Source organism: Streptomyces sp. NPDC015346 (assembly GCF_043078785.1).
In the GTDB taxonomy this organism is placed as follows: domain Bacteria; phylum Actinomycetota; class Actinomycetes; order Streptomycetales; family Streptomycetaceae; genus Streptomyces.
In genome coordinates this window covers 1,135,929-1,313,575 of record NZ_JBIBTW010000001.1, presented here as the reverse complement: position 1 = coordinate 1,313,575, position 177,647 = coordinate 1,135,929, and the positions used below count along the sequence as shown (strand labels likewise).

Below are 177,647 nucleotides of genomic sequence, written 5' to 3'. Positions count from 1 at the left end.
GCACGCTGTTGAGTTCTCAAGGAACGGACGCTTCCTTCGTACTCACCCTCTCGGGCTTTCCTCCGGGCTTTTCCCTTCGGTCTTTCGTGTTTCCAACCTTACCAGATCCGTTTTCCGTTCCGTTTCCGGTTCGGATTTTGTTTCCGGCGGCCGATTGGGGCCTTGCCTTTCGGCGTGTTCACTACTTTAGCCGAATTCCCCGGCGGCTCATAATCGAGCCATTCGGATCAACTTTCGGCATGCCGAAAGCCGCACCCTGTGGGGGTTCGTTGTGGGTAGTTTTGGTGGCCGCTCCGGGGGTGCTCGAACAAGCACTGCCCGTCTCAAGCGGCTCGGACTACATTAGGCGTCCCCAGCACCCGGGTCAAGTCGCGTCAAGAGGTCCTCTTGCGGGGCACATGGGCGCGGTACGGGCTCACCGTCGGGTCGTCGTCGATCCAGAAGCGCCAGGGGTGCGGGGCGCCGTCCCCTCCCACTCCGGTGCGCGGGCCGCTGCGTACCTGGTCGGGCAGGGGTGGGGTGCCGGTCAGGACCGACAGCGGGGAGTCGGGGCCGTCGCAGGTGTCGGTGCCGTTGAGGGAGAGCGCCACGTCCAGGGCGGTCGCCAGGCGGGCGGGGCCTTTGGCCAGTTCCTTGTCGTACCGGGCCGAGAGTCGACGTGCCCGGGCCTGGTCCGCGCCCACCAGGATCTCGCCGGCGCGCAGCAGGACTCCGCTCGCGTGGCCCTCGGGGCCGCACACGAGGTTGAGGCAGTGCCACATGCCGTAGGTGAAGTAGACGTACGCGTGTCCGGGCGGGCCGAACATGACCGCGTTGCGGGCGGTGCGGCCGCGGAAGGCGTGGGAGCCGGGGTCGATCGCGCCGGCGTACGCCTCCACCTCGGTCAGGCGGAGTTCGATGCGGCCGGCCCTCGAGTTGCGGACGAGGGTGCGGCCGAGCAGGTCGGGGGCCACCTCGAGAACGGGGCGGTCGAAGAAGGCCCGCGTGAGCGGCGTACGGTCGGGGCTCTCGCTCATGGCGTCCGAGCGTACTGGGCCGCCACGGGAAGCGGCGGGGAACCGGCTACGGTCGTCGCGCGTATGTAGGGGTCAAGACAAGAAGGAGTGGACATGGGGTTCAAGAAGCTGCTCGCCAGCCTGGGTGCCGGCGGTGCGTCCGTGGAGACGGTGCTCACCGAGGAGAACGTCGTGCCGGGCGGTGTCGTCCAGGGCGAGGTGCGGATTCAGGGCGGTTCGGTCGACCAGCAGATCGAGGGGCTTTCCGTCGGACTGCAGGCGCGGGTCGAGGTCGAGGGCGGTGACCAGGAGGTCAAGCAGGACATCGAGTTCGTCAAGGTACGGCTCGGCGGCGCCTTCGAGGTGAAGGCCGGCGCGGTGCACGTCGTACCGTTCGGGCTTGAGATTCCCTGGGAGACGCCGGTCACGGCCATCGCCGGGCAGCAGCTGCGCGGGATGAACATCGGGGTGACCACCGAGCTGGAGATCGCCCGTGCGGTGGACTCCGGTGACCTGGACCCGATCAACGTGCACCCGCTGCCGGCGCAGCAGGCGATCCTCGACGCGTTCCTCCAGCTGGGCTTCCGCTTCAAGAACGCGGACATGGAGCGCGGGCACATCCGCGGGACGCGGCAGAAGCTGCCGTTCTACCAGGAGATCGAGTTCTTCCCGCCGCAGCAGTACCGGGGGCTGAACCAGGTCGAGGTCAGCTTCGTCGCGGACGACCGCGAGATGGACGTCGTCCTGGAGATGGACAAGAAGCCGGGTCTGTTCAGCGAGAGCAGCGACTCCTTCCGCGCCTTCAAGGTGGGTCTGAACGACTTCCACACGACCGACTGGGCCGCGTACCTCAACCAGTGGCTCGCCGACGTCGGTGGGAAGCGCAACTGGCTCTAGGCTCGGCCGGGTAGACGTTAGGGCTGTGAGCCAGGTCAGGCGATACGGAGGTTCAGACGTGGCCGAGGGGAAGAGGGCGCCGCTCCCTCACGACTTCCATCCGCAGGTGCCGGCGTTCACCGTGGTGAGCGACGACATCGTGCCGGGCGGGGAGCTGAAGAGTGCTCAGGTGTACGCGGAGGGGAACGTCTCTCCGCACCTGAGGTGGGAAGGGTTCCCGGAGGAGACCAAGAGCTTCGCCGTCACCTGTTTCGATCCGGACGCGCCGACGGGCAGCGGATTCTGGCACTGGGTGGTGTTCGACATCCCGGCGTCGGTGACCGAGCTGCCCGCCGGCGCCGGGTCGGGGTCGTTCGAGGGGCTGCCGGCCGGTGCCGTGCACGCCCGTAACGACTACGGGTCCAAGGACTTCGGCGGTGCCGCTCCCCCGGAGGGCGAGACCCACCGGTATGTGTTCACCGTGTACGCGGTGGACCAGGAGAAGCTCGGGCCGGACGCGGACGCGTCGCCGGCGGCGGTGGGCTTCAACCTGCGGTTCCACACGCTGGGGCGCGCGCAGCTGATCGGCGAGTACACGGCTCCCGAGCGCAGCTGAGCGTTCGTTTGTTGTTTGCCCGCTTCTGGTCTTGGAGAGATCAGAAGCGGGCATTTTTTATTGCGTTGTCCAACCCGGCGCGCCCGGCCAGAGTTGATCCAAGCCCGGAGCCCCGCCACGGGGCTGGGCCGGCACACGGGAGGTGGGCACAGTGCGGGACACGCTGGTACTGAACGCGAGCTTCGAGCCGCTTTCGACGGTGACACTCAACCGTGCGGTGGTGCTTGTCCTGCAGGACAAGGCCGTCGTGGAGCAGGAGCATCCCGATCTCCGTATGCGTGCCGCCGCTGTCGACATTCCCGTGCCCCGGGTGATCAGACTCTGTCGTTATGTCCGGGTGCCGTTTCGAAGACAGGCCCCGTGGTCGAGGCGCGGGGTGCTGGTCCGGGACCAGCACCGGTGCGCGTACTGCGGGAGACGCGCGACGACGGTGGACCATGTGGTGCCGCGGGCGCAGGGTGGGGTGGACAGCTGGCTGAACACGGTGGCGTCCTGCGCGGAGGACAATCACCGCAAAGCGGACCGGACTCCGGAGCAGGCGGGGATGCCTCTGCTGCACCAGCCGTTCGTGCCGACGCCGGCGGACGCGATGCTGCTGGCGATGCGGGCGGGTGAGCGCTCCGAGCTGCCGGAGTGGCTGAACTCGGCGGCGTAGGACGGGACCGTAGGACGGGCCCGCTCCTTTCGGGGGCGGGCCCGTGGTCGTTCAGCGGAGCAGCAGCTGCACGATGGCGGCGGTGCCGACGGCGACGATGACGCCGCGCAGGACGGCGGGCGGGAGGCGGCGGCCGACCTTGGCGCCGATCTGGCCGCCGATGGCCGAGCCGACGGCGATGAGCAGGACGGCGGTCCAGTCGAAGTCGGCGACGAAGAGGAAGAAGAGCGCGGCGATGCTGTTGACGATCGCGGCGAGGACGTTCTTGACGGCGTTGAGGCGCTGGAGGGTGTCCGCGAGAAGCATGCCCATGAGGGAGAGGTAGATGATCCCCTGGGCCGCGGTGAAGTAGCCGCCGTAGACGCTGGCGAGGAGCAGTCCGGTCAGGAGGAGCGGTCCGCCGTCGGGGTCTCCGTGGGTGCCGTCGCGGTCGCGGCGGGCCTGGACCGCCTTGGAGAGGCGGGGCTGGAGGATGACGAGGACCAGGGCGAGGGCGACCAGGGCGGGGACGATCGTCTCGAACGCCCGGGCGGGGAGCGTCAGCAGGAGTACCGCTCCGCCGAGTCCGCCGATCGCGGCGACGGTGCCGAGGCGCAGGATCCGGCGGCGCTGGCCCTTGAGCTCCTCGCGGTAGCCGATGGCTCCGCTGATGGATCCGGGGATCAGGCCGAGGGCGTTGGAGACGGTGGCCGTGACCGGTGGCAGTCCGGTGAGGAGGAGGACGGGGAACGTGATCAGCGTTCCCGATCCGACGATGGTGTTGATGGTGCCGGCTCCCACACCGGCGGCGAAGACCGCCAGGATTTCCCAGATGGACAACGCCATCTCCTTACATGGTCAGTGAGTCGCCTCCCCGCCCTGAGGCCGTCAGGGTCGAGGGGCTCTCACCGATCATGCACGACTGCGTGTATGTGTCAGTCGACCGGGGGCTGTTCGCGGCGCTCGGTTCCGGTGCCGTTCCCCGCACTGCCGCCGGTGTTGAAGCCGGGGGCGCCGCTGCCGAGGTTGCCGAAGGCGCCGGAGAGGCCCTTGAGGGCGTCACCGATCTCGCTGGGCACGATCCAGAGCTTGTTGGCGTCGCCCTCGGCGATCTTCGGCAGCATCTGGAGGTACTGGTACGAGAGCAGCTTCTGGTCCGGGTCGCCGGCGTGGATGGCCTCGAAGACCGTCCGTACGGCCTGGGCCTCGCCCTCGGCGCGCAGGGCGGCGGCCTTCGCCTCACCTTCGGCGCGGAGGATGGCGGACTGCTTCTCGCCCTCGGCGGTGAGGATCTGGGACTGGCGGATGCCCTCGGCGGTGAGGATCGCGGCGCGCTTGTCACGGTCGGCGCGCATCTGCTTCTCCATCGAGTCCTGGATGGAGGTCGGCGGCTCGATCGCCTTGAGCTCGACGCGGTTGACGCGGATGCCCCACTTGCCGGTGGCCTCGTCGAGGACTCCGCGCAGGGCCGCGTTGATCTCCTCGCGGGAGGTCAGGGTCCGCTCCAGGTCCATGCCGCCGATGATGTTGCGCAGGGTGGTGACGGTGAGCTGCTCGATCGCCTGGATGTAGCTGGCGACCTCGTAGGTCGCGGCCCGGGCGTCGGTCACCTGGTAGTAGATGACGGTGTCGATGTTGACGACGAGGTTGTCCTGGGTGATCACCGGCTGCGGCGGGAAGGGGACGACCTGCTCACGGAGGTCGATTCGGTTGCGGATCGAGTCGATGAAGGGGACGACGATGTTCAGGCCCGCGTTGAGCGTGCGGGTGTAGCGGCCGAAGCGCTCCACGATCGCGGCGCTCGCCTGCGGGATGACCTGGATCGTCTTGATCAGGGCGATGAAGACAAGCACCACCAGAATGATCAGGACGATGATGACTGCTGACATCGTGTTCCCCGTGCCCTTCGCTGCCGGTTGACTGCCGGGTTGTGGCTGATGATCGAGTTTCCCAGACGGCGGAGCGTCATGTGCGGGGTTCGGTCACATGACCACGGCGGTCGCCCCGTCGATGTCGACGACGTCGACCTGTTCGCCCGGTTCGAAGCTCTGGCCGGAGTCGAGCGCGCGGGCGGACCAGATCTCACCGGCGAGCTTGATGCGGCCGCCGCTGCCGTCGACCCGTTCCAGGACGACGGCCTGACGGCCTTTCAGCGCATCGATGCCGCTGGCGTGTTGGGGCGGTCCGTTGCGATGGCGGGCCGCGATGGGCCGGACCACGGCGAGGAGCGCCACGGAGACGACGGCGAAGACGACCACCTGGGCGACGATGCCGAACCCGAGACCGGCGGTCGCGGCTCCGGCTGTCGCGCCGACGGAGAACATGCCGAATTCGGGCATCGCGGTCAGGACCAGCGGAATGCCCAGTCCCACCGCGCCGATCAGCCACCAGACCCATGCGTCGATGTCCACATGGTCATGGTAGGGCGGTGGGAACTCCGGGGACAGGGCGCGGTGCTGTGCGGGGACACGACGCCGTGAATTCCGGTCGCTTCGGGGTTACTTGAGCGGGAGGCCCTGGGCGGTGTAGCGGTCGCCGAGGTGCTCGACGACGAGCGGCAGGCCGAAGCAGAGCGAGAGGTTGCGGGAGGTGAGCTCGGTCTCCATCGGGCCGGCGGCGAGCACCTTGCCCTGGCGGATCATCAGGACGTGGGTGAAGCCGGGGGCGATCTCCTCGACATGGTGGGTGACCATGATCATGGAGGGGGCGTACGGGTCGCGGGCGAGGCGGCCGAGACGGCGGACGAGGTCCTCGCGGCCGCCGAGGTCGAGTCCGGCGGCCGGCTCGTCGAGGAGGAGCAGTTCGGGGTCGGTCATCATCGCGCGGGCGATCAGGGTGCGCTTGCGCTCGCCCTCGGAGAGGGTGCCGAACTTGCGGTCCAGGTACTCGGTCATGCCGAGCCGGTCGAGGAAGGCGCGGGCGCGCTCCTCGTCGACGGCGTCGTAGTTCTCGTGCCAGGTGGCGGTCATGCCGTACGCGGCGGTGAGGACTGTCTGCAGGACGGTCTGGCGCTTGGGGAGCTTGTCGGCCATGGCGATGCCCGCCATGCCGATGCGGGGGCGGAGGTCGAATACGTCGGTGCCGACGCCGCCGAGCTGCTCGCCGAGGACGGTGGCGGTGCCGGTGCTCGGGAAGAGGTAGCTGGAGGCGATGTTGAGGAGGGTGGTCTTGCCGGCGCCGTTGGGGCCGAGGATGACCCAGCGCTCGCCCTCCTTGACCGACCACGAGACATCGTCCACCAGAGCCCGTCCGTCGCGGACCACGGATACGTCCACCAGCTCCAGTACATCGCTCATGAGCGCGTTGTCTCCCCTTGCGGTCGAGTCGTGTCGTCGCCTTGCGCCGGTGGGCGCGGCGTCCAGGGAAAACCTACGCCACTGTCCGAGCGGGCCGGTCCTTAGGTCCGTCCTTGGTCGGTCCCGAGGCCGCCCCTTACTAGGGAGTGTCCGGAAAGTATCGGCGTCCGCCCGGAGGGCGGGGTGCGCGGCGTCCGGTGCGTGCGATCGCAAGGCGGAGGAGGGAGACAATGGCGGAGCCATGGCGACCGACGACAACGCGGCGTGGGGGCACCTCCCGTGCCCGAAGGGCTACGGGGGAGTGCGTGCAGGGCGTCGCGCGCTGGGGGTACCCCCAGGCGAAGCTCTGGGGGAGAGACTTTCCGGACACGACCTAGGCTGGGGGCATGCTTTCGGAACCACGCTCAGGACGCCTGGCCGCTTGGGGCAATGCCCTGTTGGCCGGATCGGTGTCGCCGGACGACGCGGCGCTGGCCATCGTCGGGGACGACGCGGTGCACCGCGTGGAGGGGCTGCCTGGCGAGGCCGGGCCGGTCGGCCTGACCCTCGCGCTCGGCCGGCTGCGGCGGCTCGGGGTGACCGGTTGGCGGGTGGCGCTGCCGGCTCCGGGGCATCCGCTGGGGCTGAGCGGGCCGCCCGACTTCAACGCGCGGGCGCTGGAGGCCGAGGAGGCGGTGGTCGGTTTCGGCGCTCCGTACGGTCTGGTGCCGGAGGTGAGCGAGGCCGGTCCGGCGGGTGATGTGCACGTGGAGGTGGTCTGGCACTGCCTGACCGTGCGGGAGGCGCCGCCGGCCGACGTGCCGTCGCTCGGGGAGGCGGAGCGGGAGCTGGCGGAGGCGCTGCGTGAGGCGACGGCCGTCCTGACGAAGCTGGACGTGGCGGCCTCCGGTCCGGTGGCGGACGCGGCACGCGACGCGTACCGGGCTCGGGCGGAGGCGGGCCGCGAGGTCCTGGCCCCCGGCTATCCGCCGCGGGCGGTACGGGTGCTGGAGCTGGCCCAGCGGGTGGGCCTGCTGATCGACCTGGCGTACGACCACGGCCACGGCGGCGCGGTCAGCGCCGCTGAGATGGCCGCCCGGGGGGAGGCGTTGAGGCCGGTGGAGCGGGTGGCTCGACGGGCACAGGTCGCGGCCTACAACGCGTACGTGGAGGAGAGGGAACGGGAACGCTGAGCCCGGGCCCGCCGGGCGCCCGGCCGCCAGGACCGGCGGGCGGGGCGCGCGGCAGCGGGCTAAGCCCGCGAGGCGCCCCCCGATAGGGAGCGAGCGGGAGCGCTGAGCGCCGCGGTTTCCGGGGAGGGATACGGCAGAGCCCGGCCCTCGGGGGACGTCCGGGGGCCGGGCTGGTCAGGCGAGGGGTCAGCCGTTGACGGCGCTGTTGCCGAAGGCCGGGTTGAGCAGGCCGATCACGTTGATCGTGTTGCCGGAGACGTTCACCGGGGCGTGCACCGGGACCTGCACCACGTTGCCGGAGACGACACCCGGCGAGTTGAGGGCCTGCCCGTGGGCGTCCGCGCCATGGGCGGAGGCGACACCGGCACCGGCGGCGACGATGCCACCGGCGACCATGGTGAGGGCAGCGGCCTTCTTCAGGTTGTTCACTTCAGGATCCTCCTGGTCTTCGCCGCGGCGGTACCGCCGCGGCACGCCATGAAGAACGCCGCCCGTCCCGCAAGGTTGCGCCGAATGGGGGACATACACCCGACGGTATGAAGATGAGAACGGAAGTGCCTCCTCCGTCCTTCTTCCGCCCCCGGGGTGTTTCAGGAGGTCAGGCCGTGCCGGACCGCCCAGAGCGCCGCCTGCGTCCGGTCCGCCAGGTCGAGCTTCATCAGGATGTTCGAGACGTGTGTCTTGACCGTCTTCTCCGACAGGACCAGCGCTCTGGCGATCTCCCGGTTGGACCGTCCGTCCGCGATCAGGCCGAGCACCTCACGCTCCCGTTCGGTGAGCGTCGTGCCCCGGCCCGTGCCGCCGGGGTTGTCGTCCTGCGAGAGGAGCGCCCCGGCGACCTCCGGCTGGAGCAGTACGTGCCCGGCGTGGACGGAGCGGATGGCGCCGGCCAGGGCGTCCGGGTCCACGTCCTTGTAGACGTAACCGGAGGCGCCCGCGCGCAGGGCGGGGACGACCGTGCGCTGCTCGGTGAAGCTGGTGACGATCAGCACCTTCGCCGGGTTGGCCAGCTCGCGCAGCTTCCGCAGCGCCTCGATGCCGTCCATGCCGGGCATCTTGACGTCCATCAGGACGACGTCGGGCCGCAGCTCCTCGGCGCGCGCGATGCCCTCGGCGCCGTCGGCCGCCTCGCCCACGACCTCTATGTCGTCCTGGATCTCCAGGAAGGTCCGCAGGCCGCGCCGCACGACCTGGTGGTCGTCGACCAGCAGGACGCGGATGACTCTGTCAGCCACCGGGGACCTCCATCTCGATCGTGGTGCCTCGGCCCGGTGCCGATGTCACGGTGAGTGTGCCGCCGACCCCGCCGGCCCGGTCCCGCATGGAGACCAGGCCCAGGTGCCGGCCCGCCCTGCGGACCGTACGCGGGTCGAAGCCCGAGCCGTCGTCGGTGACGGTGAGCAGGGCGCCCTGGCCGCGCCGGACCAGGGAGACGGCGACCAGCTTGGGCTCCGCGTGCCGCAGGGCGTTGTGCAGGGCCTCCTGGGCGACCCGGAGCATGGCCTCCTCCTGGGCGGCGGGCAGGGCGCGCACCCCGCTGCTCTCGAAGGTCACCCGGGCGCTGTGGGCGCGGTCGAGGACCTGGATCTGGGTGCGGAGCGTGTGCACGAGCCCGTCCTCGTCGAGGGCGGCGGGGCGCAGCTCGACCACGGCGGCGCGCAGCTCGTCGGCCGCCTCGGCGGCGAGGGCGGCGATCTGCTGGAGCTCGCCCTTGGCCCGGGCCGGGTCGCGGTCGACGAGGGCGGCCGCGGCCTGGGCGGTGAGGCGGAGGGAGAAGAGCTTCTGGCTGACGGCGTCGTGCAGCTCGTGGGCGAGGCGGGAGCGCTCCTCGGCGATGGTGAGCTCGCGGCTGCGTTCGTACAGCCGGGCGTTGGTCAGGGCGATGGCGGCGTGCTGGGCGAGGATCGAGAGCAGTTCCTCGTCCTCCTCGGTGAAGCCGCAGCCTCCGCCGGGCCTGGGGCAGCGTTTGTTCGCCAGGAAGAGGGCGCCGATGGTCTCCTCGCCGTCCTGGATGGGCAGGCCGAGGAAGTCGGACATCTCGGGGTGGGCGGCGGGCCAGCCCTCGAAGCGGGGGTCCTTGCGGACGTCGGCGAGCCGCTCGGGCTCGGCCTTGCGGAGCATCGCCGCCAGGATGCCGTGCTGGCGGGGCAGCGGCCCGATGGCCCGCCACTGCTCGTCGCTGACACCGTCGACCACGAACTGGGCGAAGCCGCCGTGGTCGTCCGGCACGCCCAGTGCCGCGTACTCGGCGTCGAGCAGCTCACGGGCGGAGGCGACGATCGTCTTGAGGACGTCGCGCACCTCCAGGTGGCGGCTCATCGCCAGCAGCGCGGTGCTCACGGCGGCGAGGCCGGAGCGCGGTCGATGACTCATGAATTCACCGTACCGGTGGGTTGTGACAGTCCGTATCGGCCTGGGGACGGCTGTGGCCCGGGACCTGAGGACTAGGTCGAAGTGCCTTGTGGGGTCCGGGCCCGCGGACGAGGCGGCGGGCGGGGGCACGGCTGGAGGCTGAGTCCATCGGTTCGAGAGGGGATGGATGTCATGGCTGTCGCGATCATCACGGGAGCGTCCAAGGGGCTGGGGCGGGCGCTGGCCGGCGAGCTGGCCGGGCGGGGCTGGGACCTGGTGCTCGACGCCCGGACGGAGAAGGCGCTGGAGGAGAGTGCCGGGGCGGCACGCGCGCGTGGGGCCCGGGTGGTGGCGCTGCCCGGGGATGTGACGGACCCGGCGCACCGCCGGGAGCTCGTCGCGGCGGCGCGGGGGCTCGGCGGGCTCGATCTGCTGGTGAGCAACGCGAGCGCGCTGGGCGCTGAGCCGCTGGTGCGGCTGGACGCGCTGGCGCTGGACGGGCTGCGGACGGCGCTGGAGACGAACGTGGTGGCGGCGCTGGGGCTGGTCCAGGAGGCGCTGCCGCTGCTGCGGGCGGGTCGGGCCGGGGCCGTGATCGCGGTCAGCTCGGACGCGGCGGTGGAGGCGTACGGGACATGGGGCGGGTACGGGGCGTCGAAGGCGGCGCTCGACCAGCTGGCGGCGGTGCTCGCGGTGGAGGAGCCGGGCCTGCGGGTGTGGGCGGTGGATCCGGGCGACATGGCGACGGATCTCTACACGGCGGCCGTTCCGGACGACGACGATCCGCGGCCGGCTCCGGAGTCGGTGGTGCCGGGGTTCCTCGCGCTGATCGAGCGCCGGCCGCCGAGCGGCCGGTATGCGGCGGCCGACCTCGCGGACGGCACGGAGACCGATGCAGCGCGCTCAGGTGCCGTGGAGGCCGATGCCGCGCGGCCCGATGCCGTGGAGGCCGATTCCGCGCGGGCCGATGTCACGGAGGCCGTCCGATGAGCGCGCCGGTCACCCGGCCGTCGGCGGCCCGCACCCCTGGCGATGCCCACCGGCCCGTGCTGGACGGTCTCGGCGTGCCCGAGGAGCTGTCGGCACGGGTGCCCGCCGAGCAGCGCGGGCCGGGGCGGGGACGGGACGACGTGCGGCTGATGGTCTCGCGCGGCGCGGAGGTCTCGCACCACGCCTTCCGTGAGCTGCCGGAGCAGCTGCGGGCCGGCGATGTGCTCGTGGTCAACACGTCGGCGACGCTGGCCGCCGCCGTGACCGGGCGGCTGGGCGCGCGGGGCGGTGAGGAGACGGTCGTCGTGCACTTCTCGACGTGCGGGGACGACGGCCGCTGGGCGGTAGAGCTGCGGGACGTGGACCCGCGGGGTGTCACCAGGCCGCGCCCGGGCGGTCCCGAGGGGCTGGTGGTCCGGCTGCCGGGAGGGGCGCGTCTCGTCCTGGAGGAGCCGCTGGTCCCGGGAGCGGCGCGGCTCTGGTGGGCGCGGGCCGACACCGCCGTACCGGCGCTGCTCGCGCGGTACGGGCGGCCCATCCGCTACGGGTACACGGAGCGGGACCAGCCGCTCTCCGCGTATCAGACGGTCTTCTCCCTCCCGTCCCCCGACGGCGCCGGTTCGGCGGAGATGCCGAGCGCGGGCCGGCCGTTCACGGCCGCTCTGGTGGCGGAGCTGGTGAGCCGGGGGGTGCAGTTCGCTCCGCTCACCCTTCATACGGGGGTGGCTTCGGCGGAGGCCCACGAGCCGCCGTACCCGGAGCGCTTCGAGGTCCCGGCGACGACGGCGTGGCTGGTGAACGCCGCGAAGGCGGGCGGGGGCCGTCTGGTGGCGGTGGGGACGACGGCCGTACGGGCGCTGGAGTCGGCGGCCGACGAGAGGGGGGTCGTGCGGGCCGCCGCCGGGTGGACGGATCTGGTGGTGACCCGAGAGCGCGGAGTGCGGGTGGTGGACGGGCTGCTGACCGGTCTGCACGAGCCCGAGGCCTCGCATCTGCTGATGCTGGAGGCGGTCGCAGGCCGGGCCGCTCTGCGCCGTGCCTATGCCGAGGCGCTACGGGAGTCCTACCTCTGGCACGAGTTCGGCGACGTGCACCTCATCCTCCCGGAGGAGCCCCTCACCGTGTGCATTGCTTGAGCAACTCGCGGTGAGTTCGTTACGTGCCCGATGTGAGGCCGCGCATAGGACGCAGGTCACTTACGAAGGACCCTAGTGGACACGTAGAAGGCAGATAGGGGCTGTATGGGGCGGTCCCGGGTGGGTTTGGGTGGGCTGTGCACGGGCCCCTGATCCACTACCCGGGGTCGTACGTCACACCTTTGCCACAGGATTTTGCTGCCGCTAAGAATTGCATCCGTCGCCGCCGAGCTGGCGCAGCGCCGCCCCGGCCTGAGCGACCCCCTGCGATTCGAAGAGGTACTCCTGCATGTCTGCGAACACTCCTGGCCACAGTCGTCTGAGCAAGACCTACAAGGCCTCTGTCGCCGGTGTCGCCGCCCTCGGCGCCGCCGCCCTCGCCTTCACCCTCGTGCCCGGTAACGCCGCCGCTCAGACCGAGCCGCAGGCGCTGGCCAACACCCAGCAGGTCGCCTGGGGCTACAACGCCGACAGCGCGCAGGCCAAGGCCCTCCACGCGAGCCTCACCGACCAGCACACGGTCATCGGCCTGAAGGCCAAGGAGGAGGCGGCTGCGAAGATCAAGGCCGCCGCCGAGGCGAAGGCCAAGGCCGCCGCCAAGGCCAAGGCCGACGCGAAGGCGAAGGCGGACGCCAAGGCGAAGGCCGCGGCCAAGGCGAAGGCGGACGCGAAGAAGCGCGCCGAGGAGAAGGCGGCCGCGAGCCGTGCCGCCGCCCGCAAGCCGGTCTTCGCGAACAACCTGGACGGCTGGATCCGCGAGGCGCTGTTCATCATGGACAAGCACAACATCCCGGGCACCTACGAGGGCATCCACCGCAACATCATGCGGGAGTCCAGCGGTAACCCGCGGGCCATCAACAACTGGGACATCAACGCGATCAACGGCGTCCCGTCGAAGGGCCTGCTCCAGGTCATCTACCCGACCTTCAAGGCCTACCACGTGCCGGGCACCAAGTTCGACCAGTACGACCCGGTCGCCAACATCGTCGCGGCGTGCAACTACGCCGCCGACCGCTACGGCTCCATGGACAACGTCAACAGCGCCTACTGAGCCACCGAGGACGCTGAGCAGACACGCCGAAAGGGCGGCACCCGTGCTGGGGTGCCGCCCTTCGGCGCGTCCGGCCGCGATGCGCCGCGGACTACTTGCGCATGACCTCGGGCTCGTGGCGGCGCAGCAGGCGCGCCACCGCGAAGCCGCAGGCGATGCCGATGAGCAGCAGGATCGTGAGGTTGAAGCCCCACTGGCCGGCCGTGTGGTCCCACAGCGGGTCCAGGTTGGTCGGGTCCTTGTGGTCCCACGGCGGCATCAGGTGCGCGAGGTCGAGGGTCGAGCCCGCGGCCGCGATGGCCCAGCGGGACGGCATCAGCCAGGCGAACTGCTCCAGGCCGGGCGATCCGTACACCTGGAAGAGGATGCCGGTGAACACGACCTGGACGATCGCGAACATGACGAGCAGCGGCATCGTCTTCTCGGCGGTCTTCACCAGCGAGGAGATGACCAGGCCGAACATCATCGAGGTGAAGCCGAGCGCGATGATCGTGACGCACAGCTCGACGGCCGGCGGCATGACGAGGCCCTCCGCGGGCAGCTCACGGGTGGCGAAGCCGATGCCGCAGATGATCACACCCTGCAGGGCGGTGATCAGGCCGAGGACGATGACCTTGGACATCAGGTACGCCGAGCGGGACAGGCCGGTGGCCCGCTCCCGTTCGTAGATGACCCGTTCCTTGATCAGTTCTCGTACGGAGTTGGCGGCGCCCGAGAAGCACATGCCGACGGCGAGGATCAGCATGATCGTGCCGGCGTCGCCGTTGAAGCGGGACGGCGGCTTCGGCGGGGCGAGGCCGAAGTCGGCGGGGATGACGACCGAGACCAGGCCGAGGACGGCCGGCAGGATCACCATCAGGCCCATGAAGCCCTTGTCGGACGCGATGACCGAGGAGTAGCGGCGGATCAGGGTCCACAGCTGGGAGCCCCAGGCCTGCGGCTTGGGCGGCCTGGCCATGGCCTGCTGCGGCATCTGGACGGGCTGGGCGGCGACGGCGTCGATGTCCGCCGCGTACATCTGGTAGTGCTGCGAGCCCTTCCAGCGGCCCGCCCAGTCGTAGTCGCGGTAGTTCTCGAAGGCGGAGAAGACGTCGGCCCAGGTGCTGTAGCCGAAGAAGTTCAGCGCCTCCTCCGGCGGACCGAAGTAGGCCACCGAGCCGCCGGGCGCCATCACGAGCAGCTTGTCGCACAGGCCGAGCTCGGCCACCGAGTGGGTGACGACGAGGACCGTGCGGCCGTCGTCGGCGAGCCCGCGCAGCAGCTGCATGACGTCGCGGTCCATGCCCGGGTCGAGGCCGGAGGTCGGCTCGTCCAGGAAGATCAGCGACGGCTTGGTGAGGAGCTCCAGGGCGACGGAGACGCGCTTGCGCTGGCCACCGGAGAGGGAGGTGACCTTCTTCTCCTTGTGGATGTCCAGCTTGAGCTCGCGCAGCACCTCGTCGATGCGGGCCTCGCGCTCGGCCGGGGCGGTGTCGCCGGGGAAGCGGAGCTTGGCGGCGTAGCGGAGCGCCTTCTGGACGGTCAGCTCCTTGTGCAGGATGTCGTCCTGCGGGACGAGGCCGATGCGCTGGCGCAGCTCGGCGAACTGCTTGTAGAGGCTCCGGTTGTCGTAGAGGACGTCGCCCTCGTTGGCCGGGCGGTAGCCGGTGAGCGCCTTGAGCAGGGTGGACTTGCCGGAGCCGGAGGGGCCGATGACGCCGATCAGCGACTTCTCGGGGACACCGAAGGAGACGTCCTTCAGGATCTGCTTGCCGCCGTCGACCGTGACGGTGAGGTGGCGGGCGGAGAAGGAGATCTCACCGGTGTCGACGAACTCCTCGAGCTGGCCGCCGACCATCCGGAAGGTCGAGTGACCGACGCCGACGATGTCGTTGGGGCCGATGAGGGCGGAGCCGCCCTTGGCGATCGGCTGACCGTTGACGTACGTGCCGTTGTGGGAGCCGAGGTCGCGGATCTCGAAGCGGCCGTCGGGTGTGGCGTGGAACTCGGCGTGGTGGCGCGAGACCTGGAGGTCGGAGACGACCAGCTCGTTCTCCAGCGCACGACCGATCCGCATCACATGGCCGAGGGCCAGCTGGTGGAACGTGGTCGGGCTGCGGTCGCCGTAGACCGGCGGCGCCCCCGCCATGCCGCCGCCCTGGCCCGGCACCTTCTGCGCCAACTGCTCGGCGGGGCCGCCCTGCTGGTGCGGGAAGGGGGGCTGCCGGCCGTGCGGAGGCTGGGCCTGCGGGGGCTGCTGCTGCCAGCCCTGCTGCGGCGGCGAGGCCTGGTGGGCGGCCCAGTCCGCCTGCGCCGCGGCCTGCTGCTGCGCGGGGGCGGCCTGGTGCTGTGCCGGGGTCGCCTGCGCGGCCTGGTGCTGTGCCGGGGCGCCGGCGGCGAGATTCAGGCGAGGGCCGTCGGTCGCGTTGCCGAGGTGCACGGCGGTGCCGGGGCCGATCTCCAACTGGTGGATCCGCTGCCCCTGCACGAAGGTGCCGTTGGTCGAGCCGTGGTCCTCGATGACCCAACTCCGGCCGCCCCAGCTGATCGTGGCGTGCCGCCACGAGACCCTGGCGTCGTCGATCACCAGGTCGCCCTGGGGATCACGTCCCAGGGTGTACGACCTGGACGGATCGAGCGTCCAGGTCCTTCCGTTCAATTCCAGTACGAGTTCTGGCACTCCATGCCCCACTACTTGTCCCCCGATGTACCCCCGTCGCTGGGAGTCCAGGGATGGCGAACATCCGGGGGGAACTATTTCAGGCCGGGCCCCGGGTTCGAAAGTCGGGCCGTGTGAAGACACGGCAGAGGCATGCTCCGGCCCCGCCCCGCACCTTCCGCCGATCATGAGAGCCGATCACGAGAGGGGGCAGATCGCCACGTACCGGGCCTTCCGATGGAAGCGGACGGTTCCGGAGCGTTACGGTGGGAGACGGTGCGGCCAGCCGGGTGTCCGGTACGCGGGACGGGGGCGGTGGTGGCACCCAGTGCCCGATACGGTGGAACCACCATGAGCGCATCGCAGACCTCAGACGTTCCCACCCTTCTCGTCAAGATCTTCGGGAAGGACCGTCCCGGGATCACCGCCGGGCTCTTCGACACCCTCGCCGCCTACTCGGTCGACGTCGTGGACATCGAGCAGGTCGTGTCCCGCGGCCGGCTCGTCCTGTGCGCGCTCGTCACCGAGCCGACCGTCGCCTCGGCGGGCGAGCTGCGGGCCACCGTGCACAGCTGGGCCGAGTCGCTGAAGCTGCAGGCCGAGATCATCTCCGGCACGGGCGACAACCGTCCGCGCGGCAGTGGACGTTCGCACGTCACCGTGCTCGGACACCCGCTGACCGCGGAGCAGACGGCGGCCATAGCGGCCAGCATCACGGGGACCGGCGGCAACATCGACCGTATCTTCCGCCTCGCGAAGTACCCGGTGACGGCCGTCGAGTTCGCCGTCTCCGGCTGCGAGACCGCGCCGCTGCGGACCGCGCTCGCGACCGAGGCGCACCACATCGGTGTCGACGTGGCCGTCGTCTCGGCCGGGCTGCACCGGCGGGCGCAGCGCCTGGTCGTCATGGACGTGGACTCGACGCTGATCCAGGACGAGGTCATCGAGCTGTTCGCGGCGCACGCGGGCTGCGAGGACAAGGTCGCCGAGGTGACCGAGGCCGCGATGCGCGGTGAGCTGGACTTCGAGCAGTCCCTGCACGCGCGGGTGGAGCTGCTCGCCGGGCTCGACGCCTCGGTGGTGGACAAGGTGCGCGCCGAGGTGCGGCTCACGCCCGGCGCCCGCACCCTGATCCGTACGCTCAAGCGGCTCGGATACCAGGTGGGTGTCGTCTCGGGCGGTTTCACGCAGGTCACGGACGATCTCAAGGAGCGGCTGGGGCTCGACTTCGCCTCGGCGAACACGCTGGAGATCGTGGACGGGAAGCTGACCGGCCGCGTCACCGGCGAGATCGTGGACAGGGCGGGCAAGGCGCGGCTGCTGCGCCGGTTCGCCGCGGAGGCGGGGGTGCCGCTGGCGCAGACCGTGGCCATCGGCGACGGGGCCAACGACCTCGACATGCTGAACGCGGCCGGGCTCGGGGTGGCCTTCAACGCCAAGCCGGTGGTGCGCAAGGCCGCCCACACGGCCGTGAACGTGCCCTTCCTCGACACCGTCCTCTACCTGCTCGGGATCACCCGCGAGGAGGTCGAGGCGGCGGACGGCGGCGAGGAGGATCTGCCGCACTGACGCCGTCGGCGCGGAGGGGAAGCGTCGTACACGCGGCGGGAGGCCCGGTCACCGAGGGGTGACCGGGCCTTCTGTCATGGGGTACGGGTCACTCGTGCGGGGCCCAGAACTCGACGAGCTTGCCCACGCCGTGCTCCAGGGACTTCCAGGTGCCGTTGAAGGTGAGCACGGCGAAGGCGGCGGTCGGGAAACCGCTGCGGTTCATCCGGGGCAGGGTGTCGCCCTCGGACTCGCCGGCGAGGGCGTCGGCGAGGGCGTGCATGCCGGGGTTGTGGCCGATGACGAGCAGGTCGCGGACGTCGTCGGGGGTCTCGTTGAGCAGGGCGATGAGCTCGCCGAGCGAGGCCTCGTACAACCTCTCCTCGTACACGGTCCTGGGGCGGTGCGGCAGCTCGTGGACGGCCAGCTTCCAGGTCTCCCGGGTTCTCACGGCGGTGGAGCAGAGTGCCTGATCGAAGGAGATCCCGGTGTCGGCGAGCTTGCGGCCCGCGACGGGGGCGTCCTTGCGGCCACGCTCGGCGAGCGGTCGTTCGTGGTCGGAGACCTGGGGCCAGTCGGCCTTGGCATGCCGGAGCAGCACGATCCTGCGGGGTGTATCGACGCTCATGCGCTCCAGCTTCGCATGAAACGGGCGGTCGGGCGCAGGGTGTTGGGTCAGCCGGGCAGTGTCCGCCGGATCTGCTCCAGGACGTGGGCGACGGACGGGTCGTCGCCGCCCGCGGCGGCCCCGGCCGGTCCCGCTATGAGCAGGAGGAGGGCGACGAAGGCGGCCGCCGGGAGCGCGAGGGCCCACCAGGGAAGACGGGTGTCGACGCCGCCGGACGGGGACGGGAAGTGGGAGGGGGACGGGGTCCGGGTGGGCGTACGGGCCGACATGGCCGCCTCCGTGGTCGCTGGATCCGCGGCCGTTGCCGCGATGAGTCCAACGTACGGACCGGGCGAGGTCCGTCCCATCCGGTGATCCACCCACTTCACCCTGACACTCACCCCCTAGGGGACAGCGGGTTGGCCCTACCCCGGCGGAAGCGGGGTAGGGGGAGGTGTCACGGTGAGGCGATCGAGGCGATGACGGCGATGACGACCGTGATGCCGAGCATCGCGCCGAGCACGATGAGGAGCTTCTTCTGGCCGTTCTGGGGGTTCGGGTCGAGCACTGGCATGGGGCCAGTCTCGCATCTCAGCATTCGTCCTCGACGGTCCGGTCCCTTCCGGCGAGGACGCCGACCGCCATCTGGGGCAGCATCAGCCCGGCCATCAGGGCGATGGGTAGGCCCCAGCCGCCGCTGTGCTGGTAGAGGACGCCGACCAGGAGCGGGCCCGGAATGGAGATGAGGTAGCCGACGCTCTGCGCGAAGGCGGAGAGCCGGACCACGCCGGAGCCGGTGCGCGAGCGCATGCCGATCATGGTGAGGGCGAGCGGGAAGGCGCAGTTGGAGACGCCGAGGAGGAGCGCCCAGGCCCAGGCGCCCGCGGCGGGCGCGAGATAGAGGCCGGTGTAACCGGCCAGGCCGCACAGGGCGAGGGCGACGGCGATCGGTCCCTGGTTCTTGAGCCGGGTGGCGAGGCGCGGGATGACGAAGGCGAGCGGCACACCCATCACCATCGTCACGGCGAGGAGCACGCCGGCGGTGCCGGCCGGGACGCCGGCGTCCCGGAAGATCTGCGGCATCCAGCCCATGGTGATGTACGCGCCGGTGGCCTGGAGGCCGAAGAAGGCGCCGAGGGCCCAGGCGGTGCGGCTGCGGGTGATCCGCAGCGGCGGCGCCGGCCGGATCGACGGCCTCCCCTGGGCCGGGACGGCGGAGGCGCTCGTCGCGGAGTGCGCTCCCCGGTCGCGCAGCAGCGGGACGAAGGGCAGGACGGCGAAGGCGGCGAGGACCGCCCAGAGGCCGAGGCCGGTGCGCCAACCGCCGCCGAGCGCCTCGGTCATGGGCACGGTCGCGGCGGCGGCCAGGGAGGTGCCGAGGGCGAGCGCCATGGAGTAGAGGCCGGTCATGGTGCCGACGCGGTCGGGGAAGTACCGCTTGACGATGACGGGCATCAGGACGTTGCTGACGGCGATGCCCATGAGGGCGAGGGCGCTGGCGGCGAGGAAGCCGGCGGTGCCGGAGGCGAAGGGGCGGACGGCGAGTCCCGCGAAGATCGCGGCCATGCCGGCGCAGACGACGGCGGCGGGGCCGAAGCGGCGGGCGAGGCGCGGGGCGGTGATGCCGAAGATCGCGAAGCAGAGCGGGGGGACGGAGGTGAGGACTCCGGCGACGCTGCCGCTCATGTGGAGGCCGGTGCGGACCTCTTCGAGCAGGGCGCCGAGGCTGGTGATGGCGGGGCGGAGGTTGAGTGCGGCGAGCACGAGCCCGACGACGACGAGCCGGGCGATCCAGACGGTGGGCGGGCCCTGTACGGGAGAATCTCCCACCGTGGTGGCCGGTGAGGAGGCGCGGGCGGCCGCGGGTGCGGCGGTTTCGAGGGTCTGCGGCTCGTCAGGCATGAGAGACATCATAGAATCATGGGATGATTGGTTGTCCAATCCGAAACCAATTCACACCAGTCCCGAACCGTCCCGAACGACTCGGGGAACCACAGAGAAGGTGCACCATGGCGCTCGGCTCCCCCCGGCGATCCGGGCTCTCCGATCAGGTGATCACGGAGCTGCGGAACCAGATCACCTCCGGCGAATGGCCGGTGGGGTCACGGATCCCGACGGAACCGGAACTGGTCGAGCAACTGGGCGTCGCCCGCAACACCGTGCGCGAGGCGGTCCGCGCGCTCGCCCACAACGGCCTGCTCGACATCCGGCAGGGATCCGGCACGTACGTCGTCGCGACCAGCGAGCTGGCGGGGGTCATGCACCGGCGGTTCGCCGGGTCCGACCCGCGGCACATCGCCGAGCTGCGCTCGACGCTGGAGTCCTCGGCGGCCCGGCTCGCGGCCCGACGGCGCACCGAGCGGGACCTGAAGCAGCTGGACACCCTGCTCGCGGGGCGCGAGGAGGCGTGGGCCTCCGGGGACACCGAGCGCTTCGTGACGGCGGACGGCGCCTTCCACCACGCGGTGGTGGTCGCCTCGCACAACGACGTGCTGACCGAGCTGTACGCCGACCTCGGGCACGTCCTGCGGGAGTGGCTGCGCGACGACCTGGGCCAGGACCTGCGGCCGGAGCATCACATGGACCACACGCGACTGGTGGAGGCGATCCGGGAGGGCGACGCGGAGACGGCGGCGGCGGAGGCGGCCGGGTATCCGTTCATGTGCCTCAGGGACCTGGGGCCGGAATAGCCGGCTCGGCGACATCGGAGCCCTCGGACGCCTCGGACACCTCGGACACCTCAGACGCCTCAGACGCCTCAGACGCCTCGGAAGGCGGCTCCCCGGGGGCTCCCGGAGGCGCATCGGCCGGCTCGTGGGTCAGCCAGGCCGAGCGGACCTCCTTCCAGCAGCGCCCGTACAGCCGGACATAGGCGGTCGGGGCCACGTCGACGGGGGCGCTGTCGGTGTCCACGTCCCACCAGCGGTCGCATTCGACGTGCAGACGGACGCGGTCGGTGCCGGGATAGGGGTTGTGGCAGTACGCGGTGACCCGGGAGCCCTCCACATCCGTCCGGCAGGAGGCGCCGAAGTTCTCGGGTTCCACGGCGACCGGGGCGACGGGGGCCACGGGGTCCTGCGGGGGAGCCGGAGCGGCACGGACCTCGGCGGCGACGGCGACCCCGGCGAGCAGAGCGGCGACCGAGGCGAGGGCGGCGGCCCTGCGAGGAAGCGCGCGCATACCCGTACCTCCTCCCCGCCAGTAGCTGGAATGTCACGCTCCGATCCAGTCTGGGGTGGTTCGCCGGACTTTTCGACTCGGGAGGAAGCGAGAAGAGGTCCGAGGAGTCGGAGGAGGCCCGCGCACGGCGAAGGCCGGGAGGCCGCCCCCGTGGGGACGGGCTCCCGGCCTTCGTACGCCGTACGTCGTACGCCGAAAAGCCTGCTCAGGCGCCGATCGCGTGCAGTCCGCCGTCGACGTGGATGATCTCGCCGGTCGTCTTCGGGAACCAGTCGGAGAGCAGCGCCACGATGGCGCGGCCCGCCGGCTCCGGGTCGGACAGGTCCCACTCCAGCGGGGAACGGCTGTCCCAGACGCTCGCCAGCTCGCCGAAGCCCGGGATGGACTTGGCAGCCATCGAGCCGAGCGGGCCGGCCGAGACCAGGTTGCAGCGGATGTTCTGCTTGCCGAGGTCACGGGCCATGTAGCGGCTGGTGGCCTCCAGGGCGGCCTTGGTCGGGCCCATCCAGTCGTACTGCGGCCAGGCGAACTGCGCGTCGAAGGTGAGGCCGACGACCGAGCCGCCCTCGCTCATCAGCGGCAGCACGGCCATGGTCAGGGACTTCAGCGAGAAGGCCGAGACGTGCATGGCCGTGGCGACCGACTCGAACGGCGTGTTCAGGAAGTTGCCGCCGAGCGCGTCCTGCGGCGCGAAGCCGATGGAGTGGACGACGCCGTCCAGGCGGTCGCCCAGGTGCTCGCGGACCTGGCCCTCCAGGCGCGCGAGGTGCTCGTCGTTGGAGACGTCGAGCTCCAGGACCTTGACCTTGTCGGGCTGCGGCAGCTTCTTGGCGATGCGCTCGGTCAGCGTCGGCCGCGGCCAGGCGGTGAGGATGATCTCCGCGCCCTGCTCCTGGGCCAGCTTCGCGGCGTGGAAGGCGATGGAGGACTCCATCAGCACACCGGTGATGAGGATGCGCTTGCCCTCGAGGATTCCGCCAGTGTTCGTCATGGTCTCAGTGCCCCATGCCCAATCCGCCGTCAACCGGGATGACGGCTCCAGTGATGTACGAAGCGTCGTCCGAGGCGAGGAACTTCACCGCGGCGGCGATCTCCTCGGGCTGCGCGTAGCGGCCGAGCGGCACCTGGGACACGATGCCCGAGCGCTGCTCCTCGGTGAGCACCTTGGTCATGTCGGTGTCGACAAATCCGGGCGCGACGACATTGAACGTGATGTTGCGCGAGCCGAGCTCGCGGGCCAGGGAACGGGCGAAGCCGACCAGGCCGGCCTTGGAGGCGGCGTAGTTGGCCTGCCCCGCCGAGCCGAGGAGTCCGACCACCGAGGAGATCAGGACGACGCGGCCCTTCTTGGCGCGCAGCATGCCGCGGTTGGCACGCTTGACGACCCGGAAGGTGCCGGTGAGGTTGGTGTCGAGGACGGAGGTGAAGTCCTCCTCGGACATCCGCATGAGGAGCTGGTCCTTGGTGACACCGGCGTTGGCGACCAGCACCTCCACCGGGCCGTGCTTCTCCTCGATCTCCTTGTACGCCTGCTCCACCTGCTCGGAGTCGGTGATGTCGCACCTGACGGCGAGGCAGCCCAACTCGGTCAGGACGGCCGGCGGCTCGCCGGAGCGGTAGGTGACGGCAACCTTGTCGCCGGCCTCGGCGAACGCGCGGGCGATCGCGAGGCCGATGCCCCGGTTTCCTCCGGTGACGAGAACCGAGCGGCTCAACGGATCACCCTTTCGATAGCGGTGTGGTTACCGAAAACCTATCGGTCCGGACCCTTCCCCGAGGAATCGGGCCCTGACAGTGGCATCCGCATGCCACTGTCGGGTCCCTACAGAAAGACGTGGGCGTCGCGACCCAAAGCGCGACATGATCGGGGTCGACCGGTCTCAGACGACAGGAGACATTCGTGCCTCATTCCATCGACGCGGCCTTCACGGCGCTGCCGCTGCGGGCGCTCGCCGACGCGGCGCTCGCACGCGCGCGTGCCCTCGGCTCCGACCATGCCGACTTCCGCCTGGAGCGGGTGCGCGCCGCCTCCTGGCGGCTGCGGGACGCCAAGCCATCGGGGTCCTCGGACCTCACGGACCTCGGGTACGCGGTGCGGGTGGTGCACGGCGGGGCCTGGGGGTTCGCCTCCGGGGTCGACCTGACCATGGACGGGGCCGCGCGGGTCGCCTCGCAGGCCGTCGCCATGGCGAAGCTGTCCGCGAAGGTGATCGCGGCGGCGGGGTCCCACGAGAGGGTGGAGCTCGCCGAGGAACCGGTGCACGCGGACAAGACCTGGATCTCCTCGTACGAGATCGATCCCTTCGACATTCCCGACGCCGAGAAGACCGGGCTGCTCGCGGAGTGGAGCGCTCGGCTGCTGCGGGCGGAGGGGGTGGCGCATGTGGACGCGTCGCTGCTGACGGTCCATGAGAACAAGTTCTACGCGGACACGGCGGGCACCGTCACCACCCAGCAGCGTGTCCGGCTCCACCCGCAGCTCACCGCGGTCGCCGTCGACGGGACGACCGGCGAGTTCGACTCGATGCGGACGATCGCACCGCCGGTCGGCCGGGGCTGGGAGTACCTCACCGGCACCGGCTGGGACTGGGACGCGGAGCTGGAGCGGATCCCGGAGCTGCTCGCCGAGAAGATGCGGGCGCCGAGCGTGGAGGCGGGGACGTACGACCTGGTCGTCGATCCGTCGAACCTCTGGCTGACGATCCACGAGTCGATCGGCCACGCCACCGAGCTGGACCGGGCGCTCGGTTACGAGGCGGCCTACGCCGGGACCTCGTTCGCCACCTTCGACCAGCTGGGGAAGTTGGCGTACGGCTCGTCGATCATGAACGTGACGGGTGACCGCACCGCCGAGCACGGGCTCGCGACGATCGGGTACGACGACGAGGGCGTCGAGGCGCAGAGCTGGGACCTGGTGAAGGACGGCACGCTCGTCGGCTACCAGCTGGACCGGCGGATCGCGAAGCTCACGGGTCTGGGGCGGTCCAACGGGTGCGCGTACGCGGACTCCCCCTCGCACGTGCCGGTGCAGCGGATGGCGAACGTCTCCCTCCAGCCGGATCCGGGCGGTCTGTCCACGGAGGATCTGATCGGGGGTGTGGAGCGCGGCATCTACGTGGTCGGCGACCGGTCGTGGTCGATCGACATGCAGCGCTACAACTTCCAGTTCACCGGGCAGCGCTTCTTCCGCATCGAGAACGGCAGGCTGGCCGGTCAGCTGCGGGACGTCGCGTACCAGGCGACGACGACCGAGTTCTGGGGGTCGATGGAGAAGGTCGGCGGCCCGCAGACCTACGTCCTCGGCGGCGCGTTCAACTGCGGCAAGGCCCAGCCCGGCCAGGTCGCGGCGGTCTCCCACGGCTGCCCCTCCGCCCTGTTCCGCGGCGTCAACATTCTGAACACCACGCAGGAGGCCGGTCGATGAGCCGCGTCAGCAAGCCGTACGAGATCGTCGAGCGGGCCCTGGAGCTGTCCCGCGCGGACGGGTGTGTCGTCATCGCCGACGAGGAGTCCTCCGCCAATCTGCGCTGGGCCGGCAACGCGCTGACCACCAACGGCGTGACCCGCGGCAGGACCCTCACCGTCATCGCGACCGTCGACGGCTCCGAGGGCACGGCCTCCGGGGTCGTCTCGCGCTCCGCCGTCACCGCCGACGACCTGGAGCCGCTGGTACGCGCCGCGGAGGCGGCCGCCCGGGCCGCGGGTCCCGCCGAGGACGCCCAGCCGCTGGTCGAGGGGATCGACCCCTCCCCCGACTTCCGGGACGCGCCGGCCGAGACCAGCTCCGCCGTCTTCACCGACTTCGCCCCGGCGCTCGGCGAGGCCTTCGCCCGCGCCCGCGCCGGCGGCCGTGAGCTGTACGGCTTCGCCCACCACCAGCTGACCTCGACCTACCTCGGCACCTCGACGGGCCTGCGGCTCCGGCACGACCAGCCCAACGGCACCCTGGAGCTGAACGCCAAGTCCCCCGACCGCTCCCGCTCCGCCTGGGCCGGGCGCTCCACCCGGGACTTCAAGGACGTCGACCCGGCCGCGCTCGACGCGGACCTGGCGCAGCGGCTGCGCTGGGCGGAGCGCAGGATCGAGCTGCCGGCCGGGCGGTACGAGACGCTGCTGCCGCCCACCGCCGTGGCCGACCTGCTGATCTACCAGCTGTGGTCCTCCATGGCCCGGGACGCGGTGGAGGGCCGCACGGTCTTCTCCAAGCCGGGCGGCGGGACCCGTCTCGGCGAGACCCTCTCCCCGCTGCCGCTGACGCTGCGCAGCGACCCGAACGAGCCGGGTCTGGAGTCGGCGCCGTTCGTCATCGCGCACTCCTCGAGCGACGACTCCTCCGTCTTCGACAACGGTCTGCCGTTGTCGAGGACGGACTGGGTACGGGAGGGCCGGCTGGAGCACCTGATCACCACCCGGCACACGGCGGCGCTTACTCGCTTGCCGTTGGCGCCGGGAGCCGGGAACCTGATCCTCGACGGCGGCGGGGAGCGCTCGCTGGAGGAGATGGTGGCCTCCACGGAGCGCGGCCTGCTGCTGACCTGCCTCTGGTACATCCGCGAGGTCGATCCGGCGACGCTGCTGCTGACGGGGCTGACCCGGGACGGCGTCTACCTCGTCGAGAAGGGCGAGGTGGTCGGCGAGGTGAACAACTTCCGGTTCAACGAGTCGCCGGTGGACCTGCTGTCGCGTGCCTCGGAGGCGGGTCGGACGGAGAAGACGCTGCCGCGTGAGTGGAGCGACTGGTTCACCAGGGCGGCGATGCCGGCGCTGCGGGTGCCGGACTTCAACATGAGCTCGGTCAGCAAGGGCGTATGACCCGCCTAGACTGAGTACGGCGTGACGACCATCAATCAAGGAGACCGAAAATCGTGACGGACATCGTCGACGAGCTGAAGTGGCGCGGGCTCTTCGCCCAGTCCACCGACGAGGACGCCTTGCGCAAGGCTCTCGCGGACGGTCCCGTCACGTTCTATTGCGGTTTCGACCCGACCGCGGCCAGTCTTCACGTCGGTCACCTGGTCCAGGTGCTCACCGTCCGCCGGCTCCAGCAGGCCGGTCACCGGCCGCTGGCGCTGGTCGGCGGGGCCACCGGTCAGATCGGTGACCCGCGGCCGACCGCCGAGCGCACCCTGAACGACCCGGAGACGGTCGCGAACTGGGTGAACCGGCTGCGTGGCCAGATCGAGCCGTTCCTCTCCTTCGAGGGGGAGAACGCGGCGATCATGGTGAACAACCTGGACTGGACCGCCGGGATGACGGCGATCGAGTTCCTCCGGGACATCGGCAAGCACTTCCGGGTCAACAAGATGCTGACCAAGGACTCGGTGGCCCGGCGGCTGGAGTCCGAGCAGGGCATCAGCTACACCGAGTTCAGCTACCAGCTGCTGCAGGGCATGGACTTCCTGGAGCTGTACCGCCGCTACGGCTGTGTGCTGCAGCAGGGCGGCAGCGACCAGTGGGGCAACCTCACGGCCGGCCTGGACCTGATCCACCGCCTGGAGCCGGACGCGGTCGTGCACGCGCTGGCGACGCCGCTGATGACGAAGGCGGACGGGACCAAGTTCGGCAAGACCGAGGGCGGGGCCGTCTGGCTGGACCCGGAGATGACCACGCCGTACGCGTTCTACCAGTTCTGGCTGAACGTGGACGACCGGGACATCTCGAAGTACATGCGGATCCTGTCCTTCAAGTCCGTCGCGGAGCTCGAGGAGCTGGAGCAGGTCACGGCCGAGCGGCCGCAGGCCCGTACGGCTCAGCGGGCGCTCGCCGAGGAGCTGACGACGCTGGTGCACGGCGCCGAGCAGTGCGCCGCCGTCATCAACGCCTCGAAGGCGCTGTTCGGGCAGGGCGACCTGGCCGAGCTGGACGAGGCGACGCTGGCGGCCGCGCTCTCCGAGCTGCCGCACGCGCGCGTGGCGGAGCTCGGGCAGGTCGTGGACCTCTTCACCGAGGTCGGTCTGGCGCCGAGCAAGTCGGCGGCGCGCCGCACGGTGAAGGAGGGCGGGGCGTACGTGAACAACGTGAAGGTCACCGCCGAGGACGCCGAGGTGTCGGCGGACGAGCTGCTGCACGGCCGCTGGCTGGTGCTGCGCCGGGGCAAGAAGAACCTGGCGGCGATCGAGGTCGGCGCCGAGGGCTGACGCCCGGGGGCCCGGGGCCATCGGCAGGACGAAGGCGGAGGCCCGGTGCGCGCGTGGAGCGTGTACCGGGCCTCCGCCTTGCGTCCTGTCGGCCCGTGCCGGGCTCAGGCGCGCTGTCTGTTTCCTCTGATCGAGGCCCACAGCATGTCGCCGACGCCCACCACGGCGACGGCGCCGATGAGTTGGAGCAGGTGCCGTGTCCAGTCGATGCCCTTGGTCTCGTTGACGCCGATCCAGGTCGCGACGGCGTTGCCGAGCACGCTGCCGAGAATTCCGAAAACGGTCGTCAGCCACAGGGGGATCTGCTGCTTCCCCGGCAGGATCGCCTTGGCGATCAGGCCGAGTACCAAACCCACGATGATCGCCCACAACCAACTCATGATCGCCTCCTCATGCGGCGCAATCTGCGCATGTGGCCCCAGTCTCGGGCCGCCCGCGACGCGGCGCATGTCGGACAGCGCCATACGTGACCCGGTCTCGTCGCCGTCGGACGGCGGGCGTACCGTGGAAGAAGGTCCGGACCGGGGAAAGTCCGGCGTGGCTGCCGGGTGGTGGAATGTGATGCGGAAGCATGGCGAAACCGAGGTTTTCCGGATCACCGAGGCGCGCCAGAGCCTCGCCGACGACGTGCGCGGCCGGCAGCGGCGGTATGTGATCTCGATGTCGATACGGACGCTGGCCGTGATCGCGGCCGCCGTCCTGTGGAACGTCGAGCGCCATGTGGCGATCGTGGCGCTGGTGCTCGGTGGCGTGCTCCCGTACATCTCCGTGGTGATCGCGAACGCGGGGCGGGAGAAGGCGCCGTCGCTGCCCTCCACGTACGTCGCACCGCAGGAGCATCCGGCACTGGATGCCGGTGAGAGCTTCGCGGAAGCCAGCACGGAACGCCCGTCCGGACAGAGTTGATCATCCAAGGGCTCGAAAAGCTCAAGAAAAGCTCAGATCAATCATGAAGTTCCGGTGCACCACACCCCATGGGCCGTGACATACTTCCTACGCGCTCCGCATCCCCCGTCGGAGCGACGGACCGACGCCGGGCAGCTCCCCCCGTGGCTGCTCGGCGTCGCCCTTTGTTGGACAATGAACCGTGATCAATCCGGTGAGCGACGAAACCCCGATCTGTTCAGCCAAGGGCTGCCGCGCCGACGCGGTGTGGGTCCTGGCGTGGAACAACCCCAAGCTGCACACGCCGGAGCGTCGCAAGACGTGGCTCGCCTGCGAGGAGCACCGCGAGCATCTCTCGCAGTTCCTCGGTGTACGAGGGTTCCTCAAGGACGTCGTCCCGCTCGCGGAGTGGGACGCGGCCGGCTCGGCCGGCTCAGCCGCCGATCGCTGACATCGGGCGCTCCGGCTGGAGGAAGCTCGGGTCGTCCAGGCCGGAACCGGCCTTCTTCCCCCACATCGCCAGCTTCCAGATCCGGGCGATCTCCGCGTCGGACGCCTCGCCCGGCTCCGCCGCGCGCAGCGCGGCCCGCAGGTCGGTCTCCTCGGTGGCGAACAGGCAGGTGCGCACCTGGCCGTCCGCGGTGAGGCGGGTCCGGTCGCAGGCCCGGCAGAAGGGGCGGGTGACGGAGGCGATGACACCGACGGTGTGCGGTCCGCCGTCGACGACCCAGCGCTCGGCGGGGGCCGAGCCGCGCTCGTCGGCGCCCTCGGGGGTCAGGGTGAAGCGGGTGCGCAGCGACTCGAGGATGTCCCCGGCGGTGATCATGCCGTCGCGCTTCCAGCCGTGCTGGGCGTCGAGCGGCATCTGCTCGATGAAGCGCAGTTCGTAGTCGTTCTCCACCGCCCAGGCAAGCAGGTCGGGGGCCTCGTCGTCGTTGAGCCCGGGCATCAGGACCGCGTTGACCTTGACCGGGGTGAGGCCGGCCTCGCGGGCGGCGGCCATGCCGTCGAGGACGTCGTGGTGGCGGTCGCGGCGCGTGAGGGTCTTGAAGACCTCGGGCCGCAGGGTGTCGAGCGAGACGTTGACCCGGTCCAGGCCGGCGGCCTTCAGGGCGGCCGCCGTGCGCTTGAGCCCGATGCCGTTGGTGGTCAGGGACATCCTGGGGCGGGGCTCCAGGGCGGCGCAGCGCTCGACGATGCCGACCAGGCCGGGGCGGAGCAGGGGCTCGCCGCCGGTGAAGCGGACTTCCGTGACACCGAGGTCGGTGACCGCGATCCGTATCAGCCGGACGATCTCGTCGTCGGTCAGCAGATCGGGCTTGGCCAGCCACTGCAGCCCCTCTTCGGGCATGCAGTACGTGCAGCGCAGATTGCACCGGTCGGTGAGTGAGACACGCAGGTCAGTGGCCACACGGCCGTAGGTGTCGATGAGCACTGTGGGCCCCCTCCCTGTCTACCGGAATCCGTATGCTCCGAGCCTACGTGAAGGCACCGACAACGAGCATGGACGATTGTCACGAGGACCGGCACGGCCGCGTCGTAGAACTCTACGACGCGGCCGGGCGGTGATCGCCTACCGTATACGGTTCAGTGCGCTCCGACACCGGTCAAGGACTTGACCTCGAGTTCCGCGTACTTGCCCTTGTCCGGCTCCTCCTTGGAGAGGAGCGAGCCGAGCCAGCCGAGCAGGAAGCCCAGCGGGATGGAGACGAGGCCCGGGTTCTCCAGGGGGAACCAGTAGAAGTCCACGTTCTTGAACATCGAGGTCGGCTTGCCGGAGACCACCGGCGAGAACAGCACCAGCACGACCGAGGAGATCAGACCGCCGTAGATCGACCAGAGCGCGCCCTGGGTGGTGAACCGCTTCCAGAAGAGGCTGTAGAGGATCGTCGGCAGGTTGGCGGAGGCCGCGACCGCGAAGGCGAGGGCGACCAGGCCGGCGACGTTCAGATCGCGGGCGAGCGCGCCGAGCGCGATCGAGACGACGCCGATGAGGACGGTCGCCCAGCGGGCGGCGCGCACCTCCTCCTTCTCCGTGGCCTTTCCGCGCCGGATGACGTTCGCGTAGATGTCGTGCGCGAAGGAGGAGGACGAGGCCAGGGTCAGCCCGGCGACCACGGCGAGGATGGTGGCGAAGGCGACGGCCGAGATGACCGCGAGCAGGATCGCTCCGCCGGTCGAGCCCGCGCCGCCGCCGATCTCCAGGGCCGCCAGGGGCGCGGCCGTGTTGCCCGCCTTGTTGGAGGCGATGATGTCGCTGTTCTTGAGCAGGGCGGCGGCGCCGAAGCCCAGCACGATCGTCATCAGGTAGAAGGCGCCGATGATGCCGATGGCCCAGTTGACCGACTTACGGGCGGCCTTGGCGGTCGGCACCGTGTAGAAGCGGATCAGGATGTGCGGCAGCCCCGCGGTGCCGAGGACGAGCGCGATGCCGAGCGAGATGAAGTCCAGCTTCGAGATGCCGGTGGCCCCGTACTTGAGCCCGGGCTCGAGGAACGCCGAGCCCTTGCCGCTGTTGGTGGCCGCCGCGCCCAGCAGGTCGGAGAGGTTGAAGTTGAACTTCAGCAGGATGAGGAAGGTGATCAGGAGCGTGCCCGCGATGAGCAGGACGGCCTTGACCATCTGCACCCAGGTGGTGCCCTTCATGCCGCCGATGGTGACGTACACGATCATCAGGACGCCGACCAGCGCGACGATGGCGACCTTGCCGCCGTCGCTGGTGATGCCGAGGAGCAGCGAGACGAGCACGCCCGCGCCGGCCATCTGCGCGAGCAGGTAGAAGATCGACACGACGATGGTGGAGGTGCCGGCGGCGGTACGGACCGGGCGCTGGCGCATCCGGTAGGCGAGGACGTCGCCCATGGTGAAGCGGCCGGAGTTGCGCAGCGGCTCGGCGACCAGGAGCAGGGCGACCAGCCAGGCGACCAGGAAGCCGATCGAGTAGAGGAAGCCGTCGTAGCCGAAGAGGGCGATGGCGCCGGCGATGCCGAGGAAGGACGCGGCGGACATGTAGTCGCCGGAGATGGCGAGGCCGTTCTGGAAGCCGGTGAACTGGCGGCCGCCGGCGTAGAAGTCGGCGGCGCTCTTGGTCTGGCGGCCGGCCCAGACGGTGATGAAGAGGGTGGCGACGACGAAGGCGCCGAAGAGGGTGATGATCAGCGGGCGGTGCTCGCTGGTCGCGTTGTCCGCCGCCAGCGACACGGTCTCGAAGAAGCTGTTCACGCGTCGGCCTCCATCCGGGCCTTGATGGCCTCCGCCTTCGGGTCGAGGCGGTCGGCCGCGTGCCGCGAGTAGAGCCAGGCGATGAGGAAGGTGGTGGCGAACTGGCCGAGGCCGAGGACGAGCGCCACGTTGATGTTGCCGAAGAGCCTGGTCCCCATGAAGCCGCCCGCGTAGTTGGAGAGCAGCACGTACAGCAGGTACCAGGCGATGAAGGCGATCGTCAGGGGGAAGGCGAAGGAGCGGTACGTGCGGCGCAGTTCGCCGAATTCCGCACTCTCCTGCACCTCGACGAAGGCCTCGGTCGTGGGCTGGACGGGACCGGGTTCGGTCTCCGTTCCGCTTCTGGGCGGCGGCGGTGCATCGGTAGCCACGGAATCTCCTCGCGACGCGGGTGCGGTGGGCATGGACAAAGGGGCCTCGCTGGGGGGTGGGGTGCGGGGCTCCGAAGGGAGCTCCTCCCCTGCACAACGGCACGGAGGGCGGGGCGACGCGGTTCACCCCGGATTTTTTCTTCCCCCGGATCTTCTTCGGATCTTCCCTGGATCTTCCTCCGGTTCTGTATCAAGTCGTCTCAACTCATTGAAGGGCCGGGATGATCAGCGATAGCTTCACTCGTCATGCACCTGCCCGCGCGCAACCGGCGTTCGGGCAGTACATACGGATGATGTGGAGAACCCATGGCTCATCTGGGATCGAGACGCGGCCGAGTACTCGCTCTGCCTGCCGGTCTCGCGCTCACGGCCTCGCTCGGCTTCCTTCCGACCGGCGCATCCGCCGCGGAACTGAGCGACGCCCCGGCGACGGCCGCCGTCTCGACCGACGGTCCCAAGCTGTCGTACGTCGTGAACATCGAGGGTGGCCGCTGGACGGCCGCGTCGGTGAAGAAGGCGATAGCCGCCGCCGGCGGCACCGTGGTCATCTCCTATGACCAGATAGGCGTGATCGTCGTCCACTCGCAGAACCCGGAGTTCGCGAAGACGATCCGTCAGGCCCGGGGCGTCGTGTCGGCCGGTTCGACGCGTACCGCGCCGCTCTCCGTCCAGACCGACACCTCCGTCGGCGAGGGCGGCCAGGCGCTCACCGCGGCCGAGGCCACGGCCGCCGCGGCCGGCGCCACCGACGGGCAGGACCCGTTGGAGCCGCTGCAGTGGGACCTCCCGGCCATCAAGGCGGACAAGGCCCACCAGAAGACGCTCGGCAGCAGCAAGGTGACGGTCGGCGTCATCGACACGGGTGTCGACGACACCCACCCGGACCTGGCGCCGAACTTCGACGCCGCGGCCTCGGCCAACTGCGTCACCGGCGCGCCGGACACGACGCCGGGCTCGTGGCGCCCCAACCCGGGCGAGAGCGACCACGGTACGCATGTCGCCGGTACGATCGCCGCCGCCAAGAACGGCATCGGCGTCACCGGTGTCGCGCCGGGCGTGAAGGTCTCGGGCATCAAGGTCTCCACCCCGGACGGCTTCTTCTACACCGAGGCCGTGGTCTGCGGCTTCGTGTGGGCGGCCGAGCACGGCGTCGACATCACGAACAACAGCTACTACACCGACCCGTGGCTGTTCGCGTGCAAGAACGACGCCGACCAGAAGGCCCTGATCGAGGCCGTCACCCGCGCGTCCCGCTACGCGGAGCGCAAGGGCACGGTCAACGTCGCGGCGGCCGGCAACTCGAAGATGGACCTGGCGGCGGACGAGATCACGGACGTCACCAGCCCGAACGACACCACGCCGGTGACCCGGGTCATCGACCCGCGGGAGTGCCTGGACTACCCGGCGATGCTGCCGGGCGTGGTCACGGTCTCCGCCACGGGCGCGAAGGACCTGAAGGCCTCGTACTCCAACTACGGCCTGGGGGTCGTGGACATCGCGGCGCCCGGTGGCGACCGTACGGAGTACCAGACCCCGGCCGCCCCGGCGGTCAACGGTCGCATCCTGTCGACCACGGTCAAGGGCGGCTACAACTACAAGGCCGGTACGTCGATGGCCGCGCCGCACGCGGCGGGCGTCCTCGCGCTGCTGAAGTCCACCCACCCGTACGCGAGCCCGGCGGCGCTCAAGGCGCTGCTGTACGCGCAGGCCGACGACCGCGCCTGCACGAACCCGTACGACATCGACGGCAACGGCACCGTCGACGCGGTCTGCGAGGGCGGCGTGAACAAGAACGGCTTCTACGGCGCGGGTCTCGTCGACGCTCTCGACGCCGTCCGTAGGTAACGCTCGGGCAGGTCTCTTCAGGGGCCCTGGTGTGGTGCGCCACGCCAGGGCCCTCGCGCTTGGCACGCGGTGCCATCATGCGCCCATGGACAACACAGTGCGTACGGGTACGGAGTTGCTGTGGTCGGCTCTGGGCGGCGATCCCGCCCTGCTCGACCGGGTGTCGTACGGCGGGCCTTCGGGGCTGCTGCCCGCCCGGCTGCCGGTGATGGACCTGGCCCGGGCCACGGTAGCGGTCGCGGGTCTCGCCGCGGTGGAACGGGCGGGGCTCTCGGCGCGGGTACGGGTGGACGACGGGGCGGTGGCCACGGCGTTCGTGAGTGAGCGTCACCTCCGGGTGGACGGGCGGGCCCCGGTGAACTTCGCGCCGCTGTCGCGCTTCTGGCGCGCCTCCGACGGCTGGATCCGTACGCACGCCAACTATCCGCACCACCGGGCGGCGCTGCTTGCGGCGCTTGGTGTGCGCGGGGAGTCGGTGGAGGCCGTCCAGGAGGCCGTCGCCGGGCGGACGGCCGTCGAGGTCGAGACGGCGGTGTACGCGGCCGGAGGTCTGGCGGTCGCCCTGCGGACGCCGGAGGAGTGGGCCGCCCACGAGCAGGGCCGGGAGGTGGCGGCGCGGCCGGTGCTCACCAGGGAGCGGCTCGACGAGGCCCCGCCGAGGCGGCGTTCCGGGCCGGGGGGTTCTGGGCCGGGGGGTTCGGGGCCGCTGCGGGTGCTGGACCTGACCCGGGTCATCGCCGGGCCGGTCGCCACCCGCACGCTCGCCCTGCTCGGCGCGGACGTGCTGCGGATCGATCCGCCGGGCAATCCCGAGCTGCCCGACCAGCACGCGGACACGGACTTCGGGAAGCGGACGGCCGCGCTGGACCTGGAGAGCCGGTCCGGCCGCCGGACGTTCGACGAACTCCTCGACTCCGCCGACGTCCTGGTCACCGGCTACCGTCCCGGCGCCCTGGACCGCTTCGGCCTCCACCGGCCCGGCCTGGTGATCGCCCACCTGTCGGCCTGGGGCGACTACGGCCCGTGGGGCGGGCGGCGGGGCTTCGACAGCCTGGTGCAGGTGGCCACGGGGATCGCGGTGACCGAGGGCTCGGCGGAGCAGCCGGGGGCGCTGCCGGCCCAGGCCCTGGACCACGGCTCGGGCTATCTGCTGGCGGCAGCGGTGCTCAGGTCCCTGACCGAGCAGTCCGTCGACGGGGCCGGCGGCACCCGTCTCGTACGCCTGGCGCTCGCGCAGACGGGCCACTTCCTGACCCACGCGCTCCCCCGCTATGAGCCGGAGACGTACCTGACCGAGACCGACAGCCCGCTGGGACGGCTGCGACACGCGCTGTCGCCGGTGACGTACGAGGGCGGCCCGACGGACTGGTCGCGCCCGCCGGGGATCCAGGGCGGGGACGACCCCGCGTGGGTCACGGCTTGACGAGCACCTTGAGCGCGGTGCGCTCGTCCATCGCCTGGTAGCCACCGGGGACGCCGTCGAGTCCGACGGTCAGGTCGAAGACCGGGGACGGGTCGATCGTCCCGTCGAGGACGTCGGGGAGCAGTTCGGGGATGTACGCGCGGACCGGCGCCACACCGCCGCGGAGCGCGATGTTCCGGTCGAACATGACGGAGAGGTCGACGCCGGTACCGCTGCCGTGCGGGACGCCGACGTAGCCGATGGAGCCGCCGTCGCGGGTGATGGCGACGGCGGTCCGCATCGACTGCTCGGTGCCGACGGCCTCGATGACGGCGTGGGCGCCCTGACCGCCGGTCAGCTCCCGGACGGCCGCCTCGGCGGCCTCGCCGCGCTCGGCGACGACATCGGTGGCGCCGAAGGCGCGGGCGATGTCGGTACGGGCGGTGTGACGGCCGAGCGCGATGATCCGGTCGGCGCCCAGGCGCTTGGCGGCGAGGACACCGCACAGGCCGACGGCGCCGTCGCCGACGACCGCGACGGTGGAGCCCTTGCGGACCCCGGCGCCGAGGGCGGCGTGGTGGCCGGTGCCCAGGACGTCGGAGAGCGCGAGGAGCGCGGTCAGCAGGTGGTCGTCGGAGGCCGCGTCGGCCGGGAGCTTGACGAGCGTGCCGTCGGCGAAGGGGACGCGGACGGCCTCGCCCTGGCCGCCGTCGGAGCCGACGGAGCCCCAGAAGCCGCCCCGCGGGCAGGAGGTGTGCAGGCCCTCGGCGCAGTAGTCGCAGGTGCCGTCGGACCAGACGAAGGGGGCGACGACGAGGTCGCCGGGGGCGAAGCCGGTGACGTCGGGGCCCGCTTCCTCGACGATGCCGAGGAACTCGTGGCCGATGCGCTGTCCCGGCTGCCGGGCGGACTCGCCCCGGTAGGCCCACAGGTCGCTGCCGCAGACGCAGGCGCGCAGGACCCGCAGGACGACATCCGTGGAGTCCTTGATCACCGGGTCGGGCACCTCCTCCACGCGGAGGTCGAAGGGGGCGTGGATGGTGGTGGCGCGCATGGCGGACGGTCCTCGCTGTCAGTCGGTCGTACGACGTTCACCGTACTCCGCCTGCAGCACCCCTGTGGTGAGCAGGTACTGGGCGGCGAGGTAGGTCAGCATGATCCAGAAGTCGGGGACGGGGAGCTGGGGCCAGTCGGCGACACCGGTCGCGATGAGGGTGTCGGAGAGCAGGAAGAGCGCCCCGCCGGCGGCGGCCGCCGGGCCCAGGGCGCTCGACCTGTAGGCCATGGCGGTGAGCAGGAGCGAGTACCCGGCGACGGGGACGCGCAGCTCGGCGGGGAGGTCGGGCCAGAGGAGGGCGACGGTGGTCACGAGCGCCGCGCCGTATCCGAGGCCGAGGAGCACCGGCGTACTCCCGCGCCCGAACAGCGCCAGGTAGCAGACGTGTCCGGCGGCGAAGGAGCCCATGCCGACGAGGAAGGCCCAGTCGGCGTCGACGAGCAGGAAGACGTCCCCGCCCCAGCCGAGGAGGAGGGCCGCGAGGAGGGGCTTCGGGGCGCCCCGGGTGGCGGCGTACGCGGCGAGCAGCGGCATGAGCAGCGGCTTGGCGATGCGGTGGCCGAGGTCGGCGCCGGCGAGGAGGGAGACGAGGTCGGCGGCGACGGCGAGGAGGAAGGCGGCGAGGAGCGCGCGGGAGAGGGGGGTGAGGGCGGAGGAAGGCGCGGGAGGGAAAGCGGGGGAAAAGGCGGGGTTTCTCACGCGGCGGGCTCCGGAGTGGTGCCCTTCGAAGCCGAAGCCGAAGCCGGAGCCGAAGCCGGGGGCGGCCCCGGCTGCCAGCCGGGCCCGCGGAAGACCCGCCCGGCCCGCTCCCGCCAGCTGGTCGCCGCGCGCACGTCGCGGGCGATGGCGGCGTACTCGTGGGTGGCGACGCGCAGCGGGTTGTAGGTCTCGATGTTCTTGGTGAGCCCGAAGACGGGCTTGTCGGTCTCCCCCACCCAGGAGCCGAACATCCGGTCCCAGATGATCAGGATGCCCCCGAAGTTCCGGTCCAGGTAGCCGCCCTGGGAGGCGTGGTGGACGCGGTGGTGGGAGGGCGTGTTGAGGACGTACTCGAAGGGCCGGGGGAGCTTGCCGATGCGCTCGGTGTGGATCCAGAACTGGTAGACGAGATTGACGGAGTAGCAGAAGGCGATGGCGGCCGGGTGCACGCCGAGGGCGATCATCGGCAGGTAGAAGGGCCAGGAGGTCAGGCTCGTCCAGGGCTGGCGCAGGGCGGTGGTGAGGTTGAACTTGCGGCTGCTGTGGTGGACGACGTGGCAGGCCCACAGGATGCGGATGACGTGGTGTCCGCGGTGCTGCCAGTAGTAGAAGAAGTCCTGGGCGAGCAGCATCAGCGGGATCGTCCACCACAGGACGGGGACGCGCAGCGGCGTCAGCTCGTAGACGGCGGTGTAGATCGCGACGATCGGGATCTTCCAGAGGAAGTCGAAGACGAGGCTGCCGATCCCCATGCCGAGGCTGGTGGCGGCGTCCTTGGTCTCGTATCCGGCGGCGTCCTCGTCGGGATGGAGTCGGTAGCTGACCATCTCCACCACGGTGAGCAGCACGAACGCGGGTATGGACCACAGCACGACATCGGGCAGGTTCGGCATGCCGATGACGGTAGAGGGGGGCGTCGGGGTGCGGCTAGACGTTGTTACCAACAAGTATGCGAGACGCCTTGTCAGCAAGCTTTGGCACCTTCCGACAAGGCAGGCGGTTCCTCACACCCCCGCCGCCCCCAGCAGCGACCCCGCCGCGTACGTCACCCCCATCGCCAGCGCCCCTCCCCCCACGTTGCGCAGCATGGCGCGGGGCGCCGGAGCCGCGCCCAGGCGGGCGCTCCACCAGCCGGTGAGGGCGAGGACGGCCAGGACGGAGAGGACGGTGATCCAGAGGCGGGTCGAGGCGGGGGGCAGGACGATCGCGAGGAGGGGGAGCAGGGCGCCGGCCGTGAAGGCGAGGAAGCTGGCGGCGGCCGCGTGCCAGGGGTTGGTGAGCTCGTCGGGGTCGATGCCCAGCTCCACGCGCGCGTGGGCGCGCAGCGCGTCGCGTTCGGTGAGCTGTTCGGCGGCCTCGCGGGCGACGTCACGGGTGAGGCCGCGGGAGGACAAGAGCTCGGTCAGCTCGTCGAGTTCGGCCTCCGGCTGTTCCCGCAGTTCGCGCTTCTCCTCCGCCAGGGCCGCCTTCTCGGAGTCGCGTTGGGTGGAGACCGAGACGTACTCCCCCGCCGCCATCGACATCGAGCCGGCGAGCAGGCCGGCCAGGCCCGCCGTCAGGAGCGTGGACTTCGACTCGGTCGCGCCGGCGACGCCCACCACGAGGCCTGCGGTGGAGACGACTCCGTCGTTGGCTCCGAGCACGGCGGCCCGGAGCCAGTTGAGACGGGTGCCGAGGCCGGCGTCGTGGCCCGAGTCGTCGAGGGGTGCGTCAGTCACCCCGGGAGGGTCTCACCCGTGCCGTCACCAGACACGGACCGACCCGCCCGGCGCGAAGGCGGGGCTGGTCGCGTCCGGCGGGACCTCCTTCAGAGGTTCGGCGATCTCCTCGACGGCCGGTCCGTGGACGGCCGCGAGGGTGTCCAGGAAGGTCAGGTCGAAGCCGTACACGCGGGCCGCGTTGCCGCCCACCATCGCCGCGACCTCCTCCCTCGGCAGCCCCGCGTAGGCGATCCGGAGGCCTTCGCGGGAGTACGGCGTGGTGCCCTCGTCGTGTGGGTAGTCGCTCCCCCACATGATCTTGTCGAGGCCGATCCGGTCCCGCAGCGGCACCTCGTGCGGGCGCATGAAGCTCGCGCCGACGAAGCAGTTGTCGCGCCACACCTCGCTGGGCCCCTTGCCCATGGACTCGGCCAGGCCCGCGCCGAACTTGGACTCGGCGGTGGCGGCCCGCGAGGCCGCGGCCACCAGCCGGGCGTGGTAGTAGTCCAGCATCTCCATGACCCCGGGGATCCAGCCCGAGCCCTGCTCCGTCAGGACGAGCCGCAGATCCGGGTGGCGGCGGAAGGCGCCCCCGAACACCAGGTGCCACAGCGCCCGGTGCGAGAACCAGGTCGTCTCCACCATGAACACCGCCCGCGCGGCGGGCTCGTCGCCGAGCGGCGGCGACGCCGAGCCGCCGTGGTGGTTGACCGGGACCGCCAGCTCCGCGCAGACCGCCCAGATCGGGTCGTAGACCCGCGAGTAGAGCTCGGGGACGCCGCTGCCCGGCGGGGCGCCCGGCAGCAGGATCCCGCCGGTGAGACCCGCCTCCTTCGCCCGGCGGATCTCCCGTACCGCCTCGTCGACGTCGTTGAGGAGGATCTGCGCCACGCCCGCCCTGCGGCCCGGCGCCTCGGCGCAGAAGTCGGCCAGCCAGCGGTTGTGCGCCCGCAGCCCCGCCCATCTGCGCTCGAACTCCTCGCGGGTGGGCGGTGGGGCCATCAGCGAGGCGGAGGGGAAGAAGGGCGGGATGGTGTTCGGGAAGACGACCTCGGCGACGATCCCGTCCGCCTCCAGCTCGCGCAGCCGGCGCCCGGAGTTCCAGTTGCGGTCGGCGGTGTCGGCGAGCAGATCCTCGTACGGGTTCACATAGCCGGCCGCCCAGGCGTCGAAGTCGTCGTGGTACCTCTGCTCCAGGTACGGCTTGTAGTCGAGGAGGTCCGCGCCGGCGTGGCAGTCCGCGGAGATGACGGTGTAACGGTCCATCAGCTCACTCCCAGGACGGGGAAGTCGTGCTCGGTCAGCCAGTGGCGGCCGACCTCCCGCGAGCGGGCCCAGGAGGCCTCCACCGCCGTCTGGTCGGGCGACTGGCCGAGCTCGGCCGGGGTCGGGCCGATCCGGCGGGCGACCGGCGCCAGCTTCCCCGTGTCGAACCCGAAGACCTCCGCCGCCGCCAGGCCCAGGATCCGGCGGGTCTCCGCCACCGGAATGTCGTGGAAGGTGTCGCGCAGCCACGCCCGGGTGTTCGGCCAGGTTCCCTCCGGGTGCGGGAAGTCGGAGCCCCAGAGGATGTTGTCCACGCCGATCTCGTACCGCTGCGCCAGCTCGCGCCGCTTGGTGTTGGTGGCGCAGACGAAGACCTGCCGGTCCAGGTACTCGCTCGGCGGCCGCTTCAGCTCGGCGAACGGGGACAGCTTCTTGCCTCCGTGGGCGCCCAGATAGAGCCGGTCCATGAACCAGAGCAGGTTCGGCAGCCACCAGCAGCCGGACTCCGCCACGCCGAACCTCAGCCCCGGGTGACGCTCGAAGACCCCGGACCAGAGGAGGAACCACAGCGGCCTGGCCGGCCACCAGGTCACCTCGCTGACGTAGATGCCGAGATGGTCGCCGTACTCCTCGCGCGGCGCCGCTCCCGAGTGGGTGACCAGCGGCATCCCGGTCTCGGCGGCGGCCGCCCACACCGGGTCGTAGCGCCGGTCGTGGTAGGGCGCCTTGTCGACCCACATCGAGGGGATCATCAGCGCCCCGAGCCCGGACTCCTTGGCGCGGTGGATCTCGGCGACGACACGCGTCGGCTCCGCGGTGATCGGCAGCAGCGCGACCCCGCAGTGCCGCTCGGGGTGCTGCCCGACGAACTCGGCCAGCCAGCGGTTGTGCGCCTGTGCGCCCGCCATGCCGAGCTCCGGGTCCTGGTCGCCGGAGAGGCCGAGACCGACGCCGAAGGGGGCGGCGGTCCGGCTGTCGACGGCGTCGGCGTCCGGGAAGACGACCTCCGCGGCCACCCCGTCGCCGTCGAGTTCCTTGAGCCGCTGGGCGGTGTCCCAACCGCCGCGCAGCCCTTCCTCGTTGTCGCTGAACCACTTGTTCGCGAAGGCCTCGTTGCGCACCCCGAGCCGGGTCATCTCCTCGCGGCGGGCGTCACGGCCGGCGAGGAAGTCGTCGAAGGCGCGGTGGAAGCGGCTGTCGAGATAGGGCCGGTAGCGCTCGGTGGGCAGGCCGGCGTGGCAGTCGGAGGAGATGATCAGATACGGGTCCTCATAGGTCATGGCTGAGCCCTTCAGTCGAGGATGAAGTTCTCCAGGTACGACGGGTTGGCGCGGTCGAGCATGGACTGCGCACGCGCTCTGATCTGCCGGTCGCTGTGCTCGCTCGCGGGGAGCATCCAGAACCGGTCGGCGCGGATGCCGTCGACGACGTGCTCGGCGACCTCCTCCACGGGGGTGAAGGCGACCTCGTGCCCGGCCTCCCGCATCGCCGCCTCCCACTGTTCGAGGCTGCGGTACGGGGTCCTGCGCGGCCGCTCCTTGGCGTACCGCTCCGGCCTGTTGCGGTGCGACTCCCACAGGCCGGTGCGCAGCATGTGCGGGCCGGGGAAGAGGACGGACGCGCCCACGCGCGCGTGCTCGGCCTTCAGGTGGGCGTACAGCGACTCGGTCATGGTCACGACCGCGGCCTTGGTGACGGCGTAGACCGAGGCGGTGGGCAGCGGGGCGATTCCGCCGTCGCCCGAGGAGGTGTTGACGACGTGGCCGGGCTCGCCGGCCGCGAGCATGCGCGGGACGAAGGCCTGGACGCCGTGGAAGACGCCCCAGACGTTGACGGCGAACGCCCACTTCCAGTCGTTGGGCTCGTGCTCCCACATGCGGCCCTCGGCTCCGGAGCCGACGCCCGCGTTGTTGCAGAGCACATGGACGGCGCCGAAGGTGTCGTACGTCGCGTCCGCCAGGGACCGTACGGATCCGGGATCGGCGACGTCGACCGTACGGGCGAGGATCTGGGCCCCGTCGGCCATGAGTTCCTCGGCGGCCTTGGCGAGGGCGGCCTCCTCGACGTCGGCGAGGACGACCGCGAGCCCTTCGGCGGCGAAGCGGCGCGCCATCGCGAGCCCGATGCCGCTCGCGGCGCCGGTGACGACGGCGACCTGGCCGGCTTCCAGCTTCATCGCAGGCTCCCCTCGGGCGGTCCGTCGTGGATTTGCAGCGGGTCGTCGTAGCGCTGGTGGAGGTACGGCAGGAGGGCCTGGGCGCTCACCCGTTCCACGACCCGGCCCTTCTGGTCGGTGGTCTTCTCGCCGAGGGTGATGTCGACGATCCGGCGTACGGGGAGGTCGGCGACGGGGTCGTACATCGACTCGCGCAGCACCACGTCGCCCGTGATCCGCTCCAGCTTGCGGACCTTCTCGCGCCGGACGCAGTGCACGAGGACGGGGTCGGCGTCGAAGCCGGACCCCGGGCTGGAGCCGTCACCCGCACCCGAGCCGTCCACGGCCGGCAGGAACTTGAAGTAGAAGTCGGTCCTCTCGGTGGGCTCGGGCAGGGGCAGCTGACCGGAGACCGCGCCGCGCACCTCGACGAAGGCGATGCCGTGCCGGGCGAGCGAGGCGTGGACGACGAGTCCGTCGCGTTCGACCACGACCTCTCCGAGCTTCTTGGGTTCGCCGAAGACCTCGCGCCCGCCGACCAGGGCCCGCTCATGGGTCATCGGCATGACGAGCGGATACCAGCCCCGCTGGTCGCCGTGGGCGGCGGCCACGGCGACCGAGCCGGCGCCGAGGGGATAGCCGGGGAGGTCGACCCGGGAGACGGTGGCCCGGACGAGGGGCCGCTCGGTGGGTTTGAGCGGGGGCGGCAGGACGGCCGCGACCACGTCCGGATCGGTCTCCCACACGGCGACCACTCCGGTGGACCAGATGTCGGGAAGGCGGGTGCTCTTCGTGCGCGCCGCGGCGATCTCGGCCTCGGTGCGCGCCCCGTACCGTACTCGTGCCATGACGTACCACCCTTCAGGGATCGTCGGCCTGTAACACAGTTACACCGGCGCGGGGGAAGGGTAAAGAGCCGTGCACGCAGGAGAAGGCCCGCACGCTCGAGCACGCGGGAGAAGCCCGCACGGAAGAAGGGGAGGGCCGATGGCTCGTACCGCGCTGACCCGCGAAGAGGTGCTGGAGACCGCCGCGGCTCTGGTGAAGCGGCACGGCCCCGACGCCCTCACCATGCGCAGGCTCGCGGCCGAGCTCGGCACCGCGGTCACCTCGATCTACTGGCACGTGGGCAATCGCGAGTCCCTTCTCGACGCGCTCGTCGAGCGGACGGTGGCCGATCTGGCCACGATCGCCCCGCGCGGCCGCACGCCGGCCGCGCGGATCGTCTCGGTGGCGCACGCGCTCCGCCGCGAACTGCGCGACCGCCCGCACCTGGTGGCGATGGTCCACGAACGGGGCCTGACGGAACGGATGTTCCTGCCCGCCCAGCGCGCGCTGGCGCAGGAGGTGCACGCGGCCGGCCTGCGCGGCGCGCGGGCGGCCGAGGTGGTGCGGGCGGTGCAGTTCCTGGTCGTCGGCCATGTCCTGGTGGAACGCAACCGCGAGCGGGCTCCGGTCCAGTCCCCGGCCGAGGAGACCCTGTGGGACGCCGAGAGCACACCCGACCCGGCGCTCGCCCGCGCACTGGCCCGCCCGGTCGACGGCGACCGGCTCTTCACCGCCTCCGTACGGGCGCTGGTGGACGGCCTGTTGGGGCCCTCCTCCCGGGAAACGCGGCCCGAGGCGCCGCGGGCCGCGTCTCGGGCAACGTCGAGGGATGCATCCAGCGCAGCGTCCGGGGATGCGTCGAGGGAGTCGAGGGATGCGTCGTCGTCCTGACCGAATCCGGTCACTCGAAGGGACACCGGGGGGCGGCGCTGTCGGCGGGTGCCCGTATTCTCCTTGACCATGCTCGACGACCGTACGACAGCAGCGACGTGGCCGGCCGCCTACCCACAGGGGTACGCGGTCGTCGACGTGGAGACCACCGGACTCGCCCGCGACGACCGGATAGTGTCGGCTGCCGTCTACCGGCTGGACGCCCAGGGGAACGTCGAGGACCACTGGTACACGCTGGTCAACCCGGAGCGGGACCCCGGGCCGGTCTGGATCCACGGGCTGACCAGTGACGTGCTGGAGGGCGCGCCGCTCTTTCCGGACATCGCCGCCGAGTTCGCCGCCCGGCTCGACGGCCGGGTCCTGGTCGCGCACAACGCGCTCTTCGACTGGTCGATGATCGCCCGCGAGTACGCGCGGGCCGAGCGCACCGCGCCCGTGCGGCAGCGGCTGTGCACCATCGCCCTCGCCAAGGAGCTGTCGCTGCCGCTGCCCAACCACAAGCTGGAGTCGCTCGCCGCGCACTTCGGGGTCGTCCAGCGGCGGGCGCACAACGCGCTGGACGACGCGCGGGTGCTCGCGGAGGCGTTCCGGCCGAGTCTGCACGCGGCGGCGGAGCGGAACGTACGGCTGCCGCTGCTGGAGTGCCGGCCGCTGACCGAGTGGGTGTCGGCGCCGGCGTCACCGGCGTCGCCCCGGATCGGTCAGCAGGCTTCGTACCGGGCGAACGGCTGGCGTCCGTCGCGGAAGCGGCCGGCGTGCCCGTACCCGAACCCGGGACGTTACGAAGCGGACAAACCGCTCAAGCAGGGCATGCGGGTGGCGTTCTCCGGCGACACGTCCATCGACCGCGAGCTCCTGGAGGACCGCGCGGTCGAGGCCGGGCTCCATGTCGCCACGAGCGTCTCCCGGCTGACGAGCCTGCTGGTCACGAACGACCCCGACGCCGCCACGTCCAAGACCGTGAAGGCGAAGTCCTTCGGCACACCGGTCGTCGACGAGGCGGCCTTCACGCAGCTGCTGCGGGACGTGGCCCCGGCAGACGGGTGACGTACCGGGCGTGCCGCGTGACCCGCGCCCGCCCGGAGCAGCACCCTGTGGCGCATGGCACGTTGTGAGGTCTGCGGAAACGATTACGGCATGTCCTTCGAGGTGCACGCGCAGGGCGCCGTGCACGTCTTCGACTGCTTCTCCTGCGCCATTCACCGCATGGCGCCCATCTGCGAGCACTGTCGGGTCCAGATCATCGGCCAGGGCGTCGAGGTCGAGGGCAGCTGGTACTGCGGCGGGCACTGCGCCCGCGCGGAGGGAAAGGCGGGCATCGTCGACCACGTCTGAGCCCGGTTCCGCGGCGCGGACCGGAGCCCCCCTGCGTGCACCCCATGACCCAAGTTGTACGGTCATGGGGTGTACCGCTTCCTGTTGTCCCGGCAGTGGGTGATCCTCACCCTGATCGCCCTCGTGCTCATCCCCACGATGATCGAGCTGGGCTTCTGGCAGTTCCACCGGCACGAGCGCCGGGTCGCCCAGAACGCCCTGATCGCGGACAACCTCCGAGCGAAGCCCGCGCCGGTCGAGGAGCTGACCTCCCCCGGGCACACCGTCCCGCGCGCCGACTACTGGCGCACGGTCACCGCCACCGGCGTCTTCGACACCGCGCACGAGGTCGTCGTCCGCCGCCGGACCAACGCCGACGACCGGATCGGCGTGCTCGTCCTGACCCCGCTCGTCCTGAAGGACGGCCGGGTCGTCCTGGTCAACCGCGGCTGGATCCCCGCCGCGCCCGACCAGAAGGCGTATCCGGAGGTGCCGCCCGCTCCCAAGGGCGAGGTGACCGTCACGGGCCGCATCAAGGCCGACGAGACGACCGGCGCCAGCGGCATCAAGGACCTGCGGGGGCTGCCGGACCGTCAGGTGATGCTGATCAACAGCGAGCAGCAGTCCCAGCTCCTCGGCCGTGAGGTGCTCGGCGGCTATCTGGAGCAGACGGCGCCCGAGCCGGCCGGCGGGACCCCGGAGCTGATCCCCGAGCCCGACCACGACTCGATCGGCGCGCACATGGCGTACGCCGTGCAGTGGTGGCTCTTCGCGGCCGGCGTGCCGGTCGGCTGGGTCGTCCTGGTGCGCCGCGAGAAGCGCGACCGCGAAGCCGCCGCCCGTACCGACGACGCCCGTACCGACGACGCCTCGGGAACCCCCGAACCGGCCACGGCCGCGGTGTAGCGCCCATCACGCTGCCCCGTCCCGTTGATTGACCGTCGTCGCTTTCGGGAACACGCCAGAGCGTGACGCAACGTATCGACGACTACGCCCTCATCGGCGATCTGCAGACCGCCGCGCTCGTCGGCCGTGACGGGTCGATCGACTGGCTGTGTCTGCCGCGCTTCGACTCGGCCGCCTGTTTCGCGGCGCTGCTCGGCGACGAGGACAACGGTCACTGGCGGATCGCGCCCGCGGGGGCCACGCGGTGCACGCACCGGAAGTACGCGGAGGACTCCCTCGTCCTGGAGACGTACTGGGAGACGCGCACCGGCACCGTCAAGGTCGTCGACTTCATGCCGCAGCGCGACAAGGCGCCCGATGTCATGCGGATCGTGGAGGGCGTCAGCGGCAGCGTCGAGATGAGCTCGGTGCTGCGGCTGCGGTTCGACTACGGCTCGATCGTGCCGTGGGTGCGGCGGAGCGACGGTCACCGGGTGGCCGTCGCCGGGCCGGACTCGGTCTGGCTGCGCAGCGAGCCGCCGGTGAAGACGTGGGGGCAGCAGTACTCCACGTGCTCGTCGTTCACGGTGGCCGAGGGCGAGAAGGTGGCGTTCGTCCTGACCTGGCACCCCTCGCACGAGCCGCGTCCCGCCCTCGTCGACCCCTTCGACGCCCTGGAGCACTCGCTCGCCGACTGGCGCGAGTGGGCGGCGCGGTGCACCTACGAGGGTCCGTACCGCGAGGCGGTGCTCCGCTCGCTGATCACCCTGAAGGCGCTCACCTACGCGCCGACGGGCGGCATCGTCGCCGCCCCCACCACCTCGCTGCCGGAGGAGCTGGGCGGCGTGCGGAACTGGGACTACCGCTCCTGCTGGCTGCGCGACTCGACGCTCACGCTCGCCGCGCTGCTCTCGGCGGGGTACGTCGAGGAGGCGGCGGCGTGGCGTGACTGGCTGCTGCGCGCGGTGGCGGGCGATCCGGCCGATCTGCAGATCATGTACGGGCCGGCCGGCGAACGGCGGCTGCCCGAGATGACGGTGCCGTGGCTGCGCGGCTACGCGGACTCGGCGCCGGTACGGATCGGGAACGCGGCCGTCGACCAGTTCCAGCTCGACGTGTACGGGGAGGTCATGGACTCGCTGTACCGGGCGAGGGAGGCGGGCATCCCTCCCGAGCGGCACGCCTGGAACCTCCAGCTGAGCCTGCTTGGCTTCCTGGAGTCGACCTGGCGCGAGCCCGACGAGGGCCTGTGGGAGGTACGCGGGCCGAGGCGCCACTTCGTCCACTCGAAGGTGATGGCCTGGGTCGCCGCCGACCGGGCGGTGCGCACGCTCGAGGAGGATCCGTCGCTGCGCGGGGACGTGGTGCGGTGGCGGACGATGCGCGACGAGATCCACGCGGAGGTGTGCGCGAAGGGGTTCGACCCGGATCGCAACACGTTCACGCAGTCGTACGGTTCACGGGAGCTGGACGCGGCCACCCTGCTGATCCCGGTGGTCGGGTTCCTGCCGCCGGACGATCCCCGGGTGCTGGGGACGGTGGACGCGGTCCGCGAGGAGCTGACGCACGAGGGGTACGTCCGCCGCTACAGCACCGAGGGGGGGTCGGTCGACGGCCTCCCCGGCAGCGAGGGAACGTTTCTCGTCTGCTCCTTCTGGCTGGCCGACGCGCTGTGGCTGACCGGGCGCGCCGACGAGGCCCGGGAGCTCTTCGAGCGGCTGCTCGCCCTGCGCAACGACGTGGGACTGCTCGCGGAGGAGTACGACCCCGTGGCGCGGCGGCTGCTGGGGAACTTCCCCCAGGCGTTCAGCCACGTCGGGCTCGTGGGCACCGCCGTCGCGCTGCACCCGGAGGAAGCGGCAGGATAGGCGCATGGATCTTGGACTGAAGGACCGTGTGTACGTGGTGACCGGCGCGACCCGGGGGCTCGGCCGGGCGTCGGCCGAGGCGCTGCTGGCCGAGGGCGCGAAGGTGGTGATCAGCGGGCGCGAGGAGAGCTCGGTCGCCGGGGCCGTGGCGGAGCTGGGCGAGGGCGCGGCCGGTGTCGCCGTGGACAACGCCGACCCGGCGGCTCCCGGGCGGCTGATCGCGGAGGCCCGGTCCCGCTTCGGGGGCTTCGACGGCGTGCTGGTCAGCGTGGGCGGCCCCGCGCCTGGCTTCGGCGCGGACAACACCGACGAGGAGTGGGCGTCGGCGTTCGACACCGTCTTCCTCGGCGCGGTACGGATGGCCCGGGCGGCGGCGGAGACGCTGACCGAGGGCGGGGTCATCGGCTTCGTGCTCTCCGCCTCGGTCCACGAGCCGATCCCGGGCCTGACGATCTCCAACGGCCTGCGTCCGGGCCTCGCCGGCTTCGCGAAGTCGCTCGCGAACGACCTGGGGCCCCGGGGCATCCGGGTGGTCGGCCTGCTGCCGAACCGGATCGACACCGACCGGGTCCGCTCCCTCGACGCGCTCTCCGGCGACGCGGAGGCGGCCCGCGCCGCCAACGAGTCCCGTATCCCGCTCCGCCGCTACGGCACGCCCGAGGAGTTCGGCACCACGGCCGCGTTCCTGCTCTCCCCGGCGGCCTCGTACCTGACGGGCGTGATGCTCCCGGTGGACGGCGGCGCGCGCCACGGCTTCTGACCCGGCGCCAGGACCGGACCGACCGCCGGGTCAGCTGACCCGGCGCGCCCGGTGTCTGACCGCCCGCAGCCGTGCCTCGGTCGGCAGTGCGGGCAGGCCCGTGGAGGTACGGGCGTGGGCGAGGGCGTCGGTGGTGAGGGAGTCCAGGGCCGCGCCCGGGGAGGCGTAGGGCTCCAGGAGCAGGCGCACCCGGGTGCGGGGGGCCGATCTGCGGCCCGTGAGGGAGACCCGGGCGCGGGCGACGCCGTCCTGCGCGCCGGCGTCCGCCTCCAGGACGTCCTCCAGGGCCCGGCCCCGTACCACCGCGCCCTCCCCGTCGCCGCTGTCGATGAGGACCTCGGCGAGCCGGGCCCGGCGGAACTGGGCGAGGAGCCACCACAGGGCCAGGAGGACGAGGAGCCCGAGGGCGGCGATGACGACCGGCCACCACCAGCCCTCGTCGCGCCACCGTGTCCGGTCGGCCTCGCTCAGCAGGACGTCGGAGGGGCCGGACCACGGCCACCACGAGGGGACCGCCAGGTCGAGCGCGGCCGCGAGGACCGCCCCGCCGAGGACGACGAGCAGCAGTCCCGCGAGGGCGAGCAGTACGCGGTTGACCCGCCGGAGAATGACCGTCACGCCTACCCCTTCCTCCGTGGCCGGCTCACCCGTACCGTCAGCGCGGGCGGCCGGGCGAGCCCCAGTTCGTGGATGCCGTCGGCCAGTGCGGTCTCCAGGTCGGCCCGTACCTCGTCGAGTTCGCGGAAGTGCGAGACCGCCCGGACGGCCGCCTTCCTGCGGCCCGTCCGTACCCGTACCGACTGCACGCCCGAGACCTCCATGGCCCGGTCGCGCAGGGTCAGCGCCGCGGCGTCCCGGTCGAGGCCCGCCCGTACGTCGGCGTGGTCGCGGCGCATCGGGAGCACGGCGCGCAGTCCCGGCGTGACCGCCAGGACGAGGAGCCAGATGCCGAGGAGCGCGGCCAGGGCCGCGCCGGTCAGGACCCAGGCGTTGTCGAGGGGTTCGGTCGCCAGGCCGTCGGCGACCGAGCGCCGCCATGCCATGGCCGTGCGCTCGGCGCGTACCGCCGCCACGTCGTAGAGCAGCAGGCCCGCGCCGGCGAGGATCGCGGCGGCCAGCAGGGCCGCCGGGATGCGGCGGACGGCCCAGAAGCGGCGGGCCGGCCCCGCGGGCGACGGCTCCTTCAGCCCGGGTACGGTGCCGGTCACCGACCCCGGCTCCTTGCCCTTCTTGGTCTCCGCGGCGTTCTCCGTGCTCATCTCAGTCTCTCCCGTGCCGACTCGCGTGCCGTGCGCGGGGAGTGCAGCCGTTCCACATGGACGGCCACCTCGGGCACGTCCATGCCCGCCAACTCCTTCACCCGTCGCATCACTTGGCTGCGTACCGCGCCGCATCTGCGGCCGAGGTCGGTGGGGTAGTCGAGTTCCAGACTCACCGACACCCGCACCGTGTCACGATGCACGACGACCGAGGCGTGCGGAGGCGATCCCTCCTTGGGGACCGTGTCGAGCGCCTCGCGCGCGGCCTGCGCGGCGATCTTCGCGACGACCCGGTCGGCGATCGTGGTCGCCCCGCGGCCGGCGGCCCCCACCGAGTCGGCTGCCACCCCCGCTCACCGCCGCCGTTCGCCGCGCTCGCGACCCCGGAAGAAGTCTCCGGGTTCGAGATCACCGTCGGCGAACCGCCCGACGACGAAGCCGACCGCGCCCAAGGCCGCGACCAGTACAAACGCCCCGAAGCCGCCGAAGTAACCGGCGAAGCCGAGGGCCATTCCGGCCAACAGGCCGACCACCGCCATGCTCATGCTGTGCCCTTTCCGCCGGGGAAGCGGCTACTGGAGCCGCGACTCCTGCTGCTCCTGCTCCTCGTCCTCTTCCTCCGGCAGCTTCACGTCGCTGACCGCGATGTTGACCTCGACGACCTCCAGGCCGGTCATCCGCTCGACGGCCGCGATGACGTTCTCGCGCACCGCTCCGGCAACGTCGGAGATGGAGACGCCGTACTCGACGACGATCTCCAGGTCGAGCGCGGTCTGCACCTCGCCGACCTCGGCCTTCACGCCGCGTGTGACGCCCGACTTCGCGCCGCCGCCGCCCGGCACCCGGTCGCGCACGGCGCCGAGGGTGCGGGAGAAGCCACTGCCCATCGCGTGGACGCCCACGACGTCACGGGCGGCGAGGCCGGCGATCTTCTCCACGACACCGTCGGCGATGGTCGTCTTGCCCCGGGAGGCCGGGTCACCGCCGCCTCGCTTGGTCACGATCGGGTCATCGGGGTGTGAGCTTTCGTTCATCGCCGTTCGTCCCTTTCAGGAGATTTCGTGCTCCTTTGCCCACACTAAGTGCGCTTCCGCCGACTCGCGCCGTGAATGCGGCAGGCTGGAGGAATGGAGACCACATCCGGGGCGGGACTGATGACGGCGGTGCGCGAGCGGCTGGGCCTCGGCCGGTTGCTGCCGCTCGGGGAGCCGGGCGACGGCGCCTGGCTGGCGGAGCGCGCGGCGAGGACGGTGCTGCTACGGGCCGCGACGGCGGTACGGGGGGTGGTGCCGGGGCCGCTGCGCGTGGGGCTCGTGAAGGCCGGCGAGGAAGCGCCGCTGCCCGTACCCCCGGGCGGGTTGCCGCCGGGGCCACTGCGGGTCGCGGCGGAGTTCGCGGCGACGTCGGAGCGGCCCCTGCCGGTGCTGGCAGAGGAGGTGCGGGAGGCCCTGTTCGCCGCGGCCTCGGCGGAGTTGGGGCTCGGGGTCGCGGAGGTGGACCTGCGGGTGACGGGGCTGGTCGAGAACCCGGAGGAGGGGGCGCCGCCCGAGGGCGGGGCCGGTTCGCCGGATTCCCCGGCCCCCGCTCCCCCACCCGGGCGAACCTCGCCTGCGGCCCCGGAGGATCCGGCCGCCCTCGCCGCCCTCGCGGTGGAGGGCGTGGCGGCCCTGACCGATGCCGTCGGCGCCCCGGTGCACCGCTCCGAGGGCGCGCTCCGGGTGGAGGTGGCGGTGACCGCGGGCCACCGCCCGCTGGACGTCGCCCGCGCCGTCCGCACGGCCGTCACCGCGACCACCTCCGAGCCGACCGCGGTCACGGTCCTGGTCTCGGAGATCCGCTGACACGACGGCGGGACACGACGGCGGGACACGGTGGGACCGGGCCGGAGGGGCAGCGTTCCGGCGGACAGGCCGCCCCTCAGTCGCCGAGGCCTGCCAGGTCGCGCAGGCGGCGGGCCTGGGCGGCGCGTTCGGCGGCGCGCTGGTCCTCGTAGGAGCGGCCCGGGACGCCCTGGAGCAGCGCCTTGGTCTCGATGACCGCATCGCGCGGCGCGGAGAGCAGGGCGGCGGTCAGGTCCCGTACCGCCGCGTCGAGCTCGTCGGCGGGCACGGCGATGTTGGCGAGGCCGATGCGCTCGGCCTCGGCGGCGTGGACGAAGCGACCCGTGGCGCAGATCTCCAGCGCGCGGGCGTAGCCGACCAGTGAAACGAGCGGGTGGGTGCCGGTGAGGTCCGGCACGAGGCCCAGGCTGGTCTCACGCATGGCGAACTGCACGTCCTCGGCGACGACCCGGAGGTCGCAGGCGAGGGCGAGCTGGAAGCCGGCCCCGATGGCGTGCCCCTGGACGGCCGCGATCGACACGATGTCGCGTCGGCGCCACCAGGTGAACGCGTCCTGGTACTCGGCGATGACCGCGTCCAGGTCCTCGTCCGAACCCCGCGCCATGTCCAGGAAGGACGGCTCGCCGTCGAAGCCCTCGGGCGTGAACGCCTGCCGGTCGAGCCCGGCGGAGAAGGACTTGCCCTCGCCGCGCAGCACCACGACCCGCACGCTGCCGGGCAATGACCGTCCGGCCTCCGTCAACGCCCGCCACAGAGCGGGAGACTGGGCGTTGCGCTTCGCCGGGTTGGTCAGGGTCACCGTGGCAACGGCGTCCTCGACGGTGAGCCGTACACCGTCCTTGTCGAACACGAGCACAGAGTCGAGCGAAGTCATGGGGCGCCTCCGGTTCCGGTGCAGCACTGTGAACGGTCGCAGTCAGCGGAACCGACTGCTAAGTGACTGCACAGTAACCACCCGGTCGACCGCACGGCCGACCGGGTGGCCACCGTGAGAACCGGTGGACCCGACGAACCGCGCCCCGATGTCAGGCCGAGGCTGCCTTCTTGCCCCGTGTCGCTCCGCCACGTCCACGCAACGTGACTCCGGACTCACTGAGCATCCGGTGGACGAATCCGTAGGAGCGGCCGGTTTCCTCGGCCAGCGCCCGGATGCTCGCACCGGAGTCGTACTTTTTCTTCAGGTCTGCCGCGAGCTTGTCGCGCGCGGCGCCGGTCACCCGGCTGCCCTTCTTCAGAGTCTCGGCCACCCGTGCCTCCTCATGGGAAGTGCGCTCTGGACTTCTCATGATCACCCCTCGCGGACGTCCTGGCCACCCATTCGACAAGGTCTGTGCCACGAGGTTCGCCGGAGGGCAACGTGTCGACACGACCGGAATTTACGATTCCGGTGGCCGCGAGCCGGACTCCGGGACGCTCATGGGCGGGAAGTACCAGGTCAGAGGGGTCGCGGCGGAACGAGTGCGGCGCGGCCCCCGGCGGAAGGATTCCGCAGGGGCCGCGCCGGGGGTATGAGACGCCCTCACTCAGATGAAGGATCACCCATGAGCCGAATGATCCATACCGAGATGATCAGGCGAGCGCGACGAGGTCCTTGTAGTCCGGGCCCCAGAGGTCCTCGACGCCGTCCGGCAGCAGGATGATCCGCTCCGGCTCCAGCGCGTCCACCGCGCCCTCGTCGTGCGTGACGAGGACGACGGCGCCCTTGTAGGTGCGCAGGGCGCCCAGGATCTCCTCGCGGCTGGCGGGGTCGAGGTTGTTCGTCGGCTCGTCCAGGAGCAGCACGTTCGCCGAGGAGACGACCAGGGTCGCCAGCGCGAGCCGGGTCTTCTCGCCGCCGGAGAGGACCCCGGCCGGCTTGTCGACGTCGTCGCCCGAGAACAGGAAGGAACCGAGCGTCTTGCGCACCTCGACGAGGTCGAGGTCGGGCGCGGAGGACCGCATGTTCTCCAGGACCGTGCGCTCCGGGTCGAGCGTCTCGTGCTCCTGGGCGTAGTAGCCGAGCTTCAGGCCGTGGCCCGGGGTGACCTCGCCGGTGTCGGGGCTCTCGGCCCCGGCGAGCAGACGCAGCAGCGTGGTCTTGCCCGCGCCGTTGAGGCCGAGGATCACGACGCGCGAGCCCTTGTCGATGGCGAGGTTCACATCGGTGAAGATCTCGAGGGAGCCGTACGACTTGGACAGGCCCTCCGCCGTCAGCGGGGTCTTGCCGCAGGGCGCGGGCTCCGGGAAGCGGAGCTTGGCGACCTTGTCGGAGACCCGGACCGCCTCCAGGCCGGAGAGCAGGCGCTCGGCGCGCTTGGCCATGTTCTGCGCGGCGACGGTCTTGGTGGCCTTGGCGCGCATCTTGTCGGCCTGCGAGTTGAGGGCGGCGGCCTTCTTCTCGGCGTTCTGGCGCTCGCGCTTGCGGCGCTTCTCGTCGGCCTCGCGCTGCTGCTGGTACAGCTTCCAGCCCATGTTGTAGACGTCGATCTGGGCGCGGTTGGCGTCGAGGTAGAAGACCTTGTTCACGACGGTCTCGACGAGGTCGACGTCGTGGGAGATGACGATGAAGCCGCCGCGGTAGGTCTTGAGGTAGTCGCGCAGCCAGACGATGGAGTCGGCGTCGAGGTGGTTGGTGGGCTCGTCGAGGAGCAGGGTGTCGGCGTCCGAGAAGAGGATCCGCGCCAGCTCGACCCGGCGGCGCTGACCGCCGGAGAGGGTGTGCAGCGGCTGGCCGAGGACCCGGTCGGGGAGCCCGAGGGCGGCGGCGATGGTGGACGCCTCGGCCTCGGCGGCGTACCCGCCCTTGGTGAGGAACTCGGTCTCCTGGCGCTCGTACTGCTTCATCGCCTTGTCGCGGGTGGCGCCGGAGCCGGTCGCGATCCGCTCCTCGTTCATCCGCATCTTCTTGATCAGGACGTCGAGGCCGCGCGCGGAGAGGATGCGGTCACGGGCCATGACGTCGAGGTCGCCGGTGCGCGGGTCCTGCGGGAGGTAGCCGACCTCGCCGGAGCGGGCGATGGTGCCGGCGGCGGGGATGCCCTCGCCGGCGAGGCACTTGGTGAGGGTGGTCTTGCCGGCTCCGTTGCGGCCGACGAGGCCGATGCGGTCGCCCTTGGCGATGCGGAAGGAAGCGGACTCGATGAGGATGCGGGCGCCGGCGCGCAGCTCGATGCCGGAAGCGGTGATCACGGACAGACTCCAGGGCGGGGATGGACGGCGGAAGGGCTCTCGGGCGGTTCGACGCCGCTAGTGCACGAGGAGAATGGCCATGCGGCCAGTCTAACGGGCGCGTGCAACTGCTTTTCGGTCCTGCCCGCACAGGCGAACGAATCAAGCCATTTCTCCTCCCGTCCGGCAAAAGGGGCGTGGGGCGTCGGATTCCCCGATACTCGGCGCAGGGCGGCGGCCTCCGCCGCGGCGACGAGGCGGAGGGTGGTGGCCCATGCAGTTCGACGACGACGCCGACCTGGACACCTCGGAGGTGCGGGACGTCCGCTCCAGCCGCATCCCCGGCGGGAAGGCCACCGTCGGCGGCGGTGTCGTCGGCTTCGTCGCGCTGCTCCTCGGGATCCTCTTCGGGGTCGGCCCCGAGGAACTGGGCCTCTCCTCCGGCGACCCCGAGCCGGCGGCGACGGCATCGTCGGCGGCCCAGGTGGAGCAGAGCTGCCGGACCGGCGCGGACGCGAACAGGCGGGAGGACTGCCGGATCGTGGCGGTCGTCAACAGCGTGCAGGACTTCTGGCGGGCGGAGTACGAGCGCAGGGGCGGCCGGTACGGGGACGCGAGCACGGTGATATTCACGGACCGGGTCTCCACCGCCTGCGGGGCGGCCACCTCGGCGGTCGGGCCGTTCTACTGCCCCGGCGACCGCCAGGTCTATCTGGACCTGGGGTTCTTCCAGGAGCTGCGGACCACGTTCGGCTCCAGCGGCGGCCCGTTCGCGCAGGCGTACGTGGTGGCGCACGAGTACGGCCATCACGTCCAGAACATGACGGGGACGCTGGCCCGCGCCCAGGACGGGCGGCAGGGGGCGGACTCCGACGCCGTACGGGTGGAGCTCCAGGCGGACTGCTACGCCGGCGTCTGGGCGCACCACGCGACGACCACACCGGACGAGAAGACCGGTCGGCCGCTGCTGACGAGGCTGACGGAGGCCGACATCCGGGACGGCCTCGACGCGGCGGCCGCGGTGGGCGACGACCGGATCCAGGAGAAGTTCCAGGGGCGGGTGACGCCCGAGACCTGGACCCACGGCTCGGCCCGGCAGCGGCAGCAGTGGTTCTCCCAGGGCTTCACGTCGGGTGACATGGCCCGGTGCGACACCTTCCGCTGATTGTCGGTGGCGACTGCCAGACTGAGATCCAGGTCACATTCCGACGGGACGAGCGAGAAGGAGTGATCGGGATGGCTGAGGCACCCCACATCTGTCCGACCCTGACGTACGACGACGCGAAGGCCGCGATCAAGCTGCTGACGGAGGCGTTCGGCTTCACCGGCACCGCGGTGTACGAGGGCGAGGACGGCAAGGTCGTGCACGCCGAGCTGTCGTACGGGAACGGCATGGTGATGCTCGGCAGCAAGGGCACCGGCAGCGAGTTCGACAAGCTGATGGCGGGGGCGGGCCCGGTGGGGGTGTTCGTCCACGTGGACGACGTGGACGAACACCACGCGCGGGCCGTGCAGCACGGGGTCGAGATCGTGATGCCGCCCACGGACCAGGACTACGGCTCGCGGGACTACATGGCGCGGGACCACGAGGGCAACATCTGGAGCTTCGGGACGTACACCCCCGGCGCCGCCGAGTAGCGGGGGCGCCGGCCGGGGCGTCAGGACCCGCCGGTGTGCACCTGGAAGGCGGCGCGGCGGACGGCCTTGGCGAGGGCGGGGTCGGGGTGGGCGGCGGCGAGCGCCACGAGGACCTGGACCGTACGGGGGTGACCGACCGCCCGGACCTCGTCGAGCAGGGCCGGGACGGTGCCCTGGACGGCGGAGTCGAGGTGACGCACGAGGAGCGCGCTCTCGCCGTGGTCGGCGACGGCGGCGGCGGTGTCCACCCAGAGCCAGGTGGCCTCCTCGCGGGTGAGCACGTCCTGGGCGTCGTCGGGGTCGGCGCCGTCGTACTCGGCCAGCCAGAGCAGGGCGTACGGGCGGAGCGAGGCCTCCTCGGCGGCGGCCCGGACCTCGGCCTCCGCGGGGGCTCCGACGACGCGGAGCGCCTCGAAGGCGAGGCCGCGCAGCAGGGCGTCCTCGCCACGGGCGACGGCGAGGAGTTCGGTGACCGCGCTGGAGAGGGTGCGGGCGGCGAGCCAGGCGCGGTATTCGTCGCGGGCGGGGCCGGGGGTGAGGCGGGCGCAGCCGCGCAGCATGTCCTCGGCGGACTGCTCGATGTTGCCCGCGGGGCTCTGGGCGGCGACGCAGATCTGCTCCAGTTTCACCCAGACCGCCCAGTTGCCGAGCGGGGTGAGGGTGGCCTGTCCGACGCCGTCGCGCCCCCCGTGACCGTCGGTGCCGTCGTCGAGGGTCAGCGCGCCCACGGCGGCGAGGCCTTCGAGGGCCCAGTCGAGGAGCGCGGAGAGCCCGTCGGTCCCGGGGTCGGCCGGGGCAGTGTCGGTGACGGCGCCCTGGAGGGGGACCTCGCAGCGCTCCTCGCGCAGCTCCTCGACCCGCTGGCGGAGCAGGTCGAGGAGGGCGGGGACGAGCACGGGTCCGGCGGAGAGCTGGAGCAGGGACAGTACCTGCGGGACGGCCTCGACGACCTCGGCGACAGCGCTGGGGGCGACGTCCTCCGGGGCGGGATGGACCAGGGACCAGGCGTCGAACAGCGCGACCCAGCCGCGCAGTACGGCGGAGTCGTCCCGGTCCCAGGCGTGCAGGCGCCAGCCGGGGCGGGCGGTGTGACCGTGGAGTTCGACGAGGCCCGCGAGCCTGGCGCGGTCCCAGCCGGCCCGGATCTGCCCGGGCGTCAGGTCCAGTGCGGCCGCGGCCATTTCCTCGGTGGCGACGGCCTCGGGGTCGGCGGCCGGGGAGATTCCGGCGCCTCGGTCGACGGCGGCCCAGCGGGCGATCCGCACGGCGTCCGCGAGGACGGTCCGTGCCTGGCGGGCCAGTTCCGCGCGGGGCGGAGTGCCCTCCGGGGGCCGCGGCGCCGGCCGGTTGCGCCGGTTCGTCACGGCCCGTCGGGCGGTGGCGAGTGCCCGCGGACGGACGAGTCGGAGTCTGGAGTTGCGCGCCATTTGCTCATCAGGCTTTCGAGACGTCACGAGGGCAGTCTTCCCGCTGACGGCCCGAAAGCCCAATCGGAATGAGGATCACCGCCGCACCCGCCGCCGCACCCGCCGCCGGGGGCGGCTCGGGGGCGGGCTAGAGGAGGGGGGTGAGGAAGCGCCGCAGGGCCTCCTCGTAGGCGACCGGGTCGGCGTTCCACATCGAGGCGTGCGGGGCGCCGCGGACGGTCTGGAGAGTGACGAGTTCGGGGCGGCGGGCGGCCAGTTCGACCGACCGCTCCCAGGGCGCGATCGTGTCGTCGGGCCCGTGGAAGATCAGCGTCGGCACGCGCAGCGCGGCCGGGTCGACGAAGGCGCGGAGCCGGTCGCCGTACATCCCGGTCCTGCCCTGCGCGGCGCGGACGGCGAGCGGCAGCAGCGGGCCGGGCACGCGGCGGGCGGAGGCGAGGTTGCGCAGGGTGGCCTCCGGGTCGAGGACCGGGGAGTCCAGGACGAGGCCCCGGATCACGTCCCGTACGCCGGAGTCCGCAGCGGCACGCAGGGCCATCGCCGCGCCGGTCCCCCAGCCGTGCAGGACGACGCCCGCGGCGCCCTCGCGGACGGCGAAGCGGAGGGCCGCGTCGACGTCGCGCCACTCGGAGTCGCCGAGGTGACCGAGGCCGTCCGGGGCGGGCGGCGCGCCCTGGTCGCCCCGGTAGGAGAGGCAGAGGACCGGAATCTGCCGCCGGGCGAGGAAGGGGACGAGGTTGAGGGTGTGCCGGCGGGTGGTGCCGAGGCCGTGGACGGCGATGACCCAGGTGGGGCGCGGGCCGGGGACGTGCCAGGCGGGCAGGGTGCCGAGTTCGCCGGGGATCTCGACGTCCCGGTGGTCCAGGCCGAGCGCGGTGAGCGGGGTGCCGGTGTGCAGCTCCGGGGTGAGCCGGACCCGGGCGCCGGGCGCCGGCGTACCCTGTTCGACCCGCTCCAGACGGCGTACGACGGTGTCGGCCGTGTGCGGGACCCGGTCGAGGACGGGGCCGACCACCGCGTGGAGGTCCGGCCCCTCGATCCCGTACGTACCGGGGCGCAGGGAGGCGAGGCTCCGGGTCAGGGTGACCCGTTCCGGTTCGGCGGCGTGCACGGTGAGCCGGGGATCGCCCGGCAGCGGGCGTCCGGACGCCACCCCGAGGGCGGCGTGGCTGGCGTACCGGCCGGCCGCGACCGCGGCCGCGCCGACACCGAGCAGAGTGGTGACGGCCGCTGCCGTCGCTGTAGCCGGGCGCACCGTCCCAGTGTCGGCAGGGCGGGGCCGGACTGCCACCGGACTGACCCGTTCCGCAGCGGGGCGGCCCGGTCACACAGCGGGGCGACCGCCGTCGCCGCGCGGCGACCGAGGCCTCGACCGCGACCGCCGCACGGCGACCCGGCCCCCTCTCCGGGGTGACATGGATCTCCTCCTGCGGGTCCCCCGGTCGGCTGACACCGCCCCGCGGCGTCCACGTGGTGACACGGGACGGGAGGGGCGGAAGCGGAGCATGTCGCATCCGCCCCGCAACCGCCCGGATTACCCCGGGTCGCACGGTGACCACATCGTGGACAGGCGGCCCGCCGAACCCGTAAGCGGAATCCCTGGACCCTGGATCGGGTCACCACACCGCCCGGCCCAGTTCATCTTCCGTTCACCCAGGTTGCTTACGTTCGACCAGCCACTGACGTCGAACGATTGCCTGGGTAAATGGAACACATCACGCTGCTGCTCGCGATTGTGGTCGTGACAGCTCTCGTGTTCGATTTCACGAACGGTTTCCACGACACCGCCAACGCGATGGCGACGACCATCTCGACCGGTGCCCTCAAGCCCAAGACGGCGGTGGCCATGTCCGCCGTGCTCAACCTGGTCGGCGCGTTTCTGTCGGTGGAGGTTGCCAAGACGATCTCCAAGGGACTCGTCAACGAGGAGGGCATCCAACCGGAAGTCATCCTCGCCGCGCTCGTCGGCGCGATCCTCTGGAATCTGCTGACCTGGCTGGTCGGTCTGCCGTCCAGCTCCTCCCACGCCCTGATGGGCGGCCTCATCGGCGCGACCATCGCCTCGATCGGCCTCAGTGGCGTCAACGGCGGCGTCGTCGTCACCAAGGTGCTCATCCCGGCGATCGCCGCCCCGCTGGTCGCCGGCCTGGCCGCGATGCTCGCCGCCCGCCTGACGTACCGGCTCGACCGGAACGCCGGCAAGAAGACCACCGAGAAGGGCTACCGCGCCGGTCAGATCGCCTCCGCCGGTCTCGTCTCGCTCGCCCACGGCACCAACGACGCCCAGAAGACGATGGGCATCATCACGCTCGCGCTGGTCGCCGGCGGCGTCCTCGTCCCCGGCTCGAACCCGCCCGTCTGGGTCATCGTCTCCGCCGGTGTGGCGATCGCGCTCGGCACCTACCTCGGCGGCTGGCGCATCATCCGCACGATGGGCAAGGGCCTCACCGACCTCCAGCCGCAGCAGGGCTTCGCCGCCCAGACCAGCGCGGCCACGGTCATCCTGGCCTCCTCCAGCCTGGGCTTCTCCCTCTCGACCACGCACTCCTGCTCCGGCGCCGTCATGGGCGCGGGCCTGGGCCGCAAGGGCGGTGTCGTCCGCTGGTCGACCGCCACCCGGATGTTCGTCGCCTGGGGCCTGACCCTGCCGGCCGCGGGCCTGGTCGGAGCCGGCGCCGAGTACGTCGCCCGGCAGGGCGACTGGGGCGTCTACACCGTCGCGGCCTTCCTGGTCGCCTCCTGCGTCGCCATCTGGCTCGTCTCCCGCCGCCAGGTGGTCGACCACACCAATGTCAACGACGTGGAGACCGAGCCCGCGGGCGTCGTGACGACCGCCATCGCGGCCGTCACCCCGCCGCCGACCGCTGCCGTCGCCGCCTTCGCGGACGAGGACCTGAAGACCACCATCCCCTCGCCGGCCCCCGCGGACCCGGCAGCCCCCGCAGCCTCGGCCGCGGTGTAAGGAACGAACGACATGAAGATCGACTGGGCAGCTCTCGGCTCCGTCTTCGGAGTCAGCCTCGTGGCGACCGTCGCCCTCGTGGGCCTCTTCACCCTCGGCATCGTCGGCCTCTCCAAGCAGGAGGAGGCCGCCGCCCAGGGAGGCTCGGCCACCCTGGCGCGTACCGGCGCGTACGCCTGTTTCGCCCTGTGCGCGGCGGCCGTCGTGTACGGAATCTCTCTCATCGTGGCCTGACGGAACAGGCTCCGACGACCGGGCGGGCCGCACCTTCGGGTGCGGCCCGCCCGTTCGTCGCGCGTGGGCGTCGTGTGGGGCTGCGCACACTCTCGCGCCGCAGGTCACAGGCGAGTTGACGGGTGTTCGCACACGTGGTGGACTTCCGGGGCCATTACGGCGGCAGAAGAGGAAGTCCGGTGCGAATCCGGCGCGGTCCCGCCACTGTGACCGGGGAAGACCCCCGGGAGCCAGGAACTCTCACCGCCGGTCACGTCGAGCCAGGGCGCGGACCCTGAGTGAGGACACAGCGCCATGCCCGGCCGCTCCGCAGCCACAGGTGTATTCGCGTACGGTGCCGCCGCCGGTCTGGCCGCGGACCTGCTCCTCGGCGATCCCCGCCGCGGCCATCCGGTCGCCGCCTTCGGACGGACCGCCGCGGCCGTCGAGAGGCTTCTCTGGCGCGACCACCGTGGGTGGGGCGCGCTGCACACCGCCGTCTGCGCCGGCGGCACGGCCGCCCTGGGCGCCCTCGCGGCCCGTACGGTACGGGGCCGGCGCACCGCGTCGGTCGCCCTGACCGCCGCCTCCGTCTGGGCCGTCGTCGGCGGTACGACCCTGGGCCGGGAGGCCCGCGCCATCGGCGAGGCGCTGAGCGACGGGGACCTCGACACGGCCCGCGAGCGCCTCCCCCACCTGTGCGGGCGCGACCCGCACTCCCTGGACGGCCCGGCGATGGCCCGCGCGGTCGTGGAGTCCGTCGCCGAGAACACCTCCGACGCGGTCGTGGGCGCCCTCGTCTGGGGGTCCGTCGCCGGCGTACCGGGCCTGGTCGGCTTCCGGGCCGTGAACACCCTGGACGCGATGGTCGGCCACAAGTCCCCCCGCTACCGCCGCTTCGGCTGGGCCTCGGCCCGCCTCGACGACCTCGCCGGCTGGCCGGGGGCGCGGCTGACGGCCGTACTCGCCACGGTCGGGGGCGGCGATCCCCGCGGGGCGCTGCGGGCGTGGCGCGCCGACGCCGCCAAGCACCCCAGCCCCAACGCGGGCCCGGTCGAGGCCACCTTCGCGGGGGCACTCGGCGTACGGCTCGGCGGGACGTTGTCGTACGGCGGGCGGGTCGAACACCGGCCGGTGCTCAACGGGGAGGGCCGGGACGTGGACGTGGCGGACATCGAGCGGGCGGTACGGCTGTCGCGCCGGGTGACCGGGCTGACGCTGGCGGCCTGTGTCGGCGGACGGCTGGTCAGGGAAGCGATCAAGCGGAGGCGGATATGAGCGGCGGACTGCTGGTCGCCGGCACGACCTCGGACGCGGGAAAGAGCGTCGTCACGGCCGGCATCTGCCGCTGGCTGGTGCGCCGGGGCGTGAAGGTCGCCCCCTTCAAGGGGCAGAACATGTCCCTGAACTCCTTCGTGACGAGGGAGGGCGCGGAGATCGGCCGGGCGCAGGCCATGCAGGCGCAGGCCGCGCGGGTGGAGCCGACCGCGCTGATGAACCCCGTCCTGCTCAAGCCGGGCAGCGACCGCTCCAGCCAGGTCGTGCTGATGGGGAAGCCGGTCGGCGAGCTGAGCGCCCGCGGCTACCACGGAGGCAGGCAGAGGGAACTGTTCGAGCCGGTCCTGGCGTGCCTGGAGGAGCTGCGGGGCACGTATGACGCCGTGATCTGCGAGGGGGCGGGCAGTCCGGCCGAGATCAACCTGCGGCGCACGGACATCGTGAACATGGGCATCGCGCGGGCCGCGCGGCTGCCGGTCCTGGTGGTCGGCGACATCGACAGGGGCGGGGTGTTCGCCCAGTTCTTCGGGACGACGGCGCTGCTGAGTCCGGAGGACCAGTCGCTCGTGGCCGGGTATCTGGTGAACAAGTTCCGTGGTGACGTGACCCTCCTCGAGCCGGGCCTGGACATGCTGCTCGGCCTGACCGGCCGCCGGACGTTCGGTGTCCTGCCGTACGCGCACGGCCTCGGCATCGACGAGGAGGACGGCCTGCGGGTGTCGCTGCGCGGCACCGTCCGCGAGTCGGTCGTGGCGCCGCCGGTCGGCGAGGACGTGCTGCGGGTCGCGGTCTGCGCCGTACCGCTGATGTCCAACTTCACCGACGTCGACGCGCTGGCGGCCGAGCCGGGCGTCGTGGTGCGTTTCGTGGACCGCCCGGAGGAACTGGTCGACGCGGACCTCGTGGTCGTGCCGGGCACGCGCGGGACCGTGAAGGCGCTGGCCTGGCTGCGGGAGCGCGGCCTGGCCGACGCGCTGGCCCGGCGGGCGGCCGAGGGCCGGCCGGTGCTCGGCGTCTGCGGCGGCTTCCAGGTGCTCGGCGAGCACATCGAGGACGAGGTCGAGTCGAAGGCCGGGGCCGTGGACGGTCTCGGACTGCTGCCGGTACGGGTGCGGTTCGCGGCCGAGAAGACCCTGGCCCGGCCGGCCGGCGAGGCGCTCGGCGAGCGGGTGGAGGGGTACGAGATCCACCACGGCGTCGCCGAAGTCCTGGGCGGCGAAGCCTTCTTGGACGGGTGCCGGGTCGGCGCGGTGTGGGGGACGCACTGGCACGGCTCGCTGGAGAGCGACGGCTTCCGCCGGGCGTTCCTGCGGGAGGTGGCGGCGGCGGCCGGACGGCGGTTCGTCCCGGCGCCCGACACCAGCTTCGGCGAGCTGCGCGAGGAGCAGTTGGACCGGCTCGGCGACCTGATCGAGGAACACGCGGACACGGACGCGCTGCTGCGGCTGATCGAGAACGGCCCGCCGTCCGGGCTGCCGTTCATCCCGCCGGGCGCGCCGTGACCCCGCGGCCCCCCGCACATCAACGAGTTGAAGGAGTTGACCGCCCGATGAGCACCCGGTATCCGTTCACCGCCGTCGTCGGCATGGACGACCTGCGCCTCGCGCTGCTGCTCAACGCGGTGAGCCCGGCGGTGGGCGGTGTCCTCGTACGCGGCGAGAAGGGCACCGCCAAGTCGACGGCCGTACGCGCGCTCGCCGACCTGCTGCCCGAGGTGCCGGTGGTCGCGGGGTGCCGGTTCAGCTGCGACCCGGCCGCGCCCGACCCGGGCTGCCCGGACGGGCCGCACGAGGTCGCGCCTGCGGCGGCGCGGCCCGCGCGGATGGTGGAGCTGCCCGTCGGCGCCTCCGAGGACCGGCTCGTCGGCGCGCTCGACATCGAGAAGGCGCTGGCGGACGGGGTGAAGGCCTTCGAGCCGGGGCTCCTCGCGGACGCGCACCGCGGGATCCTCTACGTCGACGAGGTCAACCTCCTCCACGACCACCTGATCGACCTGCTCCTCGACGCCGCCGCCATGGGCTCCTCCTACGTGGAGCGCGAGGGCGTCTCCGTACGGCACGCGGCCCGGTTCCTGCTCGTCGGCACGATGAACCCCGAAGAGGGCGAGCTGCGGCCGCAGTTGCTGGACCGCTTCGGCCTCACCGTCGAGGTCGCCGCCTCCCGCGAACCCGAGCAGCGGGTGGAGGTCGTACGCCGCCGGCTGGCGTACGACGACGATCCCGCCTCCTTCGCCGCGCGCTGGGCCGGTGAGGAGAGCGCGCTGCGGGAGCGGATCGCCGCCGCCCGCGCGCTGCTGCCGCGGGTGACGCTCGGGGACGCCGCTCTGCTCCAGATCGCCGCGACCTGTGCCGCGTTCGAGGTGGACGGCATGCGGGCCGACATCGTGATGGCCCGCACCGCGACGGCGCTCGCCGCCTGGGCGGGCCGGACGGACGTCACCTCCGACGACGTACGGCAGGCGGCGCTGCTCGCGCTGCCCCACCGCAGGCGCCGGAACCCCTTCGACGCCCCCGGTCTCGACGAGGACAAGCTCGACGAGACCCTGGAGCAGTTCAAGGGCGAGGACGACGAGGATCCGGACCCCGGTCCGGAGGGCCCCGACGGTCCGGGTGGCGGCGGGGGCGGTGTGCCGCCGCAGGGCGACGCGCCGGCCCCTGAGAACACGACGGCGCCGGACGAAGCGCCCGCGCCGGACGAAGCGCCTGCGCCCGCGCCCGCGCCGCAGGCCCCCGGAGGCGCCGGTGAGCGCGCGGCCGTCAAGGCCGCCGAGCCCTTCCGTACGAAGATGCTCAGCGTGCCGGGACTGGGTGAGGGCGCGGCCGGGCGCCGCTCCCGGGCCCGTACCGAGCACGGCAGGACGACCGGGGCCGTACGGCCGCGTGGCGCGCTGACCAAGCTGCACCTGACGGCGACCGTACGGGCGGCGGCCCCGCACCAGAAGGCGCGCGGGCGGTCGGGCCCGGGCCTTGTGGTGCGCAGGGACGACCTGCGGCAGGCGACCCGGGAGGGCCGCGAGGGGAACCTGGTGCTCTTCGCCGTCGACGCGTCCGGCTCGATGGCGGCCCGGCAGCGGATGAGCGCCGTCAAGGGAGCCGTCCTCTCGCTGCTCCTCGACGCCTACCAGCGGCGCGACAAGGTCGGCCTGGTCACCTTCCGGGGCCGGGACGCCGAGGTCGCCCTGCCGCCGACGTCCTCCGTGGACGCGGCCGCCGCCCGGCTCGAACTGCTCCCGACCGGGGGGCGTACGCCCCTGTCGGCGGGGCTGCTCAAGGCGCACGACGTGCTGCGCGTCGAGCGGCTGCGCGACCCGTCGCGCCGGCCCCTGCTGGTCGTCGTGACCGACGGCCGGGCGACCGGCGGCGGCGCCGACCCGGTGGCGCTCGCCGCCCGCGCGGCGCGGCTGCACGCCGCGGACGGCACGGCGGCGGTCGTCGTGGACTGCGAGACCGGCCCGGTGCGGCTCGGCCTCGCCGGGGACCTCGCCCGCGAACTCGGCGGCAGCGCGGTGACCTTGGACGAGCTCCGCGCGGACTCGATCGCGGGGCTGGTCAGGAACGTACAGGCAGGACAGTCAGGAAAGTCAGGACAGTCAACGAGGAGGGCCGCCTAATGCCGCAGGGACAGCCGAGCGTCGTACCCGACGACGGTCTCACGACCCGCCAGCGCCGCAACCGCGCGCTGGTGATGGTGCACACCGGCGTCGGCAAGGGGAAGTCGACCGCCGCCTTCGGCATGGCGCTGCGCGCCTGGAACCAGGGCTGGCCGATCGGGGTGTTCCAGTTCGTCAAGTCCGCCAAGTGGAAGGTCGGCGAGGAGAACGCCCTCAAGGCGCTCGGCGAGACCGGCAAGGGCGGGACCGTCACCTGGAACAAGATGGGTGAGGGCTGGTCCTGGATCCAGCGCGAGGTCGCCGAGGGCGAGCAGTCGCACGAGGACAAGGCGCGCGAGGGCTGGGAGCAGGTCAAGCGGGACCTCGCCGAGGAGAGGTACAAGTTCTACGTCCTGGACGAGTTCGCCTACCTGCTGCACTGGGGCTGGATCGACGTGAAGGAGGTCGTGGAGGTGCTGCGGGACCGCCCCGGCCACCAGCACGTCGTCATCACCGGCCGCAACGCGCCGCAGGAGCTGGTCGACTTCGCGGACCTGGTGACGGACATGTCCAAGGTCAAGCACCCGATGGACGCCGGTCAGAAGGGCCAGCGGGGCATCGAGTGGTAGCACGTCTCGTCATCGCCGCGCCGTCCTCCGGCGCGGGCAAGACCACGGTCGCGACCGGCCTGATGGCCGCGTTCGCCGGCCGTGGCCTCGCGGTCTCCCCGCACAAGGTGGGTCCTGACTACATCGACCCCGGCTACCACGCGCTGGCCACCGGCCGGCCGGGCCGGAACCTCGACGCGTACATGTGCGGTACGGGTCTGATCGCGCCGCTCTTCGCGCACGGGGCGCGCGGCTGCGACCTGGCGGTCGTCGAGGGGGTCATGGGCCTGTACGACGGCGCCGCCGACCAGGGCGAGCTGGCGTCCACGGCGCAGGTCGCCAAGCTCCTGAAGGCGCCGGTCGTCCTGGTCGTGGACGCCTCCTCGCAGTCGCGGTCGGTGGCGGCGCTGGTGCACGGGTTCGCCTCCTGGGACCCGGAGGTGCGGATAGGCGGGGTGATCCTGAACAAGGTCGCCACCGACCGGCACGAGCACCTGCTGCGCGAGGCCCTCGGGGAGTCGGGGGTGCCGGTGCTGGGGGTGCTGCGGCGGGCGCCTTCGGTCGCCACACCGTCGCGGCACCTGGGGCTTGTGCCGGTGGCGGAGCGGCAGGCGGCGGCAGTGGCCGCGGTCGCGGCGCAGGCGGAGCAGGTTCTCCAGGGGTGCGACCTGGATGCGCTTCTGGGGCTTGCGCGGTCGGCGCCCGAACTGCACGCGGAGGCGTGGGATCCCAACGGGTTGTGGGCAGTCGTTCCGCAGGGCGGAACGGGTGGGCACAGCCCGACCACCGGGCCGCACCCGGCGAACAGGCCCGGCCGCAGGCCGACGGTCGCCGTCGCCGGTGGGGCCGCGTTCACGTTCTCGTATGCCGAGCATGCCGAACTGCTCACCGCTGCCGGCGCCGAGGTCGTCACGTTCGATCCGTTGCGGGACGAGAGGCTTCCCGAAGGGACCTCCGGGCTCGTCATCGGTGGCGGCTTTCCCGAGATGTACGGGGCCGAGCTGTCCGCCAACGAGCCGCTGCGTAAGGCCGTCGCCGAGCTCGCGCGGTCCGGGGCGCCGATCGCCGCCGAGTGCGCGGGGTTGTTGTACCTCGCGAGGTCGCTCGACGGGAGGCCGATGTGCGGGGTGCTCGACGCCGACGCGCGGATGTCGGAGCGGCTCACGCTCGGGTACCGGGACGCGGTGGCGGTGAGCGACAGTCCGCTGGCCGCGACCGGGACGCGGATGCGCGGGCACGAGTTCCACCGCACGGTGATCGAGCCCGGCGCGGGCGCCGCGGCGGCCTGGGGGCTGCGGCAGCCGGAGCGCCGCGTAGAGGGGTTCGTCCAGCAGGGGGTGCACGCCAGTTATGTGCACACCCACTGGGCAGGGGCTCCGGAGGCGGCCGTGCGGTTCGTCGCGCACTGCGGGCGCGGTCGGGAAGCGGAGTCGGGCGCGTGAGTTCAGGCAGACAGGCCCACCACGAGCCAGATGAAGGCGACGCCCGCCACCGTGCACAGCAGGGTGGAGCGGGCGGGGTGCTCGTGGTGGGCCTCGGGGAGGATCTCGGCGGCGGCGAGGTAGAGCAGGGCGCCGCCGAAGAAGCCGAGATAGCTGCCGAGCACTTCCTCCGGAAGGGTGAACAGCAGGGTGGACGCGGCGCCGAGGATCGGGGCGAGGGCGTCCGCGACCAGCATCGCGACGGCTTTGCGGCGGGCGTTCCCGTACAGGCTGGTGATCGTGTACGTGTTGAACCCGTCGGCGAAGTCGTGGGTGATGACGGCGAGCGCGACGGTGGCGCCCATGCCTCCGCCGACCTGGAAGGCGGCGCCGAGGGCGATGCCGTCCATGAGGCTGTGGGTGACCATGGCCGCGGCCGCGGTGAGTCCCACCTGCGGGACGCGTTCGTCCGCCGCCACTCCGTGCGCGGCCTGACGGACCGCCAGGAGGCGTTCGACGGCGTGGGCGAGGAGGAAGCCGCCCACGAAGAGCAGCAGGGCCCGGGGGACGCCGAAGACCGGATCGCCCGCGGCCTCCAGGGCCTCGGGCAGGAGGTCGAGTCCGACCACGCCGAGCATCAGTCCGCCGGCGAGGCCGAGGACGAGGTGGCGCCGGTCGGTGACGCGCTGCGCCGTCCAGCCGCCGAAGAGCGTCATGAGGAACGCGCCGAGCGCGACGAAAACGGCCATGCGCCTTTGCTATCCGATCGTGTGCGTACCGCGCACATCACCGGCCGTCCCGTGGGGAGGCTGGTGGCGTGATCACGGTGATCGGAAGCGGTGCGGGCGCTGACGCGGGCTCATGGGCGGGCGAACCGGCGCTGGTGGTGGACGTGCGGGGCGACGAGTTGACGACGGGGGAGCTCGACCTGATCGACAAGCACGCGGCCGAGGGCGGCACGCGTGCGGTGGTGCGTGCCCTGGGCGATCCGGGGTTCTTCGGAGTCGTACGTACGTTGGAACGGCGCTTCGGCGCGCGGGCGCTGGATGTGCGCCCGGGTCCCGCAGCGGTGGGAGTGGCCTTCGCGCGGCTCGGCCTGGCGTGGGACGACGCGGTGGTGGCCGACGGTTCCGAGCTGCACGAGAACGCGCTCGACCGGGCGGTGAACGTCTGCCGGGCCCATCCCAAGGTGGCCGTGCTGCCGGGGCCCGGCGTGGGTCCGGCGGAGCTGGGCGCGGAGCTGCTGCACCGGGTGACCTCGCGGACGCTGGTGGTCTTCTCGGCGCTCGGTGATCCCTTCCGTGAGCGTTTCGAGCGGGTGGAGCCCGCTGAGGCGATGTGCAGGACCTGGGACGGGGTGAGTCTCGTCGTGTGTCTGGACGAGTCGCGGGCCGAGGGTCCGGCGCCCGCCGTGACGGGGCCGCTGCGCGGTCCGGGCCGGTGGGCGCTGCCCGACCGGGAGTTCGGGCCGACCGACGGTTCCGTCCTGCCGTACGAGGCGCGGGCGCTGGCGCTCGCCCGGCTCGGGCCGCGGGCGGGCGACCTGGTCTGGGAGATCGGGACGGGCTGTGGCGCGGTGGCGGTCGAGTGCGCCCGGCTGGGCGCGGCGGCGGTCGCCGTGGAGAAGACCGCGGCCGGTGTCGAGCGGATCCGGGCGAACACGGCCGCGCACGGTGTGGAGGTGCGGGCGGTGCACGGGGCGGCGCCGACGGTGCTCTCCCATCTGGCCGATCCGGACGGGGTGTTCGTCGGGGGCGGTGGGCGTGAGCTGAAGGCGATCGTCCTGGCGGCGGCCCGGCGCGCGCGGCGCGCGGTCGTGGTCGCGGTGACGGCCCTGGAGCAGGTGACGCCGGTCCGCTCGGCGCTGGAGTCCTGCGGTTTCGCGGCCGAAGGGGTGCTGCTGCACTCCCAGCGGCTGCTCACCCTGCCGGACGGGTCCTCGTCGATGGCCCCCGCGGCGCCGGTCTTCCTGGTGTGGGGGACGCGGTGAGCGAGGCGACGCCGGAAGGTACGGCCGAGGTGGCGGCCGAGGTGACGGTCGGGGTGGGCGCCCGGCGGGCGGTGTCCGCGGACGAGGTCCTGGCCCTGGTCGCCGAGGTGCTGCGGGAGGCCGGTCTGACCGGCTCGGACGTGGCGGCGCTGGCCACGCTGGACGCGCGGGCCGCGGAGCCGGGGATCGTGGAGGCGGCGGAGCGGCTCGGTGTGCCGTTGCGGGCGTTCGGGGCCGAGGCGCTGGCCGCCGTACCCGTACCGCATCCCTCGCGGGCGCCGCTGGCGGCGACGGGCACGGCGTCGGTGGCGGAGGCGGCGGCGCTGCTGGCGGCGGGGCCCGGTGCCGGGCTGCTCGTGACCAAGCGGAAATCCGCGCGCGCAACGTGCGCTCTCGCCCGGTCCGTCCCCTTTCGTCCGAACGAAGAGTCCGCTGCCGTACGGTTGTTGCCCCCGGGACAGGGGTACATCGCTGGTCAGACGGAGCCCCGTACACCCCCCACTCATCACCCCACGGCGGCCATGGATACCCACGCGCATTCAGACGTCCACGATCTGCGGCACCACGGTGACGCGGAGGTGCGGGACGAGAAGTTGATCGATCTCGCGGTCAACGTCCGCACGAACACGCCGCCGGACTGGTTGAGGGAGCGGATCGCCGACTCGCTGACCGGTCTCGCGGCCTACCCCGACGGGCGGGCGGCGCGGGCCGCCGTCGCCGAGCGGCACGATCTGCCGGCCGGCCGTGTGCTGCTCACGGCGGGGGCGGCGGAGGCGTTCGTGCTCCTCGCGCGGGCGCTGCCGGCGCGCCGGCCGGTGGTGGTGCACCCGCAGTTCACCGAGCCCGAGGCGGCGCTGCGCGACGCCGGGCACGAGGTGGGCCGGGTGCTGCTGCGCGAGGAGGACGGCTTCCGGCTCGACCCCGCGGCGGTGCCGGAGGACGCGGACCTCGTGGTGATCGGGAACCCGACGAACCCGACGTCCGTGCTGCACCCGGCGGAGACGATCGCCTCGCTGGCGCGGCCCGGGCGGACGCTCGTGGTCGACGAGGCGTTCATGGACGCGGTGCCGGGCGAGCGGGAGGCGCTGGCCGGGCGGACGGACGTGCCGGGTCTTGTGGTGCTGCGGAGTCTCACGAAGACCTGGGGTCTCGCGGGGCTGCGGATCGGTTATGTGCTCGCGCATCCGGAGACGATCGCGGCCCTGCAGCGGGCGCAGCCGCTGTGGCCGGTGTCGACGCCCGCGCTGGTGGCGGCGGAGGCGTGCGTGTCGCGGGCGGCGCTCGCGGAGGCGGAGCACGCGGCGCACCGGACGGGCGTGGAGCGGGCGCATCTGCTGGCCGGGCTGGCGGAGTTCGACGAGGTGCGGGCGGTGTCGGCGGCGGAGGGTCCGTTCGTGCTGGTCCGGATCGACGGCGCGGACGCGGTACGGGAGCGGCTGCGGGCGCTGGGCTTCGCGGCGCGGCGCGGTGACACCTTCCCGGGCCTGGACCGCAACTGGCTCCGGCTCGCCGTCCGCGACCGGGTCACGACGAACCGTTTCCTTCAGGCGCTGGACCAGGCGCTGTTGATGGGCGGCACGTAGGCGCGCGGAGATGAGGGGAGGGCGGTGGCCACGCCACCGCCCTCCCCTCCCCCTCTCCCCCTCGGGTCGGTCAGCCGCGGGCGCCGCGGCCGCGGGCCAGGACGAGGGCGCCGCCGCCCACGCCGAGCAGGAGCAGGGCGCCGCCGGCCAGGTACGGGGTCATGGAGCTGCCGCCGGTCTCGGCGAGGTTCTGGTCGGTCGGCGTGGAGCCGCCGTTCTGGGTCTGCGCGCCGCCGGCGTCGCTGGGCCGGGCGGAGGGCTCCTCGGACGGCTTCTCCGTCGGCTGCTGCGTGGGCTTCTGGGTCGGCTGCTGCGTGGGACCGGTGCCCTTCGGCGTCTCGCAGGTCGCCTCGGCGAGCGTCACCACGCCGTTGACCTCGGCCACGCCCAGCTTCAGCGGGTTGACCGCCACCTTCAGTTCGAGAGCCGTCGCCGCCGCGGTGCGGGAGGTGGTGGAGGTACGGGACAGGTCGAGGGTCACGTCGCCGACGCCCGGCACCGAGACCTTGGTCTGCCCGCCCGTGGACAGGGTGGTCTTCTTGCCGAAGACGGTCACGTGACCGAGCACGTTCGACTCGGCGACCGGCTGCCTGCCGGACTCGCAGACCGCCTTGGAGGTGACCTTCTCGACCTCGATGAGGGAGAGGGCGCGGATGCCGGGGACATGGACCCGCGCCTTGACCAGGTTCACGTGGCCCTCGGCCCTGTTCTTCTCCACCGTGGCCTTCGAGGTGGCGACGTCGGCGCGCAGGATGTCGATCGGCCGGTCGTTCTCGGCCCCCTCCACCTTCACGGTCAGCGCGGTCCTGTTCTCGCTCTCCGGCGCCTCGACCTCGTTGAGCGAGGTCCGCAGCGGCACGTTCACCGTCCTGCCGAGCAGGGAGACGTCGAGGCCGGTCCGCAGGACGACGGCGGTCGCGCGTCCTTCGCCGCCCGTGGCGTGCGCCGCCGGGGCCGCGAGCAGCACGGGGCCGACGGCGAGCGCGGCGACGGTCGCGGCTGCGGCGGTACGGCGTACGGGCATGCGGAAGGTGTTGCTGTTCAAGGTGGTGGAACCCCCACAAGAGACATGGCGTCGCCGGCCGTGCACCACGGGGACATCGGTCGGTGCGGCGTCGGCGACTTGAGACACCGGAATCTTTACGCACGGAGAGTGAACCGGCAGGTACCTGACGTGAGTTCACTCCAAAGGGGGGTTTCCGCGCCCATATTCGATTCTTTCGGCACACGCGTTCCCGTGCGCCCCGCGCGTTGCGAAATACGCGGGCGAGCACGGGAAGTGTGTCAACGAGTCGCGCCACTCCGGGGTAACGGACGGTCAACTCGGCGTCCTCACGGTGACGTTCGAGGGGCGCACCCGACGCGGCCGGTCAGCCGATCACGCGGCCGTTCACGATCACCCGGCGCGGCGCCGCGAGAGCGCGGACGTCCGCGCGGGGGTCCTCGTCGTAGACCACGAGGTCCGCGGAGGCGCCCTCCTCCAGGGAGGGACGGCCCAGCCAGGCGCGAGCGCCCCAGGTCGTGGCCGACAGGGCGTCGAGGGGCGGGATGCCGGCCTTGACCAGTTCCTCGACCTCGGCCGCGACCAGGCCGTGGGCGAGGGAGCCGCCCGCGTCCGTGCCGACGAAGACGGGGACACCGGCGTCGTACGCGGCCCGGACGGTGTCGTACCGGCGCTCGTACAGCCGGCGCATGTGCGCCGACCAGCGCGGGAACCTCTCCTCGCCGCCGTCCGCGAGCCGAGGGAAGGTGGCGATGTTGACGAGCGTCGGCACGATGGCGACGCCCCGCTCGGCGAAGAGAGGGATCGTCTCCTCGGTCAGTCCGGTGGCGTGCTCGACGCAGTCGATGCCCGCCTCCACCAGGTCCCGCAGCGAGTCCTCGGCGAAGCAGTGCGCGGTGACCCGGGCGCCAAGGCGGTGCGCCTCGGCGATCGCCGCCTCGACCTCGGCGCGCGGCCAGCAGGCGGTGAGGTCGCCCGCCTCACGGTCGATCCAGTCGCCGACGAGCTTCACCCAGCCGTCGCCCCTGCGGGCCTCCTGTCCGACGTACGCCACCAGGTCCGCGGGCTCGATCTCATGGGCGTAGTTGCGGATGTAGCGGCGGGTGCGGGCGATGTGGCGGCCGGCCCGGATGATCTTCGGCAGGTCCTCGCGCTCGTCGATCCAGCGGGTGTCGGAGGGCGATCCGGCGTCCCGGATGAGGAGCGTGCCCGCGTCGCGGTCGGTCAGCGCCTGCTTCTCGCTGGTGGCATCGTCGACCGGGCCGTGCTGGTCGAGCCCCACGTGGCAGTGGGCGTCGACGAGTCCGGGCAGGGCCCAGCCGGTGACGGTCAGCGCGTCACCGGACGGCCGGGTGTACGTGATCCGGCCGTCGACCGCCCACAGCTCGTCCCGTACGTCCTCCGGGCCGACGAGCACCCGCCCCTTCACATGCAGCACCACGCGATCGCTCATGTCTGCACTCTACGAGGGGCGGGTGGCCCGTCGGACGGCGGTCGCCCGCCGCTCGTTCGCCGCTCGCCCGCCGCTCGTTCGCCGTCTCGATACCCTGAACCGAGCCTCCCAGCACCACCGAACTGATCCGAAGAAGGCACCGCCGTGACCGTGACACACCCGCTCCTGGACCTGGCCCCGCTGACCGCCGCGCACTTCGCGTCCATCGAGCGGCGGGTCGCCGCGCTCCTCTCCACGGAGCAGGACGTGGTGATCACGCAGGGCGAGGCGCTGCTGCCCCTGGAGGGCTGCATCCGCAGCGGAGCCCGGCCCGGCTCCACCGCGCTGAACATCGTCACCGGTCCGTACGGCCAGACCTTCGGCGACTGGTTGCGGGACTGCGGGGCCACGGTCGTGGACCTGGAGGTGCCGTTCCACACGGCCGTGACAGCCGCCCAGGTGGAGCAGGCGCTGGCCGCGCACCCGGAGATCGACTTCGTGTCGCTGGTCCACGCGGAGGCGGCGACCGGCAACACCAACCCGGTCGCCGAGATCGGCGAGGTCGTGCGGGCGCACGGCGCGCTGTTCTACCTCGACGCGGTGGCGTCGATCGGCGCCGAGCCGGTCCTGCCGGACGCGTGGGGCGTGGACATGTGCATCATCGGTGCGCAGAAGGCGATGGGCGGGCCGGCCGGTGTCTCGGCGGTATCCGTCAGCGAGCGCGCCTGGGAGCGTTTCGCCGCCAACCCGGGGGCGCCGCGCCGCTCGTACCTCTCCCTCCTCGACTGGCGGGAGCGCTGGATCGACGGCGGGCGCAGGGCGCTGCCGCACGCGCCGGCGCAGCTGGAGATGCTGGCGCTCGAGGCGTGCGTGGAGCGCATCGAGGCCGAGGGGCTCGACGCCCTGATGGCCCGTCACGCGTCGGCGGCCGCCGCGACCCGGGCTGGTGCGCTGGCACTGGGCGGCGGCCTCGCACCGTACGTCCACGAGGCGAAGGACGCCGCTCCGGTGGCGACGACGCTGCGTTCCCCGGCGGGTGTGGACGCTTCGGAGCTGGTCGCCAGGGCGCTGGCGGCGGACCCGTCGCTACCGCTGATCGCGGGCGGCGGGGCGCTGGCGAAGGAGATGATCCGGGTCAACCACTACGGCGCGGACGCGACCCCTGGCGTGGTGCGGTCCTCACTGGCGGCGCTGGGCGCGGCGCTCGCCGAGACGGGCCGTCCGGTGGACCTGGAGGCGGCCGGCCGCGCCGTGACGGAGGCCTGGGACCGCTAGCCCCCACGCCCTCCGCACCCTCCGCACTCTCCACAGGGCGGATCCGCGAGAATGCCGCGACCACCGGTCGCGGCATTCTCCTTTTCCCGCAGAAATACGGTCACGCATTCTCCAAGCAAATTCCCTTACAGCTCCCTGGCTTCTTCTGCCCCGTTTTCCGGACCCTAAACGCCAAGGTTTCGTCAGCGTTTCCCGCCTCTTTCGGAACCTGTGATCGACTCCACAGCGCGTCCATTTTGCCCGGGTAAATACGGGCAAACCGGCCGCTTCTCGCGCTCGCGCGAATAACACACGCCGCGCCGTCGTCCCACCCCTCCGGCACATGCAATTCGAGAATTCGGTCGGTAAATTGCCTCGGCATGACCGCCGCACAAGCAGCCATGACCGTCGAAAGCCCGAGCGTGGAGGACGGAGCCGCGCTCTGGCGTATCGCCCGCGATTCCGAGTCGCTCGATCTGAACTCTCCGTACAGCTATCTGCTGTGGTGCCGGGACTTCGCCGCCACCTCGCTCGTCGCGCGCGACGGCGACGGTGAGCCGATCGCCTTCGTCACCGGCTATCTGCGGCCCGACCGGCCCGGCACCCTCGTCGTCTGGCAGATCGCCGTCGACCGGGCGCACCGCGGCCGCGGTCTGGCCGGCGTGCTCCTCGACGCGCTGAGCGCGCGGGTCTCCCCCGCCGCCGTCGAGGCCACGGTCACCCCGGACAACACGGCCTCCGACCGGCTCTTCACCGCCTACGCCGAACGGCACGGGCTGCGGCTGGAGCGCGAGGTCCTCTTCGACGGGGCCCTGTTCCCAGAGACGTCCGACCCCGTCGGCGGCCATCTGCCCGAAGTCCTCTACCGCATCAGCCCCCGCCCCCACCACAACCAGTCCACGGGAGAATCGCTGTGACCATCGCCCCGCCTGCCCTCAGTGTCTTCGAGACCCTGGAGTCGGAGGTGCGCAGCTACTGCCGTGGCTGGCCCACCGTCTTCGACCGCGCCCAGGGCGCCCGCCTCACCGACGAGGACGGCCATTCCTATCTCGACTTCTTCGCCGGTGCCGGTTCACTGAACTACGGCCACAACAATCCCGTACTGAAACGGGCGCTCATCGACTATCTGGAGCGCGACGGGATCACCCACGGTCTCGACATGGCGACCACCGCCAAGCGTTCCTTCCTGGAGACCTTCCAGGAGGTGATCCTCGAGCCGCGTTCGCTGCCGTACAAGGTGATGTTCCCGGGGCCGACGGGCACCAATGCCGTCGAGTCCGCGCTGAAACTGGCCCGGAAGGTGAAGGGCCGCGAGTCGGTGGTCTCCTTCACCAACGCGTTCCACGGCATGTCGCTGGGCTCGCTCGCCGTCACCGGCAACGCCTTCAAGCGGGCCGGCGCCGGTATCCCGCTGGTCCACGGCACGCCGATGCCGTTCGACCACTACCTCGACGGCCAGGTTCCGGACTTCCTCTGGTTCGAGCGGCTGCTCGAGGACCAGGGTTCGGGCCTGAACAAGCCGGCCGCCGTGATCGTGGAGACCGTGCAGGGCGAGGGCGGCATCAACGTGGCCCGGGCCGAGTGGCTGCGGTCGCTCGCCGACCTGTGCCGGCGCCAGGACATGCTGCTGATCGTCGACGACATCCAGATGGGCTGCGGACGCACGGGCGCCTTCTTCTCCTTCGAGGAGGCCGGCATCACCCCGGACATCGTCACGCTGTCGAAGTCGATCAGCGGCTACGGGCTCCCGATGTCGCTCTGCCTCTTCCGGCCCGAGCTGGACGTGTGGGAGCCGGGCGAGCACAACGGCACCTTCCGCGGCAACAACCCGGCCTTCGTCACGGCGGCGGCCGCGCTCGACACGTACTGGGCCGACGGCCAGATGGAGAAGCAGACCCTCGCCCGCGGCGAGCAGGTCGAGCGGGCGCTCCTCGCCCTCTGCGAGGAGAACTCCGCCGACGGCGCCCACTACCGCGGCCGCGGCCTGGTCTGGGGCCTGGAGTTCGCCGACGCGACCCGGGCGTCGAAGGTCTGCGCCCGCGCCTTCGAACTGGGCCTCCTGCTGGAGACCTCGGGCCCGGCGAGCCAGGTCGTGAAACTCCTGCCGCCGCTGACCGTGACGCCGGAGGAGCTGGACGAGGGGCTGAGCGTGCTGTCCCGCGCGGTCCGCGAGACCGTCTGAAACACCCGTAGCAGAAGAGGAGTCGTACGACGTGATCGTCCGATCGTTGAAGGACATCGAGAACACCGAACGCCATGTGCGGGCCAAGTCCGGCACCTGGGAGAGCAAGCGGATCGTCCTCGCCAAGGAGCGCGTCGGCTTCTCGCTCCACGAGACGGTGCTGTACGCGGGCACCGAGACGTCCATGTGGTACGCGAACCACATCGAGGCCGTCCTGTGCGTCGAGGGCGAGGCCGAGCTGACGGACGACGAGACGGGCGAGACGCACTGGATCGAGCCGGGCACGATGTACCTGCTCGACGGTCATGAGCGGCACACCCTGCGCCCCAAGACCGACTTCCGCTGCGTCTGCGTCTTCAACCCCCCGGTCACCGGCCGGGAGGACCACGACGAGAACGGGGTGTATCCCCTGCTGACGGAGGAGGGCTGATCATGACCGACGTACTGAACGCGCCGACCACCGACCGCACGGACCTGTACCCGACCCGGGGCACGGACGAGGTGCTCACGCCCCGCCGCGACCCGGTCGTCTGGGGCCCCGGAGGCCCGCACCTGGACGCGTACGAGCGCGACGGCTTCCTCGCCGAACCCGGGCTGCTGACGGACGACGAGGTCGCGGTCTACAAGCGCGAACTCGACCGGCTGATCGCCGATCCGGCGGTGCGGCAGGACGAGCGCGCGATCGTCGAGCGGGCGACGGGGTCCGTCCGCTCGGTCTTCGAGGTGCACCGGATCAGCGAGGTCTTCGCCCGGCTCGTCCGCGACGAGCGGGTGGTGGGACGGGCCCGCGAGATCCTCGGCTCGGACGTGTACGTCCACCAGTCGCGTATCAACGTGAAGCCGGGCTTCGGCGCGTCCGGGTTCTACTGGCACTCGGACTTCGAGACCTGGCACGCGGAGGACGGGCTGCCGCGGATGCGGACGGTGTCGGTGTCGATCGCGCTGACCGAGAATTACGACACGAACGGCGGCCTGATGATCATGCCGGGTTCGCACCGGACGTTCCTGGGCTGCGCGGGCGCGACGCCGAAGGACAACTACAAGCGCTCGCTCCAGATGCAGGACGCCGGCACCCCGTCCGACGAGGCGCTGACGAGCCTCGCGGACGCCCACGGGATCCGGCTGTTCACGGGCCGGGCCGGCTCGGCGACCTGGTTCGACTGCAACGCCATGCACGGCTCGGGCGACAACATCACGCCGTACCCGCGCAGCAACGTCTTCATCGTCTTCAACAGCGTGGAGAACGCCGCGGTGGAGCCGTTCGCGGCGCCGGTGCGGCGGCCGGAGTTCATCGGAGCGAGGGACTTCACGCCGGTGCGGTGATGCGGTGATGCGGTGACGGACGGCGATCAGGGCCCGGCTGGTCCGCTGACGGCGATCAGGGCCCGGCTGGTCCGCTGACGGCGATCGGGGCCCGGCCGGACCGGCCGGGCCCCCGCGCGTGCGGGCGGTTTCAGAGCGCCGGGTAGTCCGTATAGCCGCGGTGGTCTCCCCCGTAGAAGGACGTGTGGTCCGGGGTGTTGTACGGGCCGTCGTTCCGCAGCCGGGCGGGCAGGTCGGGGTTGGCGATGAACAGCCGGCCGTACGCGACCATGTCGGCGGTCCCGTCCTCGACGAGGGCCAGCGACGCGGCGGACGTCGGCCCGTCGGTCGCGGGGTTGAGGACGAAGGTGCCGGAGAAGCGCTTGCGGAGCGCCAGGGTCAGTTCCCGTACGCCCGGCGCGGCCTCCGTGACGTGCAGATAGGCGATGCCGAGCGGATCGATGGCGTCGACGAGCGCGGTGTACGTCTCCTCCGTCTCGGTCTCGGCGATGTCGTTGTAGGTGTTGGCCGGCGAGATCCGCAGGCCGGTGCGCTCGGGGCCGATCTCGGCGGCGACGGCCTTGACGACCTCGACGGCGAACCTGATCCGGTTCTCGACCGGACCGCCCCACTCGTCGGTGCGGTGGTTGGAGCCGGAGGCGAGGAACTGGTGGACGAGGTAGCCGTTGGCGCCGTGGATCTCGACGCCGTCGAAGCCCGCCTCCACCGCGTTCCGGGCGGCGGCCGCGAACTCGGCGACGGTGGCGCGGACCTCCTCCGTGGTCAGTTCGCGCGGGGTGACGAAGTCCTTGGGGCCCTCGAAGGTGAAGACCTGACCGGCGGCGGCGACGGCCGAAGGGCCGACCGGATGGAGGTCGCCGTCGAGGAGGTCGGGGTGGCCGATCCGGCCGGTGTGCATGAGCTGGACGAAGATCGTGCCGCCGCGGGCGTGGACGGCGTCGGTGACCTCACGCCAGCCGGCGACCTGCTCGGCGCTGTGCAGTCCCGGCGTGTTCGGGTAGCCCTGGCCGACGGCGGCCGGCTGGGTGCCCTCGGTGATGATCAGGCCGGCGGTCGCGCGCTGGGCGTAGTACTCGGCGACGAGGGCGGTCGGGGCCCGGTCCTCGCCGTGGGCGCGGCTCCGGGTCATCGGGGCCATGGCGATGCGGTTGGAGAGTCGGGCGCCGGCGAGGTCGATCGGGTCGAACGCGGTGGTCATGACAGCCTCCGGAGCATTTATGTGGTCGGCCAAGTATGTGGCCCGTCGCCACTGTAACCCATTAGTTGGCCGACCAAGGTAATCTGGAGGCAGAACGTCTGGAGAGCGACAACCCGCACCGAGGAGTCAGCGATGCCCGAGAGCCCGTCCGCCCACCCGCCGGAGGGCGCGTGCGGCGACCTGCTGCCGTCCGCGGCGCGGGGCGGTCCGCTGAGCCACGCCCTCTCCCGCGTGGCCCGGCTGCACCGGATCGCCGCGGGGCGGCTGCTCAAGGAGGTCGGGCTCTACCCGGGGCAGGAGTTCCTGATGATGTGCCTCTGGGACCGCGGCCCGGTCCGCCAGTCGGAGCTGATCAAGGCGATGGGCGTCGACCCCTCGACGGTCACGAAGATGCTCCAGCGGCTGGAGCAGAGCGGTTACGTCCGGCGCACCCCGGACCCCGCCGACCGGCGCGCGGTCCTGGTGGAGCCGACGGACGGCGGCGGGGCGCTGCGGGCCGGGGTGGCCGATGTCTGGACCGGCCTTGAGGAGCACACGCTGGCCGGCCTCGGCCCGGCCGAGCGCGCGGAACTGGCGCGCCTGCTGGCCAGGGTCGAGGAGAACCTCTGCGCAGCGGCGGACGACTGCCCGACCGTCGACTGACGGGGGCGCGGCGCCCCGACCCGCCGACGAGGCTGCCCGTCGACTCCGGGCCGGGAGGGCCGGGCCGGTGGCCCGATCGGCAGGCGAGCGGTCACTGGCCGGGAGCGGTCACTGGCCGGGCCGGGGGCCCGATCGGCGGGGAGCCGTCACCCGGCCAGGACGTCCAGGGCGCGGTCCACGTCCGCCGCCCCGTTGTAGAGGTGGAAGGACGCCCGCAGATTGCCCGCCCGGGCGGACACCAGCACACCGGCCTCCCGCAGGGCGGTCTGCCGGTCGCCGAGCCCCGGCACCGCGACGACGCCGGAGACGTCCTGCACCGGCGCGTGCCCCAGCTCCACGATCCCGGCCCGGAAACGGGCGGCGAGCGCCTTGTTGTGCGCCTCGATCCGCTCGATGCCGATCTCCTCCAGAAGGGCCAGCGAGCGGGCGGCCCCGTGGTACGAGAGGAAGGCGGGCGGCTCGTCGAACCGCCGCGCGGAGCGGGCCAGTTCGCGCACCGGGCCGTAGCTGTTGACCCACAGGTCCTCCCCTGTCACCCACCCGGCGTGGATCGGGACGAGCGAGTCCTGCGCCTCCTCGGTGACGGTGAGGAAGGACGAACCGCGCGGGCAGAGCAGGAACTTGTAGCCCCCGGCCACCGTGTAGTCCCACTCCCCGGCCCGCAGCGGCAGCCAGCCGGCCGACTGCGTGGCGTCGAGGAGCGTCCGGGCACCGTGCGCGGCGGCCGCCGCCCGTACCGCCGCGAAGTCGGCCGTCCGGCCGTCCGCGGACTGCACGGAGGAGAAGGCGACGAGGGCGGTCTCGGGGCCGATGGACTCCGCGAGGCGTTCCAGCGGCACGAAGCGCGTCTTGAGGTCGCCGCGGACCGTGAACGGGGTGATGACCGAGCTGAAGTCCCCCTCGGGGAAGAGGATCTCGGAGCCCGTGGGCATCGACTGCGCGATCATCCCGACATGGACGGAGACCGAGCTGCCGACCGCGACCCGGTCGGGGCCGACACCGACGAGCCGGGCATAGGTGGCACGCGCCTCGGCGACGGTCTCGAAGCTGCCGGCCCCCTCCGCCCGCCCGTCCGCGGTCTCCTCGGCGAGGAGGGTGACCGCCTCGACGGTGCGACGGGGCAGCAGCGCACAGGCGGAGGTGTTGAGATACGTGTACTTCGGCGCGAACTCGGCACCACCGAGCGGGTCCATGACATCCATGGCCCCAGCCTGTGCTCCCCCCGACGTGCCGTCAATGAGGAACGATCACGGGGGCCCGAGCGGCTGACCGTGACGCTCAGACCTCGCAGGTGCCGTCGACGTCGCAGGCGGGAGCGTCGTCCGTGTCGGCCGGCTGCGGGGTCCGGCCCTGCCAGGCCTGCTCCAGGGCCCGGGTGAAGACCTCGGCGGGCTGGCCGCCGGAGATGCCGTAGCGGCGGTCGAGCACGAAGAACGGCACCCCGTTCGCGCCGAGTTCGGCGGCCTCGCGTTCGTCCGCCCGTACCGCGTCGGCGTAGGCGGTCTCGTCGGCGAGGACGGAGCGGACCTCGGGCTCGTCCAGACCGGCCTCGACACCCAGCCGCACCAGGGTATCGGCGTCGAAGACGGACCGCTGCTCGGCGAAGTTGGCGCGGTAGGCGAGGTCGAGCAGCTCGTTCTGCCGGCCGCGGTCCTTGGCCAGGTGGAGGAGGCGGTGGAGGTCGAAGGTGCTGCCGTGGTCACGGCCCTCGGTGCGGTACCCGAGACCCTCGGAGTGCGCGGTGGCGGCGACGTGGGCCTCCATGGCGCGGGCCTCGTCCAGCGTGCGGCCGTACTTCCGGGCCAGCATGTCGATCACCGGCGCCGTGTCGCCCTTCGGCCGGTTCGGGTCGAGCTCGAAGGAGCGGTGCACCACCTCGACGTCGTCGCGGTGGGCGAAGGCCGCCAGCCCCTTCTCGAAGCGGGCCTTGCCGATGTAGCACCACGGGCAGGCGATGTCGCTCCATATCTCGACGCGCATGTTCTCGGCTTCTCTCCGGGGTCGGGGGTGTTCGCGGGGAAAACGCCGCCGGACGGCCGGTTCATTCCGTCGTGGGATCCACTGTGAGGCGGAGCACGAGGTGGGTGCCGGAGCGTGGGGTGGCGGTGTCCGGGGTCCAGCCGTGGGTGGTGTAGAAGGCCTGGGCGCGCTCGTTCCGGGCGAAGACCTCGAGGCGGGCGGTGGTGACGCCCTCGGCGCGCCAGGCGGCCACGCAGGCGGCGTGCAGTTCGGCGCCGACGCCCCGGCGCCACCGGTCGGGGCGGACATGGAGCTGGGTGAGCGTCATGACGCCGTCGACCCGTCCGTACGCGGCGATGCCGGCGATCTCGCCGTCCCGTTCGGCGCAGAGGACCTGGCCGCGGGCGACCGCCCCGCTCCAGGCGGCCCGGGTGCGGGCGAGCTCGCGGGGGCCGGCGAACTCCTCCTCGGGGACGTGGCCCCGGTAGTACGTGGCCCGCGCCGCCAGGTGCACGGCGGCGATCGTGTCGAGGTCGTCGGCGTTCGCGTGTCTGATCACTCCGTCGATGACGCCGCCGGCCGGCTCGCGGTTGCGGGCGGCGCCGCCTGGCGGCGGTACTGCCCCGGGGCCATTCCGTACTCCCGTTTGAAAGCCTTGGCGAAGGCGAACTCCGAGGTGTACCCGGTCCGTCCCGCGACCGTCCGCAGCGGGGTGTCGTCCGTGCGCAGGAGCCGCCCGGCCGTCGTCATCCGCCACCACGTCAGGTAGGCGAGCGGTGGTCGGCCCACCAGCGCCGTGAACCGGCGGGCGAAGGCGGCGCGCGAGAGGCCCGCCTCGGCGCCGAGTTCCTCGACCGTCCAGGCCCGGGCGGGCTCGCCGTGGATGGCCCTCAGGGCGGCGGCGACCGCCGGATCGCCGAGCGCGCCGGACCAGCCCGTGGCGCGGTCCGGGCGCTCCGTCAGCCACCAGGTCCGCAGCAGGTAGAGCAGCAGTGTGTCGAGGAGGGCGGGGACGACGGCGTCGGAGCCGGGCTGCGGCTCGGCGAGTTCGGCGCCGAGCAGGTCGATCGCGGCGCGCAGCCGCGGGTGGGCGCCGACCCGGGCCGGGATGTGGACGAAGGGCGGCAGCTCGGTGAGGAGCGGATGGGCCCGCGCCCGGCTGAGCTGGTACGCGCCGCACAGCAGCAGGGTCTCGTCGGCGCCGACGGGTCCGCGGTCGGGCATCGAGGGCCAGGAGCCGTCGGGCGCCTGGACGGCGTCGACGAGCGGGGTCGAGGGATGGTCGGCGAGGCCGTGGCCGGTCCCGTGGGCGAGCAGCACGACGTCTCCGGGGCCGAGCCGGACGGGCGGGGCGTCGTCCGGGGGCAGGAGCCAGGCCGCGCCCTGGAGGAGGACGTGGAATCCGGCGCCCTTGCTCGCGGGGAACCGGAAGCCCCAGGGCGCGAACCTGACCGTACGGGAGGAGTGGGGCCGTCCGGTGCGCATGGCGGCGATGGCATCGCTCAGTACGTCCATGCCGGCACCGTACCCCTGTCGATCGGCGTCGCGGGGGAGACGATCGGACATGGAGGGGAGGTTCCGGGACATGGATCGTCCACTCTCCGCCCGCCTACGGTCGGTCTCATGACAACGGACACGGACACGGACACGGACATGACGACGAGGGCGGTTCTGTTCCACGAGCTCGGCGGCCCGGAGGTGCTCCGGGTCGAGGAGGTGCCGCTGCCCGCCCCGGGCCCCGGCGAGGTGCTGGTGCGGGTCGAGGCCGTCGGGCTCAACCGGGCCGAGGCGCTCTTCCGCGCCGGCACCTACTACTACCCGGCGACGCTCCCCGGCTCCCGGCTCGGCTACGAGGCGGCCGGGGTCGTCGAGGCGGTCGGCGAGGGCGTCGAGGCGTACGCCCCCGGCGATCCGGTGATGGCGGCCGCCAACTTCGACTTCGGCGTCCACGGGGTGTACGCGGAGCGGGTCGTGCTGCGCGAGGAGTACGTGGTGCGCCGGCCGGAGGGTGTGGACGCCGTGACGGCGGCGGCGGTGTGGCTGGCGTACTCCACCGCGTTCGGCGCCATGGTGGAGGCGGGCGGGCTGCGCCCCGGCGACCCCGTGGTGATCACGGGCGCGTCCAGCGGGGTGGGTACGGCCGCGATCCAGACCGCGCTGCGGGTCGGCGCGGTGCCGATCGCCACGACGCGGGGCGAGGACAAGCGCGGGCGGCTGCTCGACCTGGGCGCGGCGCGGGTGATCGTGACGGAGAGCGAGGACGTGGTGAAGGAGGTGCGGCGGTTCACCGGCGGCCGGGGCGCGCGGGTCGTCTTCGACGCCGTCGGCGGGCCCGGCTTCGCCACGCTCGGCGACGCCCTGGAACCCGGCGGCACGGCGGTGCTGTACGGCTGGCTCGATCCGCGACCGGCCGCCGTGCCGATGAACTGGCCGCTGACCGTGCGGGGTTACGCGAACGGCGCGGTGGTCCGCACGGCGGAGGGACGGGCCCGGATGGCCGGGTTCATCGGCTCGGGGCTGCGCGACGGCTCGCTGGCGCCGGTGATCGCCGAGACCTTCGAGGGTCTGGAGCGGATCACCGACGCCCACCGGCTGATGGAGTCCCATACCCACACCGGGAAGATCGTGCTCACCGTCTGAGCTTGTTCTTTAACCTGAGCGCAGTCGGGCGCGCAGGACTGCCGCACCGTCCCCCTCAAGGTCCTCGCAGGCCGCTGCGCGGCCTGCCATCCCCATCACCAGCGAGAGGGTCGGCCCCCGGAGCAGATCCCCCGAGCCGGTGGCGAACGGTCCGTCTGTGGCCTCGACCCGCAAGCCCGCGATTGCAGTGTTGCTCGCGACGGTGAAATCGCGGCTGGCGAAGAACCGGGCCACGGCGGTCGTCGTGGTCACCGGGGGTGTCCGCACAAGACCCAATGGCCGGCGGATGTCCTCGCTGTGGACGACTATTTCGCCCAGCCATGCCGCAGTATGTCCTGTCGGCCCGGCGGGCCCGGCGACAACTTGTCGAAATCGCCGCAAGGTCTCTTCAGGTGTAGCACCACGGTGCTTTGCGAGTCGTCGGTCGTTGTGCAGATCGGGGTCGAACCGCGCCGCCAGCATGCTCAGCAGCCAGCGCCACATTCTCGTGCTGGCACCTGCCGTCAGATGGGCTACGACCTCCTCCACGGTCCAGCGTTCACACAGTGATGCTTTCGCCCACTGGGCCTCGCTGAGCTCGGCGAGGTCTTGAGCGAGCGCCAACCGCTCGACGTGGATCGCCCGTTCCAGAGCTTTCCGAGTTTCCGTGACGTGTGGTTCAGCCATCGGGCAGCCTCCAGAGATCGGGTGTCCTTCTTCAGACTCCTATCGCCGCCCAAACTCATCGACTGCACCCGCGTAGTGGGGCCTGTTCGACCTTCCAGTGTCGAAACGGTCCTCGAACTAAGCCGCTCACCTGGGCATTCTCCTGCCTCTGAGGCGACCTTCGTTTGATCATGTACTCCGATCAAGGTGCGCTGAACGAGACGAAGGTCGTGAGGGTGGGTCGGCTGCCTGAAGCCGCGGTAGGAGAAGCGTCACGCTTCCGGGACGAGTTCTACGCGCGTCTCACCGGACGTGGTGATGAGCTGTTCGAGCTGGCGGACGCGGTGCTGTGTGCGCCCGGCGCGGTGCACTCGGCAGTCGAGCTGACCCTCCTGCCCGAACACCGCCGTGGACACGGTGCGATGTACGACGGCCTCAACCAGGGGCGGATTGACACCGACCGGCTGCGGTGGCCGCTGGCCAGCCTGTCGCTGCCCCGCTTCCCGGACGGGCGCCTGGTCCTGGCCGTCGACGTGTCACCGTGGCTGCGGTCGGACGCGCCGTGCTCGCCGAACCGCCTGTTCTGTCACGTCTACGGGCGGGCGAAGACGGCCTCGCAGTTCATCCCCGGCTGGCCGTACTCGTTCGTCGCCGTGCTGGAGATGGGGGCCACCTCGTGGACGCAGATCCTGGACGCGGTCCGTCCGGGACCGGCCGATGACGCCACCGCGGTTACCGCTGCCCAGCTCCGCGGGGTTATCGAACGGCTCGTCGCGGCGGGGCAGTGGGCGCCGGGTGAACCGGACATCGTCATCGTGTCGGACGCCGGCTACGACGTGACCCGTCTGGCCTGGGTGTTACGGGATCTGCCCGTTGAGCTGGTCGGCCGTGTTCGCGGTGACCGTGTGATGCGGCTGCCGAAGCCACCGCGCGTCTACGACCCGAAGGGCGGTCGGCCGCCGAAGCATGGTCCGGAGTTCCGCTTCACCAAGCCCGAGACCTGGCCCGAGCCCGCCGTCACCACCCGCACCGCCACCGCGAACTACGGCAAGGCGACCGCGCAGGCGTGGGACCGGGTCCACCCGCGTCTGACCCATCGGGCCGCCTGGCTCGACCACGAAGGGGAACTCCCGCTGGTCGAGGGCACGCTGATCCGGCTGGAGGTTGAGCACCTGTCGAAGGACCGGGCGGCCCCGGCGGTGTGGTTGTGGTCCTCGAAGACCGGCACCGACGACGCGGACGTCAATCGGGCCTGGCAGGCATTCCTGCGACGCTTCGACCTGGAACACACGTTCCGCCTGTTCAAGCAGACGCTGGGCTGGACGCGGTCCCGGTTGCGAGAACCCGAGGCGGCCGACCGGTGGACGTGGCTGATCATCGCCGCCTACACCCAGCTCAGACTCGCCCGCCCGATCACTCTCGAACTGCGACACCCGTGGGAGAAGCCGACCGCACCACACCGGCTTACTCCCGCGCGGGTCCGGCGCACGTTTCGGAACCTCCGCCAGCACATGCCCTGCCCCGCCAGAGCACCAAAACCGCACCGGCCCGGCCCCGGACGGCCACCCGGCACCCCGAACAAGCACCGGGCACCCCGCTATGACGTGGGCAAAACCGTCCGCCGCGAGAAGACCGTTACCGCCCTACAGCGGTCGAAAGGTCAAAAAACAAGCTGAGAGCGGTCAGCTCTCGCGGCGGGGCAGACCGAGCGGGTTGTCGTCCCGCAGCTCCGGCGGGAGCAGGTGCTGCGGCGTCGACTGGTACGTGACCGGGCGCAGCCAGCGCTCGATCGCGGTGGCGCCGACCGAGGTGGAGGTGGAGGTGGTGGCGGGGTACGGCCCGCCGTGGTGCTGGGCGCCCGCCACCGCCACGCCCGTCGGCCAGCCGTTCACGAGCACGCGTCCGGCGAGCGGGGTGAGTTCGGCGAGGAGGCCGGCGGCGTCCGGGTCGTCGTCGGCCGCGATGTGCAGGGTGGCCGTGAGGTTGCCGGGAAGCCGGGAGAGGATCTCGCTGATCTCCTCGCGGGAGGCGTAGCGGGCGACGACCGTGACCGGGCCGAAGCACTCCTCCAGGAGCAGCTCGTGCTCGCCGTCGAGCAGGGTCTCGGCGTCGACGGTGAGCACGCCCGCACTGACGGTGTGGTCGCCTCCCGGGCCGGGGGTGACCGGCGCGGTCACACCGGGGAGGCCGGCCCGCTCGCGGACGCCGCCGACGAAGGCGTCCCGCATCCGGTGGTCCAGCATGACGCCCGGCTCGGTCTCGCTGACGGCCGCCGTCAGGGACGCCACGATCCCGTCGCCCGCCTCGCCCCGGGGGGCCAGGACGAAGCCGGGCTTGGTGCAGAACTGTCCCGCGCCCAGGGTCATCGAGCCGGCGAGCCCGGTCCCGAGCTCCGCGGCCCGCTCCTCCGCCGCCGCGCCGGTGATCACGACCGGGTTGAGGGAGCCGAGTTCGCCGTGGAAGGGGATGGGGACGGGCCGGGCCGCCGCCGCGTCGAAGAGCGCGCGCCCGCCCCGTACCGAACCGGTGAAGCCGGCCGCGGCGACCAGCGGGTGGCGGACGAGCTCGACGCCCGCCTCGAAGCCGTGGACGAGGACGACCACGTCCTCGGGCAGCCCGACCTTCACGGCGGCCCGGCGCAGCAGGGAGGCGCAGAGCTCCGAGGTGGCGGGGTGGTCGGGGTGGGCCTTGATCACGACGGGGCAGCCGGCCGCGAGGGCGCTCGCGGTGTCGCCGCCGGGGACGGAGAAGGCGAGCGGGAAGTTGCTGGCCGCGTAGACGGCGACGACGCCGAGCGGGATCTTCCAGCGGCGCAGGTCCGGCGTCGGGGGCGTCGTCGTGGGGTCGGGCAGGTCTATCCGTACGTCGAGGAAGGCGCCCTCGTCGACGACGTCGGCGAAGGAGCGCAACTGGGCGGTCGTCCGGGCGAGTTCGCCGGTCAGCCGGACCGGGCCGAGGGCCGTCTCGGCGTCGGCCGCCTCGATGACGTGCGCGCCGGCCTCGTCGAGGAGATCGGCGGCGGTACGGAGGAGGGCGGCCCGCGCCGTACGGTCGGCGAGCGCGTCGCGGGCGGCGGACGCCGCACGGACGGCCCGGTCGACCTCGCCGGCTGTGGCCTCCACCGCAACCTGCTCGCGCGGCTTCCCTGTCCGGGGGTCCACACTCCACACTGATTCAGCCGCCACCGCCACGCCCCTCTTCACGCTCTGTTCGCTATTCTGAACAGGGTTCCTGTAGATGAACAGGACTCTATTGACGGGTGTGCCCTCTCCACAAGAGGCACCAACAAGAGGGGCGAGGGCGATGTCGACTGCCGACACGGGTGGGGCCCAGGTCAAGTCCGCGGTGCGCACGGTGGAACTGCTGGAGTACTTCGCCGGGCGGCCCGGCATGCACTCGCTCGCCGCCGTCCAGGAGGCGGTCGGCTACCCCAAGTCCAGCCTGTACATGCTGCTGCGCACCCTGGTCGAGCTCGGCTGGGTGGAGACGGACGCGACGGGTACGCGGTACGGCATCGGGGTGCGGGCCCTGCTGGTCGGCACCTCGTACATCGACGGCGACGAGGTGGTGGCCGCCGCCCGGCCCACCCTGGACCGGCTCTCCGACGACACCACCGAGACCATCCACCTGGCGCGGCTCGACGGCACCAACGTGGTCTACCTGGCGACTCGTCAGTCCCAGCACTACCTGCGGCCGTTCACCCGGGTCGGCCGCCGGCTGCCGGCGCATTCGACCTCGCTGGGCAAGGCGCTGCTCGCCACCCACAGCGACGAGCAGGTCCGCAAGCTGCTCCCGGAGACGCTGCCGGCGCTGACCGAACACACCATCACCGACCGCGAGAAGCTCATCGAGGAGCTGCACCTCATCCGCGAGCAGGGGTACGCGGTGGACCGCGAGGAGAACACCCTCGGGCTGCGCTGCTTCGGTATCGCGATCCCCTACCGGACCCCGGCGCGGGACGCGATCAGCTGCTCGGTGCCGGTCGCCCGGCTCACCCCCGGCCACGAGCAGATGATCAAGGACGCGCTGTTCGACGCGCGCGACCGGCTGACGCTGGCGACCCGCCGGCTCTAAGAGACCGGCCGGCTCTAGCGGAGACCGGCCGGCATCGTACGGTTCCGGTCAGCCGCGCTCCGCCAGGGCCCGCTGCCACACCGGGCTGTCGACGTAGTGGTTGTCGAACCGCTCCGAGGACTCCTTGATCTCCTCGAAGCTCGCCTCGCCCCGCATCACCCGCCCGAGCAGCCGCAGGTAGTCGAAGCGCGCCATGCCCGGCGTGAAGACGAACAGGACGTCGGCCTCGGCGCCCGGCGCCGCCGCGAAGGCGTGCGGCGTGTGCGGCGGGACGAGCAGGAAGTCGCCCTGCTCCAGGACGGTGAGCTCCTCGCCCACCAGTACCTGGAGCGAGCCGCCGAGCACGAAGAACATCTCCGACGCCTTGGTGTGGAAGTGGGCCGGCGCGCCGACGGCGCCCTTCGCGAAGGACGAGCGGTAACTGGTGAGCAGACCGCCGGTGGTGTCCGAGTCGGCGAGCAGGGTCATCACGCTGCTCGGGTCGGCGGTGGTCTCGGCGTCGGCGGCGCGGGTCAGGAGCGGGGCGAAGGTCTGCGTCGTGTTCATGAAGATCACTCTAGGTCGATGAATGACCCCGCCAGGGGTGCATTTCTCTCCCGGAATCATGGGTCAATTCCGGGCCGGGCGGAGGGCTCGGCACTGACCGGACCGGAGGCCGGGCGAGGCGCTTCTCCGCCGCGCGGCGGAGGCGGTTCGTCACCGGGCAGGAGGTGCGCGGGCCGCCGGGACGGAAGCGTGGAGGCCATGACACACACGCCCCCTCTCGCCGGCACCGCGACCGGCCGGCCGACCCCGATCGGGATCCCGACCCCGACCGGGACCCCGCCCCCGACCCCGACCCCGACCCCGACCCGCCGGATCCTGCGCGCACTCGCCATCGTGGCCTGCGTTCCGTACATCTCCCTCAAGGTCGCCTGGATCGCCGGCAGCGAGATCGGCATCCCGGCCGGGAGTGTGCTCCTCGACCACCGCACCCTGTTGATCGTCGCCAACTCGGTCTCCGTGGTGATGGACGCCATGGTGGTCCTCCTCGCCCTGCTGCTCACCCAGCCCTGGGGCCTGCGCGTGCGGGCCTGGCTGCTCGCGTTCCCCATGTGGGCCGCGACCGGGCTGCTCTCCCCGATCATGGTCGGCTTCCCGGCCCAGCTCGTGCTCTCCCTCTTCGCCGGCCCGCGGAAGCCCGAGGCGGGCGGGCGGCCGTTCCTCGACGAGTGGGTCTTCGGGGCGGTCTACGGCGGCTTCATCGGCCAGGGCCTGGCCCTCGGCGCCCTCTTCGTCCTCTACACACGGGACCGCTGGGGCCATGTGTGGCGCGGCACCATGGGCGACCTGCCCGCCCGCCTCTCCGGAACCGCGGTACGCGTCACCGCCGTCGTCGCCGCACTGCTCGCCCTGGCACCCTCGGCCGTCCGGCTGATGTGGGCGCTCGGCGGGGCGCACGGGCTCTCGGCGGGCCAGATCTCCCAGCGCACGGGGGAGTTCCACCTGCTGGAGTGGGTGCGGCTGCTCTTCACCGTCGTCGCCGTCGTCACCGTGCTCATGCTGGTCTTCGCGGGGAACCTCCGGCGGCGGACCGGGTCGCTGCCGGTCCGTACTCCCCTGGGCCTGGCCTGGGTCGCCACGGGCGGGGTCGGCTGCTGGGGCGCGTACATGACGCTGGTGGCGTTCCTGCCGGACACCGATCCGGACAAGGCCTTCACCGGCCTGGCGCGGCTGACCTACGCTGGCGAAATGATCATCGGGTTCCTGCTGGCCGCCTGCGTGGCCGCCTTCCTGCGGCGCCGGAGCGCGAGCGCGTGAGACGCCTCGGCACCCGGCTCCTGGGGCAGTGGGCCAGGCTGCTCCTCGGGCAGCGGGCGAGGCTGCGCTGGGTCCATCTGATCCTGGGCGGCGCCCTGTTCATGCCGTACTGGCTGGTCGGCACGGTGGTGATGGGACCGCTGAGCGGCGGACAGTCGATGTTCTCGGCGAGCCTGCTGACGCAGTTCGGTGCGTACGGGATCGGCCTGCCGCTCGCCGCGCTGACCTCGCTCTTCCCGCTGACCCGGCCGATGTCGGTGGCGGCGGCGCGGGCCCTGTGCGGGATCGCGCCCGGCCGGCTCGCGGACGGTCCTGCCAGGGGCCGGGACGCGCGGGCGCGGACGACGGGCTGGTTCACGCTCCATCTGGGGCTCGGCGCGCTGGTCAGCGGGGCGACGCTGGCGCTGCCGCCGTTCGCGGTGTCGCTGATGGCGCTGCCGTTCTCGGCCGCGCTGCGGGAGTCCGAGGTGGCCTCCTTCTGGGGTCTCGACCGGCCGTGGGCGCCGTGGGCCCTCTTCCCGGCGGGTCTGCTGATGCTGGTCGCGCTCGCCGCCGTCGCGGCGGGCACCGGGGCGTTCCTGGCCCGGCTGGCGCCGCGGCTGCTCGGGCCGAGTCGCGCGGACCGGCTCGCCGCGGCGGAGCGGCGCGCCGCCGAACTGGCCGTGCGCAACCGGCTCGCCCGCGAGCTGCACGACTCGGTCGGCCACGCGCTGAGCGCCGTCACGCTCCAGGCGAGCGCCGCGCGCCGGGTCCTGGACGGCGGCCGGGACCAGGACCGGGAGTTCGTGCGGGAGGCGCTGGAGGCGATCGAGGAGACCACCCGGCGCACGGTCGGCGAACTGGACTCGGTCCTCGGTCTGCTGCGCCGGGACGAGGAGGACGCGGCGGACGGGGAGGCGGACGGGGAGTTCGAGGGGCCCGGCCTCGGCTCGCTCGACGCGCTGCTCAAGGGGGCAGGGCGCGGGGTGGCCCTGACGGTGACCGGGACGCTCGACCGGGTGCCCGACGCGGTGTCGCGGGAGGCGTACCGGATCGTCCAGGAGGGGCTGACGAACGCGGCCCGGTACGCGGGCGGTGAGCGCGTGAGCGCGCGCATCGCCCTGGAAGACGAGGAGTTGGAGATCACGATGGAGAACCCGCTGCCCGCCCGCGCGCCGGTGGCCCGCCCCGACGGGGGCCGCGGCCTGCGCGGCATCGCCGAACGCGCCCGGCTGCTCGGCGGCACCGCCGAGGCGGGCGCGTCGGACGGCGTCTGGCGTCTCGCCGTCCGGCTCCCGGTGGGAGGGGACCGATGAGCGGCCCGATCAGGATCGTCCTGGCCGACGACGAGCGGATGGTACGCACCGCCCTGCGGGTGATCCTCGACGCCGAACCCGACCTGGAGGTGGTCGGCGAGGCGGCGACCGGCGCCGAGGCGGTCTCGGTGGTGCGCGAACTGCGGCCGGACGTGGTGCTGATGGACGTACGGATGCCGGAGGTCGACGGGATCCGGGCGACCGAGCGGATCCTGGCGACCCTGCCCGACCCGCCGCGGATCGTGGTCGTGACGACCTTCGAGAACGACTCGTACGTCTACGACGCGCTCCGGGTGGGCGCCGCCGGGTTCCTGCTGAAGCGGGCGGCGGCGGAGGAGCTGGTGAGCGCGGTACGACTGGTGGCGCGCGGCGACTCGCTGCTCTATCCGGCGGCGGTACGGGGCCTGGCCGCCGAGCACGCCCGGCGCAGGCCGCCGGCGCCGCCGCGCTGGGCGGCCCGGCTGACCGAGCGGGAGGCGGAGGTGCTGCGGCTGATGACGACGGGGATGACGAACGCGGAGATCGCGGACCGGATGGGTGTCGGCCCGGCGACGACCAAGAGCCATGTGGCGGCGGTCCTGTCGAAGACGGGCGCGCGGGACCGTACGCAGGCGGTGATCCTGGCGTACGAGTCGGGGTTCGTCACCCCGCGGTGACCGGACGGCCGGCCCCCAGGCCCTCACCCCCGGGCCCCAAGCCCTCACCCCCGGTCGCCAAGCCCTCACCGCCGGTCGACGAGGCGGCACCTCGCATGAACGTTCCCTGAGAAACGGGACACATCCGGAACGTCCCGCGCCCTTCCGTTCGTCCCGCATATGGGATGAACAAGACGATCAGGCGCGCCTCGGTCTTCGCGCTGCTTCTGGTGCTCGCCCTGCTGGGCCGGGCGACCTGGGTGCAGGCGTACGAAGGCAAGGCCCTCGCAGACGACAAGAACAACCGGCGGAAGGTCATGGCGCAGTACGCGCAGCCGCTCGGGAACATCATCGTGGCCGGCTCGCCGGTCACCGGTTCGAAGAAGACGGAGGGCGGCGACCTCGCGTACAAGCGCGACTACACCGACGGCGAGCTCTACGCGGCCGTCACCGGCTACAGCTCGCAGGCGTACGGCGCCACACAGCTGGAGGGCATCTACTCCGACGTCCTGGACGGCACCGACAACCGGCTGAAGAACCCGCTGGACGCCCTCACCGGCAAGCAGCAGGAGCCCGGGGACGTGCTCACCACGATCGACCCCGCCGTGCAGAAAGCCGGCTACCAGGCGCTCGGGAAGAAGAAGGGCGCGGCCGTCGCCATCGACCCGAAGACCGGGCGGATCCTGGGCATGGTCTCCACGCCCTCCTACGACCCCTCGAAGATCGCCGGGATGACGGACGGGACGAGCTGGCGGGAGCTGACCGGGGACGAGGACAAGCCGCTGGTCAACCGTGCGCTGCGGCAGCCGCTGCCGCCGGGTTCCACCTTCAAGCTGGTGGTCGCCGCGGCCGCGCTGGAGGAGGGGCTCTACGGTTCGGTGGACACGGCGACCGACAGCCCCAACCCGTACACGCTGCCCCACACCCGGACCGTACTGAAGAACGAGAACGCCTCCGCGCCCTGCGAGAACGCGACCATCCGCACCGCGCTCCAGTACTCGTGCAACAACGTCTTCGCCAAGATGGCCGTCGATCTCGGGCAGGACAAGGTGAAGGCGACCGCGGAGAAGTTCGGCTTCAACGACGCCGAGCAGGACGTGCCCGTACGCGCCTACCCGAGCGTCTATCCGTCCGGCATGGACAAGGCGCAGACGGCGCTGACCGGTATCGGGCAGTTCGATGTGACCGCCACCCCGCTGCAGATGGCCATGGTGTCCGCCGCGATCGCCAACGACGGACTCATGGCGTCGCCGCACATGGTGTCGCGGGTCGTCGACTCCGACGGAGACACCCTCGACTCCTTCGAGGACGGGGACACCCGGCGGATCGTCTCCTCCAGGACGGCGGAGCAGCTGCGCGACGCGATGGTGACGGTGGTCGAGAAGGGCACCGGCACGAACGCGGCGGTCTCCGGCGCGGAGGTGGGCGGCAAGACCGGTACCGCCCAGCACGGCGAGAACAACAGCAAGACGCCGTACGCCTGGTTCACGTCCTACGCCAAGGACGCGGAGACGGGCAAGGAGGTGGCCGTCGCCGTCATGATCGAGGACTCGGGCGCGGCGCGCTCGGAGGTCAGCGGCAACGGACTGGCGGCACCGGTGGCGCAGAAGATGATGAAGGCGGCGCTGAGGTGACGGCGGAGCCCGCGGCACGGTATGCAGGGTCACTCAAGACCCGAGCATAGTTTCGATCCCGCGGAGGACCGCCGTGCGCCTGCCCCGTTCCCTGTCCGGCTGGACCATGGCCGTCTTCGGGCTGCTCGCCGCGGGGTTGGGGGTGGTGGGGCTGGTCTCGCCCGACACCATGCTCACGGTCATGGGCTTCGAGCCCATACCGAAGGCGAGCCGCGCGGAGGGAGACCACACCCTGGCCTTTCTGACCGCCTCCTCCATGGCGGCGCTCAATATGGGCGTCTACTACGTCCTGGCCTCGCTCGCCGACTGGAAGCCCTTCTTCCGCTGGACGGTCCCCTTCCGTCTCCTCACCTGCGCCGTCTTCACCCTCGCGGTGGTCACGGGCCGCGCCCCGGCCGGATTCCTCGGCGTCGGCCTCTGGGAGGGCCTCGGCGCGCTGGCCACGGGGGCGGCCCTCCGGTACGAGAAGCGGTCGCCCCGCCCGTAGCCGGTCCTCATCACGAGGTGCCCGCGTCAGCCGAGGGCCCGCAGGGCCTCCCGTACCGCCGTGAGGTCGGCGTCCGAGGCCAGGCCCGCGTGGTAGAGGCGCAGTTCGGTCGCTCCGGCGTCCGCCGCGCGCTTGGCGTCGTCGGCGAGGGTACGGGGAGAGCCTCCCATGCCCGACACGACCGGGAAGTTGGCCGCGACCACGGAGGCCGGGCCCGCGTGGGCCGCGAAGGGGGCCACCGAGGGGGCCGGGGTCACGACACCGTCCGCGACGGCGAGGACGTGCGCCGGATCGGTGCCCGCGTTGGCGCCGCAGCGGTACGGAAGCGGATCGGCGTGCAGCAGGACGCGGAAGCCGGGCGGGGCAGCCGCGCGGACGGCGGCCACGGCGGCCTCCTGGAGCGCCCGGGCGCAGCGGAGGCGCCAGGCCAGAGCGGGGCCCTCGAAGGGGCCGAGGCCGCCCACCCGACCGCCTGCCCAGACCGGTTCCAGCGCGTCCCGTACGGTCGCCGCGAGCTCGTCGGGGTCGACGCCCTCCTCTCCGTACCCCCGCGCGCAGGAGGGGCAGAAGCAGAGCGACATCAGATACTGCTCGGCGTCGCCGAGCGGCACGCCCGCCGTCTTGTCGTGGGCGTGGAGGTGGGCGAGGCCGTACCAGCCGCAGGATTCCAGCTCCGTGCCGGCCGCCCCTGGCCGTACCGCCGCCTCGGCCGCGAGGCGGACGAGGTAGGCGTGGACCTCCGGCCGCGCGATGCACGGCGCCCAGGGGTAGCGGTCGCCGTAGGCGTTGACGACCGAGGTCTCCGGATGCTCCGCGCCCAGGCGGGAGTTGTGGGCGAGGACGACCCAGCTGTGCACCTCGAGGCCCGCGTCGGCGAGGGCGTGGGCGGCCTCGCCGTACGCGTCGCCCGGCGCCCACTCCCCCGCCGGGTACGGCCGCAGGTCGTGCCCGGACCAGCGGGTGGTGTCCGGCGGGTAGAGGACGGCGGCGTACTCGGCGGTGACGATCCGGTGCCCCGGGTGCCGGGGGGTGAGGGCGCGCGTGGAGTGGTACGCGGAGGCGAGGGTGACCTGCCGGACGCCGAGGTCCGCGAGCAGGGCCGGCGCGGCGGGGTCGCCGACGACGTCCCAGGGGTAGACGAAGGTGCCGGCTCTCACGCGTCCCCCTCCCCGGTCGCGAGCAGGGCCCGGCCGCGCTCGATGATCACGGCGAGCTCCTTCAGGTGCTCGGGCGCGGGCTCGCTCAGCGGTGGCCGGACCTCGCCGACGTCCAGGCCCCCCATCCGTACCGCCGCCTTGACGAGCGAGACGGCGTAGCCGCGGCCCTTCGCCCGCAGTTCGACGAGGGGGCGGTAGAAGCCGTCGACGAGTCGGTTCACGGTCGCGTCGTCGCCGGTGGTGAGGGCGCGGTGGAAGGCGAGGGCGAGGTCGGGGGCGAAGCAGAAGACGGCGGAGGAGTAGAGGGTGACGCCGATGCCCCGGTAGGCGAGGCCGGTGAGTTCGGCGGTGGGCAGGCCGTTGAAGTAGAGCAGGTCGAGGCCTTCGGCGCGTACGGCGCTGACGATCCGCTGCATCAGGTCGAGGTCGCCGAGGCCGTCCTTGAGCCCGATGACGCCCTCGGCCCGTGCCAGGGCGACGGCGGTCTCGGGGGTGAGGACCGCGTTGTCGCGCTGGTAGACGATGACGTCGAGGGAGGTGGCGGCGGCGAGTTCGGTGTAGTGGCGCAGCAGCCCGGCCTGGTCGGCGACGACGAGGTACGGGGGCATGGCGAGGAGGCCGTCGGCGCCGGCCTCCTCGGCGAGCCTGGCGTAGCGGATCGCGAGCGCCGTTCCGTAGCCGGCGCCGGCCAGGACGGGGACGCGGCCGCCGGCCTCCTCGACGGCGGCGGCGACGCAGGCGCGGAACTCCTCGGGGGTGAGGGCGTGGAACTCTCCGGTGCCGCAGCAGGCGAAGACGGCGGCCGCGCCCGCCTCGATGCCGTCCCGTACGTGCGCGCGGAAGGTGTCGAGGTCGACGGCGCCGTCCGGTCCGAAGGCGGTGACGGGGAAGAACAGCAGGCCGTCGAGCCGCTCGACGAGCGGGGCCGCGGACGGGGCGGCGGGCGGGGCTGAGGTCACGGGCGCTCCCAGAGAAGTCCGTCGTGCACAATTCTGATTGTCGTCCATATTCATGAACAGCTTCACGCTAGAGCAGGGCTAAAGCGCCGGTCAAGGCGCAAACCCGCTTCCTCGCGCGGTCTTGACGGTCCATGAGACCGCTCCCTACCGTGTCCATGGTTGTGAATGCCATCCACGGACGGAGATTGACGTACATGCCCACACCCCGCACCGTCCTGCTCACCGGCGCCGCCGGCGGCGTCGGCACGCTGATGCGTGAGCTGCTGCCCGCGTACGGATACGAGCTGCGGCTGCTCGACCTGGCCCCCGTCGAGGGCGAGCCCGACGCGATCGTGGCCGACCTCGCCGACCCGAAGGCGCTGCGGGAGGCCGTCCGGGGCGTCGACGCGATCATCCATCTCGCCGGTATCTCCCTGGAGTCCACCTTCGAGAAGATCCTGGCCGCCAACATCACCGGCCTGCACCACCTCTACGAGGCCGCGCGCGAGGAGGGCGTACGCCGGATCGTCTTCGCCTCCAGCAACCACGCCGTCGGCTTCACCCCGCGCCCGCGCGGGGACGACCCGCTGATCCCCGTCGACACCCCCCACCGGCCGGACACCTTCTACGGCCTGTCCAAGTGCTTCGGCGAGGATCTCGCCCAGTTCTACTGGGACATGCACGGGATGGAGACCGTGTCCGTACGGGTCGGGTCCTGCTTCCCCGAGCCGACCTCGGTCCGGATGCTGTCGATGTGGCTGAGCCCGGCGGACTGCGCCCGGCTCTTCCACGCGGCCCTCACCGCCGAGAACGTGGGACACACCGTGGTGTACGGCTCCTCCGCCAACACCCGGCTCTGGTGGGACCTCTCCTCGGCGCGGGCCCTCGGCTACGAACCCCAGGACGACTCGGAGCCGTACGCGGAGCGGCTTCTCGCCGAGCAGGGGCCGCTGTCGGACGACGACCCGGCGGCCGCGCACCTGGGCGGCCACTTCTGCACCGACCCGCCGCGCTGGCCCTCCTGACGGCCCGACGGATACACGGGCCCGGCCGGACTGATGCGGGGGCGCCGGCCGGGGCCCGGGTCACGCCATATGCGTTGGCACACGCGGACAGAGGGAACGCTAGAACGTCCCGCGACGCGCCGCGATCCGCTCGGCGCACCGGCTGTCCGGAAAGCGCGACGATCACGGCGGGCGCCCGCCCCCGGGAGGCGATTCCGCCCACGGAGGGGATCCCGCCCCGGAAGGCGATCAGCCCCGGGAAGGCGATCAGCCCCCGGACCTGAGGGTCTGCGAGGGCGTCTCGCCGAACCGCGTCCGGTACTGCGCCGCGAACCGTCCCAGATGCGCGAACCCCCAGCGCCAGGCCACCTCGCTCACGCTCAGCTCGCCCGGCCCCGCGCCCCGCAGCTCCTCGTGGACCCGGTCCAGCCGGACCTCCCGTACGTACGCCATCGGCGACATGCCCACGTACTCGCGGAACGACTCCTGGAGGCGGCGCACGCCGACCCGGGCGAGACCGGCGAGTTCGGTGGTGGTGAACGGATGCTCGGGGCGGGCCTGGACCGCGTCCATCGCCCGCTTCACGGGCGCGGGGCGCAGCGGCTCCGCCGGGTGGGCGAGCTCCTCGCGCCACGGGTGGTCGGCGGCCAGGAGCAGCCCGTTGAGCAGGGCCTCCTGCAGCGGCGCGGCCACCAGCGGATGCTGGGCCAGGCTGTCCCCGGCGAGCGCCTCGCGCGCCACCTGACGGGCGAAGCGCACCCAGCTGAGCCCGGGGCCGCGCGCGATGTCCAGGCGCGGCTCGAAGGCGAGCCGGCCGCGCGGCGGGCGGCCGAGGAGGCGTTCGAGCCGGTCGGTCAGCGCGGTCGCGCCGATCTTGACGGAGACCGTCCTGCAGTCCCCGCTCCACCGGTCCAGGGAGGTGTCCCCCGACGGGTCGAGCACCACGGCCTCCGTGGCGGTCGCGACCACCGGGGCGCGCCCTCCCTGGCGCAGCTCCATGGTCCCGGTGAGCGGGGCGTTGACGTGGAACGCGCCCAGCTCGCCGAAGCGCATCCGGACATCGGTCCCGCAGGCCAGGTCGCCGATGACCAGCGGCCCGAGCTCGACGGTGTCGAACCGGGCGGCGAGAGGCCGCTGCCGCCGGTCGACGACGTCCATGAAATTGGCGTAGTACCGCGCGTCGATCTCCTGCCGCGCCTCGTCCACGTCCCGCGTACGAAAAGAGCTCCCACCCACGAGGCGAAAGAATATTCGCATGACGGAGCCGGCCGGGACCGGCAGGATGCCCGCCATGCCACGACCTCATGGATTCGCTGGTTTCGGGGGACGCCCAGCTGGTCATGGCGCGCTGGACCGGCGCGTACAGGTTCGGCAACGAGCGCGTGGCCAGGAACCACCCGCGTCACCAGGGTGGCCGAAGGGAACGAAGGTAAGGGAACGGCAAAGCGGTCTCGCTCGTTACCCCTGGCATGACCGCTATGACCCCCGGCTCGAACATCCCTCTCTCCGCCGCGCGCGTGGCGGTGGACGTCGCCGCCCCGGTGCGGCTCGACGTCTCGGGCCTGCTGCTCACCGCCGACGGCAAGGTGCGCTCGGACGACGACTTCATCTTCTACAACCAGCCCGCCGGCCCCGGAGTGACGTACCGCTCGGGCGGCGGCACGGCACCGGACGCGATCGTGGTGGACACGGCCGCGGTGCCGCCCGGCATCGAGAAGATCGTCGTCACCGCGAGCCCGGACGCGGCCGGCCAGTCGTTCCAGGGCGTCGAGCCCACGGCGACGATCCGGAACGCCGACGACGGCACCGTCCTCGCGACCTTCACACCGCCGCGGCTCGGCACGGAGACGGCGCTGGTGATCGTGGAGATCTACCTCCGGGGCGGTGCCTGGAAGGCCCGCGCGGTGGGCCAGGGGTACGCGAACGGGCTCGCCGGGATCGCCACCGACTTCGGCGTCTCGGTGGACGAGGAGCCCGCGGCGGCGGCCCCGGCCGCGGCGCCCGTCACGCCGGCGGCACCGGCCGCTCCGGCGGCACCCGCGGTGGACCCGCGGCTCGCCGCCCCGACGCCTCCCGCGCCGGCCGCTCCCCCGGCGGCCCCCGCCGCCCCCGTCGCCACGGGCAAGATCAACCTGGACAAGGGCCGCGTCAGCCTCCAGAAGAACCAGACGGTGTCCCTGGTCAAGGGCGGCCGCCCGCTGCTCTCCCAGGTCAAGATGGGCCTCGGCTGGGAGCCCGCGTACCGCGGCAAGGACATCGACCTCGACGCCTCCGTCATCGCCTACGGCCCCCAGCGCAACCACCTGGACAGCTGCTACTTCGGCAAGCTGTCCATCCTGAACGGATCGATCAAGCACTCCGGCGACAATCTGACGGGCGAGGGCGCGGGCGACGACGAGGTCATCGTCGTCGACCTCGGGCGTCTGCCCGCCGACGCCACCGGCCTGGTCTTCACGGTCAACTCCTTCTCCGGCCAGAAGTTCACCGAGGTCGCCAAGGCCTACTGCCGTCTGATGGACGCGGCGACCGGCGAGGAGCTGGTCCGCTTCGACCTGACCACGGCCGAGCCGCAGACGGGCGTGATGATGGCCAAGCTCATCAAGCAGTTCTCCGGCGAGTGGGAGATGACGGCGATGGGCGAGTTCGTGAAGTCGCGGACCGTCCGGGGCATGGTCAAGCCGGCCGCCCAGGCGCTCTGACGGCCGGCCGCGAGGCATCTGGTCCGGGACGGGCCGTCAGAACAGCGCGCTGTACGCGTTGAGGGCGGGCTGGCCGCCGAGGTGGACGTAGAGGACGGTCGCGTCGCGGCCGATCTCGCCGCGCGTCACCAGGTCGACCAGGCCCGCCATCGACTTCCCCTCGTAGACGGGGTCGGTGACCATGCCCTCCGTACGGGCGGCGAGCCGCATCGCGTCGAGGGTCGCCTCGTCCGGGACGCCGTACACCCCGGCGTGGTAGCGGGCGTCGAGCTCGACGTCCGCCGCCGTGAGTTCCCGCTCCACGCCGATCAGGGTGGCGGTGTTCCGGGCGATCCGGGTGATCTGCTCGTGGGTCGGCTCGGGGGCGGCGGAGGCGTCGATGCCGATGATCCGGCGGGCCGGGCCGCCCTCCTCGGCGAGGGCGGCGAAGCCGGCGACCATGCCGGCCTGGGTCGACCCGGTCACCGAGCACACCACCACGGTGTCGAAGAAGACGCCGAGCCGCCGCTCCTGCTCGGCCACCTCATAGGCCCAGTTGGCGAAGCCGAGCCCGCCGAGCGGGTGGTCGGAGGCGCCGGCGGGGATGGCGTACGGCTTGCCGCCGCTCTCCTCGACCTCGCGCAGGGCCAGCTCCCAGCTCTCTTTGAAGCCGATGCCGAAACCGGCCTTCACCAGGCGGACGTCGGCGCCGACGAGCCGGCTGACGAGGATGTTGCCGACCTTGTCGTAGACCGAGTCCGGCCAGTCGACCCAGCTCTCCTGGACGAGCACGCATTTGAGCCCGGCCCGGGCGGCGACGGCGGCGACCTGGCGGGTGTGGTTGGACTGGACGCCGCCGATGGAGACGAGGGTGTCGCACCCCTGGGCGAGGGCGTCCGCGAGCAGGTACTCCAGCTTGCGGGTCTTGTTCCCGCCGTACCCCACCCCTGAGTTGCAGTCCTCGCGCTTGGCCCACAGCGCGGCGCCGCCGAGGTGGTGCGTGAGGCGCTCCAGGGGATGGACCGGGGAGGGCCCGAAGAGCAGCGGACAGCGGTCGAAGTCGGTGATCGGCATGCGGCTCCTGGGTCGTGGTCCTGATGGAACGGTTTCGCCCATGGCGCTACGGGCTCACGGTCATGGGCTCCTGGCCGGCCTCCACCGCGTCGTCGGCGAGTTGCTCAAGGGCGCGCCAGATCTCCGTCGTCACACGGACCGCCTCCTCGGTGTCCCCCGCCGCGCACGCCTCGATCAGCCGGTCGTGCAGCACGGCCGAGCCGCAGCGTCCGGCGTCGCCGAAGAGCCGGCGCTCGACGCGGCGGAGGAGCGGTGTGTAGCGGGCGACGGTGGCGGCGAGGGCGTGGTTGCCGGCGGCGCGGACGAGGACGTCGTGCAGCGCGTCGTCCGCGCGCAGGGCGGCCTCGACGTCGGCGGAGCGCACGGCGGCGGCGAAGCGCTCGTTGGCCTCGCGCATGGCCCGGACGCCCTCGGGTCCGAGCAGCGGTACGCCGGTACGGGCGGCGAGTTCGTGCATCACCCGGACGACGGCGGCGGCGTCCCGGACGACCCGGCCGACGAGCCGGGTGACCCGGGTGTAGCTCTGGGGCTTGGTCTCGACGAGGCCCTCGTCGCCGAGCCGGGCCAGGGCCTCGCGCACGGGCGCGCGCGAGAGCCCGAGGCGGGCGGCGAGATCGGCGTCCTTGACCACGGAGCCGGGCGCGAGGTCGCCCCGCACGATGGCGTCGCGCAGGGTGTCGTACGCCTGGTCACGCAGGAGGGTCCGGCTGACGGGCCGCAGGGGTTCCATGCACTGACATGTTAGATGTCAGGGCCCTTGGCGACCAGGGGGCGGCGGTTCCGGCCCTGTATAAACGGGAGTTGAACAGAGAGGTGATCTTCCATGAACCTGCCCCCCTCCGGCCGCCGGGTCCTCGTCAGCGGGGCGTCCCGGGGCCTCGGCCGCGCGGTGGCCCAGGCGTTCGCCGCCAACGGCGACCGGGTCGCCGTCCACTACGGCTCCCGCGCCGACGAGGCCCGCGAGACCCTCGACTCCCTTCCGGGCACCGGCCACGCGCTGGTCGGCGGGGACCTGTCCGACCCGGCGGGCGCGGCGGCGGTGGCCGGGGCGGCGGCCGAGGCGCTCGGCGGGATCGACGTGCTGGTGAACAACGCGGCCGTCAACGTCCGGCATCCGCTGCCCGAGACGCCGTACGAGGAGTGGGTCGCCGTCTGGCAGCGGCACGTCGCCGTGAACCTGCTCGCCACGGCGAACCTGAGTCACCTGGCGGCCCGCCGGATGATCGACCAGGGCGGGGGCGGAAGGATCGTGAACATCGGCTCCCGCGGGGCGTTCCGGGGCGAGCCCGACCATCCGGCGTACGGCGCGACGAAGGCGGCCGTCCACGCGCTGGGCCAGTCCCTTGCGGTCTCGCTCGCCCCGCACGGCATCGGCGTCGCCTCGGTGGCCCCCGGCTTCTTCGCGACCGAGCGCGTGGCTCCGCGCCTCACGGGCCCGGAGGGCGAGGCGATCCGCGCCCAGAGCCCCTTCCACCGCGTGGCCACCCCCGAGGAGATCGCCGCGGCCGTCCTCTGGCTCGCCTCCCCCGAAGCCGAATGGTCCTCCGGCACCATCCTCGACCTCAACGGCGCCTCCCACCTCCGCACCTGACCCCGAGCCGACTCCCGGACTGCCCGGCAGACCAGAGCCCGCAGGCCAGGTGGCGCGCCCCGAGAGCCCCGGGGGGCCGAGCCCTCACGTCCCACGCCCCGTCAGGCACCCACCCCACCTGGGGCGAGCACCGCGCCAGGAAGCCGGCGCGCCCGGAGCCCGGGGGCCGAACCCCCACGTCCCGCGGGGGTGGGGGGCCAACCGATCCCCGCCCGAACGCCACCGACGCCAGCCCTCGCGCCGCGAAGCCGGCGCCCCGGGGCCCGGCGGCCGAGCCCCCATGCTCCTCAGGGGTTCCGGAAGGGTCGGGGTTGGGCGGAACCCGCCCCACCCGGGACGAGCACCGCGCCGCGAAGCCGGCGCATCCAACGCCCAGCCGCCGCGCCGCGCACCCAGCGCGCCCGGGGCCCAGGGGCCCAGCCCCCCAAGCCCCGTCAGGGTCTCGGGGAGGGGTGGGGTGGGGGATCAGGCCCGTCCCTCCCCCAACGGTCGGGTCAACCGCCCACCCGAGAGCGGGCCTTGAAGGCCGCCTTGCGGGCCTCCTTCGCCGTGCGCTTGTCGCGGTGGAGGCGGCCCATCGCCTCCAGGACCTCCGCCGTCGCCGGGTGGTCGACGCGCCAGGCCGCTTCGAAGAAGCCGCTGTGCCGGCCCGTGAGGCCCTCCACCAGGTCCTGGAGTTCCTCCAGGTCGCCCTCCGCGTCCAGCTGCGCCGCGATCGTGTCGATCGCCAGCCAGAAGATCATCGACTCCGGCGGCGCCGGAATGTCCGCCGCGCCCCGCTCCGCCAGCCAGACCCGGGCGAGCCCGCCCAGCTCCGCGTCGTCGAGCACCTCCCGTACCGCCGGCTCCGCCTCCGGCCCCACCAGGGCCAGCGCCTGCTGACAGTGGAGCCGGCGCAGCGGCGAGCCGGCGTCGGCGCCCCGGGCGGCGGCGAGCAGATCCCGCGCCGCCTCCACCGCGCCCCGCCCGGCCAGCCAGCCCACCGTCTCGGCGCGCGCCGCGCTCTCGGGGTAGGCGGAGAGCCCGTCGAGCAGGGCGTCCGCGCCCTTGTCGGCCAGTTCGCCGACGGCCGGCGCGTCCACGCCCGCCTCCAGCATCCGGGCGCGTACGCCGTAGAGCCCGAGCGGCGTCAGCCTGACCATGCCGTAGCGGGACACGTCCTCCTCGTCGACCGGCGAAGCCGGTTCCGCGGCTGCCTCACCCGCCTCCACCATCAGCGCCTCGTCGACCGGCTGGTACTCGACGAGCCCGATCGTTTCGAGCAGCCTGAACTGGTCGTCCAGCCGCATCATCACTTCGGAGACCTGCTCCAGTACGTCGTCGGTCGGCTCGCCCATGTCGTCCGGGACGATCATCGACGCCGCGAGCGCCGGCAGGGGCACCGGGCTCTCGCCCGTACCGCCTTCGCGGACCGTCAGCAGGTAGAGGTTCCCGAGCACGCCCTCCAGGAACTCCGCCTCGTCCTCCGGGTTCCAGTCGAGCCGCTCGTAGTCGATCTCGCCGTCCTCGCCGATGACCTCCGCCAGGTCGTCGAGGACGGGCGCCGTGGCGTCCGCGAGCACCACGTCGAGGCCGTCGAGCCAGATCCTGAGGACGTCGCGCGGCGCGCCGCCGGTGAGAAGGGTGAGGTTCTCGCCCGTGGTCACCGCGCCGGGGGCGTCCTCGTCACCGTCCTCGCCGATGACCTCCACCAGGCCCGTGTCCACCGCGACCCGCCACGCCTCGCTCGCGTACGCCTCGCCCTCCTCGTCCGCGGCGAGCCCCAGCAACTCGGCGGCGGCGGGGAGTTGTTCGTCGACGAGCTCACCGCCCGCGCCGACCCGGGTCCCGGGGCCCGCCCAGCGGGCGAGCCGGGCGGCACGGGCCAGCAGGGGGGTGGCCAGGGCGTCCCGCGCCAGCTCCGCGTCCGAGTGCAGCTGAACGGGGGGCAGAGTGGGGCGATCCGGTGCCATCTGGGGTCTTCTCCTCGAAGAGCGCTGGGGGCGAACGGCCTTCAGCGTAGACGCATTTCCGGCGTCGTCCGCCGGTTCACGGAGCCGTCAGCCTTCGTACACCCGTCGACCATCCGCCGACCCTTGACAAGGCACCCGCTCAACGAAGAGATTGACGCGCGTAGATCAATCGACCGATCCTCCAAGCACCTGCGGAGCCCCTTGATGCCTTCCTCCATACCGAGATCAGCGGCCGTCGCCGCCGTCGTGTCCGCCGCCCTCGCCGCCGGGCTGCTCGCCGGATCCGCCGCCTCGGCGGACACCTCCGCCGACGCCACCGCCGCCGGCGTCCGCGTCCACGACATCCAGGGCACCACGCGCGTCTCGCCGCTGGTCGGCAAGCAGGTCACCGGTGTCACGGGCGTCGTGACCGGTGTACGGACGTACGGCTCGCGCGGCTTCTGGATCCAGGACCCGCAGGCCGACGACAACCCGGCCACCAGCGAGGGCCTCTTCGTCTTCACCAGCTCCGTCCCGACCGTCGCCGTCGGCGACGCGGTGAGCGTGAACGGCACCGTCGGCGAGTACGTCCCCGGCGGCCTGAACTCGGGCAACCAGTCGCTCACCCAGATCTCCCGGCCGGCCGTGACCGTGCTCTCCTCCGGCAACCCGGTCCCGGCACCGGTGACGATCTCCGCCCTCTCCGTCCCGGACGCGTACGCCCCCGAGGGCGACCCGGCCGCCGGCGGCTCCATCAACGGCCTCCCGCTGGACCCGGAGACGTACGCCCTGGACTACTACGAGTCGCTGGAGGGCGCCAACGTCCGCATCGGCTCCTCGCGCGTCGTGGGCCCCTCCACGGAGCACGGCGAGCTGTGGGTGACGGTGAAGCCCGGGGAGAACGCGAACCGGCGCGGCGGTGCGGTCTACGGCTCGTACACCGCGCAGAACACCGGTCGCCTCAAGGTCCAGTCGCTGACCCCGCTCGCGCAGCAGCCCTTCCCGACCGCGAACGTCGGGGACTGGCTGGTCGGTTCGAGCGAAGGGCCGATGGACTTCGACCAGTTCGGCGGCTACAAGGTGACCGCTCGCACCCTCGGTACGGTCGTGGACCGCGGCCTCGAGCGCGAGACCACCGAGAAGCAGCACAAGAACGAGCTGGCGGTCGCGACATACAACGTCGAGAACCTCGACCCGTCCGACCCGCAGGAGAAGTTCGACGCGCTGGCCGCGGCCGTGGTGGACAACCTGGCCTCGCCCGACATCGTCGCCCTGGAGGAGATCCAGGACAACAACGGCGCCAAGAACGACGGCACGGTCGCGGCCGACCAGACGCTCAAGAAGTTCACGGACGCGATCGTGGCCGCGGGCGGCCCGGCGTACGAGTGGCGCTCGGTCGACCCGGTGAACAACAAGGACGGCGGCGAGCCGGGCGGCAACATCCGTCAGGTCTTCCTCTTCAACCCCGAGCGGGTCTCCTTCACCGACCGGTCGGCGGGTGACGCGACCACGGCGACGGGCGTGGTGCGCGGCGAGAAGGGCGGCGCGGCGCTGACGCTCTCCCCCGGCCGGATCGACCCGGCGAACACGGCGTGGGAGAACAGCCGCAAGCCGCTGGCCGGCGAGTTCACCTTCCGCGGCCGGACGGTCTTCGTGATCGCCAACCACTTCGGCTCGAAGGGCGGTGACGAGGGTCTGACCTCGCACCACCAGCCGCCGAACCGTTCCTCCGAGGCGAAGCGCCTCCTCCAGGCGCAGGCCGTCAACGCCTTCGTCAAGGACGTCCTCGCCATCGAGAAGCAGGCCGACGTGCTGGTCCTCGGCGACATCAACGACTTCGAGTTCTCCGAGACCACGAAGGCGCTGACGGACGGCGGCGCGCTCTACCCGGCCGTCAAGTCGCTGCCGCGCGGCGAGCGCTACTCGTACGTCTACCAGGGCAACAGCCAGGTCCTCGACCAGATCCTGACGAGCCCGGGCGTGCACCACTTCGAGTACGACAGCGTCCACATCAACGCGGAGTTCGCCGACCAGGACAGCGACCACGACCCGCAGGTGCTGCGCTTCCGCCCGTAGGACCGCTGGGCGGCTTCGGTCCGCTCGCTACACGCCCGCGCGCAGGCTCAGCGCGGGCGTGTACCGGCGTACCCGGCCGCCCGCCAGGCCGGGGTGGTGGTGCACCGCCGCCCAGGCGTCGCTGAGCGGGGCGGCGTCCGCGGCCAGCCACTCCTCGTGGGCCCGGGCGCTCTCCCACTCGGCGTAGTTGAGGACCCCGGCGCCGTCGGTGGAGAGGTGGAAGTGGGCCGCGATCCCGCCCCGCGCCAGCCTCCTGCCGGTGTCGCTCTCCATCGCCGTGAAGACGGCGTCCACCCAGGCCCGCTGCCGCGCGGAGTCCGGCCCGTCGAACTCGGCCTCCACGACGACGACGGAGCCGGGCACGGCAGAGGCGCTCTCCTCGCTCAGCACGGCGGAGCGGTACGGCGGCGCGTACCGGCGGATCCCGACCCGCTCGATCCCCGGGACGGCCGCGTCGATCTGCGCGTTACGACCGTCCCGCAGGGTCCGGAAGTACTCCTGGTACGCCTCCTCGCTCGCCCACTGCGAGTAGTGGAGCAGCGTGGTGCCGTCCTCGCCGGCGTGCACGGTGTACGAGAGCGGTCCCGGCTCCGGCCAGTCCCGGCCCTCCCACTCCTCGCGCAGGGCCCCCACGGCGGCCTGCTGGCGCTCGGGCGTTCCGACGCGCCACGTGCTGACCATGACGAGGCCGGTCCCGCTCCGGTGCAGGTCGGGGCGGGCGTGCGGCAGGGTGACGGTGTTCATGGGGTGCCTCCTCGTGTCAGGGCTTCAGCCTCGGACATCAAGCGCGGTTGAGGTCAAGGCCGTCGCCGGACGTCGCCGGTACGGAGGCGCGGGCGGCGCGGGAACGGGGCTGCGGGCTCGTCCAGTTGACCAGCGACAAGCGGCGGACGGAGGCCCACCGCTTCTACGCCTCCCTGGGCTTCGCCCGCAGCCACGACGGGTTCAAGCTCGCGCTCTAGCCTGCCGGACTAGCCCAGCAGGTGGCCGCCGCCGTCGACGAGCAGCACCTCGCCGGTGATGTACGAGGCGTGGGCGAGGTCGAAGACCGCCTGCGCGATGTCCTCGGGCCGCCCGACCCTGCGCAGGGGTACGACGCCGGCCACGTGCGCCTTGGCCTCGTCGGCGCCTTCGACGCCGTCGAACCAGGGCGTGTCGATGAGGCCCGGGGCGACCGCGTTGACCCGGACCTCGGGGCCGAGGGTCTTCGCGAGCAGCTTGGTCATGTGGTTGACCGCGGCCTTGGAGACGGCGTACGGGATGGAGCTGCCGCCCGGCCGGACGCCGGCCTGCGAGGAGATGTTCACGACGCAGCCCGCGCCGCTCGCCCGCAGGTGCGGGACCGCCGCGGTGACGGTCTGCCAGACGCCGATGACGTTGACGTCGTAGAGCCGGCGCCAGACCTCCGGCGAGGCGGCCTCCAGGTCGTCGTGCGGGATGAACCGTGTGGTGCCCGCGCAGTTGACGAGGATGTCGAGCCGGCCGCAGGTCTCGACCGTCCGCTCGACCAGGCGGCGGGCCTGCGTCTCGTCGGAGACGTCCGCCTGGAGGTAGACCGCGTCGGGCAGTTCGGCGGCGAGTGCCCGGCCCGCCTCCACGGAGCGCGCGGAGTTGACGACGACCCGGATGCCGGCCGCCGCCAGGCGGCGGGCCACGGCGGCGCCGATGCCCGAGGACGAGCCGGTGACGAGGGCGACACGTGGGACATGTTCTTCGCTCATGCTGTTCTTTCTCCCTGTCCTCCTGTCGCGCAGGCAGATCATGCCAGACACCGGCTCGCCGGCTCTTCAGAGACGCCTTCCGTCGCGGCTTCGTGCGCGAACCGCCGCAGCCCGCCGGCCGGGAGGCGGTCGACGGGCTGCGGGTGCTGCTGGCGGGACTGCTGGAGCGGGCGAAGGCGACGGAGCCGGTTCAGTCGTAGACGTACGTGGTGCCGAGGATCGCCGCGTGCTCCAGTACGTCTTCGAGCGGATCGTCGACCTGACCGATCGAGATGAGGGAGAGGTTCGGCCCGTTGTGCGAGCCGCTGTGCGTCTCGTCCGCCTGGGCGATTCCCGAGGGCAGGAGTACCCCCACGAGAGTCAGTACTCCGACAACGGTGTGCCTCGTCCTCATGTCGGCTCCTCGCCTTGTCCGTTCGTATGACGTGTGACTCGCGTCCACCTGCTAACGCGAGCTCACTCCGTCGGTCACGCTCAGTTGTGGCTGTGGAGGATCTCGTTGAGCCCGCCCCACACCGCGTTGTTCGGGCGGGCCTCGACGGCGCCGGTGACCGAGTTGCGGCGGAAGAGGATGTTCGAGCCGCCGGAGAGATCACGGGCCTTGACGATCTCGCCGTCCGGCATCGTGACGCGCGTGCCGGCGGTGACGTACAGACCGGCCTCGACGACGCACTCGTCGCCCAGGGCGATGCCGACGCCGGCCTCGGCGCCGATCAGGCAGCGCTCGCCGATGGAGATGATCACATTGCCGCCGCCGGAGAGGGTGCCCATCGTGGAGGCGCCGCCGCCGATGTCGGAGCCGTCGCCGACGACGACGCCGGCGGAGATCCGGCCCTCGACCATCGACGTGCCCAGGGTGCCGGCGTTGAAGTTGACGAAGCCCTCGTGCATGACGGTCGTACCGGCGGCGAGGTGCGCGCCGAGCCGGACGCGGTCGGCGTCGGCGATCCGGACCCCGGCGGGGGCGACGTAGTCGGTCATCCGCGGGAACTTGTCGATCGACGTCACCTGGAGGTGCAGGCCGTCGGCGCGCGCGTTGAGGCGCACCTTGTCGATGTCGTCGACGGCGACCGGGCCGAGCGAGGTCCAGGCGACGTTGGCGAGCAGCCCGAAGATGCCGTCGAGGCTCTGGCCGTGCGGCTTGACCAGCCGGTGGCTGAGCAGGTGCAGGCGCAGGTACGTGTCGTGGGCGTCGAGCGGCTTGTCGTCGAGGGAGGAGATGACCGTACGGACGGCGACCACCTCGACGCCGCGGCGGACGTCCACGCCGATGGCCTTGGCGGCGCCCTCTCCGAGGGCGTTGACGGCGGCGTCGGGGGTGAGCCGCTCCGTGCCGGCCGGACCGGGCGTGTCGGTCAGCTCGGGGGCGGGGAACCAGGTGTCGAGAACGGTGCCGTCACCGGCGATGGTGGCGAGGCCGGCGGCGACGGCGCCGGTGGTGCGAGGAGCAGTGGTCATGACGGAAAACCTAACGGTCGGGCCCCCGCGCGGGCCAACCGGTCTCAGGTGTCGGTCGAGGTGTCCGGCGAATCCGACGAGGTCAGGGGTGGGCGGTTCGGCGGTTCCGTCGGTGCGAGCAGCCGGGTCAGCATCGTGCGCGCGTACTCCTCGTCGTACGTCCCGTCGGTGAGCAGGACCTGGAGGAAGATGCCGTCCATGAGGGCGCCCAGGGCGCGGGCGGTGACCGGATCCGTCCGCCGGGACAGGGCCTCGGCCACGGCGTCGGTCCATTCGGCGACGACCGGCCGCAGGGCGGGCCGCCGCAGGGCGGCCAGGTAGAGCTCGTACTCCAGCTCCACGCCGGTCCGCTCGCCGCCGATCCACTCCCCCATGAGACGGGCCAGCGCGGCAGCCAGCTCCGTCGCCGCCGCCACGCGATCCGTCGCATCCGTCGCGGGATCCGTCGCAGCCGTTGCGGGATCCGCCGGGGGCGCCGCGACGTCCGCGAGGACGTCGCTCTCGCGCAGCGCCCGCCCGAATCCCTCGTTCGCCTGCCGGAGGGCGGCGACGAGGAGTTCGTCGAGGGAGGAGAAGTGGTACGTGGTGGAGCCGAGCGGCACGTCGGCCTCGGCGGCGACCGTGCGGTGACTGAGTCCGTCGATGCCCCGGGCGCCGACCACCCGCAGCGCGGCGTCCACGATCCGCTGCCGCCGGTCGGGGTCGTGGCGGCGGGGGCGCTGACCGGGCGGCGCCATCAGTGGGCTCCGCCCATGTGGAGGACGAGGACGCCCGCGACGATCAGGAGGACTCCGGCGATCTTGGCGATGCTGAGGGTCTCGTTCATGAAGAGGATGCCGATGGCGGCGACGGCGGCGGTGCCGGCGCCGGACCAGATGGCGTACGCGGTCCCGACCTGGAGGGTCTTCAACGCCTGGGCGAGCAGGGCGAAGGCGATCAGATAGCCGACGGCGGTGACGAGGGAGGGCCAGGGCCTGGAGAAGCCCTCGCTGTACTTCATGGACGTCGTCGCGATGATCTCGGCGGCGATGGCGCCCGCCAGCATTCCGTAACCCATGCGTACAAGCGTACACACCATTGTGTACGGGCGTACACAACGCGGCCCGCTACGGTGTGCGCATGACACATCCCCCGGGGCCGTACGGCTATGGCCACGCTCCCCCACCACCGCCGCCGAAGCCCGGCGTGATACCCCTGGCACCGCTGGGCCTGAGCGACATGATCACCGGCGCCTTCACCACCATCGGCCGCTACTGGAAGCCGCTCCTCGGCGTGGCCCTGGCCGCCTACGGCGCGGGTCTGCTGCTGATCGCGGCGGCCGCCGGCGTCGCGTACGCGGTCGTGGCCGACCATCTGCCCGGCGTCTTCGACCTGCCGGACGGGCAGGACCCCAGCTGGGACGACGGCCGGCCGCTGCTGATCGCCTTCGGCTGTGTGTGGCTGATCTCCATGATCGCGATGCTCGTCGCGAGCGCCGTCGTGTACGGGGCGTGCCCGGCCGTCCTCCAGGAGGCGATCCTCGGCCGCCGCACCACCTTCGGCGCGATCTGGCGCCGCGCCTGGTCGCGGATGCCGGCGGTCCTCGGCACGGTCCTGCTGACGGTGCTGCTGACCGTACCGGTCCCGCTGATCGTCTTCGTGGGGTCGTTCATCGGCGTGCTGGTGGGCCTCGGGGGCGGCACCGGTCCGCTGGCCCTGCCGTTCCTGGCGTTCGGCGGCGCCATGCTGGCCACCCTGCCGACCCTCCCGCTCGCCGCCTGGCTCTGGGTGAAGTTCAGCCTGGCCCCGGCGGCCGCGGTCTTCGAGGGGCAGGGCGCGACGGCGGCGATGCGCCGCTCGTCCCAGCTGGTCCGCGGCTCGTGGTGGCGGGTCTTCGGTGCGCTGCTGGCCGCGGGCGTCATGGCGGCGATGGCGAACTGGGCGATCCAGCAGGTGTTCGGCGCCCTGCTGTCCCTGCCGGGTCCGTTCACCGGCCCGGAGAGCGCGGACTCCCTCGGCGAGGTCCTGATCTCCCTCGCACCGCTCCTGGTGCTCGCCGTCATCGGCTCGATGGTGGCGCAGGCCGTCTGCGCGGCCTTCCCCCCGCTGGTGACCGGTCTGGTCTACGTCGACCAGCGCATCCGGAAGGAGAACCTCGCCCCGGCCCTCGCCGAGGCGGCGGCGCCTCCGTTCACTCCGTGAGGTACCGACTCAGTCCGTGAGCGACCGCTTCGGGCGCAGGACGCAGAACTCGTTGCCCTCGGGGTCGGCGAGGACGACCCAGGTGGCGTCCTCGCCCTGCCCGACGTCGACCCGCTTCGCCCCGAGCCCGATGATCCGCTCGACCTCCGCCTCCTGGTCGTCGGGCGAGAGGTCGATGTGGAGCCGGTTCTTGACGGTCTTGGACTCGGGCACCGGCAGGAAGCACATCCCGGGCCAGGCGTGCTCGTCGGCGCCGATGACGATCTCGTCCTCCGCCTCGAAGAGGATCTTCCAGTCCAGGACCCGCGCCCAGAACCGGGCCTGGGCCTGGAGATCGTGGCAATCGACGGCGAGGTGGTACAGAGAAACGGCCATGCCCGCCAGTCTGCCTGGGGGGCATGGCCGTTCGCGACCTCACAAAGCGGTCGGACGTGGAAACGGTCAGACGTTGAAGCCGAGCGCGCGGAGCTGCTCGCGTCCGTCGTCCGTGATCTTGTCCGGGCCCCACGGCGGCATCCAGACCCAGTTGATCTTCAGTTCGCTGGCGATGCCGTCGGTGGCGGACTTCGCCTGGTCCTCGATCACATCGGTCAGCGGACAGGCCGCCGACGTCAGGGTCATGTCCAGCGTGACGACGTTGGAGTCGTCGATGTGGATGCCGTAGATCAGGCCGAGGTTGACCACGTCGATGCCCAGCTCGGGGTCGACGACGTCGTACAGCGCCTCGCGGATCTCTTCTTCGGAGGCCGGCTTCATGGTGGCCTCGGCGTTCTCGGTCATGCCGACTTCCTCTCCGCGTCGCCCAGAGCCTGGGCGGTCGCGTCCTTCCACGCCATCCAGCTGAGCAGCGCGCACTTGACCCGGGCGGGGTACTTGGAGACCCCGGCGAACGCGACCGCGTCCTCCAGGATCTCCTCCATCGCGTCATCCGGCTCGATCTTGCCCTTGGACTGCATCAGCTCCAGGAAGGTGCCCTGGATCTTCTGCGCCTCGGCCAGCTCCTTGCCGACCAGGAGCTCGTTCAGGACCGAGGCCGAAGCCTGGCTGATCGAGCAGCCCTGACCTTCGTACGACACGTCCTCGATGCGCGAGCCGTCGTACTTCACGCGGAGCGTGATCTCGTCGCCGCACGTCGGGTTGACGTGGTGCACCTCGGCGTCGCCGTCCCGGAGACCGCGCCCGTGCGGGTGCTTGTAGTGGTCCAGGATGACGTCCTGGTACATCGAATCCAGCTTCACGAGAATCCCCTAGCCGAAGAAGTTCCGTACGTGCTCCAGCCCCTCGACCAGGGCGTCGACCTCGGCCGGCGTGGAGTACAGATAGAACGACGCTCGCGTGGTCGCGGGAATTCCGTACCGCAGGCAGACGGGCCGCGCGCAGTGGTGGCCGACCCGGACCGCGATGCCCTGCTCGTCGAGGACCTGACCCACGTCGTGCGGGTGGATGTCGCCGAGGACGAAGGAGATCGCCGCCCCGCGGTCCTCGGCCGTGGTGGGGCCGATGATCCGCAGGTCCGGAACCTCCTGGAGGCGACGGACGGCGTACTCGGTGATCGCGTGCTCGTGGCGCGCGATGTTCTCCATGCCGATCGCCGAGAGGTAGTCCACGGCCGCGCCGAGGCCGACGGCCTGGGCGATCGGGGGCGTACCCGCCTCGAACTTGTGCGGGGCCGGCGCGTAGGTCGAGGAGTGCATCGACACGGTCTCGATCATCTCGCCGCCGCCGAGGAACGGCGGCAGGTCCTCCAGGAGCTCCTGCCGTCCCCAGAGCACGCCGATGCCGGTCGGGCCGACCATCTTGTGGCCGGTGAAGGCCACGAAGTCGGCCTGCAGCGCCTGCACGTCGAGCACCATGTGCGGGGCGGCCTGCGAGGCGTCGATGCAGACCAGCGCGCCGACCTCCTGGGCACGGCGGATGATCGTCTCGACCGGGTTGACCGTTCCGAGCAGGTTCGACACCAGTGTGAAGGAGACGATCTTCGTCTTCTCGGTGATGACCTCTTCGATGTTCGACAGGTCGAGCCTGCCGTCGTCGGTGAGGCCGAACCACTTCAGCTTCGCGCCGGTGCGCTGCGAGAGCAGCTGCCACGGCACGATGTTGGAGTGGTGCTCCATCTCCGTGATGGCGATCTCGGTCTCGTGGTCCACGCGGTAGGGCTCGTCGGCCCAGCCCAGCATGTTGGCCACGAGGTTGAGCGACTCCGAGGCGTTCTTGGTGAAGATCACCTCGTCGCGGCTCGGCGCGTTGATGAAGGCCGCGACCTTGTCACGGGCGCCTTCGTACAGCGCCGTCGCCTCCTCGGCGACCGTGTAGACGCCGCGGTGGACATTGGCGTTGTGGCGCTCGTAGTACGTGTTGAGCGCGTCGAGCACCTGGCGCGGCTTCTGCGAGGTCGCCGCGGAGTCCAGGTACACGATCTTCTTGCCGTCGTGGACCGTGCGATCCAGGAGCGGGAAGTCCTTGCGGATCGCCTCGGTGTCGAGGAGGCCGGAGAGCCCCTGATGGGCAGATGTCACGCGGATGCGCCACCCTTCGTGCTGTACGACTCGTAGCCCTCGTTCTCCAGCTTGTCGGCGAGCTCGGCGCCGCCGGACTCGACGATGCGGCCGCCGGAGAAGACGTGCACGAAGTCGGGCTTGATGTAGCGGAGGATCCGCGTGTAGTGCGTGATCAGCAGCGTGCCGACCTCACCGGTCTCACGGACGCGGTTGACACCCTCGGAGACGACGCGCAGGGCGTCGACGTCCAGGCCGGAGTCGGTCTCGTCGAGGATCGCGATCTTCGGCTTGAGGAGCTCCAGCTGCAGGATCTCGTGGCGCTTCTTCTCACCGCCGGAGAAGCCCTCGTTGACGTTGCGCTCGGCGAAGGCCGGGTCCATCTGGAGCTTCTCCATCGCCTCCCGGACCTCCTTCACCCAGGTGCGCAGCTTGGGGGCCTCGCTGCGGATCGCGGTGGCGGAGGTCCGCAGGAAGTTGGAGACCGAGACGCCGGGGACCTCGACCGGGTACTGCATGGCCAGGAAGACGCCGGCGCGGGCGCGCTCGTCGACCGACATCTCCAGGACGTCCTCGCCGTCGAGCGTGACGGTGCCGCCGGTGACCGTGTACTTCGGGTGGCCGGCGAGCGAGTACGCCAGGGTCGACTTGCCGGAGCCGTTGGGGCCCATGACGGCGTGGGTCTCGCCCTGCTTGATGGTCAGGTCGACACCCTTGAGGATCTCCCGGGGGCCGTTCTCGGCCTCGACGGAGACGTGCAGGTCGTGGATTTCAAGCGTTGCCATGGGTGACTCAGGACTCCTGGGTGACGGAGACGAGCACATCGTCCCCTTGGATCTTTACGGGGTACACGGGGACGGGGCGCGTCGCGGGAAGGCCGGACGGCTTACCGGTGCGGAGGTCGAAGCTGGATCCGTGCAGCCAGCACTCGATGGCGCAGTCCTCGACCTCGCCCTCCGAGAGGGAGACGTTCGCGTGCGAGCAGATGTCGTTGATCGCGAACACCTCGCCGTCGGTCCTGACGACGGACACGGGCGTGCCGTCGACCTCGACCCGCTTGGGGGTGTCGCTCTCCAGCTCGCTCAGTGCGCAGACGCGGACGAAGGCCATCAGACGGTAGCCTCCAGCTCGGCCTCGATCTTGGTGATGAGGCGCTCCTGGACGTCCGGCAGACCGATCTGCTGGACCAGCTCGGCGAAGAAGCCGCGGACGACCAGGCGGCGGGCCTCGGTCTCCGGGATGCCGCGGGCCATCAGGTAGAAGAGCTGCTCGTCGTCGAAGCGACCGGTGGCCGAGGCGTGACCGGCGCCGGCGATCTCGCCGGTCTCGATCTCCAGGTTCGGCACGGAGTCGACCCGGGCGCCGTCCGTGAGGACCAGGTTCCGGTTGAGCTCGTAGGTGTCGGTGCCCTCGGCCTTGGCCTGGATGAGGACGTCGCCGATCCAGACGGCGTGCGCGTCCTGGCCCTGCAGCGCGCCCTTGTAGGCCACGTTGGACTTGCAGTGCGGGGTGTTGTGGTCGACCAGGAGGCGGTGCTCCTGGTGCTGGCCGGCGTCGGTGAAGTACAGGCCGAAGAGCTCGGCCTCGCCGCCGGTGCCGGCGTACTCGACGCGCGGGTGGAGGCGGACCACGTCGCCGCCGAAGGTGACGACGACCGACTTGAAGGAGGCGTCGCGGCCGACCAGCGCGTTGTGCTGGGCGACGTGGACGGCCTTCTCGTCCCAGTCCTGGACGGAGACGACGGTGAGCTTGGCGCCGTCGCCGAGGAGGAAGTCGACGTTGGCGGCGAGCACCGCGTCGCCGGTGTGGTCGATGACCACGACGGCCTCGGCGAACGCGCCGAGCTCGATCACCTGGTGGCCGAAGGCGACCCCGCCCTGGCCGTGCACGGCGATCCGGATGGGCTCGGTGAGGACGGTCTCCTTGGCGACGGTGACGACCGAGGCCTTCTCGAAGGAGGAGTACGCCTGGGCGGCGACCCGGTCGACGGGCTTGCCCGCCTTGCCGAGGCGCGCGTCGTCACGGCCGACGGTCTCCACGGTGACGCCCTCGGGGGCCTCGATCTCGACCTTGACGCCCTCGCCGGACGCGACGGCGGTGCCGTCGTGCAGTCCGCGGAGGCGCTCCAGGGGGGTGAACCGCCACTCCTCCTCACGGCCGTGCGGGACGGGGAAGTCCGCGACGTCGAAGGACGGGGGCGCGCTCATGCGCGTGGCGACGGTGGACTCGGCGGCCACCGCGATCGAGCCGGCGGTGGTGGAGCCCGCCGGGATGTTCTGAGCGTCAGCCATGGCTGTCGGTGTGCTCACTTTCTGCGTTCGGTGCGTTCGCTGCGGGAAGCTCGCGGGGGCCCGTCGCGCGGGCCCCCGCGAGGGGTGGCCGGGTGGCCGGGCGGGCTAGCCCACCGCGCCTTCCATCTGCAGCTCGATCAGCCGGTTCAGCTCCAGGGCGTACTCCATGGGCAGCTCCTTGGCGATGGGCTCGACGAAGCCGCGCACGATCATGGCCATCGCCTCGAACTCGGTCAGACCGCGGCTCATCAGGTAGAAGAGCTGGTCCTCGGAGACCTTGGAGACGGTGGCCTCGTGGCCCATGGAGACGTCGTCCTCGCGCACGTCCACGTAGGGGTACGTGTCGGAGCGGGAGATCGTGTCGACGAGCAGCGCGTCGCAGAGCACGTTCGACTTGGAGCCCGGCGCACCCTCGCCGATCTCGATGAGACCGCGGTAGGAGGTGCGGCCGCCGCCTCGCGCCACCGACTTGGAGACGATGTTGGAGGAGGTGTTCGGGGCCATGTGGACCATCTTGGCGCCGGCGTCCTGGTGCTGGCCCTCGCCCGCGAAGGCGATGGACAGGGTCTCGCCCCTGGCGTGCTCGCCCATCAGGTAGACGGCCGGGTACTTCATGGTGACCTTGGAGCCGATGTTGCCGTCGACCCACTCCATGGTCGCACCCTCGTAGGCCACGGCGCGCTTGGTGACCAGGTTGTAGACGTTGTTCGACCAGTTCTGGATCGTCGTGTAGCGGCAGCGGCCGCCCTTCTTCACGATGATCTCGACGACCGCGGAGTGCAGCGAGTCGGAGGAGTAGATCGGGGCGGTGCAGCCCTCGACGTAGTGGACGTAGGCGTCCTCGTCGACGATGATCAGCGTCCGCTCGAACTGGCCCATGTTCTCCGTGTTGATACGGAAGTAGGCCTGCAGCGGGATCTCGACGTGCACGCCCTTCGGGACGTAGATGAAGGATCCGCCGGACCACACGGACGTGTTCAGCGAGGCGAACTTGTTGTCGCCGACGGGGATGACCGTGCCGAAGTACTCGCGGAAGAGCTCCTCGTGCTCCTTCAGCGCGGTGTCGGTGTCGACGAAGATGACGCCCTGCTCCTCCAGGTCCTCACGGATCTGGTGGTAGACGACCTCGGACTCGTACTGGGCCGCGACACCGGCGACGAGGCGCTGCTTCTCCGCCTCCGGGATGCCGAGCTTGTCGTACGTGTTCTTGATGTCCTCGGGCAGTTCCTCCCAGGAAGCGGCCTGCTTCTCGGTGGAGCGCACGAAGTACTTGATGTTGTCGAAGTCGATGCCCGACAGGTCGGAGCCCCAGCTGGGCATGGGCTTCTTGTCGAAGAGGCGCAGACCCTTCAGCCGCAGCTTCAGCATCCACTCCGGCTCGTTCTTCTTCTCGGAGATGTCGCGGACGACGGCCTCGGAGAGACCGCGCTTGGCGGTGGCACCGGCCGCGTCCGAGTCGGCCCAGCCGTACTCGTACCGACCCAGGCCCTCGAGCTCGGGGTGGCTGATCTCGGTGGTCATGCGGGGTTCCTCCCGGCCGTACTTGCGGATGCTGATGGGGGTGTGGTCTGTGGGGCGCTGTGCGGGATGAACGTCGTGCAGACGCCGTCACCATGCGCGATGGTGGCGAGACGCTGGACGTGCGTTCCCAAGAGGCGGGAGAAGACTTCCGTCTCCGCCTCGCACAGCTGGGGGTACTGCTCGGCGACGTGGGCGACCGGGCAGTGGTGCTGGCAGAGCTGCTCGCCGACCGGTGCGTTGCGTGCTGTGGCAGCGTACCCGTCGGCGCTCAGCGCGCGGGCGAGAGCCTCGGTGCGCCGGTCGGGGTCGGCCGCCTCGACGGCCTCGCGGTACGTCTCGGCCTGGGCCTCGAGCCGGTCGCGGGCGAAGGCGGCGACGGCCGCCTCTCCTCCCGCGTTCCGCTCGATCCAGCGCAGGGCGTCGACGGCCAGTGAGTCGTACGACTGGTCGAAGGCGTCCCGGCCGCAGTCGGTGAGCGCGAAGACCTTGGCGGGGCGGCCGCGGGTGCGGGCGCCGTAGACCCGCTTCTCGCGGGCCTCGACGACGTTCTCCGCGACGAGCGAGTCGAGATGCCGGCGCACGGCCGCCTGGGTGAGGCGGAGCCGCTGCGCGAGATCGGCGACCGTCGACGGCCCGTGGTCCAGGATGGACCGCGCGACCCGGTTGCGCGTGGATCGCTCACCGGTCGCGAGTTCCTCCACCGGAGCCGCGTCGACGTTTTTCACAACGCCATTGTTGCGTAATTCCTTCGGGAGTGACAAGCGGCGTCCAGACGGATCACGGTGCTGTGCATCACGCAGGTAAGGCTTACCTGACCTGCGTAAACGATCATTCGTAGGACGAATGACGGTCCCCGGCGAAGGCCCCGGGCCGGGGCGCCCTTGCGCGCCTCTCTAGACTTCCGCCATGCGATACGAGTCCGTCGACACCGCCGTTCGGGTACGCGGCCTGGTCAAGCGGTACGGAAGCAAGACCGCCGTCGACGGCCTCGACCTCGATGTGCGGACGGGCACCGTGACCGCCGTCCTCGGCCCCAACGGAGCCGGCAAGACCACCACCATCGAGACCTGCGAGGGCTACCGGAAGGCCGACGCGGGCACCGTCCGCGTCCTCGGCCTCGACCCGGTCGCCGACGCGGCCGCGCTGCGCCCCCGCGTCGGCGTGATGCTCCAGTCCGGCGGTGTCTACTCCGGCGCCCGCGCCGACGAGATGCTCCGCCACATGGCGAAGCTGCACGCCCACCCGCTGGACGTGGACGCTCTGGTCGAACGCCTGGGCCTCGGCTCCTGCGGCCGGACGACCTACCGCCGGCTCTCCGGCGGCCAGCAGCAGCGCCTCGCGCTCGCCATGGCCGTCGTCGGCCGCCCCGACCTGGTCTTCCTGGACGAGCCGACCGCGGGCCTCGACCCGCAGGCCCGCCACGCCACCTGGGACCTCGTCCGCGAGCTGCGCGCCGACGGCGTCACCACCGTCCTCACCACGCACCTCATGAACGAGGCCGAGGAGCTCGCGGACGACGTCGCCATCGTCGACGCCGGCCGCGTCGTCGCCCAGGGCAGCCCCGAACAGCTCTGCCGCGGCGGCGCCGAGAACACCCTCCGCTTCACCGGCCGCCCCGGACTCGACCTCGGCTCGCTGCTCAAGGCCCTGCCCGACGGCACCGCCGCCGCCGAGCTGACCCCGGGGGCGTACCGGATCAGCGGCGAGGTGGGCCCCCAGCTGCTCGCCACCGTCGCCACCTGGTGCGCCCAGCACGGCGTCATGCCGGACGCCATCTCGGTGGAGCGCCACACCCTCGAAGACGTTTTCCTGGAGCTGACGGGCAAGGAGCTGCGGTCATGACGCGCGTGGGCACCAAGAATCGCCGGGGGTCCGGGGGTTGTCCCCCGGGAAGACACAGCCTGGAACCGACCGGCAAGGAGCTGCGCGCATGAGCGCCGGTACGTACGCGCCGAAGCCGGGAGCCGCCCCCGTCGGGCGGATGATCGCGGCCCAGACGGCCCTGGAGACGAGGATGCTGCTGCGCAACGGCGAGCAGCTCCTCCTCACCGTGATCATCCCCTCGCTGCTGCTCGTGCTCTTCTCGAGCGTCGACATCATCGACACGGGCGCGGAGCGGGCCGTCGACTTCCTCGCTCCCGGCGTCCTCGCGCTCGCCGTGATGTCCACCGCCTTCACCGGCCAGGCCATCGCCACCGGCTTCGAGCGGCGTTACGGGGTGCTCAAGCGGCTCGGCGCCTCCCCGCTCCCCCGCTGGGCGCTGATGACCGCCAAGACGCTCTCCGTCCTGGTCACCGAAGTGCTCCAGATCGCGCTCCTGACGGCGATCGCGCTCGGGCTCGGCTGGTCCCCGCAGGGCGGCGCCGGCTCCGTGGCGCTGCTGCTCGTCCTCGGCACGGCCGCCTTCTCGGGCCTCGGCCTGCTGATGGCCGGCACGCTGCGTGCGGAGGCGACGCTGGCGGCCGCGAACCTGGTCTTCCTGCTGCTCCTGGTGGGCGGCGGGGTGATCGTGCCGCTGGAGAAGTTCCCGGGCGCGGCCCGCTCGGTCCTGGAGCTGCTGCCGATCTCCGCGCTCTCCGACGGGCTGCGGGACGTGCTGCAGGGCGGCGCCCCGATGCCGTGGGGCCAGGCGCTCGTCCTCGCGGTGTGGGCGGTCCTCGGCCTCGGCGCGGCGGCGCGGTTCTTCCGCTGGGAGTGACCGCCTCCGGTGACCGCCTCCCGTGACCGCCGCGTGTGACCGCGGTGACGTTCCGGGACAAGCCGTCCCGTACCCACCCCCCTCGTGAAAGCGTGCACAAGCCCCCGCCTACGATGGTGCGCGTGCTGAACCCACTCGCCTCCATCGCCCGGCGCTGGACCCCGTCCCCTCGGACGCTCCGGCGCGCCGCGTTCTCCGTCGTCGTGATGAGCGTGGTCATCATCGTCACGGGAGGCACGGTCCGGCTGACCGGCTCCGGTCTCGGCTGCGACACGTGGCCCAAGTGCACGGACGACAGCCTCTTCGCCACGCCCGAGCAGGGCCTCCACGGCGCGATCGAGTTCGGCAACCGGATGCTGACGTACGTCCTGTCGGCCGCCGTCGGCTGGGCGATCGTCGCGGCGCGCTCCACGAAGCCGTGGCGGCGCGGGCTCACCCGGCTCGGCTGGCTCCAGTTCTGGGTGGTCATGCTCAACGCGGTCCTCGGCGGCATCACCGTCTGGATGGACCTCAATCCGTGGACGGTGGCCGGTCACTTCCTGGCCGCCAACGGGCTGCTCACCGTCGCCGTGATCACCTGGCAGCGCGCCCGCGAGGGCGACGCGGCCCCCCGGCCGCGCGTTCCCGGGCCGGTCCGCAAGCTGTCCTGGGCGATCGTCGGCGTCTCCGCGCTGCTGATGGTCCTCGGCACGGGGGTGACCGGCTCCGGCAAGCACGCCGGTGACAGCAGCGAGGTCCCCCGCATGCCGTGGGACTGGACCGTCGCCGCGCACGTCCACGCGATCTCGGCCTGGGTCGTCTGTGCGCTCGCGCTCGCGATGTGGCTGGTGCTGCGCGTGGTCGACGCCCCCGACGACACCCGGGCGCGCGCCCGCGACCTGCTGATCGTGCTGGTCGCGCAGGGCGGGATCGGCTATCTCCAGTACTTCACCGGCGTCCCCGAGCTGCTGGTCGGCGCGCACATGCTCGGCTCCTCGCTGATGTGGATCGCGGTGCTGCGGCTCGCGCTGAGCCTGCGCGAGCGGCCCGTGTCCGCGCCGGAGGTCCCGGCCCAGACGGACCCGGCTCTGGCGACGGCCTGATCCGGCCGCCGGCTCCGTCGTCGGCTCGATCGGCGGCTCCGCACGGCGAAACGCCCGCCTCCGGGCGTCCGGGAGCCGGCCGGATCGCGAATCCGGAACGAATTTTCTCGGATCCGGGCTCCGGAGCCCTGCTCAGATGAGCCCGTAGACCCGTCGCGCATTGCCCGCCGCGATCATCGTGGCGACCCGCTGCGCGTCCGTACGGGACCAGGCGCCGTCGCCGACCCATTCGCCGAGCACGCGGCCGAGCGCCCCTCGGAAGACGCTCGCGGCGACGACGTGCAGCTCGGGCAGGGCGCGGGCCCCGCTGGAGAAGAGCAGCTTGCCGAAGGGGGCGAGCTCCAGGACCTCGGCGAGGACGGCCGCGGCCCGGCTGCCGGTGAGGGCGAGCACGGAGCCCAGGTCCGCGTACACGTGCGGGAACGCGCCGGTCAGCCGCGCCGTCTGGCGGTGGTACGGGTATCCGTGCAGCAGCACGAGGTCGGTGCCGAGCCCGCTGGTCGTCGTGGCGAAGTCCGCGAGCGCCGTCGGGTCCCCGGCGCCCACGTGCAGCTGGAGGGGCCGCCCGGTGGCGACGGCGATCCAGAGCAGATGGCGCAGCAGTACGGGGTCGGTGAGCCGGCCGCCGACCGTGCGCCGGGCCAGCCAGCGCCCGGCGGCCCCGCGCACCTCGCCGGGTCCCGGCGGTTCGGGCGCGTAGCCGATTCCTCGGCCCACCCCGGCGACGGAGGTGAAGGCGACGGCGGTCGTGGCGGCGCCGTGGACGGCCTCGGCGAGGTTGGCGAGCAGCCCCTCGACGGTTCCGGAGGTGTCGGCGACCTGTTCGGCGAGGAGTTCGAGGCGGACGATCTCGAGGGCGTGGGCGTCGCCGGTGGAGGCGATCTCGACGGGGCCCGTCAGGTCGCCCGGGGCTCCCGTGTCCACGAGGTAGGTGGAGATCCCCGAGGCGCGCAGCAGGCGGCGGCCGGTCTCCAGGACGCCCAGTTCGCGGCGGCGGGCGAGGTAGCGGGCCGGCGGGCAGTGCGGCTCCAGGCCGAGCAGCGGCGGGCACCAGCGGCGTACCGCGAAGCCGGTCTGCGTGTCGAAGAAGGTGGTGCCGGGCGCGGGCGGCCCCGCGGCCGGCGCGAGGTGGGCCTCGAAGGTGCCGAGGCCGAGCTCCGTGCGGAGCACCCCGTGGCAGTACTGGTCCACCAGGCTCGGGGTCTCGATCATTCGGGGGGCTCCCTGCGTGGACGTCCTTGCACACGTCCTAACGGGTGAGCCCCGCCCGAGGTTGTTGCCTGACCGGGAGCCCGGCCGGTTGTTCGACCGGGTCCGATCGGCTGCCCGACCGGGTCCGACCGGGAGCCCGATCGGCTGCCTAGCCGGCCGCGCGGTCGTTGGAGGGGCCGCCGAGCTGGATGCCGGCCATGCGGGTCCACTCGTACGGGCCGGTCCTGACCTTGGCGGCGAAGTCTCCGTCGAACTCGTCGTGGAGGGTGAGGCCGGCCTTCTCGGCGGCCTGCTGGGCGACGGGGAAGGAGGGCGCGACCAGGTCTCCCCAGCCGCCGTCCTCGCCGACGAGGACGATCCGGGTGCCCATCTGGCCGAGGTAGGCGAGCTGCCCCTCGGCGCCGCCGTGCTTCTTGGAGAACGCCTGGATCTGCCGGGCGAGCTTGGCCGCCTTGCGCTCTGCCTGCTTCGTGTCTGCCATGACAAGGATGCTACCCAGCGGTAGATCCACTGGCGACGGCCGGGGCACGTGGTCTTTCCCACGCGCTCCGGCCGTTGTCGAAAGGTCCCGGGGTCCTCGCGGACTACCTCAGGAAGGGGTCCACCGCGACCGCCACGAAGAGCAGCGAGACATAGGTGATGGACCAGTGGAACAGGCGCATCTCCTTGAGCTTCGCGCCGGTCGCGCCGCCCTTGGCGCGGTTGAGGAGCGCGTGCGCCTCCCAGAGCCACCAGCCGCCGGTCAGCAGCGCCACGGAGGTGTAGAACCAGCCGGTGTAGCCGAGCGGCGTCAACAGCAGCGAGACGGCGACCATCACCCAGCTGTAGAGGACGATCTGCTTGGCGACGACCTTGTTGGAGGCGATGACCGGCAGCATCGGCACGCCCACGCGCGCGTAGTCCTCCTTCACCTTCATCGACAGCGGCCAGTAGTGCGGCGGCGTCCAGAAGAAGATGACGAGGAAGAGGACGATCGCGGCCCACGACATGGAGTTCGTGACGGCGGACCAGCCGATCAGCACCGGCAGACAGCCGGCGATGCCGCCCCAGACGATGTTCTGCGCGGTCCGCCGCTTCAGGATCATCGTGTAGACGATCACGTAGAAGAGCAGCGCGCCGAGCGAGAGGGCGGCGGAGAGCCAGTTGACCAGGAGGCCGAACCAGAGCGTGGAGACGACGGCGAGGGTGAGGCCGAAGACCAGGCCCTCCCGCGGCGAGACCATGCCGGTGACCAGCGGGCGCTGCGAGGTGCGGTCCATCAGCGCGTCGATGTCGCGGTCGATGTACATGTTCAGCGCGTTGGCGCCGCCCGCCGACAGGTAGCCGCCGAGGCAGGTGGCAAGCACCAGCCACAGGTTCGGCACGCCCTGCTCGGCGAGGAACATCACCGGGACGGTGGTGATGAGCAGAAGCTCGATGATCCGCGGCTTGGTCAGCGCCACGAATGCCTTGACGCGGGCCCCGAACGGCCGATGGCCCCCCGGGCTGGGAGTCAAGACGACCCCTGCGGGTCGGGACTCGACGGCCGTCACGCACACCCCTGACAGAGAATTTCCCAGCAAGCTCCCCGGTGAAGACGGGGTAAAGACTTGCGCGTACCACGCCACTCTAGACGTTGCCCATACGCCGATCTTCGCGGGGGTGGGGTCGTGTTGAGGGCCCCTGTCCCAAGGCGTGGACAGGGGTCGGGAGGCGAAGTGACAGAGTCGCCCCCACTCTTGACGTGACCGCTCATTTGAGGGACGCGCACTCGAAAAGATGGGCGTTCTGTCGGGGGTAGGCTCGACAACGCCGGTACACCCTCAGTCACCGGCCATCTGAAAACATGTGGAGAGGAGCCCTGACCCAGGGTGAGCACTAAGCCGACCACCACAGACCTCGAGTGGACCGAATTGGACCAGCGGGCCGTGGACACCGCCCGCATCCTGGCCGCGGACGCCGTACAGAAGGTCGGCAACGGCCATCCCGGTACGGCCATGAGCCTGGCGCCCGCCGCGTACACCCTCTTCCAGAAGGTGATGCGGCACGACCCGGCCGATCCCGAGTGGGTCGGGCGCGACCGTTTCGTGCTCTCCGCCGGTCACTCGTCCCTGACCCTCTACACCCAGCTGTACCTGGGTGGCTTCGGGCTCGAGCTGGACGACCTGAAGGCGTTCCGCACCTGGGGTTCGAAGACCCCGGGCCACCCGGAGTACGGACACACCGCCGGTGTCGAGACGACGACCGGACCGCTCGGCCAGGGTGTCGCCAACGCCGTGGGCATGGCGATGGCCGCGCGCTACGAGCGCGGTCTGTTCGACCCGGAGGCGGCCCCCGGCACCTCCCCCTTCGACCACCACATCTACGTGATCGCCGGTGACGGCTGCCTCCAGGAGGGCATCTCCGCGGAGGCGTCCTCGCTGGCCGGTCACCAGAAGCTGGGCAATCTGATCCTGCTGTGGGACGACAACCACATCTCGATCGAGGGCGACACCGAGACCGCCGTGTCCGAGGACACGATGAAGCGGTACGAGGCCTACGGCTGGCACGTGCAGCGGGTCGAGCCGCAGGCCAACGGCGACCTGGACCCGGCCGCCCTGTTCGCGGCGATCAAGGCCGCCGAGGCCGAGACCGAGCGCCCGTCGTTCATCGCGATGCGCTCGATCATCGCCTGGCCCGCCCCGAACGCGCAGAACACCGAGGCCGCGCACGGCTCGGCGCTCGGCGACGAGGAGATCGCGGCCACCAAGCGCGTCCTGGGCTTCGACCCGGAGCAGACCTTCGAGGTCACCGACGAGGTCATCGGCCACACCCGCGCCCTGGGCGACCGCGGCCGCGAGGCCCGCGCCGCCTGGGAGAAGTCGCTCGCCGAGTGGCGTACGGCCAACCCGGACCGCGCGGCCGAGTTCGACCGGATCCAGGCGAACGAGCTGCCCGAGGGCTGGGAGTCGAAGCTCCCGGTGTTCGAGCCGGGCAAGGGTGTCGCCACCCGTGCAGCGTCCGGCAAGGTCCTGCAGTCGCTCGGCGCGGTCATCCCCGAGCTGTGGGGCGGCTCGGCCGACCTGGCGGGTTCGAACAACACGACGATCGACAAGACGTCGTCGTTCCTGCCCGAGGGCAACCCGCTGCCGGAGGCCGACAAGTACGGCCGCACGATCCACTTCGGCATCCGCGAGCACTCCATGGCCGCGGAGATGAACGGCATCGCGCTGCACGGCAACACCCGCATCTACGGCGGCACCTTCCTGGTGTTCTCCGACTACATGCGCAACGCGGTGCGTCTGTCGGCCCTGATGCACCTGCCGGTGACGTACGTCTGGACCCACGACTCGATCGGTCTGGGCGAGGACGGCCCGACGCACCAGCCGGTGGAGCACCTGGCCTCGCTGCGCGCGATCCCCGGTCTGAACATCGTCCGCCCGGCGGACGCCAACGAGACCGCCCTCGCCTGGCGCGAGATCGTCAAGCGCCACACGCGCGTGTTCGGCAAGGGCGCCCCGCACGGTCTGGCCCTGACCCGTCAGGGTGTGCCGACGTACGCGCCGAACGAGGACACCGTCAAGGGCGGGTACGTGCTCTTCGAGGCCGAAGGCGGCGAACCGCAGGTCGTGCTGATCGGCACGGGCTCCGAGGTGCACCTGGCCGTCGAGGCCCGCGAGCAGCTCCAGGCCGCCGGCGTCCCGACCCGGGTGGTCTCGATGCCGTCCGTGGAGTGGTTCGAGGAGCAGGACCAGGGGTACAAGGACTCGGTCCTGCCGCCGTCGGTGAAGGCCCGCGTCGCGGTCGAGGCGGGCGTGGGGCTGACCTGGCACAAGTACGTCGGTGACGCCGGCCGGATCGTCTCGCTGGAGCACTTCGGTGCGTCGGCGGACGCCAAGGTCCTGTTCCGCGAGTTCGGGTTCACCCCCGAGGCCATCGCCGCCGCGGCGCGGGAATCCCTCGCCGCGGCCGCGCGCTGACGCCCATACGTACGACTCATTGGAGATGCAACTCTCATGACAGACGCTCTCAAGCGCCTCTCCGACGAAGGCGTCGCGATCTGGCTGGACGACCTCTCGCGTCAGCGGATCACGTCCGGCAACCTGGCCGAGCTCATCGACCAGCAGCACGTGGTCGGTGTCACCACCAACCCGTCCATCTTCCAGAAGGCGATCTCCGAGGGGCACGGCTACGACCAGCAGCTGGCCGACCTCGCCGCCCGCAAGGTGACGGTGGAGGAGGCCATCCGCATGATCACGACGGCGGACGTCCGTGACGCCGCCGACATCCTGCGCCCGGTCTTCGACGCGACGGACGGCCAGGACGGCCGGGTCTCCATCGAGGTCGACCCGCGCCTGGCGCACCACACGGCGGCCACGGTCGCCGAGGCCAAGCAGCTGGCCTGGCTGGTCGACCGCCCGAACACGCTCATCAAGATTCCGGCCACCCAGGCGGGTCTGCCGGCGATCACCGAGGTCATCGGCCTGGGCATCAGCGTGAACGTGACGCTGATCTTCTCGCTGGAGCGCTACCGCGCCGTCATGGACGCGTACCTCGCCGGTCTGGAGAAGGCGAAGGAGCGCGGCCTGGACCTGTCCAAGATCCACTCCGTGGCGTCCTTCTTCGTCTCCCGGGTGGACTCGGAGATCGACAAGCGTCTGGACTCGATCGGCACGGACGAGGCCAAGGCCCTCAAGGGCAAGGCCGCTCTCGCCAACGCGCGTCTGGCGTACCAGGCGTTCGAGGAGGTGTTCGGCTCCGCCGACGCGTCGACCCAGCCGTCGGAGCGCTGGGCCGCGCTCGACAAGGCGCACGCCAACAAGCAGCGTCCGCTGTGGGCCTCGACCGGCGTGAAGGACCCGGCGTACAAGGACACCCTGTACGTCGTGGACCTCGTCGCGCCCGGCACGGTCAACACCATGCCGGAGGCGACCCTTGAGGCCACCGCCGACCACGGCGAGGTCGCCGGTGACACCGTGCGCGGCACCTACGAGCAGTCCCGTGCCGAACTGGACGCCGTCGAGAAGCTCGGCATCTCGTACGACGACGTGGTGCGGCTGCTTGAGGACGAGGGCGTCGAGAAGTTCGAGGCGTCCTGGAACGACCTGCTCAAGTCGACCGAGGCGGAGCTTGAGCGCCTCGCACCTTCGGAGGCGTAAGCACCTTGAGCGCAGTCCACGGAGCCAACCCGCTCCGTGACGCCGCAGACCGACGGCTCCCGCGCATCGCGGGGCCGTCGGGTCTGGTGATCTTCGGCGTCACGGGCGATTTGTCCCGTAAGAAGCTGATGCCTGCCGTCTACGACCTGGCCAATCGCGGTCTTCTGCCGCCGGGCTTCTCGCTCATCGGCTTCGCCCGCCGCGAATGGCAGGACGAGGACTTCGCGCAGGAGGTCTACGAGGCCGTCAAGCAGCACGCCCGTACGCCGTTCCGCGAGGAGGTGTGGCAGCAGCTGATCCAGGGGATGCGTTTCGTCCAGGGCGACTTCGACGACGACGACGCCTTCGACCAGCTGAAGACCACCGTCGAGGAGCTGGACAAGGCGCAGGGCACCGGCGGCAACTTCGCCTTCTACCTGTCCGTGCCGCCGAAGTTCTTCCCCAAGGTCGTCCAGCAGCTGAAGAAGCACGGCCTGGCCGACCAGAAGAACGGCTCCTGGCGCCGCGCGGTCATCGAGAAGCCCTTCGGCCACGACCTGGCCTCCGCCAAGGAGCTCAACGAGGTCGTCCACGAGGTCTTCCCGCCCAACGAGGTCTTCCGGATCGACCACTACCTGGGCAAGGAAACCGTCCAGAACATCCTGGCGCTCCGGTTCGCCAACACCCTCTTCGAGCCGATCTGGAACCGGTCGTACGTCGACCACGTGCAGATCACCATGGCCGAGGACATCGGCATCGGCGGCCGCGCCGGCTACTACGACGGCATCGGCGCCGCCCGTGACGTCATCCAGAACCACCTCCTCCAGCTTCTCGCGCTGACCGCGATGGAGGAGCCCGCCTCCTTCGACGCGGACGCGCTCGCGGCCGAGAAGACCAAGGTGCTCGGCGCGGTGAAGCTGCCGAAGGACCTGGGCGCCTCGACCGTCCGCGCCCAGTACGCGCCCGGGTGGCAGGGCGGCGCGAAGGCCGTCGGCTATCTGCAGGAGGAGGGCATCGACCCCAAGTCGAAGACCGACACCTACGCGGCCGTCAAGCTGGAGATCGACAACCGCCGCTGGGCGGGCGTCCCCTTCTATCTCCGTACCGGCAAGCGGCTCGGCCGCCGCGTCACCGAGATCGCGGTCGTCTTCCAGCGCGCGCCCCACTCCCCCTTCGACCAGACGGCGACGGAGGAGCTGGGCCAGAACGCCCTGGTCATCCGGGTCCAGCCGGACGAGGGCGTCACCATGCGCTTCGGGTCCAAGGTGCCGGGCACCTCCATGGAGGTGCGGGACGTCTCGATGGACTTCGCCTACGGCGAGTCCTTCACGGAGTCCAGCCCCGAGGCGTACGAGCGGCTCATCCTCGATGTGCTGCTCGGCGACTCGAACCTCTTCCCGCGGGTCGAGGAGGTCGAGCTGTCCTGGAAGATCCTCGACCCGATCGAGCAGTACTGGGACAAGCACGGCAAGCCCGCCCAGTACCAGGCGGGTACGTGGGGTCCGGTCGAGGCGGACGAAATGCTCGCACGAGACGGACGGAGCTGGCGCAGGCCATGAAGACCGACCTGACGGACACCACGTCCAGCAAGATCAACAAGGCGCTGGTGCTCGGGCGGCGGGCCATCGGCACGCCCGCCGTCGGCATGGTGCTCACCCTCGTCATCGTGACCGACGAGGAGAACGCCTATGACGCGCTGAGGGCGGCCAACGACGCGTCCCGCGAGCACCCTTCGCGGACCCTGGTGGTCATCAAGCGGGTCTCGCGCTCCCCGCGCGACCGCGCGAAGGCGCGGCTCGACGCCGAGGTCCGCCTCGGCGCCGACGCCAGCACCGGCGAAACGGTTGTCCTCCGGCTGTACGGCGAGGTCGTCGACCACGCCCAGTCGGTGGTCCTTCCGCTGCTCCTCCCGGACGCGCCCGTCGTCGTCTGGTGGCCCGTGAACTCCCCGGCCGACCCGGCGAACGACCCGCTGGGCGCGCTCGCCCAGCGCCGGGTGACGGACACCTACGCCGCCGAGCAGCCGATCCACGAGCTGACCGGCCGGGCGCGGACGTACACCCCGGGCGACACGGATCTGGCGTGGAGCCGGATCACCCCCTGGCGCTCGATGCTGGCCGCCGCGCTCGACCAGGTCGTGTGCGAGGTCACCTCGGCGGAGGTGGAGGGCGAGGAGTTCAACCCGAGCGTCGAACTGCTCGCCATGTGGCTCGCCGACCGGCTGAAGGTACCGGTACGGCGCACCTCGTCGGCCGGCCCGGGCCTCACGTCCGTACGGATGGAGTCCACCTGCGGGCCGATCGTGCTCGACCGGCCGGACGGCTCGCTGGCGACGCTCTCCATCCAGGGCCAGCCGGACCGTGCCGTGGCGCTCAAGCGCCGCGAGACGTCCGACCTGATCGCTGAGGAGCTGCGGCGGCTCGACCCGGACGACACCTACGCCTCGGCGCTGCGGTACGGCGTCGACCGGCTGGACGAGGCGTCGGCGGTGACCGCTCCCGACCCGGCCGAGGAGGCTGCGGTCGCGGCCGCTCCGGCGGCCGACCCCGCTCCCTCGTCCGCGAAGAAGCCCGCGGCGAGGAAGGCGGCGGCCAAGTGAGCACTCCGCAGCTCGTCGTCCACCGCGACAAGGAGCTGATGGCCCAGGCGGCCGCGGCCCGGCTGATCACGCGGATCGTGGACGCCCAGGCCACACGCGGCTCGGCGTCCGTGGTCCTGACCGGCGGCCGCAACGGCAACGGGGTTCTCGCGGCGCTCGGTTCGGCCCCGGCCCGGGACGCCGTCGACTGGTCCCGGCTCGATCTGTGGTGGGGCGACGAGCGGTTCCTGCCCGAGGGGGACCCGGAGCGCAATGTCACCCAGGCCCGCGCGGCGCTGCTCGACAGCGTCCCGCTGGACCCGGCCCGGGTGCACGCGATGCCGGCCTCGGACGGCCCGTACGGGAACGACGTGGACGCGGCCGCCGCAGCCTACGCGGCCGAACTGGCCGCCGCCACGGGCCCGGAAGACCATGGCCCGGTGCCGTCCTTCGACGTGCTGATGCTGGGGGTCGGGCCGGACACCCATGTGGCCTCGCTCTTCCCGGAGCTGCCGGCGGTCCGCGAGACCGAGCGGACGGTGGTGGGCGTGCACGGCGCGCCCAAGCCGCCGCCCACCCGCATATCGCTGACGCTTCCGGCGATCCGGGCGGCCCGCGAGGTCTGGCTGCTCGCGGCGGGCGAGGACAAGGCGAAGGCGGCGGCGATCGCGCTGTCGGGCGCCGGCGAGGTCCAGGCCCCGGCGGCGGGCGCCTACGGCCGCCGCCGCACGCTGTGGCTGCTCGACGCGGCGGCCGCCTCGGAGCTGCCGCGGGAGCTGTACCCGCCCGCGTCGGCCTGAGCCGGCTGACGGACGCTCAGGGAGGCCCGGTTCACCGCGCGGTGGACCGGGCCTCCGGCGTTTCCCGTACGGGCTCCAGGAAGGGCGCGAGCAGGTCCGGCACCGCCTCCGCGGCGAAGGCGAGACCTTCGCCCTCCCCCGCGTCGTGGACGTCGTACGCGCCCTCCCCCGCAGCGGTCGTCGCGGTCAGGGTCAGCACGCCGGCCCGGCGCTGGAAGTACGACTGCTTGACGGTCCAGCCGATGACACCGCCGCGCTGGAGGGCGACGGTGGTCCTGCGGACGGTGCCGGAGCGGGTCACGAGGTAGTCGCCCGTGATGCCGTGGCCCAGGTTGCGGTACGCGTCGAGGGCGAGGAGCACGGCGAGCGGGACCAGGACGAGGGCGCAGCCGGCGGCGACGTACAGCAGCACGGGGGTGAGGACGGCGCCCAGGACGGCGAGGACCACGACCGGGGCGAGCGCGCTCCCGAGCGCCCAGCGCAGCCGGCGGGAGCGGGCGGCGCGGGGGTGGGCGGTGAGCGGGGCCGCGGTGGGGGCCTCGGGCTCGCGCAGGACCTGGGCGGCGACCCGGTCGGCGAGGTCGCGGGGAGCGGGCGGCAGCAGGGTCTTGTGGTCGGCGTGCTTGTCCTCGCCGTCCTTGGCGAGTCCGGTGGCGACGGCGTCGACGCGGGCCGCCCGGCACATCCGTACGCCCAGCGGCTCGACCAGCTCGACGCCGCGCAGCCGCCGCTCCTCGATGGAGATCGAGCGGACGGTGAACAGCCCCCGGCGGACCCGCAGGGTGCCGCCGGGTTCACGCTCCAGGCGGTAGTTCCACCACATCTCGACCCAGAGGCCGAGCGCGCCGACGGTACCGGCGAGGAGCGCGAGGAGAACGAGGACGACGATCATCGAGAGGACGGAGGTGTCCTGGAAGCGGTCGCCTATCCACTCGATCACCTCGCCCCGGGCCCCGAACCACTCACTGACCTGCATCACGGCCCCGGCCGCCGCGCCCCCGAGGAGTGGGGCGACGAAGGAGACGGGGGCGTAGCGGATCCAGCCGGGGTCGAGGACGGCGAGGGCGCCGTCGGTCGGGCTGTCCGGGGCGTCGGAGGTCACGCGGTCGAGGAGTTCGCGGCGGAGCCGCTCTCCCTCGGCCCTGTTGACCGGGTCGAGCTCCAGGGTGGACTCGCCGCCGGCGTTCTCGCCCGTGCCGATGCGGACCTTGACCAGGCCGAGGACGCGCAGCAGTGGATGGGCCGTCAGGTCGACGCTGCGGATGCGCTCCCGGGCCAGTGAGCGCCGTTTGACCAGCAGGAGTCCGGTGTGGAGTTCGGCGCGCTCGGCTCCGACGCGGTAGCGGGTGCGGCGCCAGCGGACGTAGTCGGCGGCCGAGCCGCCCCCGACGAGGAGGGCGGCGCCGGCCAGCACCCAGGCGACGGCCCGCCACAGCGGCATGGCGCCGGCCAGGCCGAGGACGGTGGGCAGCCCGGCGCCGCCGGCGACGCCCGTGAGGACGGCGGCGGTGACCAGGACCGTACGGCGGTCCAGGCGCCGCCACTCCTCGGACGGATCCGGCACCGGCGTCATGTGGCGTCCCCGGGGGTGGCCTGGGTGATCCGGGTCAGCCGTTCGGCGAGCTCCGCGGCGAGCTCGTGGTCCAGGCCCTCGATCCGGAGGGCGCCCTTGGAGGACGCGGTGGTCACCGTGACCGTGGAGAGCCGGAAGAGCTGCTCCAGCGGGCCGCGCACGGTGTCCACGGTCTGGATCCGGGACATCGGGGCGATCCGCCACTCCTGCCAGAAGGCGCCGGTGCGGACGTAGACCGCGTCCTCGGTGACCTCCCAGCGGTGCACCCTGAACCACCAGTGGGGGAAGAACGCGGTGCAGGCCAGGCCGACGGCCGCCACGATCGCCGCGGGCAGCAGCAGCCAGAACCGGGCGGGCGCGATCAGGGCACCGAGCAGGACCAGGACGACCACCGGTACGGCGGTCGTCAGGAGCCACTGCGCGCGCCACCAGCTCACGGCGCGTTCGTTCAGCCTGTTGTTCGGCGGCCGCAGTCGCACCGCGTTCTCCCCCGTCATGGTCTCTACCGGCCACGCAGCGAGCGGTAGGTGGCGACGAGCGCGGCGGTCGAGCCGTCGAGGTCGTCACCGTCCCGGCCCTGGCCCTGGCCCCGGCCCTCGGTCAGCACCGGCTCGATCCTCTTGGCGAGGACCTTGCCGAGCTCGACGCCCCACTGGTCGAAGGAGTCGATGTTCCAGATCGCGCCCTGGACGAACACCTTGTGCTCGTACAGCGCGATGAGCTGGCCCAGGACGGAGGGGGTGAGCGCCGTGGCGAGGATGGTGGTCGTGGGGTGGTCGCCCCGGAAGGTCTTGTGCGGGACCAGCTCCTCGGCCACCCCCTCGGCCCGTACCTCGTCGGGGGTCTTGCCGAAGGCGAGCGCCTGGGTCTGGGCGAAGAAGTTGGCCATCAGCAGGTCGTGCTGGGCCGCCAGGCCGGGGGGCAGGTCGGCGACGGGCTCGGCGAAGCCGATGAAGTCGGCCGGGACGAACTTGGTGCCCTGGTGGATCAACTGGTAGTAGGCGTGCTGCCCGTTGGTGCCGGGAGTGCCCCAGACGACCGGTCCGGTCTGCCAGTCGACCGGCCTGCCGTCGCGGTCGACGGACTTGCCGTTGGACTCCATGTCGAGCTGCTGGAGGTAGGCGGTGAACTTCGACAGGTAGTGGGAGTACGGCAGCACGGCGTGCGACTGGGCGTCGAAGAACGCGCCGTACCAGACGCCGAGGAGACCGAGGAGCAGCGGCGCGTTCTCCTCGGCGGGGGCGGTGCGGAAGTGCTCGTCGACGAGGTGGAAGCCGTCGAGCATCTCCCGGAAGCGGTCCGGACCGATGGCGATCATCAGGGAGAGCCCGATGGCGGAGTCGTACGAGTACCGGCCGCCGACCCAGTCCCAGAACTCGAACATGTTGGCCGTGTCGATGCCGAACTCCTCGACCTTCTCGGCGTTGGTCGACAGGGCCACGAAGTGCCGGGCGACGGCTTCCTGGCCGGTCCGCAGCCCGGTGAGGAGCCAGTCGCGGGCGGAGGTGGCGTTGGTGATCGTCTCGATGGTGGTGAAGGTCTTCGAGGCGACGATGAAGAGCGTCTCGGCCGGGTCGAGGTCGCGGACGGCCTCGTGGAGGTCGGCGCCGTCGACGTTGGAGACGAAACGGAACGTCAGATCGCGCTGGGTGTAGGAGCGCAGGGCCTCGAAGGCCATGGCGGGGCCGAGGTCGGAGCCGCCGATGCCGATGTTCACGATGTTCTTGACCGGCTTGCCGGTGTGGCCGGTCCACTCGCCCGCGCGGACCTTGTCGGCGAACGCGCTCATCCTGTCGAGGACGGCGTGGACGGCCGGGACGACGTTCTCGCCGTCGACCTCGATCACGGCCTCGCGCGGGGCGCGCAGCGCCGTGTGGAGCACCGCCCGGTCCTCGGTGGTGTTGATCCGCTCGCCGCGGAACATGGCGTCGCGCAGCTCGGCCACGCCGGTCGCGGCGGCCAGCTCGCGCAGCAGCGCCAGCGTCTCGTCGGTCACCAGGTGCTTGGAGTAGTCCAGATAGAGGTCGCCGACCCGCAGGGCGTAACCGGTGCCGCGGTCCGGATCGGCGGCGAACAGCTCGCGCAGAGTGGTCTCGCCCACCTGCTCGCGGTGCTTGCCGAGGGCGGCCCATTCGGGCAGCTGGTTGAGCCTCATCGAGCCTTCGGTCTTCATCTCGGACATCGCCTACTTCTTCTCTTCCTGCCTGCTTGCCCCGCTGCCCTTCCAACCTAATTGATCGCTCCGACAGAGTGCGCATTCACGCGAAAGGGCCCTGCCCGCGAACTCGGTTCGCGGGCAGGGCCCTTTCGTCACACCTTCACACCGTCACACCACGCTCAGATCTCGCCGCGCAGCTTGGCGAGCGCCTCCGCGAGGATCGCCTCGCCGTCCGCGTCGCTGCGCCGCTCGCGTACGTACGCGAGGTGCGTCTTGTACGGCTCGGTGCGGGGCGGGTCCGGCGGGTTGTCCCGGTCCTGGCCTGCCGGGAAGCCACAGCGCGGGCAGTCCCACGTGTCCGGGACCTGCGCGTCACTGGCGAAGCTCGGCTGCGTCTCGTGCCCGTTCGAGCACCAGAAGGAGATGCGGAGGCGCGGTGCCGACTCGCCCCGCTCGGCCTCCCCCATCGGCCCCGCTCCGACCCGGCTTCCCCGGATCGCGTTGCCACTTGCCACGGTCGTAACTCCCTGCGTGATGGTGCTCGAAGATGCCCCAGTCTACGTAAGGCCCAACGCGCGTCCAGTGATTGGAGTTACAAACTGCCGCGCTCAGCCGTCCAGCTTCATCAGAAGAGCGAGTACGACAATGCACGCGAACCACAGCACACCGATCACGACGGTGATCCGGTCCAGGTTGCGCTCGGCGACCGAGGAGCCACCGACGGACGACTGCATACCGCCGCCGAACATGTCGGAGAGACCGCCGCCCTTCCCCTTGTGCATCAGCACGAGCAGCATCAGCAGCGCGCTGAAGACGATCAGGGCGATCGAGAACCCCATAACCACGGCTGGACCCTACTTCCTGGCATTTCCCGGATGGAGACGAACAACGGGGGCCGAAAGGCGCTGCACGCCTGCTCGGCCCCCGCAAGGGTACGACGGATCGCCGCTACGGCATACTCACCGGTCGCCGCACCGGCCGATCACGCCGGGTCACTGGTCGCGGAAGCGGACGATCTTGACGAACTCGTCCGCGTCCAGCGCCGCGCCGCCCACCAGGGCGCCGTCGACGTCGGGCTGCGCCATGATCGCGGCCACGTTGGAGGCCTTGACCGAGCCGCCGTACTGGATCCGGACCTTGTCGGCCAGCTCCTGGGAGTACAGCTCCGCGAGGCGGCCGCGGATCGCGCCGCAGACCTCCTGGGCGTCCTCGGGGGTGGCGACCTCGCCGGTGCCGATGGCCCACACCGGCTCGTAGGCGATCACGATGGACTCGGCCTGTTCGGCCGGGACGTCCTTCAGAGCGCCGTCGAGCTGGCTGAGGGTGTGCTCGACCTGCCGGCCGGCCTTGCGGACGTCCAGGCCCTCGCCGACGCACAGGATCGGGGTCAGACCGTGCTGGTACGCGGCCTTCACCTTGGCGTTGCAGACCTCGTCGGTCTCGGCGTGGTACTGCCGGCGCTCGGAGTGGCCCACGGCGACGTAGGCGCACTTCAGCTTGGCCAGCATCGCGCCCGAGATCTCGCCGGTGTAGGCACCGGACTCGTGCGCCGAGAGGTCCTGGGCGCCGTACTTGATCTTGAGCTTGTCGCCGTCGACCAGGGTCTGGACGGACCGCAGGTCAGTGAAGGGCGGCAGGACCGCGACCTCGACGGCGTCGTAGTCCTTGTCGGTGAGGGCGAAGGCGAGCTTCTGGACGTGCGCGATGGCCTCGAGGTGGTTGAGGTTCATCTTCCAGTTGCCCGCCATCAGCGGGGTACGCGAACTCACTTTTTCTCAGTCCTCCAGAGCGGCGAGGCCGGGGAGCGTCTTGCCCTCGAGGTATTCGAGGCTGGCGCCGCCGCCGGTCGAAATGTGGCCGAATGCGTTCTCGTCGAAGCCCAGGATCCGGACCGCGGCGGCGCTGTCGCCGCCGCCGACGACGGTGTAGGCGTCGCTGTCGACGAGGGCCTGCGCGATGGCGGTGGTACCGCCCGCGTAGTCGGGGTGCTCGAACACGCCCAGGGGGCCGTTCCAGAACACGGTCTCGGCGTCGGCGATCTTCGACGCGTAGAGCTCACGCGTCTTCGGGCCGATGTCCAGGCCCTCCATCGTCGAGGGGATCTTGTCCGCGTCGACGGTCTCGAAGACGGCCGGGGCCTTGGTCTTCAGGTCGGGGAATTCGGAGGAGACCAGCACGTCCACGGGGAGGACGAGCTCCACGCCGTTCTTCTCGGCGCGCGCCATGTACTCCTTGACGACGTCGACCTGGTCCTTCTGGAGCAGGGAGATGCCGACCTCGTGGCCCTTGGCGTAGAGGAAGGTGTACGCCATGCCGCCGCCGATCAGGAGGCGGTCGGCCTTGCCGAGGAGCTCGTCGATCACGGCGAGCTTGTCGGAGACCTTGGCGCCGCCGAGGACGACGACGTACGGGCGCTTGACGTCGGAGGTGAGCTTCTTCAGGACGCCGACCTCGGTGGCGATGAGGTACCCGGCGGCGTGCGGAAGGCGGGCCGGGAGGTCGAAGACCGAGGCGTGCTTGCGGTGCACGGCGCCGAAGCCGTCGCCGACGTAGAGGTCGGCAAGGGCGGCGAGCCGGTCCGCGAACGCGCCGCGCTCGGCGTCGTCCTTGGAGGTCTCGCCGGCGTTGAAGCGCAGGTTCTCCAGGACGGCCACCTGGCCGTCGGTGAGACCCGCGACGGTCGTGGTGGCGGAATCGCCGACCGTGTCGGTCGCGAAGGCCACGTCGGCGCCGAGCAGTTCGCCGAGGCGCGCGGCGGCGGGGGCGAGCGAGAACGCCGGGTCCGGGGCGCCCTTCGGGCGGCCCAGGTGGGAGGCGACCACGACGCGGGCGCCGGCCTCGGCGAGCGCCTTGACCGTCGGGAGGACGGCACGGATGCGGCCGTCGTCGGTGATGGTGGTGCCGTCCAGCGGCACGTTGAGGTCGGCGCGGACGAATACCCGCTTGCCGGCGACGCCTTCGGCGAGAAGCTCGTCGATCGTCTTCATCTTGTCCTGACTCCTTGGAACGCGGTGGAGCACACGAGACAGGGCTCGTACAGCGCGACGTTACGCTGTCCGAGCCCTGCGCTCACATCAAGGGGTGCCTGTCCTGAGACTCAGAGCTGACCGCCGACGAAGACGGTCAGGTCGACGAGTCGGTTGGAGTAACCCCACTCGTTGTCGTACCAGCCGAGGATCTTCACCGAGTTCCCCTCCTGGACCATGGTCAGGGAGGAGTCGAAGGTGCAGGAGGCCGGGTCGCCGACGATGTCCGAGGACACGATCGGGTCCTCGGTGTAGGTCAGGAAGCCCTTGAGGTCGCCGTCGTCGGCGGCCTTCTTGAACGCGGCGTTGACCTCGTCCTTGGTGACCTCGCGCTGCAGGGTCACGACCAGGTCGGTGGCCGATCCGGTCGGGACCGGGACGCGCATGGCGATGCCGTCCAGCTTGCCCTTGAGCTGCGGGAGGACCAGAGCGGTCGCCTTGGCGGCGCCGGTCGTGGTCGGGATGATGTTCTCCGCGGCGGCGCGGGCGCGGCGCAGGTCGGAGTGCGGGAAGTCCAGGATGCGCTGGTCGTTGGTGTACGCGTGGACCGTCGTCATCAGGCCCTTGACGATGCCGAAGTTCTCGTCGAGGACCTTGGCCATCGGCGCCACACAGTTGGTGGTGCAGGAGGCGTTGGAGATGACGTGGTGGTTGGCCGCGTCGTACTTGTCCTGGTTGACGCCCATGACGATGGTGATGTCCTCGTCCTTGGCCGGAGCCGAGATGAGGACCTTCTTGGCGCCACCGGCGATGTGCTTCTCGGCGTCGGCCTTCTTGGTGAAGATGCCGGTCGACTCGATGACGATGTCGACGCCCAGCTCGCCCCAGGGGATGTCGGCCGGGTTGCGCTCGGAGAGCACCTTGATGGTGTGGCCGTCGACGGTGATGGTGTCGGCGGTGTGGGTGACCTCGGCCTTGAGGCGCCCCAGGATCGTGTCGTACTTCAGCAGGTGAGCAGTGGTCGCGGTGTCACCCAGGTCGTTGACAGCCACGATCTCGATGTCGGCACCCTGCTCAAGGAGCGCGCGGAAGTAGTTGCGACCGATGCGGCCAAAGCCGTTGATGCCTACGCGGATCGTCACGAACCGATCTCCTCGTTAGGTACGCCGGTTTCGACGCCGGCGAGTTTCTTTTAGGGATGTCCCCGACCGCTTACGACCCTACCTCTCCCGTCGCCTCAGAGTGACATCGCGTGCAGCCGTAAGACCGATAAATGCACCGTGGCCCGTAACTACCGACGGGTTAGGGCCACGGTGCGCCTTTCGTCCCGATCACTGACTGTGATCAAAAGGGCGGGTAGCCGCTCAGCCGTGCAGCGTGCCGAGCGCCTTGCGGATCAGTGCCCCGCGCTCCGCCGCACTACCCACGTGTTCCAGGCCGAAACCGAGGAGAACGGTGTCGCGGGTGGTGACGGCGGCCTGCGAGTGGAAGAGGCCGGTGGAGCGCGCCCACTCGGCGCCGTTCCCGGGGCTGCCGGCCGGCGGGCCCGGTACGGACCAGGCGCCGAGCGCGGTCTCGAAGCCCTCGCCGTCGGCCGCCGTGCCGCCCAGGACGAGCCTGGTGTCGTCGACGAAGGCGCCCATCCCGCCCGTACCGGGGTCGGAGACGTACGCGATCGACAGCTCGACCTTCTTGCCCGCGTAGGCGCTCAGGTCCATCGACGCGTGCCGCCAGCCGTTGGACGGGCCGGTGAAGGCGTTCCAGGAGCCGGTGGTCCCGGTGGTGGCGCAGCCGTCGTCGCCCACGGTCAGGTAGTGGCCGAGGAAGGGGTGGCCGCGGACGTAGTAGCCCTCGCCGCAGTCGGCCGGGGCGGCGGTGGAGGTGCCGCCGTTGGCGTCGGGCAGCGTGGTCCAGTCGTCCTGGCCGACGGTGTGGGCCTCGACGACGAGGTTGTCGTAGCCGGGCTCGGTGTCGTAACTGACCTGGAAGGTCAGGGTGGGCTTGGCGGCGGCGTCGACGCCGGTGAGGTCGACGGTGCGGGTGAGACGGCTCCAGGTGTCGTCCGCGTGCCGCACGGACGCGAAGTACGCGCCTTCGTAGGGCTCGAAGGGGGTGCGGACGCCCGGGTAGTCGCCCGCGGACGCGCTGTCGCCGAAGTGCGGGAAGAGGTCCGGCTTCAGGGTGTCCGAGGTGACGGTGTACGCCCCGGCGTCGTCCAGCGGGTTGTCGGCGACGGGCCCGAGGCCGGCCGAGACGCCTCCGAAGCGGCCGGATCCCGCGAAGCCGGGCGGGTTCTTCAGGCCGGCCCGGTGGTAGGCGCCGAGGAAATACTGCGCGAAGTCGTTGGAGTCGGCGCGGCCGATGTCGACGAGGCCGCCGGACTTCTCGCCGGCGTTGACGAGCTTGCCGCCCTCGTTGAGGTAGTCGCGGACGGCGAGCATGACCGGACCGGAGGGCTGCTCGGCGCCGGTGTACCAGACGACGGTACGGAAGTGGCTCAGGATGCCGAGTGGGTGCGGGGCGCCCTGGGTGGCGACGTCCCAGACGGCGGCCTTGCGGCCGTTGTCGGCGAGCGCCTTCACATAGGCCGCGGTGTGCCTGGCGGCGGTGGTGCCACCCTCCTCGGCGAGGACGAGGACGTCGCCGCGGGGCCGGTCGGCCACGGTGTACGTGAACGGGGTGGAGGAGGTGGCCCTGCCCTGGTGGGTGCGGGCGGTGAACCAGACCTCGACGGTGTCGCCCGGTTCGGCGTCCTCGACCTCGGCCCGGTACCGGTCGAAGTAGAGGTTGTCCTCGCCTCCGTAGGTCTCGCCGCCCTCCCAGGCCTCCAGGCGCTCGGAGTGCGTCCGGCCGCCGTTGATCCGGTATTTGAGCTCCTTGGAGCGCAGGGACTTGCGGGCGGTGACGGACACCTCCTGGTCGCCGCCCCGGGCGTAGGAGGTGGGGAAGGCGTCCGGGGTGAAGTCGGGGGCTTCCTGGCCGGTGACGGAGACGGGCCGGTCCGGGTGGGCGGCGCTCTCCGCGACGGCGAGCGCGAAGGGGACGTTCTTGGCGAACTCGGCCTGGATCAGCTTCTCGTCGTCGGGGAAGGTGAAGACGGAGGCGCAGTCGGCGGGCTCCCAGGCGTCGTTCGGGTCGACGCGGGAGGCGGTGGCGCAGGTCGACATCTCCGGGGTGAACATCTGCATCCCGTTGAGGTTGGCGGCGTGTCCGTCGGCCTCGCCGTTGGTGGTGTAGAGCTCGGAGGAGACCTGCGGGCGGTATCCGAGCACGGCGGACTTCTGCGGGGTGCCGGCGAGCGCCTTGAGGGCCACGTCGTCGGGGGTGTCGGTGGCGACCTGCCAGCCGACGCCGTAGAGGAGCAGCTGGGCGGCGGAGTGGTAGTTGATGCCGTACTGGAAGCCGATGCGCCGCTGGAAGGCGTCGAGCGCCCTGGTCTCGGGCTCGGACATGGGGCCGGTGCCCCGGTAGGTCTCGTCGGCCGGGTCGGGTGACGAACCCTCGTCGTCGTAGCCCCACTTGTAGGAGAAGTTGCGGTTGAGGTCGACGCCGTCACCCGCCTCGATCCGCCCGTCGCCGTTGTTGTCGCGGAGGTTCTTGCGCCACTGGCGGTGGTCGGGGTCGGCGTGGGTGAAGTCGTACCCGTCCGGGTTGGCGGAGAGCACGAACCACACCTCGGTGGTGTCGACGATCCGGGTGATCCGCTCGTCCTTGCCGTAGCCGTCGAGGTAGTGGTGCATCAGCCGCCGGGTCATCTCGGGGGTGATCCACTCGCGGGCGTGCTGGTTGGAGACGTACAGCGTGGCGGGCCTGGAGCCGTCCGCGGCCCGCTTGGCGCCCTTGGTGAGCTTGAGGGCGAGGATGTCCTGGCCCTTGACCGTCTTTCCGATGGAGACGACCTTGGTGAGGCCGGGGTGGGCCTGGGCGGTGGCGAGGATCTCCTGCTTGAGGCCGTTCGGGCCGCCGTACGGGCGGAAGACGCCGTCCCCGGCGCCGGCGACGCGCTTCTCGGCCTGGGGGGAGAGGGTGTGCTCGGCGAGTTCGACTCCCTTGCCGCGCAGCCGGCCCGCCTGCTCCTCGGTGAGGTAGAGCTCGAGGGTGGCCGAACCCCGGTCGGGTACCTGTTCGGTCAACTCGTGGGCGTCGGTGCCGGCTTCGAGGAGCAGCGGCACCTGCTCCTTGCTGACCGTCGCGCGCCATACGGACAGGGCGTCGCCACCGGCTGTCCCGTCCGTACCGTTCGGTTCCGCTCCGGCGACGGGTGCGGCCGCCAGTCCCGCGATCAGCAGTGAAGCCACGGCGAGGATCGATCTCGCTCTGCGTCTCATGAACCCCCCTTGCTGTTGTCTGCCACGACAGTGGACAGACGACAGGCTCACGGGAGGCCATGACCCTGTCAAGGGCGCCCACGGCGCGGCGTCCGGACCTCACCCAGACCGCTGCCGGTGCCTCAAGGAGGCACCGGCAGCGGTGAGTTGAGCGGAACGAGGGGTGGAGAGGGGGCTCAGCCGACGAGGCTGTCGTCCAGCTCCTCCGTCAGGTTGGACTCGGTCCCCGGGATGCCCAGGTCCTGGGCCCGCTTGTCCGCCATGGCCAGCAGACGGCGGATCCGGCCGGCGACCGCGTCCTTGGTCAGCGGCGGGTCGGCGAGCGCGCCGAGCTCCTCCAGGGAGGCCTGCTTGTGCTCCATGCGCAGCCGGCCGGCGGCGGCGAGGTGTTCCGGCACCTCCTCGCCGAGGATCTCCAGGGCGCGCTGCACCCGGGCGCCGGCGGCGACGGCGGCGCGCGCCGAGCGGCGCAGGTTGGCGTCGTCGAAGTTGGCGAGGCGGTTGGCGGTGGCGCGGACCTCGCGGCGCATCCGCCGCTCCTCCCAGGCCAGCACCGACTCGTGGGCGCCCAGCCGGGTCAGCAGGGCGCCGATGGCGTCCCCGTCGCGGACGACCACCCGGTCCACGCCCCGTACCTCACGGGCCTTGGCGCCGATGGAGAGCCGGCGCGCGGCGCCCACCAGGGCGAGCGCGGCCTCGGGACCGGGGCAGGTCACCTCCAGGGAGGAGGAGCGCCCGGGCTCGGTCAGCGAGCCGTGGGCCAGGAACGCGCCGCGCCAGGCCGCCTCGGCGTCACAGGTGGCGCCGGAGACGACCTGCGGGGGCAGCCCGCGGATGGGACGGCCCCGGCCGTCGACCAGGCCGGTCTGCCGGGCCAGCTGATCGCCGCCCGCCACCACCCGCACGACGAAGCGGGAGCCGCGCCGCAGCCCGCCGGGGGCCATCACGATCAGCTCGGAGCTGTGCCCGAAGATCTCCAGGATGTCCCGCTTGAGCCGCCGCGCCGCCATCGCGGTGTCCAGCTCCGCCTCGATCACGATCCGCCCGCTCACCAGGTGCAGGCCGCCGGCGAACCGCAGGATCGACGAGACCTCCGCTTTCCTGCAGCAGGTCCGGGTGACGGGAAGCCGGGAGATCTCGTCCTTCACCGCTGCCGTCATCGCCATGGGCCGATCCTTCCATGCATCCGAAAAATACGGTCGTACGCGGCGGCCAACAGCTCCGGGTCGTGCTTCGGAGCGCCGTCGGCCCGAGCCACCGGCGCCAGCTCGAGCGCGGCGCCGAGCCGCTTGGCGGCGTCGACGAGGGGCTGCCTGGCTGACACGTCGGGCACGGCGGCCTCGTCGGCGAGCACCACGTCCAGAGCGAGTTTAGGGGCGTGTCGTCCCAAAACCTCCAAATGACGCTGCGGTGAGAACCCTTCGGTTTCTCCCGGTTGCGGTGCGAGGTTGAGGGAGAGGACCCGGCGGGCCTTGGTCTCCACGAGCGCGTCGAGCAGCTCGGGCACCAGCAGATGCGGGATCACCGAGGAGAACCAGGAGCCGGGACCGAGGACCACCCAGTCGGCGTCCCTGACCGCGGCCACGGCCTCGGGCACGGCGGGCGGGTCGTTCGGCACGAGGTGCACGGACTGCACCTCACCGGGCGTGAGCGCCACCGTGGCCTGACCGCGGACGGTGTCCACGTCCTCCGGGCGCGCCGGATCGTGCCCCTTGACCAGGGCCTGGAGCTCCAGCGGCACGGCGGACATCGGCAGCACCCGGCCGTGCGCGCCGAGCAGCTTGCCGACCAGGTCGAGGGCGAGGACATGGTCGCCGAGCTGCTCCCAGAGGGCGACGATCAGCAGATTGCCGACCGCGTGCTCGTGCAGCTCGCCCTTGGACTGGAAACGGTGCTGGATGACCCGGGACCAGGTCTGGCCCCAGTCGTCGTCCCCGCAGAGCGCGGCGAGCGCCTTGCGCAGGTCGCCGGGGGGCAGCACGCCCAGCTCCTCCCGGAGCCGGCCGCTGGAGCCGCCGTCGTCGGCGACGGTGACGACGGCGGTGAGGTCGCCGGTGATCCGGCGCAGGGCGGCGAGGGAGGCCGACAGACCCATGCCGCCGCCCAGCGCGACGACCTTGGGCTGGGCGCCGCGCCTGCGGAGCGTACGCACCGAGAGGGTGGACGTACGCCGGCGGTACGGCTTCACTCGCGCCCCATGTCCCGGTGGACGACGACGGTCTCGACCCCTTCCGAGGCGAGGCGCGCGGCGAGCTTCTCGGACGTGGCGACGGAGCGGTGCTTGCCGCCCGTGCAGCCGACCGCGATGGTCACGTACCGCTTGCCCTCGCGGCGGTATCCGGCGGCGATCAGCTGGAGCAGCTCGGTGTAGCGGTCGAGGAACTCCTTGGCGCCCGGCTGGTTGAAGACGTACGCCGAGACCTCTTCGTTGAGACCGGTGAACGGCCGCAGCTCGGGGACCCAGTGCGGGTTGGGCAGGAAGCGCATGTCGACGACGAGGTCGGCGTCGACGGGCAGTCCGTACTTGAATCCGAACGACATGACCGTGGCCCGCAGCTCCGGCTCCTCGTCGCCGGCGAACTGGGCGTCCATCTTGGCGCGCAGCTCGTGGACGTTGAGGCTGGAGGTGTCGATCACCAGGTCGGCGTCGCCGCGCAGCTCGCGCAGCAGGTCGCGCTCGGCGGCGATGCCGTCGGTGATGCGGCCGTCGCCCTGGAGCGGGTGGGGCCTGCGGACCGACTCGAACCGCCGGACGAGGGCGTCGTCGGAGGACTCCAGGAAGACGATCCGCCTCGTGACCTGCTGGGCGTCGAGGGCGGCGAGGGACTCCCGCAGGGCGTCGAAGAACTGCCGGCCGCGGACGTCGACGACGACCGCGATCCGGGCGACGTTGCCCTGGGAGCGGGCGCCGAGCTCCACCATGGTGGGGATCAGCGCGGGTGGCAGGTTGTCGACGACGAACCAGCCGAGGTCCTCCAGGCACTTCGCCGCGGTGGACCGGCCGGCGCCGGACATGCCGGAGATGATCACCAGCTCGGGGATGGCCGCCGCGTCGGCGGTCTCGCCGGCCTTCTTCGTGCCCGTACTCACGTGTCCTGCTCCGTCTTCTCGCTGGTACTCGCCGTGCTGATCATGCTCGTCGTGCCGGTCGTGGTCGTGCGCGGTCATGCGGTGCTGCCCCCGTCGTCTTCCATGATCTCTCCTGTTGCCGTGTTCACGGCGGGTGCGGCCGGGGCCGCCTGCGCGAGGGCCACCGCCACGGCCTCGGCCGTCTTGCGGCCCATGCCGGGAACCTCGCAGATCTGCTCGATTGTCGCCTGCCGGAGCCGCTTCACCGAGCCGAAGTGCTTGATGAGCGCCTGTTTGCGGGTGTCGCCGAGGCCGGGGATCGCGTCCAGCGGGCTGCTCCTGACGCGCTTGTTCCGCTTCGAGCGCTGGTAGCGGATGGCGAAGTCGTGAGCCGTGTCACGTACCCGCTGGAGGAGGTACAGACCCTCGCTGGAGCGGGGCAGGACGACCGGGTCGTCGTCGCCCGGCAACCAGACCTCCTCCAGGCGCTTGGCGAGGCCGCAGACCGCGATGTCGTCGATGCCGAGCTCGTCCAGGGCCCGCCGGGCGGCGGCGACCTGCGGCTGCCCGCCGTCGACGACGACGAGCTGGGGCGGGTACGCGAAGCGCTTGGGCCGCCCGTCGTCCACGGGGACCTCGCCGGAGGCGAGGGGGCCGGGGGTGGTGGGGGTGCGGGTGGCGGTGCCGGTGCCGTTCACGGGGGGCGCGTCGGTCCCGGGGGTGAGGTCCGGCCCGGGGGTCAGGTCCGGCCCGGGGGTCAGGTCCGGCCCGGGGGGCGCGTCGGAGGCGGTCGGGCGGTCGCCGTTCGCGGAAGCGCCGGCCCCGGCGGCGGCCGCCGCCTCCGCCGCCTCGGTGCTCTCGGCGTCCTCGACGCCCTCCGGCGCCCACTCCCCCGTCCTCTCCTTCTCGGCGAGGTAGCGCTTGAAGCGGCGGCTGATCACCTCGTGCATCGAGCGGACGTCGTCCTGGCCCTCGAAGCCCTTGATCTGGAAGCGGCGGTACTCGCTCTTGCGCGGCAGCCCGTCCTCGAAGACGACCATGGAGGCCACGACGTCCTCGCCCTGGAGGTGCGAGATGTCGAAGCACTCGATCCGCAGCGGCGCGGAGTCCAGGTCCAGGGCCTCGGCGATCTCCTCCAGGGCCCGGGAGCGGGTGGTCAGGTCGCTGGCGCGCTTGGTCTTGTGCAGCACCAGCGCCTGCTGCGCGTTGCGCGCGACCGTCTCCATCAGGTCCTTCTTGTCGCCGCGCTGCGGGACGCGGAGCGAGACCTGGGAACCGCGGCGGCCCGAGAGCCACTGGGCGACGGCGTCCAGGTCCTCGGGGAGGGTCGGGACGAGGACCTCCTTGGGGACCGCGTCGCCGCTCTCCTCGCCGTACAGCTGCTGGAGCGCGTGCTCGACGAGCCCGGCCGTCGACACGGCCTCGACCTTGTCGGTGACCCAGCCGCGCTGGCCGCGCACGCGTCCGCCCCGGACGTGGAAGATCTGGACAGCCGCCTCCAGCTCGTCCTCGGCGAGCGCGATCAGGTCGGCGTCGGTGGCGTCGGCGAGGACGACCGCGTTCTTCTCCATGGCGCGCCGCAGCGCCTCTATGTCGTCGCGGAGCCGGGCCGCCCGCTCGTACTCCATCTCCTCGGCCGCCGCCGTCATCTGCTTCTCCAGGCGGCGGAGGTACGTGCCGGTGCGGCCGGCCATGAAGTCGGAGAAGTCCTCGGCCAGTTCCCGGTGCTCCTCGGGCGTGACCCGGCCCACACACGGCGCCGAGCACTTGCCGATGTAGCCGAGGAGGCAGGGACGTCCGGCGGAGGCGGCGTTGCGGAAGACACCGGCGGAGCAGGTGCGGACGGGGAAGACGCGGAGCATCAGGTCGACCGTCTCGCGGATGGCCCACGCGTGCGCGTACGGACCGAAGTAGCGCACGCCCTTCTTCTTGCTGCCGCGCATGACCTGGACGCGGGGGAACTCCTCGTTCATGGTCACGGCGAGGTACGGATAGCTCTTGTCGTCCCGGTACTTGACGTTGAACCGGGGGTCGAACTCCTTGATCCAGGAGTACTCCAGCTGCAGCGCCTCGACCTCGGTCGAGACGACGGTCCACTCCACGGAGGCGGCGGTCGTGACCATCGTGGCCGTGCGCGGGTGCAGGCTCGTCAGCGGCTGGAAGTAGTTGGCCAGCCGCTGACGCAGGGACTTCGCCTTCCCGACGTAGATCACCCGGCGGTGCTCGTCGCGGAATTTGTACACCCCGGGCGAGTCGGGGATCTGTCCCGGCTTGGGGCGGTAGCTGGAGGGGTCGGCCATGTTCCCCACCCTACTGTCGGGGACCGACAGTCAGGGATGCCGCGCTCGTTGGCGGACGGCGGGGCGGAGGGCGGGGCGGGGGGCGGGGCGGGGGGCGGGGCCCGGCGGGGGCTCGCCCGCCGTGCCCTGCCCTATGTGCCCTGCCCTGTGTGCCCTGCCCTGTGTCCCGGGCGTCAGGCGGCGGGTTCCTGGCGGGACCGGGACCGCAACGCCGGCCGGCGGCGGCGCCACGCCGCCGTGCCGAGCAGCCCGAGGGCCAGTGCCGCGCCCGCGCCCGCCGTGGCGGAGGCGGCCGTGACGAGTGGCTCCTCGTGGGCGGGGGCCGGGGCGTCGTAGCCGCCGGCCGCACCCTTGCGCGCGTAACCGGAGCCCGGCAGCTTGTCGCCGTACGCCCGGGTCACCCGCTCCCGGTACGCGGCCAGGCTCGTCCCGTCGCCGCCGACCGCGCGCACCGCGTCCTCGTCCAGCGGGAGCACCTTCGTGCCCTTGTGGACATACCAGGCGTCGATCTGCGGCTCGCGGAACACGACGCCGCCCGGCAGCGTCCGCTCCCCCTGCGCCGCGTAGCGGGTCTCGTCGTCGCCGGTGGCGATGTTCACCACCCGCCAGCCGTCGGCCTGCCGCACGGTCCACAGCGAGGCGGTCTGCCCGTCCGAGGCGACCGCCTTGCTCGCGTGGAACTCGACCCGGGCCACCGGCGCGCCCGCCTTCCCCGCCACGAAGTCCGGCGAGAGCACCCGTACCGGCACCGAGGCGCCCTCGATGCGGGGCCGGGCCGCGGAGCGCGCGAGGGCGCCGTCGCGGGAGAAGAAACGGGAGAGCGTGTCCAGGGTCTCCGGGGCGGAGGCCGCCTGCTCGGGCCCCGCGGCGGGAGGGGCCTCGGCCGCGGGAGGGGCCTCGGCGGCCGTGGCCGGGACGGAACCGAGGGCGACGAGGGCGAGGGCGGACAGGAGCCCGGCGCTCGCGGCACGTACGTGGGTCATCGTCGTCACGCCCCTATCCGGTAGAGCGAGTGGGTCCAGGAGAAGGAGCCGTTGTCCACGTACCAGGCGTGCGAGGCCCAGTTGTAGCGGTCGCTGGAGGGCCAGGGGTCGCCCCAGTAGACCCAGCTGTTCGCGTCGTCGTAGCCGTAGATCACATGCATGTGGCCGCCGCCGCTCGACCACTGGATCCGTGTCTCGATCGGGCGGTCGGCGTTGATCTCGCTCTGCACGGTCGGGTAGCGCAGCCAGCCGGTCACGTACGAGCCGGGGTTGACGCCCGCCCAGCGCAGTCCGGTCTGGACGTTGCCGAGGGTGGCCTGGTTGTTGGGGCAGTCGTAGCCCTGCTGGCGGTTGAAGGCGGCGTTGCAGAACTGGTTCTGCGTGTAGTTGCGGCCGAACCAGGTGGCGATGGTGTTGCCGCCGGCGGCCCAGCACCAGTTGGTCTTCTGCTGCGCCTGCATGGTGATGTTCAGGCGCTTGTACGCGAGGGCCGACGCGTCCTCGTGCGGGGCGGCGGCGGAGGCCGAGGTGGTGGGGACGAGGAAGAGGGCGGCAGCGGCGAGTGCCGCGAAGGACAGCTTTCTTCTGCGCATCGCGTTCCTCCCGAGGCGGGGGGTGTGTGGGGATGTGGGGAGTCGGAGGAGCGCGTCCGGACGCTGTCGAGGAGCATCGAGCGTTGTGGGGCGCGGGTCAACACGCTTCAATGCGGGGTGACGGCGCGCTGTGAACGCGTGGACGCGGGTGTGAACGGGCGCCCGCGCGCCATCTGCGGGCCCGCCGTCGGCGGTGCGGCGGTCCGCCGTCTTCGTCGTGAATGTTCACTGAGGAGTCCCCGTGGAGCACACCGAGGCCGATCTGGCGCAGTTGCTGCACACCGGACCGTTCCACCTGGCGCTGCGCACGGCGCTCGCGGTGCGGGGCCTTCCGCTCCAGCGGGTGCAGCACCATCTCGCCCATCGGGGCGTCAAGGTCGGGGTGACCAGCCTCAGTTACTGGCAGCAGGGTGCCCGGCGCCCCCAGCGGCCCGAGTCGATGAAGGCGGTGCGGGCGCTCGAGGAGGTCCTCCAGCTGCCCGGGAACTCACTGATCCGGCTGCTGGCCGAGGACTCCGTCGTGCGCGCCGAAGTGGAGCGTCCGGCGGGGCGCTCGTACCGCTCGCTGGTCGAGGTGTCCGGTGTCGTGGAGAGGCTGCTCGCCGAGCTCGAGTCGCCGGTGGACGGTGGGCTCCACACGGTCGGCCACCACGAGCGGGTACGGATCGGGGCGGCGCGGGAGCTCGTGGGGCGCGACTCGCAGCATGTGGTGCGGGCGCACCGGGACGGGATCGACCGCTATCTGGCCATCCACCACGGTGACCCGGGCTGCGACCCGGCGCGGGTGCAGGTGCGGGCGGCGGAGAACTGTCGTAGGGGCCGGGTGCGTTGGCACCGCGAGACGGGGGTGCTGGTCGCGGAGCTGCTCTTCGACGCGCGGCTGCGGGCCGGGGAGACGTATCTCTTCTCGTACGGCTTCGAGGACGGGACGGGCGGTCCGAGCGGGGAGTACGTCCGGGGGTTCAGCTTCGCCGGCGGGCAGTACGTGCTCCAGGTGCGGTTCGACGAGGCGGCGCTGCCGGTGCGGTGCCGGCGCTTCGCCCAGGCCTCGGCCGGAGCGCCGCGCGGCGGCCGCTCGGACCTGACGCTGGTCGGGCGGCACCGCACGGTGCACCTGGTGGAGCAGGGGGTACGGCCGGGGCTGCTGGGGATCGACTGGGACTGGGCGTGACACCCCCCGGGCGTCGCCCTACGCCTCCGGGCCCGCGACCAGCCGGCCGTTCTCGACCCGGATGGGGACCTCGGGCAGCGGGACGGTCGCCGGGCCCTTGAGTGCCTTGCCGGTGGTCACGTCGAAGCGGCTGCCGTGGCAGGGGCAGTTGCCCTCATTGTGCTCGATCTTGTCCAGGACGCAGCCGGCGTGGGTGCACTGGGCGCTGAACGCCTTGTACTCGCCCTTGGCCGGGCAGCTCACCAGGACCCGCTGCTCGCGGTAGAGCTTGGCACCGCCGACCGGCACCTCGTCGGGGGCGCCGAGGGTGACCGGGGCGGTCGGGGTCGGGACCTGGGCGTGGCCGAGCTTGGAGTCGGTGGAGCAGGCGGCGACACCCAGCCCGGCGGCGCCGGCGAGGGCGGCGCCTTTCAGTACGGTGCGGCGGGCGGACTGGCCGGACATGGGCGCTCCACGGTCGGATCGGGGCATGAGGTGACGAACCGACGATACCGGCGCGGGTCCGGGCGCCTTCGCGGGGGGCTTCCGGGCTGTTGTGGCCGGGTGGGCATGGGTTACGTTCGCGGGCGTGATCGTCGTCGCCGGTGAGTCCCTGATCGACCTGGTCCCGGCCGGTGCGCCGGGCCCCTTGTCCCCGCTGCTTCCGAGGCCCGGGGGCGGCCCGTACAACACGGCCGTGGCGCTGGGGCGGCTCGGTGCGGAGGTCGCCTTCTGCTCCCGGATCTCCACGGACGCCTTCGGCGAGGCGCTGCTCGACGGCCTGCGGGCGTCGGGGGTCGGTGACGGGCTCGTGCAGCGGGGGCCGGAGCCGACGACGCTGGCGGTGGCCTCGGTGGGGCCGGACGGCTCCGCGCGGTACGGCTTCTATGTGGAGGGCACGGCCGACCGGCTCTTCGCCCTGCCGGAGCGGCTGCCGGAGGAGGCCCGGGCGCTGGCTTTCGGCACCTGCTCCCTGGCCCTGGAGCCGGGCGCGAGCGCGTACGAGGCGCTGCTGCGCCGCGAGTCGCGGCGCGGCGCCTTCACGCTTCTGGACCCCAACATCCGCCCGGCCCTGATCCCGGACCCGGCCGCCTACCGCGAGCGCTTCACGGCCTGGCTGCCGTACGTCTCCCTCCTGAAGCTCTCGGAGGAGGACGCGGCGTGGCTGGGCGGCACTCCGGAGGAGTGGCTGGCGCGTGGACCGTCGGCGGTGGTCCTGACCAGGGGCGGGGCGGGGCTGACTGTCTTCACGCCGTCGTACGAGGTGTCGGTTCCGGCGGTACGGGTGGCGGTCGCGGACACGATCGGCGCGGGCGACACGGTGAACGCGGCCCTTCTCCACGGACTGGCGTACCGCCCGCCGGCCTCGCTGGACGCCGGTGCGTGGCGGGACCTGCTGACCTACGCTGCCCGCGCGGCGGCGCTCACCTGCACCCGTCCGGGCGCGGAGCCGCCGTACGGGCACGAACTGGGCGCCTGAGGCCCGGCCGGGAGGAGAGGCGGGGACGGGGCGGGGGCCCGCCGCGAGCCCCCGCCCCCTCCGTCGTCACGCCTTGCGGGCCCGAGCGGTCGCCGCCTTCTTCGCCGGCGCCTTGGCGGGTGCCTTGGCCACGGTCTTGGCCGCGGTCTTCGTCGCCGGCGCCTTCTTCGCGGCCGTCTTCTTCGCCGAGCCGTTCCCGCTGCGCGCCGCCGGGACGGTCGCGTCGCTGATCCGGTCGGCGCCGAGGACCTCGCGGAGGAACTTGCCGGTGTGGCTCGTCGACACCGAGGCGACCTCCTCCGGCGTGCCCTCGGCGATCACCAGACCGCCGCCGCTGCCGCCCTCGGGGCCCATGTCGACGACCCAGTCCGCGGTCTTGATGACATCGAGGTTGTGCTCGATGACGATCACCGAGTTGCCCTTGTCGACGAGACCGGAGAGGACCTTGATCAGCTTCGAGATGTCCTCGAAGTGCAGACCCGTGGTCGGCTCGTCCAGGACGTAGACCGTGCGGCCCGTCGAGCGCTTCTGGAGCTCGGAGGCGAGCTTCACGCGCTGCGCCTCACCGCCCGAGAGCGTCGGCGCGGACTGGCCCAGCCGGACGTACCCGAGGCCCACCTCGTTGAGCGTGCGCAGGTGGCGGGAGATCGTCGGGACGGCCTCGAAGAAGTCGAGGGCCTCCTCGATCGGCATGTTCAGGACCTCGGCGATGGACTTGCCCTTGTAGTGGACCTCCAGGGTCTCCCGGTTGTACCGGTCGCCGTGGCAGACCTCGCACGGGACGTAGACGTCCGGGAGGAAGTTCATCTCGATCTTGATCGTGCCGTCGCCGGAGCAGTTCTCGCACCGGCCGCCCTTGACGTTGAAGGAGAACCGGCCCGGCAGATAGCCGCGGACCTTCGCCTCCATGGTCTCGGCGAAGAGCTTGCGCACATGGTCGAAGACACCGGTGTAGGTCGCCGGGTTGGACCGCGGGGTGCGGCCGATGGGCGACTGGTCGACGTGGACGACCTTGTCGACGAGGTCGTCGCCGTCCACGCGCGTGTGCCGCCCGGGTACCGACTTGGCGCCGTTCAGCTCGCGCGCCAGGTGGGTGTAGAGGATGTCGTTGACCAGGGTCGACTTGCCGGAGCCGGAGACTCCGGTGACGGCCGTGAGGACGCCCAGCGGGAAGGAGACGTCGATGTCCCGGAGGTTGTTCTCCCGGGCGCCGTGCACGGTGAGACGGCGCGAGGGGTCCACGGGCCGGCGGATGTCCGGGGTCGCGATGGCCTTGCGGCCGGACAGGTACTGCCCGGTCACCGACTCCTCGTTGGTGAGCAGCTCGGCCAGGGAGCCCGAGTGGACGACCTTGCCGCCGTGCTCGCCCGCGCCGGGGCCGATGTCGACGACCCAGTCGGCGACCTTGATGGTGTCCTCGTCGTGCTCGACGACGATGAGCGTGTTGCCCATGTCCCTGAGCCGGACCAGGGTCTCGATGAGCCGGTGGTTGTCCCGCTGGTGGAGGCCGATGGAGGGCTCGTCCAGGACGTACAGCACGCCGACCAGGCCGGAGCCGATCTGGGTGGCGAGCCGGATGCGCTGGGCCTCGCCGCCCGAGAGTGTGCCGGCCGCCCGGTTGAGGGAGAGGTAGTCGAGGCCGACGTCGACGAGGAAGCGCAGCCGTTCGTTGACCTCCTTCAGGACCCGCTCGGCGATCTTCTTGTCGCGGGCGTTGAGCTTCAGGCGGCCGAGGAAGTCGGCGCACTCGCTGATGGACATCGCGGCGACCTCGGCGATGGACTTCTCCATGACCGTGACCGCGAGGACGATCGGCTTGAGGCGGGTGCCTTCGCACGTGGGGCAGGGCACCTCGCGCATGTAACCCTCGAAGCGCTCACGGCTGGAGTCGCTCTCGGCCTCGCTGTGCCGCCGCTTGACGAAGCTGACGGCGCCTTCGAAGGCCGGGGTGGTGTACGCCCGCTCCCGCCCGTACCGGTTGCGGTAGCGGACCTCGACCTGGGTCTTGTGGCCGTACATCAGGGCCTTCTTGGCCCGCGCCGGGAGTCCGGCGTACGGGATGTCCGTACGGAAGCCGAGCGCCTGCGAGAGCCCGCCGATGAGCCGGCCGAAGTATTCCCTGGTGTGGCCGTGCGACCAGGGGTGGATGGCGCCCTCGTCGAGGGACCGGTCTTCGTCCGGGACGATGAGCTCGGGGTCGACCTCCATGCGGGTGCCGATGCCGGTGCAGTCGGGGCAGGCGCCGAAGGGCGAGTTGAAGGAGAAGGAGCGCGGCTCCAGCTCCTCGAAGGACAGGTCGTCGTACGGGCAGTAGAGGTGCTCCGAGTACATCCGCTCGCGCTCGGGGTCGTCCTCGGGCAGGTCGACGAAGTCGAGCACGACCATGCCGCCGGAGAGGCCGAGCGCGGTCTCGACGGAGTCGGTGAGCCGGCGCTTGGCGCTCTCCTTGACCGTGAGGCGGTCGACGACCACCTCGATCGTGTGCTTCTCCTGCTTCTTCAGGGTCGGCGGCTCGGTGAGCTGGACGGTCTGCCCGTCCACCCGCGCGCGGCTGTAGCCCTTGGTCTGGAGGTCGGCGAAGAGGTCGACGAACTCGCCCTTGCGCTCGCGCACGAGCGGCGAGAGGACCTGGAAGCGGCTGCCCTCGGGCAGCTCCAGGACCCTGTCGACGATGGCCTGCGGCGACTGCCGGGAGATCGGCCGGCGGCACTCGGGACAGTGCGGCTTGCCGATGCGGGCGAAGAGCAGGCGGAGGTAGTCGTAGACCTCGGTGATGGTGCCGACCGTGGAGCGCGGGTTGCGCGAGGTCGACTTCTGGTCGATGGAGACGGCGGGCGAGAGACCCTCGATGAAGTCCACGTCCGGCTTGTCCATCTGGCCGAGGAACTGCCGGGCGTACGACGAGAGCGATTCGACGTACCGGCGCTGGCCCTCGGCGAAGATCGTGTCGAACGCGAGGGAGGACTTGCCCGACCCGGACAGCCCGGTGAAGACGATGAGGGAGTCACGCGGGAGGTCGAGCGAGACGTTCTTGAGGTTGTGCTCGCGAGCGCCACGAACGATGAGACGGTCGGCCACGCCGGTCCGCACCTTTCTTGAGAGAGCGGAGGCACAGGAGTGCGGGTCGCAGATATGCCTGGGGATGTGCTGGATGTGCCTGAATACCCAACAACCAAGGATGCCGGATGCTTCCACCGAGCCTATAGCACGCACATTCGATTACCGGCCTCGATGTGACCGCTTCACCCGAACGAGTGGCAGCGCTAGGGTCGGCGCCATGATCGATCCTGTGCGTGACCTGGCCTCTGTACGCGAAGCGACCGAGCGGCTCCTGAAAGCCGCCGCCTCATGGGACAACGCGGCGGTCGCCGAGCCGTCACGGCTTCCCGGCTGGACCCGCGGACATGTCCTGGCCCACATCGCCCGCAACGCCGACGCCCTCGTGAACGTTCTCCAGGGCCGGCCCATGTACCCGGACGCCGCGACCCGTGACGCCGACATCGAGCGCGACGCCCCGCGCCCGCTGGACGTCCAGCTCGCCGACGTCCGCGAGAGCGCCGAGCGCTTCCAGGCCGTGGCCGCGGAGCCCGCCGACTGGGAGCGGATCGTGGAGCTGCGCAACGGCGTCACGGACCGGGCGGCCCGCCTCCCCTTCCGCCGCTGGGTCGAGGTGGCCCTGCACCACGTCGACCTCGGGGCGGGCTACGAGCTGGAGGACCTGCCCGACGAGTTCGTGGCCCGCGAGATCGAGTTCCTCGCGGAGCGGTTCACGGGCCACAAGGAGGTCCCGCCGACCACGGTCCGCGCCGCGGAGGGGCAGGTCTGGACGACCGGGGGCGGCTCCGGCGAGGACGCCGTGCTCGTCTCAGGACCCGCGCCCGAACTGCTCGGCTGGCTGGCCGGCCGCCGCGACGGGTCGGCCCTCACGGTCGAGGGCGGCGCTCTCCCCGCCCTGCCGCCGCTGTAGCCGCCGGAGCCGCGGAACCGCCCGCTGTCGGTGCCCGGCGATAGGCTGAGCCCATGACGTACAGCGGAGCTGTGAAGGTCGGCGGCGCGGCCGATGTGCACGAACTGACGGACCTGATGATCTCCAAGGTCGCGGTCGGCCCGATGGACAACAACGCGTATCTGCTGCGCTGCCGGGCCACCGGCGAGCAGCTCCTGATCGACGCGGCCAACGACGCCGAGACGCTGCTCACGCTGATCGGTGACGACGGCATCGCCTCCGTCGTCACCACCCACCGGCACGGCGACCACTGGCAGGCGCTCGCCGACGTGGTCGCCGCGACCGGGGCCCGCACGTACGCCGGGGCGTACGACGCCGAGGGCATCCCGGTCCCGACCGACGTCCGGGTCGAGGACGGCGACACCGTCCGGGTGGGCCGGGTCGAGCTGACCGCCCGCCGCCTGGTCGGGCACACGCCCGGCTCGATCGTCCTGATCTACGACGACCCGCACGGCCACCCGCACGTCTTCACCGGCGACTGCCTCTTCCCCGGCGGGGTGGGCAACACCTGGAAGGACCCGGAGGCCTTCGCGAGCCTGATCCACGACGTGGAGACCAAGCTCTTCGACGTACTGCCGGACGAGACGTGGGTCTACCCGGGCCACGGCAGGGACACGACCCTCGGAGCCGAGCGCCCGCACCTCCCGGAGTGGCACAAGCGCGGCTGGTGAACGTGGGGCGCCGCGGCGCGCGGCTCGGAGGCGTGTGCTTCCGTACGCCCCCGTAACCCGCGCGCACGCCGGGTAGTTGGCGCGGCATGCGCCACAGTCACCCCCCGCAGTCCCCGGACACCCCTGACACCCCGTCCACTCCCGCCGCTCCGCCCACTCCCTCCACTCCCTCCCCTCCGTCGATGGGGCGGCTCGCCGCCGCCTCCCTCGCCGGCACGGCCATCGAGTTCTACGACTTCTTCGTCTACGGAACGGCCGCCGCGCTCGTCCTCGGCCCGCTCTTCTTCCCGACCTTCTCCCCCCTCGCCGGGACCCTGGCCGCCTTCGGCACCTTCGCCGTGGGCTTCGTCGCCCGCCCGCTCGGATCCGCCCTCTTCGGGCACATCGGCGACCGCTACGGACGGCGACCGGTCATGTTCGCCTCACTGATGTTGACCGGCTGCGCCACGGTCGCGGTCGGCTGTGTCCCCTCGTACGCCACCCTCGGCATCACCGCCCCCGTGCTCCTGCTCGTCCTGCGCTTCCTGCAGGGGCTCGGTCTGGGCGGCGAGTGGGGCGGTGCCGTGCTGCTGACGGCCGAGCACGCGCCGGAGGGGCGGCGCGCGCTGTGGGCGAGCTTTCCGCAGATCGGCCCGCCGGTCGGCTTTCTGCTGGCGAACGGTGTGATGCTGGCGCTCTCCGCCGGACTGACCGACGCGCAGTTCCGCGAGTGGGGCTGGCGTGTGCCGTTCTGGGCCGCCGGGCTGCTCGCGGCGGGCGGCCTGCTGCTGCGCTCCTCACTGGCGGAGACCCCGCAGTTCCAGCGGCTGGCCGCCGAGGGGCGGCGGGCCGACGCACCGCTGACCGAGGTGGCGCGCGACCACTGGCGCCTGGTGCTGCTGACGGCGGGCGCCCTCGCGGTCGGCTACGCCGTCTTCTACACGGTCTCCACCTGGGCCCTGGCCTACGGCACCGAGCGGCTCGGCATCGACCGCACGGTGATGCTGGTCTGTGTCATGGGGGCGGTGGCGATCAGCGGGATCGTGACCCCGTTCGTCGCGATCCTCGGTGACCGCTACGGCCGGCGCCCCCTCTGCCTCGCGGGCTGCGCGGCCTCCGCGGTGTGGATGTTCCCGATGGTGGGGCTGTTGCACACGGGTCGGCCGATGCTGATGTTCCTCGGCTTCACGGGCGCGCTGCTGGCGTTCATCACGATGTTCGCGGTGGTGGCCGCGTATCTGCCCGAGCTGTACGAGCCGAGGGTGCGCTGCACGGGCGCGGCGGTCGGCTACAACCTCGCCGGCGTGCTGGGCGGGGCCCTGACGCCGATCGTCGCGACGGCGGTCGCCAGCGGCGGCACGGGCGCCCCCTGGGGCGTGGCCGCGTATCTGACGGTGGTGGCGCTGGTGAGCCTGGGCTGCTTCGCTCTGCTGCCGGAGACCAAGCCCGCCGCGCGGGCCGAGTCGCCCGAGGGCGTGCCCGCGTAGTCGCGGAGCACACAGAGAAACGGGCCGGAACAGGTCCGGACACACCGGTGGCCGGTGCGGACGGTGGTGTGCCGTCCGTACCGGCCACGGTGCGTGGGTCGGGCGAGGGTCAGACCTCGACGCTGTCCTTCTCGGACTCGCCGGAGGTCACCGGCTTGCCGGTCGTGTCGGCGCTCTCGGCCGCCTCGCGCTCCGCCTGCTTCTTGGAGGCGATCAGGCTGGTGATCGTGGTGATGACCAGGACGCCGCAGATGACCGCCAGGGAGAACGGGATCGAGATCTCCGGGACGTGCACCCCGGATTCGTGCAGGGCGTGCAGCACCAGCTTCACACCGATGAAGCCGAGGATCACCGACAGGCCGTAGCTGAGGTGGACCAGCTTCTTGAGCAGGCCACCGATCAGGAAGTACAGCTGCCGCAGACCCATCAGGGCGAAGGCGTTGGCGGTGAAGACGATGTACGGGTCCTGGGTCAGGCCGAAGATCGCCGGGATCGAGTCGAGGGCGAAGAGCACGTCGGTGGTGCCGATGGCCAGCATCACGACCATCAGCGGAGTCAGCACCCGCTTGCCGTTCACCTTCAGGAAGAGCTTCGTGCCGTGGTACTTGTCGGCGACGCCGAACTTCTTCTCGATGGACTTGAGGAGACGGTTCTCCTCGAACTCGTCCTCCTCGTCGTCGGAGCGCGCCTCCTGGATGAGCTTCCAGGCGGTGTAGATCAGGAACGCGCCGAAGATGTAGAAGACCCACGAGAAGCTGGCGATGATCGCGGCACCGGCGGCGATGAAGATCGCGCGCAGGACGAGGGCGATCAGCACACCGATGAGCAGCACGCGCTGCTGGAGGTGGGAGGGCACCGAGAACTTCGCCATGATCAGCACGAAGACGAAGAGGTTGTCGACGCTGAGCGACTTCTCGGTGATGAAGCCGGCGAAGAACTCGCCGGACGCCTGGGTGTTGCCGAAGACCAGCAGTCCCAGGCCGAAGAGCACGGCGAGGACGATCCAGACGACCGACCAGGTTCCGGCTTCCTTGATCGACACGTCATGGGGCTTGCGCCCGATGAAGAAGTCGATAGCGATCAGGGCGGACAGACCAAGAATGGTCAGCACCCACAGGGTCATTGAAACGTCCACTGCGCCTCCGGCGTCGTACGGCTACTGATCAGCGTCGTCGCTGCCGGAGGTCTCTTCCACCCGGGCACGCCTACGGCGAGCCGGGCCGACGCCCCGGGATCGAACCGCTCAGGGTCCGTCCGTATTGACGGGAACGCCGCGCATGGGGAGTACTCCCCTCCGCGCCGAGAACACTACCCGAAGAACCAAGAAAAGGTAAAGGCCAGGGTAAAGAGAGCCCAAGTGACCAGGTCAACGGCTCCATTGGCGGCGGGCCTCGGCCACCTGGGAGAGGACCTGGCGGAGCACCCCGCCGCCGGGCGGGAACGTCGGCGGCTCGTACGTCCAGGCGTGGCCGACCCACGGATCGGCGAGGTGGTCGTCGGCGACCGGGGTGATCCGCAGCAGGGAGCGCCACAGCGGGTCCAGGACCGGGCCGTACGCGGAGGCGTCCTCCCGGTCCGCGACCATCAGCAGATGGACGCCGACGGCCGGGCCCTCGTCCGCGAGGTAGCGGAGCTGGGTGACCGCGCGGTCGTCGAAGCCGTGCGGGAAGTCGTGGACGATCAGCAGCTGCTCCGCGGTGTCCATGCCGGGCGGCAGCGCGTCCGGGGCACCGGCCCGCACCGCCATCTGGATCAGGTCGACGCGCTCGGTGAGCCGGGTGAGGACGGCGGAGACCCCGGCCGCCCCGGCGGCCGGCGGTCCGGCCAGGACGCCGGCCTCGACCAGCGGCGCCAGCGAGGCGGCGCCGGAGCCCGCCGGGTCGACGACATGGACGGCGAACTCGCCGGACGGGTACACGGCGAGCAGCCTGGCCGCGTGCGCGACCGCCGTGTCCATGGCGAGGCGTCGCAGTTCGGCCTCGTCGAGGAGCCCGGCCGCCTCGGATCGTCCCCGACCGCTGTCCACCCACAGCCCGCGCTCCAGAGGGAGGCGGACCAGCATGGGGATGCGCAGATCGGTGCGCTCGGGGAGGTGGAGATCGCCCAGGCGCACGGCCATGGGGACCTCCATGGGGACGCGATAGGCCTGCCAGACCGGGTTGTCCCAGCGGGCGAAGGCGGCGGGCAGCGCCGGTTCGACGACCTCGGACTCGGCGGCGAGCTGGGCGAGGTCCCGGTCCAGGGCTTCCTGGGCCCGGGCGGTGAGCTCGTCGTGCTTGGCGCGGGCCGCCTCACGGGCGGCGTCCCCGGCGCCGCCGATACGGCCGCGCGGGTCGGAGAGCGCGCGGTCGAGCTCCTGGTCGAGGCGGGACTCGGCGAAGTCGCAGGCGCTGCGGTACGCGGCGGTGGTGCGGGCCAGGTCCTCGAACATGCCCCACACCTGGTTGTAGAGCCGCTCGTCCATGGACCAGCCGCTGGCGTCACCGGCCACGGGGGCCGGGTAGCCGGTGGGCGGGAGCGCCGGGCCCGGCTCCGGTGCGGGCTCCGGAGGTGCCTGACGGCGCGGGTGCGCGTAGTCGATGGGTCCGTCGGAGCTGGGGGGCGGGGGCGCGTCCTGGTGGTCGGCGGCGACCGGGGCCGTGTGCCTGACGCGCTCCGCCTCGGGGACGCGCGGGGGCGGGGCGGAGACCGATCGGGCCAGGCCCCGGGCGACGGCGTCCAGGATCGAGGCGGCGAGTTCGGCGGGGCGCTCCATGCCCTGGTCGCCGAGCATGGCCGCGAGGCCGCCTTCGTACCCCTGGCCCATGGCGCGGACCTTCCAGGCGCCCTGGCGGCGGTACAGCTCCAGGGCGACGACGGCGGACTCGCGGTCGAGGCCGGTGATCGTGTAGCTGGCGATCTCGGTTCCGTCGAGGCCGGTCACCGCGACGAAGGGGGCGGCGACGGCGCCGAAGCGGGCCGGGCCGCCGACGCCGACGGGCAGCGCCAGAAGGACCGAGACGAGGTGCACGCCGGCCGGAAGCGCTTCGAGGTCGACGGCGAGGCGGTGATCGGCGGCGGCCTGCTGCGAGACCTCCACGCCGGGCAGCGAGGGCGAGCCGGGGTGGGCGATCCACTCGGCCCCGCCCATCCTGCCCCGCTCGTCGCAGAGGGTGGCGCCGGCGACGACCGGATGGCCGGCCGACACCCTGATCTCCAGTCGGGTGTCGGGCAGGGGGTGGTTCTGCCCCCGGACCAGCTCGGCCGTCATCGACTCTGTCCCCTCGGGTGTGTGGATAGGACAGCTCCCGGCGGCCTGCTGCCTCCGGGAGCTGTGGGTGCCGCCGCCGTGCCCCTACAGGTGCGGCAGGATCGACGGCATGAGGTCCTGGAACGTCCGCCCGTTGGCCGGGTTGCCCAGGGCGGTCATCTGCCAGCCGGTGCCGGCCCGGTGCACCTTCGCCATGATCTGCGCGGTGTACTGGCCGCCGCCGTCCAGGGTGTAGCGGGCGAGCTCCTGGCCGTTGGTCTCGTCGACGATCCGGCAGAAGGCGTTCTGCACCTCCTGGAACGTCTGGCCGGTGAAGGAGTTCACCGTGAAGACGATCTGGTCGATGTGGACGGGGACGCGCTGGAGGTCGACCAGGATCGACTCGTCGTCGCCGCCCTGACCCGCGCCGCCCACCAGGTTGTCACCGGTGTGGCGGACCGAGCCGTCGTCGCTGACCAGGTGACGGAAGAAGACCACGTCCACCGGCTGCTTGTCGGCGAAGAGCACCGCGGAGGCGTCCAGGTCGACCTCCCGGGTGCGCGAACCGAACAGGCCACGGCGCGGAGCCGCCTGCCAGCCGAGCCCCATCCGTACCGAGGTAAGGGTGCCCCCGCCCTGCTTCTCCAGGCTGATGGCCTGACCCTTGGTCATGTTGACCGTCACGCGCTGTCCCCTCTCCGTCGTTCCCCGCGGCCGTCTCTGCTGTGCGTGCGGTTGTGCAGCACCCTACGCAGGGGCACCGACAGCGCAGCAGACGCGGTCGCGTTTTGTGTCGGTCTTGCAACACACCCGGCGGAGCCGGGGAGCCGCGCCGTCAGGCGAGTCCCCCCTCCTTCATCTGGCGCAACTCCTTCTTCAGCTCTCCCACTTCGTCCCGGAGCCGGGCGGCGACCTCGAACTGCAGCTCCGCCGCCGCGGCGCGCATACGGTCCGTCATCTCCTCGATGATCGCGGCCAGTTCGGTGGCCGGACGGTCGCCGAGCTCGACCGTGCCGCCCGCCTTGCCGCCCTTGCCCTTGCCCTTGACCGTGGTGGAGTGGGCGGCGAGGGAGGGGACGGGCGTCTTGGCGCCCTTGCCGTCCTTCGCCTGGCGGTAGCCGGAGCCGAGCAGCTGCTCGGTGTCGACCTCCTCGCGGGCGATGGTGGCGACGATGTCGTTGATCTTCTTGCGGAGCGGCTGCGGGTCGATGCCGTGGGCCTTGTTGTACGCGACCTGCTTCTCACGGCGCCGGTTGGTCTCGTCGATGGCCTTCGCCATCGCCGGCGTGACCGTGTCGGCGTACATGTGGACCTGTCCGGAGACGTTGCGCGCCGCGCGGCCGATGGTCTGGATCAGCGAGGTGCCGGAGCGCAGGAAGCCCTGCTTGTCGGCGTCGAGGATGGCGACGAGCGAGACCTCGGGCAGGTCGAGGCCCTCGCGGAGCAGGTTGATGCCGACCAGGACGTCGTACTCGCCCGCCCGCAGCTCGCGCAGCAGCTCGATACGGCGCAGGGTGTCGACGTCGCTGTGCAGATAGCGGACCTGGATGCCGAGCTCCAGGAAGTACTCGGTGAGATCCTCGGCCATCTTCTTGGTGAGAGTGGTGACGAGGACCCGCTCGTCCTTCTCGGTGCGCAGCCGGATCTCGTGCACCAGGTCGTCGATCTGTCCCTCGGTGGGCTTGACGACGACCTCGGGGTCGACCAGGCCGGTGGGGCGGATGATCTGCTCCACGAAGCCGTCGCCGCGCGACAGCTCGTAGGTGCCGGGGGTGGCCGAGAGGTAGACCGTCTGGCCGATCCGCTCCTGGAACTCCTCCCACTTCAGCGGGCGGTTGTCGAGCGCGGAGGGCAGCCGGAAGCCGTGGTCGACCAGGGTCCGCTTGCGGGAGGCGTCGCCCTCGTACATCGCGCCGATCTGCGGCACCGTGACGTGCGACTCGTCGATGACGAGGAGGAAGTCCTCGGGGAAGTAGTCGAGGAGCGTGTTGGGCGCGGAGCCGGGCTCGCGGTCGTCGAAGTGCATCGAGTAGTTCTCGATGCCGGAGCAGGAGCCGATCTGGCGCATCATCTCGATGTCGTACGTGGTGCGCATGCGCAGGCGCTGGGACTCCAGCATCTTGCCCTGCTTGTCGAGCTCGGCGAGACGGCTCTCCAGCTCGCGCTCGATGCCGTTGATCGCCTTCTCCATGCGCTCGGGGCCCGCCACATAGTGGCTGGCGGGGAAGACGTACAGCTCGCGGTCCTCGCTGATGACCTCGCCGGTGAGCGGGTGGAGCGTGGACAGGGCCTCGATCTCGTCGCCGAACATCTCGATGCGGACGGCGAGCTCCTCGTAGACCGGGAAGATCTCGATGGTGTCGCCGCGGACCCGGAACGTCCCTCGGGTGAACGCCAGGTCGTTGCGGGTGTACTGGATGTCGACGAAGCGGCGCAGCAGCTGGTCGCGGTCGATCTCCTCGCCGACCTTGAGCGGGACCATCCGGTCCACGTACTCCTGCGGGGTGCCGAGGCCGTAGATGCACGAGACGGAGGCGACGACGACCACGTCACGGCGGGTGAGCAGCGAGTTCGTCGCGGAGTGGCGCAGCCGCTCGACCTCCTCGTTGATCGAGGAGTCCTTCTCGATGTAGGTGTCCGACTGGGGGACGTACGCCTCGGGCTGGTAGTAGTCGTAGTACGAGACGAAGTACTCGACGGCGTTGTTCGGCAGGAGCTCGCGGAACTCGTTCGCCAGCTGGGCGGCGAGCGTCTTGTTCGGCGCCATCACCAGGGTGGGGCGCTGCAGCTTCTCGATCATCCACGCGGTGGTCGCCGACTTGCCGGTGCCGGTGGCACCGAGCAGGACGACGTCCTTCTCGCCGGCGCGGATGCGCCGCTCGAGCTCGGCGATGGCCGTCGGCTGGTCGCCGCTGGGCTGGTAGGGGCTGACGACCTCGAAAGGCGCCACCGTACGTTCGATCTTGGAAACGGGCCGCATGCAACCACCGTACGACCCCCCACTGACAGTCGGGCGGCGAACGGCTCACCGGTCGGCCCAGGCGCCCTCCCGGACCCCGTCCGTCACCAGTCCTGGGAGCGGTGTCCGCCCCGGTGGGCCCCCTTGCGGGCGCCGCGTCCGGAGGGCGGCCGGGCGGACCAGTTCGCGGGCTCGCCGTAGGCGGGGGCGCGGCGCGGCGCGGGCACCCCGGGCCGGTGCGGGCCCGGCGACGCGGGCCGCTGCCAGTCGGGGTCGCCCATCACGAGCAGCGGGTCGAACATGACGACGACGGCGGCCAGGAGGAGGAAGACCGCCGGGCCGACCAGCATGGGCAGGAGCAGTGAGGTGGCGGTGTCGCCGGCGCCGGGCGCGGGGGTGCCGTGGAGATGGACGTTGACCGCCGCCATGGCGGTGTAGTGCATACCACTGACGGCGAGGCCCATCACCAGGCTCGCTCCGAGGCTGGCCGGAAACCCGTGGACCGAGACGGCCGCCCAGAGGGCGGTGGTGGCCGCCACGACGGCGATCACGACGGAGAGGGCGACGGTGAGGGTGTCGTAGTCGATGCGCCCCTGGAACCGCATGCCGGCCATGCCGAGGTAGTGCATGGTGGCGATGCCCAGGCCGGTGATGGTGCCGCCGGTGACCAGGGTGAGGGGTGTGGCGCCGCGGTATCCGACGATGAAGATCCCGATGCCGACCATCACGACGGCGACGCCCAGGCTGGCGAAGGTGAGGGGCCGGTCGTAGCTGATGGGGGCCTGGTGGACGGAGAAGCCCATCATCGCGATGAAGTGCATGGTCCAGATGCCGGTGCCGATGGAGGTGGCGCCGAGGGCGAGCCAGCCGGCCTTGAAGGTGTCCCGGTGGCGCAGCGACCTGGTGGTGCAGCGCAGGCCCAGGGCGCCGCCGAGGCAGGCCATGAGGTAGGCGGCGACCGGGGTGACGAGGCCGTAACTGAATCCGTCGACCGTGCCCTGCATGAGCGTGTTCCTCCACCCGTGGTGCGACGTCGTCCGAAAACAGTCGGTACCGCTGAGTAAGTGCTACCGGGGCGAGATTATGGCGCGCGGAGGGCCGCACGACCACGCGGTCCGGGAATTGGCACCCGTGAGACCGGGACGAGACCGGCTCGTGATGTCAGTGGGTGGTCGTACCGTGATCGGTATGGACTCCAAGGTGGAATGGGCGGTCGTGGAGAGCGACATCGGCCCGCTGCTGCTGGCCGCGACGGACCGCGGTCTCGTGAGCGTGGTCTTCCACGCACGCGAGGCGGTGCGGGACCGGGCGCTGGACCGGCTGGCGGCGCAGCTCGGCGCGGACCGCGCGGAGCTGACGGAGCGTGCCTCGGGTCGGCTCGCGGAGCCGATACGGCAGCTCGCGGAGTACTTCTCGGGCGGCCTGCGGGAGTTCGACGTCGCTCTCGACTGGACGCTGACGACCGGCTTCAACCGCCAGGTGCTGCGCGAGCTCGCGGACGGCGTGCCGTACGGAGCGGTCGTGGGGTACGGAGATCTGGCGAAGCGGGTCGGGCAGCCGGGGGCGGCGCAGGCGGTCGGGGCGGCGATGGGCGCCAATCCGCTGCCGGTGGTCGTGCCGTGCCACCGGGTGGTGGAGAGCGACGGCGGGCTCGGCGGTTTCGGGGGAGGCCTGGAGACCAAGCGGACCCTGCTGGCACTGGAGGGCGTGCTCCCGCAGCCGCTGTTCTGAGACGGGCCGGGCCGCTCCCTGCGTACCCCCTGGGGGTAGGGAAGGGGGTGGCGTTCCGCTCGGGCCGGAGGGCTGGCACACTCCCGTAAGTGACCAACACCCCGAGCGCCCCTGACGCCACCTCCCCTGCGGAGATACCCGCCCCCGTCACGGCCGCCGAACTGCCGGCGCTCCGGCGGCGGATCCAGGCGGTGCTGATCGCCAGCCAGATCCTCGGCGGTCTGGGCATCGCCATCGGCGTCGCCCTGGCCGCCGTGCTGGCCAAGGACGTGAGCGGCACGGAAGCGCTGTCGGGCCTGGCCTCGACCGCCTCGGTGGCCGGGCCCGCGCTGCTCGCCATGCCGCTGGCCTCCCTCATGGGCTCCCGCGGGCGGCGGCCCGGGCTCGTGCTCGCCTATCTGGTCGGGGCGCTGGGCGCCGGGGTGGTCGTGCTCGGTGCCGTGATCGACAACTTCCCACTGCTCCTGGTGGGCCTGGTCGGCTTCGGCGCGGGATCCTCGGCCAACCTGGCGGCCCGGTTCGCGGCGGCGGACCTGGCCCCGCCGGACCACAGGGGCCGCGCCATCTCCACCGTGGTCTGGGCGACCACCATCGGCGCGGTCCTCGGTCCGAACGTCGCCGCACCCGCCGGGAAGAGCGTGGCGGGTTTCGGAGTACCGGCGGCCGCCGGACCGTTCGTGTGGGCCGCGGGCGTGTTCCTGATCGCCGCGGTCATGGTGGCGCTCCTGCTGCGCCCCGACCCGCTCCTGACCGCCCGCGCCCTGTCCGGGCCGGCCGGCGGCGAGGAGGCGGCCGGCCACTCGCTCCGTGCCGGTCTGAAGGCCGTACGGGCGTCCTCGCGGGCGCGCCTCGCCCTGGTCACGGTCGCCGTCTCGCACACCGCGATGGTGTCGATCATGTCGATGACCCCGGTGGCGCTGAGCCACCACGGTGCGGGGATCCAGCTGATCGGCCTGGTGATCAGCGGGCACATCGCGGGGATGTACGCCTTCTCTCCGGTGATGGGCTGGCTCTCGGACCGGCTCGGGCGGCTGTCGGTGATCGGCCTCGCCGTCGGGCTCCTCTCGGTCGCGGCGCTCCTCGCGGGCACCGCGGGTCCGAGCCACGCCCAGACCGCCGCGGGCCTCTTCGTGCTGGGCCTGGGCTGGTCGGCGGGCCTGGTCTCCGGCTCGGCCCTGCTGACCGACTCGGTCCCGCAGGCGGCGAGGGCGGCGGTCCAGGGCCTCTCGGACTTCATCATGAACACCGCGGCGGGCGTCGGCGGGCTCGCGGCCGGACTGATCGTGGCCCAGGCCGGCTACGGCTGGCTGAACCTCGTGGGCGCGTGCCTGCTGCTGCCGATGGCGGCGCTGGCGGTACGGGGCGCGGTGCGGCGCGCCTGACCGGCACCCTGGCCGGACCCGACAGGGTGCCGGTCGCTCCCTTCAGCCGCCCTTCAGCCCCCTTCAGCCTCCTTCAGCGCAGGACCGCCGGGGACGTCGCACCCGGCACCGACCGTCGTGGCGCGCCGGTGCCGTCGGCGGGGACGGTCCACACGGCCCCCTGGTGCCCGTACGCGAGCGTGCGGTCGTCCGTCCAGGCCGCCTGGTCGTCGATGCTCCGCTCCTCGGCCACCGGGTGTTCCCGCAGGGTGCGCAGATCCAGGACGTACAGGCGCCAGGGTGCCTTCGGATCGTCGGAGACCTTCTTCTTGAACGCGATCCGGGTGTTGTCCGGAGACAGGGACGGGCATTCGACGTTCTCCCTCAGCGCGTTGGCCGACCACCTCCGCATGTCCCCCTCGACGAGGTACGTGCGGCCTTTCGTGGCGACCGTGGCGTAGAAGCGGTTGTCGTCGCGGGCGAAGGTGACGCCCCAGTAGTTCACGTCGGGGGCGTGGTAGCGGCGGCCGTGGAGGGTGAGCGGCATCTGCTCCATGTTCTTGACGAGATAGCCGGTGCGCAGATCGAGGATCGATGTCCTGGTCGAGAACGCCGAGGTCGCGTACGAGTCGCCCGTCGCGAACATCGTCCAGGAGAGCAGCTGCCCGGAGGCCGAGACACGGGCCCGGTTGGGGATCCCGGGCAGCGCGATCCGGCGTACCTCGCGCAGCCGCCGGTCGAGCACGATCGCGTACGAGCGGGTCGGCACGCCCGGCCGCCGTCGCAGACAGAGGGCGGTGGGGCCGGCGGCGTGGAAGCGGTCGCAGTGGGGGCCGCCGACGGCGCGCGGTCCGGTTGAGCCCGGGTCGTGGCGGCCGACCCGGCCGGTCGCCGTGTCGCGGAAGAGGAGCCCTCCGGCGGGCCCTTCGAGCGTGAGCGCCGGGCCGCCGTGCGGCACGACCGGCCGGGGGGCGCGGTCGGCGGCCCGGAGCGTGTAGGCGGTGGCCCCGCCCGCGAGCAGCACGACGGCGAGGACCAGCCCCCAGAGTCGCGTACGGGTGAGGCGGACCCGGCCGGTGTTGTTGTCGGTGCCGGTGTTGTTGCCGGTGCCGGTGTCAGTGCCGGTGTCGGTCATCAAGAGGGCCTTTCGCTGGACGGGTGCCCTTCCGCTGGTGGGGCGGCGGGCAGCAGGAAGCCGGCTCCCGCGAGGGCCGCCGACAGTCCGGCGGCGGCGAGGGCGAGCGCCGTCGACGGCCCCCACACCGTCCAGGCCGCCCCGAACCCGGTCGCCGCGAGCAGCCGGGCCAGCGCCTGGACGGTCTGGACGAGGGCCAGCCCGCTCGCCCGCCGCCCGGCCGGCAGCAGGGGGCCGGTCAGCGCCATCAGGACCCCGTCCGTGGCGGCGTAGAAGACCCCGAGCAGGCCGAGGACGAGGCCGAGCACGAGCAGGTCGGGGGCGGGTGCGAGGAGCAGGACGTACGCGAGGAGGAGCGCCCCGTGCCCGTACAGGAAGGGGCGGCGGCGTCCGATCCGGTCGGCGAGCCGGCCGGCCGGGACGGCGAGCAGCAGATAGCCGGCGGCGGCGCCCAGCGGCAGGAACGGGAACCAGGTGACGGCCAGGTCGAGACGCCGCTGGAGCAGCAGGTAGACGAAGGCGTCCCCGACGGTGAAGGCGCCGAGCAGCGCGGTGGCGCCGAGGATCCGCCGGACGGGCGCGGAGCGCAGTGGAGACAGCAGCGGGGCGAGCAGCGGGGCCGCCTTCGGCCGCGGATCACGGGCCGCGCCGCCGCCCGCCGATGCCCCGCCGCCCGCGGATGTCCCAGCGTCCGCGGCCGCCCTGCCCGGTACGAGGACCGCGAGGAGGAGCACGCCCAGCACCCCGAAGCAGAAGCTGACGACGAACACCGCGTCGTAGGCGTCCGCCGTCGCCCACAGCAGCGCGAACGCGGCCAGCGGTCCGAGCAGGGCGCCGGTGGTGTCCATCGCCCGGTGGACGCCGAAGGCGCGGCCGAGGTCCTCGGGCGGGCAGCTGAGGGTGATCAGCGCGTCGCGCGGGGCGGTGCGGATGCCCTTGCCCAGCCGGTCCCCGGCCAGCGCGGCCGCGATCCAGCCCGTCGCCCCGACCGCTAGGAGCAGGCCGAGCCGCGAGCACGCGGACAGGGCGTAGCCGATCCCGGCGACCCGCTTGTGCCGGCCGCCGCGGTCCGCCGCGTGGCCGCCGAGCAGCCGTACGAGCGCGGTGGCGCCGTTGAGGAGCCCGTCCAGGAAGCCGAACTGGAGCGGGGAGAGGCCGAGGCCGAGGACGAGGTAGACGGGCAGGACGGCCGTCACCATCTCGGAGGAGATGTCCGTGACCAGGCTGACCGTGCCGAGCGCGAGGACGGTGCCGCCGACGCGCCGCCGGGCCCCGGTGCGGGGCGGCGGCGCGTCGGGGCGACCGGTGGTCGCCAGGTACATCAGTGGCAGGTGTAGGTCGGGCCGGTGTCCTTGACCTGGCCGTCAATGCCGACGTACTGCCAGGTGTAGGTGGTGTCGGTGAAGTCGAGCTTCAGGACGCCGTAGGTGCCGCTGATCCGCTTCTGGCTGTTCGGCTGGACCGTCTCGATGGGATAGGGATCGGCCCCGCCCGTGCCGCCGACGATCTCGACGATGCCGCCGGGAGTGGCCCGCCCGGAGGGGTCCTGCGGGGCGAACCGCTCGTAGTGGTGGTCGTGTCCGTTGAGGACGAGGTCGGTCCCGGCGCCGTACAGGATCTGCCAGACAGGCTTGGAGACCGGGTCGTTGCCGTGGCCGCCGGAGGAGTACAGCGGGTGGTGGAAGTAGGCGGCGACGCAGCCCTTGGTGTTCCGGGCGAGGTCGTCCTTCAGCCACCGGATCTGCGCGGGGTCGTCGAAGGAGTTGGAGTCGAGGGCGAGGAAGTGCCAGTTGCCCTCGTCGTAGCTGTAGTACGGCTTTCCCTGCGGGTAGGCGAGGGCACCGAAGTAGGCCTTGTAGCCGGCGAGCGGGCCGGCCGGGTCGTACGTCTCGTGGTTGCCGGGGACGGGACGCGTCCTGGCCTTGAAGACGCCCCAGGTCTTGTCGTAGTAGGCGCGGAAGTCGGAGAGCAGGGCGTCGTCGTACTGGTTGTCGCCCATCGTCAGGTAGAACTTCGGGTTGATCCGCTGCGCCAGGGCGGCGGTCCTGGGGTGGGCGCACGAGCTGCTGGAGGCCGTGCACCGGTCGGCGATGTCACCGGCGGCGACGACGGTGAACGCGCCGTTGGGCGGCGGGCCGCCGTCCAGGGTTCCGTAGACCTCTACTTCGTAGAGGGAGTAGCCGTACGACGTTCCGCGCGCGGTCCCGTAGACGCGGAGGTGCCGGCCCTTGCCGCTGAGTCCGGTCCAGTCGTCGGTGCCTCCGTCGCCCGCCGTCTCGGTGGCGAGCCGGGTCCAGGTGGCGCCGTCGGCGGATATCTCCACGCGGTAGGCCTTGGCGTGGGCCGCCTCCCAGGAGAGGCGTACGCGCGAGACGGTGGCGGTGGATCCGAGGTCGACCCGGATCCACTGCGGGTCGGAGCCCTCGGCGCTGGCCCAGCGGGTGGCCGGGTCGCCGTCGAAGGCCTTGCCCGGGGCGAGGGTGGAGTCCTCGACGGACGAGGAGGTGGCGGGCTTGCCGCGGGAGATCAGCGGGTCGGCGGCCGCTCCGGCACGGCCCGGGTAGGCGAGCAGAAGGCCGCCGACGAGCAGAAGCACGGCCGTGAGGACGAGGGACGGGGTGAAGGGGAATGGGAGAGGGCGGGACGGGGTGAGGGTGCGGCGTGGTGGGGCGGAGGCGTACAGGCGCATACCTGGGCTCCCTGGCCTGAGGGGTGGCGAGAGCTGGACACCGGTGCGGAGCACCGCACCCCCGGCACAAGAAGGGCGGAGGGCGGTGCACGGCGGCCGGGTCAGAACTCTCGCTGAGCGCGTCACGCCCACGGTGATCGGACGCCGCGCCAAGCCGCTGCCCGGGAGGATAGCTGATAGGAAACCTTCCTACCAGACTCCTGAACTCCCTTCGGGCGAACTCCCTTCCGTTTGAACTCCCTTCCGGGTCCGGCCGGTTCAGAGGCTGATGTGGTACGCCTTGCGCAGCGTCTCGTGGACGGTCCAGGTGGTCCGGTCGCCCTCGCGCAGCACACAGGCGTCGCCCGGCCCGATCTCCATCGTGGCGCCGCCCTCGACCGCGACGGTGGCCCGGCCGCTGACGACGACGAAGAGTTCGTTCGCCTCGGTGTCGGTCACCACTCCGGGGGTGATCTGCCAGATCCCGCGCACCTGCTTGCCGTCGGCGGACTCCCAGAGGACCTTGCCGGTCACCTCGGGGGTGCCCGAGACGATCTGCTCGGGCGTGAGCGGCTCCGGCTCCAGCTCGGCTTCGGGGATGTGGACGGCGAAGGAAGGCTGATCATGTGTGGTCATGGGCGGTGACTGTAGCGGGGCGCCCGCACCCCGGTCGGCGTAATCAGGTCGTAGAGGGCGCCAGGTCGTCGTAGAAGTGACGAGTGGACACCTCGGCCCCCTCGGGGGCGGAATCGCTCATACGCGCACGCCGTCCAGGGCGGCACAGGAGCGCCGCACGGCCGGAAACCGGGCCGTCGGCGGGTGGCGCCGACACCTGTCCCCGCTGGTCGCGGGCGGCGCCTTTGGTGCGCCCAATGTTGGTCCGGGGGAATCCGCCGAGCCCCCTGTCGAGCATGGCGTGCGCGCGTCAAACTCGCCGTGAACTCCTCCCCCACCTTCGACAGGAGAGCGCGATGCCAGCGTCAGCCTTCCTCCCCCGCACCTCCCTCCCTCGCACCTCCCTCCCTCGCACCTTCCTCCCCCGCACCGCCGCCCTGACCGCCGCCGCCCTGCTCGCCGCCACCACCGCCACGGCGGTCGTCGCCCCCACCGCGCACGCCGCCGAACCCGTGGCACCGGGCGCCGCCCACAAGGCCGCGTACGACACCCTCGGCCCCCAGCGCCTCACCCCCGCCCAGCAGAGAACGAGCGCCACCAAACAGGCCGAGGCGGCGAGAGGGTACGACGGGCTGCGCAGCCGGGGCGCGCTCGCCGGCTACAAGCTCTCCGGCGGCCTCCACCAGTCGCAGAAGACCTCCTACTGGTGCGGCCCGGCCACCCTCGTGATCACCCAGTCCGCCCGGGACGAGGTCGGGGGCCGGTCGCAGCAGGACGCCGCGACCCTCCTCAAGACGACCACGAACGGCACCGCCTGGTACGGCATCAACATCAACGTGCCGAACCCGACCGGCTACCCGATGGCCGACGCGCTGAACCACCGCCTTCCGGGGGCGGGTTACGTCCCCAGGGCGCTGCCCTACACCCCGACCGCCACCGACAAGGCGAATTTCAGGCAGCACATCACCTACGACACCGACAACGATTACGCCATCGCGGGCAACGCCTGGGAGGTGCCGGGCGGCCCCCACCTCGTCGGCCACCCCAACATCGAGATATTCCACTGGGTCGCGATCGACGGCTACAACACCGACACCGCGGCGGGGCAGGTCAACTACCTCGACCCGGTGGGCGGGGTGAGCACGAGCGTCATCTCGTGGGCGGGCTCCGTACCGAAGTCGGCGCGCATCTCCTCCGACACCCTCACCACCATCATGGGCGGCCGTGGGTACGTCTGGTAGGGCTCGCGGTACGGGCTCGACCGTGGTCCTGCTGCTGACGGGCGCCCTGCTGGCAGGGTGCTCGTCGAGGGGACCGGCGCCGGAGCCGACCACGGGTCCGCCCACCGGCCGGATCAGCGCACCCCCGTCCGCCTCGGCGTCCGCACTCGCCGCCGCCTGCGAGGTGGGGCTGCCCGACGCCTGGCGGTCCGCGCTCCACAAGGGCGAGTTGCGCGCACCGGCCGGTGAGCGGGCCGTCCTCACCGACACCGGCCCGGGGTGGACCGCCGTCCAGCTCACCGGTGCGAAGCACCGGCGCGCCGCCCTGACGCTCGGGGGCGGCGCCCCGCGCACCCTGCTCACCCTCGCGGACCCCGTCGAGCACCAGCTGCTCGCCGCCGACTTCGACGGCCGGCGGTGGGCCGCGTTCGCCGTCCTGGAGGGGCGCACGCTCGACAGCCCCTGGAGCCTGTACGTCTGGGACGCCACCACGGGCAAGGCCAGGCGCCTGGCCCGCGCCGACCGGCCCGGCCCGCTGCCCCAGCCCGTCGTCCGCGCCGGACGGGTCCACTGGGCGCAGGGCGTCGGCGGCGGAAAGGCCACGGTGTACGCGGCGCCGGCCGCGGGTGGTGCCGCGCGCGCCCTGCACACCGGCGTGATGGACGCGCCGTTCGCCGCGGGCGACCTGCTGGTGTGGCGCGAGTCGAGGAGCGGACCGGCGGGCTCCGGGACCCGGCTGGCCGCCGTCTCCCTCACGGGCGCGGCGTCGCCCGTCGCGCTGCCCGGCCCGCTGGCCGCGCTCCGGGACCTACGGTCCGTGGTGTCCGACGGGACGACCTGGGCGTGGGTGGCGGGCGAGGCCGAGCCCCGGCTGATGGTGTGGCGGACGGGGGACGCGCGGCCGACCGCCGCCGTGACCACGTCTCCGGCGGTGGACGGCATGGACCAGCTGCGGGTCAGCGGGCGTCTCGTCACCTGGCGGACGCCGGAGACCTCCTACGCCCTCGACCTCCGCTCGGGGTCGTACGCCCGGATCACGCCGGCGTACGGATACGCGCAGGCCAGGGGCGGTGCGCTGGCCGTCGCGTACAGCGTGGGCAATCCCAAGACGGCCGACTCACGGGCGGTGATCCAGGTGGTGGACGCCGACCGGCTGCCGGGCCTCGCCGCCTGTGGCGGAAGGTAGCCGACGAGGTTTGGGCGGCTCCCGGTCGCGCCAGAGATGGGACATGTCCACACACGTGTCCGAAGAAGTGCGCGAGGCGCTCGACGAGGGGCGTCCCGTCGTCGCGCTCGAGTCCACGATCATCGCCCACGGCCTGCCGCGCCCGCGCAATCTGGCCGTGGCGAAGGAGCTGGAGACGCTGGTACGGGACGAGGGCGCCGTTCCCGCCACCATGGCCGTGGTCGACGGCACGGCCCACATCGGCCTGGACGAGGCCCGGTTGGCGCGGATCGCGGAGGATCCGGCGGTACGGAAGCTGGGCCACCGCGACCTGGCGCCCGCGCTCGCGACGGGTGCGACCGGGGCGACGACGGTCTCCGCGACGGCGTGGCTGGCCGATTCGGCCGGCATCCGGGTCTTCGCGACCGGCGGGCTCGGCGGTGTGCACCGGGAGTGGAGCGAGACACAGGACGAGTCGGCGGACCTGCGGCTGCTCTCCCGGGTCGGGATCACGGTGGTCTGCGCGGGGGTGAAGTCCATCCTCGACGTCCCGGCGACGCTGCAGCGCCTGGAGACGCTGGGCGTGACGGTGGTGGGGTACGGGACGGAGCACTTCCCCGGCTTCTATCTGGCCTCCTCGGGCGAGCCGGTCGACTGGACGCTGCGGACGCCCGAGCAGGTGGCGGGCGTGATCCGGGCCCAGGACGAACTGGGCGAGCCGTACGCGGCGCTGGTCGTGGCCAACCCGGTTCCGGTGGAGGACCAGTTGGATCCCGCGCTGCACGACCGGGTGCTCGCCCAGGGCCTGGCCGCCGCGAAGGAGAAGGGGATCACCGGCCAGGCCGTGACGCCCTTCCTCCTGGAGTATCTGACGGTGCACACCGAAGGGGCCTCCCTGGAGGCGAACCTCGCGGCGGTGCGCGGCAATGTCCGGCTCGCGGCACGGATCGCGGCGGCGTACCACGGCACGGCGTGACCGGGCTCCTGGTGGTGGGGGACGTGGTCACGGACGTCGTGGCCCGGCACCGGACCCCGCTCGCTCCGGCGACCGACACGGCCGCGGCGATCCGCACGCTCCCGGGCGGCGCGGGCGCCAACGCCGCGTGCTGGGCGGCTCGTTCGGGGTGTGAGGACGTACGGCTGCTCGGCCGGGTCGGCACCGAGGCGGCCGACTGGCACACTCGCGCGCTGCGCCGGGCGGGGGTGCGGCCGACGTTGATCAGGGACCCGGAGGCGGCCACGGCGACGGTGATATCCCTGGTGGACGCGAGCGCCGAGCGCACCTTCCTCACCGACAGCGGGGCGGCCCTGCGCCTCTCCCCCGCCGACTGGTCCGACGAGCTGCTGCGGGGAGTCGCGCATCTGCATCTGTCCGGATACCTCTTCTTCGCCGCGCCCAGCCGGGAGACCGCGCTGCGGGCGTTGCGGGGCGCGCGGGCGGCGGGGGTCACGGTGAGTGTGGACCCGGCCTCGGCCGGGTTCCTGAAGGAGCAGGGGGTGGACCCGTTCCTGACGGCGGCGCGGGGCGCGGACGTGCTCTTCCCGAACGCCGACGAAGCCCGGCTGCTGACCGGCCGCACCGATCCGGTGGCGGCGGCGGAGCGGCTGAGCCGTACGTTCCCGCTGGTCGCGGTCACGCTGGGCGCGCGGGGGGCGGTGGTCGCCGAGGGCGGTTCGGTGACGGGCCGGGTCGCGGCTCCGGCG

Annotated in this window: 172 protein-coding genes and 1 riboswitch (1 of these 173 only partly in view); of the genes, 73 read left to right on the top strand and 99 right to left on the bottom strand. The window is 72.0% G+C overall.

The window, feature by feature from the left end; all coding sequences use genetic code 11:
• Positions 1-374: 374 nt before the first annotated feature.
• On the bottom strand, positions 375-1,016 hold the full coding sequence (locus ACF06X_RS05995; protein WP_392285919.1) for a DNA-3-methyladenine glycosylase: 642 nt from the start codon (positions 1,014-1,016) through the stop codon (positions 375-377).
• A gap of 93 nt (positions 1,017-1,109) precedes the next feature.
• Between ACF06X_RS05995 and ACF06X_RS05990 the strand changes: the two genes are divergently transcribed.
• From ACF06X_RS05990 to ACF06X_RS05980, 3 genes are all read left to right on the top strand, one after another.
• Positions 1,110-1,892, top strand: coding sequence for a sporulation protein (locus tag ACF06X_RS05990; RefSeq protein WP_392285918.1), 783 nt, complete (start codon positions 1,110-1,112; stop codon positions 1,890-1,892).
• Between the two features lie 58 nt (positions 1,893-1,950).
• The gene (locus ACF06X_RS05985) at positions 1,951-2,487 is read left to right on the top strand and encodes a YbhB/YbcL family Raf kinase inhibitor-like protein (RefSeq protein ID WP_392285917.1); all 537 of its coding nucleotides are present in this window, start codon (positions 1,951-1,953) and stop codon (positions 2,485-2,487) included.
• 151 nt (positions 2,488-2,638) lie between these two features.
• A complete protein-coding gene (locus ACF06X_RS05980; RefSeq protein ID WP_392285916.1) occupies positions 2,639-3,142 on the top strand; it encodes an HNH endonuclease in 504 nt (167 codons plus the stop codon).
• Between the two features lie 51 nt (positions 3,143-3,193).
• On the opposite strand, the gene ACF06X_RS05975 is transcribed toward ACF06X_RS05980, so the two are convergent.
• From ACF06X_RS05975 to ACF06X_RS05960, 4 genes are all read right to left on the bottom strand, one after another.
• The gene (locus tag ACF06X_RS05975) at positions 3,194-3,967 is read right to left on the bottom strand and encodes a sulfite exporter TauE/SafE family protein (RefSeq protein WP_392285915.1); all 774 of its coding nucleotides are present in this window, start codon (positions 3,965-3,967) and stop codon (positions 3,194-3,196) included.
• A gap of 89 nt (positions 3,968-4,056) precedes the next feature.
• On the bottom strand, positions 4,057-5,010 hold the full coding sequence (locus ACF06X_RS05970) for an SPFH domain-containing protein (RefSeq protein ID WP_392285914.1): 954 nt from the start codon (positions 5,008-5,010) through the stop codon (positions 4,057-4,059).
• Between the two features lie 93 nt (positions 5,011-5,103).
• Positions 5,104-5,532, bottom strand: coding sequence for an NfeD family protein (locus ACF06X_RS05965; protein ID WP_392285913.1), 429 nt, complete (start codon positions 5,530-5,532; stop codon positions 5,104-5,106).
• Positions 5,533-5,619: 87 nt separating this feature from the next.
• On the bottom strand, positions 5,620-6,417 hold the full coding sequence (locus ACF06X_RS05960) for an ABC transporter ATP-binding protein (protein WP_392285912.1): 798 nt from the start codon (positions 6,415-6,417) through the stop codon (positions 5,620-5,622).
• Between the two features lie 386 nt (positions 6,418-6,803).
• On the opposite strand from ACF06X_RS05960, the gene ACF06X_RS05955 reads away from it, so the two are divergent.
• Positions 6,804-7,589, top strand: coding sequence for a hypothetical protein (locus tag ACF06X_RS05955; protein ID WP_392285911.1), 786 nt, complete (start codon positions 6,804-6,806; stop codon positions 7,587-7,589).
• Positions 7,590-7,775: 186 nt separating this feature from the next.
• Here the strand turns inward: ACF06X_RS05955 and ACF06X_RS05950 are convergent, their stop codons facing one another.
• The 3 genes from ACF06X_RS05950 to ACF06X_RS05940 all read right to left on the bottom strand — a co-directional run bounded on the left by ACF06X_RS05950 (position 7,776) and on the right by ACF06X_RS05940 (position 9,962).
• Complete coding sequence (locus ACF06X_RS05950; RefSeq protein ID WP_392285910.1) at positions 7,776-8,018, bottom strand: chaplin; 243 nt, start codon at positions 8,016-8,018, stop codon at positions 7,776-7,778.
• 161 nt (positions 8,019-8,179) lie between these two features.
• The gene (locus ACF06X_RS05945; RefSeq protein WP_392285909.1) at positions 8,180-8,824 is read right to left on the bottom strand and encodes a response regulator; all 645 of its coding nucleotides are present in this window, start codon (positions 8,822-8,824) and stop codon (positions 8,180-8,182) included.
• Positions 8,817-9,962 carry a GAF domain-containing protein gene (locus tag ACF06X_RS05940; RefSeq protein ID WP_392285908.1) on the bottom strand — a complete coding sequence of 382 codons (1,146 nt, stop codon included), beginning with the start codon at positions 9,960-9,962 and terminating at the stop codon, positions 8,817-8,819. Before ACF06X_RS05940 ends, ACF06X_RS05945 begins: the two co-directional genes overlap by 8 nt.
• Positions 9,963-10,133: 171 nt before the next feature.
• Here ACF06X_RS05940 and ACF06X_RS05935 point away from each other — a divergent pair, with 171 nt between their 5' ends.
• The 3 genes from ACF06X_RS05935 to ACF06X_RS05925 all read left to right on the top strand — a co-directional run bounded on the left by ACF06X_RS05935 (position 10,134) and on the right by ACF06X_RS05925 (position 13,118).
• The gene (locus ACF06X_RS05935; protein ID WP_392285907.1) at positions 10,134-10,931 is read left to right on the top strand and encodes an SDR family NAD(P)-dependent oxidoreductase; all 798 of its coding nucleotides are present in this window, start codon (positions 10,134-10,136) and stop codon (positions 10,929-10,931) included.
• Positions 10,928-12,067, top strand: coding sequence for an S-adenosylmethionine:tRNA ribosyltransferase-isomerase (locus ACF06X_RS05930; protein WP_392285906.1), 1,140 nt, complete (start codon positions 10,928-10,930; stop codon positions 12,065-12,067). The genes ACF06X_RS05935 and ACF06X_RS05930 overlap by 4 nt, the downstream gene beginning before the upstream one ends.
• Before the next feature lie 289 nt (positions 12,068-12,356).
• The gene (locus ACF06X_RS05925) at positions 12,357-13,118 is read left to right on the top strand and encodes a transglycosylase SLT domain-containing protein (RefSeq protein WP_392285905.1); all 762 of its coding nucleotides are present in this window, start codon (positions 12,357-12,359) and stop codon (positions 13,116-13,118) included.
• 91 nt (positions 13,119-13,209) lie between these two features.
• Here the strand turns inward: ACF06X_RS05925 and ACF06X_RS05920 are convergent, their stop codons facing one another.
• Positions 13,210-15,789: an FHA domain-containing protein gene (locus tag ACF06X_RS05920; RefSeq protein WP_392285904.1), complete on the bottom strand. Its 2,580-nt coding sequence runs from the start codon at positions 15,787-15,789 to the stop codon at positions 13,210-13,212.
• Between the two features lie 318 nt (positions 15,790-16,107).
• Here ACF06X_RS05920 and serB point away from each other — a divergent pair, with 318 nt between their 5' ends.
• A complete protein-coding gene (gene serB, locus ACF06X_RS05915) occupies positions 16,108-17,325 on the top strand; it encodes a phosphoserine phosphatase SerB (RefSeq protein WP_392285903.1) in 1,218 nt (405 codons plus the stop codon).
• 88 nt (positions 17,326-17,413) lie between these two features.
• On the opposite strand, the gene ACF06X_RS05910 is transcribed toward serB, so the two are convergent.
• The 4 genes from ACF06X_RS05910 to ACF06X_RS05895 all read right to left on the bottom strand — a co-directional run bounded on the left by ACF06X_RS05910 (position 17,414) and on the right by ACF06X_RS05895 (position 19,813).
• Positions 17,414-17,932, bottom strand: coding sequence for a SixA phosphatase family protein (locus ACF06X_RS05910; RefSeq protein WP_392285902.1), 519 nt, complete (start codon positions 17,930-17,932; stop codon positions 17,414-17,416).
• Between the two features lie 47 nt (positions 17,933-17,979).
• Positions 17,980-18,201 carry a hypothetical protein gene (locus ACF06X_RS05905; RefSeq protein WP_392285901.1) on the bottom strand — a complete coding sequence of 74 codons (222 nt, stop codon included), beginning with the start codon at positions 18,199-18,201 and terminating at the stop codon, positions 17,980-17,982.
• 167 nt (positions 18,202-18,368) lie between these two features.
• Positions 18,369-18,485 carry an SGM_5486 family transporter-associated protein gene (locus ACF06X_RS05900; protein WP_268247900.1) on the bottom strand — a complete coding sequence of 39 codons (117 nt, stop codon included), beginning with the start codon at positions 18,483-18,485 and terminating at the stop codon, positions 18,369-18,371.
• A gap of 17 nt (positions 18,486-18,502) precedes the next feature.
• Positions 18,503-19,813 carry a CynX/NimT family MFS transporter gene (locus ACF06X_RS05895; RefSeq protein ID WP_392285900.1) on the bottom strand — a complete coding sequence of 437 codons (1,311 nt, stop codon included), beginning with the start codon at positions 19,811-19,813 and terminating at the stop codon, positions 18,503-18,505.
• A 107-nt stretch (positions 19,814-19,920) separates the two neighbouring features.
• On the opposite strand from ACF06X_RS05895, the gene ACF06X_RS05890 reads away from it, so the two are divergent.
• Entirely contained in the window at positions 19,921-20,601 is a 681-nt protein-coding gene (locus ACF06X_RS05890; protein ID WP_392285899.1) for a FadR/GntR family transcriptional regulator, read from the top strand.
• Here ACF06X_RS05890 and ACF06X_RS05885 read toward each other — a convergent pair.
• From ACF06X_RS05885 to fabG, 3 genes are all read right to left on the bottom strand, one after another.
• Positions 20,579-21,091 (bottom strand): hypothetical protein, encoded by a 513-nt coding sequence (locus ACF06X_RS05885; RefSeq protein WP_392285898.1) that lies wholly within the window; start codon positions 21,089-21,091, stop codon positions 20,579-20,581. The two genes, ACF06X_RS05890 and ACF06X_RS05885, sit on opposite strands and share 23 nt — an antisense overlap.
• 205 nt (positions 21,092-21,296) lie before the next feature.
• Entirely contained in the window at positions 21,297-22,082 is a 786-nt protein-coding gene (gene fabI, locus ACF06X_RS05880; protein WP_392285897.1) for an enoyl-ACP reductase FabI, read from the bottom strand.
• Between the two features lie 4 nt (positions 22,083-22,086).
• Positions 22,087-22,806: a 3-oxoacyl-[acyl-carrier-protein] reductase gene (gene fabG, locus ACF06X_RS05875; RefSeq protein WP_392285896.1), complete on the bottom strand. Its 720-nt coding sequence runs from the start codon at positions 22,804-22,806 to the stop codon at positions 22,087-22,089.
• A 185-nt stretch (positions 22,807-22,991) separates the two neighbouring features.
• Between fabG and ACF06X_RS05870 the strand changes: the two genes are divergently transcribed.
• The 3 genes from ACF06X_RS05870 to tyrS are packed head-to-tail and all read left to right on the top strand — an operon-like array spanning position 22,992 to position 27,228.
• Entirely contained in the window at positions 22,992-24,515 is a 1,524-nt protein-coding gene (locus ACF06X_RS05870; RefSeq protein WP_392285895.1) for a TldD/PmbA family protein, read from the top strand.
• The gene (locus ACF06X_RS05865) at positions 24,512-25,903 is read left to right on the top strand and encodes a metallopeptidase TldD-related protein (RefSeq protein WP_392285894.1); all 1,392 of its coding nucleotides are present in this window, start codon (positions 24,512-24,514) and stop codon (positions 25,901-25,903) included. The genes ACF06X_RS05870 and ACF06X_RS05865 overlap by 4 nt, the downstream gene beginning before the upstream one ends.
• A gap of 53 nt (positions 25,904-25,956) precedes the next feature.
• Positions 25,957-27,228, top strand: coding sequence for a tyrosine--tRNA ligase (tyrS, locus tag ACF06X_RS05860; RefSeq protein WP_392285893.1), 1,272 nt, complete (start codon positions 25,957-25,959; stop codon positions 27,226-27,228).
• Positions 27,229-27,332: 104 nt separating this feature from the next.
• On the opposite strand, the gene ACF06X_RS05855 is transcribed toward tyrS, so the two are convergent.
• Complete coding sequence (locus ACF06X_RS05855; RefSeq protein WP_392285892.1) at positions 27,333-27,608, bottom strand: GlsB/YeaQ/YmgE family stress response membrane protein; 276 nt, start codon at positions 27,606-27,608, stop codon at positions 27,333-27,335.
• Here ACF06X_RS05855 and ACF06X_RS05850 point away from each other — a divergent pair.
• Positions 27,586-28,134 (top strand): DUF3099 domain-containing protein, encoded by a 549-nt coding sequence (locus ACF06X_RS05850; RefSeq protein WP_392285891.1) that lies wholly within the window; start codon positions 27,586-27,588, stop codon positions 28,132-28,134. The two genes, ACF06X_RS05855 and ACF06X_RS05850, sit on opposite strands and share 23 nt — an antisense overlap.
• Positions 28,135-28,327: 193 nt before the next feature.
• Positions 28,328-28,564, top strand: a complete 237-nt coding sequence (locus tag ACF06X_RS05845; protein WP_392285890.1) for a hypothetical protein — start codon at positions 28,328-28,330, stop codon at positions 28,562-28,564.
• On the opposite strand, the gene moaA is transcribed toward ACF06X_RS05845, so the two are convergent.
• From moaA to ACF06X_RS05830, 3 genes are all read right to left on the bottom strand, one after another.
• Positions 28,547-29,548, bottom strand: coding sequence for a GTP 3',8-cyclase MoaA (gene moaA, locus ACF06X_RS05840; protein WP_392285889.1), 1,002 nt, complete (start codon positions 29,546-29,548; stop codon positions 28,547-28,549). The two genes, ACF06X_RS05845 and moaA, sit on opposite strands and share 18 nt — an antisense overlap.
• Positions 29,549-29,700: 152 nt before the next feature.
• Positions 29,701-31,335, bottom strand: a complete 1,635-nt coding sequence (locus tag ACF06X_RS05835) for a cation acetate symporter (protein ID WP_392285888.1) — start codon at positions 31,333-31,335, stop codon at positions 29,701-29,703.
• Positions 31,332-31,706: a DUF485 domain-containing protein gene (locus ACF06X_RS05830; protein WP_392285887.1), complete on the bottom strand. Its 375-nt coding sequence runs from the start codon at positions 31,704-31,706 to the stop codon at positions 31,332-31,334. Before ACF06X_RS05830 ends, ACF06X_RS05835 begins: the two co-directional genes overlap by 4 nt.
• A gap of 306 nt (positions 31,707-32,012) precedes the next feature.
• Between ACF06X_RS05830 and ACF06X_RS05825 the strand changes: the two genes are divergently transcribed.
• Complete coding sequence (locus ACF06X_RS05825; protein ID WP_392285886.1) at positions 32,013-33,551, top strand: S8 family serine peptidase; 1,539 nt, start codon at positions 32,013-32,015, stop codon at positions 33,549-33,551.
• A gap of 85 nt (positions 33,552-33,636) precedes the next feature.
• Entirely contained in the window at positions 33,637-34,974 is a 1,338-nt protein-coding gene (locus ACF06X_RS05820; protein WP_392285885.1) for a CoA transferase, read from the top strand.
• On the opposite strand, the gene ACF06X_RS05815 is transcribed toward ACF06X_RS05820, so the two are convergent.
• From ACF06X_RS05815 to ACF06X_RS05780, 8 genes are all read right to left on the bottom strand, one after another.
• Entirely contained in the window at positions 34,964-36,007 is a 1,044-nt protein-coding gene (locus ACF06X_RS05815; RefSeq protein ID WP_392285884.1) for a zinc-dependent alcohol dehydrogenase family protein, read from the bottom strand. The two genes, ACF06X_RS05820 and ACF06X_RS05815, sit on opposite strands and share 11 nt — an antisense overlap.
• Positions 36,008-36,025: 18 nt before the next feature.
• Positions 36,026-36,709 carry a lysoplasmalogenase gene (locus ACF06X_RS05810; protein ID WP_392285883.1) on the bottom strand — a complete coding sequence of 228 codons (684 nt, stop codon included), beginning with the start codon at positions 36,707-36,709 and terminating at the stop codon, positions 36,026-36,028.
• Positions 36,706-37,602: a sterol desaturase family protein gene (locus tag ACF06X_RS05805; RefSeq protein WP_392285882.1), complete on the bottom strand. Its 897-nt coding sequence runs from the start codon at positions 37,600-37,602 to the stop codon at positions 36,706-36,708. The genes ACF06X_RS05810 and ACF06X_RS05805 overlap by 4 nt, the downstream gene beginning before the upstream one ends.
• Before the next feature lie 111 nt (positions 37,603-37,713).
• The gene (locus tag ACF06X_RS05800) at positions 37,714-38,427 is read right to left on the bottom strand and encodes a VIT family protein (RefSeq protein WP_392285881.1); all 714 of its coding nucleotides are present in this window, start codon (positions 38,425-38,427) and stop codon (positions 37,714-37,716) included.
• A 24-nt stretch (positions 38,428-38,451) separates the two neighbouring features.
• Positions 38,452-39,675: an amidohydrolase family protein gene (locus ACF06X_RS05795; protein ID WP_392285880.1), complete on the bottom strand. Its 1,224-nt coding sequence runs from the start codon at positions 39,673-39,675 to the stop codon at positions 38,452-38,454.
• Positions 39,675-40,955, bottom strand: a complete 1,281-nt coding sequence (locus ACF06X_RS05790; RefSeq protein WP_392285879.1) for an amidohydrolase family protein — start codon at positions 40,953-40,955, stop codon at positions 39,675-39,677. The genes ACF06X_RS05795 and ACF06X_RS05790 overlap by 1 nt, the downstream gene beginning before the upstream one ends.
• 11 nt (positions 40,956-40,966) lie before the next feature.
• Positions 40,967-41,851 carry an SDR family NAD(P)-dependent oxidoreductase gene (locus ACF06X_RS05785; protein ID WP_392285878.1) on the bottom strand — a complete coding sequence of 295 codons (885 nt, stop codon included), beginning with the start codon at positions 41,849-41,851 and terminating at the stop codon, positions 40,967-40,969.
• Entirely contained in the window at positions 41,848-42,678 is an 831-nt protein-coding gene (locus ACF06X_RS05780) for an acetoacetate decarboxylase family protein (RefSeq protein WP_392285877.1), read from the bottom strand. The genes ACF06X_RS05785 and ACF06X_RS05780 overlap by 4 nt, the downstream gene beginning before the upstream one ends.
• Positions 42,679-42,817: 139 nt before the next feature.
• Here ACF06X_RS05780 and ACF06X_RS05775 point away from each other — a divergent pair, with 139 nt between their 5' ends.
• The 6 genes from ACF06X_RS05775 (at position 42,818) to ACF06X_RS05750 (ending at position 48,376) form a co-directional block, all read left to right on the top strand.
• Entirely contained in the window at positions 42,818-43,549 is a 732-nt protein-coding gene (locus tag ACF06X_RS05775) for a TetR/AcrR family transcriptional regulator (protein ID WP_392285876.1), read from the top strand.
• A gap of 63 nt (positions 43,550-43,612) precedes the next feature.
• On the top strand, positions 43,613-44,596 hold the full coding sequence (locus tag ACF06X_RS05770; protein ID WP_392285875.1) for a DEDDh family exonuclease: 984 nt from the start codon (positions 43,613-43,615) through the stop codon (positions 44,594-44,596).
• 54 nt (positions 44,597-44,650) lie between these two features.
• Positions 44,651-44,884, top strand: coding sequence for a hypothetical protein (locus ACF06X_RS05765; RefSeq protein ID WP_158986043.1), 234 nt, complete (start codon positions 44,651-44,653; stop codon positions 44,882-44,884).
• 69 nt (positions 44,885-44,953) lie between these two features.
• Positions 44,954-45,769, top strand: a complete 816-nt coding sequence (locus tag ACF06X_RS05760) for an SURF1 family protein (protein WP_392285874.1) — start codon at positions 44,954-44,956, stop codon at positions 45,767-45,769.
• Positions 45,770-45,831: 62 nt separating this feature from the next.
• Positions 45,832-47,616 carry a glycoside hydrolase family 15 protein gene (locus tag ACF06X_RS05755; protein WP_392285873.1) on the top strand — a complete coding sequence of 595 codons (1,785 nt, stop codon included), beginning with the start codon at positions 45,832-45,834 and terminating at the stop codon, positions 47,614-47,616.
• Between the two features lie 4 nt (positions 47,617-47,620).
• A complete protein-coding gene (locus tag ACF06X_RS05750) occupies positions 47,621-48,376 on the top strand; it encodes an SDR family oxidoreductase (protein ID WP_392285872.1) in 756 nt (251 codons plus the stop codon).
• Positions 48,377-48,406: 30 nt separating this feature from the next.
• Here ACF06X_RS05750 and amaP read toward each other — a convergent pair whose 3' ends face one another.
• From amaP to ACF06X_RS05725, 5 genes are read right to left on the bottom strand one after another with little or no spacing between them, the layout of a single operon-like run.
• Positions 48,407-48,994, bottom strand: coding sequence for an alkaline shock response membrane anchor protein AmaP (gene amaP, locus ACF06X_RS05745; protein WP_392285871.1), 588 nt, complete (start codon positions 48,992-48,994; stop codon positions 48,407-48,409).
• Positions 48,995-48,996: 2 nt separating this feature from the next.
• Positions 48,997-49,635: a DUF6286 domain-containing protein gene (locus ACF06X_RS05740; RefSeq protein WP_392285870.1), complete on the bottom strand. Its 639-nt coding sequence runs from the start codon at positions 49,633-49,635 to the stop codon at positions 48,997-48,999.
• On the bottom strand, positions 49,632-49,982 hold the full coding sequence (locus ACF06X_RS05735; RefSeq protein WP_392285869.1) for an Asp23/Gls24 family envelope stress response protein: 351 nt from the start codon (positions 49,980-49,982) through the stop codon (positions 49,632-49,634). The genes ACF06X_RS05740 and ACF06X_RS05735 overlap by 4 nt, the downstream gene beginning before the upstream one ends.
• Positions 49,983-49,988: 6 nt before the next feature.
• The gene (locus ACF06X_RS05730; RefSeq protein WP_158986051.1) at positions 49,989-50,180 is read right to left on the bottom strand and encodes a hypothetical protein; all 192 of its coding nucleotides are present in this window, start codon (positions 50,178-50,180) and stop codon (positions 49,989-49,991) included.
• Between the two features lie 27 nt (positions 50,181-50,207).
• On the bottom strand, positions 50,208-50,669 hold the full coding sequence (locus ACF06X_RS05725; RefSeq protein ID WP_392285868.1) for an Asp23/Gls24 family envelope stress response protein: 462 nt from the start codon (positions 50,667-50,669) through the stop codon (positions 50,208-50,210).
• A gap of 93 nt (positions 50,670-50,762) precedes the next feature.
• On the opposite strand from ACF06X_RS05725, the gene ACF06X_RS05720 reads away from it, so the two are divergent.
• Positions 50,763-51,476 carry a hypothetical protein gene (locus ACF06X_RS05720; RefSeq protein ID WP_392285867.1) on the top strand — a complete coding sequence of 238 codons (714 nt, stop codon included), beginning with the start codon at positions 50,763-50,765 and terminating at the stop codon, positions 51,474-51,476.
• A 76-nt stretch (positions 51,477-51,552) separates the two neighbouring features.
• Here the strand turns inward: ACF06X_RS05720 and ACF06X_RS05715 are convergent, their stop codons facing one another.
• The 3 genes from ACF06X_RS05715 to ACF06X_RS05705 all read right to left on the bottom strand — a co-directional run bounded on the left by ACF06X_RS05715 (position 51,553) and on the right by ACF06X_RS05705 (position 54,644).
• A complete protein-coding gene (locus ACF06X_RS05715; RefSeq protein WP_392285866.1) occupies positions 51,553-52,350 on the bottom strand; it encodes an enoyl-CoA hydratase/isomerase family protein in 798 nt (265 codons plus the stop codon).
• A gap of 151 nt (positions 52,351-52,501) precedes the next feature.
• Positions 52,502-52,723 (bottom strand): helix-turn-helix domain-containing protein, encoded by a 222-nt coding sequence (locus tag ACF06X_RS05710; RefSeq protein WP_006123601.1) that lies wholly within the window; start codon positions 52,721-52,723, stop codon positions 52,502-52,504.
• A gap of 322 nt (positions 52,724-53,045) precedes the next feature.
• The gene (locus ACF06X_RS05705; RefSeq protein WP_392285865.1) at positions 53,046-54,644 is read right to left on the bottom strand and encodes an ABC-F family ATP-binding cassette domain-containing protein; all 1,599 of its coding nucleotides are present in this window, start codon (positions 54,642-54,644) and stop codon (positions 53,046-53,048) included.
• Between the two features lie 253 nt (positions 54,645-54,897).
• On the opposite strand from ACF06X_RS05705, the gene ACF06X_RS05700 reads away from it, so the two are divergent.
• A complete protein-coding gene (locus ACF06X_RS05700) occupies positions 54,898-55,788 on the top strand; it encodes a neutral zinc metallopeptidase (protein WP_392285864.1) in 891 nt (296 codons plus the stop codon).
• Positions 55,789-55,859: 71 nt separating this feature from the next.
• On the top strand, positions 55,860-56,261 hold the full coding sequence (locus ACF06X_RS05695) for a VOC family protein (protein ID WP_392285863.1): 402 nt from the start codon (positions 55,860-55,862) through the stop codon (positions 56,259-56,261).
• A gap of 20 nt (positions 56,262-56,281) precedes the next feature.
• Here ACF06X_RS05695 and ACF06X_RS05690 read toward each other — a convergent pair whose 3' ends face one another.
• Both ACF06X_RS05690 and ACF06X_RS05685 read right to left on the bottom strand, forming a co-directional pair.
• Positions 56,282-57,688 carry a hypothetical protein gene (locus ACF06X_RS05690; RefSeq protein WP_392285862.1) on the bottom strand — a complete coding sequence of 469 codons (1,407 nt, stop codon included), beginning with the start codon at positions 57,686-57,688 and terminating at the stop codon, positions 56,282-56,284.
• A 127-nt stretch (positions 57,689-57,815) separates the two neighbouring features.
• The gene (locus tag ACF06X_RS05685; RefSeq protein ID WP_392285861.1) at positions 57,816-58,943 is read right to left on the bottom strand and encodes an alpha/beta hydrolase; all 1,128 of its coding nucleotides are present in this window, start codon (positions 58,941-58,943) and stop codon (positions 57,816-57,818) included.
• Positions 58,944-59,393: 450 nt separating this feature from the next.
• On the opposite strand from ACF06X_RS05685, the gene ACF06X_RS05680 reads away from it, so the two are divergent.
• The 7 genes from ACF06X_RS05680 (at position 59,394) to ACF06X_RS05650 (ending at position 67,780) form a co-directional block, all read left to right on the top strand.
• On the top strand, positions 59,394-60,650 hold the full coding sequence (locus ACF06X_RS05680) for an anion permease (protein WP_392285860.1): 1,257 nt from the start codon (positions 59,394-59,396) through the stop codon (positions 60,648-60,650).
• 12 nt (positions 60,651-60,662) lie between these two features.
• Positions 60,663-60,884, top strand: a complete 222-nt coding sequence (locus ACF06X_RS05675) for a hypothetical protein (RefSeq protein ID WP_392285859.1) — start codon at positions 60,663-60,665, stop codon at positions 60,882-60,884.
• 121 nt (positions 60,885-61,005) lie between these two features.
• A riboswitch (cobalamin riboswitch) is annotated at positions 61,006-61,144 on the top strand.
• A 34-nt stretch (positions 61,145-61,178) separates the two neighbouring features.
• Positions 61,179-62,141, top strand: coding sequence for a cobalamin biosynthesis protein (locus tag ACF06X_RS05670; RefSeq protein ID WP_392285858.1), 963 nt, complete (start codon positions 61,179-61,181; stop codon positions 62,139-62,141).
• Positions 62,138-63,643, top strand: a complete 1,506-nt coding sequence (locus ACF06X_RS05665; RefSeq protein WP_392285857.1) for a cobyric acid synthase — start codon at positions 62,138-62,140, stop codon at positions 63,641-63,643. The genes ACF06X_RS05670 and ACF06X_RS05665 overlap by 4 nt, the downstream gene beginning before the upstream one ends.
• A 47-nt stretch (positions 63,644-63,690) precedes the next feature.
• Positions 63,691-65,751, top strand: coding sequence for a putative cobaltochelatase (locus ACF06X_RS05660; RefSeq protein WP_392285856.1), 2,061 nt, complete (start codon positions 63,691-63,693; stop codon positions 65,749-65,751).
• Positions 65,751-66,359: a cob(I)yrinic acid a,c-diamide adenosyltransferase gene (gene cobO, locus ACF06X_RS05655; RefSeq protein ID WP_392285855.1), complete on the top strand. Its 609-nt coding sequence runs from the start codon at positions 65,751-65,753 to the stop codon at positions 66,357-66,359. The genes ACF06X_RS05660 and cobO overlap by 1 nt, the downstream gene beginning before the upstream one ends.
• Positions 66,353-67,780: a cobyrinate a,c-diamide synthase gene (locus tag ACF06X_RS05650; protein ID WP_392285854.1), complete on the top strand. Its 1,428-nt coding sequence runs from the start codon at positions 66,353-66,355 to the stop codon at positions 67,778-67,780. Before cobO ends, ACF06X_RS05650 begins: the two co-directional genes overlap by 7 nt.
• A gap of 2 nt (positions 67,781-67,782) precedes the next feature.
• Here ACF06X_RS05650 and ACF06X_RS05645 read toward each other — a convergent pair whose 3' ends face one another.
• The gene (locus tag ACF06X_RS05645; RefSeq protein WP_392285853.1) at positions 67,783-68,508 is read right to left on the bottom strand and encodes a ZIP family metal transporter; all 726 of its coding nucleotides are present in this window, start codon (positions 68,506-68,508) and stop codon (positions 67,783-67,785) included.
• 68 nt (positions 68,509-68,576) lie between these two features.
• Here ACF06X_RS05645 and ACF06X_RS05640 point away from each other — a divergent pair, with 68 nt between their 5' ends.
• Both ACF06X_RS05640 and cobC read left to right on the top strand, forming a co-directional pair.
• Positions 68,577-69,749 carry a precorrin-6Y C5,15-methyltransferase (decarboxylating) subunit CbiT gene (locus ACF06X_RS05640; RefSeq protein ID WP_392285852.1) on the top strand — a complete coding sequence of 391 codons (1,173 nt, stop codon included), beginning with the start codon at positions 68,577-68,579 and terminating at the stop codon, positions 69,747-69,749.
• On the top strand, positions 69,746-71,332 hold the full coding sequence (gene cobC / locus ACF06X_RS05635) for an Rv2231c family pyridoxal phosphate-dependent protein CobC (protein WP_392285851.1): 1,587 nt from the start codon (positions 69,746-69,748) through the stop codon (positions 71,330-71,332). Before ACF06X_RS05640 ends, cobC begins: the two co-directional genes overlap by 4 nt.
• Positions 71,333-71,402: 70 nt before the next feature.
• Here the strand turns inward: cobC and ACF06X_RS05630 are convergent, their stop codons facing one another.
• Entirely contained in the window at positions 71,403-72,377 is a 975-nt protein-coding gene (locus tag ACF06X_RS05630) for an SCO1860 family LAETG-anchored protein (RefSeq protein ID WP_392285850.1), read from the bottom strand.
• A gap of 325 nt (positions 72,378-72,702) precedes the next feature.
• Positions 72,703-73,788 (bottom strand): amidohydrolase family protein, encoded by a 1,086-nt coding sequence (locus ACF06X_RS05625; RefSeq protein ID WP_392285849.1) that lies wholly within the window; start codon positions 73,786-73,788, stop codon positions 72,703-72,705.
• A gap of 150 nt (positions 73,789-73,938) precedes the next feature.
• On the opposite strand from ACF06X_RS05625, the gene ACF06X_RS05620 reads away from it, so the two are divergent.
• The 5 genes from ACF06X_RS05620 to thpD all read left to right on the top strand — a co-directional run bounded on the left by ACF06X_RS05620 (position 73,939) and on the right by thpD (position 78,526).
• Positions 73,939-75,042 carry a pyridoxal-phosphate-dependent aminotransferase family protein gene (locus tag ACF06X_RS05620; RefSeq protein ID WP_392285987.1) on the top strand — a complete coding sequence of 368 codons (1,104 nt, stop codon included), beginning with the start codon at positions 73,939-73,941 and terminating at the stop codon, positions 75,040-75,042.
• 359 nt (positions 75,043-75,401) lie between these two features.
• Positions 75,402-75,938, top strand: a complete 537-nt coding sequence (ectA, locus tag ACF06X_RS05615) for a diaminobutyrate acetyltransferase (protein WP_392285848.1) — start codon at positions 75,402-75,404, stop codon at positions 75,936-75,938.
• On the top strand, positions 75,935-77,203 hold the full coding sequence (ectB, locus tag ACF06X_RS05610) for a diaminobutyrate--2-oxoglutarate transaminase (RefSeq protein WP_392285847.1): 1,269 nt from the start codon (positions 75,935-75,937) through the stop codon (positions 77,201-77,203). Before ectA ends, ectB begins: the two co-directional genes overlap by 4 nt.
• A gap of 31 nt (positions 77,204-77,234) precedes the next feature.
• On the top strand, positions 77,235-77,633 hold the full coding sequence (locus ACF06X_RS05605; RefSeq protein WP_158986104.1) for an ectoine synthase: 399 nt from the start codon (positions 77,235-77,237) through the stop codon (positions 77,631-77,633).
• A gap of 2 nt (positions 77,634-77,635) precedes the next feature.
• Positions 77,636-78,526, top strand: a complete 891-nt coding sequence (thpD, locus tag ACF06X_RS05600; protein ID WP_392285846.1) for an ectoine hydroxylase — start codon at positions 77,636-77,638, stop codon at positions 78,524-78,526.
• 130 nt (positions 78,527-78,656) lie between these two features.
• Here the strand turns inward: thpD and ACF06X_RS05595 are convergent, their stop codons facing one another.
• Complete coding sequence (locus tag ACF06X_RS05595; RefSeq protein WP_392285845.1) at positions 78,657-79,724, bottom strand: alkene reductase; 1,068 nt, start codon at positions 79,722-79,724, stop codon at positions 78,657-78,659.
• 132 nt (positions 79,725-79,856) lie between these two features.
• Between ACF06X_RS05595 and ACF06X_RS05590 the strand changes: the two genes are divergently transcribed.
• Positions 79,857-80,366 carry a MarR family winged helix-turn-helix transcriptional regulator gene (locus ACF06X_RS05590; RefSeq protein WP_392285844.1) on the top strand — a complete coding sequence of 170 codons (510 nt, stop codon included), beginning with the start codon at positions 79,857-79,859 and terminating at the stop codon, positions 80,364-80,366.
• A 146-nt stretch (positions 80,367-80,512) separates the two neighbouring features.
• Here ACF06X_RS05590 and ACF06X_RS05585 read toward each other — a convergent pair whose 3' ends face one another.
• From ACF06X_RS05585 to ACF06X_RS05570, 4 genes are all read right to left on the bottom strand, one after another.
• A complete protein-coding gene (locus tag ACF06X_RS05585) occupies positions 80,513-81,559 on the bottom strand; it encodes an aminotransferase class V-fold PLP-dependent enzyme (protein ID WP_392285986.1) in 1,047 nt (348 codons plus the stop codon).
• A gap of 85 nt (positions 81,560-81,644) precedes the next feature.
• On the bottom strand, positions 81,645-82,346 hold the full coding sequence (locus ACF06X_RS05580) for a DsbA family oxidoreductase (protein ID WP_392285843.1): 702 nt from the start codon (positions 82,344-82,346) through the stop codon (positions 81,645-81,647).
• A 61-nt stretch (positions 82,347-82,407) separates the two neighbouring features.
• The gene (locus tag ACF06X_RS05575) at positions 82,408-82,884 is read right to left on the bottom strand and encodes a GNAT family N-acetyltransferase (RefSeq protein WP_392285842.1); all 477 of its coding nucleotides are present in this window, start codon (positions 82,882-82,884) and stop codon (positions 82,408-82,410) included.
• Positions 82,881-83,840 carry an AraC family transcriptional regulator gene (locus ACF06X_RS05570; protein ID WP_392285841.1) on the bottom strand — a complete coding sequence of 320 codons (960 nt, stop codon included), beginning with the start codon at positions 83,838-83,840 and terminating at the stop codon, positions 82,881-82,883. Before ACF06X_RS05570 ends, ACF06X_RS05575 begins: the two co-directional genes overlap by 4 nt.
• 108 nt (positions 83,841-83,948) lie before the next feature.
• On the opposite strand from ACF06X_RS05570, the gene ACF06X_RS05565 reads away from it, so the two are divergent.
• Positions 83,949-84,965 carry a zinc-dependent alcohol dehydrogenase family protein gene (locus ACF06X_RS05565; RefSeq protein ID WP_392285840.1) on the top strand — a complete coding sequence of 339 codons (1,017 nt, stop codon included), beginning with the start codon at positions 83,949-83,951 and terminating at the stop codon, positions 84,963-84,965.
• A 9-nt stretch (positions 84,966-84,974) separates the two neighbouring features.
• On the opposite strand, the gene ACF06X_RS05560 is transcribed toward ACF06X_RS05565, so the two are convergent.
• Entirely contained in the window at positions 84,975-85,631 is a 657-nt protein-coding gene (locus ACF06X_RS05560) for a maleylpyruvate isomerase family mycothiol-dependent enzyme (protein ID WP_392285839.1), read from the bottom strand.
• Between the two features lie 170 nt (positions 85,632-85,801).
• On the opposite strand from ACF06X_RS05560, the gene ACF06X_RS05555 reads away from it, so the two are divergent.
• Positions 85,802-87,286, top strand: a complete 1,485-nt coding sequence (locus ACF06X_RS05555; RefSeq protein WP_392285838.1) for an NF041680 family putative transposase — start codon at positions 85,802-85,804, stop codon at positions 87,284-87,286.
• A 6-nt stretch (positions 87,287-87,292) separates the two neighbouring features.
• Here ACF06X_RS05555 and ACF06X_RS05550 read toward each other — a convergent pair whose 3' ends face one another.
• Entirely contained in the window at positions 87,293-88,795 is a 1,503-nt protein-coding gene (locus tag ACF06X_RS05550; RefSeq protein WP_392285837.1) for an aldehyde dehydrogenase (NADP(+)), read from the bottom strand.
• 118 nt (positions 88,796-88,913) lie between these two features.
• Between ACF06X_RS05550 and ACF06X_RS05545 the strand changes: the two genes are divergently transcribed.
• The gene (locus tag ACF06X_RS05545; RefSeq protein WP_329122037.1) at positions 88,914-89,684 is read left to right on the top strand and encodes an IclR family transcriptional regulator; all 771 of its coding nucleotides are present in this window, start codon (positions 88,914-88,916) and stop codon (positions 89,682-89,684) included.
• Positions 89,685-89,732: 48 nt separating this feature from the next.
• Here ACF06X_RS05545 and ACF06X_RS05540 read toward each other — a convergent pair whose 3' ends face one another.
• Positions 89,733-90,230: a cupin domain-containing protein gene (locus tag ACF06X_RS05540; protein WP_392285836.1), complete on the bottom strand. Its 498-nt coding sequence runs from the start codon at positions 90,228-90,230 to the stop codon at positions 89,733-89,735.
• Between the two features lie 198 nt (positions 90,231-90,428).
• Between ACF06X_RS05540 and ACF06X_RS05535 the strand changes: the two genes are divergently transcribed.
• From ACF06X_RS05535 to ACF06X_RS05515, 5 genes are all read left to right on the top strand, one after another.
• Positions 90,429-91,484, top strand: a complete 1,056-nt coding sequence (locus tag ACF06X_RS05535) for a hypothetical protein (protein WP_392285835.1) — start codon at positions 90,429-90,431, stop codon at positions 91,482-91,484.
• On the top strand, positions 91,481-92,779 hold the full coding sequence (locus ACF06X_RS05530; protein WP_392285834.1) for a sensor histidine kinase: 1,299 nt from the start codon (positions 91,481-91,483) through the stop codon (positions 92,777-92,779). Before ACF06X_RS05535 ends, ACF06X_RS05530 begins: the two co-directional genes overlap by 4 nt.
• The gene (locus tag ACF06X_RS05525; protein ID WP_392285833.1) at positions 92,776-93,435 is read left to right on the top strand and encodes a response regulator; all 660 of its coding nucleotides are present in this window, start codon (positions 92,776-92,778) and stop codon (positions 93,433-93,435) included. The genes ACF06X_RS05530 and ACF06X_RS05525 overlap by 4 nt, the downstream gene beginning before the upstream one ends.
• A gap of 164 nt (positions 93,436-93,599) precedes the next feature.
• Complete coding sequence (locus ACF06X_RS05520; protein WP_392285832.1) at positions 93,600-95,048, top strand: peptidoglycan D,D-transpeptidase FtsI family protein; 1,449 nt, start codon at positions 93,600-93,602, stop codon at positions 95,046-95,048.
• A 106-nt stretch (positions 95,049-95,154) separates the two neighbouring features.
• A complete protein-coding gene (locus tag ACF06X_RS05515; protein WP_392285985.1) occupies positions 95,155-95,535 on the top strand; it encodes a hypothetical protein in 381 nt (126 codons plus the stop codon).
• 26 nt (positions 95,536-95,561) lie between these two features.
• Here ACF06X_RS05515 and ACF06X_RS05510 read toward each other — a convergent pair whose 3' ends face one another.
• Together ACF06X_RS05510 and ACF06X_RS05505 are read right to left on the bottom strand one after the other, a co-directional pair.
• Complete coding sequence (locus tag ACF06X_RS05510; protein WP_392285831.1) at positions 95,562-96,692, bottom strand: hypothetical protein; 1,131 nt, start codon at positions 96,690-96,692, stop codon at positions 95,562-95,564.
• The gene (locus ACF06X_RS05505) at positions 96,689-97,651 is read right to left on the bottom strand and encodes a 5-dehydro-4-deoxyglucarate dehydratase (protein ID WP_392285830.1); all 963 of its coding nucleotides are present in this window, start codon (positions 97,649-97,651) and stop codon (positions 96,689-96,691) included. The genes ACF06X_RS05510 and ACF06X_RS05505 overlap by 4 nt, the downstream gene beginning before the upstream one ends.
• A gap of 194 nt (positions 97,652-97,845) precedes the next feature.
• Between ACF06X_RS05505 and ACF06X_RS05500 the strand changes: the two genes are divergently transcribed.
• On the top strand, positions 97,846-98,655 hold the full coding sequence (locus ACF06X_RS05500; RefSeq protein ID WP_392285829.1) for an NAD-dependent epimerase/dehydratase family protein: 810 nt from the start codon (positions 97,846-97,848) through the stop codon (positions 98,653-98,655).
• A 246-nt stretch (positions 98,656-98,901) separates the two neighbouring features.
• Here ACF06X_RS05500 and ACF06X_RS05495 read toward each other — a convergent pair whose 3' ends face one another.
• Positions 98,902-99,870, bottom strand: coding sequence for an AraC family transcriptional regulator (locus ACF06X_RS05495; RefSeq protein ID WP_392285828.1), 969 nt, complete (start codon positions 99,868-99,870; stop codon positions 98,902-98,904).
• A gap of 233 nt (positions 99,871-100,103) precedes the next feature.
• Between ACF06X_RS05495 and ACF06X_RS05490 the strand changes: the two genes are divergently transcribed.
• Entirely contained in the window at positions 100,104-101,333 is a 1,230-nt protein-coding gene (locus tag ACF06X_RS05490) for a TerD family protein (protein WP_392285827.1), read from the top strand.
• A 36-nt stretch (positions 101,334-101,369) separates the two neighbouring features.
• Here ACF06X_RS05490 and ACF06X_RS05485 read toward each other — a convergent pair whose 3' ends face one another.
• Positions 101,370-102,386 carry a 1-aminocyclopropane-1-carboxylate deaminase gene (locus tag ACF06X_RS05485; protein WP_392285826.1) on the bottom strand — a complete coding sequence of 339 codons (1,017 nt, stop codon included), beginning with the start codon at positions 102,384-102,386 and terminating at the stop codon, positions 101,370-101,372.
• Between the two features lie 46 nt (positions 102,387-102,432).
• The gene (locus ACF06X_RS05480; protein ID WP_392285825.1) at positions 102,433-103,116 is read right to left on the bottom strand and encodes a GntR family transcriptional regulator; all 684 of its coding nucleotides are present in this window, start codon (positions 103,114-103,116) and stop codon (positions 102,433-102,435) included.
• Between the two features lie 93 nt (positions 103,117-103,209).
• Between ACF06X_RS05480 and ACF06X_RS05475 the strand changes: the two genes are divergently transcribed.
• The gene (locus ACF06X_RS05475) at positions 103,210-103,977 is read left to right on the top strand and encodes an SDR family NAD(P)-dependent oxidoreductase (RefSeq protein ID WP_392285824.1); all 768 of its coding nucleotides are present in this window, start codon (positions 103,210-103,212) and stop codon (positions 103,975-103,977) included.
• Positions 103,978-104,471: 494 nt separating this feature from the next.
• Here ACF06X_RS05475 and ACF06X_RS05470 read toward each other — a convergent pair whose 3' ends face one another.
• A complete protein-coding gene (locus tag ACF06X_RS05470) occupies positions 104,472-105,929 on the bottom strand; it encodes a hypothetical protein (protein WP_392285823.1) in 1,458 nt (485 codons plus the stop codon).
• Between the two features lie 204 nt (positions 105,930-106,133).
• On the opposite strand from ACF06X_RS05470, the gene ACF06X_RS05465 reads away from it, so the two are divergent.
• Positions 106,134-107,984, top strand: coding sequence for an endonuclease/exonuclease/phosphatase family protein (locus tag ACF06X_RS05465; RefSeq protein WP_392285822.1), 1,851 nt, complete (start codon positions 106,134-106,136; stop codon positions 107,982-107,984).
• Positions 107,985-108,011: 27 nt separating this feature from the next.
• Here ACF06X_RS05465 and ACF06X_RS05460 read toward each other — a convergent pair whose 3' ends face one another.
• On the bottom strand, positions 108,012-108,728 hold the full coding sequence (locus tag ACF06X_RS05460) for an antibiotic biosynthesis monooxygenase (RefSeq protein ID WP_392285821.1): 717 nt from the start codon (positions 108,726-108,728) through the stop codon (positions 108,012-108,014).
• A 47-nt stretch (positions 108,729-108,775) separates the two neighbouring features.
• On the opposite strand from ACF06X_RS05460, the gene ACF06X_RS05455 reads away from it, so the two are divergent.
• A complete protein-coding gene (locus tag ACF06X_RS05455) occupies positions 108,776-108,946 on the top strand; it encodes a hypothetical protein (protein ID WP_392285820.1) in 171 nt (56 codons plus the stop codon).
• Between the two features lie 9 nt (positions 108,947-108,955).
• On the opposite strand, the gene ACF06X_RS05450 is transcribed toward ACF06X_RS05455, so the two are convergent.
• From ACF06X_RS05450 to ACF06X_RS05430, 5 genes are all read right to left on the bottom strand, one after another.
• On the bottom strand, positions 108,956-109,705 hold the full coding sequence (locus tag ACF06X_RS05450; RefSeq protein WP_392285819.1) for an SDR family NAD(P)-dependent oxidoreductase: 750 nt from the start codon (positions 109,703-109,705) through the stop codon (positions 108,956-108,958).
• A 190-nt stretch (positions 109,706-109,895) separates the two neighbouring features.
• The gene (locus tag ACF06X_RS05445) at positions 109,896-110,099 is read right to left on the bottom strand and encodes a hypothetical protein (RefSeq protein ID WP_392285818.1); all 204 of its coding nucleotides are present in this window, start codon (positions 110,097-110,099) and stop codon (positions 109,896-109,898) included.
• Positions 110,100-110,179: 80 nt separating this feature from the next.
• Positions 110,180-111,163, bottom strand: coding sequence for a 2,3,4,5-tetrahydropyridine-2,6-dicarboxylate N-succinyltransferase (gene dapD, locus ACF06X_RS05440; protein WP_392285817.1), 984 nt, complete (start codon positions 111,161-111,163; stop codon positions 110,180-110,182).
• Positions 111,164-111,207: 44 nt separating this feature from the next.
• Positions 111,208-111,900 carry a TetR/AcrR family transcriptional regulator gene (locus ACF06X_RS05435; protein WP_392285816.1) on the bottom strand — a complete coding sequence of 231 codons (693 nt, stop codon included), beginning with the start codon at positions 111,898-111,900 and terminating at the stop codon, positions 111,208-111,210.
• Positions 111,900-112,220 (bottom strand): DMT family transporter, encoded by a 321-nt coding sequence (locus ACF06X_RS05430; RefSeq protein ID WP_392285815.1) that lies wholly within the window; start codon positions 112,218-112,220, stop codon positions 111,900-111,902. The genes ACF06X_RS05435 and ACF06X_RS05430 overlap by 1 nt, the downstream gene beginning before the upstream one ends.
• Before the next feature lie 62 nt (positions 112,221-112,282).
• Between ACF06X_RS05430 and ACF06X_RS05425 the strand changes: the two genes are divergently transcribed.
• Positions 112,283-113,344, top strand: coding sequence for an oxidoreductase (locus ACF06X_RS05425; RefSeq protein WP_392285814.1), 1,062 nt, complete (start codon positions 112,283-112,285; stop codon positions 113,342-113,344).
• A gap of 9 nt (positions 113,345-113,353) precedes the next feature.
• On the opposite strand, the gene ACF06X_RS05420 is transcribed toward ACF06X_RS05425, so the two are convergent.
• The 9 genes from ACF06X_RS05420 to ACF06X_RS05380 all read right to left on the bottom strand — a co-directional run bounded on the left by ACF06X_RS05420 (position 113,354) and on the right by ACF06X_RS05380 (position 120,376).
• Positions 113,354-113,719: a VOC family protein gene (locus ACF06X_RS05420; RefSeq protein ID WP_392285813.1), complete on the bottom strand. Its 366-nt coding sequence runs from the start codon at positions 113,717-113,719 to the stop codon at positions 113,354-113,356.
• Between the two features lie 66 nt (positions 113,720-113,785).
• A complete protein-coding gene (locus ACF06X_RS05415) occupies positions 113,786-114,124 on the bottom strand; it encodes a metal-sulfur cluster assembly factor (RefSeq protein ID WP_329121978.1) in 339 nt (112 codons plus the stop codon).
• A complete protein-coding gene (gene sufU / locus ACF06X_RS05410; protein WP_392285812.1) occupies positions 114,121-114,582 on the bottom strand; it encodes a Fe-S cluster assembly sulfur transfer protein SufU in 462 nt (153 codons plus the stop codon). Before sufU ends, ACF06X_RS05415 begins: the two co-directional genes overlap by 4 nt.
• A 9-nt stretch (positions 114,583-114,591) precedes the next feature.
• Entirely contained in the window at positions 114,592-115,860 is a 1,269-nt protein-coding gene (locus tag ACF06X_RS05405) for a cysteine desulfurase (RefSeq protein ID WP_215071305.1), read from the bottom strand.
• Complete coding sequence (gene sufC / locus ACF06X_RS05400) at positions 115,857-116,624, bottom strand: Fe-S cluster assembly ATPase SufC (protein WP_392285811.1); 768 nt, start codon at positions 116,622-116,624, stop codon at positions 115,857-115,859. The genes ACF06X_RS05405 and sufC overlap by 4 nt, the downstream gene beginning before the upstream one ends.
• A 7-nt stretch (positions 116,625-116,631) precedes the next feature.
• The gene (locus ACF06X_RS05395) at positions 116,632-116,949 is read right to left on the bottom strand and encodes a bifunctional 3-phenylpropionate/cinnamic acid dioxygenase ferredoxin subunit (protein ID WP_392285810.1); all 318 of its coding nucleotides are present in this window, start codon (positions 116,947-116,949) and stop codon (positions 116,632-116,634) included.
• Complete coding sequence (gene sufD, locus ACF06X_RS05390) at positions 116,949-118,130, bottom strand: Fe-S cluster assembly protein SufD (RefSeq protein ID WP_392285809.1); 1,182 nt, start codon at positions 118,128-118,130, stop codon at positions 116,949-116,951. Before sufD ends, ACF06X_RS05395 begins: the two co-directional genes overlap by 1 nt.
• Before the next feature lie 105 nt (positions 118,131-118,235).
• Positions 118,236-119,651 (bottom strand): Fe-S cluster assembly protein SufB, encoded by a 1,416-nt coding sequence (sufB, locus tag ACF06X_RS05385; protein WP_392285808.1) that lies wholly within the window; start codon positions 119,649-119,651, stop codon positions 118,236-118,238.
• Positions 119,648-120,376 carry a helix-turn-helix transcriptional regulator gene (locus ACF06X_RS05380; protein WP_391932465.1) on the bottom strand — a complete coding sequence of 243 codons (729 nt, stop codon included), beginning with the start codon at positions 120,374-120,376 and terminating at the stop codon, positions 119,648-119,650. Before ACF06X_RS05380 ends, sufB begins: the two co-directional genes overlap by 4 nt.
• A gap of 181 nt (positions 120,377-120,557) precedes the next feature.
• Here ACF06X_RS05380 and ACF06X_RS05375 point away from each other — a divergent pair, with 181 nt between their 5' ends.
• The 3 genes from ACF06X_RS05375 to ACF06X_RS05365 all read left to right on the top strand — a co-directional run bounded on the left by ACF06X_RS05375 (position 120,558) and on the right by ACF06X_RS05365 (position 123,431).
• On the top strand, positions 120,558-121,493 hold the full coding sequence (locus ACF06X_RS05375) for an ABC transporter ATP-binding protein (RefSeq protein ID WP_392285807.1): 936 nt from the start codon (positions 120,558-120,560) through the stop codon (positions 121,491-121,493).
• Positions 121,494-121,581: 88 nt separating this feature from the next.
• Positions 121,582-122,349, top strand: coding sequence for an ABC transporter permease (locus ACF06X_RS05370; protein WP_392285806.1), 768 nt, complete (start codon positions 121,582-121,584; stop codon positions 122,347-122,349).
• A gap of 113 nt (positions 122,350-122,462) precedes the next feature.
• Complete coding sequence (locus ACF06X_RS05365) at positions 122,463-123,431, top strand: heme A synthase (RefSeq protein ID WP_392285805.1); 969 nt, start codon at positions 122,463-122,465, stop codon at positions 123,429-123,431.
• 132 nt (positions 123,432-123,563) lie between these two features.
• Here the strand turns inward: ACF06X_RS05365 and ACF06X_RS05360 are convergent, their stop codons facing one another.
• The 3 genes from ACF06X_RS05360 to ACF06X_RS05350 all read right to left on the bottom strand — a co-directional run bounded on the left by ACF06X_RS05360 (position 123,564) and on the right by ACF06X_RS05350 (position 126,175).
• On the bottom strand, positions 123,564-124,643 hold the full coding sequence (locus ACF06X_RS05360) for an amidohydrolase family protein (protein ID WP_392285804.1): 1,080 nt from the start codon (positions 124,641-124,643) through the stop codon (positions 123,564-123,566).
• 148 nt (positions 124,644-124,791) lie between these two features.
• Positions 124,792-125,124: a hypothetical protein gene (locus ACF06X_RS05355; protein ID WP_392285803.1), complete on the bottom strand. Its 333-nt coding sequence runs from the start codon at positions 125,122-125,124 to the stop codon at positions 124,792-124,794.
• Between the two features lie 103 nt (positions 125,125-125,227).
• Entirely contained in the window at positions 125,228-126,175 is a 948-nt protein-coding gene (locus ACF06X_RS05350; protein WP_392285802.1) for a heme o synthase, read from the bottom strand.
• A 318-nt stretch (positions 126,176-126,493) separates the two neighbouring features.
• Here ACF06X_RS05350 and tkt point away from each other — a divergent pair, with 318 nt between their 5' ends.
• From tkt to pgl, 5 genes are read left to right on the top strand one after another with little or no spacing between them, the layout of a single operon-like run.
• Entirely contained in the window at positions 126,494-128,581 is a 2,088-nt protein-coding gene (tkt, locus tag ACF06X_RS05345) for a transketolase (RefSeq protein WP_392285801.1), read from the top strand.
• A gap of 36 nt (positions 128,582-128,617) precedes the next feature.
• Complete coding sequence (tal, locus tag ACF06X_RS05340) at positions 128,618-129,760, top strand: transaldolase (RefSeq protein ID WP_392285800.1); 1,143 nt, start codon at positions 128,618-128,620, stop codon at positions 129,758-129,760.
• A gap of 5 nt (positions 129,761-129,765) precedes the next feature.
• The gene (zwf, locus tag ACF06X_RS05335; protein WP_158986189.1) at positions 129,766-131,298 is read left to right on the top strand and encodes a glucose-6-phosphate dehydrogenase; all 1,533 of its coding nucleotides are present in this window, start codon (positions 129,766-129,768) and stop codon (positions 131,296-131,298) included.
• A complete protein-coding gene (opcA, locus tag ACF06X_RS05330; RefSeq protein WP_392285799.1) occupies positions 131,295-132,338 on the top strand; it encodes a glucose-6-phosphate dehydrogenase assembly protein OpcA in 1,044 nt (347 codons plus the stop codon). Before zwf ends, opcA begins: the two co-directional genes overlap by 4 nt.
• Positions 132,335-133,117 carry a 6-phosphogluconolactonase gene (gene pgl / locus ACF06X_RS05325; RefSeq protein WP_392285798.1) on the top strand — a complete coding sequence of 261 codons (783 nt, stop codon included), beginning with the start codon at positions 132,335-132,337 and terminating at the stop codon, positions 133,115-133,117. Before opcA ends, pgl begins: the two co-directional genes overlap by 4 nt.
• A gap of 31 nt (positions 133,118-133,148) precedes the next feature.
• Here pgl and ACF06X_RS05320 read toward each other — a convergent pair whose 3' ends face one another.
• The 15 genes from ACF06X_RS05320 to ACF06X_RS05250 form a co-directional block, all read right to left on the bottom strand.
• Positions 133,149-134,690 (bottom strand): PH domain-containing protein, encoded by a 1,542-nt coding sequence (locus tag ACF06X_RS05320; RefSeq protein WP_392285797.1) that lies wholly within the window; start codon positions 134,688-134,690, stop codon positions 133,149-133,151.
• Positions 134,687-135,187, bottom strand: coding sequence for a PH domain-containing protein (locus ACF06X_RS05315; protein WP_392285796.1), 501 nt, complete (start codon positions 135,185-135,187; stop codon positions 134,687-134,689). Before ACF06X_RS05315 ends, ACF06X_RS05320 begins: the two co-directional genes overlap by 4 nt.
• Positions 135,188-135,192: 5 nt before the next feature.
• Entirely contained in the window at positions 135,193-136,872 is a 1,680-nt protein-coding gene (pgi, locus tag ACF06X_RS05310; protein ID WP_392285795.1) for a glucose-6-phosphate isomerase, read from the bottom strand.
• A gap of 155 nt (positions 136,873-137,027) precedes the next feature.
• A complete protein-coding gene (locus tag ACF06X_RS05305; protein WP_003957010.1) occupies positions 137,028-137,363 on the bottom strand; it encodes an RNA polymerase-binding protein RbpA in 336 nt (111 codons plus the stop codon).
• 93 nt (positions 137,364-137,456) lie between these two features.
• Positions 137,457-137,687 (bottom strand): preprotein translocase subunit SecG, encoded by a 231-nt coding sequence (secG, locus tag ACF06X_RS05300; RefSeq protein WP_392285984.1) that lies wholly within the window; start codon positions 137,685-137,687, stop codon positions 137,457-137,459.
• Positions 137,688-137,840: 153 nt separating this feature from the next.
• On the bottom strand, positions 137,841-138,617 hold the full coding sequence (tpiA, locus tag ACF06X_RS05295; protein ID WP_392285794.1) for a triose-phosphate isomerase: 777 nt from the start codon (positions 138,615-138,617) through the stop codon (positions 137,841-137,843).
• Between the two features lie 6 nt (positions 138,618-138,623).
• On the bottom strand, positions 138,624-139,835 hold the full coding sequence (locus ACF06X_RS05290) for a phosphoglycerate kinase (protein WP_392285793.1): 1,212 nt from the start codon (positions 139,833-139,835) through the stop codon (positions 138,624-138,626).
• A 110-nt stretch (positions 139,836-139,945) separates the two neighbouring features.
• Positions 139,946-140,956 (bottom strand): type I glyceraldehyde-3-phosphate dehydrogenase, encoded by a 1,011-nt coding sequence (gene gap, locus ACF06X_RS05285; protein WP_392285792.1) that lies wholly within the window; start codon positions 140,954-140,956, stop codon positions 139,946-139,948.
• 222 nt (positions 140,957-141,178) lie between these two features.
• Positions 141,179-144,142, bottom strand: coding sequence for a M14 family zinc carboxypeptidase (locus ACF06X_RS05280; protein WP_392285791.1), 2,964 nt, complete (start codon positions 144,140-144,142; stop codon positions 141,179-141,181).
• A 176-nt stretch (positions 144,143-144,318) separates the two neighbouring features.
• Positions 144,319-145,308 carry a DNA-binding protein WhiA gene (whiA, locus tag ACF06X_RS05275; RefSeq protein ID WP_073806627.1) on the bottom strand — a complete coding sequence of 330 codons (990 nt, stop codon included), beginning with the start codon at positions 145,306-145,308 and terminating at the stop codon, positions 144,319-144,321.
• Positions 145,299-146,330: a uridine diphosphate-N-acetylglucosamine-binding protein YvcK gene (gene yvcK, locus ACF06X_RS05270; RefSeq protein ID WP_392285790.1), complete on the bottom strand. Its 1,032-nt coding sequence runs from the start codon at positions 146,328-146,330 to the stop codon at positions 145,299-145,301. Before yvcK ends, whiA begins: the two co-directional genes overlap by 10 nt.
• The gene (gene rapZ / locus ACF06X_RS05265) at positions 146,327-147,310 is read right to left on the bottom strand and encodes an RNase adapter RapZ (protein WP_392285789.1); all 984 of its coding nucleotides are present in this window, start codon (positions 147,308-147,310) and stop codon (positions 146,327-146,329) included. Before rapZ ends, yvcK begins: the two co-directional genes overlap by 4 nt.
• Complete coding sequence (uvrC, locus tag ACF06X_RS05260) at positions 147,307-149,511, bottom strand: excinuclease ABC subunit UvrC (RefSeq protein WP_392285788.1); 2,205 nt, start codon at positions 149,509-149,511, stop codon at positions 147,307-147,309. Before uvrC ends, rapZ begins: the two co-directional genes overlap by 4 nt.
• 173 nt (positions 149,512-149,684) lie before the next feature.
• On the bottom strand, positions 149,685-150,494 hold the full coding sequence (locus ACF06X_RS05255; RefSeq protein WP_392285787.1) for a hypothetical protein: 810 nt from the start codon (positions 150,492-150,494) through the stop codon (positions 149,685-149,687).
• Positions 150,495-150,499: 5 nt separating this feature from the next.
• A complete protein-coding gene (locus ACF06X_RS05250) occupies positions 150,500-151,087 on the bottom strand; it encodes a papain-like cysteine protease family protein (RefSeq protein WP_392285786.1) in 588 nt (195 codons plus the stop codon).
• Positions 151,088-151,328: 241 nt separating this feature from the next.
• On the opposite strand from ACF06X_RS05250, the gene ACF06X_RS05245 reads away from it, so the two are divergent.
• Positions 151,329-152,258 (top strand): hypothetical protein, encoded by a 930-nt coding sequence (locus tag ACF06X_RS05245; protein WP_392285785.1) that lies wholly within the window; start codon positions 151,329-151,331, stop codon positions 152,256-152,258.
• An 18-nt stretch (positions 152,259-152,276) separates the two neighbouring features.
• Here ACF06X_RS05245 and ACF06X_RS05240 read toward each other — a convergent pair whose 3' ends face one another.
• The gene (locus ACF06X_RS05240; RefSeq protein WP_392285784.1) at positions 152,277-152,702 is read right to left on the bottom strand and encodes a Rieske (2Fe-2S) protein; all 426 of its coding nucleotides are present in this window, start codon (positions 152,700-152,702) and stop codon (positions 152,277-152,279) included.
• Between the two features lie 124 nt (positions 152,703-152,826).
• Between ACF06X_RS05240 and ACF06X_RS05235 the strand changes: the two genes are divergently transcribed.
• The gene (locus ACF06X_RS05235) at positions 152,827-153,717 is read left to right on the top strand and encodes a carbohydrate kinase (protein WP_392285783.1); all 891 of its coding nucleotides are present in this window, start codon (positions 152,827-152,829) and stop codon (positions 153,715-153,717) included.
• Between the two features lie 66 nt (positions 153,718-153,783).
• Here the strand turns inward: ACF06X_RS05235 and uvrA are convergent, their stop codons facing one another.
• Positions 153,784-156,795: an excinuclease ABC subunit UvrA gene (gene uvrA, locus ACF06X_RS05230; RefSeq protein WP_392285782.1), complete on the bottom strand. Its 3,012-nt coding sequence runs from the start codon at positions 156,793-156,795 to the stop codon at positions 153,784-153,786.
• Between the two features lie 199 nt (positions 156,796-156,994).
• On the opposite strand from uvrA, the gene ACF06X_RS05225 reads away from it, so the two are divergent.
• From ACF06X_RS05225 to ACF06X_RS05215, 3 genes are all read left to right on the top strand, one after another.
• Positions 156,995-157,684 carry a maleylpyruvate isomerase family mycothiol-dependent enzyme gene (locus ACF06X_RS05225; RefSeq protein WP_392285781.1) on the top strand — a complete coding sequence of 230 codons (690 nt, stop codon included), beginning with the start codon at positions 156,995-156,997 and terminating at the stop codon, positions 157,682-157,684.
• A 53-nt stretch (positions 157,685-157,737) separates the two neighbouring features.
• Positions 157,738-158,394, top strand: a complete 657-nt coding sequence (locus ACF06X_RS05220) for an MBL fold metallo-hydrolase (RefSeq protein ID WP_392285780.1) — start codon at positions 157,738-157,740, stop codon at positions 158,392-158,394.
• A gap of 182 nt (positions 158,395-158,576) precedes the next feature.
• Positions 158,577-159,860 (top strand): MFS transporter, encoded by a 1,284-nt coding sequence (locus ACF06X_RS05215; protein ID WP_392285779.1) that lies wholly within the window; start codon positions 158,577-158,579, stop codon positions 159,858-159,860.
• A 109-nt stretch (positions 159,861-159,969) separates the two neighbouring features.
• Here the strand turns inward: ACF06X_RS05215 and ACF06X_RS05210 are convergent, their stop codons facing one another.
• From ACF06X_RS05210 to ACF06X_RS05190, 5 genes are all read right to left on the bottom strand, one after another.
• Positions 159,970-160,995 (bottom strand): TerC family protein, encoded by a 1,026-nt coding sequence (locus ACF06X_RS05210; protein ID WP_392285778.1) that lies wholly within the window; start codon positions 160,993-160,995, stop codon positions 159,970-159,972.
• Between the two features lie 231 nt (positions 160,996-161,226).
• Entirely contained in the window at positions 161,227-163,110 is a 1,884-nt protein-coding gene (locus ACF06X_RS05205) for a TerD family protein (RefSeq protein ID WP_392285777.1), read from the bottom strand.
• An 84-nt stretch (positions 163,111-163,194) separates the two neighbouring features.
• Positions 163,195-163,773, bottom strand: coding sequence for a TerD family protein (locus ACF06X_RS05200; RefSeq protein ID WP_158986231.1), 579 nt, complete (start codon positions 163,771-163,773; stop codon positions 163,195-163,197).
• 151 nt (positions 163,774-163,924) lie between these two features.
• Entirely contained in the window at positions 163,925-166,069 is a 2,145-nt protein-coding gene (gene uvrB / locus ACF06X_RS05195; RefSeq protein WP_392285776.1) for an excinuclease ABC subunit UvrB, read from the bottom strand.
• Between the two features lie 83 nt (positions 166,070-166,152).
• Positions 166,153-167,052: an MHYT domain-containing protein gene (locus ACF06X_RS05190; protein ID WP_392285775.1), complete on the bottom strand. Its 900-nt coding sequence runs from the start codon at positions 167,050-167,052 to the stop codon at positions 166,153-166,155.
• A gap of 184 nt (positions 167,053-167,236) precedes the next feature.
• Here ACF06X_RS05190 and ACF06X_RS05185 point away from each other — a divergent pair, with 184 nt between their 5' ends.
• Together ACF06X_RS05185 and ACF06X_RS05180 are read left to right on the top strand one after the other, a co-directional pair.
• A complete protein-coding gene (locus ACF06X_RS05185; protein ID WP_392285774.1) occupies positions 167,237-167,779 on the top strand; it encodes a methylated-DNA--[protein]-cysteine S-methyltransferase in 543 nt (180 codons plus the stop codon).
• Between the two features lie 89 nt (positions 167,780-167,868).
• Positions 167,869-169,161, top strand: coding sequence for an MFS transporter (locus ACF06X_RS05180; protein WP_392285773.1), 1,293 nt, complete (start codon positions 167,869-167,871; stop codon positions 169,159-169,161).
• 73 nt (positions 169,162-169,234) lie between these two features.
• Here the strand turns inward: ACF06X_RS05180 and ACF06X_RS05175 are convergent, their stop codons facing one another.
• From ACF06X_RS05175 to ACF06X_RS05160, 4 genes are all read right to left on the bottom strand, one after another.
• On the bottom strand, positions 169,235-170,275 hold the full coding sequence (locus tag ACF06X_RS05175; RefSeq protein ID WP_392285772.1) for a TolB family protein: 1,041 nt from the start codon (positions 170,273-170,275) through the stop codon (positions 169,235-169,237).
• On the bottom strand, positions 170,275-171,597 hold the full coding sequence (locus ACF06X_RS05170; RefSeq protein ID WP_392285771.1) for an MFS transporter: 1,323 nt from the start codon (positions 171,595-171,597) through the stop codon (positions 170,275-170,277). The genes ACF06X_RS05175 and ACF06X_RS05170 overlap by 1 nt, the downstream gene beginning before the upstream one ends.
• Positions 171,597-172,964: a discoidin domain-containing protein gene (locus ACF06X_RS05165; protein ID WP_392285770.1), complete on the bottom strand. Its 1,368-nt coding sequence runs from the start codon at positions 172,962-172,964 to the stop codon at positions 171,597-171,599. Before ACF06X_RS05165 ends, ACF06X_RS05170 begins: the two co-directional genes overlap by 1 nt.
• Before the next feature lie 258 nt (positions 172,965-173,222).
• Positions 173,223-173,579, bottom strand: coding sequence for a cupin domain-containing protein (locus tag ACF06X_RS05160; RefSeq protein WP_392285769.1), 357 nt, complete (start codon positions 173,577-173,579; stop codon positions 173,223-173,225).
• A 335-nt stretch (positions 173,580-173,914) separates the two neighbouring features.
• Here ACF06X_RS05160 and ACF06X_RS05155 point away from each other — a divergent pair, with 335 nt between their 5' ends.
• The 4 genes in view from ACF06X_RS05155 to ACF06X_RS05140 are tightly spaced (at most 43 nt apart) and all read left to right on the top strand, a layout consistent with a single transcriptional unit that may run on beyond the window.
• Positions 173,915-174,799 carry a hypothetical protein gene (locus tag ACF06X_RS05155; RefSeq protein ID WP_392285768.1) on the top strand — a complete coding sequence of 295 codons (885 nt, stop codon included), beginning with the start codon at positions 173,915-173,917 and terminating at the stop codon, positions 174,797-174,799.
• The gene (locus ACF06X_RS05150; protein WP_392285767.1) at positions 174,783-175,964 is read left to right on the top strand and encodes a hypothetical protein; all 1,182 of its coding nucleotides are present in this window, start codon (positions 174,783-174,785) and stop codon (positions 175,962-175,964) included. The genes ACF06X_RS05155 and ACF06X_RS05150 overlap by 17 nt, the downstream gene beginning before the upstream one ends.
• A 43-nt stretch (positions 175,965-176,007) precedes the next feature.
• Entirely contained in the window at positions 176,008-176,919 is a 912-nt protein-coding gene (locus ACF06X_RS05145) for a pseudouridine-5'-phosphate glycosidase (RefSeq protein WP_392285766.1), read from the top strand.
• Positions 176,916-177,647, top strand: the 5' portion of a protein-coding gene (locus tag ACF06X_RS05140) for a carbohydrate kinase family protein (RefSeq protein ID WP_392285765.1). It continues 222 nt past the right edge of the window; the window shows 732 of its 954 coding nt (coding positions 1-732); the start codon lies at positions 176,916-176,918; its stop codon lies beyond the right edge, outside the window. Before ACF06X_RS05145 ends, ACF06X_RS05140 begins: the two co-directional genes overlap by 4 nt.

Bases quoted from the DNA above. Each gene is read 5' to 3' on its own strand.
- ACF06X_RS05995 (WP_392285919.1), bottom strand. From the start codon at position 1,016: ATGAGCGAGAGCCCCGACCGTACGCCGCTCACGCGGGCCTTCTTCGAC.
- ACF06X_RS05990 (WP_392285918.1), top strand. From the start codon at position 1,110: ATGGGGTTCAAGAAGCTGCTCGCCAGCCTGGGTGCCGGCGGTGCGTCC.
- ACF06X_RS05975 (WP_392285915.1), bottom strand. From the start codon at position 3,967: ATGGCGTTGTCCATCTGGGAAATCCTGGCGGTCTTCGCCGCCGGTGTG.
- ACF06X_RS05970 (WP_392285914.1), bottom strand. From the start codon at position 5,010: ATGTCAGCAGTCATCATCGTCCTGATCATTCTGGTGGTGCTTGTCTTC.
- ACF06X_RS05960 (WP_392285912.1), bottom strand. From the start codon at position 6,417: ATGAGCGATGTACTGGAGCTGGTGGACGTATCCGTGGTCCGCGACGGA.
- ACF06X_RS05955 (WP_392285911.1), top strand. From the start codon at position 6,804: ATGCTTTCGGAACCACGCTCAGGACGCCTGGCCGCTTGGGGCAATGCC.
- ACF06X_RS05940 (WP_392285908.1), bottom strand. From the start codon at position 9,962: ATGAGTCATCGACCGCGCTCCGGCCTCGCCGCCGTGAGCACCGCGCTG.
- ACF06X_RS05935 (WP_392285907.1), top strand. From the start codon at position 10,134: ATGGCTGTCGCGATCATCACGGGAGCGTCCAAGGGGCTGGGGCGGGCG.
- ACF06X_RS05930 (WP_392285906.1), top strand. From the start codon at position 10,928: ATGAGCGCGCCGGTCACCCGGCCGTCGGCGGCCCGCACCCCTGGCGAT.
- ACF06X_RS05925 (WP_392285905.1), top strand. From the start codon at position 12,357: ATGTCTGCGAACACTCCTGGCCACAGTCGTCTGAGCAAGACCTACAAG.
- serB (WP_392285903.1), top strand. From the start codon at position 16,108: ATGAGCGCATCGCAGACCTCAGACGTTCCCACCCTTCTCGTCAAGATC.
- ACF06X_RS05910 (WP_392285902.1), bottom strand. From the start codon at position 17,932: ATGAGCGTCGATACACCCCGCAGGATCGTGCTGCTCCGGCATGCCAAG.
- ACF06X_RS05905 (WP_392285901.1), bottom strand. From the start codon at position 18,201: ATGTCGGCCCGTACGCCCACCCGGACCCCGTCCCCCTCCCACTTCCCG.
- ACF06X_RS05900 (WP_268247900.1), bottom strand. From the start codon at position 18,485: ATGCCAGTGCTCGACCCGAACCCCCAGAACGGCCAGAAGAAGCTCCTC.
- ACF06X_RS05895 (WP_392285900.1), bottom strand. From the start codon at position 19,813: ATGCCTGACGAGCCGCAGACCCTCGAAACCGCCGCACCCGCGGCCGCC.
- ACF06X_RS05890 (WP_392285899.1), top strand. From the start codon at position 19,921: ATGGCGCTCGGCTCCCCCCGGCGATCCGGGCTCTCCGATCAGGTGATC.
- ACF06X_RS05885 (WP_392285898.1), bottom strand. From the start codon at position 21,091: ATGCGCGCGCTTCCTCGCAGGGCCGCCGCCCTCGCCTCGGTCGCCGCT.
- fabI (WP_392285897.1), bottom strand. From the start codon at position 22,082: ATGACGAACACTGGCGGAATCCTCGAGGGCAAGCGCATCCTCATCACC.
- ACF06X_RS05865 (WP_392285894.1), top strand. From the start codon at position 24,512: ATGAGCCGCGTCAGCAAGCCGTACGAGATCGTCGAGCGGGCCCTGGAG.
- ACF06X_RS05850 (WP_392285891.1), top strand. From the start codon at position 27,586: ATGATCGCCCACAACCAACTCATGATCGCCTCCTCATGCGGCGCAATC.
- ACF06X_RS05855 (WP_392285892.1), bottom strand. From the start codon at position 27,608: ATGAGTTGGTTGTGGGCGATCATCGTGGGTTTGGTACTCGGCCTGATC.
- ACF06X_RS05825 (WP_392285886.1), top strand. From the start codon at position 32,013: ATGGCTCATCTGGGATCGAGACGCGGCCGAGTACTCGCTCTGCCTGCC.
- ACF06X_RS05820 (WP_392285885.1), top strand. From the start codon at position 33,637: ATGGACAACACAGTGCGTACGGGTACGGAGTTGCTGTGGTCGGCTCTG.
- ACF06X_RS05815 (WP_392285884.1), bottom strand. From the start codon at position 36,007: ATGCGCGCCACCACCATCCACGCCCCCTTCGACCTCCGCGTGGAGGAG.
- ACF06X_RS05805 (WP_392285882.1), bottom strand. From the start codon at position 37,602: ATGCCGAACCTGCCCGATGTCGTGCTGTGGTCCATACCCGCGTTCGTG.
- ACF06X_RS05795 (WP_392285880.1), bottom strand. From the start codon at position 39,675: ATGGACCGTTACACCGTCATCTCCGCGGACTGCCACGCCGGCGCGGAC.
- ACF06X_RS05790 (WP_392285879.1), bottom strand. From the start codon at position 40,955: ATGACCTATGAGGACCCGTATCTGATCATCTCCTCCGACTGCCACGCC.
- ACF06X_RS05785 (WP_392285878.1), bottom strand. From the start codon at position 41,851: ATGAAGCTGGAAGCCGGCCAGGTCGCCGTCGTCACCGGCGCCGCGAGC.
- ACF06X_RS05780 (WP_392285877.1), bottom strand. From the start codon at position 42,678: ATGGCACGAGTACGGTACGGGGCGCGCACCGAGGCCGAGATCGCCGCG.
- ACF06X_RS05775 (WP_392285876.1), top strand. From the start codon at position 42,818: ATGGCTCGTACCGCGCTGACCCGCGAAGAGGTGCTGGAGACCGCCGCG.
- ACF06X_RS05765 (WP_158986043.1), top strand. From the start codon at position 44,651: ATGGCACGTTGTGAGGTCTGCGGAAACGATTACGGCATGTCCTTCGAG.
- ACF06X_RS05750 (WP_392285872.1), top strand. From the start codon at position 47,621: ATGGATCTTGGACTGAAGGACCGTGTGTACGTGGTGACCGGCGCGACC.
- ACF06X_RS05740 (WP_392285870.1), bottom strand. From the start codon at position 49,635: ATGAGCACGGAGAACGCCGCGGAGACCAAGAAGGGCAAGGAGCCGGGG.
- ACF06X_RS05730 (WP_158986051.1), bottom strand. From the start codon at position 50,180: ATGAGCATGGCGGTGGTCGGCCTGTTGGCCGGAATGGCCCTCGGCTTC.
- ACF06X_RS05725 (WP_392285868.1), bottom strand. From the start codon at position 50,669: ATGAACGAAAGCTCACACCCCGATGACCCGATCGTGACCAAGCGAGGC.
- ACF06X_RS05720 (WP_392285867.1), top strand. From the start codon at position 50,763: ATGGAGACCACATCCGGGGCGGGACTGATGACGGCGGTGCGCGAGCGG.
- ACF06X_RS05715 (WP_392285866.1), bottom strand. From the start codon at position 52,350: ATGACTTCGCTCGACTCTGTGCTCGTGTTCGACAAGGACGGTGTACGG.
- ACF06X_RS05700 (WP_392285864.1), top strand. From the start codon at position 54,898: ATGCAGTTCGACGACGACGCCGACCTGGACACCTCGGAGGTGCGGGAC.
- ACF06X_RS05695 (WP_392285863.1), top strand. From the start codon at position 55,860: ATGGCTGAGGCACCCCACATCTGTCCGACCCTGACGTACGACGACGCG.
- ACF06X_RS05690 (WP_392285862.1), bottom strand. From the start codon at position 57,688: ATGGCGCGCAACTCCAGACTCCGACTCGTCCGTCCGCGGGCACTCGCC.
- ACF06X_RS05680 (WP_392285860.1), top strand. From the start codon at position 59,394: ATGGAACACATCACGCTGCTGCTCGCGATTGTGGTCGTGACAGCTCTC.
- ACF06X_RS05675 (WP_392285859.1), top strand. From the start codon at position 60,663: ATGAAGATCGACTGGGCAGCTCTCGGCTCCGTCTTCGGAGTCAGCCTC.
- ACF06X_RS05670 (WP_392285858.1), top strand. From the start codon at position 61,179: ATGCCCGGCCGCTCCGCAGCCACAGGTGTATTCGCGTACGGTGCCGCC.
- ACF06X_RS05665 (WP_392285857.1), top strand. From the start codon at position 62,138: ATGAGCGGCGGACTGCTGGTCGCCGGCACGACCTCGGACGCGGGAAAG.
- ACF06X_RS05660 (WP_392285856.1), top strand. From the start codon at position 63,691: ATGAGCACCCGGTATCCGTTCACCGCCGTCGTCGGCATGGACGACCTG.
- cobO (WP_392285855.1), top strand. From the start codon at position 65,751: ATGCCGCAGGGACAGCCGAGCGTCGTACCCGACGACGGTCTCACGACC.
- ACF06X_RS05645 (WP_392285853.1), bottom strand. From the start codon at position 68,508: ATGGCCGTTTTCGTCGCGCTCGGCGCGTTCCTCATGACGCTCTTCGGC.
- ACF06X_RS05625 (WP_392285849.1), bottom strand. From the start codon at position 73,788: ATGAGCGATCGCGTGGTGCTGCATGTGAAGGGGCGGGTGCTCGTCGGC.
- ectA (WP_392285848.1), top strand. From the start codon at position 75,402: ATGACCGCCGCACAAGCAGCCATGACCGTCGAAAGCCCGAGCGTGGAG.
- thpD (WP_392285846.1), top strand. From the start codon at position 77,636: ATGACCGACGTACTGAACGCGCCGACCACCGACCGCACGGACCTGTAC.
- ACF06X_RS05595 (WP_392285845.1), bottom strand. From the start codon at position 79,724: ATGACCACCGCGTTCGACCCGATCGACCTCGCCGGCGCCCGACTCTCC.
- ACF06X_RS05590 (WP_392285844.1), top strand. From the start codon at position 79,857: ATGCCCGAGAGCCCGTCCGCCCACCCGCCGGAGGGCGCGTGCGGCGAC.
- ACF06X_RS05585 (WP_392285986.1), bottom strand. From the start codon at position 81,559: ATGGACCCGCTCGGTGGTGCCGAGTTCGCGCCGAAGTACACGTATCTC.
- ACF06X_RS05580 (WP_392285843.1), bottom strand. From the start codon at position 82,346: ATGCGCGTCGAGATATGGAGCGACATCGCCTGCCCGTGGTGCTACATC.
- ACF06X_RS05570 (WP_392285841.1), bottom strand. From the start codon at position 83,840: ATGGACGTACTGAGCGATGCCATCGCCGCCATGCGCACCGGACGGCCC.
- ACF06X_RS05565 (WP_392285840.1), top strand. From the start codon at position 83,949: ATGACAACGGACACGGACACGGACACGGACATGACGACGAGGGCGGTT.
- ACF06X_RS05560 (WP_392285839.1), bottom strand. From the start codon at position 85,631: ATGGCTGAACCACACGTCACGGAAACTCGGAAAGCTCTGGAACGGGCG.
- ACF06X_RS05555 (WP_392285838.1), top strand. From the start codon at position 85,802: ATGTACTCCGATCAAGGTGCGCTGAACGAGACGAAGGTCGTGAGGGTG.
- ACF06X_RS05545 (WP_329122037.1), top strand. From the start codon at position 88,914: ATGTCGACTGCCGACACGGGTGGGGCCCAGGTCAAGTCCGCGGTGCGC.
- ACF06X_RS05540 (WP_392285836.1), bottom strand. From the start codon at position 90,230: ATGAACACGACGCAGACCTTCGCCCCGCTCCTGACCCGCGCCGCCGAC.
- ACF06X_RS05535 (WP_392285835.1), top strand. From the start codon at position 90,429: ATGACACACACGCCCCCTCTCGCCGGCACCGCGACCGGCCGGCCGACC.
- ACF06X_RS05525 (WP_392285833.1), top strand. From the start codon at position 92,776: ATGAGCGGCCCGATCAGGATCGTCCTGGCCGACGACGAGCGGATGGTA.
- ACF06X_RS05520 (WP_392285832.1), top strand. From the start codon at position 93,600: ATGAACAAGACGATCAGGCGCGCCTCGGTCTTCGCGCTGCTTCTGGTG.
- ACF06X_RS05515 (WP_392285985.1), top strand. From the start codon at position 95,155: ATGGCCGTCTTCGGGCTGCTCGCCGCGGGGTTGGGGGTGGTGGGGCTG.
- ACF06X_RS05500 (WP_392285829.1), top strand. From the start codon at position 97,846: ATGCCCACACCCCGCACCGTCCTGCTCACCGGCGCCGCCGGCGGCGTC.
- ACF06X_RS05490 (WP_392285827.1), top strand. From the start codon at position 100,104: ATGACCGCTATGACCCCCGGCTCGAACATCCCTCTCTCCGCCGCGCGC.
- ACF06X_RS05485 (WP_392285826.1), bottom strand. From the start codon at position 102,386: ATGCCGATCACCGACTTCGACCGCTGTCCGCTGCTCTTCGGGCCCTCC.
- ACF06X_RS05480 (WP_392285825.1), bottom strand. From the start codon at position 103,116: ATGGAACCCCTGCGGCCCGTCAGCCGGACCCTCCTGCGTGACCAGGCG.
- ACF06X_RS05475 (WP_392285824.1), top strand. From the start codon at position 103,210: ATGAACCTGCCCCCCTCCGGCCGCCGGGTCCTCGTCAGCGGGGCGTCC.
- ACF06X_RS05470 (WP_392285823.1), bottom strand. From the start codon at position 105,929: ATGGCACCGGATCGCCCCACTCTGCCCCCCGTTCAGCTGCACTCGGAC.
- ACF06X_RS05465 (WP_392285822.1), top strand. From the start codon at position 106,134: ATGCCTTCCTCCATACCGAGATCAGCGGCCGTCGCCGCCGTCGTGTCC.
- ACF06X_RS05460 (WP_392285821.1), bottom strand. From the start codon at position 108,728: ATGAACACCGTCACCCTGCCGCACGCCCGCCCCGACCTGCACCGGAGC.
- ACF06X_RS05450 (WP_392285819.1), bottom strand. From the start codon at position 109,705: ATGAGCGAAGAACATGTCCCACGTGTCGCCCTCGTCACCGGCTCGTCC.
- ACF06X_RS05445 (WP_392285818.1), bottom strand. From the start codon at position 110,099: ATGAGGACGAGGCACACCGTTGTCGGAGTACTGACTCTCGTGGGGGTA.
- dapD (WP_392285817.1), bottom strand. From the start codon at position 111,163: ATGACCACTGCTCCTCGCACCACCGGCGCCGTCGCCGCCGGCCTCGCC.
- ACF06X_RS05435 (WP_392285816.1), bottom strand. From the start codon at position 111,900: ATGGCGCCGCCCGGTCAGCGCCCCCGCCGCCACGACCCCGACCGGCGG.
- ACF06X_RS05430 (WP_392285815.1), bottom strand. From the start codon at position 112,220: ATGGGTTACGGAATGCTGGCGGGCGCCATCGCCGCCGAGATCATCGCG.
- ACF06X_RS05425 (WP_392285814.1), top strand. From the start codon at position 112,283: ATGACACATCCCCCGGGGCCGTACGGCTATGGCCACGCTCCCCCACCA.
- ACF06X_RS05420 (WP_392285813.1), bottom strand. From the start codon at position 113,719: ATGGCCGTTTCTCTGTACCACCTCGCCGTCGATTGCCACGATCTCCAG.
- ACF06X_RS05415 (WP_329121978.1), bottom strand. From the start codon at position 114,124: ATGACCGAGAACGCCGAGGCCACCATGAAGCCGGCCTCCGAAGAAGAG.
- sufC (WP_392285811.1), bottom strand. From the start codon at position 116,624: ATGGCAACGCTTGAAATCCACGACCTGCACGTCTCCGTCGAGGCCGAG.
- ACF06X_RS05395 (WP_392285810.1), bottom strand. From the start codon at position 116,949: ATGGCCTTCGTCCGCGTCTGCGCACTGAGCGAGCTGGAGAGCGACACC.
- sufD (WP_392285809.1), bottom strand. From the start codon at position 118,130: ATGGCTGACGCTCAGAACATCCCGGCGGGCTCCACCACCGCCGGCTCG.
- sufB (WP_392285808.1), bottom strand. From the start codon at position 119,651: ATGACCACCGAGATCAGCCACCCCGAGCTCGAGGGCCTGGGTCGGTAC.
- ACF06X_RS05375 (WP_392285807.1), top strand. From the start codon at position 120,558: ATGCGATACGAGTCCGTCGACACCGCCGTTCGGGTACGCGGCCTGGTC.
- ACF06X_RS05370 (WP_392285806.1), top strand. From the start codon at position 121,582: ATGAGCGCCGGTACGTACGCGCCGAAGCCGGGAGCCGCCCCCGTCGGG.
- ACF06X_RS05365 (WP_392285805.1), top strand. From the start codon at position 122,463: ATGGTGCGCGTGCTGAACCCACTCGCCTCCATCGCCCGGCGCTGGACC.
- ACF06X_RS05360 (WP_392285804.1), bottom strand. From the start codon at position 124,643: ATGATCGAGACCCCGAGCCTGGTGGACCAGTACTGCCACGGGGTGCTC.
- ACF06X_RS05355 (WP_392285803.1), bottom strand. From the start codon at position 125,124: ATGGCAGACACGAAGCAGGCAGAGCGCAAGGCGGCCAAGCTCGCCCGG.
- tal (WP_392285800.1), top strand. From the start codon at position 128,618: ATGACAGACGCTCTCAAGCGCCTCTCCGACGAAGGCGTCGCGATCTGG.
- opcA (WP_392285799.1), top strand. From the start codon at position 131,295: ATGAAGACCGACCTGACGGACACCACGTCCAGCAAGATCAACAAGGCG.
- ACF06X_RS05320 (WP_392285797.1), bottom strand. From the start codon at position 134,690: ATGACGCCGGTGCCGGATCCGTCCGAGGAGTGGCGGCGCCTGGACCGC.
- ACF06X_RS05315 (WP_392285796.1), bottom strand. From the start codon at position 135,187: ATGACGGGGGAGAACGCGGTGCGACTGCGGCCGCCGAACAACAGGCTG.
- pgi (WP_392285795.1), bottom strand. From the start codon at position 136,872: ATGTCCGAGATGAAGACCGAAGGCTCGATGAGGCTCAACCAGCTGCCC.
- secG (WP_392285984.1), bottom strand. From the start codon at position 137,687: ATGGGGTTCTCGATCGCCCTGATCGTCTTCAGCGCGCTGCTGATGCTG.
- ACF06X_RS05290 (WP_392285793.1), bottom strand. From the start codon at position 139,835: ATGAAGACGATCGACGAGCTTCTCGCCGAAGGCGTCGCCGGCAAGCGG.
- ACF06X_RS05280 (WP_392285791.1), bottom strand. From the start codon at position 144,142: ATGAGACGCAGAGCGAGATCGATCCTCGCCGTGGCTTCACTGCTGATC.
- whiA (WP_073806627.1), bottom strand. From the start codon at position 145,308: ATGGCGATGACGGCAGCGGTGAAGGACGAGATCTCCCGGCTTCCCGTC.
- rapZ (WP_392285789.1), bottom strand. From the start codon at position 147,310: ATGACCGCGCACGACCACGACCGGCACGACGAGCATGATCAGCACGGC.
- uvrC (WP_392285788.1), bottom strand. From the start codon at position 149,511: ATGGCCGACCCCTCCAGCTACCGCCCCAAGCCGGGACAGATCCCCGAC.
- ACF06X_RS05255 (WP_392285787.1), bottom strand. From the start codon at position 150,494: ATGACCCACGTACGTGCCGCGAGCGCCGGGCTCCTGTCCGCCCTCGCC.
- ACF06X_RS05250 (WP_392285786.1), bottom strand. From the start codon at position 151,087: ATGCGCAGAAGAAAGCTGTCCTTCGCGGCACTCGCCGCTGCCGCCCTC.
- ACF06X_RS05240 (WP_392285784.1), bottom strand. From the start codon at position 152,702: ATGTCCGGCCAGTCCGCCCGCCGCACCGTACTGAAAGGCGCCGCCCTC.
- ACF06X_RS05225 (WP_392285781.1), top strand. From the start codon at position 156,995: ATGATCGATCCTGTGCGTGACCTGGCCTCTGTACGCGAAGCGACCGAG.
- ACF06X_RS05220 (WP_392285780.1), top strand. From the start codon at position 157,738: ATGACGTACAGCGGAGCTGTGAAGGTCGGCGGCGCGGCCGATGTGCAC.
- ACF06X_RS05215 (WP_392285779.1), top strand. From the start codon at position 158,577: ATGGGGCGGCTCGCCGCCGCCTCCCTCGCCGGCACGGCCATCGAGTTC.
- ACF06X_RS05205 (WP_392285777.1), bottom strand. From the start codon at position 163,110: ATGACGGCCGAGCTGGTCCGGGGGCAGAACCACCCCCTGCCCGACACC.
- uvrB (WP_392285776.1), bottom strand. From the start codon at position 166,069: ATGCGGCCCGTTTCCAAGATCGAACGTACGGTGGCGCCTTTCGAGGTC.
- ACF06X_RS05190 (WP_392285775.1), bottom strand. From the start codon at position 167,052: ATGCAGGGCACGGTCGACGGATTCAGTTACGGCCTCGTCACCCCGGTC.
- ACF06X_RS05185 (WP_392285774.1), top strand. From the start codon at position 167,237: ATGGACTCCAAGGTGGAATGGGCGGTCGTGGAGAGCGACATCGGCCCG.
- ACF06X_RS05175 (WP_392285772.1), bottom strand. From the start codon at position 170,275: ATGACCGACACCGGCACTGACACCGGCACCGGCAACAACACCGGCACC.
- ACF06X_RS05170 (WP_392285771.1), bottom strand. From the start codon at position 171,597: ATGTACCTGGCGACCACCGGTCGCCCCGACGCGCCGCCGCCCCGCACC.
- ACF06X_RS05165 (WP_392285770.1), bottom strand. From the start codon at position 172,964: ATGCGCCTGTACGCCTCCGCCCCACCACGCCGCACCCTCACCCCGTCC.
- ACF06X_RS05160 (WP_392285769.1), bottom strand. From the start codon at position 173,579: ATGACCACACATGATCAGCCTTCCTTCGCCGTCCACATCCCCGAAGCC.
- ACF06X_RS05155 (WP_392285768.1), top strand. From the start codon at position 173,915: ATGCCAGCGTCAGCCTTCCTCCCCCGCACCTCCCTCCCTCGCACCTCC.
- ACF06X_RS05145 (WP_392285766.1), top strand. From the start codon at position 176,008: ATGTCCACACACGTGTCCGAAGAAGTGCGCGAGGCGCTCGACGAGGGG.